Source organism: Pseudotabrizicola alkalilacus (assembly GCF_003443995.1).
Lineage (GTDB): Bacteria > Pseudomonadota > Alphaproteobacteria > Rhodobacterales > Rhodobacteraceae > Pseudotabrizicola > Pseudotabrizicola alkalilacus.
The window spans coordinates 1-227,391 of record NZ_QWEY01000003.1; the positions used below are offsets into that span (position 1 = coordinate 1).

Annotated in this window: 224 protein-coding genes, 5 tRNA genes and 1 pseudogene (1 of these 230 only partly in view); 87 read left to right on the forward strand and 143 right to left on the reverse strand. The window is 62.8% G+C overall.

Going from position 1 to position 227,391, the window contains the following annotated elements:
- Positions 1-277 precede the first annotated feature (277 nt).
- The 3 genes from D1012_RS06740 to D1012_RS06750 all read left to right on the forward strand — a co-directional run bounded on the left by D1012_RS06740 (position 278) and on the right by D1012_RS06750 (position 4,005).
- Complete coding sequence (locus D1012_RS06740) at positions 278-676, forward strand: hypothetical protein (protein WP_158569249.1); 399 nt, start codon at positions 278-280, stop codon at positions 674-676.
- Between the two features lie 77 nt (positions 677-753).
- Positions 754-2,940, forward strand: coding sequence for a glycosyltransferase (locus tag D1012_RS06745; RefSeq protein WP_199489448.1), 2,187 nt, complete (start codon positions 754-756; stop codon positions 2,938-2,940).
- Between the two features lie 3 nt (positions 2,941-2,943).
- Entirely contained in the window at positions 2,944-4,005 is a 1,062-nt protein-coding gene (locus D1012_RS06750; protein WP_118150613.1) for a glycosyltransferase, read from the forward strand.
- On the opposite strand, the gene D1012_RS06755 is transcribed toward D1012_RS06750, so the two are convergent.
- From D1012_RS06755 to iscR, 13 genes are all read right to left on the reverse strand, one after another.
- Positions 3,987-4,715 carry a sulfotransferase family protein gene (locus tag D1012_RS06755; protein WP_158569251.1) on the reverse strand — a complete coding sequence of 243 codons (729 nt, stop codon included), beginning with the start codon at positions 4,713-4,715 and terminating at the stop codon, positions 3,987-3,989. The two genes, D1012_RS06750 and D1012_RS06755, sit on opposite strands and share 19 nt — an antisense overlap.
- The gene (locus tag D1012_RS06760; protein WP_118150615.1) at positions 4,708-6,420 is read right to left on the reverse strand and encodes a caspase family protein; all 1,713 of its coding nucleotides are present in this window, start codon (positions 6,418-6,420) and stop codon (positions 4,708-4,710) included. Before D1012_RS06760 ends, D1012_RS06755 begins: the two co-directional genes overlap by 8 nt.
- 289 nt (positions 6,421-6,709) lie before the next feature.
- Entirely contained in the window at positions 6,710-8,257 is a 1,548-nt protein-coding gene (locus tag D1012_RS06765) for a heparinase II/III family protein (RefSeq protein WP_158569253.1), read from the reverse strand.
- A gap of 90 nt (positions 8,258-8,347) precedes the next feature.
- Positions 8,348-8,424: transfer RNA gene (locus D1012_RS06770), tRNA-Arg, on the reverse strand.
- 64 nt (positions 8,425-8,488) lie between these two features.
- Complete coding sequence (locus tag D1012_RS06775; RefSeq protein ID WP_118150617.1) at positions 8,489-9,712, reverse strand: cysteine desulfurase; 1,224 nt, start codon at positions 9,710-9,712, stop codon at positions 8,489-8,491.
- Positions 9,712-10,296 (reverse strand): Yip1 family protein, encoded by a 585-nt coding sequence (locus D1012_RS06780; RefSeq protein WP_118150618.1) that lies wholly within the window; start codon positions 10,294-10,296, stop codon positions 9,712-9,714. The genes D1012_RS06775 and D1012_RS06780 overlap by 1 nt, the downstream gene beginning before the upstream one ends.
- The gene (locus D1012_RS06785) at positions 10,297-10,773 is read right to left on the reverse strand and encodes a YIP1 family protein (RefSeq protein WP_118150619.1); all 477 of its coding nucleotides are present in this window, start codon (positions 10,771-10,773) and stop codon (positions 10,297-10,299) included.
- Positions 10,773-12,059 carry a SufB/SufD family protein gene (gene sufD / locus D1012_RS06790; protein ID WP_118150620.1) on the reverse strand — a complete coding sequence of 429 codons (1,287 nt, stop codon included), beginning with the start codon at positions 12,057-12,059 and terminating at the stop codon, positions 10,773-10,775. Before sufD ends, D1012_RS06785 begins: the two co-directional genes overlap by 1 nt.
- The gene (gene sufC, locus D1012_RS06795; protein WP_118150621.1) at positions 12,059-12,814 is read right to left on the reverse strand and encodes a Fe-S cluster assembly ATPase SufC; all 756 of its coding nucleotides are present in this window, start codon (positions 12,812-12,814) and stop codon (positions 12,059-12,061) included. The genes sufD and sufC overlap by 1 nt, the downstream gene beginning before the upstream one ends.
- Positions 12,815-12,854: 40 nt before the next feature.
- A complete protein-coding gene (locus D1012_RS06800) occupies positions 12,855-13,445 on the reverse strand; it encodes a hypothetical protein (protein ID WP_118150622.1) in 591 nt (196 codons plus the stop codon).
- 80 nt (positions 13,446-13,525) lie between these two features.
- Complete coding sequence (gene sufB, locus D1012_RS06805) at positions 13,526-15,037, reverse strand: Fe-S cluster assembly protein SufB (protein ID WP_118150623.1); 1,512 nt, start codon at positions 15,035-15,037, stop codon at positions 13,526-13,528.
- A 42-nt stretch (positions 15,038-15,079) separates the two neighbouring features.
- On the reverse strand, positions 15,080-16,123 hold the full coding sequence (locus D1012_RS06810) for a cysteine desulfurase family protein (RefSeq protein ID WP_118150624.1): 1,044 nt from the start codon (positions 16,121-16,123) through the stop codon (positions 15,080-15,082).
- Positions 16,120-16,593, reverse strand: coding sequence for a Fe-S cluster assembly transcriptional regulator IscR (gene iscR / locus D1012_RS06815; protein ID WP_118150625.1), 474 nt, complete (start codon positions 16,591-16,593; stop codon positions 16,120-16,122). Before iscR ends, D1012_RS06810 begins: the two co-directional genes overlap by 4 nt.
- Before the next feature lie 185 nt (positions 16,594-16,778).
- On the opposite strand from iscR, the gene D1012_RS06820 reads away from it, so the two are divergent.
- The 4 genes from D1012_RS06820 (at position 16,779) to D1012_RS06835 (ending at position 19,620) form a co-directional block, all read left to right on the forward strand.
- Complete coding sequence (locus tag D1012_RS06820; protein ID WP_118150626.1) at positions 16,779-17,438, forward strand: alpha/beta hydrolase; 660 nt, start codon at positions 16,779-16,781, stop codon at positions 17,436-17,438.
- Positions 17,435-17,704 (forward strand): hypothetical protein, encoded by a 270-nt coding sequence (locus tag D1012_RS06825; RefSeq protein WP_233517037.1) that lies wholly within the window; start codon positions 17,435-17,437, stop codon positions 17,702-17,704. Before D1012_RS06820 ends, D1012_RS06825 begins: the two co-directional genes overlap by 4 nt.
- A gap of 1 nt (position 17,705) precedes the next feature.
- The gene (locus tag D1012_RS06830) at positions 17,706-18,308 is read left to right on the forward strand and encodes an HD domain-containing protein (RefSeq protein WP_118150627.1); all 603 of its coding nucleotides are present in this window, start codon (positions 17,706-17,708) and stop codon (positions 18,306-18,308) included.
- A 97-nt stretch (positions 18,309-18,405) separates the two neighbouring features.
- Complete coding sequence (locus tag D1012_RS06835) at positions 18,406-19,620, forward strand: NADP-dependent isocitrate dehydrogenase (protein ID WP_118150628.1); 1,215 nt, start codon at positions 18,406-18,408, stop codon at positions 19,618-19,620.
- 50 nt (positions 19,621-19,670) lie between these two features.
- Here the strand turns inward: D1012_RS06835 and D1012_RS06840 are convergent, their stop codons facing one another.
- Positions 19,671-20,501, reverse strand: coding sequence for an FkbM family methyltransferase (locus D1012_RS06840; RefSeq protein WP_158569255.1), 831 nt, complete (start codon positions 20,499-20,501; stop codon positions 19,671-19,673).
- Positions 20,502-20,624: 123 nt separating this feature from the next.
- Between D1012_RS06840 and D1012_RS06845 the strand changes: the two genes are divergently transcribed.
- Entirely contained in the window at positions 20,625-21,227 is a 603-nt protein-coding gene (locus D1012_RS06845) for a YitT family protein (RefSeq protein ID WP_118150630.1), read from the forward strand.
- Between the two features lie 79 nt (positions 21,228-21,306).
- A complete protein-coding gene (gene typA, locus D1012_RS06850) occupies positions 21,307-23,124 on the forward strand; it encodes a translational GTPase TypA (protein WP_118150631.1) in 1,818 nt (605 codons plus the stop codon).
- A 147-nt stretch (positions 23,125-23,271) separates the two neighbouring features.
- Here typA and D1012_RS06855 read toward each other — a convergent pair whose 3' ends face one another.
- From D1012_RS06855 to recA, 8 genes and pseudogenes are all read right to left on the reverse strand, one after another.
- Entirely contained in the window at positions 23,272-25,431 is a 2,160-nt protein-coding gene (locus D1012_RS06855) for a TRAP transporter permease (protein WP_118150632.1), read from the reverse strand.
- 81 nt (positions 25,432-25,512) lie between these two features.
- Positions 25,513-26,481, reverse strand: a complete 969-nt coding sequence (locus D1012_RS06860) for a TAXI family TRAP transporter solute-binding subunit (RefSeq protein WP_118150633.1) — start codon at positions 26,479-26,481, stop codon at positions 25,513-25,515.
- Positions 26,482-26,670: 189 nt separating this feature from the next.
- Entirely contained in the window at positions 26,671-28,020 is a 1,350-nt protein-coding gene (locus D1012_RS06865; RefSeq protein WP_118150634.1) for a sigma-54-dependent transcriptional regulator, read from the reverse strand.
- Positions 28,017-29,789 (reverse strand): sensor histidine kinase, encoded by a 1,773-nt coding sequence (locus D1012_RS06870; protein WP_118150635.1) that lies wholly within the window; start codon positions 29,787-29,789, stop codon positions 28,017-28,019. Before D1012_RS06870 ends, D1012_RS06865 begins: the two co-directional genes overlap by 4 nt.
- A 56-nt stretch (positions 29,790-29,845) precedes the next feature.
- Positions 29,846-30,640: pseudogene (locus D1012_RS06875) on the reverse strand (class II glutamine amidotransferase).
- A gap of 132 nt (positions 30,641-30,772) precedes the next feature.
- On the reverse strand, positions 30,773-31,063 hold the full coding sequence (locus D1012_RS06880) for a DUF1330 domain-containing protein (protein ID WP_118150636.1): 291 nt from the start codon (positions 31,061-31,063) through the stop codon (positions 30,773-30,775).
- 4 nt (positions 31,064-31,067) lie between these two features.
- Positions 31,068-33,722 carry an alanine--tRNA ligase gene (alaS, locus tag D1012_RS06885; RefSeq protein WP_118150637.1) on the reverse strand — a complete coding sequence of 885 codons (2,655 nt, stop codon included), beginning with the start codon at positions 33,720-33,722 and terminating at the stop codon, positions 31,068-31,070.
- A gap of 161 nt (positions 33,723-33,883) precedes the next feature.
- A complete protein-coding gene (gene recA, locus D1012_RS06890; protein ID WP_118150638.1) occupies positions 33,884-34,960 on the reverse strand; it encodes a recombinase RecA in 1,077 nt (358 codons plus the stop codon).
- Positions 34,961-35,161: 201 nt separating this feature from the next.
- On the opposite strand from recA, the gene D1012_RS06895 reads away from it, so the two are divergent.
- Positions 35,162-35,752 carry a hypothetical protein gene (locus D1012_RS06895; protein WP_118150639.1) on the forward strand — a complete coding sequence of 197 codons (591 nt, stop codon included), beginning with the start codon at positions 35,162-35,164 and terminating at the stop codon, positions 35,750-35,752.
- A 7-nt stretch (positions 35,753-35,759) separates the two neighbouring features.
- Here the strand turns inward: D1012_RS06895 and D1012_RS06900 are convergent, their stop codons facing one another.
- The 13 genes from D1012_RS06900 to dusB form a co-directional block, all read right to left on the reverse strand.
- Positions 35,760-38,078: a hybrid sensor histidine kinase/response regulator gene (locus tag D1012_RS06900; RefSeq protein ID WP_118150640.1), complete on the reverse strand. Its 2,319-nt coding sequence runs from the start codon at positions 38,076-38,078 to the stop codon at positions 35,760-35,762.
- 96 nt (positions 38,079-38,174) lie between these two features.
- Positions 38,175-39,332, reverse strand: coding sequence for an RsmB/NOP family class I SAM-dependent RNA methyltransferase (locus D1012_RS06905; RefSeq protein WP_118150641.1), 1,158 nt, complete (start codon positions 39,330-39,332; stop codon positions 38,175-38,177).
- Positions 39,329-40,066, reverse strand: coding sequence for an SDR family NAD(P)-dependent oxidoreductase (locus D1012_RS06910; protein WP_118150642.1), 738 nt, complete (start codon positions 40,064-40,066; stop codon positions 39,329-39,331). The genes D1012_RS06905 and D1012_RS06910 overlap by 4 nt, the downstream gene beginning before the upstream one ends.
- On the reverse strand, positions 40,066-41,514 hold the full coding sequence (gene guaB / locus D1012_RS06915) for an IMP dehydrogenase (protein ID WP_118150643.1): 1,449 nt from the start codon (positions 41,512-41,514) through the stop codon (positions 40,066-40,068). Before guaB ends, D1012_RS06910 begins: the two co-directional genes overlap by 1 nt.
- A gap of 252 nt (positions 41,515-41,766) precedes the next feature.
- Positions 41,767-43,032, reverse strand: coding sequence for a GTPase HflX (gene hflX, locus D1012_RS06920; protein WP_118150644.1), 1,266 nt, complete (start codon positions 43,030-43,032; stop codon positions 41,767-41,769).
- Between the two features lie 89 nt (positions 43,033-43,121).
- Complete coding sequence (hfq, locus tag D1012_RS06925; RefSeq protein WP_023664101.1) at positions 43,122-43,355, reverse strand: RNA chaperone Hfq; 234 nt, start codon at positions 43,353-43,355, stop codon at positions 43,122-43,124.
- Between the two features lie 136 nt (positions 43,356-43,491).
- Entirely contained in the window at positions 43,492-45,018 is a 1,527-nt protein-coding gene (locus tag D1012_RS06930) for a TrkH family potassium uptake protein (RefSeq protein ID WP_118150645.1), read from the reverse strand.
- Positions 45,018-46,394, reverse strand: a complete 1,377-nt coding sequence (trkA, locus tag D1012_RS06935) for a Trk system potassium transporter TrkA (protein ID WP_118150646.1) — start codon at positions 46,392-46,394, stop codon at positions 45,018-45,020. The genes D1012_RS06930 and trkA overlap by 1 nt, the downstream gene beginning before the upstream one ends.
- A 92-nt stretch (positions 46,395-46,486) precedes the next feature.
- Positions 46,487-47,899 (reverse strand): nitrogen assimilation response regulator NtrX, encoded by a 1,413-nt coding sequence (gene ntrX / locus D1012_RS06940; protein ID WP_118150647.1) that lies wholly within the window; start codon positions 47,897-47,899, stop codon positions 46,487-46,489.
- Position 47,900: 1 nt separating this feature from the next.
- A complete protein-coding gene (locus D1012_RS06945) occupies positions 47,901-50,180 on the reverse strand; it encodes a sensor histidine kinase NtrY-like (RefSeq protein ID WP_435530908.1) in 2,280 nt (759 codons plus the stop codon).
- Positions 50,181-50,264: 84 nt separating this feature from the next.
- Positions 50,265-51,632, reverse strand: coding sequence for a response regulator (locus D1012_RS06950; RefSeq protein WP_118150649.1), 1,368 nt, complete (start codon positions 51,630-51,632; stop codon positions 50,265-50,267).
- On the reverse strand, positions 51,632-52,726 hold the full coding sequence (locus D1012_RS06955; RefSeq protein WP_118150650.1) for a two-component system sensor histidine kinase NtrB: 1,095 nt from the start codon (positions 52,724-52,726) through the stop codon (positions 51,632-51,634). The genes D1012_RS06950 and D1012_RS06955 overlap by 1 nt, the downstream gene beginning before the upstream one ends.
- A complete protein-coding gene (gene dusB / locus D1012_RS06960; RefSeq protein WP_118150651.1) occupies positions 52,723-53,730 on the reverse strand; it encodes a tRNA dihydrouridine synthase DusB in 1,008 nt (335 codons plus the stop codon). The genes D1012_RS06955 and dusB overlap by 4 nt, the downstream gene beginning before the upstream one ends.
- A 181-nt stretch (positions 53,731-53,911) precedes the next feature.
- Here dusB and D1012_RS06965 point away from each other — a divergent pair, with 181 nt between their 5' ends.
- From D1012_RS06965 to D1012_RS06975, 3 genes are read left to right on the forward strand one after another with little or no spacing between them, the layout of a single operon-like run.
- A complete protein-coding gene (locus D1012_RS06965) occupies positions 53,912-55,033 on the forward strand; it encodes a bifunctional 2-C-methyl-D-erythritol 4-phosphate cytidylyltransferase/2-C-methyl-D-erythritol 2,4-cyclodiphosphate synthase (protein WP_118150652.1) in 1,122 nt (373 codons plus the stop codon).
- The gene (locus D1012_RS06970; RefSeq protein WP_199489449.1) at positions 55,030-55,536 is read left to right on the forward strand and encodes a phosphatidylglycerophosphatase A family protein; all 507 of its coding nucleotides are present in this window, start codon (positions 55,030-55,032) and stop codon (positions 55,534-55,536) included. The genes D1012_RS06965 and D1012_RS06970 overlap by 4 nt, the downstream gene beginning before the upstream one ends.
- The gene (locus D1012_RS06975; protein ID WP_118150653.1) at positions 55,533-56,009 is read left to right on the forward strand and encodes a CinA family protein; all 477 of its coding nucleotides are present in this window, start codon (positions 55,533-55,535) and stop codon (positions 56,007-56,009) included. Before D1012_RS06970 ends, D1012_RS06975 begins: the two co-directional genes overlap by 4 nt.
- A 39-nt stretch (positions 56,010-56,048) precedes the next feature.
- Here the strand turns inward: D1012_RS06975 and D1012_RS06980 are convergent, their stop codons facing one another.
- The 3 genes from D1012_RS06980 to hpt all read right to left on the reverse strand — a co-directional run bounded on the left by D1012_RS06980 (position 56,049) and on the right by hpt (position 57,748).
- Positions 56,049-56,939, reverse strand: a complete 891-nt coding sequence (locus tag D1012_RS06980) for a cytochrome c (protein WP_118150654.1) — start codon at positions 56,937-56,939, stop codon at positions 56,049-56,051.
- A 96-nt stretch (positions 56,940-57,035) separates the two neighbouring features.
- Positions 57,036-57,203 carry a hypothetical protein gene (locus D1012_RS22785; protein WP_199489450.1) on the reverse strand — a complete coding sequence of 56 codons (168 nt, stop codon included), beginning with the start codon at positions 57,201-57,203 and terminating at the stop codon, positions 57,036-57,038.
- Positions 57,200-57,748 (reverse strand): hypoxanthine phosphoribosyltransferase, encoded by a 549-nt coding sequence (gene hpt / locus D1012_RS06985; RefSeq protein WP_118150655.1) that lies wholly within the window; start codon positions 57,746-57,748, stop codon positions 57,200-57,202. Before hpt ends, D1012_RS22785 begins: the two co-directional genes overlap by 4 nt.
- A 64-nt stretch (positions 57,749-57,812) precedes the next feature.
- Between hpt and D1012_RS06990 the strand changes: the two genes are divergently transcribed.
- The gene (locus D1012_RS06990) at positions 57,813-58,265 is read left to right on the forward strand and encodes a type II toxin-antitoxin system RatA family toxin (protein WP_118150656.1); all 453 of its coding nucleotides are present in this window, start codon (positions 57,813-57,815) and stop codon (positions 58,263-58,265) included.
- Positions 58,266-58,420: 155 nt separating this feature from the next.
- On the opposite strand, the gene lipA is transcribed toward D1012_RS06990, so the two are convergent.
- Positions 58,421-59,371, reverse strand: a complete 951-nt coding sequence (gene lipA / locus D1012_RS06995; RefSeq protein WP_118150657.1) for a lipoyl synthase — start codon at positions 59,369-59,371, stop codon at positions 58,421-58,423.
- A gap of 148 nt (positions 59,372-59,519) precedes the next feature.
- Entirely contained in the window at positions 59,520-60,632 is a 1,113-nt protein-coding gene (locus tag D1012_RS07000) for a DUF6456 domain-containing protein (protein WP_118151128.1), read from the reverse strand.
- 226 nt (positions 60,633-60,858) lie between these two features.
- On the opposite strand from D1012_RS07000, the gene D1012_RS07005 reads away from it, so the two are divergent.
- Positions 60,859-61,137, forward strand: a complete 279-nt coding sequence (locus D1012_RS07005) for a DUF6477 family protein (protein WP_118150658.1) — start codon at positions 60,859-60,861, stop codon at positions 61,135-61,137.
- 83 nt (positions 61,138-61,220) lie between these two features.
- On the opposite strand, the gene D1012_RS07010 is transcribed toward D1012_RS07005, so the two are convergent.
- Complete coding sequence (locus D1012_RS07010) at positions 61,221-62,768, reverse strand: trimethylamine methyltransferase family protein (RefSeq protein WP_118150659.1); 1,548 nt, start codon at positions 62,766-62,768, stop codon at positions 61,221-61,223.
- Between the two features lie 235 nt (positions 62,769-63,003).
- On the opposite strand from D1012_RS07010, the gene guaA reads away from it, so the two are divergent.
- The 12 genes from guaA to D1012_RS07070 all read left to right on the forward strand — a co-directional run bounded on the left by guaA (position 63,004) and on the right by D1012_RS07070 (position 75,366).
- Complete coding sequence (gene guaA / locus D1012_RS07015; RefSeq protein ID WP_118150660.1) at positions 63,004-64,572, forward strand: glutamine-hydrolyzing GMP synthase; 1,569 nt, start codon at positions 63,004-63,006, stop codon at positions 64,570-64,572.
- Positions 64,573-64,663: 91 nt separating this feature from the next.
- The gene (locus tag D1012_RS07020; protein WP_118150661.1) at positions 64,664-64,942 is read left to right on the forward strand and encodes a putative quinol monooxygenase; all 279 of its coding nucleotides are present in this window, start codon (positions 64,664-64,666) and stop codon (positions 64,940-64,942) included.
- Between the two features lie 41 nt (positions 64,943-64,983).
- Entirely contained in the window at positions 64,984-65,868 is an 885-nt protein-coding gene (locus tag D1012_RS07025) for a DMT family transporter (RefSeq protein WP_199489451.1), read from the forward strand.
- A 98-nt stretch (positions 65,869-65,966) separates the two neighbouring features.
- Positions 65,967-67,037, forward strand: coding sequence for a hypothetical protein (locus D1012_RS07030; RefSeq protein WP_118150662.1), 1,071 nt, complete (start codon positions 65,967-65,969; stop codon positions 67,035-67,037).
- 110 nt (positions 67,038-67,147) lie between these two features.
- Positions 67,148-68,017: an ATPase gene (locus D1012_RS07035; protein WP_118150663.1), complete on the forward strand. Its 870-nt coding sequence runs from the start codon at positions 67,148-67,150 to the stop codon at positions 68,015-68,017.
- A gap of 38 nt (positions 68,018-68,055) precedes the next feature.
- Entirely contained in the window at positions 68,056-68,973 is a 918-nt protein-coding gene (metA, locus tag D1012_RS07040; RefSeq protein ID WP_118150664.1) for a homoserine O-acetyltransferase MetA, read from the forward strand.
- Positions 68,948-69,898 (forward strand): alpha/beta fold hydrolase, encoded by a 951-nt coding sequence (locus D1012_RS07045; protein WP_118150665.1) that lies wholly within the window; start codon positions 68,948-68,950, stop codon positions 69,896-69,898. Before metA ends, D1012_RS07045 begins: the two co-directional genes overlap by 26 nt.
- 45 nt (positions 69,899-69,943) lie before the next feature.
- Positions 69,944-70,831 (forward strand): polyphosphate kinase 2, encoded by an 888-nt coding sequence (ppk2, locus tag D1012_RS07050; protein ID WP_118150666.1) that lies wholly within the window; start codon positions 69,944-69,946, stop codon positions 70,829-70,831.
- On the forward strand, positions 70,828-71,460 hold the full coding sequence (locus D1012_RS07055) for a TetR/AcrR family transcriptional regulator (protein WP_118150667.1): 633 nt from the start codon (positions 70,828-70,830) through the stop codon (positions 71,458-71,460). Before ppk2 ends, D1012_RS07055 begins: the two co-directional genes overlap by 4 nt.
- A 177-nt stretch (positions 71,461-71,637) precedes the next feature.
- Entirely contained in the window at positions 71,638-72,846 is a 1,209-nt protein-coding gene (locus D1012_RS07060; protein ID WP_118150668.1) for a Na+/H+ antiporter NhaA, read from the forward strand.
- A 128-nt stretch (positions 72,847-72,974) separates the two neighbouring features.
- Positions 72,975-73,634: an ABC transporter ATP-binding protein gene (locus tag D1012_RS07065; protein WP_118150669.1), complete on the forward strand. Its 660-nt coding sequence runs from the start codon at positions 72,975-72,977 to the stop codon at positions 73,632-73,634.
- 85 nt (positions 73,635-73,719) lie between these two features.
- A complete protein-coding gene (locus D1012_RS07070; RefSeq protein ID WP_354002028.1) occupies positions 73,720-75,366 on the forward strand; it encodes a KpsE/RkpR family capsule polysaccharide export protein in 1,647 nt (548 codons plus the stop codon).
- 250 nt (positions 75,367-75,616) lie between these two features.
- Here the strand turns inward: D1012_RS07070 and D1012_RS07075 are convergent, their stop codons facing one another.
- From D1012_RS07075 to D1012_RS07105, 7 genes are all read right to left on the reverse strand, one after another.
- Positions 75,617-76,405, reverse strand: a complete 789-nt coding sequence (locus D1012_RS07075; RefSeq protein ID WP_118150671.1) for an FAD binding domain-containing protein — start codon at positions 76,403-76,405, stop codon at positions 75,617-75,619.
- 12 nt (positions 76,406-76,417) lie between these two features.
- Positions 76,418-78,796 carry a xanthine dehydrogenase family protein molybdopterin-binding subunit gene (locus D1012_RS07080; RefSeq protein ID WP_118150672.1) on the reverse strand — a complete coding sequence of 793 codons (2,379 nt, stop codon included), beginning with the start codon at positions 78,794-78,796 and terminating at the stop codon, positions 76,418-76,420.
- A gap of 9 nt (positions 78,797-78,805) precedes the next feature.
- Positions 78,806-79,291 (reverse strand): (2Fe-2S)-binding protein, encoded by a 486-nt coding sequence (locus D1012_RS07085; protein WP_118150673.1) that lies wholly within the window; start codon positions 79,289-79,291, stop codon positions 78,806-78,808.
- Between the two features lie 40 nt (positions 79,292-79,331).
- On the reverse strand, positions 79,332-79,871 hold the full coding sequence (locus D1012_RS07090; protein WP_118150674.1) for an SRPBCC family protein: 540 nt from the start codon (positions 79,869-79,871) through the stop codon (positions 79,332-79,334).
- Between the two features lie 82 nt (positions 79,872-79,953).
- Positions 79,954-82,152 carry a PAS-domain containing protein gene (locus tag D1012_RS07095; RefSeq protein ID WP_118150675.1) on the reverse strand — a complete coding sequence of 733 codons (2,199 nt, stop codon included), beginning with the start codon at positions 82,150-82,152 and terminating at the stop codon, positions 79,954-79,956.
- Positions 82,145-83,365, reverse strand: a complete 1,221-nt coding sequence (locus D1012_RS07100; RefSeq protein ID WP_118150676.1) for an FIST N-terminal domain-containing protein — start codon at positions 83,363-83,365, stop codon at positions 82,145-82,147. The genes D1012_RS07095 and D1012_RS07100 overlap by 8 nt, the downstream gene beginning before the upstream one ends.
- Positions 83,366-83,436: 71 nt before the next feature.
- Entirely contained in the window at positions 83,437-84,153 is a 717-nt protein-coding gene (locus D1012_RS07105; protein WP_233517038.1) for a response regulator transcription factor, read from the reverse strand.
- A 157-nt stretch (positions 84,154-84,310) separates the two neighbouring features.
- Between D1012_RS07105 and D1012_RS07110 the strand changes: the two genes are divergently transcribed.
- Both D1012_RS07110 and D1012_RS07115 read left to right on the forward strand, forming a co-directional pair.
- A complete protein-coding gene (locus D1012_RS07110) occupies positions 84,311-84,784 on the forward strand; it encodes a lytic transglycosylase domain-containing protein (protein WP_118150677.1) in 474 nt (157 codons plus the stop codon).
- A 10-nt stretch (positions 84,785-84,794) separates the two neighbouring features.
- Positions 84,795-85,841: a lysine-2,3-aminomutase-like protein gene (locus D1012_RS07115; RefSeq protein ID WP_118150678.1), complete on the forward strand. Its 1,047-nt coding sequence runs from the start codon at positions 84,795-84,797 to the stop codon at positions 85,839-85,841.
- Positions 85,842-85,877: 36 nt separating this feature from the next.
- On the opposite strand, the gene D1012_RS07120 is transcribed toward D1012_RS07115, so the two are convergent.
- On the reverse strand, positions 85,878-87,059 hold the full coding sequence (locus tag D1012_RS07120; RefSeq protein ID WP_118151134.1) for a BaiN/RdsA family NAD(P)/FAD-dependent oxidoreductase: 1,182 nt from the start codon (positions 87,057-87,059) through the stop codon (positions 85,878-85,880).
- A gap of 134 nt (positions 87,060-87,193) precedes the next feature.
- On the opposite strand from D1012_RS07120, the gene D1012_RS07125 reads away from it, so the two are divergent.
- Positions 87,194-87,268: transfer RNA gene (locus D1012_RS07125), tRNA-Gln, on the forward strand.
- Positions 87,269-87,435: 167 nt separating this feature from the next.
- On the opposite strand, the gene D1012_RS07130 is transcribed toward D1012_RS07125, so the two are convergent.
- The 7 genes from D1012_RS07130 to D1012_RS07160 form a co-directional block, all read right to left on the reverse strand.
- Positions 87,436-87,768: a hypothetical protein gene (locus D1012_RS07130; RefSeq protein WP_118150679.1), complete on the reverse strand. Its 333-nt coding sequence runs from the start codon at positions 87,766-87,768 to the stop codon at positions 87,436-87,438.
- Between the two features lie 309 nt (positions 87,769-88,077).
- A complete protein-coding gene (locus D1012_RS07135) occupies positions 88,078-88,260 on the reverse strand; it encodes a hypothetical protein (protein ID WP_118150680.1) in 183 nt (60 codons plus the stop codon).
- Positions 88,261-88,396: 136 nt separating this feature from the next.
- Positions 88,397-88,888, reverse strand: coding sequence for a hypothetical protein (locus D1012_RS07140; protein ID WP_118150681.1), 492 nt, complete (start codon positions 88,886-88,888; stop codon positions 88,397-88,399).
- Between the two features lie 73 nt (positions 88,889-88,961).
- Positions 88,962-89,420: a hypothetical protein gene (locus D1012_RS22365; RefSeq protein ID WP_147335631.1), complete on the reverse strand. Its 459-nt coding sequence runs from the start codon at positions 89,418-89,420 to the stop codon at positions 88,962-88,964.
- A gap of 793 nt (positions 89,421-90,213) precedes the next feature.
- Entirely contained in the window at positions 90,214-92,511 is a 2,298-nt protein-coding gene (locus D1012_RS22790) for a hypothetical protein (protein WP_199489452.1), read from the reverse strand.
- 16 nt (positions 92,512-92,527) lie between these two features.
- Positions 92,528-94,135 (reverse strand): terminase large subunit, encoded by a 1,608-nt coding sequence (locus D1012_RS07155; protein WP_118150683.1) that lies wholly within the window; start codon positions 94,133-94,135, stop codon positions 92,528-92,530.
- Between the two features lie 2 nt (positions 94,136-94,137).
- The gene (locus tag D1012_RS07160; RefSeq protein WP_118150684.1) at positions 94,138-94,527 is read right to left on the reverse strand and encodes a phage terminase small subunit P27 family; all 390 of its coding nucleotides are present in this window, start codon (positions 94,525-94,527) and stop codon (positions 94,138-94,140) included.
- A gap of 59 nt (positions 94,528-94,586) precedes the next feature.
- Between D1012_RS07160 and D1012_RS22620 the strand changes: the two genes are divergently transcribed.
- Complete coding sequence (locus D1012_RS22620) at positions 94,587-94,730, forward strand: hypothetical protein (protein ID WP_158569256.1); 144 nt, start codon at positions 94,587-94,589, stop codon at positions 94,728-94,730.
- Between the two features lie 2 nt (positions 94,731-94,732).
- Here the strand turns inward: D1012_RS22620 and D1012_RS07165 are convergent, their stop codons facing one another.
- Genes D1012_RS07165 through D1012_RS07180 form a run of 4 tightly spaced genes read right to left on the reverse strand, consistent with a single transcriptional unit; the run spans position 94,733 to position 96,151 of the window.
- Complete coding sequence (locus D1012_RS07165) at positions 94,733-95,044, reverse strand: phage head closure protein (RefSeq protein ID WP_158569258.1); 312 nt, start codon at positions 95,042-95,044, stop codon at positions 94,733-94,735.
- A gap of 2 nt (positions 95,045-95,046) precedes the next feature.
- The gene (locus tag D1012_RS07170) at positions 95,047-95,466 is read right to left on the reverse strand and encodes a DUF3168 domain-containing protein (RefSeq protein WP_118151136.1); all 420 of its coding nucleotides are present in this window, start codon (positions 95,464-95,466) and stop codon (positions 95,047-95,049) included.
- Positions 95,466-95,882: an HK97-gp10 family putative phage morphogenesis protein gene (locus D1012_RS07175; protein WP_118150686.1), complete on the reverse strand. Its 417-nt coding sequence runs from the start codon at positions 95,880-95,882 to the stop codon at positions 95,466-95,468. Before D1012_RS07175 ends, D1012_RS07170 begins: the two co-directional genes overlap by 1 nt.
- On the reverse strand, positions 95,882-96,151 hold the full coding sequence (locus D1012_RS07180; protein ID WP_118150687.1) for a head-tail connector protein: 270 nt from the start codon (positions 96,149-96,151) through the stop codon (positions 95,882-95,884). Before D1012_RS07180 ends, D1012_RS07175 begins: the two co-directional genes overlap by 1 nt.
- 295 nt (positions 96,152-96,446) lie before the next feature.
- On the opposite strand from D1012_RS07180, the gene D1012_RS23155 reads away from it, so the two are divergent.
- Both D1012_RS23155 and D1012_RS07185 read left to right on the forward strand, forming a co-directional pair.
- Complete coding sequence (locus D1012_RS23155; protein WP_267897823.1) at positions 96,447-96,575, forward strand: hypothetical protein; 129 nt, start codon at positions 96,447-96,449, stop codon at positions 96,573-96,575.
- A 267-nt stretch (positions 96,576-96,842) separates the two neighbouring features.
- The gene (locus tag D1012_RS07185; RefSeq protein ID WP_233517056.1) at positions 96,843-97,691 is read left to right on the forward strand and encodes an NYN domain-containing protein; all 849 of its coding nucleotides are present in this window, start codon (positions 96,843-96,845) and stop codon (positions 97,689-97,691) included.
- Between the two features lie 50 nt (positions 97,692-97,741).
- Here D1012_RS07185 and D1012_RS07190 read toward each other — a convergent pair whose 3' ends face one another.
- From D1012_RS07190 to D1012_RS07220, 7 genes are all read right to left on the reverse strand, one after another.
- Positions 97,742-98,476, reverse strand: coding sequence for a hypothetical protein (locus D1012_RS07190; protein WP_118150689.1), 735 nt, complete (start codon positions 98,474-98,476; stop codon positions 97,742-97,744).
- Positions 98,466-98,810, reverse strand: coding sequence for an HNH endonuclease (locus tag D1012_RS07195; RefSeq protein WP_118150690.1), 345 nt, complete (start codon positions 98,808-98,810; stop codon positions 98,466-98,468). Before D1012_RS07195 ends, D1012_RS07190 begins: the two co-directional genes overlap by 11 nt.
- Positions 98,810-99,493: a hypothetical protein gene (locus tag D1012_RS07200; RefSeq protein ID WP_233517039.1), complete on the reverse strand. Its 684-nt coding sequence runs from the start codon at positions 99,491-99,493 to the stop codon at positions 98,810-98,812. Before D1012_RS07200 ends, D1012_RS07195 begins: the two co-directional genes overlap by 1 nt.
- Positions 99,423-100,925: a phage major capsid protein gene (locus D1012_RS07205; RefSeq protein ID WP_118150692.1), complete on the reverse strand. Its 1,503-nt coding sequence runs from the start codon at positions 100,923-100,925 to the stop codon at positions 99,423-99,425. The genes D1012_RS07200 and D1012_RS07205 overlap by 71 nt, the downstream gene beginning before the upstream one ends.
- Positions 100,922-101,302, reverse strand: a complete 381-nt coding sequence (locus D1012_RS07210) for a gene transfer agent family protein (protein WP_118150693.1) — start codon at positions 101,300-101,302, stop codon at positions 100,922-100,924. The genes D1012_RS07205 and D1012_RS07210 overlap by 4 nt, the downstream gene beginning before the upstream one ends.
- Complete coding sequence (locus D1012_RS07215; protein ID WP_233517040.1) at positions 101,295-102,506, reverse strand: phage portal protein; 1,212 nt, start codon at positions 102,504-102,506, stop codon at positions 101,295-101,297. The genes D1012_RS07210 and D1012_RS07215 overlap by 8 nt, the downstream gene beginning before the upstream one ends.
- A gap of 77 nt (positions 102,507-102,583) precedes the next feature.
- The gene (locus tag D1012_RS07220) at positions 102,584-104,395 is read right to left on the reverse strand and encodes a site-specific integrase (RefSeq protein ID WP_118150694.1); all 1,812 of its coding nucleotides are present in this window, start codon (positions 104,393-104,395) and stop codon (positions 102,584-102,586) included.
- Positions 104,396-104,689: 294 nt separating this feature from the next.
- On the opposite strand from D1012_RS07220, the gene D1012_RS22370 reads away from it, so the two are divergent.
- A complete protein-coding gene (locus tag D1012_RS22370) occupies positions 104,690-104,899 on the forward strand; it encodes a hypothetical protein (protein WP_147335632.1) in 210 nt (69 codons plus the stop codon).
- Positions 104,900-104,953: 54 nt separating this feature from the next.
- Here the strand turns inward: D1012_RS22370 and aroB are convergent, their stop codons facing one another.
- Together aroB and D1012_RS07230 are read right to left on the reverse strand one after the other, a co-directional pair.
- Positions 104,954-106,069: a 3-dehydroquinate synthase gene (aroB, locus tag D1012_RS07225; protein WP_118150695.1), complete on the reverse strand. Its 1,116-nt coding sequence runs from the start codon at positions 106,067-106,069 to the stop codon at positions 104,954-104,956.
- A complete protein-coding gene (locus D1012_RS07230) occupies positions 106,066-106,662 on the reverse strand; it encodes a shikimate kinase (protein WP_435530909.1) in 597 nt (198 codons plus the stop codon). The genes aroB and D1012_RS07230 overlap by 4 nt, the downstream gene beginning before the upstream one ends.
- A 166-nt stretch (positions 106,663-106,828) precedes the next feature.
- Here D1012_RS07230 and D1012_RS22625 point away from each other — a divergent pair, with 166 nt between their 5' ends.
- The 4 genes from D1012_RS22625 to D1012_RS07245 are packed head-to-tail and all read left to right on the forward strand — an operon-like array spanning position 106,829 to position 110,861.
- Complete coding sequence (locus D1012_RS22625) at positions 106,829-107,005, forward strand: hypothetical protein (RefSeq protein ID WP_158569260.1); 177 nt, start codon at positions 106,829-106,831, stop codon at positions 107,003-107,005.
- Complete coding sequence (locus tag D1012_RS07235) at positions 106,995-108,548, forward strand: hypothetical protein (protein ID WP_147335633.1); 1,554 nt, start codon at positions 106,995-106,997, stop codon at positions 108,546-108,548. Before D1012_RS22625 ends, D1012_RS07235 begins: the two co-directional genes overlap by 11 nt.
- Entirely contained in the window at positions 108,545-109,498 is a 954-nt protein-coding gene (locus tag D1012_RS07240; protein ID WP_118150698.1) for a site-specific tyrosine recombinase XerD, read from the forward strand. The genes D1012_RS07235 and D1012_RS07240 overlap by 4 nt, the downstream gene beginning before the upstream one ends.
- Positions 109,499-109,556: 58 nt before the next feature.
- Entirely contained in the window at positions 109,557-110,861 is a 1,305-nt protein-coding gene (locus tag D1012_RS07245) for an HlyC/CorC family transporter (RefSeq protein ID WP_118150699.1), read from the forward strand.
- Between the two features lie 19 nt (positions 110,862-110,880).
- Here D1012_RS07245 and D1012_RS07250 read toward each other — a convergent pair whose 3' ends face one another.
- The 3 genes from D1012_RS07250 to D1012_RS07260 form a co-directional block, all read right to left on the reverse strand.
- On the reverse strand, positions 110,881-112,185 hold the full coding sequence (locus tag D1012_RS07250) for a DUF1513 domain-containing protein (RefSeq protein WP_118150700.1): 1,305 nt from the start codon (positions 112,183-112,185) through the stop codon (positions 110,881-110,883).
- A 9-nt stretch (positions 112,186-112,194) separates the two neighbouring features.
- Positions 112,195-112,632 (reverse strand): hypothetical protein, encoded by a 438-nt coding sequence (locus D1012_RS07255; protein ID WP_147335634.1) that lies wholly within the window; start codon positions 112,630-112,632, stop codon positions 112,195-112,197.
- A 447-nt stretch (positions 112,633-113,079) separates the two neighbouring features.
- On the reverse strand, positions 113,080-114,672 hold the full coding sequence (locus D1012_RS07260; RefSeq protein WP_118150702.1) for a helicase HerA-like domain-containing protein: 1,593 nt from the start codon (positions 114,670-114,672) through the stop codon (positions 113,080-113,082).
- A gap of 481 nt (positions 114,673-115,153) precedes the next feature.
- On the opposite strand from D1012_RS07260, the gene D1012_RS07265 reads away from it, so the two are divergent.
- Complete coding sequence (locus tag D1012_RS07265; protein ID WP_118150703.1) at positions 115,154-115,816, forward strand: invasion associated locus B family protein; 663 nt, start codon at positions 115,154-115,156, stop codon at positions 115,814-115,816.
- Positions 115,817-115,888: 72 nt separating this feature from the next.
- On the opposite strand, the gene D1012_RS07270 is transcribed toward D1012_RS07265, so the two are convergent.
- Genes D1012_RS07270 through D1012_RS07285 form a run of 4 tightly spaced genes read right to left on the reverse strand, consistent with a single transcriptional unit; the run spans position 115,889 to position 120,134 of the window.
- Positions 115,889-117,091 carry a beta-ketoacyl-[acyl-carrier-protein] synthase family protein gene (locus tag D1012_RS07270; protein WP_118150704.1) on the reverse strand — a complete coding sequence of 401 codons (1,203 nt, stop codon included), beginning with the start codon at positions 117,089-117,091 and terminating at the stop codon, positions 115,889-115,891.
- 6 nt (positions 117,092-117,097) lie between these two features.
- A complete protein-coding gene (locus tag D1012_RS07275) occupies positions 117,098-117,361 on the reverse strand; it encodes an acyl carrier protein (protein WP_118150705.1) in 264 nt (87 codons plus the stop codon).
- A 40-nt stretch (positions 117,362-117,401) separates the two neighbouring features.
- Entirely contained in the window at positions 117,402-118,481 is a 1,080-nt protein-coding gene (locus tag D1012_RS07280) for a UDP-3-O-(3-hydroxymyristoyl)glucosamine N-acyltransferase (protein WP_118151141.1), read from the reverse strand.
- 42 nt (positions 118,482-118,523) lie between these two features.
- Positions 118,524-120,134, reverse strand: a complete 1,611-nt coding sequence (locus tag D1012_RS07285) for a L,D-transpeptidase family protein (protein ID WP_118151143.1) — start codon at positions 120,132-120,134, stop codon at positions 118,524-118,526.
- Positions 120,135-120,457: 323 nt separating this feature from the next.
- Between D1012_RS07285 and mepK the strand changes: the two genes are divergently transcribed.
- The gene (mepK, locus tag D1012_RS07290) at positions 120,458-121,027 is read left to right on the forward strand and encodes a peptidoglycan L,D-endopeptidase MepK (protein WP_199489453.1); all 570 of its coding nucleotides are present in this window, start codon (positions 120,458-120,460) and stop codon (positions 121,025-121,027) included.
- A 53-nt stretch (positions 121,028-121,080) separates the two neighbouring features.
- Here mepK and D1012_RS07295 read toward each other — a convergent pair whose 3' ends face one another.
- Positions 121,081-121,830: an RlmE family RNA methyltransferase gene (locus D1012_RS07295; RefSeq protein ID WP_118150707.1), complete on the reverse strand. Its 750-nt coding sequence runs from the start codon at positions 121,828-121,830 to the stop codon at positions 121,081-121,083.
- Entirely contained in the window at positions 121,827-122,963 is a 1,137-nt protein-coding gene (locus D1012_RS07300) for a Ppx/GppA phosphatase family protein (RefSeq protein WP_118150708.1), read from the reverse strand. The genes D1012_RS07295 and D1012_RS07300 overlap by 4 nt, the downstream gene beginning before the upstream one ends.
- 271 nt (positions 122,964-123,234) lie before the next feature.
- Between D1012_RS07300 and D1012_RS07305 the strand changes: the two genes are divergently transcribed.
- The 11 genes from D1012_RS07305 (at position 123,235) to D1012_RS07355 (ending at position 132,390) form a co-directional block, all read left to right on the forward strand.
- The gene (locus D1012_RS07305; RefSeq protein ID WP_118150709.1) at positions 123,235-123,537 is read left to right on the forward strand and encodes a virulence factor; all 303 of its coding nucleotides are present in this window, start codon (positions 123,235-123,237) and stop codon (positions 123,535-123,537) included.
- 31 nt (positions 123,538-123,568) lie between these two features.
- The gene (locus D1012_RS07310) at positions 123,569-124,489 is read left to right on the forward strand and encodes a methylenetetrahydrofolate reductase (RefSeq protein ID WP_118150710.1); all 921 of its coding nucleotides are present in this window, start codon (positions 123,569-123,571) and stop codon (positions 124,487-124,489) included.
- A 15-nt stretch (positions 124,490-124,504) separates the two neighbouring features.
- Entirely contained in the window at positions 124,505-125,485 is a 981-nt protein-coding gene (locus tag D1012_RS07315; protein ID WP_118150711.1) for a methyltetrahydrofolate cobalamin methyltransferase, read from the forward strand.
- Positions 125,486-125,530: 45 nt separating this feature from the next.
- Complete coding sequence (locus D1012_RS07320) at positions 125,531-125,944, forward strand: cupin domain-containing protein (RefSeq protein ID WP_147335635.1); 414 nt, start codon at positions 125,531-125,533, stop codon at positions 125,942-125,944.
- Entirely contained in the window at positions 125,937-127,967 is a 2,031-nt protein-coding gene (locus tag D1012_RS07325; RefSeq protein ID WP_118150713.1) for an ASKHA domain-containing protein, read from the forward strand. The genes D1012_RS07320 and D1012_RS07325 overlap by 8 nt, the downstream gene beginning before the upstream one ends.
- 51 nt (positions 127,968-128,018) lie before the next feature.
- Positions 128,019-128,573 carry a sigma-70 family RNA polymerase sigma factor gene (locus D1012_RS07330; protein WP_118150714.1) on the forward strand — a complete coding sequence of 185 codons (555 nt, stop codon included), beginning with the start codon at positions 128,019-128,021 and terminating at the stop codon, positions 128,571-128,573.
- On the forward strand, positions 128,570-129,217 hold the full coding sequence (locus D1012_RS07335) for an anti-sigma factor (protein WP_118150715.1): 648 nt from the start codon (positions 128,570-128,572) through the stop codon (positions 129,215-129,217). The genes D1012_RS07330 and D1012_RS07335 overlap by 4 nt, the downstream gene beginning before the upstream one ends.
- A gap of 128 nt (positions 129,218-129,345) precedes the next feature.
- Positions 129,346-129,888 (forward strand): fasciclin domain-containing protein, encoded by a 543-nt coding sequence (locus D1012_RS07340; protein ID WP_118150716.1) that lies wholly within the window; start codon positions 129,346-129,348, stop codon positions 129,886-129,888.
- Positions 129,889-130,062: 174 nt separating this feature from the next.
- On the forward strand, positions 130,063-130,626 hold the full coding sequence (locus D1012_RS07345) for a flavodoxin family protein (RefSeq protein WP_118150717.1): 564 nt from the start codon (positions 130,063-130,065) through the stop codon (positions 130,624-130,626).
- A gap of 181 nt (positions 130,627-130,807) precedes the next feature.
- Positions 130,808-130,881 (forward strand) — tRNA-Gly (locus D1012_RS07350).
- An 87-nt stretch (positions 130,882-130,968) separates the two neighbouring features.
- Entirely contained in the window at positions 130,969-132,390 is a 1,422-nt protein-coding gene (locus D1012_RS07355; RefSeq protein WP_118150718.1) for a tyrosine-type recombinase/integrase, read from the forward strand.
- 906 nt (positions 132,391-133,296) lie between these two features.
- Here D1012_RS07355 and D1012_RS07365 read toward each other — a convergent pair.
- From D1012_RS07365 to D1012_RS07390, 6 genes are all read right to left on the reverse strand, one after another.
- Positions 133,297-133,677 (reverse strand): hypothetical protein, encoded by a 381-nt coding sequence (locus D1012_RS07365; RefSeq protein WP_118150720.1) that lies wholly within the window; start codon positions 133,675-133,677, stop codon positions 133,297-133,299.
- A gap of 2 nt (positions 133,678-133,679) precedes the next feature.
- Entirely contained in the window at positions 133,680-134,333 is a 654-nt protein-coding gene (locus D1012_RS07370) for a hypothetical protein (protein ID WP_118150721.1), read from the reverse strand.
- Positions 134,334-134,497: 164 nt separating this feature from the next.
- The gene (locus tag D1012_RS07375; protein ID WP_118150722.1) at positions 134,498-134,842 is read right to left on the reverse strand and encodes a hypothetical protein; all 345 of its coding nucleotides are present in this window, start codon (positions 134,840-134,842) and stop codon (positions 134,498-134,500) included.
- Between the two features lie 563 nt (positions 134,843-135,405).
- Positions 135,406-138,303, reverse strand: coding sequence for a class I SAM-dependent DNA methyltransferase (locus D1012_RS07380; protein WP_118150723.1), 2,898 nt, complete (start codon positions 138,301-138,303; stop codon positions 135,406-135,408).
- 257 nt (positions 138,304-138,560) lie between these two features.
- Complete coding sequence (locus tag D1012_RS07385) at positions 138,561-139,202, reverse strand: recombinase family protein (RefSeq protein ID WP_118150724.1); 642 nt, start codon at positions 139,200-139,202, stop codon at positions 138,561-138,563.
- Positions 139,203-139,573: 371 nt separating this feature from the next.
- Positions 139,574-140,056, reverse strand: coding sequence for a hypothetical protein (locus D1012_RS07390; protein ID WP_118150725.1), 483 nt, complete (start codon positions 140,054-140,056; stop codon positions 139,574-139,576).
- Positions 140,057-140,766: 710 nt separating this feature from the next.
- Between D1012_RS07390 and D1012_RS07395 the strand changes: the two genes are divergently transcribed.
- A complete protein-coding gene (locus D1012_RS07395) occupies positions 140,767-140,955 on the forward strand; it encodes a hypothetical protein (protein WP_118150726.1) in 189 nt (62 codons plus the stop codon).
- On the opposite strand, the gene D1012_RS07400 is transcribed toward D1012_RS07395, so the two are convergent.
- Together D1012_RS07400 and D1012_RS07405 are read right to left on the reverse strand one after the other, a co-directional pair.
- A complete protein-coding gene (locus tag D1012_RS07400; protein ID WP_233517041.1) occupies positions 140,937-142,064 on the reverse strand; it encodes a site-specific integrase in 1,128 nt (375 codons plus the stop codon). The genes D1012_RS07395 and D1012_RS07400 overlap by 19 nt on opposite strands.
- Positions 142,065-142,434: 370 nt before the next feature.
- A tRNA-Ser gene (locus D1012_RS07405) sits at positions 142,435-142,522 on the reverse strand.
- Positions 142,523-142,991: 469 nt separating this feature from the next.
- Between D1012_RS07405 and D1012_RS22375 the strand changes: the two genes are divergently transcribed.
- The 4 genes from D1012_RS22375 to D1012_RS07420 all read left to right on the forward strand — a co-directional run bounded on the left by D1012_RS22375 (position 142,992) and on the right by D1012_RS07420 (position 145,159).
- Positions 142,992-143,198, forward strand: coding sequence for a hypothetical protein (locus tag D1012_RS22375; protein WP_147335636.1), 207 nt, complete (start codon positions 142,992-142,994; stop codon positions 143,196-143,198).
- Positions 143,195-144,220, forward strand: a complete 1,026-nt coding sequence (locus D1012_RS07410) for an AbrB family transcriptional regulator (protein ID WP_118150728.1) — start codon at positions 143,195-143,197, stop codon at positions 144,218-144,220. Before D1012_RS22375 ends, D1012_RS07410 begins: the two co-directional genes overlap by 4 nt.
- 218 nt (positions 144,221-144,438) lie before the next feature.
- A complete protein-coding gene (locus D1012_RS07415; protein WP_118150729.1) occupies positions 144,439-144,741 on the forward strand; it encodes a hypothetical protein in 303 nt (100 codons plus the stop codon).
- Positions 144,742-144,805: 64 nt separating this feature from the next.
- Positions 144,806-145,159, forward strand: coding sequence for a RidA family protein (locus D1012_RS07420; protein ID WP_118150730.1), 354 nt, complete (start codon positions 144,806-144,808; stop codon positions 145,157-145,159).
- Positions 145,160-145,205: 46 nt separating this feature from the next.
- Here D1012_RS07420 and pgi read toward each other — a convergent pair whose 3' ends face one another.
- From pgi to D1012_RS07500, 16 genes are all read right to left on the reverse strand, one after another.
- A complete protein-coding gene (gene pgi / locus D1012_RS07425; protein WP_118150731.1) occupies positions 145,206-146,807 on the reverse strand; it encodes a glucose-6-phosphate isomerase in 1,602 nt (533 codons plus the stop codon).
- Between the two features lies 1 nt (position 146,808).
- Complete coding sequence (gene pgl, locus D1012_RS07430; RefSeq protein ID WP_118150732.1) at positions 146,809-147,480, reverse strand: 6-phosphogluconolactonase; 672 nt, start codon at positions 147,478-147,480, stop codon at positions 146,809-146,811.
- The gene (gene zwf / locus D1012_RS07435) at positions 147,480-148,931 is read right to left on the reverse strand and encodes a glucose-6-phosphate dehydrogenase (RefSeq protein ID WP_118150733.1); all 1,452 of its coding nucleotides are present in this window, start codon (positions 148,929-148,931) and stop codon (positions 147,480-147,482) included. The genes pgl and zwf overlap by 1 nt, the downstream gene beginning before the upstream one ends.
- Before the next feature lie 109 nt (positions 148,932-149,040).
- Positions 149,041-149,739, reverse strand: a complete 699-nt coding sequence (locus tag D1012_RS07440) for an MgtC/SapB family protein (RefSeq protein WP_118151145.1) — start codon at positions 149,737-149,739, stop codon at positions 149,041-149,043.
- Positions 149,740-149,820: 81 nt separating this feature from the next.
- Positions 149,821-150,405, reverse strand: a complete 585-nt coding sequence (locus tag D1012_RS07445) for an HNH endonuclease (RefSeq protein ID WP_118150734.1) — start codon at positions 150,403-150,405, stop codon at positions 149,821-149,823.
- A 192-nt stretch (positions 150,406-150,597) separates the two neighbouring features.
- Complete coding sequence (locus D1012_RS07450) at positions 150,598-150,810, reverse strand: hypothetical protein (RefSeq protein WP_118150735.1); 213 nt, start codon at positions 150,808-150,810, stop codon at positions 150,598-150,600.
- Between the two features lies 1 nt (position 150,811).
- A complete protein-coding gene (gene scpB, locus D1012_RS07455) occupies positions 150,812-151,453 on the reverse strand; it encodes an SMC-Scp complex subunit ScpB (RefSeq protein ID WP_118150736.1) in 642 nt (213 codons plus the stop codon).
- Positions 151,450-152,244, reverse strand: a complete 795-nt coding sequence (locus D1012_RS07460; protein ID WP_233517042.1) for a segregation and condensation protein A — start codon at positions 152,242-152,244, stop codon at positions 151,450-151,452. Before D1012_RS07460 ends, scpB begins: the two co-directional genes overlap by 4 nt.
- Positions 152,237-153,241, reverse strand: coding sequence for a beta-N-acetylhexosaminidase (gene nagZ, locus D1012_RS07465; RefSeq protein WP_118150737.1), 1,005 nt, complete (start codon positions 153,239-153,241; stop codon positions 152,237-152,239). The genes D1012_RS07460 and nagZ overlap by 8 nt, the downstream gene beginning before the upstream one ends.
- Positions 153,238-154,242, reverse strand: coding sequence for an SPOR domain-containing protein (locus D1012_RS07470; RefSeq protein ID WP_118150738.1), 1,005 nt, complete (start codon positions 154,240-154,242; stop codon positions 153,238-153,240). The genes nagZ and D1012_RS07470 overlap by 4 nt, the downstream gene beginning before the upstream one ends.
- 66 nt (positions 154,243-154,308) lie before the next feature.
- Positions 154,309-156,051 (reverse strand): arginine--tRNA ligase, encoded by a 1,743-nt coding sequence (gene argS, locus D1012_RS07475; protein WP_118150739.1) that lies wholly within the window; start codon positions 156,049-156,051, stop codon positions 154,309-154,311.
- A 58-nt stretch (positions 156,052-156,109) separates the two neighbouring features.
- Positions 156,110-156,616, reverse strand: a complete 507-nt coding sequence (locus D1012_RS07480) for a 3TM-type holin (RefSeq protein ID WP_233517043.1) — start codon at positions 156,614-156,616, stop codon at positions 156,110-156,112.
- The gene (locus D1012_RS07485; protein ID WP_118150740.1) at positions 156,607-157,218 is read right to left on the reverse strand and encodes a holin-associated N-acetylmuramidase; all 612 of its coding nucleotides are present in this window, start codon (positions 157,216-157,218) and stop codon (positions 156,607-156,609) included. The genes D1012_RS07480 and D1012_RS07485 overlap by 10 nt, the downstream gene beginning before the upstream one ends.
- Before the next feature lie 80 nt (positions 157,219-157,298).
- On the reverse strand, positions 157,299-157,748 hold the full coding sequence (gene ccmE / locus D1012_RS07490) for a cytochrome c maturation protein CcmE (RefSeq protein WP_118150741.1): 450 nt from the start codon (positions 157,746-157,748) through the stop codon (positions 157,299-157,301).
- Positions 157,749-157,878: 130 nt separating this feature from the next.
- Entirely contained in the window at positions 157,879-158,691 is an 813-nt protein-coding gene (gene murI, locus D1012_RS07495) for a glutamate racemase (RefSeq protein WP_118150742.1), read from the reverse strand.
- A gap of 42 nt (positions 158,692-158,733) precedes the next feature.
- On the reverse strand, positions 158,734-159,612 hold the full coding sequence (locus D1012_RS07500; RefSeq protein ID WP_118150743.1) for a lysophospholipid acyltransferase family protein: 879 nt from the start codon (positions 159,610-159,612) through the stop codon (positions 158,734-158,736).
- A 222-nt stretch (positions 159,613-159,834) separates the two neighbouring features.
- On the opposite strand from D1012_RS07500, the gene D1012_RS07505 reads away from it, so the two are divergent.
- The 7 genes from D1012_RS07505 (at position 159,835) to grxD (ending at position 165,491) form a co-directional block, all read left to right on the forward strand.
- The gene (locus D1012_RS07505) at positions 159,835-160,743 is read left to right on the forward strand and encodes a LysR family transcriptional regulator (protein WP_118150744.1); all 909 of its coding nucleotides are present in this window, start codon (positions 159,835-159,837) and stop codon (positions 160,741-160,743) included.
- A gap of 166 nt (positions 160,744-160,909) precedes the next feature.
- Positions 160,910-161,140: a hypothetical protein gene (locus D1012_RS07510; protein WP_118150745.1), complete on the forward strand. Its 231-nt coding sequence runs from the start codon at positions 160,910-160,912 to the stop codon at positions 161,138-161,140.
- 87 nt (positions 161,141-161,227) lie between these two features.
- Positions 161,228-161,662 (forward strand): hypothetical protein, encoded by a 435-nt coding sequence (locus tag D1012_RS07515; RefSeq protein WP_147335637.1) that lies wholly within the window; start codon positions 161,228-161,230, stop codon positions 161,660-161,662.
- A 200-nt stretch (positions 161,663-161,862) separates the two neighbouring features.
- Positions 161,863-162,528 (forward strand): class I SAM-dependent methyltransferase, encoded by a 666-nt coding sequence (locus tag D1012_RS07520; protein WP_118150747.1) that lies wholly within the window; start codon positions 161,863-161,865, stop codon positions 162,526-162,528.
- 100 nt (positions 162,529-162,628) lie between these two features.
- Positions 162,629-164,803, forward strand: coding sequence for a phosphoribosylformylglycinamidine synthase subunit PurL (gene purL / locus D1012_RS07525; protein WP_118151152.1), 2,175 nt, complete (start codon positions 162,629-162,631; stop codon positions 164,801-164,803).
- A gap of 72 nt (positions 164,804-164,875) precedes the next feature.
- Positions 164,876-165,112: a BolA/IbaG family iron-sulfur metabolism protein gene (locus D1012_RS07530; RefSeq protein WP_118150748.1), complete on the forward strand. Its 237-nt coding sequence runs from the start codon at positions 164,876-164,878 to the stop codon at positions 165,110-165,112.
- A gap of 16 nt (positions 165,113-165,128) precedes the next feature.
- Positions 165,129-165,491, forward strand: a complete 363-nt coding sequence (gene grxD, locus D1012_RS07535; protein WP_118150749.1) for a Grx4 family monothiol glutaredoxin — start codon at positions 165,129-165,131, stop codon at positions 165,489-165,491.
- A 66-nt stretch (positions 165,492-165,557) separates the two neighbouring features.
- Here grxD and D1012_RS07540 read toward each other — a convergent pair whose 3' ends face one another.
- Genes D1012_RS07540 through D1012_RS07550 form a run of 3 tightly spaced genes read right to left on the reverse strand, consistent with a single transcriptional unit; the run spans position 165,558 to position 166,811 of the window.
- A complete protein-coding gene (locus D1012_RS07540) occupies positions 165,558-165,902 on the reverse strand; it encodes an MliC family protein (RefSeq protein ID WP_118150750.1) in 345 nt (114 codons plus the stop codon).
- The gene (locus D1012_RS07545; protein WP_118150751.1) at positions 165,899-166,273 is read right to left on the reverse strand and encodes a cell division protein ZapA; all 375 of its coding nucleotides are present in this window, start codon (positions 166,271-166,273) and stop codon (positions 165,899-165,901) included. The genes D1012_RS07540 and D1012_RS07545 overlap by 4 nt, the downstream gene beginning before the upstream one ends.
- Positions 166,266-166,811 (reverse strand): hypothetical protein, encoded by a 546-nt coding sequence (locus tag D1012_RS07550; RefSeq protein WP_118150752.1) that lies wholly within the window; start codon positions 166,809-166,811, stop codon positions 166,266-166,268. The genes D1012_RS07545 and D1012_RS07550 overlap by 8 nt, the downstream gene beginning before the upstream one ends.
- A 210-nt stretch (positions 166,812-167,021) precedes the next feature.
- Between D1012_RS07550 and tkt the strand changes: the two genes are divergently transcribed.
- Positions 167,022-169,037: a transketolase gene (gene tkt, locus D1012_RS07555; protein ID WP_118150753.1), complete on the forward strand. Its 2,016-nt coding sequence runs from the start codon at positions 167,022-167,024 to the stop codon at positions 169,035-169,037.
- 61 nt (positions 169,038-169,098) lie between these two features.
- Here tkt and cueR read toward each other — a convergent pair whose 3' ends face one another.
- Together cueR and D1012_RS07565 are read right to left on the reverse strand one after the other, a co-directional pair.
- Positions 169,099-169,545 (reverse strand): Cu(I)-responsive transcriptional regulator, encoded by a 447-nt coding sequence (gene cueR / locus D1012_RS07560; RefSeq protein ID WP_118150754.1) that lies wholly within the window; start codon positions 169,543-169,545, stop codon positions 169,099-169,101.
- Positions 169,545-171,965, reverse strand: coding sequence for a heavy metal translocating P-type ATPase (locus D1012_RS07565; RefSeq protein ID WP_118150755.1), 2,421 nt, complete (start codon positions 171,963-171,965; stop codon positions 169,545-169,547). The genes cueR and D1012_RS07565 overlap by 1 nt, the downstream gene beginning before the upstream one ends.
- A 130-nt stretch (positions 171,966-172,095) precedes the next feature.
- On the opposite strand from D1012_RS07565, the gene D1012_RS07570 reads away from it, so the two are divergent.
- Both D1012_RS07570 and D1012_RS07575 read left to right on the forward strand, forming a co-directional pair.
- Positions 172,096-172,290: a heavy-metal-associated domain-containing protein gene (locus D1012_RS07570; protein WP_118151153.1), complete on the forward strand. Its 195-nt coding sequence runs from the start codon at positions 172,096-172,098 to the stop codon at positions 172,288-172,290.
- A gap of 371 nt (positions 172,291-172,661) precedes the next feature.
- Complete coding sequence (locus D1012_RS07575) at positions 172,662-173,012, forward strand: TfoX/Sxy family protein (RefSeq protein ID WP_118150756.1); 351 nt, start codon at positions 172,662-172,664, stop codon at positions 173,010-173,012.
- A 13-nt stretch (positions 173,013-173,025) separates the two neighbouring features.
- On the opposite strand, the gene ndk is transcribed toward D1012_RS07575, so the two are convergent.
- The 4 genes from ndk to D1012_RS07595 form a co-directional block, all read right to left on the reverse strand.
- Positions 173,026-173,448, reverse strand: coding sequence for a nucleoside-diphosphate kinase (gene ndk / locus D1012_RS07580; RefSeq protein WP_118150757.1), 423 nt, complete (start codon positions 173,446-173,448; stop codon positions 173,026-173,028).
- Positions 173,449-173,556: 108 nt separating this feature from the next.
- The gene (gene der / locus D1012_RS07585; RefSeq protein ID WP_118150758.1) at positions 173,557-175,017 is read right to left on the reverse strand and encodes a ribosome biogenesis GTPase Der; all 1,461 of its coding nucleotides are present in this window, start codon (positions 175,015-175,017) and stop codon (positions 173,557-173,559) included.
- Between the two features lie 53 nt (positions 175,018-175,070).
- Positions 175,071-176,420 (reverse strand): PQQ-like beta-propeller repeat protein, encoded by a 1,350-nt coding sequence (locus D1012_RS07590; protein ID WP_354002029.1) that lies wholly within the window; start codon positions 176,418-176,420, stop codon positions 175,071-175,073.
- A gap of 41 nt (positions 176,421-176,461) precedes the next feature.
- Complete coding sequence (locus D1012_RS07595; RefSeq protein WP_118150759.1) at positions 176,462-177,121, reverse strand: hypothetical protein; 660 nt, start codon at positions 177,119-177,121, stop codon at positions 176,462-176,464.
- Positions 177,122-177,332: 211 nt separating this feature from the next.
- Here D1012_RS07595 and D1012_RS07600 point away from each other — a divergent pair, with 211 nt between their 5' ends.
- Both D1012_RS07600 and D1012_RS07605 read left to right on the forward strand, forming a co-directional pair.
- Positions 177,333-178,466: an efflux RND transporter periplasmic adaptor subunit gene (locus D1012_RS07600; RefSeq protein WP_118150760.1), complete on the forward strand. Its 1,134-nt coding sequence runs from the start codon at positions 177,333-177,335 to the stop codon at positions 178,464-178,466.
- Positions 178,463-181,975 carry an efflux RND transporter permease subunit gene (locus D1012_RS07605; protein ID WP_118150761.1) on the forward strand — a complete coding sequence of 1,171 codons (3,513 nt, stop codon included), beginning with the start codon at positions 178,463-178,465 and terminating at the stop codon, positions 181,973-181,975. Before D1012_RS07600 ends, D1012_RS07605 begins: the two co-directional genes overlap by 4 nt.
- Positions 181,976-181,998: 23 nt before the next feature.
- Here the strand turns inward: D1012_RS07605 and D1012_RS07610 are convergent, their stop codons facing one another.
- Positions 181,999-183,813, reverse strand: coding sequence for an ABCB family ABC transporter ATP-binding protein/permease (locus D1012_RS07610; protein ID WP_118150762.1), 1,815 nt, complete (start codon positions 183,811-183,813; stop codon positions 181,999-182,001).
- A 60-nt stretch (positions 183,814-183,873) separates the two neighbouring features.
- Positions 183,874-185,496 carry a LysM peptidoglycan-binding domain-containing protein gene (locus D1012_RS07615; RefSeq protein WP_233517044.1) on the reverse strand — a complete coding sequence of 541 codons (1,623 nt, stop codon included), beginning with the start codon at positions 185,494-185,496 and terminating at the stop codon, positions 183,874-183,876.
- A gap of 146 nt (positions 185,497-185,642) precedes the next feature.
- On the opposite strand from D1012_RS07615, the gene D1012_RS07620 reads away from it, so the two are divergent.
- Positions 185,643-186,197 carry an LOG family protein gene (locus tag D1012_RS07620; RefSeq protein ID WP_118150763.1) on the forward strand — a complete coding sequence of 185 codons (555 nt, stop codon included), beginning with the start codon at positions 185,643-185,645 and terminating at the stop codon, positions 186,195-186,197.
- Between the two features lie 28 nt (positions 186,198-186,225).
- Here the strand turns inward: D1012_RS07620 and D1012_RS07625 are convergent, their stop codons facing one another.
- From D1012_RS07625 to hisI, 3 genes are all read right to left on the reverse strand, one after another.
- A complete protein-coding gene (locus D1012_RS07625) occupies positions 186,226-186,651 on the reverse strand; it encodes a baeRF12 domain-containing protein (RefSeq protein ID WP_118150765.1) in 426 nt (141 codons plus the stop codon).
- 157 nt (positions 186,652-186,808) lie between these two features.
- On the reverse strand, positions 186,809-187,408 hold the full coding sequence (locus D1012_RS07630) for a superoxide dismutase (protein ID WP_118150767.1): 600 nt from the start codon (positions 187,406-187,408) through the stop codon (positions 186,809-186,811).
- A 94-nt stretch (positions 187,409-187,502) separates the two neighbouring features.
- A complete protein-coding gene (gene hisI / locus D1012_RS07635; protein ID WP_118150769.1) occupies positions 187,503-187,874 on the reverse strand; it encodes a phosphoribosyl-AMP cyclohydrolase in 372 nt (123 codons plus the stop codon).
- 63 nt (positions 187,875-187,937) lie between these two features.
- Between hisI and D1012_RS07640 the strand changes: the two genes are divergently transcribed.
- Entirely contained in the window at positions 187,938-188,387 is a 450-nt protein-coding gene (locus D1012_RS07640; RefSeq protein WP_118150771.1) for an iron-sulfur cluster assembly scaffold protein, read from the forward strand.
- 341 nt (positions 188,388-188,728) lie between these two features.
- On the opposite strand, the gene recG is transcribed toward D1012_RS07640, so the two are convergent.
- From recG to sciP, 4 genes are all read right to left on the reverse strand, one after another.
- Positions 188,729-190,813 (reverse strand): ATP-dependent DNA helicase RecG, encoded by a 2,085-nt coding sequence (gene recG, locus D1012_RS07645; protein WP_118150773.1) that lies wholly within the window; start codon positions 190,811-190,813, stop codon positions 188,729-188,731.
- A complete protein-coding gene (gene ligA / locus D1012_RS07650; RefSeq protein WP_118150775.1) occupies positions 190,810-192,930 on the reverse strand; it encodes an NAD-dependent DNA ligase LigA in 2,121 nt (706 codons plus the stop codon). Before ligA ends, recG begins: the two co-directional genes overlap by 4 nt.
- Positions 192,931-192,981: 51 nt before the next feature.
- Complete coding sequence (gene ctrA / locus D1012_RS07655; RefSeq protein ID WP_118150777.1) at positions 192,982-193,689, reverse strand: response regulator transcription factor CtrA; 708 nt, start codon at positions 193,687-193,689, stop codon at positions 192,982-192,984.
- Between the two features lie 93 nt (positions 193,690-193,782).
- Complete coding sequence (gene sciP, locus D1012_RS07660) at positions 193,783-194,061, reverse strand: CtrA inhibitor SciP (protein ID WP_118151160.1); 279 nt, start codon at positions 194,059-194,061, stop codon at positions 193,783-193,785.
- A 142-nt stretch (positions 194,062-194,203) separates the two neighbouring features.
- Between sciP and mnmA the strand changes: the two genes are divergently transcribed.
- Positions 194,204-195,340, forward strand: coding sequence for a tRNA 2-thiouridine(34) synthase MnmA (mnmA, locus tag D1012_RS07665; protein ID WP_118150779.1), 1,137 nt, complete (start codon positions 194,204-194,206; stop codon positions 195,338-195,340).
- 38 nt (positions 195,341-195,378) lie between these two features.
- On the opposite strand, the gene ispG is transcribed toward mnmA, so the two are convergent.
- From ispG to D1012_RS07685, 4 genes are all read right to left on the reverse strand, one after another.
- Positions 195,379-196,509 carry a flavodoxin-dependent (E)-4-hydroxy-3-methylbut-2-enyl-diphosphate synthase gene (ispG, locus tag D1012_RS07670; RefSeq protein WP_118150781.1) on the reverse strand — a complete coding sequence of 377 codons (1,131 nt, stop codon included), beginning with the start codon at positions 196,507-196,509 and terminating at the stop codon, positions 195,379-195,381.
- 124 nt (positions 196,510-196,633) lie between these two features.
- Complete coding sequence (locus D1012_RS07675) at positions 196,634-197,854, reverse strand: helix-turn-helix domain-containing protein (RefSeq protein WP_118150783.1); 1,221 nt, start codon at positions 197,852-197,854, stop codon at positions 196,634-196,636.
- A 115-nt stretch (positions 197,855-197,969) separates the two neighbouring features.
- A complete protein-coding gene (gene hemA / locus D1012_RS07680) occupies positions 197,970-199,199 on the reverse strand; it encodes a 5-aminolevulinate synthase (RefSeq protein ID WP_118150785.1) in 1,230 nt (409 codons plus the stop codon).
- A gap of 187 nt (positions 199,200-199,386) precedes the next feature.
- A complete protein-coding gene (locus tag D1012_RS07685) occupies positions 199,387-199,818 on the reverse strand; it encodes a hypothetical protein (RefSeq protein WP_118150787.1) in 432 nt (143 codons plus the stop codon).
- Positions 199,819-199,950: 132 nt separating this feature from the next.
- Here D1012_RS07685 and D1012_RS07690 point away from each other — a divergent pair, with 132 nt between their 5' ends.
- Both D1012_RS07690 and D1012_RS07695 read left to right on the forward strand, forming a co-directional pair.
- Entirely contained in the window at positions 199,951-201,321 is a 1,371-nt protein-coding gene (locus D1012_RS07690; RefSeq protein ID WP_118150789.1) for a M20/M25/M40 family metallo-hydrolase, read from the forward strand.
- Positions 201,322-201,426: 105 nt separating this feature from the next.
- On the forward strand, positions 201,427-201,882 hold the full coding sequence (locus D1012_RS07695; protein ID WP_233517045.1) for a GNAT family N-acetyltransferase: 456 nt from the start codon (positions 201,427-201,429) through the stop codon (positions 201,880-201,882).
- Here D1012_RS07695 and D1012_RS07700 read toward each other — a convergent pair.
- Entirely contained in the window at positions 201,877-202,218 is a 342-nt protein-coding gene (locus D1012_RS07700) for a hypothetical protein (protein ID WP_118150791.1), read from the reverse strand. The genes D1012_RS07695 and D1012_RS07700 overlap by 6 nt on opposite strands.
- A 78-nt stretch (positions 202,219-202,296) precedes the next feature.
- On the opposite strand from D1012_RS07700, the gene purB reads away from it, so the two are divergent.
- From purB to D1012_RS07720, 5 genes are all read left to right on the forward strand, one after another.
- Positions 202,297-203,601, forward strand: a complete 1,305-nt coding sequence (gene purB / locus D1012_RS07705; RefSeq protein WP_118150793.1) for an adenylosuccinate lyase — start codon at positions 202,297-202,299, stop codon at positions 203,599-203,601.
- A 106-nt stretch (positions 203,602-203,707) separates the two neighbouring features.
- Positions 203,708-203,869 (forward strand): hypothetical protein, encoded by a 162-nt coding sequence (locus tag D1012_RS22630; protein ID WP_158569262.1) that lies wholly within the window; start codon positions 203,708-203,710, stop codon positions 203,867-203,869.
- Positions 203,870-203,949: 80 nt separating this feature from the next.
- Complete coding sequence (locus tag D1012_RS07710) at positions 203,950-205,032, forward strand: flagellar motor switch protein FliG (RefSeq protein ID WP_118150795.1); 1,083 nt, start codon at positions 203,950-203,952, stop codon at positions 205,030-205,032.
- A 61-nt stretch (positions 205,033-205,093) separates the two neighbouring features.
- Positions 205,094-205,978, forward strand: a complete 885-nt coding sequence (locus D1012_RS07715; RefSeq protein WP_118150797.1) for a DMT family transporter — start codon at positions 205,094-205,096, stop codon at positions 205,976-205,978.
- Positions 205,979-205,988: 10 nt separating this feature from the next.
- Positions 205,989-206,885, forward strand: coding sequence for a lysophospholipid acyltransferase family protein (locus D1012_RS07720; protein ID WP_118151164.1), 897 nt, complete (start codon positions 205,989-205,991; stop codon positions 206,883-206,885).
- A 17-nt stretch (positions 206,886-206,902) separates the two neighbouring features.
- Here D1012_RS07720 and D1012_RS07725 read toward each other — a convergent pair whose 3' ends face one another.
- On the reverse strand, positions 206,903-207,607 hold the full coding sequence (locus D1012_RS07725; protein ID WP_435530906.1) for a DUF1223 domain-containing protein: 705 nt from the start codon (positions 207,605-207,607) through the stop codon (positions 206,903-206,905).
- A gap of 242 nt (positions 207,608-207,849) precedes the next feature.
- On the opposite strand from D1012_RS07725, the gene acnA reads away from it, so the two are divergent.
- Positions 207,850-210,624, forward strand: coding sequence for an aconitate hydratase AcnA (gene acnA, locus D1012_RS07730; RefSeq protein ID WP_118150799.1), 2,775 nt, complete (start codon positions 207,850-207,852; stop codon positions 210,622-210,624).
- A gap of 351 nt (positions 210,625-210,975) precedes the next feature.
- On the opposite strand, the gene D1012_RS07735 is transcribed toward acnA, so the two are convergent.
- The 6 genes from D1012_RS07735 to D1012_RS07760 form a co-directional block, all read right to left on the reverse strand.
- Positions 210,976-211,521, reverse strand: coding sequence for a DsbE family thiol:disulfide interchange protein (locus tag D1012_RS07735; RefSeq protein ID WP_118151168.1), 546 nt, complete (start codon positions 211,519-211,521; stop codon positions 210,976-210,978).
- Positions 211,514-211,687: a heme exporter protein CcmD gene (gene ccmD / locus D1012_RS07740; protein ID WP_118150801.1), complete on the reverse strand. Its 174-nt coding sequence runs from the start codon at positions 211,685-211,687 to the stop codon at positions 211,514-211,516. The genes D1012_RS07735 and ccmD overlap by 8 nt, the downstream gene beginning before the upstream one ends.
- Positions 211,684-212,415, reverse strand: coding sequence for a heme ABC transporter permease (locus D1012_RS07745; RefSeq protein WP_199489454.1), 732 nt, complete (start codon positions 212,413-212,415; stop codon positions 211,684-211,686). The genes ccmD and D1012_RS07745 overlap by 4 nt, the downstream gene beginning before the upstream one ends.
- A gap of 54 nt (positions 212,416-212,469) precedes the next feature.
- Positions 212,470-213,126, reverse strand: coding sequence for a heme exporter protein CcmB (ccmB, locus tag D1012_RS07750; RefSeq protein ID WP_118150805.1), 657 nt, complete (start codon positions 213,124-213,126; stop codon positions 212,470-212,472).
- Positions 213,123-213,743 carry a heme ABC exporter ATP-binding protein CcmA gene (ccmA, locus tag D1012_RS07755; protein ID WP_118150807.1) on the reverse strand — a complete coding sequence of 207 codons (621 nt, stop codon included), beginning with the start codon at positions 213,741-213,743 and terminating at the stop codon, positions 213,123-213,125. Before ccmA ends, ccmB begins: the two co-directional genes overlap by 4 nt.
- 136 nt (positions 213,744-213,879) lie before the next feature.
- Entirely contained in the window at positions 213,880-214,491 is a 612-nt protein-coding gene (locus D1012_RS07760) for a lytic transglycosylase domain-containing protein (RefSeq protein ID WP_118150809.1), read from the reverse strand.
- A gap of 258 nt (positions 214,492-214,749) precedes the next feature.
- Between D1012_RS07760 and ssb the strand changes: the two genes are divergently transcribed.
- Positions 214,750-215,286, forward strand: a complete 537-nt coding sequence (ssb, locus tag D1012_RS07765) for a single-stranded DNA-binding protein (RefSeq protein ID WP_118150811.1) — start codon at positions 214,750-214,752, stop codon at positions 215,284-215,286.
- Positions 215,287-215,387: 101 nt separating this feature from the next.
- Here the strand turns inward: ssb and D1012_RS07770 are convergent, their stop codons facing one another.
- The 4 genes from D1012_RS07770 to fabD all read right to left on the reverse strand — a co-directional run bounded on the left by D1012_RS07770 (position 215,388) and on the right by fabD (position 218,236).
- A complete protein-coding gene (locus D1012_RS07770) occupies positions 215,388-215,840 on the reverse strand; it encodes a GNAT family N-acetyltransferase (RefSeq protein WP_118151170.1) in 453 nt (150 codons plus the stop codon).
- A gap of 224 nt (positions 215,841-216,064) precedes the next feature.
- A complete protein-coding gene (locus D1012_RS07775) occupies positions 216,065-216,298 on the reverse strand; it encodes an acyl carrier protein (RefSeq protein ID WP_013067402.1) in 234 nt (77 codons plus the stop codon).
- Between the two features lie 183 nt (positions 216,299-216,481).
- Positions 216,482-217,219 carry a 3-oxoacyl-[acyl-carrier-protein] reductase gene (gene fabG, locus D1012_RS07780; RefSeq protein WP_118150813.1) on the reverse strand — a complete coding sequence of 246 codons (738 nt, stop codon included), beginning with the start codon at positions 217,217-217,219 and terminating at the stop codon, positions 216,482-216,484.
- Positions 217,220-217,306: 87 nt separating this feature from the next.
- Complete coding sequence (gene fabD, locus D1012_RS07785) at positions 217,307-218,236, reverse strand: ACP S-malonyltransferase (protein ID WP_118150815.1); 930 nt, start codon at positions 218,234-218,236, stop codon at positions 217,307-217,309.
- A 165-nt stretch (positions 218,237-218,401) separates the two neighbouring features.
- Between fabD and D1012_RS07790 the strand changes: the two genes are divergently transcribed.
- Positions 218,402-219,592, forward strand: coding sequence for a cytochrome b/b6 domain-containing protein (locus D1012_RS07790; protein WP_118151171.1), 1,191 nt, complete (start codon positions 218,402-218,404; stop codon positions 219,590-219,592).
- A gap of 70 nt (positions 219,593-219,662) precedes the next feature.
- Here the strand turns inward: D1012_RS07790 and D1012_RS07795 are convergent, their stop codons facing one another.
- Positions 219,663-220,238, reverse strand: coding sequence for a YceI family protein (locus D1012_RS07795; protein ID WP_118151172.1), 576 nt, complete (start codon positions 220,236-220,238; stop codon positions 219,663-219,665).
- Between the two features lie 290 nt (positions 220,239-220,528).
- Between D1012_RS07795 and rpsF the strand changes: the two genes are divergently transcribed.
- The 4 genes from rpsF to D1012_RS07815 all read left to right on the forward strand — a co-directional run bounded on the left by rpsF (position 220,529) and on the right by D1012_RS07815 (position 222,269).
- Complete coding sequence (rpsF, locus tag D1012_RS07800; RefSeq protein ID WP_118150818.1) at positions 220,529-221,005, forward strand: 30S ribosomal protein S6; 477 nt, start codon at positions 220,529-220,531, stop codon at positions 221,003-221,005.
- Positions 221,006-221,034: 29 nt separating this feature from the next.
- Complete coding sequence (gene rpsR, locus D1012_RS07805) at positions 221,035-221,262, forward strand: 30S ribosomal protein S18 (RefSeq protein WP_100198517.1); 228 nt, start codon at positions 221,035-221,037, stop codon at positions 221,260-221,262.
- A gap of 13 nt (positions 221,263-221,275) precedes the next feature.
- A complete protein-coding gene (gene rplI, locus D1012_RS07810) occupies positions 221,276-221,845 on the forward strand; it encodes a 50S ribosomal protein L9 (protein WP_118150820.1) in 570 nt (189 codons plus the stop codon).
- A gap of 139 nt (positions 221,846-221,984) precedes the next feature.
- Entirely contained in the window at positions 221,985-222,269 is a 285-nt protein-coding gene (locus D1012_RS07815; RefSeq protein WP_118150822.1) for a hypothetical protein, read from the forward strand.
- Between the two features lie 17 nt (positions 222,270-222,286).
- On the opposite strand, the gene D1012_RS22635 is transcribed toward D1012_RS07815, so the two are convergent.
- Positions 222,287-222,439, reverse strand: a complete 153-nt coding sequence (locus tag D1012_RS22635; RefSeq protein WP_158569264.1) for a hypothetical protein — start codon at positions 222,437-222,439, stop codon at positions 222,287-222,289.
- Positions 222,440-222,588: 149 nt separating this feature from the next.
- Between D1012_RS22635 and D1012_RS07820 the strand changes: the two genes are divergently transcribed.
- On the forward strand, positions 222,589-223,167 hold the full coding sequence (locus D1012_RS07820) for a CHAP domain-containing protein (RefSeq protein WP_233517046.1): 579 nt from the start codon (positions 222,589-222,591) through the stop codon (positions 223,165-223,167).
- A gap of 45 nt (positions 223,168-223,212) precedes the next feature.
- On the opposite strand, the gene D1012_RS07825 is transcribed toward D1012_RS07820, so the two are convergent.
- The 4 genes from D1012_RS07825 to D1012_RS07840 form a co-directional block, all read right to left on the reverse strand.
- Complete coding sequence (locus D1012_RS07825) at positions 223,213-223,959, reverse strand: hypothetical protein (RefSeq protein WP_118150824.1); 747 nt, start codon at positions 223,957-223,959, stop codon at positions 223,213-223,215.
- Between the two features lie 101 nt (positions 223,960-224,060).
- Positions 224,061-224,438: a hypothetical protein gene (locus D1012_RS07830; protein WP_118151174.1), complete on the reverse strand. Its 378-nt coding sequence runs from the start codon at positions 224,436-224,438 to the stop codon at positions 224,061-224,063.
- Positions 224,439-224,629: 191 nt separating this feature from the next.
- Positions 224,630-225,964 carry a trigger factor gene (gene tig / locus D1012_RS07835; RefSeq protein ID WP_118150826.1) on the reverse strand — a complete coding sequence of 445 codons (1,335 nt, stop codon included), beginning with the start codon at positions 225,962-225,964 and terminating at the stop codon, positions 224,630-224,632.
- Positions 225,965-226,126: 162 nt separating this feature from the next.
- Positions 226,127-226,211, reverse strand: a tRNA-Leu gene (locus D1012_RS07840).
- A 240-nt stretch (positions 226,212-226,451) separates the two neighbouring features.
- Here D1012_RS07840 and D1012_RS07845 point away from each other — a divergent pair.
- Positions 226,452-226,925, forward strand: coding sequence for a Hint domain-containing protein (locus tag D1012_RS07845; RefSeq protein ID WP_158569266.1), 474 nt, complete (start codon positions 226,452-226,454; stop codon positions 226,923-226,925).
- Between the two features lie 54 nt (positions 226,926-226,979).
- Here D1012_RS07845 and D1012_RS07850 read toward each other — a convergent pair whose 3' ends face one another.
- On the reverse strand, positions 226,980-227,391 hold the 3' end of the coding sequence (locus tag D1012_RS07850) for an NAD(P)H-hydrate epimerase (RefSeq protein WP_233517047.1). It continues 1,286 nt past the right edge of the window; 412 of the gene's 1,698 nt are visible here — the last part of the coding sequence; its start codon lies beyond the right edge, outside the window — the gene reads right to left on this strand; the stop codon is at positions 226,980-226,982.

Sequence of the window (227,391 nt, forward strand, 5' to 3'; positions counted from 1 at the left end):
GCCGCGCAAGTGGCGGGACAGGCCTCCGATGTGTGATGTCTCCACCCTGCCCCGCCACACCCCGATTGAGTCGAGAAAGGACATTTCTACTTTGATGAAGCGCGGACTCATTATCTTGGTGACAACAAAATGAGCAAGCTGTGCGCCCCCATCCCAGCCGCCTTGACAGCTTTGCTGCACTGCTGGCCTAATAGATCTTGCGTGTTTGCCTTGAGGTTTTTCTGGTCGAGGGTCAATGCCAGTCGTGCTCAACCGTCTGCTCACTGTTTCGGGACTGATGCGACAACCGCACAGACATCCGGATGACGAGACGACTCCCGTGCAAGTGCCGCCGCAACATCCGGTGCTGATGGTTACGGTTCTGGGGGTAAACCCCGAGGAACACCCGGAAATACTCCATAAGGTGTTGGCGCGGCATGGTCAGCGGCATCGTTGCGTCTTTGTGCTGGATCATGATGATTTTGCGCCGTTTCTGGCGCGTGGCGTTGCACTGGAATATCTGACACCGCTGGATCTGCAGGCCCAGCATGCCGCGCTGATGGATTGGCCCGATTACCTGTCGGAAAAGTGGATGCTGTTGCAGCTGAAATGGCAGCCGGGACAGATCATTGCTTATGGCATGACCGCCGACCGCTTTCTGAACCTGTCGCGTGCTGGCCGGGACAACGGCTTGTGACCGCTGCAGTATTTGACATTATTTTCGTTGCAGATCCACGGTTTGAAGGCGGAAGCTCAACCGCAATGGTGGTCGAGATGGCCGAGGCTGCCCGGATGGGCCTGCGCACCGGATTGTTGATGCTGCGCGGCCCGATCATCCGTCATCCGTTTCCCGTGCATCCCCAGATCCGCCGTCTGTTGGAGGATGGCGCGGTAGAGCGGATCGACCCGGATCAGGCGCTGTCGGCACGGCTGGTGCTGGTGCATCACCCGTCGGTGCTGGAACATCCGCTGGCACCACGGCCACGCATCCTTGCCGGGCAGCTGATCATCGTGCTGCATCACCCCGCGCGCGACGCGGCGGGTGCGGTGCAATATGATCTGAGCACGGTGCTTCGCCATGCGCGGATGGGGTTTGATCTGGGCGCTGACACTGGCGCCGATACGCGCTCTGCCATTTGGCTGGCTCCGGTGTCGGCGGTGGTGCGGCACGGCCTGTCCGCGCCGCTGCCGCAGGGTGCGCAGCTGTTGCCCGACGACTGGACCAACCTGATTGATCTGGCCGACTGGCCGCCGCGTCCGCCGCGCCAGAGCGCGCAGGCCGATCGCCTGGTTCTGGGCCGCCATGCCCGCCCGGACCGCAAGAAATGGCCCGACACGGCAGCCGAGGCCTTTGCCGCCTGGCCCACCCCCCCCGGCTGGCGCCTGCGCGCGCTGGGGGCGGATGCCGAACTTCTGGCCGATTACGGACCGCTGCCCGCGGCATGGGATCTGCTGCCCTTTAACGCCGAACCCGTGGCCGAATACCTTCACAGCGTTGATGTCTGGGTGTATTTTCATTCACAGGCCTGGTCCGAAGCCTTTGGTCGCGCCACGCTGGAGACGATGGCATGCGGCGTGCCGGTGGTGCTTGCACCGCTGTTCCGCCCGCTGTTTGGCGAGGCCGCACTGTATTGCACCCCGGCGGAGGTGGAACCGTTGTTGCGCCGTCTGGCGCAAGATCCGGTGTTCTGGGCCGAACGGGCGGCTGCGGGACGGCGGTTTGCCGAAACCACCCATGCGGCCGGTCTGTTTGCCGCCCGCATCACCCCTTTGCTGGACGCGGGGGCGAATGCCCTGACGGCTGACACGCCTGCACCGCACATCAGCCTGCCGCCCCTGCCCGATGCCAAGGTGCTGTTCCTGTCGTCCAACGGCATCGGCATGGGGCATCTGGTGCAACAGATGGCGATTGCCGAGCGGCTGGCCCCGGGTCTGGTGCCGGTGTTCGCCACCATGTCCTATGCCGCGCAGCTGACGCGCAAGGCTGGCCTTGCGACCGAATTTCTGCCGGGTCACCGCAACGGCGGGCTGGACCCAAGCGATTGGAACCCGCAATTCGCCGAACATCTGCTGGAACTGCTGATCCGCCTGCGCCCGCGCGTGGTGATGTATGATGCAACGGCAGTGTTTGAGGGCGTGATTGCCGCACTGCACAGCTATGCCGAGGCGTTTACCGTCTGGGTGCGCCGCCCGATGTGGCAAGAGTGCCACCGCGTCTTTCTGCCCGCTCTGTGGGAGTTTGACGCAGTGATCGAGCCGGGAGAACTGGCCGAGGCACTGGATACCGGCCCCACGCTGGAACAGCGCAACATGGTATTGCCGGTGCCGCCGGTTCTGCACGTTGACCCCGGCGCGCGGCTGACATCGGCTGCGGCGCGGCGGGCATTGGATCTGCCCGAAGCGGCCACGGTCGTCGCGGTACAACTGGGCGGCGGCAACAACTATCCGCTGGGTGATCTGCGGTCGCGGCTGCTGGCCGACCTGTTGGCGCGGCCCGGTCTGATCGTGCTGGAGATCACCGCCCCGATTGCCGTGACCGGCCCTGCCCCACAACCGCTGGCCGAAAACCATCGCATTCTGCCGCTGTTCCCCCTGTTCCGCTACAGCCGGGGCTTTGATGCCATGGTCAGTGCCGCAGGCTACAATGCGTTTCACGAACTGGTGTTGGGCGGTGTGCCGACGCTGTTCGTGCCAAATGAGGGCCCCGAAATGGACATGCAGGTGAACCGGGCAATCTGGGCCGATCTGGCCGGTCTGGCGCTGATCTGCCGGCGCGACCGGCATCAGCCGCAGTTGTCGCAGCTGCTTGACCGGTTGCTGTCTCCGGTTGAGGCGGCGGCGATGCGGCGGCGTATGGCTGCCCTGCCCCGTACCCCCAACGGCGCGCAGGTGATTGCCGACTATGTCGAAGATCATGCCCGCCTGATCCGGGCCGACAGACCGGCCGGGCTGCAAGCCTGAGCCATGGCACGCACCCTGTTGTTCCTGTCGTCAAACGGTGTCGGGCTTGGGCATCTGACCCGGCAACTGGCGGTGGCCACGCGGCTGACGGCCGGGTTCAGGCCGGTGTTTCACACCATGGCAACCGCCGCGCAACTGGTGCGCGCGGCCGGGTTTCCGGTGCTGTTCCATCAGCATCATCTGGCCGCAAACCTGCCCCCCGGTCCGTGGAATGACATGCTTGGCCAAGAGCTTCTGGCGCTTGCAGACCGGCTGGACCCTGCTGCGATCATCGTCGATTCAACAGCCATTTTCGGTGGTTACGTGACGTTGTTACAGCATTGGGCACACCGGCCAAGACTGTGGCTGCGTCGTCCGATGTGGCAAGAGGGCAACCGGCATTTCCTTGACCATGCCGGGCTGTTTTCCGATGTGATCGAACCCGGCGAACTGGCGGCAGAGCTGGACCAAGGCCCCACCACCGGGCATCCGGCGCTGAAGGTGCCGCCGGTCCTGCACATCAGCCCGCATCAGCGCCAGCCCCGTACAATCGCCCGCCGACTGCTGAGCGCCGATGATGACCGCCCGCTGGTGGCGCTGCAACTGGGCCATGTTTTCGGCTCCCGCACCGCTGATCTGCGTCACCGCTTGCTGGCCGCGCTGGAGCGCATGACGGTGCAGGTGGTCGATATCCACTCGCCACTGGAACCGCCGGGGCCTGATCCCGGCCCCTGCACGCAGATTCTGTATCCGTCTTATGCGCTGTCGACCGGCTTTGACGCGCTGATCACGCCTTCGGGCTACAACAGCTTTCACGAAAGCCTGCTGGGGGCTGTGCCGACGTTGTTCCTGCCGCAGGCCGGGCCGGGCATGGACCGGCAAGACCTGCGCGCGCTTTGGGCCGCGTCGCGTGGGCTGGCGCTGACGCTGGAGGCCGACGCCGGCGAGGCCGGGATTGCGGACGCGGTGCAACAACTGTTGGCGCCGGATTTTTCGCAAGCTCTGGCCGCTGCCGGTCTGGCCGAAGGCTGGACGAACGGCGCTTTCGACATCGCTCGCCTGTTGGCTCAGAGGGTGCAGGAATAGCCCCAGCCCTGGCGCAGCGCACAATCCGCTGCGTAAACCCGTGCCAGCCGAGCCCGCAGATCAGGCGGGATCAGGTCTTCGGCATGGGGAAAGCGGCCATGAGAAAGGTGTTCGGCGTGCAATTCGTCCAGCGTGGGCCGCGCGCCCGATGGCAGGCGAAAGGTGCCGGTTTCACGCGCATTCACCCGCTGGAACAAGCGCTGTGCCATCGCCGGGCCAAGCACATCAGACGCCCAAAGCGGCAGTTCAGAAAGATCGGGGTGGTGGTGATAGGGATGGTCGAACAGGTGCAGCGCTTGCGGCCGGAAATGGACATCCGCCGCCTCGGGGTCGGGCTCCAGCATCGCCGCCACCCAGTCCTCCAGCCGGGCCTGCCCTGCCTGCGCCCCCAGCACCGCATGGCTGGCCGCCCAAAGATCCGTCGCACCGTGCCGGGCGATCAGTTTGTCGCAGACGGCAGAGACGAACCGCTCCAACGGGTCGCGGTGTACCACCAGCAGCACATCGGCGGGCCGCACCTCGGACAGATGGCGCACCACAGGCAAACCCGCCAACCGCCGCTCGGGCGCTTTGCGCCCGGTGAAACAGGCCAGCAATGCAGTGGAGGCGTTTTTGCAGATCGGTGGCCACAGCAAGCGCCCCGCTGTGCCCGACATTCCGGGCGCAGGCCCGGCAATCAGGTGCAATCTGTCGGGTGTGCGGTCAGCCAAACTGGCGCTGATCCCAGTCTTCCAGCCGCAACCGCAGCGCTTCCAGTGTGTCCGCGTCCATGCCCGCGCGCAGCCGTTGCAGCGCCTCCAGCGCGCCCGTGTCGCCATCGCGCGAGGCCAGCGTCAGCCAAAAGGCCGCCGACAGAGCGTCCGACGTCACCCCTTCGCCGACTTCGAACATGTGCCCCAGCACCGCATAGGCCGCCCGCGACCCCAGCAGCGCCGAACGCCGGTAGAGCTCCACCGCATAGGTCAGGTCAGCGTCGACCCCGTTGCCGGTGCGATAGGCGTTGCCCAGATTGACCATGGCATCACGGTCGCCCAGATTGACCGCGCGGGTGTAATAGGCCAAAGCACCGTCGATGTCGGCCGCACCGCCCTGCCCGCGCTCCATCATCAGCCCCAGCCGGTTCAGCGAGGCTGCCCAATTCTGCTCGATCGCCCGGTTGAACCACGCGCGCGCTTTTGCCTCATCCTTGGCCACGCCTCGCCCGTTCAGATAGGCCACGCCGATGTTGTGCTGATCTTCCACATGGCCACGCTCGGCGGCATACAGGAACAGCTCAAACGCCCGCGCCTCATCCATCGCGACGCCGGAACCCTTGAGGTACAGGTTGCCAAGCTGATGCCAGGCCGCCAGATAGCCCTGCGCCATCGCCGCCTCGCTCAGCCGGACGGAGTCTTCGCCGCGCCCTGCCCGGTCATAGGCCCGTGCCAGCAGCGCCTTGAACCGGGGCTGATCGGGAAACTCGGCCACCGCCGCCTCGCAGACCGGAATCGCGCGCTGCGGGTCGATAGAGCGGAACGCCACGCTTGGCCCCACCCGCTCCGGGTCGGCCGGATGGGCGGCGGCAAGGTCGCATTGATGCGCCTGCACCACCTCGGGCTGGCCTATCTCGGGATGCAGCACGATGCTTTGCACCAGCGATGAGTTTTCCCACGGCACCTGCCGCCCCGAAGTGGTTTCCACCACCCGCGCGCGGGTTTCCTTGAAGACCTGTTCAATCGACTGGCCCTGTTTGCGCATCGCCTCGGCCAGGGCCATCGTATAAGGGCTGTTGCCGCCATCGCCATCCAGCGCCACCTCGCCCGGTGCGGTGGAAAACGCCACCAGCGTGCCGGTCCGGTCACCCGAAATGCGGGCCAGCCCCCGGTTGGCCCCGCCGCTGCGGGTCGCAGGCCCCAGCGACCGCGCCCCAAGCGGGTTGTTGCGGCAGGCGTCCAGCACAAGGATCACCGATTCCGCATCTGCGGCGTAAATCTGATCCAGCAGCGCCTTGATCGGCAGCGCGGCCAGCGGCAGATCAGCCGGTTCCTTGATATCGGCATCCAGCGGTATCAGGTAATTCTCGTCCGAATACTGAATGCCATGGCCGGCAAAATAGATCAGCACTGTCGCCCCCGCCGGGACCGAGCGGCGAAAAGCGGCGAGCTTTGCCTCCAGCTGCGCCTTTGGCGCATTTTCGCTGATTTCCACCTTGAACCCAAGCTCTTGCAGGGTTTCCGCGATCAGCCGCGCATCCTGTACCGCATTTTTCAAGGGGGTGATGGTGGTGTAATCGGCCATGCCAACCACAAAGGCGAACCGTTCGGCCATGGCCGCCGGGGTCGACACCAGTAAGCCGCTCAGCACCAGACCAAGATACAGGGCTGAAGCGCGCAGGTGGCAGGCGCAAACCCGTGCAACATGCCTAATCCGCAGCATCAGGTGCGTTCCCCCCTCAATACTCCCGACCGGACGGTGCAGACACCGGCACAGAGGATGTCCGCACAGCAGCCGGTTTGCATTTCGGGTCGCGCTTGGCCAGTTCAGCCTTGGAGCAGATCACGGGGGCTTGTGATGTGGTCTGACATCCCGAAAGGAACACGGCCGAGGCAGCCACGCCCACCAGCGCCGATACCCGGTTACGCAAAACATCAAGGGCGAACAATGGGTTGTGGGGACGTTGAACCACGACAAAAATCCCTATCAAAAATACAATAAAATAAGGGTTTCACGGGTGATGATTCGTGTCAACCGCTTGCACCGAACCGACGCGCAAGCCCACTTGTACCCCCGCCGTCAACGCATCTGCCGTCACCTCAAACCCCAGCCTTGTGCCGCCGCCCTTGGCAGAGGCCCAGCGGCCATGCTCTGCCACCGTGCCCTTTGGAAGATCAGCCAGCACCGTCACCCCCTGCGGCACAACGGCCTGCCAGCGGGCCGGGCCGGTGATGCCGCGCAAGCTGCGGTCGGCAATCCTCAGATGCCCCGGTGCGGCAAACCACAATCTGCGTTGCCACAGGAGCTGTCCCGCCGCCCGCATCGTCAACACCAGCGCATCGCCCTGCATCCCGGCCTCTGCCGACATTTGCGCGGCTTGCGGAAAATCCGGCAGGGTCAGGGTGCCATGGTCGGTCTCGCATACGCCGGGCAAGGCCAGCCGTCGCGTGGGGTCGAAATACCCCGGAGCCGCGTAATCCCCCCGGCCCGGATCGGTCAGAAGGCGCTGCCGCCCGTGATCCCAGACCGGCGCGCCCAGATCGGCATGGGCATGGTCATGCGCCGCGCAATCGCCAATCCGTAGCGCCAGAAAATCATCTCCCTGCCGCAGAACTGCATGATAGCGGCCGAGAAAGACCGGCGGCGGCGGGGCGTCATCGCCCTCCATCTGACAGCCCCACAGCAGATGCAGCGGGTCAAAGGCCCCGTCGGGCAAATGCCGATGGGGCGGACCCAGCACGGGCAGCGGAGCCTGTGGCAGATCATCGCCAAAATCAGCGATCAACCCGGAGGGCCCGGTCAGCGCCGCGCGCAGACCCGCTCCCCGCAGCAAGGGCCGAAACGTATCGGGAGAGATTTGCAACGCTGGCACGTTTTGCGCGGCCTGCATCGCCAGCCAGCCATACGCCGCCGCCAGATCACGATACACCACGCCCTCGGGCCATTCGCCATCGGGGCCGATGGCCGCCAGAGAGGGGCCAAGTGCGGCCTGTGCCGCCCGTGTCGCGGTCTGTGCCAGACCTGCTCTTGCTTGGTGACTGCCGACCACCGCAGCCACCATAATCATCGCCCCGCCGCAGACAAAAGCCCAGTTTCCCGCCTGACGCGACCAACGGCTCCCGCCTTGCACCGAGGCGATGGCCCGTATCAGAAAGCGGCGGCACAAAGCATCTGCCACCTCATCCGCCAGATCCCGCGACACAAACGGACCCGCCCCATCCAGCGCAAGCGCCAGAGCGGTCGCCAGCTCGGCCATGTCCAGCAGGTGATCGTCAGCCCAGTCCGGCAGGTCAAGTGCCACCCGCAGATCCGACTCTAACAGCTGCAGATGCTTTGGGTCAGCCGACAGAGCATGGGCCACAAGCGCGTGGCGCACCCGGTCTGCAAGTGTGCGCGCAAAGCCCAGACGCCTGCCACCCGGCTCTGATTCTGCCACGACCGGCCCTGCCTGCGCCAGCTCCACCGCCCGTGCCAGCACCCGTTGCGACAGGGCGGCATGATCCGGTGACAGGCCCGCTCCACGCCGCACCCTGCCCCGCCAGTCTGTGGGCAGGATCAAGGGCATCGCAAAGATGTACGAGCGGCAAGGATCATCGCAACATGCTGACACAGCCACAACGGGCTGCCAATGCTGCAAAACTTTATGAAATGGTGCACCCAGCACGATTCGAACGTGCGACCTTTGCCTTCGGAGGGCAACGCTCTATCCAGCTGAGCTATGGGTGCCTGCGGGGTTCTATAGCGGCCTTGTCGCAAGGCTGCAACGGGAAAGGAATTGCAGCGCCCGTCCTTAGCCAAAAATCTCGTGGCAGAATTCCAGCGCGTTGATCAGCGCATCAACCTCGGCCTCGGTGTTGTACATCGCAAATGAGGCCCGGCACGTTGCGCCCACCCCCATATGCGCCATCAGCGGCATGGCGCAATGCGTGCCCGCGCGCACCGCGATGCCGCGTTTGTCGAGGATGGTGCTGATGTCATGTGCATGGGCCGCCCCTGTCAGCGTAAAGCTGAAAATCGCGCCCTTTGTTGCCGAATTGCCCTGAATGTTCAGCCAGTTGAGGCCGGAAAGCTGGTGTTGCGCATAGTCGCGCAACCGGCGCTCATGCGCGGCAATCCGGTCCATCCCGATGTCCATCAGATAGGACAGCGCAACACCCAGCCCGGTCTGCTGCACAATGCCCGGCGTGCCGGCCTCAAACTTCATCGGCGGGTCATTGTAGCTGATGGCATCGCGCGTGACTTCGCGGATCATGTCGCCGCCGCCGAGGAACGGTCGCATCTCATCCATCCTGTCACGACGGATGAAGATCGCGCCAGAACCGCTTGGCCCGTATAGCTTATGTCCGGTGATGGCAAAGAAATCGCAGCCCATCGCCTGCACATCAATGGGCATATGCACCGCCGATTGCGAGCCATCCACCAGCGTCGCCACCCCCCGCGCGCGCGCGGCATGGCAGATGCTGGCGACATCGACCACGGTGCCGGTGACGTTCGACATCTGGGTGATCGCGACCAGCTTGGTACGCGGACCGATGGCGTCGATCACCGCCTGCGGGTCCAGATCGCCATTGGCATCGCAGTCGACCCATTTCAGCACCACGCCCTGCCGTTCGCGCAGGAAATGCCAGGGCACGATATTGGCGTGATGCTCCATGATGCTGAGCACAATCTCATCGCCCGGCTGAAGCCGCGGCGCCGCCCAGGCATAGGACACCAGATTGATGGCTTCGGTCGTGCCGGTGGTAAACACGATCTCGTCTTCGGATCCTGCATTCAGGAACCGCGCGATGATGCCGCGCACCGATTCATACTTATCGGTGGCAAGGTTGGAAAGGTAGTGCAACCCCCTGTGAACATTGGCATATTCCATCGAATAGGCCTTGGTCACCGCGTCGATCACGCATTGCGGTTTCTGCGCAGATGCGCCGTTGTCCAGATAGACCAGCGGCTTGCCATTGACCTGCCGCGACAGGATCGGAAAATCGGCGCGGAGGGTTGCGATATCAAGGGTCATCAGATCATCGGCCCCATGAACGGGATCAGCACCAGTGCCAGAATGAAGCCGACCGCAATCAGCGTCAGCAGCACGCCCAGAAACGTCAGCAGCACGGATTTGAACCCGTGAAGTTCGGCCACGAAGTTACTCAGAAGCCAAAGAAAAATCCCGACCGAGATATATCCCACCAGCACCGAGACCGGGGGCAACAGCACCTGGCTTACAATCTGCACCACCTGCAGGATCAAAAGGATGAACTGCAGCCAGATCATCAGGATCAGCGCATCCTCGAACCGGCCGGTGCCACCGCGCCAGCGCCCGACCCAATGGATCACGAACACCGCCGCCAGCATCAACCCGCCCTGCATCACCGCACTGGTCAGCGGGCTGGACATTGCCCCCGCCATTGTCTGCCGCACCTCTGCCGGCATCAGCGCAAAGGCCAGATGCGCCAGAATGGCCGAAGTCACCGCCATCAGCGCCAGCGCCACCCAGCGCGCCGACATCGGCAGATCGGCCTGCATCACCATCCGCGCGCCCATCCGCGGATTTTGCACGGTAAAGCGCGCCAGTGACAGCAAGGATGACAGCGACAGGTCCATTCAGCGTTCCACTTCGATCAGGGCCTGCGCCCAGAAAATCACAAAGACCAGCCCCGCGATGACCCCCACCGCCGTCAGCGCCGGACCGGGGCCAATCATGCCCGCCACCAGCCCTTGGAGCAGCATCAGCGGTGTCACCGCCACCAGCGACCAGAACAGCGCGATGCGCGCGCCATACCAACTGCCCCTGCCCCCAAGCGCCCGTGCGACCAGACGGCCGACCGCTGCCAGACCATACCACAGCGGAATCGTCGCCAACAGCGCCAGCCCTATGGCCAAAAGTCGCGGCGCAACCGGCGTATTGCCATCGGCAAAGGCCGCGCGCGAGGCGGCAGGCCATTGCGCGACAAAGGCCAGCACCAGAAACGCCACCAACAGGCTGAAGGCAAAGGGTTCTGACCGTCCGCGCGCCAGATGCCTGCGCACCACAACGCGCGGACGCCGCCAGCTTTCAACGATGTCGGTGGTGATCGACATCAGTGTTCATGGCGTTGCAGCCAGCCTTCCAGCCGGGAGCGGATGTCTTCGGCAATCGCCTCATCCTCGATCTCGCCGATGGCTTCGGCAAGAAACGCCAGAACCAGCAAGCTTTGCGCCATGCGCTTGGGCACGCCCCGCGATTGCAGGTAGAACAAGGCCGTGTCGTCGATCGCGCCCGAGGTGCTGCCGTGGCTGCACTTCACGTCATCGGCGTAGATTTCCAGCTCCGGCTTGGCAAGGAACTGGCTGTCCCCATCCAGCAAAAGACTTTGGCTGATCTGATAACCATCGGTCTTTTGCGCGCCCTGTTTCACCAGGATCTTGCCCTGAAACACGCCAACGGCACCGTTCATCAGCACCTTCTTGAACACCTGACGGCTTTCACAGCGCTGGCCTTCGTGGGTCATGAACACGGTGTCATCGTGGTGAAAGGTGCCGTCGCCCACCGCAGCCCCTGCGACATGGGCCACGCCATCATCGCCGACCAGTTCGATGATCTGCTCGTTCCGGGTCAGGCAGCCATTGGCGGTCAGGGTGAAGGACTTGAACAACGCCCCTGCCCCGACACGCGCAAAAACATGCGTCACCGCCCGGCGTTCGTGGTCACGACCCTGCGCGCGGATGTGGTGGAAACGCGCGCCATCGGCAACCTCGACCTCCATCACCTTCGTCACCCGCGCGGCGGCGGGGCCATTTTCCAGAATGGTCAGTTCGGCGTCTTTTTCCAGCTTGATGCAATGATGGATCAAGGCATCAGAAGTCACTGATGTATGATGATAAATCAGAGAAATCGGCCGGGCCGCCTTTGCGGTCGCGCGGATCAGAAAGCCCTCGGAGGCATAGGCGGTGTTGAGCGTGGCCAGCGGGCGCTGCACCGGGGTCTGGCCCCGGGTTTCCAGCACACCATAGATGTCGCGCGCCCAATGGATATCGACGCCGTCGGCCTGCGACAGCGAGGTGATTTCCACCCCGGCCAGCGTCGGGTCATCCGACTGCGCCGGATCGAACACACCATCGACAAACACCAGTTTCAGTGCGTCGATGCCGTCAAACGCCGGCGCCTCATCGCCCGCATCGAACAGCGCGGCGGGGGTCGGCGTGGCCGAGGTCAGGCTGGCCGGATCGGTGTAGCGCCAGTATTCATCGCGCTTTGTCGGCAGGCCCATTGCCGCCAGACGGGCCACAGCATCGCGCCGGGCAGCCCCAAGCCAACCGCTGCCACCAGCGGTCAGCGCCGCTGTGCGCGCCGTCAGCGCATCGGTTTTGGTCTGCGCCAGTGCCATCACTCCGCCTCCGCCAACAGGGCGGCGTAGCCGTTGTGCTCTACCTCCAGCGCCAGTTCGGGACCGCCGGACTTGATGATGCGGCCAGCGGCCATGATGTGCACAACATCAGGTTTGATATGGTCCAGAAGCCGTTGATAATGCGTGATAACAAGGAAAGACCGCCCGGCGTCGCGCAGGGCATTCACGCCTTCGGACACCAGTTTCATCGCATCAACGTCAAGACCGGAATCAGTCTCGTCCAGGATGCACATCCGGGGTTCCAGCATCGCCATCTGCAAAATCTCGTTGCGCTTTTTCTCGCCGCCAGAAAAGCCGACGTTGACCGGGCGCTTGAGCATTTCGGCGTCGATCTTCAGATCCTTGGCCTTGGCCCGCACGGTTTTCAGGAAATCCCCTGCCGACAGCTCATCTTCGCCGCGCGCTTTGCGCTGTGCGTTCACAGCGGTGCGCAGAAAGGTCATGTTGCCGACGCCGGGGATCTCGACCGGATACTGGAATGCCAGAAACAGCCCTGCCGCGGCGCGCGCTTCGGGTTCCATCTCCAGCAGCTCTTCGCCTTGTAGCGTGGCGCTGCCTTCGGTCACCTCGTACCCCTCACGGCCCGCCAGAACATAGGACAGTGTGGATTTGCCCGACCCGTTCGGCCCCATGATGGCATGCACTTCGCCCGGCCCGATCTTCAGATCGACACCGTTCAGGATGACTTTATCCTCTTCTTCAAGTTTGACGTGCAGGTTTTTGATTTCCAACATTTTTCGGCCTCTTGGTATTCTGTCCCGGCGCTTGGCGCCCTTATTGCGGTTTCAAAAACCAGCCCATCACCCAGGCCAGTTTGTCGGCGGGAATGGAGCTGGGTTCCAGATGAAATTCGGCCATGCGGCCATGGATCGTCACCGGGCGGAACATCGCCTCGATGGCGTGATAGGGTTCCCGCCCGGCGTAATCGTCAAACAGGACGGTCACCGGGCGGGTGATGCGAAAGGCTGTGGCCAGCAGGCAGGCCGGGCGAAAGCGACCGTCGATCAGCACCAGATCGGGGTGGCGAAACCGGGGATGATCCCAGATATCAAGGGCATAGCCGGGGAACTTGCGAAACGCTTTTTGCCCGGTCGGCATGCCCCATTTGCCGGTCGGACCGATATCGGCGTGGTGCAGCACCACTTCGGCCTTGGGCGGGTGCTGGGCGAACCAGTCACGCATCCCGTCCAGCCATTCGGCGTCGCTTTCGACCGAAAGCACGGTCTTGCCCATCTCGGCCGCCATCAGCGTCGAGCCGCCCGAGCCATATTCCAGCACCACCTGCGCCTTGTGCAACGCAACGGCGAGTGCCGCCGCCTCGACATCCGGCAGGGTCACGATCGGGCGGTCGACAAGCTTAACCATGGCGCGGGGCCATGGTTAAGCGATCCTGTGCCGCCGGGTCGTTCATGAGGATCATCGCGTAAGCCATTGTTCCGCAGCCGTTATCCGACAGAGCCTTCAAGCGAGATCGCCACCAGCGCCTGTGCTTCCATCGCGAACTCCATCGGCAAGGCCTGCAGCACATCCTTGCAGAAGCCGTTTACCACCAGGGCGACCGCCTCTTCCTCATCCATCCCGCGCGAGCGGCAGTAGAACAGCTGATCTTCGTCCACCTTGGAGGTGGTCGCCTCATGTTCCACCCGGCTGGAGTTGTTCTTGACCTCGATATAGGGCACCGTATGCGCGCCGCATTTATCGCCGATCAGCAGGCTGTCACACTGGGTGTAATTGCGGCTGTCGGTGGCCTTTGGGTGCATCGACACGAGGCCCCGATAGGTGTTCTGCGCCCGGCCCGCAGAGATGCCCTTGGACACGATGCGCGATTTGGTGCGTTTGCCCAGATGGATCATCTTGGTGCCGGTGTCGGCTTGCTGGGCGTTATTGGCGATGGCAATCGAATAGAACTCGCCCTGTGAATCGTCGCCGCGCAGGATGCAGGACGGGTATTTCCAGGTGATCGCCGAGCCGGTTTCGACCTGCGTCCACATCACCTTGGCCCGGTCCTCGCGGCAATCAGCGCGCTTGGTGACAAAGTTGTAGATGCCGCCGACACCGTTTTCATCGCCCGGATACCAGTTCTGCACGGTCGAATATTTGACCTCGGCATCCTCCAGGATCACGATTTCCACCACGGCAGCATGTAGCTGGTGGGTGTCGCGTTTCGGCGCGGTGCAGCCCTCCAGATACGAAACATAGCCGCCCCGGTCGCAGATGATCAGCGTGCGTTCAAACTGGCCGGTGTTTTCGGCGTTGATGCGGAAATAGGTCGACAGCTCCATCGGGCAGCGGGTGCCCGGTGGGATGTAGACGAAAGAACCATCGGAAAACACAGCAGAATTCAGCGTGGCAAAGAAGTTGTCCGACTGCGGCACGACCGTGCCCAGATATTTCTGCACCAGCTCCGGGTGTTCCCGCACCGCCTCGGAGATCGAGCAGAAGATCACGCCAGCCTTGGCCAATTCCTTCTTGAACGTGGTGCCAAGCGACACGGAATCGAACACCGCATCGACCGCGACCTTGCGCTCACCGCCCTCGGGGGCCTCTACTCCGGCCAGAAGTGCTTGTTCCTTCAGCGGAATACCCAGCTTGGCATAGGTGGCCAGCAGCTTGGGGTCAACCTCATCCAGCGACTTTGGCTTGACGGCCATGCTCTTGGGTTTGGCGTAATAATACTGATCCTGATAGTCGATGGCGGGGTAATTCAGCATCGCCCAACGCGGCTCTTCCATCTTGACCCAGCGGCGATAGGCGGCGAGGCGCCAGTCAAGCATCCACTGGGGTTCTTCGTTTTTCGAGCTGATCAGCCGTACGATGTCTTCGGAGACGCCCTTTGGGGCATAATCCATCTCGATATCGGTTTCCCAGCCGTGTTTATACTTGCCGGACATCGCCTGCACGGTTTCGATCGTTTCGCGATCCACACCTTCACGCACTTCTGTCTCAACAACGTCCATCGGACTATTCCTTTATTCTATCAGGGTCTTGCAACCCGTTATTCACGCAGCGCGCGCCAACGCACGGGCGTAAGCGGCCGCCCAACCTTCGGCAAAGCGCAACACGTCGTCGCGCGTGATGCCGGGGCCGATTGAAATCCGGATTGCCTGAGCGGCCAACCCGTCATCAAACCCCATCGCCCGCAGCACCCGGCTTGCCCGGACCTTGCCGCTGGAACAGGCCGAGCCTGCCGAGACGGCATAGCCCGCCAGATCCATCGCCATCACCTGCGTCTCGCCCTTCCAACCGGGTGCGATCAGGCAGATCGTGTTCGGCAGCCGGGACGCTTCTTTCCCGACTGAAATAGTATTGTTTGCGAGGCCCGACAATGCTGAATCTAGAATATTTCTAATTTCCGCCACCTCATCCCAGACACCATTGGCCAGATCGCGCGCCGCCGCCTCAGCCGCTGCGGCAAAGCCAGCAATGCCGATCAGGTTCTCGGTCCCGGCCCTGCGGCCCATTTCCTGACCGCCACCGCGCAATTGTGCCGAGGTTTCAAGGCCCTGGCGCAGCACGAGTGCCCCCACGCCCTTTGGCCCGCCCAGCTTGTGCGCCGAGACCATGCCCATGTCGCAACCCAGCCAGTTGAAGGCCAGCGGCACCTTGCCAAAGGCTTGCGTCAGGTCTGACAGCGCCAGCCCTTGCGGCAGGGTCTGCACAATTCCGGTCTCGGAATTGGCCAGCTGGATGGCAGATTCGCGCGGCACATTCGCCTCGATCCGCCCCGCCGCATCGACCGGCAACAGCGGTTCGCACCAGGCCAGCACCGCGTCATGCTCCACCTCGGAACAGGCCAGATCGCGCCCGGCAGAGGCCAGAGCGGCGGCCTCGGTCGCGCCGGAGGTGAACACAATGTCAGCCCCGTCCGCGCCCAAAGCGGCGGCGAGTTGGGCGCGCGATTTTTCAATCAGCGCCTTGGCGGCTCGACCTTCGGCATGCACGCTGGACGGGTTGCCGACCAGATCCATGGCCGCGATCATCGCGGCGCGCGCTTCGGGGCGTAAGGGCGTGGTGGCGTTCCAATCGAGATACAGGCGGGTCATTCCTCATCCACCACGCGGAACAGCGCGGGCACCGCCGGACAGGGCTGCATTTCGTTGCGGATCACATCCGAGAGCCGGGTCTGGTGCAGGAACACATAGACGTTGGCGCTCAGCCCCTCCCACAGCCGGTTGGTCAGGCTTTGGGCCCGGGTGCCCGACACGCCCCCGCTGGCTCCGGCCCCGGTGTGCAGCGCATCCACGGTTTCCTCGACCGCCTCCATCACCTCGGAGACGCGGATCTCGGCCGGGGGGCGTGCAAGTTTATAGCCGCCGCCCGGCCCGCGCACCGCCTCGACCAGACCGGCGCGGCGCAGTTTGACAAACAGCTGCTCCAGATAAGGCAAGGAAATGTCCTGCCGCTTGGCAATGGCGGCCAAGGAGACCAGCTCTTCGGCTTTGGCCTTTGCCTCCATCAGCGCCAGATCGGCCAGAGCCACCATCGCATAGCGCCCTTTGGTCGAAAGTTTCATAGACAGACCCCTGAATGGCGGGAATACCGCCTGCAAATGGATTGACGCGGAACACAGGGACCATTACCTGCATTTGACCCGTAGGCTGGCACCGTCAGTTGTTGACACGTCATGCTTAGAACGGTTCTAGATAAGCCGAGCGTTACCGTCAAGAAATGCTCGCGGGAAAGACAGGCAGGAAACACATGCCCGAAGTGATCTTCGCAGGCCCAGAAGGCCGCCTTGAAGGCCGTTACCACCCGCAGAAGGATCGCGACGCGCCTATTGCCATCGTTTTGCATCCGCATCCTGCCTATGGTGGGACGATGAATAACAAGGTGGTGTATAACCTTCACTACGCCTTTTACAATCTGGGCTTTACCGTCCTGCGGTTCAACTTCCGCGGTGTCGGGCGCAGCCAGGGCGAATACGATCAGGGCATCGGCGAATTGTCCGACGCGGCAACCGCACTGGATTACCTGCAGTCGATGAACCAGAATGCCAAGCATTGCTGGGTTGCGGGCTTTTCCTTTGGGGCCTGGATCGGGATGCAGCTCTTGATGCGGCGGCCCGAAATCACCGGATTCATCTCGGTGGCCCCCCCGGCGAACCTGTATGATTTCTCATTCCTCGCCCCCTGCCCCTCGTCTGGGCTGATAATCAACGGCTCTGCCGACAAGGTGGCGCCGCCAAAAGATACCAAGACGCTGGTGGGCAAGCTGCATGAGCAAAAGGGCATCACCATCACCCATACCGAGATCGAAGGCGCGGACCATTTCTTCAAGGATGAAGAAACCCATATGAAGCCGATGATCGGAACCGTGTCGGATTATGTCCGTCGCCGGTTGGGAGAAGTGTCGCGGTGAGCGATTTCATTCAGGATCTGGCCGATGGCCTTGCCCGCGATGTGCTGGCAGGGTCGGTTGATCTGGATGATCCCTATTTCTACGAAAAAGTGGCCAAAGTGGTGGGCGCGTCGTCGCCCACCCTGCAAGAGGCGTTCATGACCTCGATCCGCATCCGGCTGGCGGAAAAGCGTGGGCGCGAATTTCTCGAAAAGGCTCTGGCCGCCAAACGTGCCGGGGCCAAACTGCCCGACGCCCCGCGTGAGGCGGAAAAGGGCGGGCATTAGCGTGGACGGTGCGCGCAATCCGTCTGGCCGGCTTGAGGCGCAGTTCGCCTTTCTCAATGAGGCTGACCGGCTGAAATCGGTGCTGCGCGCGACCACATTGGTGGATGGCTCGCGGGCGGAAAACTCGGGCGAACATTCCTGGCATCTGGCGCTTTATGCCCTGGTGCTGGCCGATCAGGCGGCACCGGGCGTGGATATCAACCGGGTGATCCGGATGCTGCTGATTCATGATCTGGTCGAGATTGATGTCGGCGATGTGCCGATCCATTCGGCGAATGGTCTGGCGCATGGCTCGGTCGAGACGGTTGTGGCAGAACAGCGCGCGGCAGACCGGATTTTCGGATTGCTTCCCAATGATCTGCGCGACGATCTTCGCGTCCTGTGGGAAGAGTTTGAGGCCGCCCAGACCCCCGATGCAGTCTTTGCCAAAAGCCTTGACCGGGTGCAGCCGGTGATGGCCAATCTGATGTCGGGCGGCGGAACATGGACGACTTACAATGTCACCGCAGACCAGCTGGAAAGCAGGGTCGGGGCCAAGATTGCGCGCGGCGCCCCTGCCCTGTGGGATTGGGTCAAGGCAAGGTCTGCGGCATTCTTTGACTGATCGGCGCAATTCGGTATGCGATGGCATACCGCACTAGCCAGAGCTCGCACTTTACGCTATAGCAGCGCCAACCGAATCCAACACCGAAAGGGCGATTATGACCAAAATCAAGGTGGCAAATCCTGTTGTCGAACTCGACGGCGACGAGATGACCCGGATCATCTGGGATTTCATCAAGCAAAAGCTGATCCTGCCCTATCTCGACATTGACCTGAAATATTACGATCTGGGGATCGAGGAGCGTGACCGCACCAACGACCAGATCACCATCGATTCTGCCGAAGCCATCAAGAAATACGGCGTGGGCGTCAAATGCGCGACCATCACCCCCGATGAGCAGCGGGTTGAGGAATTTGGCCTGAAACAGATGTGGCGGTCGCCCAACGGCACCATCCGCAACATTCTGGGCGGCGTGATCTTCCGTGAGCCGATCATCTGCAAGAACGTGCCGCGTCTGGTGCCGGGCTGGACCCAGCCGATCGTGGTCGGCCGCCATGCCTTTGGCGACCAGTACCGCGCCACCGACTTCCGTTTTCCGGGGGCTGGCAAACTGTCGATGAAATTCGTCGGCGAAGACGGCACCGTGATCGAAAAAGAGGTGTATTCCGCCCCGTCCTCGGGCGTTTACATGGCGATGTACAACCTTGACGACTCCATCATCGACTTTGCCCGCTCGTCGATGAACTATGGCCTGCTGAAAGGCTGGCCGGTGTATCTGTCGACCAAGAACACCATTCTCAAAGCCTATGACGGCCGGTTCAAGGATCTGTTCGCCAAGGTTTACGCCGAAGAGTTCGAAGACAAGTTCAAGGCTGCCGGAATCCATTACGAACACCGCCTGATCGACGACATGGTGGCGAGCGCGATGAAATGGTCGGGCGGCTATGTCTGGGCCTGCAAGAACTATGACGGCGACGTGCAGTCCGATACCGTGGCGCAGGGCTTTGGCTCGCTTGGCCTCATGACGAGCGTTCTGATGACGCCCGATGGTCAGGTGGTTGAGGCAGAGGCGGCGCATGGCACCGTGACCCGCCACTACCGCCAGCACCAGAAGGGTCAGCAGACCTCGACCAACTCGGTCGCGTCGATCTTTGCCTGGACCGGCGGTCTGAAGCACCGCGCCAAGCTGGACAACAACGATGCGCTGATGCGCTTTGCCCAGACGCTGGAAAAGGTCACCGTGGATGCGGTCGAAGACGGCCACATGACCAAGGATCTGGCGCTGCTGGTCGGCCCCGATCAGAAGTGGCTGACCACGATGGGCTATCTGGAAAAAGTCGACGAATATCTGAACAAGGCCCTCAAGGGCTGAGCTCGGACCGTCGGAACAGATCGGGGGGTGCAGCCGCACCCCCCGTTTTTTTAGGCGCCGGGTTTGAAGATATGGTCGTTTGGCCCGATCCGCACAGCGCTATAGCCCAGTCCGCCCAGCAGCTTTGCCGTGGCCGCATAATCGGCGCTGTGGTTGGTCAGCGCGACCCAGATCACCGGCTTGAACGCCTTGATCACCTGTTTCGCGCCGCTCAGCACATCCATATGCATGCCTTCGACATCCACCTTGATAAAGCCAAGGCCCTGCAACTCCTCAGCCTCGATCAGATCATCCAGCGCCACCATCGGAACCGGACCCGATTTTGCCGGAGCAAAGGACGTGGCCCCCAGATTGCGCGGGTTGAACCGGGCGATATCGCCCCGACCGGAGGTCGGGCCGACCATGCAGTTATAGGCCAGCGCATCGGTCAGGCCGTTGAGTTCCAGATTGCGGCACAGCGTGGCATAGGCCTGCGGCAGCGGCTCGAACGCCAGCACCCGCTTTGCCCCCAGCACCTTGCCGAAAAACACCGACGTGCTGCCGATATTGGCACCAATGTCGCAAACCGTGTCAGTCGCCTTGATCAGGGCCAGATCCTGCAATGTGCCCAGCAGCTTTGTCTCAAAGAACTGCCGGTTGCGCAGCATCATCCGCTGCACATAATCTTCTTGCGCGTCGGGCAAGGACATCGCAATCGGCGTCAACCCGGCATGAAAGCGCAGAATATGGCCCGGCTCCAGCAGGGCCACCCGTTGCAGATGGATCGCTTCCTCGCTCAACCGGATCATCTGATCCAGCTTGGCGGACAGCGCCGCCGTCGGATCGGCCGCATCCTCGGCCGTGTGGGTGGGAACGATGCCCAATGCGCGGTGTGCCTGCATGATTTGCCTCATCGTTTCTTTTGGGGTCAACTGACCATAGACCCATGAAACAAGAGCATCGCGGCCAATCTAAGGCAGGAAAAGGGCTGGACAGGTCAGGATGCCTGCCATACCTACGCGGCCATGAAACCTGCTGACAAACACACCTTGACCGAAGATGCCCAGGGCTTTGCGCTTGGCGTGTTTCTCTGTGCGCTCTCGTTGCAGTTCCTGACCCATGCCGGGCTGATCACCGGCCAGACGGCGGGGATTGCGGTGATCCTCTCCTATCTGACCGGGTGGAGCTTTGGCGTGGTGTTCTTTGTGATCAACCTGCCGTTCTATGTGCTGGCCTGGATGCGGCTGGGGCCGCAGTTCACCGCCAAATCGCTGATCTCGGTCACCGCGCTGTCGGCGCTGACGCTGATCCTGCCCGATCAGATCTCCTTTGCCCAACTGTCCACCCCGATGGCCGCCATCACCTTTGGCGCGCTGACCGGCGTGGGGCTGCTGGTGATCTTTCGCCACAACGGCTCTCTGGGTGGTCTTGGCGTGGTGGCGCTGCTGGTGCAGGACAAGACCGGGTTCCGCGCAGGTTATGTCCAGCTGTGCGCCGATGCGCTGATCTTTGGCGTGGCGCTGTTTTTATTCCCGTTCATGGTCGTCGCGTGGTCTTTGCTGGGCGCTGTGGTGCTTAATCTCATCATTGCGATCAACCATCGCCGCGACCGTTATATCGCAACGTGATCTTCACTGGCCAATCCGGGTGAAACCCTGTAAGGGCTGGCCAACAATCATCAGACCCTATTGAAAGTGACCCCTCCCGATGGAGCTTCGCAACATTGCCATCATCGCGCACGTTGACCATGGCAAAACCACGCTCGTTGATGAGCTTCTGAAACAGTCGGGGTCTTTCCGCGACAACCAGGCCGTCGCCGAACGCGCCATGGACAGCAACGATATCGAGCGTGAGCGCGGCATCACCATTCTGGCGAAATGTACCTCGCTGGAATGGGCCGGTGCCCGGATCAACATCGTTGACACCCCCGGCCACGCCGATTTCGGTGGCGAGGTGGAGCGCATTCTGTCGATGGTCGACGGGGTTGTGCTGCTGGTGGACGCCGCAGAAGGCCCGATGCCGCAAACCAAATTCGTGACCTCCAAGGCGCTTGCGCTTGGCCTGCGCCCGATTGTGGTGCTGAACAAGGTTGACAAGCACGATGCCGAACCGTCGCGCGCCCTGAACGAGGTGTTCGATCTGTTCGCCAACCTTGGCGCTGATGACGATCAGCTTGATTTCCCGGTGCTTTATGCTTCGGGCCGCTCTGGCTGGGCCGATGTCGAACTCGACGGGCCGCGCAAGGATCTGTCGGCGCTGTATGATCTGGTGCTGAGCCATGTGCCTGCGCCTGCGCAAATCGCGCGCCGCGCCGAGCCGTTCCAGATGCTGGCAACCACGCTGTCGGCTGACCCGTTCATCGGCCGTATCCTGACTGGCCGGGTTGAGGCGGGTACGCTGCGCGCTGGCGAGACCATCAAGGCGCTGAGCCGCAATGGCGACCGGATCGAACAGTTCCGCGTGTCCAAGGTTCTGGCCTATCGTGGTCTGGTGATGACCCCGATTGACGCCGCCGAAGCAGGCGACATCGTGACCCTTGCCGGGATGACCAAGGCCACCGTGGCCGATACGCTGTGTGCTTTGGACATCGACACCGCCCTGCCCGCGCAGCCAATTGACCCGCCGACGATCTCGATCACCTTTGGCATCAACGACTCGCCTCTCGCAGGCAAAGAAGGCTCCAAAGTGCAGAGCCGCGTGATCCGCGAGCGTCTGATGAAGGAAGCCGAGATCAACGTCGCGATCAAGGTCACCGACACCCCCGGCGGCGACGCGTTCGAAGTCGCAGGTCGTGGCGAATTGCAGATGGGCGTGTTGATCGAAAACATGCGCCGCGAGGGGTTCGAGCTGTCGATCAGCCGCCCGCGCGTGCTGATGCAGGAGATTGACGGCGTCCGCTCCGAGCCGATTGAAGAAGTCACCATCGACGTGGATGACGAATACACCGGCCCGGTGATCGAAAAGCTGACCGGCCCGCGCAAGGGCGATCTGGTCGAGATGAAGCCGGCAGGCGCAGGCAAGACCCGGATCATCGCACATGTGCCGTCGCGCGGTCTGATCGGCTATCATGGCCAGTTCATGACCGACACCCGGGGCACCGGCGTTCTGAACCGCGTGTTCCACGGCTGGGCCGCACACAAGGGCCCGATTGAGGGGCGTCGTCAGGGCGTTCTGATCTCGATGGAATCCGGCATCTCGGTTGCTTACGCGATGTGGAAGCTGGAAGACCGTGGCCACTTCTTCATCGGTGTGCAGGAACCGGTCTACACCGGCATGATCATCGGTGAGCACAGCCGCGACAACGATCTGGAAGTGAACCCGCTGAAAGGCAAGCAGCTGACCAACGTCCGGGCCTCCGGCACGGATGAAGCGGTGCGCCTGACCACCCCGGTCAAGCTGAGCCTTGAACAGTGCATCGCCTATATCGACGATGACGAGCTGGTCGAGGTGACGCCGAAATCGGTGCGGATGCGCAAACGCTATCTGGACCCGCATGAGCGCAAGCGTCACAGCCGCAGCGCCTGAGGATGGCGGCCCCTTCGGGGGCCGTTTTCATTTGGGGCGGATGGGTTTCGCCTAAGGCATGACATGAAAAAACGCGCGCAAGGCATTGGCCCTGCGCGCGTTTTGCTTTGACCACCGCCCGGCTGTTGCCGGGCGGTGCTTTTGGGTTCAGTCGGCACCGCGCGCTACAGCACCGGGTTTCACCAGCCGCTTCTGGATCGCCCAGACCGCTACCGCCGTCCCGATGCCGATAAAGTCGGTCAGGAAGCCGGAGTCGATCATCGCCACCGCAGCCACGGCCAGAACAATGCGCAGGACGGTGTTCAGATGGCCAAAGTACCAGGCCTGCACCGCTGACGACAGCAGGAACACCCCCAGCAGCGCGCCGGCAACAACGTGGATGATGTTCAGCCATTCGCCCTGCATCAAGAGTTCGGGCGACGAGAAGAACATGAACGGCACCACAAAAGCCGCCATCCCCATCTTGAAGCTTTCCACGCTCGTCTTCATCGGGTCCGACCGGGCAATCGCCGCCCCGGCATAAGCCGCAAGCGCCACCGGCGGGGTGATGGCCGACATCACCGCGAAGTAGAAGATGAAGAAGTGTGCGGTCAGCGTGTCGATGCCCATGCTGATCAGTCCCGGCGCAATGACCGAAGCCGCCACCGCATAGGCCGCTGTGGTGGGCATGCCCATCCCCAGCACGATCGACACGATCATCGCAAAGAACAGCGCCAGCATCTGGTTGTTTTCCGCCAGCCCCAGCAGCAGCGACGAGAACCGCGTGCCCAGCCCGGTCAGCGCGATCACGCCCACGATGATGCCTGCGGCGGCACAGACCGCAACCAGTTGCAGGGTCATCTTGGTCGAGATTTCCAGCGCGAACAGGATCTCTTTCACCCCCATCTTATAGGGCGTGAGCCAGGAAACGACCGCAGCCGCCGCCATCGCCAGCGTGCCCGCACGGATCACGGAATAGCCCATGAACAGCGCGCCGATCAGAATGAGGATCGGGATGAACAGGAACACCTGTTTTGCCAGCTTGCGGAACTGCGGCAGCTCTTCGCGTGGCAGGCCCTTCATGTTGAACTTCTGCGCCATCAGGTCGACGTTGAAATAGACGCTGACGAAGTACAAAAGCGCCGGGATGATCGCGGCCACCACGATGTCGGAATAGGCGATGCCGGTGATTTCCGACATGATGAACGCGCCCGCCCCCATGATCGGCGGCAGGATCTGCCCGCCCGAAGACGCCGCAGCCTCGACCGCCGCGGCGGTCTGCGGCTTGTAGCCGACCTTTTTCATCAAGGGGATGGTCAGCGAACCCGTCGCGACCACGTTGCCCGCCGAGGTGCCGTTGATCATGCCCATCAGGCCCGATCCGAACACTGCGACCTTGGCCGGTCCGCCCCGGCGGTCGCCCGCTGCGGCAAAGGCGAAGTTGACGAAATACTCACCCACGCGTGACGCTTGCAGAAAGGCGGCAAAGGCGACGAACAGGATGATATAGGTCGAGGAAATCGCCGTCGTTGGCCCAAGGATGCCTTGATCGGTAAAGACATAGGTAAAGAACCGGGTCAGCGAATAGCCCCGGTGATACAGGATTCCGGGCAGCCACGGTCCGACAAAGCTGTACAAGATGAAGATGCCCGCGATGATCACCAGCGCCAGACCGGCCATGCGGCGGGTCAGTTCCAGGATCAGAAGCACGCCGATCAGGGCCGCGAACATGTCGGCCTCTTTCGCAAGGCCAGTGCCCGCCCGCAGGCGCAGCAGCGGCGCGTGAAAGATGATGTAGGCGGTGACTGCAACGGCAGCAAAGGCCAGGATGATATCGGCCAGATCCAGCTGCCCCCGGCGCGGATCGGGCATGAACCACGCGACCAGCATCGCCCAGACCGTGCCGATCAGCAGCGGCACGCCAAAGGTCCAGCGCGTTGCCGTGGCCGAAGCGGCCTGATCAACGCCGGTGCCACCGGCCCAGAACAGCATCACCTGCACGAAAGCCACGCCCACCAGCACCGCCGCCGGGGCCAGCATCAGCATGCGGCCCGTGCGCGGGTTGCCTTCGCTTTCCGCAAAGGTCAGCGACGAGAACAGCAGGAACCCGATCACAAGACCGCCACCGACATGCAGCAACCGGTAGGTCCAGGTTTCCAGCGGATACAGGTTCATCACCCCGATGTGGAATGCGGTGTAGGCGATACACATGGCCGCGATCAGCAGGCCGACCGATCCGATCGGTTTGCGCTGGTTGGCCGAAAAAATCTCATTATCTACGCCAGACGCAATCTCCTGCGTTGGGGCGTCCGTAGTGGGAGCGGTCATGATATGGTGTCCCCGATGACGGTGATGGAAAAAGGGCGCCCGATCATGGTCGGACGCCCGCAAAGCACAGCGAAGCGTGCCTTATTTCAGGGTATCGGGGATCGTGATCCCTTTTTCTTCGTAATACTGCACCGCGCCGGGGTGGAAGGTCATGAAGGTGTTCTTGTCCCAGTTCTCGATCAGCGTCTCGGACGAGGTCGCGTGGATCTGCACCATACGCTCGTTGTTATCGAGCGCGAGTTTGGTGATCTCATAGGCCAGCGAGTCCGGCATGTCGGAATGCGCGATGGCAAAGTTCCACAGCGCAACCGTCGGCTGGTCATAGTCGTGGCCCGGATATGTGCCTGCCGCGATGTTGAACGGAGCCATCGCGGGGAAGGCTTCCAGCACCTTGGCGGATTCTTCCGGGGTCAGGCCGAACATCAGCACGTCCTGTTGCGCGGCCAGTTCCGAGAATGCCGAAATCGGCACGCCTGCGGCAAAGGCAAAGGCGTCGATCAGACCGTCCTGCAACTGGCCCGCCGCATCGGCAGCCCCGGCATAGGACACATTGGCTTCGACCCCGACAGCAGACATGAACTGCGGCCAGTAGGTGCCGGGCGTGCCGCCTGCGGGACCAACCGACACGCGCTTGCCTGCCAGATCAGAGACCGAGGTGATGCCCGACGAGCGCAGGACCACGACCTGAAACGGGGTCTGATACATCGGGAACAGCGCACGGATCGATTTGTGCTCCAGCCCAGGGGCCAGTTCGGATTTGCCCATCCAGGCGTCATAGGCCGGGCCCATGGTGACCAGACCCATCAGGTGATCGCCGGTTTCCACCAGCGTTACGTTCTGCACCGGGCCGCCGGTGACTTCGCCGGTTGCGTTCACGCCAAGCGCTTCGGACATATAGCCAGCAAAGCCGTTGCCATAGACGAAATAGGTACCGCCCTGCGACGCGGTGCCGATGGTGATTTCCGACGGCCAGTCGCTTTTGTCCTGCGCCATTGCGGTGGTCGCAACGAGGCCAGCCGCGCAAGCGGCGGCGAGTGTCTTGATGAACATGCAGTCCTCCCAAAAAATCGACACTGGCCTGCGTCTCCTGCGCAGGCCGTGCTCTGTCCAGAAGGCGGTTAATCGCCGCTTCACTCAACCGTGTTGTTCGCCGTTTGCGCAATCAATTGGCGTTCAGATGGCTGTGATGGGTGGATTTCGTAACATCACAGGCAAAGCATGGGGGGATTTCGTGGCTTGTTACGCCTCTGCCTCGCCCCCGGCCCCGAATTGTGCCTTGTCCAGCCCGTGCTTTTGCATCTTTTCCCACAGGGTTTTGCGCGACAGGCCGAGTGATTCATACACCGGCTTGAGATTGCCACGATGCGCGGCAAGCGCCGCCTCGATCTCGCGCTTTTCAAATTCTGCCACCCGTTCGGACAGCCGCGACGGGGCCTCTTCCACCGTTTGCGCCCCCTCGCCCAGCCCCAGCGCGTAGCGGTCGGCGGCGTTGCGCAATTCGCGCACATTGCCGGGCCAGTCGCGGGCGGTCAGATGCGCCACCAGCGATGGCGGCACCGGCGCGGGGTCAGAGCGGTGGCGGCTGGCGGCCTCACTCAGCAGGCGCAGAAACAGCAGCGGTATATCCTCGCGCCGCGCAGACAGCGGCGGCACCTGCAGCGTCACCACGTTCAGCCGGTAGAGCAGATCCGCCCGGAACCGCCCGGCCTCCACCTCCGCTTCCAGCGGCACGCGCGAAGTGGCCATGAAGCGCACATCGAGCGGCAGCGACTCGTTCGACCCCAGCCGGGTGACGGTGCGATCTTCAATCACCCGCACCAGTTTGCCCTGCATGTCCAATGGCATGGAGGCGATATCATCCAGCAGGATGGTGCCGCCGCGCGCGTGTTCGAACTTGCCATAGCGCGCCCGCAATGCGCCCGCAAAGGCCCCGGCCTCATGGCCGAACAGCTCGGATTCGATCAGCGCGGCGGGGATCGCGGCGCAGTCGATGGCGACAAAGGGCTTGCGCGCGCGCGGCGACATATCATGCAGCGCCCGCGCCACCACCTCTTTGCCCGCCCCGGTTTCGCCAACGATCAGCACATCGGCCTCGGTCGGGCCAAGGGTGCGGATACGGCGGCGCAGGTCGATCATCACATTTGACCGGCCAATCAACCGCTGCTCCATATCATCCACCTGCCCCGCCGCCGCCTTGAGCACGCGGTTTTCCAGCACCAGCCGCCGGTAATCGGACGCCCGCGCCACAATTTCGGTCAACTGGCTGGCCGGAAACGGCTTTTCGACAAAGTCATAGGCGCCTTCGCGCATCGCCCGCACCGCCAGTTGCACATCGCCATGCCCGGTGATCAGGATCACCGGAATATCGCGGTCAATCTCGTGGATGCGGTTCATCAGCGTCAGCCCATCCATGCCGGGCATGCGGATATCGGTCAGCACCACGCCGGGAAAGCCAAAGCTGACCAGATCCATGATCCGTTCCGGCATGGCAAAATCCTGCACCGCAAAGCCCGCCAGATCCAGCGCCTGCGCGGTCGAGGCGCGCAGATCGGGTTCGTCATCGACCAGAAGAATACGCAACGGGGTCATTCGGCAGCCTCTTGCTGGGCGGTCATGGCAGCGGCAAGCCGCAGCACAAAGCAGGCACCGGGGCCTGAGGTTACCGAAAGATCGCCGCCGAAGTCTTTGACGATATTGTAGGAAATGGAAAGCCCAAGGCCAAGCCCCTTGCCCACGCCCTTGGTCGAAAAGAACGGATCAAAGATGCGGGTGGCCAACCCTTCGGGTACGCCGGGTCCGGAATCGGCAATGCGGATCAACACATCATCACCAATGGCTTCGGCGGTCAGATGGATCGTACGTGTTGGCAAACCCTCCACGGCATCGGCAGCATTGGTCAGGATGTTGACCAGCACCTGTTGCAACCGCACCGGCCCCGCAACCACCTGCGGCAGATCGGAATCAAGGTCGATGGTCAACGTGGCATCTGCCGCACGGATGCGCAGCGCGGCAATCTCTACCGCAGCCTCCACCACCTCGGCCACGCTGACATGCGACAGTTTTTGCCCTGGCGCACGGGCAAAACTGCGCAGATGGCGGCTGATACTTGCCAGCCGGTCGATCAGCGACAGGATACGGTCGATATTGCCCCGCGCCTCAACCAGCCGGCCCCGGTCCATCAGCACGCCCGCGTTGTCGGCATAGGTGCGGGCGGCGGCCAGCGGCTGGTTGAACTCATGGCTCAGCGCCGCCGACATCTGGCCAAGGGCGGCCATCTTGCCCGCCTGCACCAGATCGGCCTGCGCCTGGCGCAGCTCATGCGTGCGCTCCTCGACCCGGCGCTCCAGATCGGCGCGCGCCTCGGCCTGCACCTGCAGCCGTTCATCCAGCCGCAACCGGCGCTGCCAGACCACCGCCCCCACCATCGCCAGCACGCCAAAGGTCAGCATGGCGACAAAGGCAAGCGTCAGCGCTGACGCGCGGGCGGCGGCGGTGTCGATCAACACATGCACCACCCAGCCGGCGCGATCCATCGGCATGTCGCGTTGCAGATATTCACGTGCACCTTGCACTTCGGCGATACGCAGAACCGGACTGTTGCGATGCCGCCCCTCGCCGATGATCTGCAACAGGCCGATGGGCGTTCCGGCATAGCGCCGGGTGCTTTCGATATTGGCCTGCGCAGCGTTGGTCAGCGGGCGCATCGCGGCAAAACGCCAGTCGGGGCGCGACGACAGAAAGCTTACCCCCTCCGGGTCGGTGACCAGAACCGCATAATCGCCCCCCGCCCATGTGCCCTCGATGGCATCCAGATCGACCTTGAACACCAGCACCCCGGCGGTCAGCCCGGCCACCCGGACCGGCGCGCCAAAGTAATAGCCGCGCTTGCCGCTGGTGGTGCCAAGCGCATAAAACTGCCCTGCCTCGCCAGTCAGGGCATCGTAGAAATACGGACGAAACGCGAAATTGCCGCCGATGAACGAGGTGTCGGTGTCAAAATTTGACGCGGCGATGGTCAGCCCGTCCGTATCCATCAGATAAATATCGGTCGCCCCCAGCAGGCGCTGGATACGGCGCAGATAGTCATTCGCCTGTATGACCAGTGCCGGATTGCGCGGGTCGGCTGCCAGCCGCGTCACAATCGTTTGCTCGGCAATCAGCGGCGGCAGACGCTCGAACCGGTCCAGCTCGCCCGACAGCGCGGTGGTGGCAAGTTGCAGCACATTGTCGCCGCGCCGCGCGGTGTCATCCAGTGACCGCGCAAGGCTCTGCCGCCATGTCAGCCATCCGGCCAGACAGCAGCCCAGCACCGCCAGCGTGGCGGCCAGCAACAGCCATGTCCGTGTGGTTTTGCGCATCGCCCCCCCTGTCCCGTCAATGCTATCGGCAAAGCGGGTCAGGCCGCAACTGCGGTTCAGGCGGCGACGGCAAGACGGCAGGGGTGGAAATCCTCCACTTGTAAATCACGGCCTTCAAAGGTGCAAAAGCTGAACGGCGGCACCGCGATCCAGCCGCCCTCGCCGGTTTCGAGCGGTTCCGAGACCACGGCAGTACCCTCCCGGCTGTCAGACCAGCGGTGATAGAGCGTCGGCGCGTGATCGTCGGTGGCGTAGCGCATGGCGTAAAGCCGCTTGCCATCCGACAACGCGCCGGTCAGCCGCAAATGCGGGGCGGCTCCCTTGGCGCGGGACAGGCTGATCAGCTTTGCCGCCGCGCGTTCCATCGCGCCCTTGGGGTCATCGTCCAGACCTTCGGCAATGGCGATCAGGAACAGCGCCTCGGAATCGGTGGCACCCTTGCGGCACGGGTACAGCGCATCGGGGATCATCATATCGGCGTCGCGGCGAAAGGTGTCATAGCCGCCGATCTGGCCATTGTGCATGAACGACCACCGCCCCCAGGTAAACGGATGACAGTTGTTGCGGCTGGTCGCGGTGCCGGTGCTGGCGCGGACATGGGCGAGGAACAGGCCGGATTTCACCTGCGCGGTCAGGCTGCGCAGATTGGGGTCGGATCAGGCCGGCATCACATCGCGGTACAGCCCCGGCTCCGGCCTATCGCCGTACCAGGCCAGACCAAAGCCATCGGCATTGATGGCGGTGTGGCATTGCGTGGCGCAATGCGACTGGTGGATCAGCGAATGGCCGGGACGGCTGATGATTTCCTCAAGGAAAATCGGCGCCCCGGTATAGGCGGCCCAACGGCACATCAGCGCGCCCCTGTGATGGTGAACATGGTTCTGCCCCAACGTTTCTTTTCATGACAGTAGCATGAAACAAAACGACGCCGGAAGGAGGTTCCTTGCGGCGTCGCAGATGTTTGGCAGACAAGTGCTGAAAAATCAGTCGATTTCCTCAACCACGACCAGATCGCGCACAGAAGCGCCTTTGGCATGGGCAAGGGCTGCCTGATATTCCGGGCTGTGATAGCAGGCGACGGCCTCTTCCAGACTGGGGAAGCGGGCAACCACATTGCGGGCGCGGTCGTTGCCTTCCAGCTGAACATGGCGGCCGCCACGGGCCAGGAAAACCCCGCCATGCAGCGCCACCGCCGGGCCTGCGCCCTTGGCATAGAGCGCATAGGCGTCGGCGTCGGTCACTTCGACATGGGCGATCCAGAGTGCGGTTGGCATGGGATTATCCTTTGATAACAGCTTCGGCGGCGGCAATGGCGGCATCGGCCTGCGCAATATCTGCGCCCCCGGCCTGTGCCATGTCGGGGCGGCCACCGCCCCCCTTACCGCCCATGGCCTCTGCTGCGGCCTTGACCAAGGCAACAGCGGAAACGGTGGCGGTCAGGTCAGCAGTCACACCTGCGGCGACCGCAGGTTTGGCCCCGGTATCGGCGATCAGCAGCACCGCGCCCGAGCCGAGGCGGGTTTTCATCTCGTCGATCAGCGCGGGCAGATCCTTGCCGGAAACTCCTTGCAGAACCTGTGCCAGGAATTTGATTCCATTGATGTCTTTCGCTTCCGGGCCGCCGGATTTGCCGCCCATTGCCACCTCACGGCGCAGCTGCGCGACTTCATTCTGCAAGGCGCGGCGTTCGTCGAACAGGGCTTTCACCCGCTCCACCACCTCTGCCGACGGCGCTTTCAGCACCGCCGCCACATCGGCCAGCCGTGCATCCTGCTGGCGCAGATGGTCCAGCGCCGCTTGGCCGGTCAACGCCTCGATCCGCCGCACGCCAGCCGATGACGCGGAATCGCCCAAGAGCACAAAGGCCCCGATGTCGCCGGTACGCGCGACATGGATGCCGCCGCACAGCTCAAGGCTGTAGGTGTTGCCATCCGCGCCCTTGGCGCTGCCCTCCAGCACACCCATCGAGACCACGCGGACCTCATCGCCGTATTTCTCGCCGAACAGCGCCTGCGCGCCGATGGCGCGGGCGTCGTCGGGTGTCATGATCCGGGTCTCAACGGGGCTGTTCTGGCGGATGAAGTCATTCACCTCGCCCTCGACCAGCGCCAGTTCGCGCGCATTCAGGCCCACCGAATGGCTGAAATCAAAGCGCAGACGGTCGGGCGCGTTGAGCGAGCCCTTTTGCGCGACATGATCGCCAAGCGCGCGGCGCAGCGCCTCGTGCAGCAGGTGCGTTGCCGAATGGTTGGCCCTGATCTGGCGGCGGCGGGTGTGGCCGACCTCCAGCTTGGCGGGCTGGCCCTTGGTCACACGACCTTCCACCACGGTGGCGATGTGCAGGAACACGCCCGCAATCTTGCGGGTGTCGGTCACTTCGGCCATGCCGGTGGCGGTGCGGATCAAGCCGGTATCGCCAACCTGCCCGCCGGATTCGGCGTAAAACGGGGTCTGGTTGACCACGATCTGCACGCTTTCGCCGGTTTTGGCAGCGTCAATGGCCGCCCCGTCGCGCACCAAAGCGTTGATCACACCCTCGGCGGTTTCGGTGTCATAGCCCAGGAACTCGGTGACGCCATGCTCTTCGGCCAGCTCAAACCAGATCTTGCCATCCGCCGCCTCACCCGTGCCGGACCAGGCCGCGCGGGCCTTGGCCTTTTGCTCGGCCATTGCCGAGTCAAAGCCCGCCACATCCACCGCACGGCCGCGTTCGCGCAGCGCATCCTGTGTCAAATCCAGCGGAAAGCCGTATGTGTCGTACAATTTGAACGCAGTTGCGCCGGGCAGATCGCCACCTTCGGGCAGGCGCACCAGCTCGTCATCCAGCAGTTTCAGCCCGCGGTCCAGCGTGGTCTTGAACCGGGTTTCCTCCAGCTTCAGCGTTTCCTCGATCAGCGACTGCGCGCGCTGCAATTCGGGGTAGGCCGCGCCCATCTGGCGCACCAGCGCCGGCACCAGTTTGAACATCACCGGATCCTGCGAGCCCAGCATATGCGCGTGGCGCATCGCCCGGCGCATGATGCGGCGCAGCACATAGCCGCGCCCCTCGTTCGAGGGCATCACGCCATCGGCAATCAGAAAGCTGGTCGAGCGCAGATGGTCGGCGATCACCCGGTGGTGGGTCTTGCCGGGGCCATCGGGATCAGAGCTGGTCGCATGGGCGCTCGCCTCGATCAGGCTGCGCATCAGGTCGGTGTCGTAATTGTCGTGCTTGCCCTGCAACAGCGCGCCAATCCGCTCCAGCCCCATGCCGGTGTCGATGCTCTGCATCTCCAGCGGGCGCATGGTGCCATCGGCGAACTGTTCATTCTGCATGAACACGTTGTTCCAGATCTCGATGAAGCGGTCGCCATCCTCATCGGCGCTGCCCGGCGGGCCGCCCCAGATGTGATCGCCGTGGTCATAGAAAATCTCGGTGCAGGGGCCGCAGGGGCCGGTCGGGCCCATGCGCCAGAAATTGTCATCGGTCGGGATGCGGATGATCCTGTCATCGCTGAACCCGGCCACCTTCTTCCAGATCGCCGCCGCCTCGTCATCGGTATGATACACCGTGACCAGCAGCTTGTCCTTGTTCAGGCCGAAATCCTTGGTCAGCAATTCCCACGCAAAAGCAATGGCTTCGGCCTTGAAATAATCACCAAAGCTGAAGTTGCCGAGCATCTCGAAAAACGTGTGATGGCGCGCGGTGTAGCCGACGTTATCGAGGTCATTGTGCTTGCCGCCGGCGCGCACGCATTTCTGCGCGGTGGTGGCGCGGGTGTAATCGCGGGTCTCGACCCCGGTGAACAGGTTCTTGAACTGCACCATGCCGGAATTGGCGAACATCAGCGTCGGATCGTTCCGCGGCACCAGCGGCGACGAATCCACCACCTTGTGGCCGTTGCGGGCAAAGAAATCGAGATAGGTCGAGCGGATATCGTTCAGCGACGCCATGTTAGTGCCCTTCGGCTGAGGGATTCATCTGGTTTGGTTCCCATCTATCCGCGTGCGCGGGGCCTGTCCACCAGCGGCAGCGGCTGGCCCCGAAAAAGCCCGCTCTGCGCCATGAAAAAGGCCGGGGAGATGCCCCGGCCTTTGCGTGTCTGCGGACGAAATCAGGTGTCCATCACATCATCATCGGCGGCCTCACCCTCGGCCATGTGGAAATCCAGCCCGTTGGCGGCGCGGATGCGCTCTTCGATTTCGGCCGCGGTGGTCGGGTTGGATTTCAGGAACAGTTTGGCATTCTCACGCCCCTGCCCGATCCGCTCATCGCCATAGGAATACCAGGAGCCTGACTTTTCGACCACACCGGCCTTGACGCCAAGATCGACCAGTTCCCCGGTTTTCGAGATGCCTTCGCCATACATGATGTCGAATTCCACCTGTTTGAACGGCGGCGCCACCTTGTTCTTGACCACCTTGACGCGGGTGGAGTTGCCAACAACCTCATCCTTGTCCTTGATCGACCCGATGCGGCGGATATCAAGCCGCACGCTCGCGTAGAATTTCAGCGCATTGCCGCCGGTGGTGGTTTCGGGCGAGCCGAACATCACGCCGATTTTCATGCGGATCTGGTTGATGAAGATCACCATGCAGTTGCTGCGGCCGATGCTGGCCGTCAGCTTGCGCATCGCCTGGCTCATCAGACGGGCCTGCGCGCCCATCTGCATGTCGCCCATATCGCCCTCGATCTCCGATTTGGGCGTCAGCGCCGCAACCGAATCGACGACCACAAGGCTGACCGCGCCAGAGCGGACCAATGTGTCGACAATCTCCAGCGCCTGTTCGCCGGTATCGGGCTGGCTGATCAGCAGCTCATCCAGATTGACGCCCAGTTTCTTGGCATATTGCGGGTCAAGCGCGTGTTCGGCATCGACAAAGGCGCAGACCCCGCCCTTTTTCTGCTCTTCCGCCACCACATGCAGGGTGAGCGTGGTTTTGCCCGAGCTTTCGGGGCCGTAAATCTCGATGATGCGGCCCTTGGGCAGGCCGCCGATTCCCAAGGCTATATCAAGGCCCAAAGAGCCGGTTGATGTCGCCTCGATATCCATGGCCGGGCTGTTCATTCCCAACCGCATGATCGAGCCTTTGCCGAACTGCCGTTCGATCTGTGCCAGAGCGCTTTCCAGCGCCTTTGACTTGTCCATTTCGCGCTTCCCGTTCAAATCGAGGAGGTTCGCCACCGCCATTGTCCCGCTCCTTATTTCACAGCCGCGCCACGGCGGCAATCATTGCCGGTGTTCGCCAAGTGTTCTCACCTATATGAGATCAAATGCAGAACATATCAACCAGATTCTGGTAAATTCAGCTTTTTCACAATCTGGTTAAGCGATAGTTTACGCTCAGTAATTAAACGCATCCGACAGAGATGCTCAAAGGGACAGTAAACGGTGCTGGTATTCTGGGAACAACGTCTGGCGATCCTTGCGACGCCGAAAACCGGCTCCACCGCAATCGAGGCGTCGCTGGAGTCATTGGCCGCGCTGTCGATCCAGCGGCCGCCGGTGCTGAAACACACCAATGTCGCCCGATTTCACCGCTTTGTCGGGCCCTATCTGGCGGCAGCGGCGGGCGGGCCGTTTACCGTGGTGGCGCTGATGCGCGAGCCGCGCGACTGGCTGGGCAGCTGGTATCGCTATCGCAGCCGCGACGACATTCCGGACGAAGCCAAAAGCACCCAAGGGTTGAGCTTTGATGAATTTGTGCAGGCCTGGTGCAGCACGCCGCGCCCTGCCTTTGCCGATGTCGGCTCGCAGGCCCGGTTCTTGCAGGGCACGGAGGGGCGCGGCGCGGACCGCGTGTTCCGCTATGAAAACATTGATGCTTTCGTGGCGTTTCTGGAGGACCGGCTGGATTTTCAGATCATCCTGCCGCAGCTGAATGTCTCGCCCAAAGCGTCGCTGGAGCTGTCGCCAGACACGTTGACGCGGCTGCAAACGGTCGCGGCTGAGGATTTTGCGCTGTACAACAGTCTGGACTGAACCGCCTTCAGTGCAGCTGGCCCTGCACGGTGATCGCCAGATCGTTGAGCGAAAACGGTTTGGCCAGAAACACGGAATTGGGCATCCTCGCCTGTTCCTCGGACAGGCAATCCTCGGCATAGCCGGACATGAAGACCACGCGCACATCGGGCCGCGCCTCGCGGGCGAGTTTGACCCAGCTTGGCCCGTCCATTCCCGGCATCACCACATCGGTGACAAAGACATCAATCGCAAGGCTGCGGTCTTCGAGCAGGCGCAGCGCCTCTTCGGCGCAATCCGCCTCCAGTACGGTATAGCCGCGCAGGCGCAACGCACGGCTGGCAAAGGCGCGCACCGGTGCCTCATCCTCGACCAGCAGCACCACCCCCTCCCCCTGTTTGAGCACGATCTTGCGGGCGGGCTCAACGGCGGGGTCAGCGGCCTCATCTTCGGTTGGGTGGTAGATGGGGAAATAGAGGTGGAACACTGACCCCTCTCCCGGCGTGGAATCGACAAAGATGAAGCCGCCGGATTGTTTGACGATGCCATACACCGTTGACAGGCCCAGCCCGGTACCCTCACCCGCGCGTTTGGTGGTGAAAAACGGCTCGAAGATCTTTTCCAGCCGGTCCGCAGGGATGCCGACCCCGGTGTCGATCACCCGGATCGCCGCATAATCGCCCACCGGCACAATGGCGCGGTCGCGGCGCAATTCATCCTGCAAGGTCAAAGCCTCGGTCTCGACCCGGATGGTGCCGCCCATGGGCATGGCATCACGGGCGTTGACCACCAGATTCATCAGCACCTGTTCCAGCTGCCGCTTGTCGGCGCGGATCATGCCCAGATCGGGGGCATGGGCAAGCCGCAGATGCACCTTTTCTCCCACCAGCCGGTTCAGCAGATGCGCCATATCCGACAGCACCTCCTGCAGGTCGATGCGCTCCGGCTTCAGCGTTTGCTTGCGCGAAAATGCCAGCAGCTGGCCGACCAAAGCGGCGGCGCGGTTGGAATTCTGGTTGATCTGCACGAGATCGGCAAAATCCTTGTCCTCGCGCGAGTGGCGCAGCAACAACAGGTCACAATGGCCGGAAATGGCGGTCAGCAGATTGTTGAAATCATGGGCAATGCCACCCGCAAGCTGGCCGATGGCCTGCATTTTCTGGCTTTGAACAAACTGCGCCTCCAACCGCTTCATGGCAGTGGCATCCTGCACCACGGCCAGAACGCCGGGGCAGCCGTGATCAACATAGCGCCGCAAGGTCACCTGATGAAACGCATCGGCCTGACCGATGCGGGCGCGCAGCACCTCGGAGCCGACCAGCTGCCGCTCTGATGCGACATCGGCGACCCAGTCAAGGACCGAGCGGCCAAGACCTTCGTAAATGTCGTGAAACATCGGCCGCGCGTCGCTGGCCAGATCCAGCACGTCGCGGGCGGCGCGGTTGGCGGCCAACAAACGCCCCTCGGCATCAAAGCGCAGCAGGGCAACCGGCAGCACTTCGAAATCTTCCATGATCTGTTCGCCGGCGGGGCGGCGGCTGACCGGCAGCAGATAAATCTCGCGCCGCTCTCCCGCGCCGGAAATCTCGGCCAGAATGGCGCGGACCGGGCCATCGACGCCTGCCACCTCCAGCTCTTCGCCGCTGCGCAGGTTGGGGGTGGAAAACACCCGGTCCAGCCGTTTGGGGCGGCCCCCCAGCAAGCGTCGCATCGCCTCATTGCTGAACAGCACCACCCCGGACTTGTTGACGATCAGCATCGGCAGGCTCAGCCCTTCGGCCCCGCGACCGGAGGCAGCACGATCCACAAACTCCTCCAGCCGCCACAGAAACCGCCCCTCGGCGATGCGATGCACCGACAGGCGTGAATGGCCCCGACGTGTCACCACATCCTCGCGCGTGGCGCCGGCGGTCTGAGCCCGCGACTGCAAACGATAGAGCACCGAGGCCGGGCTGGCGAAATGGTCCTGCAGGGCAGACATCAGAGAGGCCGCAGCGGCCCCGAACCGCGCCTGCGCCGCCACATTACGGTACAGGATCTGACCTTGAGCATCCGTGGTGAAACACGGCGTCGCATCCTGCCCGACCAGCAAGGCGACCGACCGCTCTGCCGCGCGGTCGGTCCGGGTGGCCAGAAAGACAAATGCCCAGAGCAGCCCGACCAGTGCCCCCAGCGTCAGCGCCACGACCGAGGCCGCCACCCGCACCGAAGGGTCAGACGCAACAGCCGCAGCTACCCCCGCCGCCAACGCCCCGGCCAGCAGAAGCCGCGACCGGGTGGCCAGACCGCGCAATACGGCGATGATTTCGCTGCTTCCCCGAACGCCAGCCAGCACACGCATCCCCATCTGCACCCGTTTCTCACGCAGCACAGCACAGCAATCGTTAAGACGTTCTTAACCGCCGTCGCATTGCGCAGAAAAAACCACTCAGGGTTGTGTAGGTTACGCTTGGCCTTGCGTCAACAACGCCAGAAAGAAGCCATCGCCGCCGGTCAGCGGGGTAAACCGTTGCATGGTTTTTACGCCCCAGCCGGGGGTGCGGTTCACAAAGGCCGCAATCCGGTCTTCGTTCTCGGCACGCAGTACGGAACAGGTGGCATAGGCCAGCACGCCACCGGGCGCGACCAGCGGTGCCAGACGGTCCAGAATCTCATCCTGCACCGCGCCGATCTGCGCCAGCCGCTCTGGTGTCAGTGCCCATTTGCCCTGCGGATCACGCCGCCAGCTACCGGACCCGGAACAGGGCGCATCGGCGAGGATCAGGTCAAACGGTGCCAATGCCTCAGGCGCATCGCTCAGCGCGACTTTGACCCCGGCGCGGCTGGCGCGGGTGGGCAGATCGCGCATCCGGGCGGGAAAGGCGTCATGGGCGAACAGCGACAGCTTGGCACGGGCGGCCATGGCAAGGGTCTTGCCACCTCCCCCCGCGCAATGATCGAGCACCCGCATCCCATCGCGCAGCGGCAGCGCCGCCACCACCGCCTGCGAGGCGGCATCCTGCAGCTCGACCAGACCGGACAGATAGGCCTGACTGGTCTGGATCTTGCGCGCGCCATCTGTCACTTCCAGCGCGGTATCGGCCAGACCATGTGGCTGGGCTGTGATGCCCTCGGCCTGCAAGGCCGCAATGGCCTGTGTCGCCGTCGCCCGCCGCAGGTTGACCCGCAAAAACACCGGCGCGCGCTGACGCAGCGCCTGTGCAATGCCGGTCAGATCATCGCCCAGAGACTCCGTCAGCTGCGGCAGCAGCCAGTCGGGCAGATCGAGCGTCTCCGCCGCGGCGGGCGTGCGGCCCTGTTCCCCCTGTGTAACCAGTGATGGCGCATGGCCCTCACCCGTGAACAGCGTGGCAGGGTCGGTGCCCGCCGCGCGCAAAGCCCCCAGCATCAGCCCGCGCCCGCTTTCCGCACCGCCAAGCGCGGCATAAGACCGGCGGCAGCGCAGCGCATCATACACCAGATCGCGCACCGCATTGCGGTCGCCCGACCCGGCAAAGCGGCTGGCGCGTCCCCAGTTGGTCAGCGCCTGTTCCGCAGGTGCTCCGGCCAGAATACGGTCCAACACCTCGATTGCGGCGGAATGGCGTGCGGCTGGGGTCATGATTTACGTTCCTGCAACATGTTGCCGCCATCCACCACCAACGTCACCCCGTTGACATAGGAAGCCGCGGGTGATGCCAGAAAGGCCACGCAGGCGGCAACCTCCTGTGGTGTACCGGCCCGGCCCATCGGCGATTTTCGCGCGGCGGTGAACTCGCCTTTCTGTGTGGCCTCGGTCCCGATCCAGCCGGGGGCGACGGCGTTGACGGTCACACCATTCTTTGCCACCTCCAGCGCCATTGCATGGGTCAGACCCACCATTGCCGCCTTGGCCGCAGAATAGGCCGAACTGCCCGGAACCGAGACCAAGGGGCCGGTGACAGAGGCCATCATCACCACACGGCCAGAGCCTTGTGCCAACATCGCGGGCAAAAACGCGCGGGTGACCAAAACAGCAGTGGTCAGCGACAGATCAAATTCGCGCCGCCAGGCGTCGGCATCGGATTTTACAAAGGTGCGCGTGCGTTGCGGCTCTGCCTGTGTGCCCATCCCCGCGTTGTTCACCAGAACGTCGACCGGCCCCAGCCCGGCCAGCCGGTCAACTTCGACCGGATCGGTCAGATCCCCTTGAAAGCCTGTGGCGACAAAGCCCTCGGCCATCAGTTCCGCCGCGCGGACATGAATGCGACCCGAAGCCCCGGCGATGATCAGCTCATGTCCCGCTGCCCCCAAAGCACGGGCGCAGGCAAGACCGATGCCGCCCGCCGCCCCTGCCCCGGTGATCAGCGCGCGCATCAGCCGACCCGGTAGTTCGGGCTTTCGCGGGTGATCTGCACATCGTGGACATGGCTTTCCTTCAGCCCGGCGCCGGTGATCCGCACGAACTGGCAGTTGGCGCGCATCTCGGCCACGGTGGCGCAGCCGGTATAGCCCATCGCCGCCCGCAAGCCGCCGACCATCTGGTGGATGACCTGCGCCGCCGAACCCTTGTAGGGCACCTGACCTTCGATCCCTTCGGGCACCAGCTTGTCGCTGGCGGCATCCTTCTGGAAATAGCGGTCAGCCGAGCCGCGCGCCATCGCGCCCAGCGACCCCATGCCACGATAGGATTTATAGGACCGCCCGTTCCACAAGATCACCTCGCCCGGAGACTCGTCGGTGCCCGCGATGGCAGAGCCGACCATGGCGCAGCTTGCGCCCGCAGCAATGGCCTTGGCAAAATCGCCGGAATATTTGATGCCGCCATCGGCGATGATCGGAATATCACCCGCCGCCCGCGCCGCATCCATGATCGCGGTCAGCTGTGGCACACCCACACCAGCGACAATGCGCGTGGTGCAGATCGAGCCCGGACCGATACCGACCTTGACCGCATCAGCGCCCGACCCGATCAGGGCGCGTGTCGCCTCGGCGGTGGCGACATTGCCCGCCACCACCTGAACGGTGTTTGACAGCCGCTTGATCCGCTCCACTGCGCGGGCCACGCCTTCGGAATGGCCATGCGCGGTGTCGATCACCACCATATCGACGCCCGCATCAATCAGCGCCTGCGAGCGTTCAAACCCGGCGTCGCCGACGGTGCTGGCGGCAGCGACGCGCAGGCGCCCCATCTCGTCCTTGCAGGCGTTGGGATTGAGCACGGCTTTCTCGGTGTCTTTCAGCGTCAACAACCCGGTCAGCTTGCCGGTGCCATCGGTGACCAGCAGCTTTTCGATCCGCCGCGCCTTCATCAGGCTGATCGCCTGTTCCCGGTCAATCGGTTCATGCAGCAGGGCCAGATTGTCCGACGACATCATCACAGACACCGGCGTCTTGTCGTCGCTGGCAAAGCGCATATCGCGGTTGGTCACGATGCCCAGCACCCTGCCCTGCGCATCCACCACTGGAAAGCCGGTGATATTGTAGCGGCCCATCAACAGCTTGGCATCGGCCAGGGTCTGATCCGGGGTCAGGGTGATCGGCTTGTAAACCACGCCGGATTCAAACCGCTTGACCCGGCGCACTTCGGTCGCCTGCGCCTCCAGATCCAGATTGCGGTGGATCACGCCGATCCCGCCCGCCTGCGCCATGGCAATGGCCATGCGGCCTTCGGTCACCGTGTCCATCGCACTCGACAAGAGAGGGATGTTCATGCGGATGGATTTTGTGACGAAAGTAGACGTATCTGCATCTGACGGCAGCACCGATGATGCCGCCGGAACCAGCAGAACGTCGTCAAAAGTAAGGGCCTCGCGAATCTCCATGGGAGCCTCCAAAGGAGTGATCGTTTGGCGGTTCCCTGTTTCACCTCTGATCCGGGGATGCAAGGGGAAATGGCAGCCTTTGTGGCCGGCGTCGCCGGGGGGCTGTCTGCCCCCCGCACCCCCCGAGGATATTTTAGGACAGAAAATGGCCACACTGGCCCTGATCATTTTTCGTCTTCAAATATCCCCGGGGGACGGCCGAAGGCCGCGGGGGCAGGCAGCCCCCGGCGACGCTGGCGCAGGGCGCATGTGCTACAGGTCGCGGTACTGTTTTTCCTGCCGGGCGGTCCAGCGCAGGGCAAGCTGCCAGCCGTCATCTGTCTGCGCCTCATCCTCCACCACGCCCTGCGCATGCAGCCAGGCGTGGCGTTTGCCGTCGCTGAACGGCACAGTGAGTGTGCGTTCGGTTTTCTCTTCGTCAAAGACCAGAGACACCCGGTCAAGGAGCGCGTCTACCCCCTCTCCGGTCAGGGCCGAAACCGCAAGCACATCGTCGCGCTGTGCGGCCTGGCTCGCCAGCGCCTCGCGCGCGGAGCCGTCGACCAGATCGAGCTTGTTCCAGATTTCCAGCATCGGCGTGGCCTTGTTCACGCCGAGCGAGGTCAGGATATCCATCACATCCGCCGATTGCTCGGCCGATTCCGGGTGGGCGATGTCGCGGACATGCAGGATCAGGTCCGCCGACAGCACCTCTTCCAGCGTGGCGCGGAAGGCGGCGACCAGCTGGGTCGGCAGGTCAGAGATGAAGCCCACGGTGTCGGACAGGATGATCTTGCGCCCCGTCCCGCCCGTGGTCGTGGGCAGCACCATGGCGCGCATGGTCGGGTCCAGCGTGGCAAACAGCATATCCTTGGCCAGCACTTCGGCCCCGGTGATGCGGTTGAACAGGGTCGATTTACCGGCGTTGGTATAGCCCACCAGCGCCACAATCGGGAACGGCACCTTTTTGCGCGCAGCGCGGTGCAACTCGCGGGTTTTCACCACCTTGGCCAGTTGACGTTTAAGCCGGATCACCTGATCGTCGATGGCGCGGCGGTCGGCCTCGATCTGGGTCTCGCCGGGGCCGCCGACAAAGCCAAAGCCGCCGCGTTGCCGTTCAAGGTGGGTCCAGGCGCGGACCAGACGGGTGCGCTGAAACGACAGCGCCGCCAGTTCGACCTGCAACACGCCTTCGCGGGTGCGGGCGCGGTCTGCGAATATCTCAAGGATCAGCCCGGTCCGGTCCAAGAGCTTGACGCCCCATTCCTTTTCCAGATTGCGCTGCTGCACCGGCGACACCGGGCCATCGACCAGCACCAGCCCGACATCCAGCTCTTTGAACCGGGCGGCCAGATCTTCGACCTTGCCTGAGCCGAACAGCATACCGGGGTGCAGCCGCTGCAGCCGCACCACCTCGGCCCCCACCACGTCCATCGCGGGAAGTGCTGAGGCCAGACTCACCGCCTCGGCCAGCCCGTGTTCGGGCAGGCGGCGCGACGGGCTGGATTTGATATCCGGGTGCAGCACAAAGGCCCGCATTGCGGGGCTTTCGCTTTCATAGGCGTCGATGCCTGTGCCCGTGTCGGGCCAGATATCTTCGTCTTCGTCGTCTTCAGGAAGATCGGAAATCAGTCTTCACCTTCATAAAGGTTGATGGGTGCGCCCGGCATGATGGTGGAAATCGCATGCTTGTAGACAAGCTGCGACTGACCATCCCGGCGCAAGAGCACGCAAAAATTGTCAAACCAGGTGATAACGCCTTGCAGCTTCACCCCGTTGATCAGGAAAATCGTTACTGGAACTTTTGCCTTGCGGACATGGTTCAGGAAAGCATCCTGCAAGTTCTGTTTATCACCGGCCATTCTCTTTGTGCCCTTAATGTTGCGCGTTTTATCCGTCCCTCGGCTTATAAGCCTGCCGCTGGCGCATTGGGTGCCAGTATGGGACGCGAATCGCGGAGATTCCAGCCCAAAAAACAGTCCGTTACCGATGGATGTGTCAGCGTTGCCAACTGGACGGCGCAAAAAGCGCCAGCAGCGCCAGTGTCTCCAGCCGACCGACCACCATCACCATGGCCAGAAACACCTTTGCCGCCGTCTCCAGTTCGGCATAGCGGATCGGGGCGGCCCCGGCCAGATCGGCCAGCTGGCCGGTGGTGGACAGTGCGGCAAGGGTCAGCACAAGCGCATCTTCGAACGGCAGGTTCATCAGCGACAGTGCAGCGGTGCTGACCGCGATGGACAGCGCAAACAACATGAAGAACAGCCAGGCAAAATAGGCCCCCTCGCGGCGCAGACGCCGCGCCTGTTGCCCCTGCCCGCCGATTGACGACGGGTGGATCAGCTTTTCCAGCTCGCGCTCGCCATGACGGAACAGCGCATAAACCCGCAGCAGTTTCACCCCGCCTGCCGTGGTCGCCACCCCGCCGCCGATGATCGCCAGACCCAGCAGCACCAGCCCCGGACTGGGCAGGCCCGACCAACTGCGCGCCGCCGCCCATTCGCCGGATTCGTAGCCGGTGGTGGTCAGAAAGCTGACCGCCATGAAAAACGTGCCCCACAGCGCCCGCAGGGCCGAAGCCGCGTCATCGGTCGCCTCGACCTCAATCGCACCAATGAAATGGCGAAAGAACAGCACGGCGGTGGTGGTGGCAATCAGGATGGTCGCAAGCCGCACCTCGGGGTCGCGGCGCAAGGGGCCCTGCATCAGCGCAAACTGGGTGCCCGGCAAGAACCGCCGGGTGATGGCCAGCATCAGGAACAGCACAATCAGCGCCTCGCCCACAAGTCCGGTGCGCAACCCGCTCAGATCGCCATCGGTGCCGATGCCAGAGGTCGACAGCGTGCCCATGGCATGAATCAGTGCCAGCAGGTTCACCTCGCCCGCGATCATCAACAAAAGCCACAGCAGAAGCGTCAGGCCGGAGTAGATCGGGAACAGCAGCAGCGTATAGCGCAGGAACCGTTGCGACGGATCGGCGACGCGGGTGATCTGGCTCAGCCCATCCGCGCCCCGTCCCGGCGCACGGCCCGACATCACCTCGACCCCGCCCAGATTCATCGGTGCCAGAATGGCGGTAGCGGTCACCAGAATGAACAACCCGCCCAACCAGCCCACCGTGGCCCGCCACAGATGCAAGGTCGCCGACAACCGCCCCGGTGTGTCGTAGACCGAGGCCCCGGTGGTGGTAAAACACGACACCATCTCGAACCACGCATTGGTAAAACTGGTATCGGGCACCGCTTGCGTTACGGGAATCGCAAAGATCACCGGCATCAGCGCATAGGCCCCGACCAATGACGCCAGCTGGCTGCGCGCGACATTGCGCGGCCGCCAGTTCGATGTGGCCAGCCAGACCATGCCGGTCAATATCAACACCAGCATGCCCGAATAGAAGAACCCCTGCGCCACCCGGTGTGCATCGGTCAGCGTGGCATGGGCCGCCGGCAGGAACATCGCCACGCCCGACAGGGCCGACAGCGTGACCAGCAAAGGCGTTGCCAGCAGCCGATCGCGCAAAGCCATCAGAAAAAGTCGATGGAGACCTGCAACAGCCGCTCCACCTCCCGCACGTCCGGGGCCATGGCGAACAGGGCGATGATGTCTCCCGCCTCCAGCCGCAGCTCGGCGGTCGGTTTCACCACCTTGTCCGCCTTCATCACGCCGCCGACAAGCACGCCTTCGGGAAAGTCGATCTCGCGGATCATCTTGCCCGCCAGCGAACTGGTGGACAGGATCTGCGCCTCGATCATCTCGGCTTCGGCATCGCCGATGGAATAGACCGCGCGCACCCGGCCATGCCGGATGTGGCGCAGGATCGACGACACCGTGGTGGCGCGCGGGTTGATATAGGCGTCAATATCCAGCGGTCCCATCATCGGGGCCAGTGTCGGGTCATTGACCAGCGCAATCGCCATGTGGCACCCGGCCTGTTTGGCGCGCACCGCAACCAGCAGGTTGGTCTTGTCGTCATCGGTGACCGCCAGAACCGCATCGGCACGGTCAATCGCCGCTTCCATCAGGATATCCATATCCATGCCGTCGCCATGCAGCACAATCGTCCGCTCCAGCGCGTCGGCGGCGCGCTCGGCGGTGGGCCGCGATTTCTCGATGATCTTGGCGCGGACCCGGTCGCTGCGCGCCTCCAGCGCGCGGGCGACGCCAAGGCCGACATTGCCGCCGCCGATGATGACGATGCGTTCCTGCTTTTTGGTCTTCTTGCCAAAGATTTCCAGCGTGCGGTTCACATCTTCGGAATGGGTGAAGACATAGATCTGATCGCCCGCGAACAGCTGATCGCCCGGATCGGGCGAAAACAGCCGCCCCTCACGCCGCACACCGACGACAATGGCGCGCAGGGTGGAAAACAGATCGTTGAGCTGGCGCAAGGGCGTGTTCAGCACCGGGCAGTCTTCGTCCAGCGCGATGCCCAGCAGTTGCGCGCGGCCCAGCATGAAGCTTTCGGTGTCAAAGGTCGATGGCGCCGCCAGCCGCTGCAGCGCGGCCTCGGCCACCTCGCGTTCGGGGCTGATCACCACGTCAATCGGCAGATGGTCGCGGCGGTACAGATCGGAATAGATCGCATCCAGATAGTTCTGCGCCCGCAGCCGGGCAATCTTGCGCGGGACCGAAAACACCGAATGCGCCACCTGACAGGTGACCATGTTCACCTCGTCGGAATGGGTGGCGGCGATGATCAGATCGGCATCCCGCGCCCCTGCCCGTTCCAGCACATCGGGGTATGAGGCAAAGCCCGCAATCCCCTGAACATCCAGCGTATCTGTCGCGCGGCGCACCAGATCGGGGTTTACGTCCACCACCGTCACATCGTTGCGCTCACTGGACAACTGACGCGCGATCTGCCAGCCGACCTGACCCGCGCCGCAGATGATGACCTTCATGTCAGCCCCTTATAGGGTGGCGCGTGAAACATTGGCCCCGCCACACCGCCCCTGCATCGCAGAAGGTGGCGTCAGGGTCAATGACGGCCGGATCAGCCTTCGTCTTCGTCCTCCACCTCGTCAAAATGGGCAGACCGCCCGCCGGATTTCGAAGTGGTGACCACGCCCAGCGATTTCAGCTTGCGGTGCAGCGCCGAGCGTTCCATGCCGACGAAATTGGCGGTCCGGCTGATATTGCCGCCAAAACGGTTGATCTGGGTCAGCAGATATTCGCGTTCAAACACTTCGCGCGCCTCGCGCAGTGGCAGAGTTGCCATCGCGCCGCCCAGCACCAGCCGCCCGTTGCCCTCGACCACTGCTTCCTGCCCCGGCAGTTCAGTGGCCTCGATCGCGCCATGGGCTTCGCCCAGAATCAGCACCCGTTCGATCACGTTGCGCAACTGGCGCACGTTGCCCGGCCAGGCGGTGGTCTGCAGCATCGCCTCGGCCTCTTGGGTCAGCTGGCGCATCGGCAAACCTTGGGTGCGGTGGAACAGGTCGATGAAATGCCGGGTCAGTTCCGGAATATCCTCGCGCCGTTCCTCCAGACTGGGCACCGGGATCGGCACCACGTTCAGCCGGTCATACAGCTCCTGCCGGAACCGGCCCGCTGCAATTTCCGCCCGCAGATCGCGGGTGGTGGAGGAAATCACCCGCAGATCCACCCTCACCTTGTCGGTGCCACCGGCGCGGGTGAACTGCTGCTCGACCAGAACGCGCAGAATTTTGGACTGGGTGCCGACCGGCATATCGGCAACTTCGTCGAAGTAAACAACGCCGCCATGTGCCTGTTCCAACAGGCCTTTTTCAATCCCGCGCTCGGTGGTTTCGCGCCCGAACAACACCTCTTCCATCCGGTCGGGTTCTACCGTTGCCGAAGACACACTGACAAAAGGCGCGCTCGCGCGGTTGGAATTGGAATGGATGAAGCGCGCCGCCATTTCCTTGCCGCTGCCGGATGGCCCGGTCAGCATCACCCGGCCATTCGACTTGGTGACCTTTTCCAGCTGCGCCTTGAGCGCGCGAAACGCCGGGCTGGAGCCGAGCATTTCCGAACTCGTCACCTCACGCCGGCGCAGATCGGCGTTTTCGCGGCGCAACCGGCTGGTTTCCATCGCGCGGCTGACCACGACCATCAACTGATCAATGTTGAACGGCTTTTCGATGAAGTCATAAGCCCCCTGCTTGATCGCCGCGACCGCAATCTCGATATTGCCGTGACCCGAGATGATCACCACCGGCACATCGGGGTTGTCCCGTTTCACGGTTTTCAGAATGTCGATCCCGTCCATCCGGCTGTCCTTCAGCCAGATGTCCAGGATCATCAGACTGGGCGGATCGGCATTGATCTCGGCCATGGCATCGTCGGAATTTCCTGCCAGACGAATGGCATAGCCTTCGTCCTTCAGAATATCCCCGATCAGTTCCCGGATGTCTTTTTCGTCATCAACGATCAGAATGCTCATCTCAGCCTCCCTGGCCCTGTGCGACCATGTTGTTGCGCGCCCGTTTGCGGGTCAGGCGCGGCAGATGCAGCTCTGCCATCGCGCCCGCATGGGCATTTCCGTCAAAAACCGGGGCATCCAGCAGTGCCAGTGTGCCGCCGTGTTCCTCAATGATCTTCTTCACAATCGGCAGGCCAAGCCCGGTGCCCTTTTCGCGGGTGGTCACATAGGGCTCGAACAACCGCGCGCGATCGGGGGGCAGTCCGATGCCATTGTCCATGATGCGGATGGTCACGCCGTCTTCATCAGGCGCCATCTCTACCCGAATTTCGGGAACCAGCCCCGCCGGAGCACCCTTTTCCTGCAAGGTTTCAATGGCTTCGCCTGCGTTCTTGATCAGATTTGTCAGCGCCTGATTGATCATGGTCGCATCCAGTTCCATCACAAGCGGCATGTCGGGGATGACCGAGACAAAGCGCACCAGTGGCTGGCCGCTTTCCTGCAAGGTCACCGCATCGCGCAACAGCCGGGTCAGATCGGTTTCGCGGCGGTCAGGTTCGGGCATCCGGGCGAATTTTGAAAACTCATCAACAATGCGCCGCAAGTCATTGGTCTGCCTTACAATAACGTCAGTGTACTGTTCCAGATCGGCGGGTTCGTTCACCTGATCGCGGAACTTGCGCTTGATCCGTTCGGCCGACAGCGCGATCGGGGTCAGCGGGTTCTTGATCTCATGCGCGATGCGCCGGGCCACATCGCCCCAGGCAGCCATGCGCTGCGCGCTGACCAGATCGGTCACATCGTCAAAGGCCACCACATAACCTTCCAGCCGCCCGGTGTCGCTGCGCCGCATGCTCATCCGCACCAGCAGGCTTTCCAGCTTGCCCTTGCGGGTCAGCCGCACCTCTTCCTGCACGCCGCCGCTGTTGCTGTCGCGCAAGCGGTCGAACAGCGGCGCAAACTCTGGCACCGCTTCGGCCAGTGGCATGTCTTCGACGCCGTTGGTCATGTCCAGCAGCCGCTCGCCGGCGCGGTTTACAAAGTCGATCTGGCCATCGGAATTCAACCCGATCACCCCGGCTGTGACATTCGACAGCACCGAATCGAACAACCGCCGCCGCCGTTCGGTCTGGCGGTTGTTTTCGATCAGCGCCTCCCGCTGGCCCTTGAGCTGCCGGGTCATCTGGTTGAAAATCCGCCCCAGCATGGCGATTTCATCATCGCCGGGCTCTTCCTTGACCTGCACATCCATATCGCCGCCGCCCACGCGCTGCGCCGCCCCGGCCAGACGGCCGACAGGTTTCGACAGCCGCTCGGCAAACCAAAGGCCCAGCCATGTCGCAGCCAGGATCAGGATGATGGCAAAGCCCAGATAGATCAGGCCAAAGTTGAGCAGAACCCTGCCCCGGTCCGCCTCCAGCTGGTTGTAAAGCCGCACGGTTTCGCGGGTGGAATCCAGCAGCGACAGCAGTTCGCCGTCGACGGTGCGGCTGACGTAAAGATAGCGGTCCACATAAGCGTCTAGCGCGACCACAGCGCGGAATTCGTCATTTTCCCAATCCTCGATCACCTGCGGCCCCTCGGTCCGGGCGCGGGTCAGGGCCTCGGCGGGCGGGGTTTCGAAATCGAACAGATAGGAGCGCTGGCCACGGGTCAGCAGGGTGCCGCTGCCGTCGATCAGAAACGCCTCTTTCAGCCCACGCTGCACTGCCGCCTGCCCCTGCGACAATAAGGGGCGCAGACCGTCATCGGGCAGGAAAAACGTCGATTGCTTGGCGACGTTCAGATAGGCGCCCAGCGAGGTGGCATCCTCGATCAGGTCATCGCGGCTCTGGCGGTGATAAGCCTGCGCTGCCGACAGCGAGGTGCCAACCACCGAGCGGACCCGGTCGGAAAACCAGCCCTCCAGCCCGATGTTGACCGTCAGCACCGCAAACACCGCGACCAGCACTGTCGGCACCAGAGCGACCAGCGCAAACACGCCCGACAGCCGCAGATGCAGGCGCGAGCCTGCCGACTGGCTGCGTCGGTCTGACACCAGCCGCGCCACCCGCGCCAGCACCAGGGCTGCCACCACAAGAATGTAGACCAGATCGGCCAGCAGAACCAGACGCAGCGCCGGGCTGTTGGAGCCTTGACTGAACGGGCCAAGCGTCAGAAAGGTCAGAACCGCCAGCACCGGCCCCAGAAACACCAAGCCGAACGTGGTTGCCGTCTGCACGCGGCGTTGCCTGCGCAAGCGCGCCAGCCGTTCCCAGGCTGCTGATCCCAACGCACGCTGCACTCGTCCCCGACCCCCGATGCGGGCGCGTCATCCGTGCCCGTTCCGCCACATCTGGTGCCGTTTTCGCCATGGGGCGGGAACGACACGCTTGATGTTGCGGTTTTACATCAGCTTGCGCCTCCGTGTCACGCGGATATCGAGGTCGGTGATCTTCTTGCGCAAGGTATTGCGGTTGATGCCCAGCAGATCGGCACATTTTGCCTGATTTCCCGCCGTGGCATCCAGCGCGATTTCGATAAGCGGCATCTCTACTTCGCGCAGAATCCGCTGGTAAACGCCTGCGGGGGGCAGATGGCCGCCGTGCAGATCAAAATACCGCTTCAGATGACGCGCCACCGAGGCCGACAGCTTTTCATTCTCACCCCCGCCTTTCAGCGGCTCCATCACCGGCTGATTGCCCAGCACCGATTCGACCTCGGCGCGGGTGATTTCGGCCTCGGAAGAGGTGACCATCAGCCGGCGCAGGGTATTTTCCAGCTGGCGCACATTGCCCGGCCAGGAGTAGCCGCGCACCAGATCACGGGCATCGTTCGACAATCGCCGTACAGCACCCATGTCCCGCTCGCCGCGGGTCAGGAAATGGTCGGCCAGCAGCGGGATGTCATCGACGCGTTCGCGCAAAGACGGCACATGCAGGGTCACGCCAGACAGGCGGTAGTACAGATCCTGACGGAACGCCCCCGCCTCCATCCGCGCGGACAGATCAACCTGACTGGTGGCCATGATGCGCGGCGCACCATCGCCCATCAGATCCAGCATCCGCACGATCCGGGCCTGGGTGTCATCGTCGTAATCGGCCACCTCGTCAAACACCAGACTGCCGCCCTTGGCCCGCGACAGCAGGGTGGACGGGCCATCGACGCCCTGCAGATCACCGGCCTGCGCCACCACAAAGGGCTGGCTGCGCCGGTCTGAGAAATCGTGGATCGCGCGCGAGATCAGGCTTTTGCCGGTGCCCGACTCGCCGGTGACCAGCACCGCCAGATCGGTGTTCATCACCCGCGCCACCAGCCGGTACAGCGCCTGCATCGCAGGCGTGCGCCCGACCAGCGGCAGGTCATCGCCCGCCTCGCGCAGCGGTTGCACCGGAATTTTCGGCGCGCGGCGTTTCTGCTCCAGCGCCCGGGCCGAGCGTTTCATCAGGTCGGGCAGATCGAACGGTTTGGGCAGGTAATCATAGGCCTCGGCCTCGGCGGCCTGAATCGCGGTCATGATGGTGTTCTGGGCTGAGATCACGATCACCGGCAGGCCGGGCCGCATCTTGCCGATGCGCGGCAGCGCGTCCAGACCATTGCCATCGGGCATGATCACATCAGAGATCACCAGATCGCCCTTGCCCTCTTCGACCCAGCGCATCAGCGTCATCAGGCTGGAGGTTGCATGAACCTTGCAGCCCGCCCGCGTCAGGGCCTGAGTCAGCACGGTGCGGATCGTGCGGTCGTCATCTGCGACCAGAACAGTGCCGTCCATCAGTTGCTCTCCATCTTCTTGGGGGCCACGGGAAGCGAGACACGAAACGCGGTGCGCCCTGGCACCGAGTCGACCTGAACCCAGCCTTCGTGGTCGGAAATGATCTTTGAAACCAAAGCAAGGCCCAGCCCGGTGCCGTTTTCACGCCCCGAGACAAAGGGTTCAAAGATATCGGTGGCGATTTCCGGCGGGATGCCGGGGCCGTCGTCGATGATTTCAACCGTCAGCGGCAGCACCGAAGGCGAGCCGGTCTTGCGGCGCAGACGCAGCGACAGGTCATAAAAGGTGCGCAGGCGGATGGTGCCCGGCTGGCCCTTGCTGGCCTCGGCCGCGTTCTTGATCAGGTTCAGGAACACCTGCATCAGCTGATCGGGGTCGGCGAGGGTCAGGGGCAAGGACGGATCGTAATCCTCGACAATCTGCATATGCGCGGCAAAGCCCACCATGGCCGATTTGCGGGCCCGGTCCAGCGCATCATGGATGTTGACCGCCCGCCGGTCTGGCGGGCGCAGGTTGCCGAATTGCTCCACCTGCTCCAGCAGTTTGACGATGCGGCGCGTCTCCTCGACGATCAGATCGGTCAGCTCGCGGTCTTCGGCATTGGCGTTCATGCTGATCAGCTGCGCTGCGCCCGAGATGCCCGCCAGCGGGTTCTTGATCTCATGCGCCAGCATCTCGGCCATGCCGATGGCGGATTTGGCGGCCGATTTCACGCTCATCGACCGGCCCAGACGGTCGGCAATGTCGCGCGGGCTGATCAGCAGCATCAGGTAGTCGGAATTGTCGTGCATCGGCGCGACCTGCACATTGCATTGCACCGGCGCGCGTTCGCCCGTCGTCACATCGACATCATTGATGAAAATGGTGGACTGATTGGCCCGGGCGCGCGAAAACGCCTCTTCCATCGGGGCGTCAATCGACAGCCGGTCCAGCGCGGGCTGGCCAATCAGCGACCGCGAGGAGGCGTTGAAAAACGTCTCACCCGCCGGGTTCACCTCGGTGATGCGCCCGTCAAGGCCCAGCAGCAGCGCCGGAATCGGCAGGCTGGCCCAGATCACCCCCGGCACCGGGTATGGCGTGCGATACGGGGTCATGCGGCGGCCCCGCTCACATGGGTTGCGCCCGGTTCGGCAAAGCTGGCGTGGATCAGGCGGATCACCTGTGCCGGGTCGTCACTGGTGACGATGGCGGTGCGATGGGTCAGCGCGCCCGCCGCTTCCAGATACCAGGACAGATGCTTGCGACCCGTCTTGATGCCCAGAGCGCGGCCATAGAACGACAGCTGCGCCTCATAATGCCCGGCGATCAGATCGGCCAGTGCCGCACCTTGCGGCACCTGTGGCGCGGGTGTGCCGTAGAGCGCATGGGCAATCTCCGCCAGCCGCCAGGGCGCGCCTTGGGCCCCGCGCCCGACCATCACGCCATCGGCCCCCGACTGCTCCAGCGCGCGGGCGGCAGAGGCGGCGTCGGTGATGTCGCCATTGGCGATGACCGGAATACCCACCGCCTGTTTGACCGCGCGGATTGCGGCCCAGTCGGCGTTGCCCTTGTAAAACTGGTTCCGGGTGCGGCCGTGAATGGTGATCATGCGGATGCCCGCCGCCTCGGCCCGTGCCGCAATCTCGGGCGCGTTCAGGCTGTCATGGTCCCATCCCAACCGGGTTTTGAGCGTCACCGGCAGCTTGACCGCCCCGACCACCGCCTCGATCAGCGCGACCGCCAGATCCGGCTCGCGCATCAGCGCCGATCCGCAGGCCCCGTTGCCGCCTGCCGCTGTCACCCGCTTGGCCGGGCAGCCCATGTTGATGTCGATCACCTGCGCGCCCTGGCTTTCCGCATAGCGCGCGGCCTCGGCCATCCAATAGGGATCACGCCCCGCCAGCTGCACCGAAGTTGCCGCCTCACCAAACCCCAGCTCGGCCTTGGCCCGCGCCAAGGGCTGTGCGCGCATCACGTCTTCGCTCGCGATCATCTCGGACACGACCAGACCCGCCCCGAACCCGGCGACAACCCGGCGGAACGGCAGATCGGTGATCCCGGCCAAAGGGGCCAGCAGCACCGGAGGGTCGATGGTAAGACTGTCGAGCGAGAGAGCCAATTGCACAATCCTTATGCGCCTGTGGTGGAGGTAATCCTGTTTGACGGGGATAACAAAGGCGCAGCGTCAATAAAACGGTTGAAAAACATGCAATGCCTGAAATTTAGGCAATAGCGCGTGGTTTCTGCGCACGTTGCGCAAGTCTTTCCCCTGATTTAAGCAGGAGGCGAAGAGAGGTGCCATGACCACAGCCGCCATCATCGTCGCCGCAGGCCGGGGCACCCGGGCCGGGGGGGATCTGCCGAAACAATGGCAAGATCTGGCGGGCGAACCCGTGCTGACCCATACCATCCGCGCCTTTGCCGGGCAAGTTGACCGTGTGGTGCTGGTGATCCACCCCGAAGACCATGCCCGCGCCGCGCCGTATGGCCTGCCGATGGTCGAAGGCGCTGCAACGCGGGCGGGGTCGGTGCGCAACGCGCTGGACTGGCTGGAGGGTCAGGGCGTGACCAAGGTGCTGATCCATGACGGTGCGCGCCCGCTGGTCTCGGCTTCGGTGATCGGCGCGGTGTTGCAGGCGCTGGACCGGGCCACGGGCGCGGCCCCTGCCCTGCCGGTGACCGATGCGCTGTGGCGCGGCGGCGCGACCGTGGACGGCACCGCCCCGCGCGAGGGCTTGTGGCGCGCGCAGACGCCCCAAGGCTTTCGTTTTGACGCCATCCTGGCTGCACATCGTGCCCATCCGGGCAATGCGGCGGATGATGTCGAGGTGGCGCGCTGGGCGGGTCACAGCGTGGCGATTGTGCCGGGCGATGAGGACAATCTGAAACTGACCTACGCGCAGGATTTCACCCGCGCGGCCAGGCTTCTGAGGGGGCGAGATATGGATATACGGCTGGGCAATGGCTATGACGTGCATGCCTTTACCGCAGGCGATCATGTCTGGCTCTGCGGGGTCAAGGTGCCGCATGGCAAGGCGTTGCTGGGCCATTCGGATGCCGATGTCGGCATGCATGCGCTGACCGATGCGATCTATGGCGCTTTGGCCGAGGGCGATATCGGCGTGCATTTCCCGCCCAGTGACCCGCAATGGAAAGGCGCGGAAAGCCGGATCTTTCTGCGCCACGCCATGAGCCGGGTCAGGGCGCGCGGCTATAGCATCGCCAATTGCGATGTGACTTTGGTCTGCGAACGGCCCAAGATCGGGCCACATCAGGCAGAGATGCGGGCGGCTCTGGCCGCGATCATGGGAGTCGACATGGACAGGATCAGCGTCAAGGCCACCACCTCGGAACGCCTCGGCTTTACCGGGCGGGAAGAGGGCATCGCGGCGCTGGCCACCTGCGCGCTGGTGCGGGCATGACCGCCAGAATGATCCGGGCCATCACCACATTCGGCTATGTCGGCCTGCTGCGCCCCGCGCCGGGCACGTGGGGATCCGCCGTGGCTGTGGCGCTGGGCCTTGCGATTGATCATCTGCTGGGCTTTCCGGCGCTGGTCGTGGCCACGGTCGCGGTGACGCTGCTGGGGTTCTGGGCCTGTGAACAGGCCCTGCGCGACCGGCCCGGCGATGACCCGTCCGAGATCGTCATTGACGAGGTGGCGGGGCAATGGATCGCGCTGCTGTTCCCCGCCGCCGCGTTCTGGTCGCGCGGGATCGAGGATTGGGCGCTGGCCGCCTATCCCGGCTGGGTGGCGGCGTTCCTGTTCTTTCGCCTGTTCGACATCTGGAAGCCCTGGATCATCGGCCGCGCTGACCGGCGCGGCGATCCGACTGGGGTGATGCTGGATGATCTGTTGGCCGGGGTATTTGCCGGAGTGGCGGTGCTGGTCGCGGCGGGCGTGGCGCATGGGGTCTTGATGTGACGCAGGCTAAACAGGTTCTGGCACTGGCGCGGGCAAAGGGTGTTCTGATTGCCACGGCCGAAAGCTGCACCGGCGGGTTGATCTCGGCCGCGCTGACCGAGGTGGCAGGCTCGTCGGATGTGTTTGACCGGGGCTTTGTCACCTATTCCAACCAAGCCAAGCAAGAGATGCTGGGGGTGCAGGCGCAGACCCTGACCGATTTTGGTGCGGTCAGCGAAGAGGTCGCGCGCGAAATGGCGTCCGGCGCGCGGCTGCGCGCAGGCGTCGGGCTGGCGGTGTCGGTCACTGGTATCGCCGGGCCGGGTGGGTCGGAGTTCAAGCCCGAGGGCCGGGTGTGCTTTGGCCTCGCGCTGGAGGGGCGCGATGTGCAGACCGAAACGGTGGAGTTTGGCGCAATCGGGCGGGCGCAGGTGCGTCAGGCGACGGTCGCACATGCGCTGGTGCTGCTGGAACGGGCCTTGCATCAGGCCTGAGCCGCCGGGTTAATCCAGCGCCCGCCTGGGAGTAGAACCTCACTCCACGCCCGGCACCTTTTTCAGATAGGCCGCCACCGCCGCCCGGTCGCTTTCGGGCAGCTGCGCCATGTTCTCGATCACCGGCACCATATGGCCGCCCGCCGAATCGTAGTCGGGGGTAAAACCGCTGGTGAGGTATTCGACAATTTCACCCTCGCTCCATGTCAGCTTGGCCGGGGTGATGTTGGGAATTGTGCCCTGCCCCGACGGATTGGGCGCGCCAGCCAGCCAGCGGCTGGTGTCCAGCCCGCCAAGCGCGTTGCGCGGCGTGTGGCATTCGCCGCAATGGGCCATCGCCTCGGCAATGTAGCGGCCCCGGGTCTCGGCCTCGGTCAGATCGCCCTGCACCACGAAATCGCTGTCGCTGTTGAGCAGTTTCCAGCCGCCCACCAGCCTGCGGATGCTGAACGGAAAGCCGATCTGATGCGGCTGGCTGGGGGTGGCATCGGGGGGCAGGGTTTGCAGGAACGTATAAAGATCGACCACGTCCTGCGGCTGCATCCGCGCATAGGACCAATAGGGCAAGGCCGGATAATAATGCGCGCCACCGGGCGAAACGCCACGCTGCAGGGCATTGGCCAGATCCATCAGCGACCAGCCGCCGATGCCCTGCTGCGGGTCCGGGCTGATGTTGGGCGCAAGGAAGGTGCCGAAATCAGACGGGAATGCCTGCCCGCCCGCCAGAACCAGCTTTGCCTCGCCCGTGGCGCCCGGTGCCATGTGGCACGAGGCGCAGCCGGTGGCGTGAAACACCGCCTCGCCGCGAACAACATCTCCGGTCAGACCGGCAAAGGTATCGGCGGGCAAGGGCGCAGGTCGGGTCAGAGCCCAGAACGCCGCCGCCCCGACCACAGCAGCGGCAAGGATAAAAAGGAACAGGCGGCGCATGGCAACTCCTTGGCTTTGCTGCGGTCAGAGGCAGGCTAGCGGATTTATGGCCCGCCGGGCATCACCTTTTTGCCAGTGCCCGACGTGGCCGGTATTTCAGGGCCTGACCTTTTGCGGCGTCAGCGCCTCTGGCCAGCCCCAGAAATACTCGAATCCGAAGATCACGAAACAGACCAGCACAACGCCCACCACCAGCTTGACCCGCGCCCAGGATGGCGGATTGCGCGCCCATTTCGCCATGCGCAGGAACCAGATCGGGTTCATGGCGCATCCTCGGTAAAGCGGACCTTGCCAATGAATGGCAGGTTGCGGTTGCGTTGGGCAAAGTCGATCCCATAGCCCACGACAAATTCATCGGGGATCTCAAATCCGGTCCAGTCGGCCTTGACCGCCACCTCGCGGCGCGAGGGTTTGTCGAGCAAAGCGCAGACCTTCAGCCGTGCCGGTTCGCGGGCTTTGAGCAGGTGGATGACATGGCTGAGCGTAAAGCCGGTGTCGACGATATCCTCGACCAGAAGCACATCGCGCCCGGCAATCTCACCGCGCAAGTCCTTGAGAATGCGTACTTCTCTGGAAGAATGCATGGCGTTGCCGTAGCTGGAGGCCTCCAGGAAATCGACCTCCACCGGCAGGTCCAACTCGCGCACCAGATCGGCGATGAAGACGAAAGATCCGCGCAACAGGCCCACCACCACCAGCTTGTCGGTGCCGGTAAAATGCATGGTTATCTCGCGCGCCAGCTCTTCAACCCGTGCGGCGATGGACTTGGCACTGATCATCTGGTCGATCACATAAGGTCGTTGCGTCATGGCGTCCCCTTGATTTCTGCGCGCTTTCTATCGAAAAGCACGGACCGAGTCACGGAACCTGCTGATGCCAACCCATAACGAAACCCGTTTTCTGCCCTATAGCGCGCAACAGATGTATGATCTGGTGGCCGATGTCGGGTCATATCCGCAATTTCTGCCGTGGAACTCGGCGGCTCGTATCCGGTCGCGCGAGGTACAGCCCGACGGGTCAGAGGTGATGGAGGCGGATCTGGTGATCAGCTTCAAGGTGTTCCGCGAACGCTTTGGCAGCCGGGTGGTGCTGTGGCCGGCTGAGCAGCGGATCGAGACCGAATATCTGGACGGCCCGTTCCGCCACATGCGGTCAACCTGGCGGTTCCGCGAGGCGGCGGGCGGTTGCGAGGTTGATTTCTTTGTCGATTTCGAATTCCGCAACGCGATTTTGCAAGGGATCATCGGTGTGGTGTTCAACGAGGCGATGCAACGGATCGTGCGGGCCTTTGAACGCCGGGCAGCCGAATTGTACGGCCGGCGCTGAACTGCGACCGTTGATCCAATTGAGCGCCTGCGGCGCGTTGTCTTTATCTCGTCGCACGCCAAAGGGCGTGTCTCCTCGGGAAAAGAGCGCGCCGCGCGGGAGTATTTGGGAAAGCAGCAAAGCCAGGTCGGGCTTTGCTGCCATTGATACCAGGCTCAGGCCCGGCCGAGTTTGGCCAGACGCGCGGCGCGCAGTTGCGCGAAATCATCGCCCGCGTGGTATGACGACCGGGTGAGCGGCGTGGCCGAGACCATCAGGAACCCTTTGCCATAGGCGGCGGTCTCAAAGTTCTTGAACTCATCCGGGGTGACAAAACGGTCAACCCGGTGGTGTTTCGGAGTCGGCTGCAGATACTGGCCGATGGTCAGGAAATCGATGTCGGCACTGCGCATGTCATCCATCACCTGCAGCACCCCGGCCCGGTCCTCGCCCAGGCCGACCATGATGCCGGATTTGGTGAACAGGGTCGGGTCCAGTTCCTTGACCCGCTGCAACAGGCGCAAGCTGTGGAAATAGCGCGCGCCGGGGCGCACTTCGAGATAGAGGCCGGGCACGGTTTCCAGATTGTGGTTGAACACATCGGGCCGCGCCTCGACCACCTTTTCCAGCGCCGAGGGCGGGCATTTCAGGAAATCGGGGGTCAGGATCTCGATCGTGGTGTTGGGCGCGCGATGGCGTACGGCGCGGATGGTCTGGGCGAAATGCTCGGCCCCGCCGTCGTCCAGATCGTCGCGGTCCACAGAGGTGATGACCACATGGTTCAGGCCCAGTTCGGCGACCGCATGGGCCACGCGGCCCGGCTCGAACGCGTCAAGGGTTTGCGGCTTGCCGGTGGCGACGTTGCAGAAGGTGCAGCCACGGGTGCAGATCTCGCCCATGATCATCATGGTGGCGTGGCCCTGCGACCAGCATTCGCCAACATTGGGGCAACCCGCCTCTTCGCAGACGGTGACCAGCTTTTTCTCTTTCAGGATGTCGCGGGTGCGCTTGTAGCCCTCAGAGGTGGGCGCGCGCACCCGGATCCAGTCCGGTTTCCGGGGCTGGGCGTTGTCTGGGCGGTGCGCCTTTTCCGGGTGCCGCTGATCGGGAAGGGTAAGATCGCGCAATTTGGCCTCCGCAAACCATGCTGTGATTCATATCTAGCCCGATCCGGGGTCGCGCACAACCTGCCCTGCGGACGCAAGGGGTTGCGTGCCGCGCATGGCAGCATCGTGCGGCGGGACAAGGCAAAGGCCCCTGCCCCACCCCCGGAGGTCAGCCGATGAAATTGCGACGCTCGCAGGTGTTTTCCTCATAATGGCGGCGCAGCCGTTGCAGGGCGATGCGCAGCACGATCTTGCCCGAACGGGCGGCCCAGCCCATCCGCTTTTCCGCCGCCTCGATGCCTTCGAGAAAGCAGCACACCCGCAGCGCCACATCGCCCAAACCGGGGCCGAGGTCACGCAGCGCCGCCGCCACCCGGTCGCGCGCCCGGCCCGGCCCTTCGCCGTGACCGGCATCGGGGCGAAAGCTGCCCCGGTCACCGGCGGTCAGGAACCGTTCCCAGTTCTGCGCCACCCGCGGCCCCATCTGCGCCAGCTCGAAATCTTCGCGCAGGCGTTCAGCGGCCCGGATCAGGTCGTTTTCCAGAAACGGCTTGCCATCCTTGTCGCGCCGCCGCCCCAACACGGCCAGCGGGCTTTCTGCCAGATTGTAGCGGATCTTGCGCGAAGCGCCGCCCTCTTCGATCTGGCGGTCGTCCCAGATCCGGTGCTGATTGGCAAAGGGCATCGGCGCTTCGGCCAACCCGGTCTGATGGGCCTGCCGGGCCAGATCGCTGTCGTCGATCATCCGTTTCAGCGCGGCCCGGCCTGCGGTGGTGATCTCATAGGTTGTCACCCGCCCCTTTTTGCGGCAGCTGATCCAGTCTTTGACCGCAAAGGCCTGTGCGACGGCGCGGTCCAGCACCCCGGTCCGTGCCTGCTGGCCATCGGGGAATTCGCGCAGCACCACTGCCTTTTCCAGATCGGGGGCAATGGCCAGCACCGCCCCCGGTTCGGCCAGCCGGCGCAGAATGCGGCGGCCCTCACGCGACAGCGTGGCTTCGTCAAGATGCAGTGATCTGGGATTAACGGTCATGGGCGTGGCTTCCTCTCTGTCTGGAGCCATCGTCCTGCCGCCCAACAGGGCCAGAGCTTCATCCACCAGCGGGTCTTCGCGGCGGGCTTCGCAGCGGCGGACCTGACGCATCACGGTAGAGGCATGGCCTCCGCTGCGGCGCACCAGTTCCCGGAACGTCACCCCGACCCCGGTATGGTCAAGGTAGAGTCTGACGTCGGCGGGCAACCACTCGGGCAAACTGAATTCGGCGGACAGGTTCGATGTCATCTGCGTTTCCGGTGCCGCCGTGCGGTTTCCTGACCCACTCAAGGTTAACACAACCTGAACGGAACCGGTTACGCATTGGTTAATGTATCGGGTCGAACTCGGCGGACCTGCGGATAATTGATGAAGAAAGTGAAACGATTTCGAACAGACCGCGCGGTTATCCACATAAAATGCAACGCAAGGTTGAGGGATTTATGCTGTCTCGGAAACAATGAGGAGCCGTTCCATGTCAGACTTCCGCACCCTGCTTGCCGATCTGCGCCGCCCCCGTCTGCTGATGCACGCGGCCCGTTTTGGCGTGGCCGATTATCGGCGCGACCGTGATCTGAAACGGCTGATCAGCCTGCCCGCCTCGCCCGAGGCGACGGTGCGCCAGTTGCTGACACAAGAAGATAAACTGGAGCAGAACCGTCAGCGCGGCGATGCGGCCTATTCGATCACCCGTCATATCGAGGTGCTGATCGCGCTGCTGGCGGAAACCCCGGTGGTGATGCGCGGGGCGTGAGCGCGCGTGAACAGAAAACGGCCCGTCGGGGTGACGGGCCGTTGGTCTGATCCCTCGCGGTCAGCCCGCTGATCTCCGGCTGTTCAGATGAAGGCGTCGGGCATCGACGCCTTTTTCTGTGCCACATAGGCATCGAGCGCCTCGCGCGTGCCAGCGTCCAGCGCCGGTTGCTGATAGTCTCCAAGCTGCTTTTTCACCCGTTCCGCCGCCAGAGCTTGGGTGTCGCGCGCACCCTCTTCGGCCCAGGTCTCGAACGGTTTGTAGTCGAACAGATCCGACCGCCAGAACGCCGATTTGAAATTGGCCTGCGTGTGCTCGCAGCCCAGGAAATGCCCGCCCGGACCCACCTCACGCAACGCATCCATCGCTTGCCCGTTGGTGTCCATCATCACGCCTTGCGCCAGATGGTGCAGCGTGCCCAGCTGATCGGCATCCATCACGAATTTCTCGTAGGAACTGACCAGCCCGCCCTCCAGCCAGCCACAGGAATGCAGCATGAAATTCACCCCGGCCAGCAGCGCCATGTTCAGGCTGTTGGCGGTCTCATAGGCCGCCTGCGCATCGGGCAGCTTTGATCCGCAGAACGCCCCGCCCGAGCGATACGGCAGGTTCAGCCGCCGCGCCAGCTGACCCGCGCCATAGGTGATGTGTGCCGCTTCCGGCGTGCCAAAAGTTGGCGCGCCCGAGTTCATGTCGATACTGGTCACAAACGCGCCAAAGATCACCGGCGCACCGGGCCGCACCAGCTGGCTATAGGCCACACCCGCCAACACCTCGGCCAGAACCTGCGTCAGCGTGCCGGCCACCGTCACCGGGGCCATGGCTCCGCCCACGATAAAGGGCGAGATGATTGACGCCTGATTGGCCCGCGCAAACACCTCCAGCGCGCCCATCATGATGCCGTCAAAGGTCAGCGGGCTGTTGATGTTGATGAGCGAGGTCATCACCGTGTTCTGGTCAACGAAATCCGCCCCGAACAGGATCTTCGACATCTCCACCGAATCCTCGGCCCGGCTGGGTTCGGTCACTGACCCCATATAGGGCTTATCCGACAGCACCATATGGGCGTGCAGCATATCCAGATGGCGCTTGTTCACCGGCACATCGGTCGGCTCGCAAACCGTGCCGCCCGAATGGTGCAGCCATTTCGACATGTAGCCCAGTTTCACAAAGTTCTGGAAATCGGCAATCGTCGCATAGCGCCGCCCGCCTTCCAGATCGCGCACAAAGGGCGGGCCATAGACCGGGGCCAGCACCAGATTGCGGCCTCCCACCTCGACATTGCGTGCCGGGTTGCGGGCGTGCTGGGTATAGCTGGACGGCGCGGTTGCACACAGCTTGCGCGCCAGACCGCGCGGGATCCGCACCCGCTCGCCCTGCACATCTGCACCGGCCGCTTTCCACAGCGCCAGAGCCGCGGGGTTTTCCACGAAATTGACGCCGATCTCTTCCAGAACCGTGTCGGCATTCCACTCGATGATCTCCAGCGCCTCGGCGTTCAGGATCTCGAAATTCGGAATGTTGCGCTGAATGAACTTTGCCGTTTCCAGCGAAACCGCCGTGCGCTCTGCGCGCCGTGCCGACCCGCCGCCGCCGCGTGCCCGGCGCCCCTCAGTCGCAACTTCGCTCATGTCGAACCCTCCAAAGCCTGTTTGCCGCCCTTATGCCGCCATTGCCTGACAACATGGACCCCGTTTCCGTCACTTGGCACCCAAAAACGACATGCGCCCGGCCCACGCTTCTGACCCTCCGCATTCATCTTGGCCCAAATACTCATCTTCCTGATCTCCGCCTGCGATGCGATCTGACCCGCGCGGCACCGCTTTCCCCTCTTGCGATTCTGCGTGGCCCTTCGTATGCGGGCGCATGACCCATCATGACCGCCTTCTCATCATCGACTTCGGCTCTCAGGTAACGCAGCTGATCGCGCGCCGCCTGCGTGAGCTGAACGTCTATTGCGAAATCCATCCGTTCAACAAGGTTGACGATGCCTTTCTGGCCGAGTTTGCGCCGAAAGCCGTGATCTTTTCGGGCGGGCCGTCTTCGGTATTTGCGCCCGGTGCGCCGATGCCGCCGCAGACGGTATTCACCCTGGGCGTGCCGATCCTGGGGATCTGCTATGGCCAGCAGGTGATGATGCATTGCCTGGGCGGTCTGGTGGAACGCGGTCACGGCACCGCCGAATTCGGCCGTGCCTATGTCACGCCAAGCGGCTCGGGTCTGGCGCTGCTTGATGGCTGGTTCGATCCCAATACCACCGCAGGCCGCGAACAGGTCTGGATGTCGCACGGCGACCATGTGTCGAAAATCGCGCCGGGGTTTGAGGTGTTCGGCACCTCGCCCAATGCGCCCTTTGCCATCACCGCCGATCCGTCGCGGCATTTCTATGCGGTCCAGTTCCACCCCGAGGTCCACCACACCCCCAAGGGCGCGAAGCTGTACGAGAATTTCGTGAAACTGGCGGGGTTCAAGGGTGACTGGACCATGGGGGCCTACCGTGATGAGGCCATCCGCAAGATCCGCGAACAGGTCGGCGACGCAAAGGTGATCTGCGGGCTGTCGGGCGGGGTCGATTCTTCGGTCGCCGCCGTGCTGATCCATGAAGCAATCGGCGACCAGCTCACGTGCGTGTTCGTCGATCACGGCCTCTTGCGGCTGGGGGAGGCCGAACAGGTCGTCACCATGTTCCGCGACAACTACAACATGCCGCTGATTCATGCCGACGAATCCGAGCTGTTTCTCGGCGCGCTCGAAGGGGTCTCCGATCCCGAGATCAAGCGCAAGACCATTGGCCGCCTGTTCATCGACGTGTTCCAGAAACACGCCACCGAAGTCGGCGGCGCGAAATTCTTGGCGCAGGGGACACTCTACCCCGATGTCATCGAATCGGTGTCGTTCAGCGGCGGCCCCTCGGTCACCATCAAATCGCACCACAATGTCGGCGGTCTGCCGGAAAAGATGGGGCTGAAACTGGTCGAACCGCTGCGCGAGCTGTTCAAGGATGAGGTGCGCGCGCTTGGCCGCGAACTCGGCCTGCCCGCCAGCTTTATCGGCCGCCACCCCTTCCCCGGTCCCGGTCTGGCGATCCGCTGCCCGGGTGAGATCACGGTGGAAAAGCTCGACATTCTGCGCAAGGCGGATGCGGTCTATATCGACCAGATCCGCAAGCATGGGCTGTATGACGACATCTGGCAGGCCTTTGCCGCCATCCTGCCAATGCGCACCGTGGGCGTGATGGGCGACGGGCGCACCTATGATTTCGCGCTGGCCCTGCGCGCGGTCACCTCAGTGGATGGTATGACCGCCGATTATTACCCGTTCACCCATGATTTTCTGGGTGAAACCTCGACCCGGATCATCAACGAGGTGCCGGGGATCAACCGGGTGTTCTACGACTGCACCAGCAAGCCACCGGGCACGATCGAACTGGAGTGAGCCACGGTTTTCGGTAGAAAATCGTCTCTCCCCCCTTGTCCGCCTTACGCATCCACGTCACCCTTTGGCCTGACCACAAAAGGGTGACGCCATGATCCGGCTCAAAGGCCATCTGATCTGCATGACCGAGGCCGAGGCGCAGACCGTGCGCGCTCATGTGCCTGAGCATATCCGGCTGACACGGCTTGAGCCCGGTTGTCTGTCGTTTGACGTGGTGCAGACCGATGATCCGCTGATCTGGGATGTGCAGGAAACCTTTCGCACCCGTGACGATTTCGACGCACATCAGACCCGCACCCGCGCCAGCCACTGGTTTGAGTCGACCCGCCATATCCTGCGCGATTTCCGGGTCGAGGATCTGCCTGACTGAGCGCTCTGGACAGTCCGCACGCCAGCGGCCAGAACAGGCGCATGAACACGCCCGCCCCCTATCGCCCGCTTGCCGCCGTCTTCTGGATGCTGGGCTCTGTCGTCTCGTTTACCGGCATGGCGATTGCCGGTCGGCAATTGCAGGGCGTGCATGACACGTTCGAGATCATGGCCGCGCGGTCCTTTGTCAGTTTCTTTCTGGTGATCGCTGCTGCGGTGGCCATGGGCAGGCTGCGTGATATCAGTGGGGTCCGGCTGGGCGGGCATGCCCTGCGCAATGTGGTGCATTTCACCGGTCAGAATCTGTGGTTCTTTGCGCTGACACTGATTCCCCTTGCTCAGCTGATCGCCATCGAATTCACCTCGCCGCTCTGGGTCATCCTGCTGTCACCACTGCTGCTGGGTGAGCGGATCACGGGGCCGCGCGCAGTTGCGGCGGGTTTGGGCTTTGTCGGCATCCTGATCGTGGTGCGCCCGGACTTTAACACGCTGAATCTGGGAGTGCTGGCGGCAGCCGGGGCCGCGGTGTGCTTTGCGGCAACCAATATCGCCACCAAGCGTCTGGCGCGTGATGTCACGATCCTGTCGATTCTGTTCTGGCTGACCGTAATGCAGTTCGTGTTCGGCACGGTTCTGGCCGCGATGGACGGCCATATCACCTGGCCCACCGCTGCTACCGCGCCCTGGCTGGCGCTGATCGGGGTGACCGGCTTGGTTGCGCATTTGTGCCTGACCTCTGCCCTGCGACTTGCCCCGGCCACCTTTGTCATGCCCGTTGATTTTATCCGCCTGCCGCTGATGGCGTTTGCAGGCGCGCTTTTGTATCAGGAACAGCTGGAGCCGCTGCTGTTTGCCGGCGCGGCGCTGATCCTTTTTGCCAATTGGATCAACATCCGATCCGAGACGCGAAAGACACACACACGCTGATTGATAGAATTATGACGCGGCGTCATTGATTGACCGTCATCGCCTGCGTCAATTAGCGTCATCACAGGGGAAATCCTGTATCGGGGATGAGGAAAACCATGAAAAAAATGATGATCGCAGCTGCAGCCGCAGCAGTGACGGCCGGTTCGGTTCAGGCGGGGGGCTTTGAACGCTCGGCCCTGCCGCTGGGCTTCATGTTTGAAAAAGGCAATTACGCTGAGCTGAGCTTTGGCTCGGTGTCGCCCAAAGTGTCGGGCGTGCTCGCTCCGATGCCGTCGGTCACGACGGGCAGCGTCCTGAAGGACTATACGACCTTTGGCTTTGCGGTCAAAACCGACATCAATGAAAAGCTGTCGCTGGGCCTAACCGTCGATCCGACCTTCGGGGCGGATGTGTTTTATCCGACCGGCACCGGCTTTCCGTTGGCCGGATCCTCCGCGAAACTGCGGGGCGAGACCATCGCCGCCGTCGCACGCTACAAGTTCAACGAAAACTTCTCGGTCCATGGTGGCCTCCGCTCTGTTGGCATCGGCGGTGATCTGTTCCTGCCCGCAGCAGGCAATTATCGCGCCAAGTTTGGCAATGACCGCGACCTTGGCTACCTGATCGGTGTGGCCTATGAAAAACCGGAAATCGCCCTGCGTGTGGCGCTGACCTATGCCTCCGAGACCAAGCACACGCTCAACACGTCGATTGCCGGTGTGCCGATGACCTTTGACGTGCCGGTCAAGCTGCCGCAATCGCTGACGCTGGATGCGCAGACCGGTATCGCAGCTGACACGCTGCTGTTTGGCTCGATCCGCTGGATGGACTGGTCCGTGACCCGGCTTGATGGTCCGCTGCTGCCACCTTCGGTCAACCCGCTGGTCAGCTACGATCACGACACCATCACCTATAACATCGGGATTGGACGAAAGTTCAGCGATGCGTTCTCGGGCGCGATCTCGATCGGCTATGAAAAGCATCATGGCGGTATTGTAGGGAACCTTGGCCCGACCGACGGACAGAAAAGCATTCAGATCGGCGGCACCTACACCCATCAGAACATGAAAATCACGGCTGGTGTACGCTACGTTGATATCGGCGATGCAATCGCGCTGCGGGGCAACAGCCGCTTTACCGGCAACAAGGCCGTCGCCGTCGGCATGAAGGTCGGCTTTTCCTTCTGATCCGCGCCGCCCGGAATGATCCTAGACCCGCCCCCTCACCGGGGCGGGTTTTGCATTGAAGGTGCAGGCCGGGGGCGGTAACTGTCAGGCGCAATGAAAAGGGCAAGGCGATGATCTACGCGACCGGGGCAGAGTATCTGGCAAGTCAGCAAAAGCGCGTGCTGCTGTTTGGCATGTCCGGTCTGGGCAAGACCCATCTGTCCGCCATGCTGCGCGACAGCCGCCCTGATGCGGGGGGCTGGTTTCATTACTCGGTCGATTACCGCATCGGCACCCGCTATATGAACGAATTCATCGCCGACAATTTCAAGCGCGAGGCGATGAAAGTGCCGCTGCTGCGCGAGCTGTTGATGACCGACTCGGTCTATATCGCGTCGAACATCACCTTTGACAATCTGGCGCCGCTGTCGACCTATCTGGGCAAACCTGGCGATCCGGCCAAGGGCGGGCTGCCCTTTGTCGAATACATGATCCGGCAAGAACAGCACCGCAAGGCCGAGGTTTCTGCCATGCTCGACACCGCACATTTCATCACCCGCGCAGATAATATCTATGGATATCAAAACTTTGTCTGCGATACCTCAGGTTCCATCTGCGAAGTGGTCGAGGCCCAGGATGCCGATGATCCGGTGATGCGGCAATTGTCGCAGAGCTTGCTGCTGGTCTGGATCAAAGGCTCTGACGATCACACCACCGAGCTGGTCCGCCGTTTTGACCGTGCGCCAAAGCCGATGTATTACCAGCCTGGGTTTCTTCATGCTGCGTGGGAAGAATACCGCGCAACCTATGACAAATCTGAGCAAACCTGCGACCCGGATCATTTCGTGCGCTGGACGTATGCACGTGCACTGGCCCATCGTCAGCCACGCTATGCCGCGATGGCGGGCTGGGGTGTGACCGTGATGGCGCAAGAGGTCGCAGCCGTCACAGACACCGATGATTTCAACGCCTTGATCGCCCGCGCCATTGATCGGCGCTGATCCGCACCCTACATCCCCGGCTCCAAAGGAAGCACCCCATGCCGATTACCCTGCCAGAGACCCTGCCCGCCTTTGACGTTCTGCGGAACGAAGGCGTCATGGTCATGTCGCCCGAACGCGCGGCGCGGCAGGATATCCGGCCACTGAAAATCGGGCTGCTCAACCTGATGCCGAAAAAGATCCAGACCGAAAACCAGTTTGCCCGTCTGATCGGGGCGACGCCGCTGCAGATCAATTTCGAGCTGATCCGCATGTCGGAGCACCAGACCAAAAACACCGCCGCCGAGCATATGGAAGCGTTCTATCGCCCGTTTCAGGAGGTGAAGGATGAAAAGTTTGACGGCCTGATCATCACCGGCGCGCCGATCGAGCATCTGGAGTTTGATGCGGTGACCTACTGGCAGGAACTCAGCGAAGTCTTTGAATGGACACAGACAAACGTTCAGTCCACCTTTGGCGTCTGCTGGGGTGGCATGGCAATGATCAACCATTTTCATGGCGTGAAAAAGCATCTGCTGGATCACAAGGCTTTTGGCTGCTTCCGTCATCGCAACCTTGCCCCCACCTCGCCCTATCTGCGCGGGTTTTCCGATGATTTCGTGATCCCCGTCAGCCGCTGGACCGAGATGCGGCAGGATGAGATCGACCGCAGCCCCGGCTTGCGCACCCTCTTGGGCAGTGATGAGGTCGGCCCCTGTCTGGTCGAAGACCCGGAGCATCGGGCGCTGTATATTTTCAACCACTTTGAATATGACAGCGACACGTTGAAACAGGAATATGACCGCGATATTGCCAATGGCACCGCGATCAATGTGCCGCAGAACTACTATACCGATGACAACCCCGCGATGCCGCCGCTGAATCGCTGGAGAAGTCACGCGCATCTCCTATATGGCAACTGGATCAACGAGATTTATCAGTCCACGCCCTATGACCCACAAGATATTGGCCGCTAGCGCGGCGCTCATCGGATTTGGCCTGATCGCCGCGACCAATGGCCGGCTGTCCGCACGGGAACAGGCGGCGGTGCAGTCGCATCCGCCGACCGGGCAGTTCGTGACGGTAGAGGGGGTGCAGGTCCATCTGCAGGTGGCAGGTGCTGGCCCGGATCTGGTGCTGATCCACGGCGCAAACGGCAATCTGCGCGAGTTTACCTTTGCACTGATGGACCAATTGACCGACCGCTACCGGGTGATCGCGGTGGACAGACCGGGCTTGGGTTATTCCGACCCACTGCCCGACAATGGCGCAAGTGTGCAGGATCAGGCGCGTCTGCTGCGGCAGGCGGTGGCGCAGATTGGCGTGCAAAATCCGATTGTTCTGGGCCAAAGCTACGGCGGCGCTGTTGCCCTGGCCTGGGCGTTGCAAGCGCGCCCCGCCGCATTGGTGCTGGTCTCGTCCCCGTCCTTGCCCTGGCCGGGGGAGCTGGATGCCTGGTATCGGATCACGGCGACACCGCTGGGGCGGGCTACGCTGGTGCCGCTGGCCTCGGCGTTTGTGTCGCACAGCTTTGTGCGCCGCACCATTGACCGGGTGTTCGCGCCCCAGACCACCCCGCCGGGATATGCCGACCATCTGGGCATCGGCCTGACCTTGCGCCGCGAGTCTATGGCGGCAAACATCATGCAGATCAACACCTTGCGCCCGCAAGTTGAGGTAATGCAGCATGATTACCCGCAGCTTGATCTGCCCATAGAGCTGGTGCATGGCGATGCCGATACCATCGTGCCGCTGCATATCCATTCAGCCCCCCTGATGGCATTGATTCCGCAGGGACATCTGACGGTGCTGCCCGGTGTCGGCCACATGCCGCACCACACCCATCCGGGGGCAGTGATTGCCGCGATCGACCGTGCCGCCACCCGCGCCGGATTGCGCTGAGCCGGGCAATCGCCATACTTGCCGTGACAGACGAAGGATAAAGCCATGAAACTGCCATTTGACGGCGCGATCAGCGCATTTTTCCAAAACAAGGCCCCAAAGTCGGTGCGCGAGGCCATTCTGGCCGCCGACAAGGATGACATTCTGGACCCATCCTATCCCTACCGCGAGGAGATGAAGGGTAAGGCCTATCAGACGCAGATGGATGCGCTGCAGATCGAACTGGTCAAGATGCAGTCAGATCTGAAGACGACCGGCAAGCGGCTTGTCGTGGTGTTCGAGGGCCGGGATGCAGCTGGCAAGGGTGGCACCATCGGCGCGATGCGCGAAAACCTGAACCCGCGGGCCTGTACCGTGGTTGCCCTCGCCAAACCCTCGGACCATGAGGCGGCGCAGTGGTATTTCCAGCGCTACATCGACTGGTTGCCCGCAAAGGGCGAAATCGCCCTGTTTGACCGCAGCTGGTATAACCGCGCGATGATCGAGCATGTCTTTGGCTTTTGCACACCGGAACAGCGCGCGCATTTCTTTGCGCAACTGCCTGATTTTGAACGGATGCTGGTGGAAGAGGGCTTTATCTTCCGCAAGATCTGGCTGGAGGTCGGACAGGCGGAACAGCTCAAACGCTTCCTTGCACGCGAGCAAGACCCGCTGAAACAGTGGAAGCTGTCGCTGATCGACATCGAAGGGCTGGCGAAATGGGAGTCGTATTGCGAAGCCGTTGATGAGACGATGGAGCGCAGCCATTTCACCTTTGCGCCCTGGACGGTGATCTTGTCCGATGACAAGAAACGGGCGCGGATTGCGGCGGTACAGACCATTCTTGGCTCGGTTGATTACATGGGCCGTGATCTGGCGGTGATCGGCACGCCGGACCCATTGATCTGTGGCGGGCCAGAACTGCGGACCACCTCAGGCAAGGAACTCGCGTGAAACGCGGCTATCACCACGGCAATCTGCGGCAAGCGCTGGTCGAGGCGGCGCTTGACCTGATCGCCAATCAAGGGCCGACCGGATTTACCCTGTCTGAGGCGGCCAAGGCGGCGGATGTGACCCCGGCTGCGGTCTACCGCCACTTTGCCGGGCGCGAGGATCTGCTGGCCGAGGTGGCCCGGCAGGGCTATGAGATTTTCGCAGCTCTGATGGAGTTTGCCTTTGACAACGGCCGCCCGACCGCCCTCGCCGCGTTCGAGGCGACCGGGCGGGCCTACCTCGCCTTTGCCCGCAAATATCCCGGTCATTACATGGCGATGTTCGAAGCAGGGCTGAGCCTGAACGACCACCCTGACCTTGCGCTGGTGGCGAACAAGGCGCGGTCGGTGCTGGAACGCGCGGCGGAAAGCCTGTCGCAACATCTGCCCCCCGGCATGCGCCCGCCTGCCACGATGTTTTCCGCCCATATCTGGGCGATGAGCCATGGCGTGGTCGAGCTGTATATGCGCGGCAGCGCAAATGGCGGCGTGCGCAGCCCATTCCCGCCCGAAGATCTGCTGGAAGCCGGGATCGGGATTTATCTGCGTGGTCTGGGGCTGTTGCCACCGGACGGGGCCAAGCTGTCCTGACGGCTGCATGGGGCCAGTGCAGGATGCGCTCCGCGCGGGAGTATTTGGAAAGCAGCAAATCCAGGTCAGGGTGATCGGGCAACAGTGCCGGTCTTCGCGGCGGGTCCGCATTGATGCTGCGCCTGTCGGCAGGTAAGTGTCGGGGCAGCAAGACTGTCTGGAACAGGGTCTCACGTCATGTATCGGGTTTCCCCCTTTGTGCGGCATTTCGGGCGGGCCTTGCTGGCCGGGATCGCCGTGGCGACGCTCTGGCTGACGCTGGCACCCGCCAGCTATTATGATGCGATCGAATGGCGTCTGATGGAACTGCCGCTGCCCGGATGGATCGCGGCGTTTCCGCTGGCGCTGACCCCGGTCAGCATCGTGTCCGAAGGGCTGATGGCGCTGTTTTTGTTCTTTGTCGGCAAAGAGCTGTGGGAAGCGATCCGGCTGGAGCGTGGGGCACTGACCGGCCGTCGCGGCGGCCTGCCCCTTGGGGCGATGCTGGGCGGCTGGATTGGGGCTGTGCTGGTCTGGCTGATCAGCGGCGCGCTGGTCGAGACGGCTATCGAGTCTAGCCCCGGCGCAGGCTGGCCGGTGCCGCTGGGGTCGGATGTGGTGTTGTGCTATCTGGTCGGGCGGCTGATCTTTGGCAACGGTCACCCGGCGCTGCATCTGCTGCTTCTGATCACCATTGCCAATGACATTGCCGGGCTGATCGTGTTGGCCTATCCGGCCACCGGGCTGCGGCTGATCTGGCTGGGGCTGACGCTGGCGGCAGTGGCGGTGGCCTGGTTCGGCTTTGCCCGGCTGGCCCGCAGTGATCTGACCGAGCGGGATCACCGCCGCGCCTTTGCGCTCTGGCCCTATGCGGTGGCGGGGGTGGTGTCGTGGCTGGGGGTGGTGCTGGCAGGATTGCCCGGTGCGCTGGGGCTGCTGCCGCTGGTGCCGGTCATTCCGCATGCCGACCGGGCTTTTGGCTTGTTTGCCGAGGCGGAAGAGTTTCTGCAAGACCCGCTGAACCGGCTGGCCCATTTGTTGGTCGGGCCGCTGGCGGTGGTGCTGTTTCTGTTCGGACTGACCCGGGGCGGCGTGGATGTTGCAGCTCTGGCCCCGACCACGGCCAGCGTTCTGGCCGCACTCTGGCTCGGCAAACCGCTGGGGGTGATGCTGGGGGCGATGGTGGCGGCGCGGCTGTTTGGTTTTGCGCTGCCACAAGGGGTGCAGGTCCGCGATCTGCTGGTGATTGCGATCCTCACCGGCATGGGCTTTACCGTGCCAGTTCTGGCGCTGGACAGCGCGCTGCCGGGCGGGGCGATGGCCGAGGCCGCGCGGCTGGGGCTGGTGCTGTCCCTGCTGGCGGGGGCTGTCGCTTTTGCGACGGCACGGCTGATCCGGCCGCGCTAGACACGCGCTTGCATATGGTCAGCCCAGTCGGACATAATGCTGCCTGAAAGCCGCAGTAGGATCGGGCCAGTGCAGGCATGGGGCAGCGCGGGGCAAGGGCAGAGGTCTTGCCCGGATAGGGGCAGTGTGTGATCGAGTTCGAGGGCGTCTCAAAGTCATTCTGGACCGGAAAGCAGCGCAAGATCATTCTGGATCAGGCGTCTTTCCGGGTGGATCTTGGCCAGTCCCTTGGCATTCTGGCCCCCAACGGTGCCGGAAAGACCACCATCATCAACATGATGGCAGGGTTGGAAAAGCCGGATGAGGGCCGGGTGTCGCGCACCAGCCGGATCTCGTTCCCGCTTGGGTTCATGGGCGGGGTCGTCAACAAACACACCGCAACAGAAAATTCCCGCTATGTCGCCCGGCTCTATGGGCTGGACCCGGATTATGTCGAAAGCTTCTGCCGCTGGCTCTGTGGCATCGAGGAATATTTCGATATGCCGGTCGGCACCTACAGTCAGGGCATGCGGGCGCGGTTTTCCTTTGCGCTGATGCTGGCGCTGGAATTTGACATCTATCTGATCGACGAGGGCATGCCCGCCACCACCGATGTGGAGTTCAACCGCAAGGCCGGGCGTATCCTGCGTGAGCGGTTGCAGAATGCGACGGTGGTGATCGTCAGCCATCAGGCGCAGACGCTGGAGAAATTCTGCCAACAGGCCGCTGTGCTGCGCAACGGGCAGCTTTACATATTCGACACTCTGGAAGAGGCGAAGCAGCTTTATGACTATCAAGCTAAGGGTTAAGCGCTACAACCTGCGCCGCGCCGATCCGGCAACGACGGCGGCTCCGGTGCCGCCGCGACCACGCCCGGCTGCGCAGGCGGGGTCCATGACTGCGGCTTCCGCTCTGCGTCCGGCAGCACGGGCCGCCGCCCCCGTCACCGATGACGGCTTTGGCGCAGACCCGTTTCCAACCGCAAGTGACCAGGTCGTGGCGATGATGGAGGCCGGTTCTGCCGCATCAGAAACAGCCCCCGCCAGTCGCAGCAGTGGCCCCACCCCTGCCACCTCCGGCGAGCTGGACCAGATCCGCAAGGAAGGGCTGACCGGGCGCCAGTTGCGGATGGCGCGGCGGATGGCCCAGAAATACGGCCTGCCGGCCACATCGGATTTTGATGCCGTGCGCCTGCTGCGCGCTGCGGGTCTCGACCCGTTCCAGAAATCCACCATCATGGAGATGATCAGCGCCGACGCCGAAAGCACCTCCGACGGCGGTAGCGAGCCTCTGTCACGTGCCCTGACGGTTGGCCAGCGGGGCGACGGGATGCAGTTGCCGCAGACGGTCAGGCCGATCAAGGTGCCCTCGACCGACGTGCGCGCCGAAGAGGCCCATCTTTCGGAAATCCAGCGCATTCAACGCGATCTGGCCAAACGCCGCCGTCGCAAATCGGCGCTGCTGATGGCGCGGCTGTTCTTTTTCGTCGGTCTGCCGACCCTGCTGGCGGGCTGGTACTACTATATGGTGGCCACCCCACTTTTTGCGACAAAGGCCGAATTCGTGATCCAGCAGGCCGATCCAGCCGGGGCGCAGGGCATGGGCGGGCTGCTCTCGGGCACGCAATTTGCCACCTCGCAGGATTCGATTGCGGTGCAGGGCTATCTGCAATCGCGCGATGCCATGGTGCGGCTGGATGAGGACAAGAATTTCGTCTCCCATTTCTCGCAGGACTTCATTGATCCGATCCAGCGGCTGAGCGGCGATGCCACACGAGAAGCCGCCTATAAGGTATTTCAGCGCAATGTGAAAATTGCCTACGACCCGACCGAGGGCATCATCAAGATGGAGGTGATTGCCGCCGATCCGCAGGTCTCGGCTGATTTTTCGCAGGCGCTGATCGGCTATGCCGAAGAACAGGTCGATCATCTGACCCAACGGCTGCGGGCCGATCAGATGCAGGGTGCGCGCGAGTCTTATGAACTGGCTGAAGCCGCGATGCTGACCGCGCAGCGCAAGGTGGTGGATCTGCAGGAACAGTTCAAGATCCTGTCGTCAGAGGTCGAGGTCACGCTGATCACCAGCCAGATCGGTCAGCTGGAAACCCAGCTCAGTCAGGACCGGCTGAGCCTGGCGCAGATGGAATCGAACGCCTCCCCGAACGCGGCCCGGATGGAACCGTTGCGCCGCCGGATCGGCACGCTTGAATCCGAGATTGCCACCCTGCGCTCGCGCCTGACCCAAGGGGTCGCGGGCGGCAAATCTCTGGCGCAGGTGCAGTCAGAATTGCTGGTGGCACAGGCCGATGTTCAGACCCGGCAGCTGTTGCTGTCGCAATCGCTGCAATCCATGGAAACCGCGCGCACCGATGCCAACCGTCAGGTGCGCTATCTGTCGGTGTCGGTCAGCCCGCTTCCACCGGACGAGGCGACCTATCCCCGCGCGTTTGAGAATACCATGGTGGCGTTGCTGATCTTTGCCGGCATCTATCTGATGATCTCGATGACCGCTGCAATCCTGCGCGAACAGGTTTCGGCCTGAGGCGTCTTTCCGGCTCTGGCCGTTGCCCCCTCCCCCATCCCCTCCCACAAGGGGAGGGGCGCATGGCTGCACAGTGCTGGATGACGGTCGGTTGGCAGGTGCGATCTGCCCCTTACGTCGCCGACGTTCCCGCGGGCATTCCTTGCGCCTCCCTCCCCCCTTGTGGGGGAGGGCTGGGGTGGGGGGCCGCGCAGGTGCATGCAAAAAGCCCCCGGTCCTGCGACCGGGGGCTTTTTCGTCAGGGTTCAGGTCAGCGCGCGGCGGTGACTGCCCGCCCGGTAAGCACCTTGACCAGATTGGCACGATACGCCGCCGATCCGTGCAGATCGCTGATCATATCCTCTGCCGATGCGGTCAGACCGGCAATCGCGCCCGCAGAGAAATCCGCCGTTAGCGCGTCCTCCGCCTCTTCCCAGCGGAACACACCGTTGTTCGAGGCCCCGGTCACCGCCACCCGCACGCCATCGGCAAATTTCGCCACGAAAACGGCGGTCAGGGCAAAGCGGCTGGCGGGTTGGTTGAACTTCACATAGGCGGCCGCCTGCGGAATCCGGAAGATCACTGAGGTAATGAACTCCCCCTCTTCCAGCGCAGTGGTGAACATGCCCTGAAAGTAATCATCCGCCGCGATCTTGCGCGTGCTGGTCACCACTGTCACCCCCGAGGCCAGAACCGCCGCCGGATAGCAGGCGGCAGGGTCGTTGTTGGCAACCGAGCCCCCGATGGTGCCGCGATTGCGCACCGCCGGATCGCCGATGCCACCGGCAAGGGCGGCAAGCGCTGGGTAATGGCTCGCCGCCTCGCGCGCCACCACCGCATGCGGCGTGGCGCCACCGATGTGCAAGCCGCCATCGCCGGTGCAGACGCCCTGCATCTCGGGAATGCCGGTCAGGCTGACCAGTACCTCCGGTGCAGCCAGCCGCTGTTTCATCGTCGGCAGCAGGGTCTGCCCGCCTGACAACGGCTGTGCGCCCTCAGCCGCCAAAGCCGCGACTGCATCGGCGATGCTGGAAGGTTTAACGAATTCAAAGTTGTGCATGGCTAACCCTCCTTACGCGTTCATCGCCTGCCACACCCGGTTGGGCGAGACGGGCATGTCGATATGGGTCACATGGCTGTGGCCGCCGCGCTGCAGCGCGTCGATCACCGCGTTCACCACAGCAGGCGGCGAGCCGATCGCACCAGCCTCGCCGCAGCCCTTGACCCCCAGCGGATTGTGGGTGCAGGGCGTGGAACACGAATGATCCACCGTGTAGAACGGCACATCATCGGCGCGCGGCATTGCGTAATCCATGTAAGATCCGGTCAGCAGCTGGCCGTTTTCGTCATAGGAAGTGCTTTCCAGCACCGCCTGACCAATGCCCTGCCCGACACCGCCATGCACCTGACCCTCGACGATCATCGGGTTCATCACATTGCCGAAGTCATCGGCGCAGGTAAAGGCCACCACATCGACCTTGCCGGTGCCTTCATCCACCTCGACCTCGCAGATATAGGCGCCTGCGGGATAGGTGAAGTTGGCGGGATCGTAGAAGGCGGTTTCCTCTAAGCCCGGTTCCAGCGTCTCCAGCGGGTAGTTGTGCGGGACGTAAGCGGAAAACGCGATTTCGCCAAAGGTCTTGGCCTTGTCGGTGCCCGCGACGCTGAATTTGCCGTCGGCAAAGGTGATATCCCCCTCTGCTGCTTCCAGCATATGGGCGGCGATCTTCTTGCCCTTGGCGATGATCTTGTCGATGGCGCGGTCCATGGCCGAACCCGCAACCGCGAGGCTGCGCGAACCATACGACCCCATGCCGAACGGGATCTTGGCGGTATCGCCATGCACGATCTCGACCGACGAGGCCGGGATGCCCAGCTTCTCCGCCACGATCTGCGGGAACACGGTCTCATGGCCCTGCCCGTGGCTGTGCGCGCCGGTCATCACCGAGATGGTGCCGGTGGCATTCACGCGCACCGTGGCCGCGTCATACAGACCAACCCGCGCGCCCAAGACGCCCACCAGATGCGACGGTGCAATCCCGCACGCCTCGATCCAGGTCGACAGACCCATGCCGCGCAGCTTGCCGCGCTTGGCAGACTCCGCCCGGCGGGCTTCGAACCCGGCCACATCGGCGAGGTCCACCGCTTTGTCCAGCGTGGCCTGATAGTTGCCGGTGTCATAGACCAGCCCGACCGGAGTGGTATAGGGGAACTGATCGGGCGTCAGCAGGTTGCGGCGGCGCACCTCGAACGGGTCAAGACCCAGCTCGCGGCACATCTTGTCAACCACACGCTCGATGCTATAGGTCGCCTCGGGCCGGCCGGCACCGCGATAGGCATCCACGGGTGCTGTGTTGGTGAACACGGTCTTCACGTTCACATAGACATGCGGCACCTTGTACGGCCCCGCCATCAGCGTGCCGTGCAGAAAGGTCGGCGTGGCGGTGGAAAAGTTCGACAGGTAAGCGCCGACATTGGCATAGGTCTCGGTGCGGATGGCAAGGATATCACCTTCCTTGGTGCACCCCAGCTCGATCTTGGTCACATGGTCGCGGCCATGCGCGTCGGAGAGAAAGCTCTCGGTCCGCTCCGCCGTCCAGCGCACCGGGCGGCCAAGGCGTTTGGCGGCGGCCAGCACCAGCGCCTCCTCGCCATAGTGATAGATCTTGGAGCCAAAGCCGCCGCCCACATCCGGGGCCACGACCTGCAGCTTGTTTTCCGGAATGCCCATGACAAAGGCGCAGATCAACAGCCGGGTCAGGTGCGGGTTCTGGCTGGTGGTGGTCAGCTTGTAATCACCGGTGCCGGGGAAATACTCGCCGATGCTGGCGCGCGGCTCCATCGCGTTGGGCACAAGGCGGTTGTTGGTCAACTCCAGCGTCACCACATGTGGCGCGGCTTTCATCGCGGCATCGACGGCGGCGCGGTTGTCTTCGATCCAGCCCCAGTCAAAACAGATGTTGTCGGGGATCTCGTCATGCACGCGGTTGGACGCATCCGCCGCCGCCGCCTTCATGTCGACGATGGCGGGCAACTCCTCGATCTCGGTCGCATCCGACAAAACCTGCGCCGCATCCTTGGCCTGCGCATAGGACTCCGCAATCACGGCAGCGTAAGCGTCGCCGACGTGGCGCACCTTGCCATGTGCCAGCACCGGGCGTTTCGGTTCGCGCATCGGCGTGCCGTCGCGGCTGTTGATCAGCCAGCCCGCCGGGTTGCCGCCGACATCCTTGAAATCCTCGCCGGTGAACACGGCCAGCACGCCGGGCATGGACTCCACCGCCGAGGTGTCAATCGACACGATCCGGCCATGGGCCACGGTGGAGCGGACCATCACGGCATGGGCCTGACCAAACAGGCTCAGGTCATCAGTGTAGACCCCGCGACCCGTCAGGAACCGCACATCTTCGCGCCGCTTGGTAGAGGCGCCTATTCCGGTATCTTTTGGCATCTTACCCCCCTATTCTGCAGCCATCGCGCCTGCGTCCTGACCGGACGCGGCGAGAACCGCTTTGACGATGTTGTGATAGCCGGTGCAGCGGCAGATATTGCCCTCCAGCTCGTGGCGCACCTCGGCTTCGGTCGGCTTCGGGTTGTTGGCCAGCAAGGCGGCGGTGGTCATCACCATGCCCGGCGTGCAGAACCCGCATTGCAGCCCATGATGGTCCTGAAACGCCTGTTGCACCACACCAAGGCTGCCATCGGCATTGGCCATGCCCTCGATCGTGCGCACCTCGGACCCCGCCACATCCATCGCAAACACGGTACAGGATTTGACGGCCTTGCCATCGACATGCACCACGCAAGCGCCGCACTGGCTGGTATCGCAGCCGACATGGGTGCCGGTCAGCCCCAGCCCTTCGCGCAGGTAGTTGACCAGAAGGGTGCGCCCCTCTGCCTCGGCCGAGACGGATTTTCCGTTCACGGTCATCGTGACTTTCGTCATGGTTTTCCTCCCTTGGATCTGTCCTGGGTATGGTTCTGGTTCAGCTGATCAGCCGTTTGAACCAGCCCTTTTTCTTGGTCTCGTCATCTGTTGCGTCTGTCGCGTCTGTTGCATCCGGGACCGCAGCCTCGGGCTCTGCCGGGCCTTCGACGGCCTGCTGAAACCGGTCGAAAAACTCATCCGCCATCTTCTTGGCAAAACCGTCGATGATCCGGCTGCCCAACTGCGCCAGCTTGCCGCCGACATTGGCCTCCACCTCATACGACAGCCGCGTGCCCTCCGGGATCGGCTCCAGCCGCACCACCGCCCCGCCCTTGGCAAAGCCCGCCGGCCCGCCCTTGCCCTCGCCGGAAATGGTCACCGCCTCGCCTTCGGTGATGTCGGACAGGCTGACCGCGCCCTTGAAGGTGGCTTTCACCGGGCCGACCTTTTGCGTGACGGTCGCCTCGAACCCCTCCTCCCGGTTGCCGGTAACTTCGGTACAGCCGGGGATGCACTCTTTCAGCACATCAGGGTTCAGGATTGCCGCCCATACGTCAGATGGCGCGGCCTTGATCTCGCGGGTATCGCTCATTTGCATGGTGGTCAGTCTCCCTTGGGCACAGTCTAGAGTCCGGGTCTTTGCGACGCTATGGAACCTAAGTCGTAGGACACCGCCGCGTCTATGCGAGATCGCGCAAGAATGCTTCCAGCGCGCGGGCGTCGATCGGTTTCATCATCACCTCCACGCCCTCGGCCTGCGCCTGGGCCTGCACCTCGGGGCTGCGGTTGGCGGTGACCAGACGGGCGGGCACATCGCCATGCAGCTGGCGCAGGGTGCGGATAAACTCGACCCCGGTCATGCCATCGCCCAGCTGATGATCGACCAGAAAGAAATCCGGCAGGATGCCCAACTCGTCGATCAGCGCCAGAGCCGCCTCGCCGCTGTCGGCGTCCAGCACCGACAGACCCCATTTTTCCAGCAAGAGCACCATGGCGCGGCACAGGTCCGGGTCATTTTCCACCAGAAAGCCGATCTTGCCCTGCAGGCGCATCCTTGGCCGGGGGGCCGCAGGCACTTGCACAGGCAGGGCATCGCTTGCAGTGACCGATGGCAGTTGCAGCATGAAACAGGTGCCCCGCCCGAGCCGGGACGACAGCCCCAGCGGGTGCCCCAGCAGCGCACAGGCGCGTTCCACAATCGCCAGCCCCAGCCCCATGCCCTCACTGGCCGAGGCACGGGCGTTGAGCCGGTGAAACTCCTTGAAGATATTGTCCTGTTCTTCCTCGGGGATGCCGGGGCCGGTGTCCCAGACCTCCAGCCTTATCATGCCGCTCCGCTTGCGCGCCGCCACCACGACGCGGCCGCGCATCGTGTAGCGGATCGCATTGCCGATCAGGTTTTGCAGAATGCGGCGCAGATAGGCCGGGTCGGTCATCACCACCGCATCCGACAGCCGCACCGTCAGCCGCAGCCCCTTGGCGGCGGCGATGGCGGTGAACTCCGCCGCCAGCTGCGCCAGAATCGGGTGCAGGGCCACCTGCCCCACCGACACCGCCGCACGACCCGATTCCAGTTTGGAGATGTCGAGCAGCGCATCCAGAATCCCCTCGACCGAAACCAGCGCATTCTGCGCTTTTTCCAGCGCCTCTACCGCCTCTGGCGGCACGCCTTCGCCGCCGATGCTGGCGATGAACAGCTTGGCTGCCGACAAGGGCTGCAGCAGGTCATGGCTGGCCGCCGCCACAAAGCGTGACCGGCTGGCATTGGCGCGCTCGGCATGCGCGAGGGCATCCTCCAGCTCCAGCGTGCGGTCCATCACGCGGGCTTCGAGCGTTTCATTGGCGCGGCTCAGCGCCTCGATTGCCGCGCGCTCGGCGGTGACATCGGTAAAGCTCATCACAAAGCCACCGTCGGGCATTTCCTGTGCAAACACCGCCAATATCAGATCATCGCCGCGCCGCACCTCGAACGACAGCGGGCTGCGGCCCTGGTCTGCATTGACCCAGGATTCCAGCTGCGCATCGGTCATGCCGTCGGACAGGGTGATTTCCTCACGGAACCGGGCCAGCAGATAATCAAACGAAGCCCCCACCCGGAATCGCGCCACCGGGATCGACAGCAACTGGCTCAACCTTGCATTCCACCCCACCAGCCGCGCCTGCGCATCGAAGATCGACACGCCCTGATTGATATGGTCCAGCGTAGCGCGGATCATCCGGGCCTGATCATCCAGCAGCTTGCCGCGCTCTTGCCGTTCAGAGCGGATGATATCGGTCACATCGGTCTGCAAGATCACCGTGCCGCCATCCGCCGTGCGGTGCTCAGAGACCTGCACCCAGCGGTCCCAGATCATGCGGACGTTGAAGATCACATGCCGGTCCTGATGCCGTCGCTTCCGCCGGATCGCCCAATCCTCGGGTGTCTCACGCTCCGGCAGCGCCAGAAAGCGCGAGAGGCTGACCCGATCGACATAGGCGTCAAAGCTCAGGCCGGGGCGCAGATCGTCGTGAATATCCTCCATATGCATGCCAAAGCGCGAGTTGCACAGCACCAGCACGTCATCGGCATCAAACAGCGCAAAGCCCTCTTGAATGGTCTCGATGGCATTGGCCAGGTTTTGCCGCGCGGCCTCGGCGCTGCGGGTGGCCTCGCCCAACCGGGCGTTCGACTCGTTCAAAAGATCCAGCGCGCGTTCCAGATCGCGGGTGCGGTCGCGGACCTGATCCTCCAGCATCGCTGCGCGCTGGAACTGCGCATAGGCCGCGCCATTGTCATCCGTATCGGATTCAACCCGCCGCATCAGAACCTGCGTGATGGTCAAGAGCTTGGCCATCTGCCGCTCGGGCGGATCGGCGGGGTTGATCAGCGTGTCAATCATGAGGGTTCTGGCATGAGGGTTCCGGCATGGCCCCATCCGGCGGATAGATCGCCACCCCGGTCATGGTCTGGTTCACATGCATCGAATTCCACTGCTCGCCATAGGTGGAAAAGCCCACGACGTTATGATCGCGCAAAACCGTGGAAATCGCGCCCGACATCTGCTTCTCCAAAGCCTCCATCCGGCGCAGAATACAGTCGCAGGCCAGAATGGCGGCGGGCGGACCGTGGTCGGACAGGCGCGACAGCTCACGGTCCAGATGCGCCACCATGTCCTGCGGCTCGGCCAGGGTCAGCACCAGCCCCTCGTCGATGGCCGAGAAAAACACCAGATCGCCATTGGCATCCATCCGCTGGATCGCGCGCACATGATGTCGCCCGCCCACCCGAACCACAACCGGATGGGCGGCAAAGGTGAATGTGGTCAGCTGGCCGGGGTCTTTTCCCAACAGCCGCGCATATTCCTGCGCTGCCGGTTCGGCATTGATCTGCCGCACGATCCGCCGGGCGGGGTCGGCCTGCGTCACCACCATGCGCCGGTCCGTCGGCACCAGATGGTCAAGGTTGAACACTTTCACCCGGCAATCGCTGCGCACCAGCATCACAATCGCCGCATTGCTCACCGCCTGCCCCTGCCAGATCACATGGGTCTGCCCGAACCGCACCCCATCGGCCGCCGATCCGCCAAACAGCGGCACCGGGCCCAGACCGGGGGCCACGGCGGCCGCCAGATCATCCTCCAGCGTTGACAGCCCGTCGACCATCATGAACGCGAATTCATGATCCCACCCCGGATGGTCCTGTTGCAGCCCGACACGCGCGCGGATCAGCTGACCGATCAGATCCTGCGCTTCGATCCGGGTGAGATCCGGCACCAGCAGGCAGTCAGTGCGGAAATGCGCGGCCGGAAAACCGACGGCAACAATCTCGCCTTCGGTATAGCCATTGCGCGAGATTTCCCCCGCCGTGGTGCAGCCGATCACCAGATCGGGCGGAAAATACTGGCCCAGATCGGCACAAAACTGCGCCAGATCAGCCTCGGGCGAGACAAACAGCACCACGCGCGAAAACGGCCCGTCGCCAAGCGACTCAGACAGGCGCGCTGCCGCATCCGAGGCGGTAGCGCAAACTGAAGCGGTGACCAGAATCCCGGCAGGTGCCACCTGTGGCGAAAGCCCCGGCAACCCGCCGTCTATGCCACAAGCGTCATCCATTCACCGTTCCCCCATGCCCGCAGGCTAGGCCCTGCCCCCGGCTTCGGCAAGCGGTTCCATCGCCCCCCCGTTCAGTCGCCCTCCGGCATCAGGCTGTCAAAACTGGCCCCGCGCGCGATCAGCACCGCCTGCGTGCGGCTTTGTACCCCCAGTTTGCGCATGATCGCCGTCACATGCGCCTTGACCGTGGTTTCGGCAATCGTCAGCTCCCATGCGATCTGCTTGTTCAGCTTGCCCTCGCAGATCAGCTGCAAGATCCGGGCCTGCTGCCGGGTCAGCAGCGACAGACGCGCCACCGCCTCCTCGCGTTGGCTGGCGGGCGCTTTCGGGTCATTCTGCGGCACATAACCATCGGGGTGATAGGCCTGCCCCTGCCGGATCGCCTCGAACGCGGCGCGGAACACCTCGCGGTGCGAATGCTTTGGCACAAAGCCCGATGCCCCGGCGCGGAGCGCGGCACTGACCACCCGGTTGTCGGCCAGCGACGACACCACCACCACAGGCACCGCCCCCACCACCGATTTCAGCCGGATCAGCCCGTCAAGACCGTCCACATCGGGCAGGTTCAGATCCAGCACCACCACATCCGGCATCGGCGCGCGGTCCAGCCGGGCAATTGCGGTTTCCAGCCGGTCAGCGGTCTCAATCCTTGTGATCCCCGCCACCGCCTTGAGCGTCATCGACAACGCGTCGCAAAACAGCGGATGGTCATCCACCACCAGCGCCGATGTCAGGCTGCGCGGCGGATCGGTCTGTGGCAAGGGAAAGGGCATGGTATGCACAGTCATGGCTCACCTGAGGCTGCTTTTGCAGAGGGTAACAGGCGCAATCCTGACAGCATAGCCCGCCTAAAGTCCTATCCCGGCAATGTTATGGCGGGGGACTGGAGCCTGGACAGCACATGCGCTAAAACACCCGCAAGACAAGGCAAAAAGGACGCTGCCCATGCCCCCGATCTCCCGCCGTGCTGCGTTGTCACTGGGCCTTGCGCTTGTGCTCTCTGCCTGTGGCGGGCGGGGCGACCGGAATCTTGTGGCGGGCGGCGGCGGTTTGCATCCGGGCGAGACTCCCGAGCTGCGTTCATTGATCGTCAGATATGCCCGTGAATATGATGTGCCAGTCAGCCTGGTGCACCGGGTGGTGCAGCGCGAATCCGGCTACAACCCCCGTGCCCGCAACGGGCAGTATATGGGGCTGATGCAGATCGCGCCGCAGACTGCGCGTACCATGGGCTTTCGCGGGCATCCCTCTGACCTGCTCGATGCCGAAACCAACCTGCGCTACGCAGTCAAATACCTGCGTGGCGCGTGGATGGTGTCAAACGGCAGCCACGACCGGGCGGTGATGTGGTACTCCAAGGGATATTATTACGAGGCCAAGCGGCGCGGGTTGCTGGCGGCCACCGGCTTGCGCAGCTGATCCCACAGGCATGGACGGCAACACCCCCCTTCGCCCGGCGCAGACGATTCCCGATCTGGTCGCCGATGGCCTGACGCTGGCCGAGGATACGCCGGTTCTTACCCGTGTGGCGCAGGATTTCCGCCTGCGCCTGACTCCGCAGATGCGCGCCGCGTCGCAACTGTCCGAAGGCATCGCCCGGCAGTTCGTGCCCACAGCGGCAGAGCTGATTGAGCGCCCCGAGGACAGGTTTGACCCGATCGGCGATGACACCCACGCCCCGGTGCCGGGGCTGACCCATCGCTACCCCGACCGGGTGATCTTGCATGTCACCAAGACCTGCGAGGTCTATTGCCGCTTTTGCTTTCGCCGCGAAACCGTTGGCGACACAGGACATTTGCCACCCGACCAGCTGGAGGCGGCGATTGCCTATATCGCCCGCACCCCCGCGATCTGGGAGGTGATCCTGACCGGCGGCGACCCTCTGGTGCTGTCGGCCCGGCGCATTGCCGATCTGGTGGCGCGGCTCGCGGCGATCCCGCATGTCGGCGTGCTGCGCCTGCACACGCGGGTGCCGGTGGTCGCCCCCGACCGGATCACCGGGGCGCTGATCGCAGCCCTCAAGCAGCATCCCTCGGTCTGGGTGGTGGTGCACACCAACCACGCCGATGAGCTGACGGATGATGCCCGCGCCGCCTTGGCCCGGCTGGCCGATGCGGGCATCCCGCTGCTCTCACAATCGGTGTTGTTGCGCGGCGTGAATGACAGTGCCGAGGCGCTGGAAGCCCTGTTCCGCGCCCTGATCCGGCTGCGGGTGAAGCCTTATTACCTGCACCATTGCGATCTGGCGCGCGGGGCGGGCCATTTCCGCACGACCATCGAAGAAGGTCAGGCGATCATGGCCGCCCTGCGCGGGCGGCTGTCGGGGACGGCGCTGCCGACCTACGTGCTCGATATTCCGGGCGGCTATGGCAAAGTGCCAATCGGGCCGGAGTATCTGGCGCAAGATCCGCAGGGCTGGACCGTGACCGACCCGAACGGCCAGCCCCATCGGTATGAAGACCCCGAGCCGCGCTGAGAGTTTGCGCGAGAAACGTCGCGCAACCCCTTGATGTCAGGCGACTTGTCCCGCCGCCCAGCCCGATGACCAGGCCCATTGGAAATTGTATCCTCCGAGCCAGCCGGTCACATCTACCACTTCGCCGACAAAATACAGCCCCGCCACCGCTTTGGCCTGCATCGTGCGGGCGTCGAGCGCATCCGTATCGACCCCGCCCAGCGTGACCTCGGCGGTGCGATAGCCCTCGGACCCCACCGGCATCAGCCGCCAGTTGCGCAACACCTCGGCCACCTGCTCCAGGCCTGCGTTAGACAGCGTGCCTAGCGGCCCTGCAGGCGCGATTACCGTCTCCAGATGCCGTGCCAGCCGCTCCGGCACAAGGCCTGCCAGAGCCGTGCGCAGCGCCAGTTTCGGCCCGTCCGACCGCGCCGCGCGCAACACCGCCGCCACATCGCGGCCAAGGCTGACATCCAGCGCAATCGGCTCGCCCTCGCGCCAGTAGCTGGAGATCTGCAGAATCGCCGGGCCCGACAAGCCGCGATGGGTGAACAGCATGCCTTCGGCAAATTCGGTGCGCCCGTGCCGCACCCGGCCCTCTATCGACAGACCCGACAGCGGCTTCATCCAGACCAGCTCCTGCTCGGCAAAGGTCAGCGGCACAAGGCCGGGCCGGGTCTCCACCAGCGGCAGACCGAACTGCTCGGCCAGACGGTAGCCAAAGCCCGTCGCCCCCATTTTCGGAATCGATTTGCCCCCGGTTGCCACCACCAGCGAGTCGCAACGCAAGGTGCCACGCGGTGTCGCCACCGTGAAACCGCCCCCCGGCAGCGCCTCGACCGCGCCCACCTCACAGCCCAGCCACAGCTCGCCCCCGGCGCGCGCCAGATCGCGGGTCAGGGCATCGACGACCTGAGTCGCAGGGCCGTCGCAGAACAGCTGCCCCAGCGTTTTCTCATGCCAGGCGATTCCCCAGCCGTCCATCCGCGCAATAAAATCCCATTGGGTGAAGCGTTTGAGCGCCGACAGCGCAAAGCGCGGGTTGCGGGACAGAAAGCGGTCGGGGGCAATCTCCAGATTGGTGAAATTGCACCGCCCGCCGCCTGAGATCCGAATCTTTTCCCCCGGAGCGCGTGCGTGGTCGATCACCCGCACCCGCCGCCCGCGCTTTGCGGCTTCGATCCCGCAAAACAGGCCCGCAGCCCCGGCCCCCAGAACAATGATATCCAGCTTTTCCATGCCCGCCCCATAGCGCGCAGGGCCCCGCGCGTCCATCTTTGCATTGCGACACAAGTTGCTGCGGGCATCTTTGCATTTTTGTGATGAACCCCCTTGCACCCGCCAACACCCTTGGCTAAACACCGCCGCACGGTTGGGGCGTCGCCAAGCGGTAAGGCATCGGTTTTTGGTACCGACATACCCAGGTTCGAATCCTGGCGCCCCAGCCAACCGCTTTTTTCCTTTATTTTCAGTCACTTAGCGGCGGTCGTCACAGGCCGTGTGTTACAGTTTTGTCTGTGTAACACAGGGTGCATTTACCAGCACCGGGACTAGATCGAATGAAAAAGGGCGAAGCCGAAGCCCCGCCCTCTAATGATTCCCTTTGATGATCGGCTCAGGCTGAGACGCACTCAGCTTCGAACATCTTCCGTGCCGCCTCAGCATTCACGACCACAAGAACTGGGTTCGGATAGTCTTTAAAGTGCACAGCCGCCATGGGTCCGGCAGGCGTGGTAAAGTATTCAACAAGGTAAAAATCCTTATCGTTCTCAAGTTCCTCGGTGGCATCGGCTTCCTTCCACGCATCATCCGCAGGATTGCCGAACTGCTCATACAGGAAGATGTTGAACTCTTTCCGCCGCTTCTGTGGCAGAACGACAGGGTTGGTGAACTTGGCGCGAACCATGGCGATTGCCCGAGCGGCCTCATTAGTGGTATCAAGTGTCATAGCGATTTTCCTTTGTGGTCATTGTTGCTACATCGGGGCGGGCGTGCTTGTTTGGCGACGGTCTGCCCGCCCCTCTGTCAGAAGCCCCATACAGGGGCGGAAACTCGTTACTGGCTCCTGTATAGCGTTCAGCATCCCAAACTTCGGGGCGGATTCTCACGTTTTCGTGATGGCCTCCCGCGTTCTCGTTTGACTGTTTGCTGTCAAAAGCCTTTCGGCAAACCCTCTATTGAAGACGGTTCGAGAGCCTGTCGCACGACTATTTGCGAAACTTTTCGATTTCCGAAAATAATGGCAAATTGGCAACAGTCACGCGGCTTCGTTTTCCTGATTGTCCCAGTAGCAAAACAGCGGCGCGATCCCGGCTGCGATCAGCTTCATCGCGATATCGCCGCGCGGGTCCAACGATGGCTCAGGGTGCAACAGGCTTTCGACAAGAGCATCAAACGCTGTGTCGGGAATGTAGGCATAATCTGGGGGCAATGCAGGCATGGCGTGTTCCTTCTGTTTGCGGTTCCCCAGATTCTAACGCGATCAGATTCGCCACGGCAAGCACAATCTTAATAATTATTGTTTATTTTCAAATAGATAAGCACTTACTTACATCTGACAGCGGCTCGACTTCCGCTCAGAACATGCCTTCGGTAATCATTGGGCTACCGGAAAGCGCACCGGCTTTTTCTGCCTCTTTCGCTACGCGCTGACGGGCCTTTTTCTCACGTTCCTTTTCCCGCCTGTGTGCCGTCTTTTGCTCTGGGGTCATTTTAGACAGGTCCGCTCTCACACGCGGCGGCTTGTTCCGGTCCTTCGACTCTTTCTTCATCAGCGCCCGCCGCTCATCATCGCTCAAGCCCTCTTTCAAGTGCTGACCCTGCACATAGCGCCTGACGACTCCCCCTCTCTCCGCAGCGTATTCGGCGCGATCTGCTGCACTAGCTGCACGTCTACGTTTGCCATTCCATGCTTCATCCAGCGCGAACGAATTTTGCAGCTGATACTCCGCAAAGCCTTCTTTCCAGCCCGCCAGCGCCACGACAAGGCCGGGGGAACGCTGGACTGGCAACGGTGCAACTTTTTCACCGTCTGGCTGGAAAACGGTCTGGTCAGATGCTATAGTCATATCAAGATTTCCTTGCTGGCGCTTGGGGTCGTTTCAAGGCATCGGGTGTTGCTGCACCCGGTGCCTTATCTTTTTACGCTGCACTAACCGCGCGATCGATCTGATCGGCAAGGTCTGGCACGATGGCCTTCGGCACAATAAAATCCTGGGTAGCGATCGGATTGCGAAGCGTGATGTGATTTCCCGCGCGAACGACTTCTGTTCCGCCAAACGCACCGACCATATCAGTCAGGAGTTGCGACACACGTTCCCGATCAGCCGTTGCACTTGCTTTCAGCGTGTCGCGCAATCCGGAAGAGAAAGCAGGTGCAGCATTTGCGGCCATCGATGCTTTGAAGTTTCCGGCTTCAATTGTCAGCATGTCATTGTCACGCCGGACGCTCACTCCAGGAAGATCAGGATTCAGGCGTCCCTCTGATACGGCACCAGCCAAGAAACCGGCAATGATCTCAGGAATGGTTTTTCCTTCCTTGGCGGCAAGGGCGCGCAGTTGCTCGATACGCTGAGGTGCAAGTCGAATATTATCAGTCATGGTATACTCCGGGGTTGGCTACCAAACTGAAATGGGTCACGCTTGCGTGTCTGTCAAGAATCACCAAACGAATTATTTAAGCACCCTGAATTGAAACGAGCTACACCGTTAATTTGTCAATTAGGCATGAGGTGCTTAAATGCCGAAGTGTCTGGTTACTGTCCGCAACGACAGGCACGAAAGAACCGAAAGGATTTTCTGCGTCTCTGCGCACCATGAAGCTTGATGTGACGACATACCCGCGTTCCAGTGATCCGCACGGCCCCCGAAGGGCGCGCAGCGCCCGAAGGGATGGCCGGAAGGGTGATGTGAAGGCGCAGCGGGGTGCTTTCGATCCGCAGGAAAGCAGGATGGTGAACCCGCAGATGTGTCCCGTTTAAGCCTGATTTGTCCCGCTTAGCTGCGACATTTCCCTAATATAAGGATATGTAGAAAAAGTAAGAATGTTCATATTAGAGAAATGTCGCACTTAAGCGGGACACATCTGCTTCCCCAACATCACACCTTCGGGCACCATCGGGCTTCGCCCTCGGTGCCCACAAGGAATGATGGATGATCTCTCCCGGTCCCAGGAACCCTCCCCGGCCTAGCCAGACTACCTCCGGCGCTCAGGGCGCTGCCGCGCCCCTCGCCTGCCTATGGGTAGATGCGCCTTTGCCGCGCAGAACCGCCTGTGTTGCGCGAATGCAACGCCCAAACAGCCTCATACAGCGCCTCTACGGGGTGCGGATATGTGTCACCACCGGCGAACCCTCAAAGGCCATCCTACGGGCTTAAAAATCGGGTGCTTGATTCAGCTTCGGTTATTCAGCATCGCGCCCGGTCGCATCTGCTTACGAAGCTCATTTGCGAACACCAATTTCATGCTGTTTTCCATCTGAGATGCGATTTTACGCGCTAGATCGTTATTCTGTTCCGGTGATCCGGAACTGCCTTGAACACTTACCGGCGCGTTGATTGTCACAGTCTGCGCGACATTTGACGCTTTGCCATCACCGAAAGCGTTATTCAGCTTCGGACCTGCACCAACTGCACCACCGCCTGAATATCCGCGCAATGCAGAAGCGTGCAAAGCGTTCAAATTATCAACTCCAAGACGCGACGTTGCTTTTTTGCTCAACACAAATTCGCCACGGTGAACAATTCCGGCAGGCTGAAACGTCGCGCCATCACCAGTGTAACCACCAGATGCAAATCCAAATGATCCCGCGAACAGTTTCAGGAAGAATTTTTGCGCTGCCATTCTGATCAGTTGTGCGATAAGTTGCTTCAAAGCGTCTTCGGCGGTCATTGAGCCAGTAATGATGCCCGTAAAAAGATCAGCCATGGTATCAGCGCTGTTCTTTCCGAAGTCTTCAATTTGCTGCATCTTCTTCGCGGCGTCTTCGGCAGATGCACCAGCCGCAACATTTGCGCGCGCCAGAGCGTCAATCTTCGCTGTGACCTCTGGCGTAATCTGAATTCCTGCGCGTTGTGCAGCGACAAGCAACTCTGCTTTCTGCCGCGCATACTCGATTGCGCCCGCATATCGTTCACCGCTTGCGGCTGTAGCGATCAAGGCAGCGGCTTCGGCTTGAAGGGCTTGTGTCTCGCGCTGGATTGCCTCGACAGCCGAACCCCACTCATCGCGGCCCCCACCCCCACCACCGCCACCAGCGGCTTTCGGTTTCTCAGGCTCACCCAACATCGGCGGCGCTTTTCGCGGGCGTGGTGATGTGGCTGGCAACTGGACGCTTGGCGGCATCAAGCCGTCTACAGGGCCTGTCAAGGGCGTCCCGGTTGTTACGCCCGGTGCCTCAAGTGCGCTGATCTCGGCTCTGGCGGCTTGGACAGCGGCGGGCAATTCCTGAATCCACGATAACAGGTTCGACACCTGCCCGATGATGCCGGACAGGGAAGCCTTGTCCAGATCATCCATGGCGCTGATCGTGGTATCTGCTTCGGTCGCGATCTCTCCAAGAGTCCCGGCGAACTCGCCCCCGCTGATCACCCCGTCATCGAAGGCACCGGCTGCATCACCAAGACGGGCGGCAAGGCCGGTCAGGGCATCAGCCCCGGCCTCATTCCCCACCCCGCGCAGCATGGTTGCTGCATCGTTCAAAGCCGCTGCAAGGGTCTGCGATTCCCGCCCAAGATTGCGATACTCATCACCGACAGAGGCGATCAGCCCGAGCGCTTCCTGTCCGGCACCGCCCTGTTGCTCAAGTGTTCTGGCAAGGTCATTGCCGACTGCGCGACCTACATCTGCCGGAATGAATTCCAGCTTGGCGCGCTCACGCTCGATCAGCCCGAACAGCTCACCGGCTTGGACAAGGCCGCTGCGCCAGATCGTTTGCATCCGGGTGCCAAGCTCACCGAACTTTCGATCAAGGTCATCTGCACGTGCGATCACATCAGCATCAAGCACCGCGCCAAGCTCATGCCCGCGTTCGATCGTCTTTCGCAAACCCTCTTCGCCTTGCGACAGCAGCTCCACAAAGCGCTCACCCGCGCTGCCCCCGAACAGCTCATCGCTGATCCTGATCTGGGCAGCTTTTTCCATACCCTCAAGCCGTCCGATGATTTCCAGCATCAGCGCCGAAGGATCTTTCAGCTTCGTTTTCAGTTCCTCGGCGGAATAGCCAAGCCGGGTGAATGCTTCGGCAGCGCTGCCTTTGCCTGTCACCGCGAACTCATCACCGCGCAGGTTCAATTCTTTCAGGCCATCGATCAGGGCATCAACGCTGATACGGTTCTGATCAGCGACAAAGGACCATTCCTGAAACGCCTCAAGCCCTACGCCTGCCCGCTTGGCTTCGTCACCAACGCGGGCCATGGCACCCACTGTCTGCCGTGCAGCCCGCCCGATATCCATCAGCATGTCAGCCACCACGATACCGGCGATCGGCGCGGCGATCTTCGCCATCGCGGCAGACATGCCGGTGCCAGCGCTTTCATAGGTATCGGTCATGCGCTTTGCAGACACCTTGGCGCGCTGTTCCATCGTGACAGCCGATCGGGCTTGCACCTGCGCGGCGCGCTTAAGACCTTGTTCTAGTTTCGTAATTCTGGCTTCTACGGGGATTATCAAGCCGGGAAGATCTACACTCATCTTTTTCACTCACTACTCAGAACACAAACAAGGAAGCGGCGGGGTCATTATAGCCGGACAGGTTCGATTCACCGGCACAGGCGCGCGAAACCGCCATGGCAGCGGCAACAGCCCCGTCTATCCGATCAGTCTTGCGGCCCTTCACCATCCGGGTAAGGCCGCTATCGGTGCGCACAGCGACAACGCTAGACAGGTGATTGCGCAGCACAGGGTGCCCGTCATGGCGCACCAACTTACCGTTGACGATCTTTTCTAAGTCAGCCCCCGCCAAGCCCATATTCAAGGGCGATTGCCGAAGTTCCACTACAGGGAGACCATCGTCATAAAGACGCTGCATGATGCGGGCGGCAAGATGTGGATCGAACGCGATCTCTTGCACGTCATAGGTGCCGCAGATCTCCCTGATTTCAGCCTCTACAGCTTCCTCATCGATGATCGGGCCGGGGCACAGATGAATAAACCCCTGATCTGCCCAAGCCTGATACGGCACTCCGTCGCGATCAGAACGCGCCTTCAAGTCCTCACCGGGCACAAAGAACTTGGGGCGCAGGGTGACTTGCCCATCCGGCCACAGAAACGCCGCGACAACGGCGGTCAAATCCCCAGATCGGGAAAGGTCTACACCAACCCAGCACGGAAATTCTGATATGTCTGCCTCATCGTCATCGAATTGGCGGGCGTCATATGTCTCAAAATTGAACAGCGGATCGTGACTGTTGCCCATCCATTCGCACAAGTGAAACTGCCGGAATGCATACATCTCGGACGGGCTATCGGCTGCCTCACGGGCAAGGGTGCGCAAGCCGTCAATGTCGGGAAAGCCGTAAGCCAGACCGGGGTTCACCCGGTGCCACATCGCTTCATCTTGCCAGTCATCACCCTCTTGCGGCTCAAACAAGATCGGCAGGTATTCCTCATTCACGATCTCGCCCAAGGCGATCTTGCGGGCGTAGTCGTAGCGTTCTGCCGCCAGCCCTTCCCGGCCCCGGCCTGCCGTAGTCGCCATGACAATCAAACCCCCAGGACGCTTCGCCATGCCGGTGCGCAGGGCCTCCCAAAGCTCCCTATTTTTGCGCCAGCTGTGGGTCTCGTCAGCCAAAACGAAGGTGGGTGTAGTCCCGTGCTGACCCCGCCCATCAGCCGGGATTGCCTTTAGGGTTGAACCGTCAATCGTGCTCTGGATCATCTTCGCCGAATTGTGGGCATCGTAAATCCGGGTGACTTGCCCAAGGCGGCGATCTTGGCGGACGATCTCGACCGCTTCCCGAAAGCCAATCCCGGCCTGTTCACGATCCGACGCCGCAAAGATGATCTGCCCGGCAGGGACGCGCTCAGGGCCCAACAGGTGAAGCAATGCGAGTGCCGCCGCCAGACTGGTCTTTCTGTTCCCGCGCGGGATCATCAGGAAGACCTCTTTGACGATCCTGCGCCCGTCTGGGTATCGCGGGCCATAAATGCGGCGCACGATCCTTTCCTGCCACGGGGTCAGTTGAAACAGGTTTCCCGGTGCAGTGCTTGCCGGGTGCTTCAATCGCCGCAGGAACCGCACAGCACGTTCGCCATGCCCGCCGGGATCGGGGATCGGGCTGTTATCAAAGACCCATGCCGGATAAGTGCTGGTCATCGTCACACCGCCAAAGGGTCGTCGTCGTCATCGGCATCAGGTGCAGCGCTGCCAATGCGCGCCCGACTGGTCGGGGTCAGGCCATATTCGGCGGCAAGCTGGCGGGCTGCCTGCATGTAGCGGATCTGCAAGCCGCCCAACTTCAGATCAGGAACCGGCATGGCGTTTATGATTTCCGCGATCTGGCGGGCAGCACCGGCGGCAGAACAATACGCCTCCACCCCTGCAAGATCGGCGCGGGTGATGATGCGACGGCTGATCAGTTGCGGCATGATTCGCCGCCATTCCGCCTTGGCCTGCTCTGCCAGATAGGCCGGTATAGGCGGGGCCTTCGTTAGGGCCTCAACATCTGGTTGGATCGGCGGCTTCACGCCGCGAAGAAATTTCGACATGGATTCTGTGCAACCTCCAATTGATAATTGAAGCTTGAAGCGGACAATGGGAGGCAGCTATGAAAGTGATTTTTCTTGCTGGCTACGTCACAATCACCTTCTTCATGTTGGTGATGACCATCCAAACGTATCGACAGCATCAGGGCGGCAGTTATGACGTATCTGGAGAAGTGCAGCACGGGCAGTTTCATTGGGGGCGATAGGCTCATGCCGCCACAACCCGAAGTTCAAGCCCGCGCTTAACACCGATCTCCACCAGCCCGACGATCTGCCAAGCCTTCCCCGCATGCAGAAGGCGATCACCGACTTGCACCCCGTCAGTCCAGCGGATCACAAAAACAGCTTTCTGACTGGTGCCCTCGATCGTGCTATTCAGGAACTCATCGGCGGTGCTTTCGCGTAGCTCTGCGCGGCGGCTGGCATACACCTGCCAAGTCTTCACCACCGCACCCGATGCGGCGATGGTTTCAACTTCGCGTTCAAGTTCAACTTCGTGGCGTAACAGTCCGGCGCGCATAATTAAATTCTCCACCGGACAACGCCAGAAAGCTGCATCACCCCATGGCATGCAGTCAGTTCCGGCTTCGGGTCGCGCATCCACTGCACAGACGGCTTGTCCCATTGATCGATTCCGAAGGCTTCGGCTTGGGGCGGATCGATCAGGGTTTGCATCACCGCGCCGCCGATCTGGCGGGCAGTATCTGCACCGTCCTCAAGAGCCCATACATGCAGGTCCAGAATTACCCGCGCGCAAAGTTGTGAACCTGACGCGCGGCCAAGGAATAGAGTCTGACCAGCAGCCAGGACGATCGTAGGGAAATAATCTGGCCTAGATGAGCCAGCCCGAATGCGATCGGCCGGCACAAGGGCAGTGACAGCCGGGGATGCGATAAGCGCGGAACGGATAGCGGTTTGCAGGGCAAGCGATGGCTCAAACATCATACACCCGCCTTCCGGATTACTTGGCCCACCGCACGGCCAATGCGGCGGCGGTTCTGGTCACGGGTCAGGCGCTCAGCAGGGCGAAGGAACGGCTGCGCAGCGTGGTCAACCGTTCCGAATTCTTGCAAGTGACCATGCCGCACATCGGGGTTTCCGGCAGTCACAAGGGCTTGGTTCTCACCTGCCACACGCTTGCCACCACCAGCGGCGTAAGCTGGCGTCACAGCACCGGGCGGTGTGACCTCGATTGAGTCCCTCAAGTCGCCATCATCCACCGGGACAAGGGCGCGCATAACCCCGGCTGTATTCTCTGCCGCTGCGATCAAGGCAGGGCGCAGGTGCTGCACAACCTCATTCGGGATGGCGTTCAACCTTGCCGACAGCTTGGCGGATTGCTTCATCAGGTCTGACATCAGACCACCCACCGGCGATAGGACTGCACCAGCTCATCGAAGCCGAAGGGAACAGGGCGAACCCCATCTGCGGAAGTTCCCTCGCGGTTCTCATACCAATGCCCGATCAGCATGCGCACCGCTTGTTCAAGCGCGGGCGGTGCAGGGTCAGGAACAGGTGCGCCTGTGACGTTCCCGACATAAGCCCAAGCCGCTGCGGCAAGGTCTTCCAGAAGAGCCTCATCCTGATCAGGCAGATTCAGGTGATCCCAGATGTTTGAAACAGCCATACTCGATACTCGCAACACATAAATGTTGCTTATGTATCACAGTATTTCGATTTGGAAAAGTTATATGTCGCGTATCTTGCGTGAGCCTCCCCCCGCCGGTCCCCAGCCACTCCCCTAAGTCGGGGACTACCCCCCCCCCCGACCCTGTTATACCCGCAAGTCTGGATGGTTTTCATCTGCACAAGGTTCGTTGCTCCGCGCCCTCTTGAACAGAAAGGGCGAGTATCATATGTTAGCGATAAGCTGATCGCAGGAAGTGTGACGCTCCAACCCATGACGGTGGAGTGCCTGCATCATGAAAGTCGCTGTTCGCAACCTAAAAGATATCCTGATATTCCTTGCCAAGGCATCTTTGCTGATGGTTTTACGTGAGCTTGTGCCCGATGCCTATGAGCATTTCAAATCTGTGTTGTTCCCGGATTGATGTTCAGTTTTGCTGTGTTCGTTCTTCATTCCTTCTGTTTTCCTCAGAGTGAGTGAAGTTGACGTGTTTTTCTCATTTGATTTCAAGTTTGTTCAGTTTGCGTGCTTCCTTGTTTTCACATTTAACTTGACTCTTTTCAGTTAGAGTCGTATCTACCATCCAGTCCCAGCGCATACACATTAGTGCTGAGGCTACTACATAGGGGCACCTTCGGGTGCCCCATTTACGTTCTGGGAGTGACGCAAGGTGCTTCAAGTAGCTGTTTTCGTGGATGCAGGCTACCTGTATGCACAAGGTTCATCTCTGCTTTCGGGGCAAAAGCAGCCACGTCAGACAATACAGCTCTCAACGCCGGACGTTCTGAAAGCACTATGTGAGATGGCTGAGCGCGTTGCACCGGGGGCGCGCTTGCTCAGGGTGTATTGGTATGACGGGCTTCTGCGCGGCGGCAGACCTACCACCGAACAAATCACACTTGCTAACTCGCAGCGCACCAAACTCCGCTTGGGAATGGTGAACGGAAGCGGTCAACAGAAGGGCGTGGACTCCCTGATTGTCACCGATCTGATTGACCTTGCACGTAACAAGGCGATCACTGACGCCCTTCTTGTTGCTGGCGATGAGGATCTGCGCATCGGCGTGCAGATCGCGCAGACCTTTGGTGTCCAGACTCATCTTCTTGGCATCAAGCCAGCACGTGGTTCGCAGTCACCGGACTTGATTCAAGAAGCAGACACTCATCATGAGTGGCTTGAAGCTGACATTGCCCGATTTATGACTGTGACCCTCGGAGCTAGTGCAGCAGTCGCTACAGAGGCCCCGCCTCTTGCGCAGGGCGCGTCCGCAACTCCTGAGGGTGCGTCCGAAGCTTTGCAAGTTTACTCGGAAGCACTTGTTCTACTAGAAATTCAAACCACCATCGCGACTATAGGAACCGAAGCGCTCGAACTCTATCTGGAAGCGTTTCGTGCCGATCCAAAGTCGGTTCCTTCCGACCTTGATCGACAGACACTCGGCAGAATCGGCGCTAAAGTTGGCGCCAAGTTAGAGCCTACAGAGGTTCGTGAATATCGCAGGTTGTTCCGGGAACGTCTCTTGAAAGAGTGCGACAAATAGGTAGGCGGTCCCATGCCTCGCCACACCGCTCCCCAAATTTCCGCACCAAGCTACCTGCCTGCAAAACTCTTTCCCCGCATGTTCTGCGATGACAGCACCTGATCGATAGGCAGACCCATGCGCAGGCGCTTGTTGATAGTGGGTTTGCTCAGCCCAAGACGTGCAGCCCATTGTTTGAGGGTCATCGTCTCCCCTGCATGGGTCAGGGTTATGCCGGGCTTACCAGCCTTGGCAGGCCGGGGCTGTTCCTTACGGGGTCGTCTTGCTTGCTGGCCGCTTGGTTCGGTCAGGGCGCGCTCTATCGGCCAATGTGCAAACAGTCGGCTTCTAAGCGTGCCCTCAGCCAAGCCAGTGCGCACTGACCATTCTTTCAGGGTCAGGCTCTCACCATCGTAGGTGTGACGCTTCCTATCCCTTGGCGCGCGTGACTTAGGCTCAGTTTTTCGGGTTTTCTTCGTTCTGGTGACGCGCGGGGCATCAGAGGCTGCAAGTTCTTCTGGTGATGGTGCCGCGGCGATCTGGCGCGTCATGTTGTCGATGACAGCCTGCATATCCAGCCCTGCCATGGCGCAGACCATGGAAAGATCAAGGCTTGGGGTTGTCAGGTAGTCGCGGGCGCTCTGACAGGCGCGGGCGCGGCGCGTGGTGATTTCCTGTTCTATCCTACAGCCATTGTTGAGCCCCCCGTAAAGGGCTTCCTGCACCACGACAAGCAAGACGCTCTGCCACAGGTCTTGCTCGGGGTATTTGCCAAGGGTGCGCTTATAGGCGGGTTCAACGGACATGGCTGCGCTCTTGGCGTTGCTTGTGCCGGTCGTGGCAGGGTTTGCACAGCGGCTGCCAGTTCTGCCGGTTCCAGAACAGGGCATCATCACCCTTATGCGGGATGATGTGATCTACCACCGTGGCAGGGGCGCGGCACAGGGTGCAGTGCGGGTGACAGGTCAGGAAGGCTTTACGGGCTTTCTCCCATTCGGCGTTATAGCCGCGCTGGCGGGCAGTCGGGCGCTTGGCGTCATGCCGTGCATTGCGGGCGCGGTTGCCTGCAATCTGACAGGCGCACAGGGCACCGTGCGGCACCAGCTTGCCACAGGAACAGAGGTGCGGGGGCCGGGGCATCAGAGCTTCCCTTTCAGGGCATGCAGCCCTTCCCGGTCAAATTCAGGATCGAAGCCCTGTTCTGCGATCTGGTGCAGCCGATCGGCGGTGTAATCGTCCTGGGTGTGTTCTGCGTCATCATCATCGGCGGCACCGTGGATGGCCTTGAGCTTGCTGATATGACCTTCAACCGCCTCAAGGATTTCATCCGGGGTGGCATTCCATGTCTCTTGTGGGGTCCATTGCAGCCAGCCGGTGCCGAAGCGGTAAAGCTGCGCATAGGCATCGTGCCATGGCACCGCCCTACCCTGTCCTGTGCCACCCTTGGATGACTTCGGCAGGAAGCCGGTGATCAGGTCTGCAAGCGGGGCTTGGGTGATCTCTGCAAGGCGCTGTAGCGGCGCTGTGGCGAAGCTGGCAAGGAAGCGGTCTGCCTGATCGGGGTCAGTCGCTGCGGTGCGGATGATCTCATGCACCGTGCCGATGTGGAACGCGGCCAGCCGATCGAACAGCGGGCCGTATCCGTTATGAAGGCGCTCAAGGCGCGTTGCTGCCCGCAAGGTCGGGCGCAGGCGCACGGTATAGAAACCGTGCGCAAGCCTGATATCCTCGCGGGCAAGCATGGCATCAGGCTCAGGCAGCCATCGACAACTTGCGGAACACGTCGCTGCGCACCACGCCTGCACCCACCCGGCGGCGGGCATGGAAACGTGCAAGCCCAACCGTGCGCTGTGTCAGCAGATCCGGCAGCACGTCCAGTTCCACGCGGTCATAGATCCGATAGCCCGCTTTGAAGTCACCGAAGATGATCGGCGTGGCGGCGGCGGCGATGTTCGGCATGTCCAGAGCTTCGACCACAGGACGCCCAAGGATCGTTTCCGGCTGGCCTGCCTGATAGGACGGCTGCCACAGGTAATTGCCTGCGCCGTCTTTCAGGGTGCGGATCACCGCAAGGGTCGTGCCATTCATCACCCACGAACCCCGGTTGCGATAGGTCGCGGGCATGGCATACATCAGCCGGATCAGGGCATCAGCAGACAGAACAGTTGCATGGCCGTTGTTCGTCACTGCGATGCCGGGTGCGATCATATAGCCTTGCGGTTCAACAGCCGTGGTGCCGTTCACAAACGACTTCGCCTCTTTCGCGCCGAAGTCTTCAGCCAATGCAAGGCGCACTTCGGCTTCGACGTTGCCGGAATCTTCCAGCATGCGCAGCGACAGGTCCACAAAGGTTGCCAGTTCCTTCACCGCAATCTCGGACTGATCAAAGGTCGGCTCGGACCCCGTGCGGGCGGTCGTCTCGCCCACCCAGACGGCATTCGTGATGCCGGTGCGTTTGGGCAGAAGGATCGTGTGGCTGCCGGTCGTGCGCACATCGGCGATAGAGCGGATCGGGCTGAATTCCACCAGATTGCGGATGAACTCGCCGGACGTTTCCTCTGGTGCCAGCACATAGGCCGGGGCATCGGCGGCAACAGTCAAAGCCTTTTTGTCAAAGTCAGCACCTTGCAGGAAGCTGACAAAGGCTTTGGTGTTGGCGGCACCTTGGACAATCGCTGGAATGCCGGGGCGGTTGCCCTTGGCTTCCAACTTGTCCAGACGGGCTTTCACCTCATCGAAGGCTTTGGTGTCGATTTGCGGCGCATTGGCCGGGGTTTGGGTGTCTTCTTCGGGGTTCATTTGGGTCTCACTCGTTACAATGGTTTTAACAGAGGTGATCTGTGCGCCCGGATGTGCCGGGACCGCGACAACAGAGATTTCGTGCAACTCAAGGGCGCTGATGGTGCGGCCCTTGGCATTGCGCTTGGCAGTCTTGGTGACAAAGCCGATCGACAGGCCGGACACAGCACCGGCACGGATCATGGCGCGCACTTCGCGGGCGCGCTCCACATCTTCCACCAAGAGCTTGCCTTTGACGGTCAGACCTTCGGCAGTTTCCCCGATCTCATCCCAGACGCCGATCACTTGGCCTTGGTCATGGGCGAACAACATCGGCAGCGATGCAGGCGCAGTGAATGCGCCCTTTTCGATCACATCACCCACGCGGTCAGGGGAACCAAAGGGCCACGCAAGGCCGGTGATCTCGCCCGCGTCGGTGACGGCAAGCTGCGCCTTGAACTCAATGCGATCCGTCATGCTGCCACCTCTGCGACAAAGCGGGCATAGTCATCTTCGGCATTGCGCGCGATATCGTCAGGCGTCTCGGCTTTCCCGTTCCACCGCGCATCAAGGATATCCAGCGCCAGCGGGAACACCTCACCCAAAGGCCGGTTGCGCACATAGGCTTCGACGAGGCGGTGTGCATTCTCAGGGTTCATAGCCGCGCCGATCAGGCCAAGGCGGATGATCAGGGCCAGATGGTCGGCTTTGAACTGTAGCTGCATCATCTGCATTTGCAGGGCACCGATGCCCAAGCCGGTCTGGTGCTCAAGTTCGGTGATCATGGCATCTGTCAGGCAGAAGTCATGCTCACCTTCCCCCAGGAACGCGCGGTGTGTGATCAGGTCATTCATTTGGGGCTTCCTCGGATGCCGGGTCAGGCTTTGCGCCGGTCGTGGTGTAGGGGTTTTCCAGAACGTCACCACCAGCCAGCGGCGGCAGATTCAGGCCACCGCGCACTTCGTTTGCGGTCATCGCTCCCATGCTGCGATACTGCCCATAGGCAGCGGCACGGGCGGCATGACTGGTGGAAAGCAGATCATCGATCACGAATTCCGCGTAAACGTCGCGGCGTTCATCCGGGGTCAGCAGGCACCGGGAATAGGACCATTCCCAAGAGCGAAGCCATGGCTGCAAGGTCACTTGCAGGAACTGCCGCGCCATCTCTTCGGTATTGGACCAAGTGCCGCGCGATAGCTCAAACAGCATTGTTGGTGGCGTCCGGAAGGCACGGGCGATCTCGCGGATTTGCTCAAGGCGGTTCTCTGCAAACTGTGCATCCGTCAGGGTCATCGTGACGGCCTGATAGAGCATCCCTTCATCAAGCAGTGCCACACCACCGGCCTTCGGGCCGGAATGGGTGTCTGTCCAAGCCGTCTTGAGGTTCTGCTTTGCGACCTCATCCAAGCGCTTGGGGGAAGTGATGATGCCGCCGGGTTGGGCACCATTGGCAAAGACCTTGCCGATGTGGGATTCAAAGGCGGCGGCAAGGGCAATGGCGTTCTTAGCCAGCGTGATCGGCGCACGGCCCCCGAAGGATTGCACATGCACCACATCGCGGAAGCCGTAGCGCACCGGCCCCCGATCGGTCGCGACAGTATAGAACGGCTCGCCATCAGGTTCGGCAAGGACACTGACAGAAGACGGCGGAACGCGGTGCAGCTCCATCGGTTCACCAGCGCCGTTGCGCACCACCACCGCAAAGCCGCCCTTGTCGTTCAACAAGGCATCAGCGGTCAGGGCTGTGCGCAGGGCTTCGGCGCTGGTCCATTCATTCGCCTCACCGTGCATCAGGGCATAAGCCGGATGCTCAGTCAGGGCTTGGCGGGTTTGCCGATCAAAGAGCTTTGCAGGCAGGGTGCCAACGGTTTCGCTGATCAGGGACACGGCGCACATCACCGCCGGAACCTGCATCGCGGTCAAAGGTCCGACATGCTGGCCTGTGATAGAAGGCGCACCGCCGAACAGGGCAAAGGCTTCGGGGTCGGAAAGAGCAAAGGCTTTCGCCTCACCCTTCCCGCCCAAAGCAGTCTTGAACCGGGAAAACAAAGAACTCACTACGCCGCACCAGAAAACAAGGACACTCGCTACAGTGGCGAAAATGCCACATATGGCGTGTCACGGCAAGCGATTTGTTATGTTATCACGTTCGGTGCAAGGTGATCAATCGTAAGTCCGGCATAGGCAATCGCGTTCACCAGCTCGACTCTCTTCTCAAGCATCCCTTGAGGCATGATCCCATACTTGCCGGTCATGCTGGCTTCGGTGTGCCCGAGGATGAAACCGAACTCTTGATCAAGGTATCCAGCGCGGCGCAGTGCATCGGCAGCACCATGCCGGAACGAATAGAGCGACAGACCGCGCCCTTCCTTCAAGCCAATGCGCGACAGGTAGCGCCCGAACTCGCGGGAAAGCTCAGCCATCATCTGCCCGCGTTCATTGCGCCTAGCCATCGGAAACAGGGCTGTGCCGCCTTCCTTCACGCGCTTCTCATGGTAAGCGATGAAACCGATCTTGATCAGTTCCGGATGAATCGGAACCACGCGCATCGATCCGGCTGTTTTGACAGATTTCCCTTCGGTCGTGGTTTCGCCCTCGGTCGTTATGTGCATGATCCAGTGACCATGCTCTTGGCGAACATCTGACACCGCAAGTTGCCCGATCTCACTCGGTCGCGCACCAGAGAACGCCATCATCAGCGGCACCCAGAACCGATGATCACGGATCAAAATGTTCCCCGGTTTCGCCACGTTTCGCCATTCGTCTGCGCTCTGGCATCCTGCGAACCATGGCGAGTGAAACAGGGTCTTTAGCTCTTCGGGTTTGAAGGGAAGCGTTGCGGCCTTGTTTTCCTTTTTCAGCATCAGCCCTTCAACGGGGTTTTTATCAACATAGCCGTTGTTCTCAGCCCATGTCATGAATGCACCCAGACTGGACAGGTAGCGGTTTACTGTCCGGTCTGCGATCACCGGCTTGCCGATCTTTTCATTCGCCTTGATGAACTGGTGAATGTTCATGCCTGCAAAGACTTTGGTTTCGGTGGCTTTGACCGGATACTTGACCAGTAGCTGTTTCCACGTGCGAACTTCGGCTTTCGTGATCATGCCGATCGGGAAACTTGCACCGACGGTTTCAACAAACGTGCCGATATCCCGGCGGCACTGGTCCACTCGATCTTTCGCCACGCCGCGCGGGTTCTCACTCGCGAAGATTTCGAAAACCTCCATGATTGACTCACCCGGCTTTGCGGTCTGCCGCCGGGGTCCAAACGCGGGCCTTACAATGGGGTCTTTCGCCTGTCCGGTGTAGTCTCCCCGATCACGCTCTTGACCCCGCTGTAGCGCCTCTATCTCTGCCCGCATCATGGATCGGGCAAGGCTGATCCAGTCGGGTGAACCGCGCTTCACCAGAAGGCGCTGGGTGCGAAGAACTTCATCAACCTCATCCGCGATCAGGGCAGTCTCACCCTTGGTCAGATGCAGGCGCAGTTCCGCAAGCTTTGCCGCGCGATGATCAGCGGCGATCTTGGGCGCGTCCCGTGCTGCTAAAAAGTCCAGTGATGCGATCATCACCGCTTCGGGGTCTGATGTATCCACCTCACCCCGGCGAACGGCATCGACTACACCGCGCCGAAGCGATGCGACCTCATCAACAGACGGCACCTGACCACGCGATACTTCATCCCGATCGGTTGCCGCGCTGTAGTGATCCCACACCGCGTGATCCTGATCGTCTTGGGTAAGAAGGCGGCGCGCGCGCAGGTCATCGAAGTGGCTGTGCCATGCTTGGATGACAGGCCACATAAGGCGCTTCGCCTCGGATTGTTCTTTAGTGCCAAGGGCTTTGACGAGTTCCTTCGCACCGACGACTTCGACCAGATCAAGCGGCACCCGGATACGAGCGGAATAGGATGCACCCCGGCGGAACAGATAGGAAACACTTGCCATTTTTGACCCCTGTGTAGCGGTCGTGTGTTACAACTTTGTGTTACAGTTTTGGATCTAAACATTAAGTATTGTCAATAAGTTACATGATATTGTTGAAGAAAAAAGATAGCGAAAAAATGTCCTGGCGCCCCAGCCAACCGCTTCTGATATCATTGCATGTTGAGCAGGCAGATGCCCTTGAGGGCGAAGCCATGCAACAAACGCATAGCGGCAAGACCTCTTTGCTGCATTGCAGCATGAGCCCGCTAAGCTTATCTCATCCTCAGAGAGACGAGCAAATATCAGGAGCCTCAGATGGCAATTTCAGCAAACAGCGCTTTGCGTTACACCCCAGAAAATCGTGGTGTCTTCGCGACTTTCATGGAGTTCTTTGCGTTGATCGGCGCGGCAGCCGAAGCCTCGGGCGCAGTCCAGAACGGCCGTCAGCCGTCGGCTGACGCACTGGCAAAGCTGGGCATCCCTGCGGATGCATTTTCCCGGTACACTGGCTTGAACGCCAAATGACGAATGCAAAGATATGACCCGCCGATCAGGCGGGTCATTGATTAAGGTAAAACGTTAGCTGCGCGCAGCAAGCGCTTCTGCCAACAGGGATTTCACCACATCCCCAGGCACGTCATCCGCGACAAAAGCCTCCCCGATGCCGCGCGCCAGGATAAAGCGCAACTGGCCATCGACCACCTTTTTATCCTGTCCCATCAGCGCCAGCAGCGCTGCAGCATCTGGCAGCTCGCCGGGTATATCCTTCAGGTCCACCTTGGTGCCCATGCTGCGCAGATGCGCGCGCACCCGGCTGGGAGATTCTTGTGCGCACAGGCCCAGACGCTGCGACAGCTCAAACGCCAGGGCGCAGCCGATCGCCACGCCTTCGCCATGCAGCAGCCGGTCCGAATAGCCGGTGGCTTTTTCCAGCGCGTGACAGAAGGTATGGCCCAGGTTCAACAGCGCGCGCTCGCCCTCTTCGGTCTCGTCACGGCTGACGATCCCGGCTTTCATCTCGACCGAGCGACGCACGGCATATTGGCGCAGGGTGGTGTCGCCTGCCATGGCGGGGGCGTTCACCTCCAGCCAGTCAAAGAACGCCGCATCGCCCAGCAGACCGTATTTCACCACTTCGCCATAGCCCGCCAGAAAATCGCGGCGCGGCAGGGTGGCCAGCACGTCGATGTCGGCCAGCACCAGCGTCGGCTGATGAAACGCGCCGACAAGGTTCTTGCCCTGCGGTGTGTTGATCCCGGTCTTGCCGCCGACCGAGCTGTCAACCTGCGACAGCAGCGTGGTCGGGATCTGCACAAAGCGCACCCCGCGCCGCAGCACGGCGGCCGCAAACCCCGCCAGATCGCCGATCACCCCGCCGCCAAAGGCCACAACGACATCACGCCGCTCGATCTTTTGCTCCAAGAGCCATTCGGTGGCGCGGGCAAATTCCGGCCAGCCCTTGGTGCTCTCCCCGGCGGGCAGTGCCAGCGCAGTCGCCTCGATCCCCTGCGCCGCAAAAGACGCGAGCAGCCGGTCCAGATGCAGCGCCGCAACCGACTCGTCGGTGACCACGGCCACCTTGCGCCGCCGCAGAAAGGGCAAAAGCTGCGCCCCCGCGCTGTCGATCAGACCGGGGCCGATCCGCACCTCATAGCTGCGCGCGCCCAGATCGACCGGGACCACATCCACCGTCATGTCGTTTCTCCTTCCAACACGTCTGGCCGGGCCAGCAGCGCCTCGATCACGCGCTCGGCCATGGCCTCGATCGACAGATCGGGGCTGGCATCGACCGTCACATCAGCCTGGCTGTAACAGGGCACGCGCGTCTCGTACAAAGCGCGCAGGGTTTCGCGCGGGTTTGCCGTGCGCAACAACGGCCGGTTCGATTTGTGCCGCACCCGGCTCCACAGCAGATCAAGGTCGGCGCGCAGCCAGACCGCCACCCCGGCATCAGAAATCAGCTGCCGGTTGGCGTCGGCCAGATAGGCGCCCCCGCCAGTCGACAGCACACACGGCGGGCCGCGCAGCAGACGGGCCAGCACCTCGGATTCGCGGGCGCGAAAAAACGGCTCGCCGTCACGCTCAAAGATCTCGGCAATCGAGCGATTGGCCGCGCGAACGATTTCTTCGTCCGAATCAACAAAGGGAACACCAAGCACACGGGCCAGCACGGTGCCGACTGCGGTCTTGCCCGCCCCCATCATCCCGACCATGGCGACCGTCTTTTTCAGGCGTGCCACGCTGCCTCCTTCGTTTCCTTGGCTGTGCAGGGCTGCCTTTGCCTGCAACAGCGGCGTTTCGCCCGCATCACGCGCATTTTTTTGTTCATGGCGTGAACTCGCCGCGAATGCCATATATAATCGCGCGGAAAGTCGCCACCATTGGGCCCTGAGTGCGGGTGGCGGCGACCACACGGGCAAAGAGTCGACTGCGAAAAGACGGCGGGGTGAACCCGTGGCACGCAGGAAAATCGGGCTGAAAGGGCAGATGGCAATGGTGGGGCGTATCCTCAAGGCGATGGTTGTATTGGGTATTGTGGGTTTTGCTGCACTGACGGGCTATGCGTATCTGGCAGATCTGTCCCCCGGCCAGACCGAAGTGACGGTTCCGGTGACCCTGAATGCCGACTAGGGCAGAACTGGCCGCGCTGTGCTGTATGGTGACATGGGCACCCGTGCCGGTCTGGGCGGATGATCCGTTGTCGGCCATCGACTGGCTGTCCAGCTCGGTCGCGTCCCCGGCAGGGTCGGCCATCGGCACGCCCGCCCGCCCGGCAGAAGCGCCGGTGACGACCGGCGGTGCCTTGCCGCAGGATGTCGCGGTATCGGTGCTGGATGCGCCCTCGCCCGATGCCATCGGGCTGCTTTCGCCCGCGACCACCGGCCTGCCCCGCGATCTGTGGGGGATGGGGCTGGAGGAAGAGGTGCGGGCCGCGATTGCCAAAGACCGCAATGACCTGTTGCCAGCCCTGCAAGCCCTGACCATGACCCTGATGCTGGCAGAAGCGGTCCCACCAGCCGACAGCAGTGGCATCGGCGCGCTGCTGCTGGCCCGGATCGACCGTTTGCTGGCCATGGGTGCGCTGGATCAGGCGGCGGCCTTGCTGGACGCAGCTCCGGCAGGTGACCCCGAGCTGTTCCGCCGCGCCTTTGACGTGGCGCTGCTGACCGGGAATGAGGAACGCGGCTGCGAGAGGATGCAGGCCACCCCCAATCTTGCCCCCACCTTTCCCGCCCGCATCTTTTGTGTGGCCCGCTCCGGCGACTGGAACGCAGCGGCGCTGACGCTGCGCACGGCGCAGGCGCTGGGATACGTGACCGAGGAGGAGGATTCGCTGCTGTCGCGTTTCCTTGACCCCGATCTCTACGAAGGCGACGCCCTGCCCCCGATTCCGGCGCGGATGACGCCGCTGTCCTGGCGCATGTTCGAAGCGATCGGCGAGCCGCAATCCACCGCCACGCTGCCGCTGGCCTTTGCCCATGCCGAATTGCGCGACACCGCGGGCTGGAAAAGCCAGATCGAATCGGCCGAACGGTTGGCGCGGGCCGGGGTGATTGCGCCCAATGTGCTGCTGGGGCTGTATACCGAGCGTCTGCCTGCGGCCTCGGGCGGGGTCTGGGACCGGGTAGATGCGTTCCAGCGGTTTGAAACCGCCCTGCGCGCCGGAGATCCGGGGGCGGTGGCGCAAAGCCTTCCCACCGCTTGGACCCAGATGGCCGGGGCCGAGCTGGAGGTGCCGTTTGCCACGCTCTTTGCCGAAGACCTCTCGCGTCTGCCGCTGACAGGTCAGGCCGGGCGGATTGCGTTTGATCTTGGCCTGCTGTCGCCACGCTATGAAACACTGGCAAAGGCCCGCAAGGCGGAAACCCCGCGTGACTCGTTTCTGATCGGGCTGGCAACCGGGTCGCTGGCCGGGGCCATTCCGCCCGACACGCTGGGCCGTGCGATTGCTCCGGCGTTTCTGCGCCCCGGTGCCGCGCCGGAATTTGCCAGTCTGATGGAGCAGCGCCGCATGGGCGAGGCGATCTTGCTGGCCATTGAGAAAATCGGGCGCGGGGTGCAGGGCGATCTGTCGGGGGTGACGGATGGGCTGGCCTTTCTGCGCCACATCGGGCTGGAAGACACCGCCCGCCAGACCGCGCTGGAGCTGATGCTGCTGGAGCGGCGCGGATGAGTGCAGGCCCTGCCACATCTGACGGCTGGATCTCGACCTTTCTCGATGCCCATGCCGCCGAACTGGACGCCGCGCGCAACACGCAGCTGGCCTATGGCCGGGATCTCAAGGATTTTGCCGCCTGGGTCGCGCATCGCGGCATCGGGTTTGCAAGTGCCACGCGTGAGGATGTGGAGGCGTATCTGGTATCCTGCGATGCCAATGGCCTGTCAAAGGCCACCCGCGCCCGCCGCCTTTCATCCATCCGTCAGATGTACCGCTTTGCCCATGAAGAGGGCTGGCGTGCAGACAATCCGGCGATCCGCATCAAGGGGCCCGGCGCGGTGCAGCGCCTGCCCGATGCGTTATCACAGGAGGATGTGACGCGGCTGATGGACGCTGCCCGCACCTATGGCCGCACCGACTCTGACCGCGCCCGCAACACCGCCCTGCTGGAGCTGGTCTATGCCACCGGGATGCGGGTGACAGAACTGGTCAGTCTGCCGGTCTCGGCCGCGCGCGGCGATCCACGCATGATTCTGGTGCGCGGCAAGGGCGGCAAGGAACGCATGGTGCCGCTGTCCGGTCCCGCACGCGCGGCGCTTGCCGTATGGCTGACGCTGCGCGATCAGGCCGAGGACAAGGCCCGGCTGGCGGGGCATCCGCCTTCGCGCCAGTTGTTCCCCGGACCGGGCGCTGACGGGCATCTGACCCGGCAGCACTTTCACCTCATGCTCAAGCAGATTGCCATCGCCGCCGGGGTCTCGCCCGCACGGGTGACGCCGCACGCGCTGCGCCATGCCTTTGCCACCCATCTGCTGGCAGGCGGTGCCGATCTGCGGGTGATCCAGACCCTGCTGGGCCATGCCGATCTTTCTACCACCGAGATTTATACCCATGTGCTGGACGATCACCTGAAATCACTGGTGCTGCAGCATCACCCGCTGGCAAAACCGGCCAAGGGTTCTTGAAGCACGCACCAACTCCCCGCATAACTTCTCTTATCCTTGCAACAGAAAAAAGTGTGATATGGAAAACTCTGCCCTCGACTCCGCCTTCTGGCTGACTGCCGCGGGAATCATGTGTCTGCTGGTGTTGTCTGCGTTCTTTTCCGGCTCGGAAACCGCATTGACCGCCGCCTCGCGCGCCAAGCTGAAAACCCTCGCCGACAAAGGGTCGCTCGGGGCGCAGTCGGCGATGAAAATCACCGAAGACAATGAGCGCATGATCGGTGCGATCCTTCTGGGCAACAACGTGGTCAACATCTTGTCGGCCTCGCTCGCGACCGCGCTGCTGACCCGGGTTCTGGGCGATTCCGGAGTGGCGTTTGCCACGCTTGGGATGACCATTCTGGTGCTGATCTTTGGCGAGGTGCTGCCCAAGACACTGGCCATCACTTTCCCCGAAGGGGTCGCGACCCGCGTGGCCCCGATCATCCGGGTGCTTATCCTGCTGTTCTCGCCCATCGTCACTGTGGTGCGGATTCTGGTGCGTGGGGTGCTGCGGGTGTTTGGTGTGCGTGCTGACCCGGAGGGTAAAATTCTGGCCCTGCGCGAAGAGATCATGGGCGCGATCGCCCTTGGCCATTCCGAAGGCGCTGTGGAAAAGGAAGACCGCGACCGGCTGCTGGGCGCGCTGGATCTGGGCAGCCGCACGGTGGACGAGATCATGCGCCATCGCCGCCATATCGAAATGCTCGACGCCGATCTGTCACCGGATGAGATCCTGACCAAGGTGCTCGCCTCGCCTCACACCCGCCTGCCACTGTTTCGCGGCAATGAAGAGAATATTCTGGGGGTCGTCCACGCCAAGGATCTGCTGCGCGAGGTGGACCGGCTACTGCGGACCACAGACGGAACGCCGGGCTCGGTCAAGGATCTGGATATCGCCACGGTCGCGATGGCGCCGTATTTCATCCCGGACACCACCGCGCTGGATGAACAGATGCGCGAGTTCCTGAAACGCCGCACCCATTTCGCGCTGGTGGTCGATGAATACGGCGGTTTGCAGGGGCTGATCACGCTGGAAGATATTCTGGAAGAGATCGTCGGCGAGATCACCGATGAGTTTGACGTGGTGCAAAAGGACGAGGCGCTGAAGCGGGCCGAGAACGGCGATTATCTGATCGAAGGTCAGATGACGATCCGCGATCTGAACCGTGCGACCGACTGGAATCTGCCCGATGACGAGGCCAATACCATTGCCGGTCTGGTGATCCATGAGGCGCAGATGATCCCGAATGAGGGGCAGGCCTTCAGCTTCCACGGCTTCCGGTTCGAAGTGGTGCAAAAGCGTGAGAACCGGATCGTGAAGCTGAAGCTGAGGCCGCTCTGATCCGTCCCGGCACCGGCGTTCAGACAGCGGTGATATGGCTGTGGCCGAAAAACACCGGATACAGGCACAGCTCTCGCACCAGCTGATGACTGCCCCGGCGATAGACAAACAGGTTTTCCCAATAGCCTGTCACCGCATAATGCAGCCCGTCCGGCAACAGCGTCACCCCGCACGGGTAGCGCAGACCGCTGGCCGTGGTATCGACATCGTGCAGCACCGCGCCACTGGCCCCGTCGAACACCATGACGCGATGCGACGACGGATAGGTTGCGATTGCCTGATCATGCTGCGGATCATAGCTGATCGACAGCCCATGGCGCATGTCGGCGGTGTGCACGGCTGTTCCCATCGGCTTTGGTCGCTGACCCTTCGCGATCTTCAGCGTCTGCGCCGACAGATAGGTGATCCCCGGTTCAGAGGTGATGTCCGCGCTGTAAACTGCGCTGTGCCCGCGCATCGCCTGCGCTTCATCTGCCTCGGTTCCCAGCCGGGCCTGAATCGCAAAGATCCGGTCGCGCCCTCCCGCAGCCAGATGGCGCAGTTCGGCATCGGCCCGGCCGGTGACCCATTTCTCGACCAGACGCCCGCTTGCCACTTCGATCACTGTCACGCTCGCTTCGGCCACGCGGCGCGGGACCGGCAGGAAACCGTCCGGGTCCGGGAGTGATCCGTAATTGGCAATCACAAGATAGCGGTCGTCTTCGATCAGGCGAATGTCATGCGGGTCAATGCCATGGGTGGAATAGCTGCCCCGCACTTTCAGCGTGTCGCTGTCACGGATGGTGATGCGGCCATGATGGTCAGCCAAGGAACTGCCAGCCGCGCTGAACCGGGGTGCGCGTTCGGAGACAAGTGCCGTGCGACCCTGATCCAGAAACACAGCATGGCCGCCGCCGCGCCAACCCTCGGCAAAAGCTGGGCTTTTTGCGACCATATCCAGCGTGACCGGATCAAACGCGACCTGATCGCGCGCCTCGAACCCGCACAGGATGCCAATACGACGGTTTGGCGAAACCGCCACCTGATGCGCCATCACCGGCAAAACGGCCTGTGTCACAGTGCCGTCAAACCCGATCCGGGTCAGCAACCGCGCGGGACCATCCTGCGCTGAAAGCGCGCGGGCCAGCCGGGGGTGGGCCGTGACCGGCCCCCCACGTGCCCGCGCGGTTTCGGTTATGTAGCCCGGAACATAGACCGAAGTGTCGCGCAGGTTGCGACTGACATCCGCCTCCTCCGCTGCCACGCGCGCCACCGAAGCGCAGCCCGACACAGAGGACGCCATGCCCGCCCCGACAGCCGCAGTCAGAAATGTCCGGCGTTCCATGATCGCAACCTAATGGCTGCCGCCGCCGCTGCCGCGGTTCGGGTCGCCTGTCAGCTCGTACCACTTTTTGCAATCCTTGCGGATGAAGCAATCGGCTTTGGCTTCCAGGAACGTGGCGCGTCGTTCCAGAGCCGCGTTGCCGGGATTCGCTGTCGCGGCAAGAAACGCTTCGTCCGCGTCTTTTTGGATCTTGATCATTGCGCCGGTGTTGACCGCCCCCAAGGTCGCCTCGCCCACATCCACCACAGTTCCCGCCGGACCAAGGGCTTCTTTGGCGAGGTTCTTTGCCACCTCTTTGCCCCCCTCGGCCGCCGGTGCGTTCACGATGGATTTCTCGTCGCCAAGATAGGTTTCCACCTTCTGAACACTGCCCGGACAGCCGGCAAGGGCCATCAAGGCCCCCACAGAGATCAAGGTCACGACAATACGGTTTGGTTTTCTGCTCATCATCTATCAAACTCTCTTATGCAGGTTTCACCTGACGCCTTCACCATGGCCAGCGACAGGCACTTTTCATTTGAAGTTTCATCGCGTTATCTGTGGTTCTTCGCGATGTTCCGGGGGACAGGTCAGGCCGACAAAGCGGCCAAGGCGGATGCCTTGTGCGCTTTGAAGCGGACTGAATGCGGATGAACCGCATCCTTGCAGTCTGCAAAATGTCCCGTCAGGTAAGGCGTAGGAACCGGAGCATTTTTTCTGCTGGAATTCATGTGACAGTACTCCGTTCATTCGGATGACGCGCTCTGCACCACATCGCTTTTCAATGCCGTGCACAGACAGTCTTCCGCCCTGACAGAGGGGCGGCATTGATTTGCATCAACGCCTCCGGCCTGTCAGCCCGCAGGTGACAGGATGTCGCAGGATCGAGTCAGTTGGGGGCCCTTCTGGCTGGGTTCAGCGCTTTCGCAGCAGCGATCCCAGCACACCACGCACAAGCGCCTCGCCCGATTTGGCAACGAACTGGCCTGATTTGTTGCCAAACTGGCGGGCAAAGCTCTTGGCCAGTGTCTCGCTGACCGAATCGCTGCGGCGGCCGCCGGGTTTGGGGGCGGCGTTGCCGTTTCGTGCCGCGCCTCCGCCCTCATAACGGCGGCCCCGGTTGAATGTCTCGGTGCCGCCGTTCGGTCCGGCCTCTGCCGGTGACGGGGTGGCCTCATCCGGTCGGGCCGCCTCAGTCGCCGCTTTTTGCTCCCGCGCACGCAGCCTTTCATAGGCGCTGTCGCGGTCGATCACGGTGTCGTATTTACCCGCGAGCGGCGATGCCGCCATCAGCTGCGCCCGCATTGACGGATCAATCGGCCCGAGCTGGCTGGACGGCGGCCGGATCAGCGTGCGCTGCACGATGCCCGGAATACCCTTGCGCTCCAGAAACGACGTGACCGCCTCGCCGGTGCCGACATCTCGGATCGCGTCTTCGGTGCTGAATGCCGGGTTGTCGCGATAGGTCTGCGCGGCAAGGCGCAGGTCTTGTCGATCCTTGGCGGTAAAGGCCCGCAGGGCGTGCTGCACCCGGTTGCCCAACTGACCAAGGATGTTTTGCGGCACATCCGCCGGGTTCTGGGTGATGAAATACACCCCCACCCCCTTGGACCGGATCAGCCGCGCCACCTGTTCCACCTTTTGCACCAAGGCTTTGGGGGCATCGGTGAACAGCAGATGCGCCTCGTCGAAAAAGAACACCAACTTGGGTTTGTCCGGGTTTCCCACCTCGGGCAAGGTTTCGAACAATTCGGACAGAAGCCACAACAGAAAGGTCGCATAGAGACGCGGACTGTTCATCAGCCGGTCGGCGGCCAGCATGTTGATCCGCCCCAAGCCATCCGCATCGGTCAGCAGCAGATCGGCCAGATCCAGCGCCGGTTCGCCAAAGAACCCGGCCCCGCCCTCGTTTTCCAGCACCAGCAACCGGCGCTGAATCGCGCCGATCGAAGCGGGAGCGACCAGACCGTAGCGATTGGAAATCGCACCGGCATTTTCGCCGATGAACACCAGCAGCGCCTGCAGATCCTTCAGATCCAAGAGCGGCAGTTCTTCCTCATCCGCCAGCCGGAAGGCGACGTTCAGCACACCTTCCTGCGCATCGGTCAGCTCCAGCAGCCGCGCCAGCAGCAGCGGCCCCATCTCGGCCACGGTGGCGCGGATCGGGTGGCCCTGCTGGCCGAACAGATCCCAGAACGTAACCGGAAAGGCGCGGTATTGCAGATCAAGCCCGATGGTGGCAGCCCGCGTCATGAACGGCGTGTGCAGCTTGCCCAAGGGGTCGCCCGCGACAGCCAGCCCGGACAGATCACCCTTCACGTCGGACAGAAACACTGGCACTCCGGCAGCCGAAAAGCCCTCGGCCAGGATCTGCAACGTCACCGTCTTGCCGGTGCCGGTCGCGCCGGCAATCAGGCCGTGACGGTTGCCAAAACCCAGAAGCAGCCGCTGCGGATCGCCATAATCTGCCCCACCGCCACCAACAAACACCGAAGGTTCTTCTGACACGCGCCATCTCCCCGTCACACAAATCTTTGCACCGGATCAGACCCGCGCGAACCGACAATACAATCTTAACTCTCTGATACCAGCCTTGATCTTGGCTGCATTCAGTGCCGCGCTCGGCGGTCCTGCACATGGCCCGTCCGGACAGGCCGGGTCAGGAAACCATGCGCCGTTTCTTCATGTTTTACAGGCGATATTGTGATCCGATTCCCGGTTGACGGATGCGATATTCCGCCGTAGCGTCAGCGCCATGAAGTCGGCCAGTCCGACAGGGAGCAAAAAAATAAACGTTAAAAAGGGCCGGGTCACTGGCCCTTTTTGATTTTTGAGTCACCCGTACGGCCCTGCCCAGTCGCCTGGCATTTCATGCCGTTTCTGACCAGAAGAGCTGCGCCGGGTCACGCTTTTGGCACCTGACAGTTCGGGCGCAACATGCTAGAGCGGCGCAAGCGGTGAAAGCCCAACAGCGAAATATGGACCTGACATGACCTTTGCAGTGACATCGACCCTTTCCAAATCCTTTGCCCTGACCCTTTTGCTTGTGTCTTCCGGCGCATCCGGCCTTTGGGCACAAGAGGCAACGACCCCCCCCACGACCGAAGGCACCGACGCAGCACCGGCGGCAGATGCCGCGGGCGCACCGGGTCTTTCCATGGGCACCGAAGTCGGGACAGAGGGGGCGCCAGCCGCCGATGGCATCGGCAGCGCCTATGTGCAGGCAAATTTCGAGGCCTGGGAACAGCGCTGCGTCCGCACCGAAGATGGCTCTGATCCCTGCCAGCTGTATCAGCTGCTGAAAGACAGCGACGGCAATGCGGTCGCCGAATTCAGCATGTTCAACCTGCCAGCCGGTGGTCAGGCGGCTGCCGGGGCAACCGTTGTCGTGCCGCTTGAAACGCTGCTGACCGAGAACCTGTTGTTGGCAGTTGATGGCACCACGCCACGGGTTTATCCGTTTACCTTCTGCTCAAACCTGGGCTGCGTGGCGCGGGTCGGCTTTACGGCTGCCGAAGTCGAACAGTTCAAGAAGGGCGCGAAAGCGGTCATCACCATTGTACCCGTCGTCGCCCCCGACCAGAAGGTTTCGGTTGAGGTGTCGCTCAAGGGCTTCACCGCAGGCTATACGGCCGTCTCTGCCACCAACTGACACGCGCAAGTGCGCCACAGACGACAAAGGCCGCGCCCGATGGGCGCGGCCTTTTGCATGGCAGAGCATGGCTCAGATCCGGCGCAGCACCAGCACCGCATTCAGCCCACCAAAGGCAAAGGCATTGGTCATTGCCACCTTTACGTCGGCCTTGCGGGCAGTGTTGGGCACCACATCCAGCGCGCAATCGGCGTCAGGCTTCTGATAGCCCAGCGTCGGCGCTACCACCCCGTCGCGCAGTGCCATCAGACAGGCCAGCGCCTCAACCGCGCCAGTGCCGCCGATGATATGGCCATGGGCACCCTTGGTCGAAGACACCAGCGGCGGGCTGGAGCCAAACACCGTGCGGATCGCCATCGCCTCATTGGCATCATTGGCGCGGGTGCCGGTGCCATGGGCGTTGATATAGTCCACCTGCCCCGGCTCCAGCCCGGCATCGTCCAGCGCGCCACGCATCGCGCGCACCGCACCATCGGCTGAGGGCATCACGATGTCATGCGCATCTGAACACATGGAAAACCCGACCACCTCGGCCAGAATGGTGGCCCCACGGGCGCGGGCGTGTTTATACGCCTCGAAGACAAAGACCGCCGCGCCCTCGCCCTGCACCATCCCGCTGCGGTCGGCGGAAAACGGGCGGCAGGCGTCAGTGGCCATCACGCGCAAGCCCTCCCACGCCTTCAATCCGCCAAAGGTCAGCATCGCCTCGGCCCCGCCTGTCAGCATGACCGGGGCCGCGCCAGAGCGCACCATCTGATAGGCCAGCCCCATCGCGTGATTGGAACTGGCGCAGGCAGTCGAGACGGTAAAGGCCGGGCCGCGCAGGCCATAGGTCATGCTGATATGGCTGACCCCGGCACTGGCCATCAGCCGGGGCACGGTCAGCGGATGCACCCGATTCTTGCCTTCGGCATAAACCGCACGATAGCTGTCGTCGATGGTGCCCAGACCGCCGCCCGCCGTGCCCAGAATAACCCCCGAACGCAGGGCAAGCGCCTCATCAAACACCAGCCCCGATTGCGCCACCGCCTGCCGCGCCGACCACAGCGCAAACTGGGTCATCCGGTCATAGAGGCTCAGGCCGCGCAGATCGAAATGTTCAGTGGCGGTCCAGTCCCGGACCTGACCGGCCACCCGGATCGACAAACGGTCGATATCGGGAATGTCCAGCGGGCCAATCCCACCCCGCCCGTTGGCAAAGGCATCAAAGGTCGAGGGCACGTCATGGCCCAGGGCATTGATGGTGCCTGCGCCGGTGATCACAACTCTGGGCATATAAGGTCAGGCGGCCTTTTGCGAGACAAGGCCTTCGACCGCGCGGATGATCGCGCCCACTGACGACAAGTCAAAGTCATCGGTACCAGGGTCATTGGCGTTGAACGGCACCGAGATGTCAAAGGTCTCTTCCAGAGCGAACACCAGCTCCACCATGGCCAGACTGTCGAGCGCAAGCGCCTCCAGCCGGGTGTCGATGGTCAGATCGCCGGGTTCCAGCAATGCCTTTTCGGCGATGATCCCGATAATGGTCTGTGCGGTCTGGGTCATGCGATCATTCCTTCCTGTTCGCGCGACTTATAGAAAGCCTTCATGACTTCTGGATGACTTTCTCGATTGCGGCAACCTTTGCGGCCAGACGTGGCAGCCGGCGCAGCGCTTTTTGCATCTCGACATGGGTTTCAAGCTTCACCGCCGGATAGCCCAAAAGCACCCGACCGGCCGGCGCATTGGTAAAAACCTTGGTCGCGCCGCCGCAGATCACATCATCGCCGATAAAGATATTGTCATTGACCCCGCATTGCCCGGCCAGCACCACCCGGTTGCCGATCCGCGCCGAGCCTGCCACGCCGACCTGCCCGCACAGCAGGCAATCGTCGCCCACCTGAACGTTGTGGCCGATGTGGACAAGGTTATCCAGCTTGGTGCCGTTGCCGATGCGGGTGTCGCGGATCGTGCCCCGGTCGATGCAGACATTCGCGCCGATCTCCACATCATCGCCGATGCTGACCGCGCCCAGCGAGTGAATCCGGGTCCAGCTTTGCGCCCGGATCTCGTCGCGCTGGCCCAAAGTTTCGCGGATCTCTTCCACGCCAGATTTCTCGGGCGTGACAAAGGAAAACCCGTCCGCCCCGATCACAGCACCCGGCTGGATGATCACCCGCGCGCCGATCTGCACCCGCGCGCCCACCCGCGCGCCCTGCAGGATCAGCGCCTCCGGCCCGATCTGCGCGCCTTCGGCGATGCTGACATGGCTGGCAATGCGGGCATTGGTCCCAAGGATCACCCCGGCCCCGATGGTGACAAACGGCCCGATCGCCGCGCCCGCGCCAATCTGCGCGGTCGGATCAATCACGCTCATCGGATGAATGCCCGGCGCAATCGCCGGGCCGGGGTCCAGCATCCGGGTCAGGCCAGCCATCGCCAGCCGTCCGCGCGGCGCAAAGATGGCGGCCTGCAGGCCAAGCGTCTGCCAGTCCGCCCCCGGCCACAACAGCGCCGCGCGCGCGCCCCCCTGTGCCAGACCATCCGCGTATTTGGGGTTCACCGCCAAGGCCAGATCATCTGGCCCGGCCTGCTGCGGCTCTGCCGCGCCCCGCACCATCAGCGCGCCATTCCCCGCAAACTCCGCCCCGAGGGCGGCGGCGATGTCAGCGATGCAATGGGACATGATCATGCTCCTTTCGCCGTCTCCTTGCGGCTGACCGGAGGTTTAGCCCTGAACCACAGGCAAGACCACCCCGGCCTCCTCAAGCGCCTGAAACAGTTTGGCATCCCGGCCATAGATGTCGCGGCGATAGGTCATCTGCCCCTTGGCCCCGGGCCAGGCGGTGAAATAGACCAGATGCACCGGCACCTTTTGCTCCAGCTTGACGGTGGTTTCGTTGCCGGTGTTCAAATGGCGGGCAAACTCGGCCTGCGGATCGTCCGACTGCAGCGCCAGAAGCGCATAGGCAAAATCGAACGGATCGGCCAGACGGATGCAGCCGTGACTATAGGCACGCACGTCATGGGCAAACAGGTTTTTCGAAGGCGTATCATGCAGATAGATGTTGTACTTGTTAGGGAACATGAACTTTACCAGCCCCAGCGCATTCCCATCTGACGGTGGTTGGCGCAGGCCAAAAGGAAAGGTCCGCGCCGAGTATCCGGCGAAATTCACCGCCCCGCGTGGCACCACCCGGCCGCGGTTGTCGATCACCTGCAGATGGCTGACGGCATTCGGATTGCGCTGCAGCAGCGGCAGGTATTCCTTGACGATGATCGAGCGCGGCACCCCCCAGCTCGGGTTGATCACCATATGCGCCATCTGATCCGAAAACTCGGGCGTGTGCTGATCCATCACATCCTTGCCGATCACCGAACGGGTCTCGAAGGTGACTTTGCCATGATCCATGATCTTGGCGGTAAAGTCCGGCAAGTTGACCCAGATATGACGGTCGCCAAGCGGCGTGCCCTGCATCCAGCGCACCCGTTCCATCGCGACAATCACCGACTTCAGCCGCTCTTCTGCCGCGATATTCAGTTCGGCCAGCGTGGCCTCGGCCGCGATGCCATCGGCGGTCAGCCCGTGATCCAGCTGGAACCGCTGCACCGCGTTCTGGATGGCGGCATCATAGCTGCGGGTGGCCGAGCGGCTCAGGTAGCCCATCGCAATCAGCCGCTCACGCAAAGCGACAACCGCATCGCCGCTGTCGCCCTGCCCCAGTGCCTTGGCCCGCACCACCGGACCCCAGCCGCCGTCGGCGATCCGCCCCTCCAGCGCCAGCTTTGCCCGCATCAGCTGCGCATAGTGCGGCGAGTCGGGCAGCAGACCCTGCAGCAACTCCACCGGATTGCGCGCCTGCATCTGTGCCAGCAGCAACGCGGGATCAGGGCGCGCAATCTCGCGCACGATGCCGGGATCGACCGCTTTCGGGTCGGTGGCCCCGGTTTTCACATCGCGGGCAAAGGCCAGATAGGCGCGGGTCAGCGCCACCTCGGCCCGTGCGCGGTCGCCTTCGGTCTGCGCGGTGCTCAGCAGGGCCGTCAGCTTGGCGACATCATAGCGCGCCACCGGCAACCCATGCGCCCCCGCCCGCGACAGCGCCGACAGCAGGGCCGAACGGCGCTGCGCATCCTGCTCTGCCGGGCCGGTCCAGAGCGTGCGATACCCGCTGTCGCGATAGAAGGCGGCAATCACCTCATTCTCGGATGCCTCGGCGGCGATGGTCTGAACGAAGGGGCTGGGAAAGTCCTGCGCCGACGCGGGCATGGCAAGCATGAAAATAGCGGCCGAGAGCAACAGCCCACGCATACCAAAACCACCAGTCAATCGAGTCATCGTGAGATCGTCCCCGTCCGTTTTTGCCGAATTTCCCCGACTTTCCGCGAAGTTGGCAGCACTGTCCATTCACGTTCCGGCCAGATACTCACGATCACCCCCGATTTCGTTACTTTCCGGCAACAGTGGGATAAGAAAAATGCAGCGCATTGTTTCCGGGACTTTCAGCAAAAATTTGCCGATGCCCGCTAAACCGGGAACCAGCGGAGAATCTGCGCTTGGGTTGCAAAACATGCTGTGGCATAAGACTGGCACACTTGGGGATGAAGTGCAGACGAACCGCCATCAAGGTGGTCAAAAATTGCGACGGGACAGGCGCTAGAATGGCAGATACATCGAAGTTCGGGATTTCGCGGCGTGGCCTGCTGGGTGCGTTTGCGGCATCTCTTGTGGTTGCAGCTCCGACTTACTCCAACGCTTTCGGTCTGTTGCGCGGGGCTGGCGACATCCGCCGGATCCGTATGTATTCAGGACGGACCGGCGAAAGCATCGACACGATCTACTGGATCGAAGGGAAGTACATTCCCGAGGTCATGACCGAAGTAAATCACTTCATGCGGGACTGGCGGTCCAATGACGTGATCGGCATCGACGCGCGCACGGTGGATATCATGGCGGCCGCCCATCGTCTGATGGATGTCAAAGAACCCTATATGATGCTGTCGGGCTATCGCAGCCCCCGCACCAATGCCATGCTTCGCTCGCAATCGGGTGGCGTGGCGAAGAACTCGCTTCACCTCAAGGGTCAGGCGGCAGATCTGCGGCTCAAGTCGCGCTCGGTCGGCCAGATGGCCAAGGCAGCGGCGGCCTGTGCTTCGGGTGGCGTGGGCCGGTATTCGCGCTCGAACTTTGTGCACATGGATTGCGGTCCGGTGCGCAGCTGGGGCGGCTGAGCGGCCCGGGCTGACAGAATGGGCTGAAAATTCGCAGAATTTTCGTTTCTCGTTTACTCGTCGCTGTCGTCATCCGCGGCCTGAGCCGCCGCAATCGCACGGCCACGATAACCCGTTGCCACCACAAACTTTTCGGAACTGTCCGACCGGCTGGCCGGGGGCTTCACATTGGCCACCTTGCGGAAGTTCTTTTTCAGCGTGGCCTGCATTGTGTTTTCCGCGCCCCCCGCCAGAACCTTGGCGACAAAGGTGCCATCGTCTTCCAGCACGTCAAAGGCAAAATCGAGCGCCGCTTCGATCAGCGCCACGATGCGCAGGTGGTCGGTCGCCTTGTGCCCGGACGCCGCCGCCGCCATGTCCGACATCACCACATCGGCCCGCCCGCCCAGCCAGCCCTTGACCAGATCATCCGCCCCGTCAGACAAGAAATCCAGCTGATGCAGTTCGGCGCCGGAAATCGGCTCGATTTCCTGCAGATCGACGCCCAGCACGGTGCCGACCGGCTTTTTCGGGTTCTGCCCCAACGCATTGACCCGCTCCACCGCGACCTGACACCAGCCACCGGGCGCACAGCCCAGATCCACCACCCGCGCACCGGGTTTCAGGAAACCGTAGCGGTCATCCAGCTCCAGAATCTTATAGGCCGCGCGACCGCGAAACCCCTCTTTGCGGGCCCGGATCACGTATGGGTCGTTCAGCTGCCGCTCCAGCCACAGGGTTGACGACAGTTTGCGGCCCTTGGCGGTTTTCACCCGCACCCGCAGCTCTCGCTGGCCCCGGCCGGATATGTTCTTTTCACTCATGTGAATGGTCCTTCGGTCAAGACGCCATCGACGGTCATCTGCGCATACAAAAGCCCTTCGCGCAGGCCACGGTCGGCCACGGAAAGGCGGTCCGTGGGCCATATCCGCATCAGCGCCTGAAGGATAGCCGCACCGGACATGATCAGCGCATGCCGGTCACGGCCAATGCGCGGATCGGTGCGCCGCCCCTCTGGCCCCAGCGCCAGATAGTCGCGGATCACGAAATCAATCTGATCACTGGTCATCTGCAACCCGTCCACCTTGGTCCGGTCATAGCGGCGCAGGCCAAGATAGCTGGCCGCCACCGTTGTTACCGTGCCAGAGGTGCCGATGATCTGAAACCCTTCGCGCGGGTGCTGGGCGTTATAGGGCGAAAAGCTGGCCAGTTGTTCCTCGAAAAACCAGCTCATCAGCGCAAAGCGGGCGGCATCATCATCAACATCGCCAAACTGGTCGCGCAAAGTCGCCACCCCCAGCGGCACCGAGATCCAGTCCACCACCCGCGCGCCGCCCTCAGGTTGAGCGTTGAAGCCGGTGTGCAGGCTCATGATCGCGCGCGGCCGGTTTTCCGGCACGACGCCCGACAGGTCGATCCAGACCAGCTCGGTCGAGCCGCCGCCGATATCGACCACCAGCAGCTGTTCGGTCCGCTCATTGACCAGCGGCGCGCAAGAGATCACCGCCAGCCGCGCCTCTTCCTCGGGCGAGATGATCTCCAGTGCCAGACCCGTTTCACGCTTGACCTGGCGGATGAAATCACGCGCATTCCGGGCACGGCGGCAGGCTTCGGTCGCCACCAGACGCATCCGGTTGACGCCATGCCGCTCGATCTTTTTCTGGCAGATGCGCAGGGCTTGCACCGTCCGTCCCATTGACGCACGCGAAAGCCGGCCCGAGGCTTCCAGCCCGATGCCCAGCTGAACAGTTTTTGAAAAACTGTCCACAACCGTAAACTGACTGCCCTTTGGCTGGGCAATCAGCATCCGGCAACTGTTGGTGCCAAGGTCAAGCGCCGCGTATAGCGTGCCCTGCCCCGGCTTTTGAGGGGGTGACGATTCGGCGACACGAGAGCCTTTGTCAGGCTCGACCGGTGTTTGCGACGCGCCCCCCCCTCGGGGACGCTCGGGCGTCATAGCCGCCCTCCATATGTGGTTGTAATAAGGGTAGCGCTGATCCCCCCCTGCCGCAAGCACTCATGCGGGCGCGCGTTTCGGCAGCCTTGAACACCGTCTGTGCACCAGATTTTCCAGCAGGGTAAGGTCGCTGGCGGCTGTGACCGTGATGCCTTCCGTGTCCCCTGTCAGCACCCCGGGTCGCAGATGCAATGCGCCATGTCGAAAACGCACCCTCTTGTCGCAAACGGACGATTAGAACGGAGGGAGTGTGAGGATGGGGAATCAAGGCATGGCAGAGGTGACAGTGGTGTTCTGGCGCGACATTCCGGCTCAGGTGATTGTGGGCAAGGGACGGCGCGGCGCCAAAGTGCAGCTGACCGAGCGCTTTGAACAAGCGATCGACCGCTGTGCGATGAAGATCGGCGCGCGCGATGCCGATGCCTATCTGGCCGAATGGCGCAAAGCGCCCCCCTATGAGGTGGAGGGCGAACAGGACGAGGTCGCCCGCGCCGAGGCTGCCCGGCTTGAGGCCGAATATGACACCGAACATCTGAAAGCACTGATCGCGGCGGATGGCTGGGCAAAAGCCTGAGACCCCGCGCATGACCCTGAGGGAGAGGTTGATGGCACTGTTCAATTTCCGCGGCAAGACCGCGCAAGCCCCGGCTCCGGCGCAGGGTCAACTGGAAGCCTTTTTGCAAGGCTACTCCATCGAGGTGATGCCGCGCACCGCCGAAAAAGTCGAAGATTTTCGCGCCCTGCTGCCGACCGGCACCCGCGTCTACATCGCCCATATCGACAGCACCCCGATTGAAGAGATGGTCGCCACCGCGCGGCGTCTGGCAGACGACGGCTTTACTGCCATGCCGCATTTCCCGGCGCGCATCATAAAGGACCGGGCGACGCTGACCGATTGGGTTGCGCGCTACCGCGACGTCGGCGTGCGGCAGGGCCTGTTGCTGGCAGGCGGCGTGGCGCAGCCGGTGGGCGACTTCCACACCTCGATGCAACTCCTGGAGTCCGGCGCGTTTGACGGCTTTGACCGGCTGCATGTGGCGGGTCATCCCGAGGGCAACAAGGACATCGACCCCGATGGCTCTGACCGCATGGTGATGGAGGCCGCGCGCTGGAAATCGGCCTTTGCCGAGCGTACCGATGCGCAGATGGCGATGGCGACGCAGTTCTGCTTTGATGCCGCCCCGGTGATCGACTGGGTAAATCGCCTGCAAGCCGAGGGGGTTGCGCTGCCGGTGCATATCGGCGTGGCGGGCCCTGCGAAACTGCAGACGCTGATCAAGTTTGCCATCGCCTGCGGTGTCGGGCCGTCGCTGAAGGTCTTGCAAAAGCGGGCGATGGATGTGACCAAGCTGCTTATGCCCTATGAGCCGACCGATGTGCTGGCAGCACTTGCCGCCCACAAGGCGGCGCATCCCGGCTTTGGCATCGAACAGGTGCATTTCTTCCCGCTGGGCGGGATTAAGACCAACGCCCAATGGGTGACAGAACATGGCGGCGCTGCTGGCAAACCCGCCAAGGCCGCTTGAGACAAAGGTTGAAGAATGACCCGTACAGTCCTAGAATCAAAGACAAAAACTGTCATCATCGGCTTTGACGAGCCGTTCTGCGTCATCGGAGAGCGGATCAACCCCACCGGGCGCAAGAAACTGGCCGCCGAGCTGGAGGCCGGGAACTTTGAAACCGTGATCCGCGACGCGCTGGAACAGGTGGCCTGTGGTGCTACGGTGCTGGATGTGAACTCTGGTGCTGTGTTTACCAACAAGATGGCGCTTGACCCGCGCTATGCCGACAACAACTTTGTCGAGCCGCCGCTGATGAAAGCGCTGATCGAGATCATTCAAGCGACCGTGGACGTGCCGTTGTGCATCGACAGCTCGGTGCCAGCCGCGCTGGAGGCCGGTCTGGCCGCCTGTGAGGGCCGCCCGCTTTTGAACTCGGTCACCGGGGAAGAAGACCGGATGGAACTGGTTCTGCCGCTGGTCAAGAAATACAACGTGCCGGTGGTGGCGATCTCGAACGACGATACCGGCATTTCGCCCGACCCGGATGTGCGCTTTGCGGTGGCAAAAAAGATCGTCGAACGGGCCGCCGATTTCGGCATTCCCGCGCATGACATCGTGGTTGACCCGCTGGTGATGCCGGTGGGTGCGATGGGCACAGCCGGGCAACAGGTGTTTGCACTGGTGCGCCGGCTGCGCGAAGAGCTGGGCGTGAACACCACCTGCGGTGCCTCGAACATCTCGTTTGGCCTGCCGCACCGGCATGGCATCAACGCGGCGTTTCTGCCGATGGCAATCGGGGCGGGGATGACAAGCGCGATCATGAACCCGGTGCGTCAGGTCGAGATGGAAGCGATCCGTGCGGCCAACTTCCTGATGAACCATGATTCCAATGGTGGCGAATGGATCCGCTTTGCCAAGGTGCTGGAAGCGGTCGAAGCCGGGATGAGCTTTGCCGAGGCCTCGGCTGCGGCGAGCCAGTCTGCCGGGGGGCGTCGTGGTGGCCGCCGCGGCCGCGCCTGAGCTATCTTGCGCAAAGCCCTGATCCTGAACGTGAATGATCAGCCCATGGAAACATGGGCTGATGCTGCGCGCGGCACTGTGCGCTGGCAAAGTCTGTTTTCGGCAGGCGTTTCCCCAACCGACAGCCTGACCTGTGGCGTGGCCCATGTTGCCAAAGGCGATACCTTTACTTTGCACAGTCATCCGCAGGCCGAAGTGTATTTCGGTCTGTCCGGACAGGGCACTGTGATGGTCGACGGGATACCTTTTGTGCTATCGCCCGGCGTGGCTCTGTTCATTCCCGGCGGCGCAGTGCATGGCATTCTTTGCGCTAGCGAAGACATGAGCTGGTTTTATGTGTTTGCCGCCGACAGTTTCGACGAAATTGCCTACAGCTTCCAGACAGCGCCCCCTTCCGCACCACAAGCGCCGCCATCTGATCTGGAACCACCGGGCGCGCAGGAGTACCCCCATGGCTGACGACCCCCTCGTGATCTTCACCCCTTCGGGCAAGCGCGGGCACTTTCCGCTTGGCACCCCGGTTCTGACCGCCGCGCGGCAGTTGGGGGTCGATCTCGACTCGGTGTGCGGTGGGCGCGGCATCTGTTCCAAGTGCCAGATCAGCCCCGGTTACGGTGAATTTCCCAAACATGGCGTCACCGTGCGCGATGATGCCCTGACCGAATGGAACGCGGTTGAAGAGCGCTACAAATCCAAACGCGGCATGCTGGATGGTCGCCGTCTGGGCTGTCAGGCGCAGGTGATGGGCGATGTGGTCATTGACGTGCCGCCCGAAAGTCAGGTCCACAAACAGGTGATCCGCAAATCCGCGACCGAGCGGGTCATCGCGATGGACCCCGCCACCCGGCTGCTCTACGTCGAAGTGGCCGAGCCGGACATGCACGAGCCAACCGGCGATTTTGAACGCCTCGCCCGCGCCTTGCGCGACCAATGGCAGGTTGAAGAGGTGAGCGCCGATCTGGCGATCCTGCGCCGTTTGCAGCCCGCCTTGCGCAAAGGCGCGTGGGCGGTGACCGTGGCGCTGCACAAGGGCAATCACGACGCCCGCCCCCGGATTCTCGACCTCTGGCCCGGGTTCCATGACGGCGCGATTCATGGTCTTGCCATTGATCTGGGCTCCACCACCATCGCGGCGCATCTGTGCGATCTGCGCGACGGGCGGGTGCTGGCCTCGGGCGGGGTGATGAACCCGCAGATCCGCTTTGGCGAGGATCTGATGAGCCGGGTGTCTTATGTGATGATGAACGCCGGTGGCGATGTGGAAATGACCCGCGTGGTGCGCGAGGCGCTGAATGCGCTGGCGGTCTCTATTGCGGCGGAGGCCGGGATTGATCCGGTCAGCATTTATGAGGCGGTCGTGGTCTGCAATCCGGTGATGCACCACCTGCTTTTGGGCATTGATCCGGTGGAACTGGGTCAGGCACCATTTGCGCTGGCCACTTCGGGCAGTCTCAGCCTTGATGCGCGCGAGCTGGATCTGGCGGCGATCAACCGGGCGGCGCGGGTGTACCTTTTGCCCTGCATCGCGGGCCATGTCGGCGCGGATGCGGCGGCGGTGGCCTTGTCGGAAGAGCCTGGCAAATCTGACGATATGGTGCTGATCGTCGATGTCGGCACCAATGCCGAGCTCTTGTTGGGCAACAAGACGCGGGTGCTGGCCTGCTCCTCGCCCACCGGCCCGGCGTTTGAAGGCGCGCAGATCAGCTCGGGCCAGCGCGCCGCCCCCGGCGCAATTGAACGGGTGGAGATTGACGTGGTGACCAAGGAGCCGCGGTTCCGGGTGATCGGCTCGGACCTGTGGTCAGACGATCCGGGCTTTGCCGCGGCCACCGCGACCATGGGCATCACCGGCATCTGCGGCTCTGGCATCATCGAGGCTGTGGCCGAGATGCGGATGGCGGGGCTGGTTGATCCCGGCGGGCTGATCGGCGGGCCGGATCAGACCGGCACCGCGCGCTGCGTGCCCGAGGGGCGCACCCACAGCTATCTGCTGCATGATGGCAGCGCGGATGGCGGGCCGCGCATTCTGGTGACCCAAGGCGACATCCGCGCGATTCAGTTGGCGAAATCAGCGCTTTATGCCGGGGCACGGCTGTTGATGGACGAAATGGGCATTGAACATGTAGACCGGGTCACCCTCGCCGGGGCCTTTGGTGCGCATATCAGCCCGAAACACGCGATGGTGCTGGGGATGATCCCCGATGCGCCGCTGGACAAGGTGACGAGTGCGGGCAACGCCGCGGGCACCGGCGCGCGCATCGCGCTGTGCAATGTGGCCGCGCGCGATCAGATCGAGGCGACCGTGCATCAGATCCACAAGGTCGAGACCGCCATCGAGCCAAGGTTTCAGGAGCATTTCGTCAATGCCAATGCGATTCCGCACGCGGTTGACAGCTTTCCGTCGCTGGCGGCGGTGGTGACGCTGCCGGATGTGTCGTTCAACACCTCTGGCGGGCGCGAAGGGCGGCGGCGGCGCAGTTGAGCGCAGGTTTTGGGGCTGGCAACGCCCGCTTTGCATGATAGCGTCACCGGCATGAACGCCACTGCCCAGATCCGCACCGAAACTTGCCTGCTGTTGGAGCGTATCTCCCGGCAGGACCGGACGGCGTTCCGCGATCTCTATCATTCCGCCGGCCCGAAACTAATGGGCGTGCTGTTGCGTATCCTTGGCACAAGGTCAGAGGCGGAGGATGCGTTGCAAGAGGTGTTTACCAGGGTTTGGTTGCGGGCGGGACGGTTTGATCCGTCACGTGGCGCCGGCATGACCTGGCTGGTGGCCTTGAGCCGCAACCATGCGATTGACCGGCTGCGCGCCCGCAAACCCGAACAGACCGATGATGGCGTGGCAGAGCTGATCGTCGACACCGCCCCCCGCGCCGAAACCCGGCTGATCGCGCAAGGCGAGGCGCGCCGGGTCACGGAGTGTTTTGACACGCTGGAACCGGCCCGCGCCGAAGCGGTGCGCGGCGCTTATCTTGACGGCCTGTCCTATGAATCGCTGGCGGCGCGCCACAGCATTCCGCTCAACACCATGCGGACCTGGCTGCGGCGCAGCCTGCTCAAGCTGAAGGAGTGTCTGGAGCAATGACCGACACCCCGTTGACCCCGTTGGAAGAAGATGACGCGCTGGCAGCCGAATATGTTTTGGGTGTGCTGGCGCTGCCCGAACGGCTGGCGGCCGAGGCGCGTCTGAAAACCGATGTGGATTTTGCCGCGCGGGTGTCGGTCTGGGTGGCGCATTTCGCACCGCTGAACGAAGCCTATGCCAGCGTGCCGGTGCCCCCCGATCTGCTGCCAAAGATCGAATCCCGGCTGTTCCCCAAGGCCAGCGCCCTGCGGGGCGGCTGGCGGTTGTGGCTGGCCGGGGCGGTGACGGCGGCGGTGGTCGGCGTTGGCGTGTTCATGCTGATGCCGCAGACCGCACCGGGTGCGGTGATCGCGAACCTTGGCGACGGCGGCTCGGCGCTGGTCTATGAGGCGCGCCATGACGGATCGCATCTGATGGTGACCCGCGTGGCGGGCGCCCCGGCCCCCGAAGGCCAGACCCATGAACTGTGGGTGATTGCCCCCGGTGCGGCCCCGGTGTCTCTGGGTCTGTTGGGCACAGATCCGCTGGATGTCGAATATCCGCGCCCCCCTGCGGGCTGGGTGCTGGCGGTTTCGGTTGAACCGGCGGGCGGCTCGCCCACCGGTGCGCCGACCGGCCCGGTGATCCTGACAGCCGAACTCTGAGCGGTTCCGTGATCACAGCCCCGTGAGCCTGCGATCTTTTTTCCACTGGCTGAAACTCGCCCCGGACCGCGCTCGTATCTCAGGGGGAAGGCAGGATGATCCTGCCTCACCTTTACGGGAGATGTCTGATGAAACTGACCCTTGCAGCTTCGATCCTTGCTCTGTCCACCATGGCGGCTTTTGCCGAAAACCCGATGGTCGGCGGCGCCGCGATGTTTGAAGACAAGAACATCGTCGAAAACGCCGTGAACTCGGCCGATCACACCACGCTGGTTGCCGCCGTGCAGGCCGCCGGTCTGGTCGAAACCCTGTCGGGGGAAGGCCCGTTCACCGTGTTCGCGCCGACCAATGACGCCTTTGCCAAGCTGCCCGCTGGCACGGTTGAAACCCTGCTGATGCCGGAAAACAAGGATCAGCTGACCAAGATCCTGACCTGCCATGTTGTGGCCGCCAATGCGATGGCAGCTGACATCGGCAAGATGATCGCGGATGGCGGTGGCACCCACACCGTCAGCACCGTTGGCGGCTGTGACTTTGCCATCACGATGAACGGCGATGCCGTCAACATCACCGATGGCATGGGCAATGTCGCCACCGTCACCATCGCCGATGTCAAACAGTCGAATGGCGTGATCCACGTAATCGACACGGTTCTTCTGCCCGCCATGTAAGCGCGCAAAAGAACAGGGCGCGGGGGCGTCACTCCCCTTCGTGCTCTGGATGCCCGCATGTGCTTGCCGTGGTCTTTTATGTCCCTCGGACACGGCAGGGTGATGCGCGGCCCGCCCCCGGTACCTTGGTATCGGGGGCTTTTCTTTTTTGCGGGGCCGTGGTGATGATCGCCGATGCACACCGAGACCCCGCGCCACTTCCTGTTTCTGTTGTCATCGGCCCGCACCGGCGGCAATACCGAACAACTGGCGCGTCATGCGGCCCAGACCCTGGCCTGCCCCTGCGACTGGCTCGACCTGACCACACTGGCGCTGCCCGATTTTTGTGATCCGCGCCCTGCCCTGCCCGGACCGCCATCCGGCGTTCTGGCACAGGTCCTCGACCGCATGCGCGCAGCCAGTGACATCTGCTTTGTTGCCCCGGTCTATTGGTATAGCCTGCCTACGCCCGCCAAACTGCTGCTGGATCATTGGTCCGGGTTTCTGGACCAACCCGGTCTGGAGTTCCCGCTGTGGATCAGACACAAGCGGTTATGGCTGATCACCACCCGCGCCGACCCGGATCCTAGCGTGGCCACCCCATCCGAAACAATGCTGCGCCGCACCGCCGATTGGCTGGGCATGTCCTGGGGCGGCGCGCTGCATGGCGTGGCCGACGCACCGGGCGAGATTGTGAAGGATGCAGCCTGGCAGCAGGCCGGGGCATTTTTCGCAGAGCTGACATGCAAGACGCGCTGACGCCGTGTCAAAATGATCGCTTTCTGGGGGCCTGCCGCGGCGACCAACCGCCCGGAAAGAGCAGAGCGCTCCGCGCGGGAGTATTTGGCAAGCAGTAAAGCCCACAGCTGTCATCTTGTGAGCGGAGCCCACGTCTTGCCGCTTGACGCGGGCGCGCGGCTGGCTTACCTGATATGCCGTTGCGGGTGTATCTCAATGGTAGAGAAGCAGCTTCCCAAGCTGATGACGAGGGTTCGATTCCCTTCACCCGCTCCATTTGTGTGCTTCGGCACCCTTTTTCCTCAATAATTCAAGCCCTTGCGGTTCCTTCCGGTGCACATTAGAGCACACACGGGGCACACAATGGGTCTTATCTTGAAGCACGTAGGACGCACAAAAGCGGGAATCTGGCAGTATCGCCGGAGGGTTCCAGACGAAGTTTCCGCGATCATCACCAAGCGGGAGTTCAAACGGAAGCTGGGTGATTCTGAGCGTGAGGCCCTTGCGGCCTATCTCAAGTATCACACCGAAGTAGAGAACGAGATTGCAGAGGCCAAGCTGGGCCGGGTGCGCTCAGAAACGGCATCCAGCGCCAAGGCCACTGAGCGGGAAGCCTATGCGGAGGCGTTGCGGCGGCGGGCCGATCTGGTGGCAGCGGGTGCCAGCGACAGAGACCTAGCCCTGACAGCGGACAGTATCGCAGAGGCTTACCCGCAGGGGTATGACTATGAGCCGCAAGGGGTGCCCCCTGTGGAGCGTCATGCGATCAACCTGCTGCGGCTTGGGCCGGAGAGATACAAAGCCCCCGTGCCGACCCTTGGCGATGCCCGAAAGGTATATATCAAAGAGCACCTGCGGGGAGACGATCCGACCACTGACAGCCGCATCGTCGGTTTCGCTAATCGCGTCGTGGATGCAGCTATTGCCGTCATCGGGCGAGACCCAGAGCTGACCGCGATCACCAGAGAAGACGCCCGGAACATCAGGGATGAAATGCTGGACCGTGTGAAGATCACGGGGCGGGGGATCGGTGAGAAGGTAAGCGCTTCAACGGTGGGCCGGGAATTGACGATCCTGTCGGCTGTGGTCAGTTATGGCATCCGCGAATTGGGTCTCCCTGACACCACGGCCAATCCCTTCCACGGGCTTCCTGTGGCACGGGTGGCAAAGGGCCGGGGCCAGAAGCCCGGAGAGAAGCGAGACCCACTGCCTCCAGAAGTGTTGAAGGCAGCGCGGCAGCGCATCCTTTCATCCTGTAGCCCAGCCTTGCAGCTTATCTGGCGCATCTTGGAGGGCACGGGGTGCCGTCTGGCAGAGGTGACGGGGCTTACCGTGGATGATGTGGACGTGTCCGGCCCCTTCCCGCATATCCGTGTGGCATGGAACGAAAATCGCAGGTTGAAGACGGAAACTTCCCAGCGGTCAGTGCCGCTCGTCGGGGATGCGCTGGACGCAGCCAAAGAGGCCCTCAAGCTGGCTGTAGGCTACACCATGCTGTTCCCCGACTACGGGCGCGTTAGGGGCAGCGACACGGCATCTGCGGCCTTGATGAAGCAGTTGCGAAAGGTCACGTCAGACCCCAAACACGTTGTCCATTCCCTACGGCACAACATGAAAGACCGGCTGATGGTGGCGGAGGTGTCATCGCTTGACCAGAACCTGATCCTTGGCCACGCGCTGGGCGGTGTCGGTGATCGGGTCTATGGCGGCGACGTTGCAAAGCTGCGTGTCACCACAAGGGCCATGATGCGGGCTTTCGGCATTGCGGAGACCACAGGGAATTGAGCATCCTTGGCGGGATCACGAAGAGGTAGGCAGGGGACGTGGCGTATCCTGCTTACCCGCCTCTGGTGCTCATCGGGTGCCCTCAATCTAGCTTGTCCCGGTGTGCCCCCGATGGTGGCGCAGAGGTGCATTTGGGCTGTAGCACCGACCTACGCCCCCCTTTATCAGCTTCCTCAAATCAATGCGGATGATGGTTGTGGTCGCCCCGATTAGGGAAGGACTGAGACGTGGTGCATGTCAAAGCCCCCGTCACGCTGCACCCCTTGGTCCCATCTATGATCCTTGTGGTCAGTCCCTTTATAGTGGTGGAGGGACTTTTTCCGATCCATCCACGGGCAAGGACGTTCTTTCAACGCCCCGTCCTCATACACAGGCGGGGCATCAGGTCCATAGTAGGTAGCCGGGAAGCACAGAGCTTCGACGGGCGGAAGGATCGTGTTGGGATTAAGCACCTGAAAGGACCGCAGCCCATACACCTCTCGGCAGAAGTGATCGAGGACGTGTGCGATGTGCAGCCGTCCCGTCCCCTCATCCCTGACCCATGACCGCAGAAGAGCACGGACAGTGACAAGGCGGCGCAGTTCGGAATTGCCACGCCCTTCCGCGATTAACCGTTGCAGAAAGGCAGCGCGGTAGGCCGGGGGAGTTTCATGCAGAGCATGTGACAGTCCCCTCAAGCGCCCCTTGCGGAACTCGTGGATGCGGGCAGCTTCGGCACTCTCGGCAACCATGCGGGGGCCTCTGGTGACGTTGCGAGATGCAGCCTTGGCGCAGGGCTTGCCGCAATACTTCTGGTCCTTGCGCCTTGGCAGAAACGGCACTTGGCAGCGGGGGCAGCACACCGCCACCCCTTGCACCATACTGTCGAACGGCATCAGCGCGCGCCCGTCGCCTTAACGTTTGCCGTCATTCCCGGCCCTCCAGCTCGTCACTCGGTCCCTCATCCCGGTCATCTGGGAAATAGGGAATGCCCGATCCGTCTTGGCCCAAGAGAGCGAAGCCTTCGCCGCCAAGGTCCGCTTGGATTTGGTGATACTGTTCAACGATGGCCGTCACCCAGACGCGCTGGGCGAGCAGCCGATGGAACGCATCACGCGCCCGGTTGGTATCGTTGCCGCCGCCCGCCCGATATTCATGGTCAAGCACTTCGAGGTCACACAGAAGATCGGTCAACGTCTTTGCCATGTCGCCACCGATGCCCAGCAGATCGTCGGCGCGGGGGTGGCAGGAAGGCTTCGTGCCGTCGAGTATCGTTTGCAGAAACTGCATTTTGGTCTCGCCTTTCATATTCATTGTGCCTCACCACCATCGAAGCCGAACCCACTGCCCGCCAGCTTTTGCCGAAGCGCCAACTGGCCCTTGAGCAAAGCCGCGCTGTCCGTCTTTGCCCGCCCGACGCGGCCTTCGCAGGTGTCGGTGTTGCCATTCAGGTAAACGTTGCCCGAACGCAGATTCATCGGGTTTCCGTCCAGCGTCCGCGCTTGCTGCCCTGCTTTCGCGTTGACAATCAGTCGGGCGACGGTGGTATTCTTGTTCGTCGTGGTGGACCTCATCGGTGCATTCGTCCGCACCTGTCCTGTCCGCCGATCCTTCCCCTTGTGGAGGTAGAACCACGCGCCGTCCGCGCCCATTTCGATCAGGTTAAGCCACGTCCCAAGCTCGATCTCAGCCCAGACAGTTTTTCCAGTGTGGGCATCGTTCATCGGCAAGGCGAGGATAACGCTCGTGCCGTTCTCCAGCGTCAGGCGGGCTTTCCGGCGCTGTGCCCCAGCCGAACCGATGACGCGGCGGGCAGAGGCGGGGTTGAGGTGGGCAGTTGCGCGCGCGTCAATATAGTCGAGATAAGCGGCGAAGGTGTGGATGCTGCGCCCGTGGCCGAAGCGTTGGGCCACCATGTCGTCAGCAATGGCAAGGGCAAGGTTCGAGGTCGAGAAATGCTGCATGTGGATTCTCCTTTTGTGCAGTCGTGCGCTGGCCGCCCAGATCGTTCTGGGCAGCACGGATTTCGTTGATCAGGTTGGAGTTGATTTGGGACCGTCGCATTGGCGCGGTCATGTCTTCATCGAGATGCCCGGAATGAGCTTCGGAGTGGGTTGTGAATGTAGTCCTATGACAAGGTAGAATCGATTCCGGGCAGCGATGCGGAAAGAGGATCAGTCCTCAGGGCGGCGTAGCCTTGGGCAGATTTCGCCGCCGCTACCCACAGCGCCAATCTCAACTGCGGCGCGTCTAGTGGCGCACCCTGCGCGACCCGTTCTGCGGCCTCATAGAGCGCATCGGCGGCAACCATAAAGGACTGTGCCGCATCGATATGGGCGAGCGTCTGGCGGGCGCTGGGCGTGGCCCTGACCGTTGCCCGTGCGGTGGCGTGGATGATCTCCGAAGCGGCGATCAGGTGTGCGGAGACGGTAGGCGAGAGTGCGGCCATGCTGGTTCCTTTCGTGGCGATCATCTGAAAGCTCACGTCGCATGTCGCACAACCATCTGACAAATCACGATATAATCCCTGTATGGGGATCAAGTCAGGGCGCTGGACTGGTGGTTCCCGTGTGGGGAACAGTTCGGCCTTGTGGTGTTGAGCCGAACGTCTACCGGGGCCGCCGATGGTGCCCATGTGGGGATGAAACATTTGCGAGAGGACACGGGAAGAATTTTTGGTGACGGCGACGCGGTGGAAAGGATGCAAGTTGCGATAGCAACTGCAAGCATTGCCGGATTTTGTCGAGAAACGCGCCGCTAAACACTATATCTTGTGCCTGATGGCTTTGGCTTCTTTTGGAGGTCAGGCGACAAGTGCGTTCCTTCGAAGGGAGGGGGTAATCGACTGGCGCGCAGAGGGCCGCCCGGTGCACCCGGAGAGGCACGATGGACAATTACGCACCCGTGATATGAAAAACGTCAAGGGCCTTCCTGAGGCCCTCCCACGGCCTCTGCGGCAGTATGCCATTTTTCGATCAAGCGCCGCAGCCCACCATATCTTGTAGTCACGCGCAAAAGAGTGCCCGAGCCGGATCATCAGGCCGTTGCTTTGCCCGCCCGTTCCTGATTGAGCCGGAACAGCCTCGCGAGGATTTCGTCGTCGGTCAGTTTGCCCGCCCGCCAGTCGTCGCCCCAGCCGTAGGCTTCGGCCACGGCCTCATCAAGCGCGCGGTGGGCGTGGTCCAGCCATGCGGGGCGGGCGTTGTAGAGGTTGGTCAGGGTGCGCTTCTTGAGTTCGGCGGCGGCGGCATCGTTCTTGGGCAAGATGCGGTCAGGGTATCCCGCCACCACCTCGGGCACCCGGTCCACAAGGTCGGACGGGTTCAGCCAGTTTTCCCGCAGTTCGTTCAAGCGGGCGGCGGCGGCGGCGATCTTCTGGGCGCGCGGGTCGTTGGCATAGTCCCCAGCGGTGATGTTCGGGGTCAGACCATCGGGAAAGGGAAAGGTGTCGAAAGTGGTCGACGGCGTGTAAGTTGGATCGTTCCCAACACCTATCCATTGCCCAAGTGCAAGCGACCAAATCTCGTGAAGCCGCGATGAAAGGATGCCAAAAGTTGTATCATCACTTCTTGCAACAGCGATAACGAGGTTTGAGGCCAAAGCGACCTTTGGTAAAAATACAAAGAAGCGGTGCTTTGAAACCTTGGGCGTGGCGATATAGCGCGAGAAAGATGCGATGCCTTTTCTCATGCCGGGCCGTGCCTCGGCGTGTATCCACCATTTGACCCTGTAGGCATCGCGTCTGCTTTTTTGCCGCTCAGGATAGACGAAAGTTGCTACAGCGTGAAAAGGGGCTTCGAAAAGTTCCGCTTCTTCGACCGGCATATTGAGTCCGAAGTCGATGACCCATTCGTCCCGATTTCTCGTTGTCAGGTCCGTGCCTGTGATCCAAGGGCGAAGAACCTCTGCATTCGGCTTGCCATTGGGATTTAGCGGTGCTTTGAGCCAATTGCGGGCATCATATCCCGCGATTTCAAAGGTGCCCACCTTACTCACACCCTGAAAACTCACAGCAGCGTTTTCCTCCAAGCGGGTGGCGGAAGACACGTCGAGACCATCCGTTTTTGCTGTTAGGTCGGAGAAAATCGTTTCAACTTTGGCACCATCCAACTCAGCAGGTTGGCCGTTTTCCTTGTCAAAGCAGACCATCGAAACTCGGACAGCAGCACCATTAATTGTCCAGTCTTCGTCGCTCCACGCATGGAAGATTCTCCCCTTGTCCACGATTGGTTTCAGCACTTGAGAGGTCGCGCCCGCGCGAATCCCGTTTGTTGTCACCAGCCCGGCACGCGTCAGTTCACCTGCTTGCATCTGCGCCCAAGCCTTTGCGAACCAATACGCGACAAGATCCACCCCACCCGGAACAATCTCCCACGCCTTGCGCAGGGCGACCGTGTATGCCTCACCTAGCCCGGCAATCATCTTCTTGTTGCCCAAAAACGGCGGCTTCCCCACCACCGCATCCGCCTTCGGCCATTCCGCCCGCGACCCGTCCGGGTTCAACACGGCGTCCCGGTTTTCGATGGTGGTTAGCGTCCGCAGGATCGGGTTCCGCGCCGCCTCAAACCCGTTCCGGCGCATCCACTGGATTTCCCCAATCCAGACCGACACGCGGGCCAGTTCGGCGGCATAAGGGTTCAACTCGATGCCAAGCACGTTCTCTGGCCCGACCACCAGCAAGGCGGGGCGCTGCAATCCCAGAGCCTCAGCCTCTAGGTTCGCGCGGTGTTCGATATTCTTGAGTTCGGTCAGGGCGATATAGAGGAAGTTCCCCGACCCACAGGCCGGATCAAGCACCCGGTAATCCCGCAAGCGGTCAAGAAAGCCTTGGCGCAGGTCCTCGGCCCGCTTGAAGGCACGGGTGCGGGCGGCCAGATCAGCCCCGACCAAGAGCTTGTCCTTCGTCGCAACCGGAACAGCGTCGATGAGGGCCGCCATCTGGTCCCGTATGGTCGCCCATTCGGCCAGCAAGGGCTGCACCACCACGGGCAGCACAATCTGCATGATCTTGTCGCGGTCGGTGTAATGCGCGCCAAGCTGGCTGCGCTTCTCGGGGTCCAGACCGCGCTCGAACAGGGTGCCCAAGATGGACGGGTCAATGTCGGACCAGTCGAGTTGCGTGGCCCGCGTCAGGTCATCAAGGTCTTCCCATGTCAGCGGCAGCGCCTCATCGGTGTCAAAAAGCCCGCCGTTGAACCAGTCCACCTGTTCAAAGCCAACGTCGCCCCCCGTCCGCATCGCGGCGAACAGCTTGCTGGCCTGAGCGGCAAAGGTCTCGGGCTTGGGGCGCGATACCTTGATCATCCGCTCGAACATCTTGTCGGGCAGAAGGTTCACGTCTTCCGCGAACATGCAGAATACCAAACGGTTGACGAAGTGCGCGACAACATGGGCATCGTGGCCCCGTCCGCGCAGTCTTTGGGCGATCAGGGCGAACCGCTGGGCGGCCTCTTCTGTCAGGACTTGGCGGGTCTTTTGGGGTTTCAGTTTCTCGGGGTTCTGGAAACAGGCGCGCAGCAGGTCGCGCTTGGCCCCGTCCATCAAGTCGTCCAGGGTGATCTCGTAGACCTTCTGGACGGTGTTGGTCCAGTTGGTGTGGATGCGGATGCGGTCCATGTCGGACACGATCAGCAGCGGCGGGTTCTCCAAAGCAATCGCATATTGCAAAAGCTGGCCGAACGCCTTGTCGAGGTCTTTTTTCTTGCCCTTGTATTCCCATGCGAAGCAGTCGCGCTTCCACACGTCCGCCCAGCCCTCGCCCCCCGAGGTCTTGGACGCGCCCTTCTCAAAGCAGAATGCGTCGCCCGTCTTGTCGGCGGTGATCGGGTCGTCCACCCCCAAAAGGCGGCAAATGTCGTTGAAATGCGACTGCGATGCGCTCCGCTCTTTCAGTTCAACAGTGCGCCACTTGGCAATAAACTCTTGCGGGGTCATCGGATTCCTTGGGGCGACTGTGCCCCCGGACTAAAGCACCCCAGCCCCGGCAGGGTCAACGCAATGCGTCATGGGCGGCACCCGAAAGCGATACGAAAGCGGCCCCCGAGGTGTCCCACGAGGGCCAGCGAAGAAAACAGATAGGCGCACAGCGACAGGCGTTCTATTTCAAGGCCCGAGGGAGATCCACAGCGACACCACCGCCCCCACCACCAGCACCCCATTGACCACCCAGAACAGGATTTCGAGAAACAGCATCACGCCCGCCCCCCTTCCCAGCGGGCCAGCGCGGCTTCGGCATCCTCCGGCGTGTCGATGATCCGCCGCACCGCCGCCCGAGACAGGCCGGACACCTTGGCGATAGCCGATGCCCCATGCCCCTGCCCCAGCATGTCCATTACCTCCGCCAGCTTTGCCCGGTCATAGCTGGGCTTGCGCCCGCGATAGCTTTCGATCTTGTCCCGTGCCGCCGCTATACCAGCCTTCTGAGCCTCTTTCGTGGCCTCGGCCTGTGCCTGTGCCGTTGCCGCCATGAAGGCTATCAGGGCGTCCCTGACGGCTTGCTGCATGGGGTCTTGGGTGGCCCCGTCGAAGGTCATGTTGTTGATGACAGTGCGGATCACGACGCCCCGCCGCATGAAGTCGCGAATGGTGTCGGTCACGTCCTGATAGTTGCGCCCGAGGCGGTCCACCCAACGGACCACCAGAATATCCCCCCGGCGCAGCATGTCGAACAGCCGCTTGCCTTGTGGGCGTTCAACAAGACGCGTGGTGACGCCTGACACGCCATCATCGGCTACCACTTCGTCAATCTGGAAGCCCGCCGCTTCCGCTTGGGTGCGCTGGTGGTCAAGGTTCTGTTCCGCAGTCGAGACGCGGGCGTAGAGGATGGTTGACATTGATGTTCCCTATAATGGCCGATGAGGTTATGGCCGTTTATAGGGTGGCCGCAGAGATCAGTCAATAGTCAACGGCCACTATCTCAGAGTCCATCCGAGGTGGCCGTTAGGGCATACCCTAGAGGCCAACCGGGTGCGGAAGTGCATCCCGCGCGACGGCTATCGAACGACAGGGAACGTTGTGAGTGTTAATGATGTGGTGGGATAGTGCATTTGATGCACTTCGCCCGGTCCCCTAGGATAGACCAAGGGGCAGCCAGGGTGCGGCGTGAGGTGCCCCGGATTGTGGACAAAGCGACCCCACCGGGGGGTAAGGTACGGCTTCACCTGTCGAGGTCAGCACTTCGGAAATTTTTCCAATTTTTTCTGTCTTATGCTCTAGGCTGCATGATGAAGCGCCTAGCCACCCAAATGCCAGCCCAGAGAACCCCGGTCGGAAACAAAATGATTTTGGCGGCTAACAGCCACTCATCGTCACTGATTGAATAACCAAAGGGTTCAAACACGAAGACGTATGCGAGAACAACGGCTGCCCAGAAGACGGGGCCGATCATCACGAGCCGGGTCAGAGGACCAGCATCCCCGAGAAATTCTTGGACAGCCGCAAACAACTCTGGTCCGATCTTGAATCCGTAGAAAGCGGTTACAAACGGCAACACGATCAGAATAACAGGCACTCTTACACGGACGCGGTTAACGTCGAGCGCTTCCATGGCAACATGAAAAACAAAGTAAAGGAGAAGGATCGCTACGCTCCCCACTAGGAAGCCGACAGCAGCCCCCAAAATACGATAGCCAAGACTTTTCATTTCAACGCCTATGCTCACAATTTCGTGAAAGTTAACCAGAAACATCGTGCGCCGCAATACTTGCAAACTGTGGACACAGAGGACATAGTTGAAAGCACGCACTGACAGCGCGTCAGGCACACACGGCCAAAACTCACCGGGACGCCAAGCGGGCCTAAATTATTGAAAAATATAGGAAAATGTGCGGCTCAGCCGGGTTAGATTTCGTCCCCGGTCGCTCTTCACCCGCTCCATCGCCAACCATTGTAAGTTATTGATTTACGGGCAGTTTATTTGCCCGTGGAGACCGATTCGGGGTTCGCCTGAAGCGTGAACAGACTGACAACTCTGGCCAATTCGGGACAATTCCTCCCGATGAGAGCCGAAGAAAGTCCCGAAGCAGTTCCGCGATCGTTCCGGGCCGGTGGCGCCCGAGGTCGGAGCGCTGGAAAATTCGTAATCAAACAACTTTTTGGCAAAAATGGAGGCAGAACCGCCCCAAGCAGATCAATACCTTAAAGAAAAGTGGAAACAGGCTGAGAGGGCATATCAGTGACCCTGCCCAGCTTGAATGCGCTGCGATAAGTCGGTCAGTGCGCGGGTGTCATGCCCATCAACCCCGACATGGCACGGCAGGTTAATCCCCTGCTTGCGCGGTGCTGAGTATGTAAGGACGGAAAGGGCGGGGCGCAGGCTTCGCCCTTTTCTTCCATCCCAGCGCACAAATTCCAGATGCGCGCATAAAAGCTTAGGGTAACAACCTGAGTGTGCCCCCAATGCCTGCGCCCGTCACCCTGCCCGAACTTCAAAAGATGCACCGCATGTCGGCTGCACTGGTCATCACTGATCCGGTCTATCTGCCGGTCTTTGAGCGGATCGAACATGAACTTGCGACCTATGAAGCCAAAGACGATGCTATCAGCCGCGCCCGTGCGATTGCTGCACGTCAAAGAGCGGTGGCTTGAAGCAGGCTTTGCTTCTGTTCCAGAGTGCCGCCATCGCCATAGCGTTCCCGCGTCAACCTGTGACCGAAGAGATCACGCCTGATCCGGTCATCAATTCCAGCCGCCAGCATCCGATCCTCAAAGGCATGGCGCAGGGAGTAGAGGGTGTGATCGTCGCTTTCCATCAACCCGTTTTCACGCATGAACTTGTTGACCGTGCCCGATAGGCTGGCACTGCTTTCCCGGTAGCGCGGGAATCCCTCTGGGAACGCTTTCAAGGCTTCCAGCGATACACCAAGCAAGGGCACGATGCGCTTGGCATACTTGCTCTTGATCTGCCGTCCTTCCGGCTCAATCGCAATGTGCGGAACATCATGATCCAGCCGGATTGTCTTCGCGCTCAAGGCAGCAAGTTCTGACAGGCGGCAGCCGGTGTTCACCATGACCAGCAGGATCGCCCTTGCTTCGGGGTTCAGACCGTCCAGTGCGCCCTGCCCCAGTATTTTCTCTTTGATCCATGCTGTTGAAAATGGTGGTCGCTTTTTCGCATCCGCCTCTTTGAACGCCAGATCGGTCAAAGGCAGGACAAGACCGAGACGCTTCATCCGGTTCACGGTTTTCAGAATGTCGCCAAGGTGGATCAGGTCTTTGTTGGCGCTGTTCGGCGTCAACTCTTCCTCTTCCAGCCGTTCCATCCACCAGTTGCGGAAATCCAGCATATCGTCGCCGGTAATGTCTTTGATGGCCTTGTCACCGACGACCGCGATGAAATTGCCAACAGCTTTCTTTCGCGGGTTCTTCCAGCGCCGTAGCTGGTCCTCTGACTTGCCGAGCGTCTTATCCTTCGCCAACGTCCAGTAGTGCTCTAGGGCCTTGCTGACGGTCAGTGGCGGCTCTTTGGCGCCGCCAAGCAGCGCAGCGGCATCAAGGGTATCAGGACTGTCAGGGGTATCTTTGAACCCTGACACCGCAGCGAACCTGTCGCGTAGTTCTTCTATCGGTAGCTTGGCGACCTGATCAGCCCGCAAGTAGCGAAAGCCCCTTGCTTCGGCGAGGTCACGGGCCGCAGCGAACCGCTGTTCGGCGTCCGTGGTGTCACCGGCAAGCCTTGCTTCCCATGCAGCAATCATCTGATCCCAAGTCGCCGCTTCTTTCGATTTTGCGTGTGAAAGAGAGTCCGTATGGAGGCTAGTGACATGAAAATTTGCGCTCCACCTCGCACAACCACGCCGCCTTCGGTTGTCTCTGTTCGCACCGATAGCAGACGAACCCACTTCAACTGCGGCGTAGTTCGATTTCCCCAACATACTGAAAGTGCGTCACTTTTTGAATCCGTCTCGATTTGGATGAAGGGCGGATGGAAAGAGACGCGGGGCGTTCAGAGACCGATTTCGGCTGAAACGCCAGTCTCCGAAAGTCGGATGGCTCAGCTAAACCCCTTTAAAACAAAAAGAAAAAAGTCCCCGTCAGGGACCTTATCTCGGGTTTGCGATGTGCAAATGGCGGAGTGGAAGGGATTCGAACCCTCGAGACGTTGCCGTCTGCACCCTTAGCAGGGGTGTGCCTTCGACCACTCGGCCACCACTCCACTGACCCGTTTAAAGACGCAGGCGGGCGGGGGCAAGGGGCTTGCGTGGAAATATTCTGCGGCGGGCAAAGATCGGGTTTCAGTGCAGGTTTTTCCATCGGAAAGGGGGCTTCCCTTCTCCCTTATTTGCGGGCTGCGCCACCGCGGCAACTCCTTTGGTCAGACCACAGTGACACGATGACCTGGTTTCTGCGGTACTGACGGGGCCTGTCCTTGGCCTCAGACTGGTCTTGCGGCTTAAGGTCATCGCCGGGTCCGGACCGGGTGATGCGATTGCAGACAAGATGCGCCGCGCCATGCTGCTGTCGGCGTGCGACTGAACGTCCCTGTCCCAACTCACCGTTGCTATTGGGCTGTGGATCGCCGCCGTCGTCAGCTTTGCTGCGCTTTTGGGGCTCCATTGGGTCTTGAAGAAACCGTCGCAGACAGTCACAGACGGCGGGACCGCTGCTGATTGAGGACTGCATCGATGCCCCCCAGCCTACCCTTGCCCCTGAACGGCCCCGGCTGTGACCGGCAGTCCTTGACGCGAAGCGGCGCTCTGGCGCGCAATGAGGCACTGCGCCCCGACATTATCACCATCGACGGTGGCTCCACGGATTTTGGGCGCTTTGGCGCTGACGGCGACCTGCACTCTGCGCTATGGGCGCCCCGGCCGGGTGAGATGGCGCCGTGACCCTCTTGACCAGGCCACGTCTGCTGACCTTTGCCATCGCCGCTGCCGGGGCTGTGCTGTTCCTGCTGCTGCACCTGCCGCTTGCGCTGCTGCTGGGGCCAATGGCCGCCTGTCTTGTCGCCGCCCTGTTGGGCGCGAAGATGCAGGATGCGGGCACGCTCGGCACCTTCATGCGCACCTTTCTGGGCGTAGCGGTCGGCTCATCGATCACGCCGGAAACCATCGGGCATCTGCCCGATTTTGCGCTGTCGCTGCTGTTCGTGCCTTTGTTCATCGTGGTGATCGGCGCGGTCGGCTATCCGCTGTTCCGCTATGTCTTTGGCTTCAACCACCCCACCGCCTGGTATGCCGCCATGCCCGGCGGGTTGCAGGATATGCTGGTGTTTGGCGAAGAGGCCGGGGGCGACGTGCGCGCGCTGTCGCTGATTCACGCCACCCGCGTTCTGGTCATTGTGACCGCTGCGCCGCTCATCATGACGCTGTACTGGGGCATCGACCTGAGCCAGCCGCCCGGCAAACCGGCACTGGATACCGATCCGGTGCAGATCGTGCTGATCATTTTTGCCGCCTTTGCGGGCTGGAAGATCGCCGAAAGGGTCGGCCTGTTCGGTGCATCGATCCTTGGCCCGATGATCCTGACCGCAGTGCTGTCGCTGAGCGGCCTCATCACCACCCGCCCGCCCGCCGAAATCATCTGGGCGGCGCAGTTTTTTATCGGCATCGCGGTTGGGGTCAAATACTCCGGCATCACCTGGCGCGAGTTGCGCATCGACGTGGGCGCAGGGGTGGTCTATGCCCTGATCTTGGCCGCGATCTCGCTGGCGTTTTTCGAGGTGATTTATCTGGCAGGCCTTGCGCCTGCGCTGGATGCCTTTCTCGCCTTTCTGCCCGGTGGTCAGGCGGAGATGGTGGTGATCGCCATCATCGCCGGGGCCGATCTGGCCTATGTGGTCAGCCACCATCTGCTGCGGATCATCATCGTGATCCTGCTTGCGCCCATCGTGGCCCGCCTGTTTCGTTAGCCGTGGCGACGCCCCCCACCCCATCCCTCCCCACAAGGGGGAGGGGGCCGTCTGGTGCCCGCCGCGCGTTGACCGGTCTGACACCAGCGCCGGACCTGACCGGATATCCGCCGATGGCCCCGAGCCATGGCTGGCCCTGACCCTGTAAAACGGATAGAGGTCGGGGTCTGGACCGGTCTTCCCGATCCGCAGCATCCCCCTGATATACCGGAGCCGACATGCGCCTTCTGACCGTTGTTTCCCTTGGCCTTTCCCTGAGTGCGGGGGCGGCCCTTGCATCAGAACCGCTCGCGTTCGAGGGGCGTTGGGATTGTGAGGTGGCGCAGTTCACCTTTACCGCAGACAGCTACAACAACGGCTCTGACGACATGCCGATCACCGATATCGCGGCAGATGGAAACGGCTTTACCCTGTCGTTCGAGGATGACTACCAACTGCATGTTGCGCTGAACGACGATGGCACGCTTTACTGGTTCTCACCCGTCTCGGGTGACAGTTTTACCTGCACCCGGCTGGACTGAGGCCCTTTCCTTTGCGCAATCCCGCCGCTAGGCAGGCTGTGGATTTCACAAACGGAGCTTCATTATGAACGACGACATCAAACGCATCGGCACCGGCGCGCGCATGAGCGAAGGCGTGTGCTACAATGGTATCATCTGGCTGGCCGGTCAGGTCGGCACCGCCGGTGAGCCTGTGGCCGATCAGACCCGCACCTGTCTGGCTGAAGTGGACCGGATTCTGGCCGAAGCCGGCACCGACAAAACCCGCATCCTGTCGGCGCAGATCTGGCTGGCCGACATGGCGGATTTTGCCGAGATGAACGCGGTCTGGGATGCCTGGGTGCCGCAGGGCCATACCCCGGCGCGTGCGACCGGTGAGGCAAAGCTGGCGGCCCCGACATATCTGGTCGAAGTGATTGTCACCGCTGCACTGAAGTAACAGCCCGGTCCTGCCGGGCCAATCTCTGGCCCGGCAGGACAGTTTTTCAGCTGCGGAACCACGCCGCCAGCTGCGCCGTCGATCCGTCTTTGGCCTCGGTCCCGGTCTTGCCTTCCAGCACAGGCTGCAAGGCGAGCGCCAGCTCCTTGCCCAGCTCGACCCCCCATTGGTCATAGGAATTGACGCCCAGAATGACACCCTCGACAAACACCCGGTGCTCATACAGCGCGATGATCTGGCCCAGCACAAACGGCGTCAGCTGATCATATGCGAGGGTGGTGCTGGGGCGGTTGCCGGGGAAGACGCGATGGCGGGCCTGACGGTCCAGCTCGGCCCCGCTCAGCCCCTTGCGTGCCATGATCTCGGTGGCCTCGGGCAAGGACCGGCCGCGCAACAGTGCCTCCGATTGCGCCAGACAATTCGCCACCAGCAGCAGATGCTGATGCGCCAGATCAGGCTCATGCCCGCGTTTGGCCACCAGAAATTCGCACGGCACCACCCGGGTGCCCTGATGGATCAGCTGGTAAAACGCGTGCTGGCCATTGGTGCCCGGTTCCCCCCAGACCACCGGGCCGGAATGATAGGGCAGATCGGTGCCATCCATCGCCACCCGCTTGCCGTTCGATTCCATCTCCAGCTGTTGCAGATAGGCTGGCAGGCGGCTGAGCCGCTGATCATAGGGCAGCACGGCACGGGTGGTGTAGCCGCAGATCTGGTTGTGCCAGATCCCCACCAGCGCCAGCAGCACCGGCAGGTTTTCGGCAAAGGGGGCGGTGCGGAAATGCGCATCCATCGCCGCCCCGCCGCGCAGGAATTCGGCAAACCCCTCCGGCCCCACCGCCAGCATCAGCGACAGCCCGATCGGGCCCCACATCGAATAGCGCCCGCCGACCCAATCCTCGAATCCGAACACCCGTTCACTTGCGATGCCAAAAGCCGCCGTCTTCTCCGCCGCCGTGGACACAGCCGCAAATTGCGCCGCCGGATCGGTCACCTTTTGTGCCATCCAGAGCCGGACAGTTTCGGCATTGGTCATCGTCTCGATGGTGGTAAAGGTCTTTGATGCCACGATCACCAGCGTGGTTTCCGGGTTCAGCCCGCGCAGAATATCCGCCGCGTGGGCGCCATCCACGTTCGAGATGAAATGGCAGCGCGGCCCGTCATGAAACGGCGCCAGCGCCAGCACCGCCATTGCCGGGCCAAGGTCTGACCCGCCGATGCCAATGTTCACAACATCGGTGATCTTGCCGCCCTGCCCGGTGAAGCGCCCGTCGCGCACATCTGCGGCAAAGCCTTGCATCCGCGCATAGGTGTCGCGCAGCGCGAGGGTGACATCCGTGCCATCGACGACCAGCGGCGTGTCCATGTTGCGCAGCGCGGTGTGCAGCACGGCGCGGCCTTCGGTCTCGTTGATCTTTGCCCCGGCAAACATCGCCGCGCGTTTTTGTGCAACCCCGGCAGTTTCGGCCAGGTGCAGCAACAGCGACCGCCCCCGGGCATCAATATTGGTCTTGGCATAGTCCAGCATCATGCCATCGGCCTTGGCGGTAAACGCGGCGGCGCGGCTGCCATCGGAAAACAGATCAAGGATCGGGCGACCCTCAACCGCGGCGTGATGGTCTTTCAGGGCGTCCCAGGTCTGGTTCATGTCATTCGGTCCAATGAACGGTTGCAACATCCAGCACCGCGCGCACCGGCGCTTCGGTGATGGAAAGGCTTTGGGCCCGCTCCAGCGCGGCGCGCTTTTCCGGGCCCTTGATCAGGATATGAGTGTGAAAGGCCGATTTCAGCGCCGGGGCCGACAGGGTGATGCGCGGCTCGCCCGCCGCTTCGGCTCGCAGCGCCATCAGGAGCGGCGCATCGGGCGCAAGCGCCTGCTCCAGCAGGTCCGCGCCGGGGAACAGGCTGGCGGTGTGCATATCCGCCCCCATCCCGAGCAGCAGGACCGAGATCGGCAGATGCGGCTTCAGGCCCGCCGACAGAGCCTCCAGCATCTCTTCGGGCTGATCGGCCGGGGCATAGAGCGGCACCAACTGCGCCTTTGCGGCTGGCCCGCGCAGCAGGCGTTCGCGCAACAGCCGGGTGTTGGAGCGCGAACTGCTTTCCGGCACCCAGCGTTCATCGTTCAAAAACACCGCCACATTCGGCCAGTCCAGATCGACCCCCGACAGCGTGTCAAACACCGGCCCCGGCGTGGTGCCACCCGGAACGCACAATGAGGCATGGCCATCGCGGCGCAGAAACGCGCCCAACTCGCTGGCGATCTGCTTGGCCAGTGCCAGATACATCATCTCGGCATCAGGGTATGAGACAAAATCCATCAGCGTATCTCCCGCCAGCGGCGTCCGTCGCGATGCATCAGCATCAACGCATCCTCTGGCCCCGAAGATCCCGCGTCATAACCTTGTGGCTTTGCGCCGGTGGCGTTCCAGCCTTCGATGATCGGATCGGTCCAGGCCCAGGCCGCCTCGACCTCGTCGCCGCGCATGAACAGGGTCTGGTTGCCGCGGATCACGTCCATGATCAGCCGCTCATAGGCGTCGGGAATATCCTCCGCCTCATCGCCCAGCACCCCGGCAAAGGACATGTCCAGCGGCACCTGCATCAGCCGCATGCCGCCCGGCCCCGGTTCCTTGATCATCACCATCAGGTTCATGCCCTCATCGGGCTGCAACCGGATCACCAGCACATTTTCCCGCCAGCCCTTGGCATCGTCAAAGATCGAGTGCGGCGGCTCACGGAACGTGATCGCGATTTCACTGGCCCGCGCCCGCAGCCGCTTGCCGGTGCGCAGGTAAAACGGCGTGCCCTTCCAGCGCCAGTTCGACACATGCACCTTGAGCGCGATATAGCTTTCGGTGGTGCTGGCAGGGTTTTCGCAATGCTCCAGATAGCCGCCCTGCCCGCCCCCGGCAAGGTATTGACCGCGCACGATATCTTGCTGCGGCACCGGGTCCAGCGCGCGGATGACCTTCAGCTTTTCATCGCGCACCGCGTCGGGGTCAAAGTGATAGGGCGGCTCCATCGCGATCAGGCACAACAGCTGCATCATATGGTTCTGCACCATATCGCGCATCGCACCCGACTTGTCGTAATAGGCCCCACGCCCGTCTACGCTGACGGTTTCGGCCACCGTGATCTGCACATGGTCGACGTATTCCGCCTTCCACAACGGCTCGAACAGGATATTGGCAAAGCGCACCGCCATCAGGTTCTGCACGGTTTCCTTGCCCAGATAATGGTCGATCCGGTAGATCTGCGTCTCGTGGAAGTGCTGCGCCAGCGTGGCGTTCAGGGCCTTTGCCGTCGCCAGATCACGGCCAAACGGCTTTTCAACCACGATCCGGGCGGCATCATCGGCAACGCCATGGCTTTTGAGCCGCAGGGCAATGTCGCCGAACAAGGCCGGGGCGACCGAGAAGTAAAACGCCCGCACCACGCCATCGCGCATCATGTTTTTCAGCGCGTCCCAGCCGCCCTCACCTTTGGCATCAATCGCGACATAGTGCAGGCGCGACAGAAACTCGGTGATCATCGCCTCGTCGCGACGGTCCTTTGGCACGAATTCGTCAATCGACTCAGCAACCAGTTTGCGGAACGCGTCGTCGCTCAGCTCACCGCGCGCGGCGCCGATGATGCGGCTGTCACTGGTCATCTGTCCGGCCACGAAGCGCCGATACAATCCGGGCAGGATCTTGCGGCGGGCCAGATCGCCCGTGCCACCAAAAATCACAAGGTCGAACACGTCGACCGGGATGACTCGCGAAACCATGTGGAAATCCTCGCTCCTGCGGCGCCGTTAGCGCTAACGCAGCCCTTTTACCCAAGCCGCTGCGCGAAGTCTAGCATCCGGTTGCGGCGGATCATAGCGCTTCGGCTGATCAAACCTCTTCCAGCGCTTCCCACCGCACCCGGATCAGCCCCGGTTCCGCCGCCAGCCGGTGAACCGCTTGTTCCACCATCGTATCCGGCAGGCCTTCACCGCTGACGGTGACGGCAAGGTCAATTCCCACGCCATCCTCTGCCGCCTGAGCGGAAATGTCAGACAGATGCAGCCCGCCAATCGCCAGCGTCCGCAGCATCAGACTGCGCAACGCGCCCTCCTGATCGGAGCGGCAGGTGAGCAGAACCCGGTAGGTTTTGCCCAGCGGCATCCCCGCCTTGGTCCGCCGCTTGATCCATTTGACCAAGGGCCGCAGCCCAAGGTTCACGAAAACCACCATCCCGGTCAGCACCAGCGCATAGGGCCACTGGCCCGACCCCGCCATCATCCCCACCCCCGCCGAACACCACAGCGTCGCCGCCGTGTTCAGCCCGTGAATGTTGAACCCATCGCGGAAAATGATCCCCGCGCCCAGAAATCCGATGCCCGACACAATCTGTGCCGCAACCCGCGTCGGGCTGATTTCTGCCGGATACAGCGCGGAAAAGATCACAAAACTCGCCGCCCCCAAGGCCACCAGCGCATTGGTGCGCAGACCGGCCATCCGCTGCCGGACCTGTCGTTCTGATCCGACCAGCGCGCCACAGCTCAAGGCCACGAACATGTTCAGCGCGGCCATTTCAATTGGGGGAACCATCGCACTCTCCTGACGGGCAGACATCGAACCCTAGCCAAGCCAGATTGAAATGTGAAGGTTTTGTAAAAAATTTATGACAAATCAGGCATCCAGCTCGGCATCCCAGTACAGGTAATCCATCCAGCTGTCGTGCAGGTAATTCGGCGGAAAGCGGCGGCCATGAGCCTGCATTTCCTCGGCGTTGGGGGCGCGTGGAGTACGGTTCAGGTGCAACCCGGACTGGCGCAGCGTTTTGGAGCCTTTGCGCAGGTTGCACGGGCTACAGGCGGCCACCACGTTTTCCCAGCTGGTCACTCCGCCGCGCGCGCGTGGGATCACATGGTCAAAGGTCAGATCTCCCTTGGCCCCGCAATACTGGCAGCAGAACTCGTCCCTCAGAAAAAGATTAAAGCGCGTGAAGGCCACGCGCTTTTGGGGTTTTACGAAATCTTTCAGGACCACGACCGAGGGTATCTTGAATTCGGCCCTCTGGCTTCGGACCACATGATCGTATTCGGCCACGATCTGCACCCGGTCAAGGAACGCGGCCTTGATCGCCTCTTGCCAGGGCCAGAGGCTGAGCGGGTAGTAGCTGAGCGGGCGGTAATCCGCGTTCAGCACCAGTGCCGGATAATGTTTCAGCGACGCCGGGTCGCGCACAAACTGAGTTCTGAAATCGCCGTCCATCCGTCGAGTGACCCCACCCATCTCGGTTGCCATACAGGCCTCGGCGCAGGGAACCCTGCCCCGATAGGCCGAACTATATCTGGCGGAACGCGGCTGGCAAGCCCCCTAGCCCAAGTAGAGCTGCCCCATGTCCCGACGGGACAGAGATCGCACAACAAAGTGACAGTCCGGTGAAGCCCGGCCCAGTAAAGTCTAGCGCCCGATCCGCCGGGTCACAGCGGCGGCTTTCCGCGCACGTTTGGCCGCATCACGCGCCTGAGCCGATTGCCGGGCATCAACCGTCGTGGTCGGTGCCGCCGGTTTGCCACGCTTTGACATCATCTGCGTGCCCTTGTTGATGCCCCAGTTCACACCTTTGCGCATGAAAATCCGCATCACCATGTTGATGATCTGGTTGACGTTCATCTTAATCCTCGAACAGTTCGCTCTGGCCGGAAGTGGCCTCGTCCTCATCATCGTCAGGCTTTTGCATCGACCCCGGCAGCGGCCGGTTGTCCAGCAGGCCCGCCGCCCGCAGTTCCTTGATCCCCGGCAGATCGCGCGCCGATTCCAGACCGAAGTGGTCCAGAAAATGCTCGGTCACCACAAAGGTCACCGGGCGGCCCGGTGTCATCCGTCTGCGGCCAAGGCGAATCCAGTCCAGTTCCATCAGCTGGTCCACCGTGCCGCGCGACACGGCCACGCCGCGAATTTCCTCGATCTCGGCGCGTGTCACCGGCTGATGATACGCCACAATGGCCAAGGTTTCGATGGCCGCGCGCGACAGTTTGCGGTTTTCCACCGTTTCCTTGCGCATCAGGTGCCCCAGGTCGCCCGCTGTGCGCATCGCCCAGGCGTCGCCGACCCGCACCAGATGCACCCCGCGCCCCTCATAGCGCTTGCGCAGATAGACCAGCGCTTCGGCCGGGTCACAGCCATGCGGCATCCGGGCCGACAGTTCGGCCACCGTTACCGGCTCGGCACTGCCAAACAGGATCGCCTCGACCATGCGCTCCTGCTCGCCCATCGGCGGCGCCTCGAACAGGCTTTTTTCAATCGGGTCAGTCATGCTTTGCCGCGCCGGATCTGGATCGGGGCAAACATCTCACCCTGCCGCACCTCGACCTGACCGCGCTTGGCCATTTCCAGAATCGCGGCAAAATGTGCGGCGGTGGACGAGCGGCGGCGCATCGGCGTGGCATCCCAGCCTTCGGGCAGAAAGGTGGTGAGGTCGGACCAGTCGCCGACATAGCCGATCAGCCCGCGCATCCGCTCCAGCGCCTGCTCCATTGTGAACACATGGTCACGATCCATGACAAAGGGGCGGAATTCATCCTTGGTGCGAATCCGGGCATAGGCGCGCATCAGGTCGAGCAAGCTCGCCTCATAGGTCACGGCGCGGTGGTGGCGAACTGTCTCCGGCACCCCGCGCGCAAAGAAATCGCGCCCCAGCTGGTCCCGCCCCATCAGCCGCGCCGCCGCCTCGCGCATCGCCTGCAAGCGCTCCAGCTGATAGGCCAGATGCGCTGCCAGATCTTCGGCGCTTGGCCCGTCTTCGCCCGGTTCGGGGGGCAGCAGCAGACGCGATTTCAGAAACGCCAGCCATGCCGCCATCACCAGATAATCCGCCGCCAGCTCGATCCGCAGCGACTGCGCCTTTTGTACAAAGCCCAGGTATTGCTCGGCCAGTTGCAGCACCGAAATCTTGCGCAGGTCCACCTTTTGCGTCCGGCTCAGGGTCAACAGCAGGTCGAGCGGCCCCTCGAACCCGTCGACATCAACGATCAGCGCCTCGGCGGCCATCCGGTCCGCAGGCGCCAGCCGGTCGTCGCCCCAGTCGTCGGCAATGGTGTCAGACATACGCCTCCCCCGACATCAATCCCCGAAATTCGGCCTCCAGGGCTCCGATGTCAACGGGGTCGGGTGCATGGCGGGCGGAGAGTGCACGTTCTGCCCGCTGCCGGATCGCAGGTGTCTGCTCGCCACAGGCTGCGGCCACCGCCAGCATTTCCGCCAGATCGCCCTTGCAATGCAGCGCAATATCACAGCCCGCCGCCATCGACGCCGCCGTGCGCTCGCCCAGCGTGCCACGCAGCGCCTGCATGTTCAGATCGTCGGTCATCAGCAGCCCCTGAAACCCGATTTCGTCGCGGATCACCCGGATCATCGCAGCACTTTGGGTCGCGGGCTTGTCGTCATAGGCGGCGTAGATGATATGCGCTGTCATCGCCATTGGCAGATGGTTCAGCGCCTTGAACGGCGCGAAATCGGTGGCAGCCAGCTCTGCGCGCGTGGCGGTGACGGTGGGCAGGTCGTGATGGGTATCTGCCGTGGCCCTGCCATGACCGGGCAAATGCTTGATCACCGGCAACACGCCCCCGGCCAGATGGCCATCGGCCACCGCCGTCGAGATCGCAGAAACCACTGCCGGATCCGTGCCATAGCAGCGGTTCTTCAGAAACTGATGCGTATCCGTGCCGGCAATATCGGCACAAGGCGCGCAATTGGCATCGACCCCGACCCCGCGCAATTCATGCGCGATGATCCGCGAACGCACCCACATTGCCCGCGCCGGATCACGCGCCTGCGCCACTGTATCCAGCGGCGGGGTCCACTCGCGCCAATGGGGCGCGCGCAGCCGCTGCACCCGCCCGCCTTCCTGATCAATCAGCACCGGCGCATCGCGCCCGACCGCCGCGCGCAGATCCGCCGTCAGGCGGCGCAGCTGCAGCGGGTCTTCGACATTGCGGGCGAACAGGATAAAGCCGAACGGGTCGGCATCCCGAAAGAACGCGACCTCATCCGCTGTCAGCTCCGGCCCCGCGCAGCCGAAAATCGCGGCAAGCCTGCCGGTCATCTATGCGCAACCGGGATACAGGCGGCATTCTCGGCCAGAAGCGCTGCACAGAACCGGCGCGCGTCATCCTCGCCGTCAAAGCCATGCGCGCGCAGCCGGTAAAACGTGCGCCCGCCCGATTGCGCCGATTGCACCACCAGCGATTTTCCGGTCATCAGATCGCCAAAACGCTCGCGCAGTCTGATCCATTCAGCGCGCGCAATCTCAGGGCTGTCAAACGCGCCCAGCTGCACCAGCCGTGTTCCAGCGGTCAGGGTCGTGGAGTCAATCTCTGGCCCGACCGATACTGCCACACTGACCGGCTCTGCCGTCGGTGCGCTTTGCAACCCGGTCTGCGGCCGCGCTTTGGGACGCAGGCTCCCGGCCGGCCCTTCCGCCACAGCAGCATCGGCCTCTGGCAGGGCAGCCTCTTCCGGCAGGTCCGCCAACGGGGCAAGCGGCATGGCATCGCCAAGTGCCTCGGCTAGCGCCATGGCAACCGCATCTTCGGTCACTGTCGGGGCATTGGCCCCAGCGTCCGGCACTGATGTCAGCGGGTCAGGCGTTTCAAGCGTCGCAACGGCCAGAGCCGATGCGGCAGCGGCTTCGGTCATCGGCGGCTCACCCGCAGACGGCGCAGAGGCGACCGCATCAGACATCGGATCAAGCGGAGACAGCCCTGGCGCATCTTCGGCGCTCAGCTCAACCGGCGCGGGGGCGAGGATGATCTCTTCGGGCAACGGCGCCGCCCCACCGGCAGCGGCCACCACGTTCACCGCCATGCCCTGATGATCGGCAATATCGCCGCCGGGGTTCGACGGGGCCACCCGCATCGGCCCTTCGGCCGCGCGGATCACCGGCACCCCGGTCACATCGCGCACCGCCAGCCGGTACCCCCAAAGCCCAACCCCGACAATCAGCGCAATCGAACACGCAGCGCCAGTCAGATGGACCAGACGTTGCGCCTGTCCGCCTGTCATACGGGGGGGTGCCCCGTAATCATCATAGTCGATATCCGCCATGCTCTGCCTCGATCAGACGGGTTTGCCCCGCCCTTGTTGCCTGCATCACCGGCGGGGCGCTGTTGATCAGCGCATTTCCTCGACCGGCGTCACGCCCAAGATACCAAGACCTGAGCAAATGACAACGCCCACGGCCCGCACCAGTGCGATTTTCGCCTGAGATGTGGCGGTATCGTCCTGCAGGAACCGCAAGGACACATCATCATTGCCCCGGTTCCACAGCCCATGCAGGTCTGACGCCAGCTCATAGAGATAAAACGCCACCCGGTGCGGCTCATTCCCGCGCGCGGCAATCTCGACCAGACGCGGCCATTCGGCGATCTTTTTCGCCACCGCGATCTCGGCAGCATGGTCCAGTTTTGACAGATCCGCCGCCGCAAGGGTGGCATCCGACACATCCACCCCGGCTTCACGCGCCTTGCGCAAGATGCTGTTCACCCGTGCATTGGCGTATTGCACATAGAACACCGGGTTGTCTTTCGACTGCTCCAGCACCTTGTCGAAATCGAAATCCAGCGCCACGTCGTTCTTGCGGGTCAGCATGATGAACCGGGTGACATCCGCGCCCGCCATTTCCACCACGTCGCGCAGGGTGACAAAGGTGCCCGCGCGTTTGCTCATCTTGAACGGCTCGCCGTTCTTCCACAGCTTGACCAGCTGGATCAGCTTGATGTCCAGCCCGACCCGGCCACCCGACAGCGCCGACACCGCCGCTTTCATCCGCTTGACATAGCCGCCGTGATCGGCGCCGAAAATGTCGATCAGCTGATCATAGCCGCGCTGCACCTTGTCGAAGTGATAGGCAATGTCGGGCGCGAAATAGGTCCAGCTGCCATCCGATTTCTGCACCGGGCGGTCCACATCATCGCCATGCGCAGTGCTGCGGAACAGGGTCTGCACCCGCGGCTCCCAGTCTTCGGGTTCCTTGCCTTTTGGCGGCTCCAGCACACCCTCATAGATCAGGTCCATGTCTTTCAGCGTCTGGATTGCGGCCTCGATCTTGCCGGTGCCGTACAGCGCCTTTTCTGACGAATAGAGATCCATCTCGACGCCAAGCGCCGCCAGATCCTCGCGGATCCGCGCCATCATCATCTGCGTTGCAAATTCGCGCACATCTGCCAGCCAGACCTGCTCGCCCTTGTCCAGCAGCGTGTCGCCGTATTTTTCCTTCAGCGCCTCGCCCACCGGGATAAGGTAGTCGCCCGGATACAGCCCTTCGCGGATCTCCGGCTCCAGCCCATGCGCCTCGCGGTAGCGCTCATAAGCTGACCGTGCCAGCACATCGACCTGCGCGCCGCCGTCGTTGATGTAGTATTCCCGCGTGACCTTCCAGCCCGCAAAGGCCAGCAGATTGGCCAGCGCATCGCCAACCACAGCCCCGCGCACATGGCCCACATGCATCGGCCCGGTCGGATTGGCAGAGACGAATTCCACATTCACCGTCTGCCCCTTGCCCACATCGGCACGGCCAAACTCGGTGCCCTGAACCAGCGCCGCTTTGACAAGCGCCTGCCAGACATCTTGCGCAAGCCGCAGGTTCAGAAACCCTGGCCCCGCCACATCGGCGGCGGTGATGCGCGGATCGGCCAGCAGTTTTGCGGCAAGCGCCTCGGCAATAGCGCGCGTCTGCAGTCTGGCGGGTTTGGCCAGCACCATCGCGGCATTGGTCGCCATATCGCCATGCGCCGCATCTCGCGGAGGTTCCACCGCAACGCTGGCAAAATCGAGGCCGTCGGGCAATGTGCCCTCGGCCTGCATTTGGGTCAAAGCGTCCAGAACGGTGGCGCGGATATCGGCGAAGAGGTTCATCTGATCAAATCCTGTCTTGTGCCCAAGGGCATGCCAGAGGGCACAAGTCAGGTCAAGTTCAGCCGTTGCTGCGCCAGTCTTCCAGCGCCGGATTGGCGGCATCTGACCGGTCATCGGGGCGTTTCGGGGCCACATCGGCCCCGGTGACGACCTCTGCCCCCCCGGCCTGCGTGCCACGATTGCGCAGATGATGCGCCTCGCGCGCGCCGAAATAGGCGGTGATCACCGCACCGAGCAGCCACCACAGCGCCTCGGGCATCGCGTCAAGGCCCTGCATCCGCGCGGCGAACCCGTCCGGGTCGAGCAGCGCATAAAGCACCAGTGCCTGCGAGCCAAAGGCCATCAACGGGCGCGGCAGCCGGTTGATCGCGTCGATCAGCCGGTCATAACCCGATCCGGGCCGCGCGGGCGGCAAGGCTCCGGGCTCCGGCACCGGCAGCCGGTTCACCGCCTCGGCCAGACCGCGCGCCAGATCCGGCGCAATGTTGCGGGCAATCTCGCGTGAGACACCGCCCAAAGCCGGAATCGCACCCCGGCCCAGACCAAACCCGGACATCAGCCCCATTTTGCAACCCTTTCCTTATGCTGTGCTGCCGTCAGGTGATAGCGCTGTGCGATGAATTCTTCGGCGCGGGTGATCCAGCCGCCCTTGCCGCCATCCTGCCTGCGGGCAAATTTGCGGCTTTGCGGGCGGGCATCTGCCAGACCATAGTAATAATTGCGCCGCGCAATGCCGTAAGCATCGGCCAGATGGTTCGGCGCCGCCTCAAACGCCAGTTGCGCCGCGCGGATGGTCTGCGGCCCGATCACCCCATCCGGCGTGCAGGGAAACCCCATATCGGTGATCAGTCGCTGCAGGATCTTCACCGCATTCGACCCCGCGTTCACATACATGTCGAACACCGAGGCCTGCAAAACCTCAGGCAGCGCCGCGATGCCGGGGCGCTTGTGGTAATGGTCCAGATAAATCTCCACCGCCTGCGCGCGGCTCAGGGCCCGCACATCGGTCACATTGATCCGCCCGTCACGGTTCACATCCAGACCCAGCCGGCGCAGGGTGCCGATGGTCACGCCATGGTTGGTGGCCCCGCCCGGATCGTCGCGATCATTCACATAGCCGCCCTCGCGGGCGACGATTTCTTCGGCCAGTTGTCTTACGCTTGTCATGGGCTATCCCCGGAGTGGTGATACTCCCCCCGGTGACAAACTGCCTCAACGCCGGTTAACGGGCGTCAAACCCTGCGCGCTCAGCTGCCGGACCCGGCATCCTGATACACACCCTGTTCTTTCAGGGCGTCAATCACTTCGGCCGGCATATAGGTTTCGTCATGCTTGGCCAGAATCTCGGTCGCGATAAAGACATCATCCTGCATCGACCCGGTGCCGACCATGCCCTGCCCTTCGGTGAACAGATCCGGCAAAATGCCGGTATAGCGCACCGGAATGGTCTCATTGGTGTCGGTCACGCGAAAGCTCACCGTCTCGCTTTGCCCACGGATAATGCTGCCCTCTTCGACCAGACCGCCGATGCGGAACACCTCGCCGGGGCGCGGCGGGTCGGTCACCACTTGCGTCGGGCTGCGGAAAAAGTTGATCCCGTCCTTCATCGCATAGCCGATCAGCCCGGTGGACAGCGCAAGGGCGGCGAAGGCCAGCACAATGATCTGCACCCGCCGCTGCTTTTTCAGCCCCTTCATTCCCGCCATGCTCAGCCCTCCGTCCCGGTTCCCCCCTGATGTGGGGCGAAACCAAACCCTTGTCGAGTTGTTCTAATGCCGCAACCCACAGATGTGATTGATCAGGATCAAAACCGGCAAGAAACCCGGATCAGACCGCCTGAAACTCGATCCGGCGGCGCAGGAACTGGGTGGATTTGGACGACACCGCCTTGGGGTCACCCGTGGTCAGGAATTTCGACTCCGTGCCCGTGCCCAGCATCTCGGGCCGCCGGGTCAGATAATCGGCCAGCGACTCCGCCACCAGATTGGCCTGCGAATACACCTTTACGCCCTCGCCAAGCGCGTCCTGAAACACCGCCTCCATCAGCGGGTAATGCGTGCAACCCAGCACCGCCGCCTCGGGGTGCGGCATCCGGCGCTTGAGCGCTTCGACATGGGACCGCACCAGCGCTTCAGCCAGAATCTCGTCGCCCTGCTCGATGGCATCGACCACGCCGCCACAGGGCTGCGCCTCGACATCCACACCGATGGCGCGGAATGCCAGCTCACGCTGAAACGCCCGGCTCGCCACCGTGGCGGGGGTGGCAAACAGCGCCACATGCTTGACCGCAACCTCACGCGGGGGCGAGTTGTCGCCCCATTGCCGTTCGGTCAGCGCCTCGATCATCGGCACGAACACCCCCAGCACCCGCTTGTCCTTTGGCACCCAGGTTTCCTGCATCCGCTTCAGCGCCGCGGCCGAAGCCGTGTTGCAGGCCAGAATGACCAGATCACAGCCCTCGGCCCAAAGCCGCTCGACCGCAGCACAGGTCAGGTTGAAAATGTCATCATGCGTGCGCACACCATAAGGCGCATGGGCATTGTCGCCCAGATAGACCAGCGGCAGATCCGGCAACCGCCTGGTCACCGCGTCCAGCACCGTCAGCCCACCAATGCCGCTGTCAAAAACCCCAACCGCCATGCCTGCCCCCAAACCTTGCGCCTGTTGCGGGCGATGGCCCGGTCAGCGCATTTTGTATCTCGCCTCAAACTCGTAGCCCGGAGCATACGACCCCAGCGGGCGCGGTGAAAGATCGTATGTGGCCCGGCGCAGAAATTCCATCATCCGGGTCGGATCCGCCTTCAACGGCGCCAGATCGCTGGCAGGGATCGGCTGGCCGATCACCACCCGCACCGGCTCATCCATCCGGGCGCGGAACTCCTTGATCAGCAATCCCAGCCGCAGGGTGTAATGCACATGGCTGGCAATCTGGAACAGCCGCGAGTTGTGGCCATCGAAGTACACCGGAACCACGGTCGCCCCCGATTTCGCAATCATCTTGGCGGTAAAATTGCGCCAGCCCGGGTCCATCGGGGCCGAGGTGAACGGCTTTGCACTGGTCGACACCGTACCGCCCGGAAACACCCCGATCGCCCCGCCCTGCCCCAGATAGCGCAACGCCTCGGCCCGGGTCTCCAGGTTCAGCTTCACCGCCGCTTTCGTCTCGTCAAACGAGATCGGCAACACCACCCGGTTCAGCGCCTCCGCCCTGCGAAACACCGAATTGGCCAGAATGCGAAAGTCCCCACGCACCCGGTCCAGCAAATGCCCCATCATCAGCCCGTCCAGAATGCCAAACGGATGATTGGCGATCAGAACCAATGGCCCGGTGGCGGGAATATTGCCCACCGAACCGCCGACCACATCCAGACTCAAGCCATACCGCTCCGGCACCACGTCCCAGAAACTGCGGCCACGCGCCACCTCATCCTCATAGCCCGCCGCGCGTCGGATCAGCGACAGCCGCCCGGTGGCATTCTCCAGCACCCGGATCAGCGTCGCTCCGGCCCGGCTGGAAGCCGAAGACGCATACGAGATCTCGCGCGCCACATCTTGCTGCATCTTTCCTCCGCCAACCGCGCCCGATTCCACCTGATCGTTCCGTTTCGCCGGTTCCGGTAACACGTCGATGACACCGCGACCGGACGCCGCACGAACGGGCGAATCAAGGCCAAAAGGCCACGCCTTGGCGCGAAATCCGCCCGCCCGGGCATTTACATGCGAATGATTCTCCCCACATGAGGCGGACCGTGATAGCGTTCGGCTTCCGTAAAGGGTTGAGAGATGGATTGGGATAAACTGCGCATTTTTCATGCGGTTGCAGAAAAGGGCAGCCTGACACATGCCGGTGACGTGCTGCACCTGTCGCAATCCGCCGTCAGCCGCCAGATCCGCGCGCTGGAGGAAAGCCTGTCGGTCACCCTGTTTCACCGCCATGCGCGCGGCCTGATCCTGACCGAACAGGGCGAGCTTTTGTTCGACGCCACCCAAGCCATGGCCAAACGGCTGGAGGCGACCGCCGCCCGTATCCGCGATTCCGAGGATGAGGTGTTTGGTGAGCTGCGCGTCACCACCACCACCGGCTTTGGCACGCTCTGGCTCGCACCGCGTCTGGCCAACCTGTACAAGAAATACCCCAGCCTGAAAATCGACCTCATGCTGGAAGAGCGGGTGCTTGACCTGCCGATGCGTGAGGCCGATGTCGCCATCCGCATGAAAGAGCCGTCACAGGCTGATCTGATCCGCAAGCGCCTGATGAACATCCGGATGCGGCTCTATGCATCGCCGGAATACCTTGCTGAACACGGCACCCCCGCCTCGATGGAGGATTTCACCCAGCACCGGCTGATCGCCCAGCATGCTGGCGTGCCGCAGGTGGCGGCAGGTGCATCTCTTGTGCAAGAGCTGATGGCACATGATATTCCGTCCACGCTGACGGTGAACAACTACTTCGGCGTGCTGCAGGGCGTGCTGAATCATCTGGGTATCGGCGTTCTGCCGCATTATATCACGGCTGATTTCCCGCATCTGGTCCGGGTCCTGCCCGAAACCGAAAGCGCCGAAGTGCCGGTTTTTCTGGCCTACCCGGAAGAGCTACGTCATTCCAAACGTGTGGCGGCGTTCCGCGAATTTGTCACCGAAGAGATCTTTGCCTATCGCAAGCGTCAGCAGATGGATGGGCTGGGGGAATGACAGCCGGGCGCAGCCATGCGCCCATCACATAGCGGACATGCTGCAAAAGCAGCATGTTCAGCCTTGCCCCGAATCAAACGCATGCCTAAATCCACCCATGAAGCGGGCGGTTGAGTGATTGCTCTCGAACGCTTCATACCTCCCTGTTGGACTTGGGCCGAGCTTTATGCTCGGCCTTTTTTTTATTTATCCGGGGTTTGCTGCCAAGTTCATCACTTCCGGTACCGGGCGCCCGCTTCCTTTGCACAAAAAAGATCCGCCGCGTGACCAGACGGAGCTGACCGCAGAAGGTACCAAGGTGCTTTGGTTCCATCCGATTTCAGAGGTCCGCAAGAATCCGCCCTCGGTCAAAGCCAAACTGGCAGTATTTTACCGGTTTCGTTTCAGGCAGGTCTGACACGCATCAGAACGGAAACCCAAATCAATCTGCCGGGTTGTCCTTGCATGGCTTTTGGCCAATGAACCTAAAGCAAGGAACCTAATGATGACCAATCTGAAAACCCTTCTCGTCAGCACCGCTCTGGGTGTCTTTCTTGCCGGCCCGACGCTGGCACAAGTGACCAGTGACACCACGGAAATCACGGCGCAGGTCGGCGTGATGGCCGTTCCCGCCGGCACCAGCAATCTGGGCACCGGAGCCGGACAGTCGGTTACCCCTGTCTCCGAAGCCTTTGTCGGCAATCAGGTGATGTCGTCAGACGGCACCATGCTCGGCACCGTATCCAGTGCCGCCTCGCAGGAAGATGGGACGACATTGATCCTTGTCGAGCTGGATCAGGCCGTTGGTGCCCCGACCGAATTCATGCAGATCATGCTGGCTCCGGGCGAGGTATCTTCCGGTCAGGTCACGCTGATCTGGCCATGGGCCGAGATTCTCGCCTCGCTGGAGAATCAGAATGAGACCGGCGCCGACAACTGATCGGATACGCTTAACCCTTAGCTGACCAGTTTCAGCCAGACACTTGGTCCCGGCAGTTTGCCGGGGCCTTGCCGTATCAACCTTTGCTCCAGCGACCAAGCTATCCCGTTTCCAACCCGCAGATTTGTTTCGCCTTGGCCCCCCGTCTATTCGATGCCACTGTGCAAAGGATAGCACGGCAAAGTCATTGGAAGTGTCTTATGTTCAACTGGATCAGATCATCGCGGCCAAAGGCCCCCCCCGGCCCCGCCGATATCATCCAGACCATCGAAGCCCGTTTTCCGATGCCACCGGGCGAAATCAGCCGTCTGAGCGCGCGCCGCTGGATTCTCAACTATGTCCCACCCGGCGGAAGCGGCATCGAAATCGGCGTGTTCCGCGGCCATTTCAGCAGCCTGATCTGCGACGTGGTCCGGCCGCGCAAACTCTATCTGGTCGATCCCTGGACCAAACTTGGCGAAACCTTTGGCTGGGGCAAAGCCTATACCAACTTTGACACCCTCACGACCGAGGCCGCAAAGGCCGAAGCCACCGCCCGCATCGCCCAATTCCCCGACATACACAGCGTGATCATCGAAGACACCTTCCCCGCCTGTTCCGCACAGATCACCGAGCCGCTGGATTTTGCCTATCTGGATGCCAGTCATAAATACAAACCGACGTTGAACGAGCTTGTGCATCTCAAGGACATGATGGCGCCGGGCGGTGTGATTCTGGGTGATGACTGGGCCCCTGACCCGCAAAACCAGCATCACGGCGTCTTTCTGGCGGTGCAGGAATTCACGCGCAACAGCGACTGGCAGATCGTGGCCGCCGGTCCGGGCGCGCAATGGGCCCTCAGCCGCCGCTCTGTCCCCCCTTCCTGACACAGATTTTGCAGGCAAAGCGGCAGAGTTCCACGCTCGCCCCTTTCTATCCTTCCGGTCATGCCCTATGACGCGGCGCAGTTGCTGTGAGGAAGCTGACATGACCGAACCCGCGATCACCCCCGAGCTTGTTTCAAAACACGGGATCAAGCCCGACGAATATGCGCGGATACTCGAAATCATCGGCCGCGAACCAAATTTCACCGAGCTGGGCATTTTCAGCGCGATGTGGAACGAGCATTGCTCGTACAAATCCTCCAAGAAATGGCTGCGCACCCTGCCCACCACCGGCCCGCAGGTCATCTGCGGCCCCGGCGAGAATGCGGGCGTGGTTGATATCGGCGACGGGCAGGCGGTCATCTTCAAGATGGAAAGCCACAACCACCCCAGCTACATCGAACCGCATCAGGGCGCTGCCACCGGCGTTGGCGGCATTCTGCGCGACGTGTTCACCATGGGTGCTAGGCCCATTGCCGCGATGAACGCGCTGTCGTTCGGCCTGCCCTCGCACCCGAAAACCGCGCATCTGGTCAAAGGCGTGGTCGAAGGTGTGGGCAGCTATGGCAACGCATTCGGCGTGCCCACCGTCGGCGGCGAAGTGCGGTTCCACAAATCCTACAATGGCAACTGTCTGGTGAATGCCTTTGCGGCGGGCCTCGCCGATGCCGACAAGATTTTCTACTCCGTCGCCTCCGGCGTCGGCATGCCGGTCGTCTACCTCGGCGCCAAAACCGGGCGCGACGGCGTCGGCGGCGCCACCATGGCATCCGCCGAATTCGATGACACCATCGAGGAAAAGCGCCCCACCGTTCAGGTCGGCGACCCCTTCACCGAAAAACGCCTGCTGGAGGCGTGTCTGGAGCTGATGCAATCAGGTGCCGTCATTTCCATTCAGGATATGGGCGCTGCTGGCCTCACCTGCTCGGCGGTGGAAATGGGCGACAAGGGCGGTCTGGGCATCAAGCTGCAACTGGCCGACGTGCCGCAGCGTGAAACCAACATGACCGCGTACGAGATGATGCTGTCCGAGAGCCAGGAGCGTATGCTCATGGTTCTGAAACCGGAACTCGAAGACGTGGCCCGCGCGATTTTCGTCAAATGGGATCTCGATTTCGCCATCGTCGGCGAAACCATCCCCGAAGACCGCTTCCTGATCCTGCATGGCAATGATGTCAAAGCCGATCTGCCGCTGTCGAAACTGTCCTCCACCGCGCCGGAATACGACCGGCCCTGGATCGAGACCCCGGCAGCAGCACCACTGGGCGACATTCCCGCCATCACCCCGCTTGACGCCCTGATCGCCCTGATCTCCGCCCCCTCCTACGCCCACAAGGCCTGGGTCTGGGAGCAGTATGACTCACAGGTCGGTGCCGATACCCTGATCACCCCCGGCCTGCCCGCAGGCGTGGTGCGGGTGCATGGCACCACCAAGGCGCTCGCCTTCACCTCCGATGTGACCCCGCGCTATGTCAAAGCCAACCCGTTCGAGGGCGGCAAGCAGGCCGTGGCCGAGGCCTATCGCAACCTGACCGCGATGGGGGCCCTTCCCCTCGCCACCACCGACAACCTGAACTTTGGCAACCCGGAAAAGCCCGAAATCATGGGCCAGCTGGTCGGCGCGATCAAAGGCATCGGCGAAGCTGTGGCGGCGCTCGACATGCCGATCGTCTCGGGCAACGTCTCGCTTTACAACGAAACCGACGGCTCCGGCATCCTGCCCACCCCCACCATCGGCGCGGTCGGCATTCTGCCAACGCTGGATCATCTGATCCACGGCAAGCCGCAAACCGGCGATCTGGCGGTGCTGATCGGCGGCATCGGCAGCCATCTGGGCCAGTCCGCCCTGCTGGCCGAAGCCTTTGGCATCGAGGCGGGCGACGCCCCTGCCGTCGATCTGATGGCGGAGAAACGCAACGGCGAGTTCATCCGCGCGCAGGGCAAGATCCTGCGCTGCTGCACCGACCTGTCCGATGGCGGTCTGGCACTGGCCGCGTTCGAGATGGCCGAGGCTGCAGGTCTGGGCATTGATCTGGAATCCGGCGACATCGGCGCGCTGTTTGGCGAAGATCAGGCGCGCTATCTGGTCGCCATCGATCCAAAGGCGCTGCATGGCCTGACCGGTGCCGCGCATCGTGCCGGCGTGCCTGCTCATGTGGTAGGTCGGTTTGGCGGCGATACGGTCACGCTGGGCGGGCACTCTGCCCCGCTCAAAACCCTCAGCGACACCTACAGAACCGCGTTTGAGGCTGCCCTTGGTCCGGTGACGGCAGCATAAAGCGCCAAAGCTTTCTTGCAGCCGACGCCGCCACACCCTAGATTTGGCTGAAAGACTGACAGGAGCCCGCCAATGCCCATCGACGCCCGCGACATCGAAGCCCTGATCCGCGCCAGCTTTCCGCAGGCAAAGATCACGGTACAGGGGGATGACGGCCAGCATTTTGCCGCCGAAGTGGTGGACGAGTCGTTTCGCGGCCTGAACCGTGTGCAGCAACAGCGCGCGGTTTATGCCGCGCTCAAAGGCAAGATGGATGGCTCGCAGGGCGAATTGCACGCTTTGGCGCTGACCACCCGCGCCCCGGAATAATCAAAGGAACACGCAGATGAGCGCTCAAGACCAGATCAAGGACACTGTCGAGAAAAACGATGTGGTGCTGTTCATGAAGGGCACCAAGATGATGCCGCAATGCGGGTTTTCGTCCCGCGTGGCGGGCGTGCTCAATTACATGGGCGTCGAGTTTGCCGATGTGAACGTGCTGGCCGATGCCGAAATCCGTCAGGGCATCAAGGATTTCTCCGACTGGCCCACAATCCCGCAGCTTTATGTCAAAGGCGAATTCGTCGGCGGTTGCGACATCGTCACCGAAATGACCCTGTCGGGCGAGCTGGACGCGCTGTTCGAGGCCAAGGGCGTGACCTATGACAAAGACGCCGCCGAAAAGATCCGGCAGGCCAACGCCTCCTAAGGCATTGCACGAAGTATCCAGCGCATCACATTGAAAAGGCCCGCGAAATCTCGCGGGCCTTTTGCATTACATCTGCGCCGTGCAACTGAGCAATTCGGTTTCCTGCCCGCCTTCGCGCCAATAGATCGTCGCCGCATCCCCCTTGGACCACAGCACATAGCCAGCCCCGTCCGATGGCCAGGCATAGCGCGCACCAGAAGCGGCAACCTCCTGATACAACAGGATCTGACGGCCCTCGATCTGGATCACCACCAGCGCATCCTCCGGCCCGGTGACAAAGGTGGCAGGCACCTCCACCCCCCGGTCGCAGGCATAGCGCAGGTTCTGCACCTCCAGCACCTCTGCGCTGGCCTGCACGGCCATACCCAAGCCCGCAACGGCGATCAGACCAAGCGCCAGACCCCGGCTCATCCTTGCGCCCGTTCTTCGACACGGTCGGCCAGGGCCTCGGCCCGCGCCGCGATTTCGGCCATGGTTTCAAAGACCTGTGGCGGAATCACCGGCACTTCAACTTTTTCCGGCGACGGCACCGGCCGCGCCTGCAGCGCCGCCAGCTTTTCCTTCAGCTGGCGGTTTTCATCCTCGACCGCCGCCGTCTTGTCGGCCAGCATCAGCCCCGACATCAACAGCATCCGCGCCTCTGGCAGACGCCCCATCTGCTGCACCAGCGGTTCGGCTTCGGCGTCCAGGAGGGCCGCAGCGGCGCGCAGAAAATGTTCCTCCCCGGGCTGGCAGGCGACCTGAAAATCGCGCCCCCCGATCGAGACTGTTACATCAGGCATCCTGTGCCACCTCCTCTTTGGGTCCGGCCAGCGGATCGAGCGCGGCAATCAACTCATCCAGTTCGGCGGCTTCGGCAGCGCGCAGCGCGCGCAGCGCCTCCAGCTCGGTCAGCATCGCCTTGTTGATCAGATGCGGCTCCACCCGGCCCTCGGCCTGCGCCTCGGTCATCAGCCGCAGCTGCTCGCGCAAGGACACAACGGTTTTCTTTAACCGTTGCATTTCAAGCCCCTGCACATCCAGAAGCTTGCTCAGACGACCCACTTCGGCCTCCAGCTCCTGCTTGCCGGTGCCCTGATCGCGCAGCATCCGCAGCCGCTCGTTCAGCTGGGCCACCAGCATCCGCTCTTCGTCCAGCGCCTCATTCAGTCGCGCAATCTCGGCCTCGGCCACGCCATCGGCCAGCGTGGCGACCGGGCTGCCCGCCAAAACCTGCTCAGGCTCCGGTTCCGGCTGCACAGCAGACAGCGCCTCAACCCCGTTTCCGATGCGCATCAGCGCCGCGGTGATCCGGCGCTCCAGTTCGGCAATGTTGTCCATGCCCCCTCTTTCCCGGATACTCCGGTCTTTATTCCTTTGGTCTGCCCATAAGTGCGAATCGCACAAGGACAGGTCAAGCCCGATCTTAACGCAAAGCGCGGGCAAGGAACGCCCCATATCGTCAACAGCTTGGCCGCTGTGCTTGATCTTGCCGTCCGGGGTGGTAAGGAACCCTGAACCCGCACCGATCCAAGTATGAGGAGCCCGGCCTTGGACATCCAGACCCTGCGCGACCGCCACCCCGATCATTGGATGCGCGCCACCGCCATCCGTGCCCTGACGCTGGATGCAGTCGCCGCTGCCAACTCCGGCCACTCCGGCATGCCGATGGGCATGGCCGATGTGGCCACCGTGCTGTTCGCCAACCACCTGAAATTCGACGCAAGCGCCCCACGCTGGCCCGACCGTGACCGCTTTATCCTGTCGGCAGGCCATGGCTCGATGCTGCTCTACTCGCTGATGTACCTGACCGGCTATGCCGACATGACGCTGGAGCAGATCAAGAACTTCCGCCAATGGGGCGCGATCACCGCAGGCCATCCGGAATATGGCCATGTGTCGGCGGCAGAGACCACCACCGGCCCGCTGGGTCAGGGTATTTCCAACGCCGTCGGCTTTGCCATGGCCGAAGAATCCCTGCGCGCCCGCTGGGGGGCAAAGGTGCAGGACCACCACACCTATGTCATCGCCGGTGACGGCTGCCTGATGGAAGGTGTGTCACAAGAGGCGATTGGTCTGGCCGGGCGGCTCAGGCTCTCGCGTCTGATCGTGCTGTGGGATGACAATGGCATCACCATCGACGGCAAGGTGTCGCTGTCGGATGTGACCGATCAGGGCGCGCGCTTTGCCGCCTCCGGCTGGGATGTGTTTTCCTGCGACGGCCACGACCCCGAAGACATTGACCGCGCCATCACCGCCGCCAAGGCGTCGTCCGGCCCGGCCATGATCGCCTGCAAGACCCACATCGCCATCGGCCATGCCGCACAAGACACATCCAAAGGCCATGGCGCGCTGACCGACAAGGCCCAGTTGCAAGCCGCGAAAGACGGCTACGGCTGGACCGGCGGCGCGTTCGAGGTGCCTGCTGACGTGAAGTCGTGGTGGGAAACCGTTGGCGCCAAAGGCAAATCCGCCCGCGCCGAGTGGGAGTCCCGTCTGGCCGCGCTGTCGCCCGCCAAACAGGCCGAATTCGCCCGCATCTTTGCCGGCGACGCGCCGAACAAGCTGTCGGCCACCATCCGCGCCGTGAAAAAGCAGGCGGTGGACGATCTGCCGAAACTCGCCACCCGCGCCGCATCCGAAAAGGTGCTGTCCGCGGTCAACCCGGTGATGACCGAGACCATCGGCGGATCGGCCGACCTGACCGGATCGAACAACACCAAGACCGCCGATATGGGCGTGTTCTCGTCCGAGGACCGCAAGGGCCGCTACGTCTATTACGGCATCCGTGAACACGGCATGGCGGCGGCGATGAACGGTCTGGCGCTGCACGGCGGCGTGCGCGCTTATGGCGGCACCTTCATGTGCTTTACCGATTACGCCCGTCCTGCGATGCGTCTCTCGGCGCTGATGGGGGTTCCGGTGGTCTATGTCATGACCCATGATTCCATCGGTCTGGGCGAGGATGGCCCGACCCACCAGCCGGTCGAGCATCTGGCAATCAGCCGCGCGACGCCGAACACCTATGTGATCCGCCCCGCCGATCTGGTGGAAACCGCCGAAGCGTGGGAAGTTGCGCTGACCACTAAGACCACGCCCACCGTGCTGGCCCTGTCGCGGCAAAATCTGCCTGCCGTCCGCAAGACCCACACCAACCAGAACCTTGTCGCCAAAGGGGCTTACGTGCTGGCCGAGGCCACCACCAAGCGTCAGGTCATCCTGATGGCGACTGGCTCCGAAGTCGAAATCGCGCTGAAGGCCCGCGATCTGCTGGAGGCCGAAGGCATCGGCACCCGTGTCGTCTCGATGCCGTGCTGGGAGCTGTTCGCCGAACAGGATGACGCCTACCGCCGCAAGGTGCTGCCACCCGGTGCGGTCCGCATCGCCATCGAGGCAGGCACCCGCTTTGGCTGGGATACCTGGCTGTTCGGCGAAGGCGGCAAGCGCGACAAGGCCGATTTTGTCGGCATGACCGGCTTTGGCGCCTCGGCCCCGGCAGAGCGGCTGTACGCCGAATTTGGCATCACTGCCGAAGCGGCGGTCGCCAAGGCTAAAGCGCTGCTCTGAAAATCAAGGATCACGATTGCCAAAGGCCCGCGCTGATGCGCGGGCCTTTTACGTTCGCAGGTCAGACTCTCTGAGATGCCCCGCAGCACTGCGCCCCCTCCGGCCCCTCGGCTCCGGCTGGCAAGCCCGTCTCCAGCCCCGACAGGATCGGGCAATCGGGCCGCGCATCCCCGGCGCAGGCGCTGATCAGATGGCTCAGCGTCGCCTCCATCGCGCGCAGCCCGGCAATCTTTTCCGCAATCCGCGCCAGATGGGCATTGGCCACCGCTTTCACATCCGCCGAGGCGCGGCTGTCATCTTCATACAGCGCCAGCAGGGTGCGGCAATCCTCGATGGAAAAGCCCAGCGAACGGGCGCGGGACAGAAAGGTCAACTTGTGCAGATCGCTTTCACGAAAGGCACGGTAGCCGTTTGTGGCGCGCAAAGGCCGGATCAGGCCGATTTCCTCATAATAGCGGATGGTCTTGGCCGGCAGACCCGACCGTTGTGCTACATCCTTGATATTCATCATCTGATCCCCCGGAACGCCCGCAACCGCAAAGCGTTGCTCAACACAAACACCGACGACAGCGCCATCGCCCCCGCCGCCAGCATCGGCGACAGCCCCGGCCCGCCAAAGGGCACCAAGGCCCCCGCCGCCACCGGGATCAGCGCAGCATTATAGCCAAACGCCCAGATCAGATTTTGCCGGATGTTGCGCAAGGTTGCGCGCCCGATGCCAATGGCATCAACCACCGCCAGCGGATCGCCACGCATCAGCACCACGTCGCCTGCTTCAATCGCAATGTCGGTGCCGGTGCCCATGGCAATTCCCACCCCCGCAGCGGCAAGCGCAGGCGCATCATTGATCCCGTCGCCGACAAAGGCCAGATCCTGTCCCGCCGCGCGGATCGCCTCCAGCTTGCCCTCGGGCAGAACCCCGGCCTGCACCGCATCAATCCCAAGCGAGGCCCCGACCGCCCGCGCCGCCGCTTGCGTGTCGCCCGAGATCATCCGCACCCTAAGGCCCAGATCCTGCAGCGCGGCGACCGCTTGCGCGGCATGGGGTTTGACCGTATCGGCCACGGTAATCAGCCCGGTCACAACGCCATCCACCGCCACGAACAGCACCGACTGGCCCTGCCCCGCCGCGCTGTCCGCCGCTGCCGCCAGATCCTGTGGCACCGAGTCAAACATCCGCGCCGCGCCCACGCTGACGCTCTGCCCCGCCACCTGCGCCGTCGCCCCGAATCCCGGACGCGCGGCAAAGCCGCTGGCCCCCGGCACCTTTATTTCCAGCCGCGCCGCCTCGGCCAGCACCGCCTGCGCCAGCGGATGCTCGGATGCCGCCTCGACCGCCGCCGCCAGCACCAGCGTCTCCTCCGCGCCCAACACCTGCACCACCACGGGCCGCCCCTCGGTCAGCGTGCCGGTCTTGTCAAACGCCACCTCGGTCACCCCGGCCAGCCGCTGCATCGCCTCGCCGCGCCGGAACAGCACGCCCAACTCTGCAGCGCGACCCGTTCCCACAAGGATGGACACCGGAGTCGCCAGCCCCATCGCGCAAGGGCAAGCGATGATCAGCACCGCCACCGCCGCCGCCACCGCCTGCGCCAAGCCCGGCCCGAAGGCCAGCCACAGCGCAAAGGTGACCAGCGACACGCCCATCACCACCGGCACAAACCACAGCGTCACCCGGTCCACCAGCGCCTGCACCGGCAGCTTGCCGCCCTGCGCCTCGGCCACCATCGCGGTGATCCGCGCCAGCACCGTGCCCGCGCCCACCTGCGCCACCCGCACCCGCAGAGCCCCGGTGCCGTTCACCGTGCCGCCCGTGACGGTATCACCGGGCCCTTTGGTCACCGGCAAAGGCTCGCCGGTCAGCATCGCCTCATCCACCGATGAGGCGCCGTCCAGCACCACGCCATCCACCGCCACCCGCTCTCCGGGGCGAATCTGCACCACCATGCCGGGGGTCAGCTCGGCCACGGGACGGGCGGTGACGACACCATCTGCTTCAACCCAAGCGGTCTTTGGCTGCAACCCCACCAACCGCGCAATCGCAGCCCCCGCCTGCCCGCGCGCCCGCGCCTCCAGCGCGCGGCCCAGCAGGATCAGCGTCACGATCACCGCCGCCGCCTCGAAATACACCGCGCGCGAGGCCTCTGGCACCAGCCCCGGCGCAAACAGCACCACGGTTGACCAGCCCCATGCCGCCAGCGTGCCGACCGCCACAAGGCTGTTCATATCCGGCGCAGCCCGCAGCAGCGCCGGTATGCCCCTGGCCAGAAACCGCCGCCCCGGAACCGCCAGCACCAGCGTCACCAGCACGAACTGCATGAGCCACAGCGGCAGCAGGCCCACCGTCGCATGCAGCCAATGGTGAAAGGCCGGCACCAGATGCCCGCCCATCTCGGTCACAAACACCGGCAGGGTCAGCGCCCCCGCCAGTGCCGCATCGCGCCACAAGGCGCGGGTTTCCGCTTCGGGTGTCACAGGTTTCGCTTCCGACAAAGGCACGGTTACATAGCCCGCCCGCGTCACCGCTGCGGCCAGCGCCTTTGCGTCGCCGTCCCCCGCCACTTGCACCTGCGCCTGTCGCAGCGCCAGATTGGCGCTCGCCCCGATCACCCCCGGTTGGGCACGCAGCACCCGTTCCACCCGCCCGGTACAAGCGGCACAGGTCATCCCCTCCACCGCCAGCGTGATCTCGGTCATGCGGGGCGGATAGCCCGCGCGTGTCAGCGCCTCGGCCACCTGTGGCAGCGTTGCTGGGGCCGCCAGCTGCATCTCTGCTGTCTCGGTTGACAGGTTCACGCTCACGCCGGTGACCCCCGGCAGCGCCTTCAGCACCCGCTCCGCCCGCCCCACACAAGAGGCACAGCTCATCCCCTCCAGTCGCAGTTGCAGGGGGCGGGGTGTTGGCACACCAATGGGCAAAGTGGTCATGATGCTCTCCTTTGCACCAGCATATAGGGCTTCCAGTCATGGGAAGGTCAAGCCCTGCCGCCGGATTCATTTGCCCCTTGACCTTCCCGTTACAGGAAGCCCCATATCATCTGAAAACCCGGAGATGATGATGACCCTGCTATCTGTGCCCGACATGTCCTGCGGCCATTGCAAAACCTCGGTCGAGGCCGCCCTGACCCCGCTCGCCAAAACCGTGACCGTTGATCTGCCCGCCCGCCGCGTCACCGTCGAAGGCGGCGATGATCAGCAGCTGATCAACGCACTTGATGCCATCGGCTTCCCGGCTCAGATCATTCCGGCCTGACCATCGGCGCGCTTTTGCCACTGCCCGTACAATTCGGAAACGTGATCGTTTCGTCTGTTGCGGCTTTTCCACAGCCAGCATAAAGCGTCGCCGCACTGTCATGTTTTCGTCTTGTTACGGCCCAATGCCGTGCCAATGCTGAAGACACGGCAGGCACATGGTCAGATGGAGCAGAAAATGACCCCGCAGCAGAATTCCACGCCTCAGCAAGGCGGCCAACAGCAGCAAGGCGGCAAACCCGCACCGCAGCAGCAGGGTGGCGCGCCAGTGTTCAAGGATTGGGCGTCGATCTGAAGAACATATAAAGAACAGGCTTGAACAAGACGGGGTCAGCGGTCACGCTGGCCCCGTTCTGATTCTACAGGGTTGCCATGTCTGCCGATACGTCTGATCCGGTTTCTTCCATCCCCAACCTCGGCCCCGCGTCCGAGGCCGCTTTTGCCCGCGCCGGGATCCATTCGGCTGCCGAATTGCGGGAGATTGGCGCGGATGAAGGCTATCGCCGTCTGCTCTTGTCCGGCAGCGCCCCGCATTTCATCGGCTATTATGTTCTGGTGATGGGCTTGCAGGGCCGCCCGTGGAACGATTGCAAAGGCCCGGAAAAAGCCGCTTTGCGCAAACGCTTTGACGCGATCAAATCCAGCATGATCGGCACAAAGGAAAAGGGCCGCTCCGATCTGGAGGCGGCCCTTCAGTTTTTTGGCGTGGTCGAGCGGCGCTAGCCGCCCTGGGCTTTTAGCCAACCAGTTCAAGGCCCGAAAAGAAGAACGCGATTTCGCGTGCAGCCGACTCGGCGCTGTCCGACCCGTGAACCGAGTTTTCGCCTTTGGACAAAGCGAAATCCTTGCGGATGGTGCCGTCATCGGCTTGAGCCGGATCGGTGGCACCCATCACTTCGCGGTTTTTGGCAATGGCGCCTTCGCCTTCCAGAACCTGCACGACAACCGGCTCGGATGCCATGAAATCACACAGTTCGCCGTAGAACCCGCGCTCGGAATGCTCGGCATAGAACGCGCCGGCCTGAGCTGCGGTCAGGTGAATGCGCTTGGATGCGACAACGCGCAGGCCAGCTTCTTCGAACTTGGCAACGATCTTGCCGGTCAGATTGCGCTTGGTCGCGTCGGGTTTGATGATGGAAAGCGTGCGTTCGATGGCCATTTCGGCGTCTCCTGTAACGGGTCAAGGCCCCAGCCTTGCGCCCTTGCGTGAATTGCGGCGCGTCCCTAGCATGGGGCGCGGATGATGAAAAGCCCGCGACGGTCCGGGTTATTTCTTGTCCATATGCTTGCGCAGACGGCTCGGCGTGTGGAATTTACGATCCTTGAACGGATTGTCATTCGCCTGAGACCGGAAAAACAGCCGGATCGGCGTGCCGGGCATGTCAAAATGCTCGCGCAAGCCATTGACCAGATAGCGTTTATAGCTTTCCGCCAATTCATCCGGCCGCGAGCATTTGATGACAAACCCCGGCGGGCGCGTCTTCACCTGCGTCATATAACGCAGCTTGATCCGGTGGCCGCCCGGCGCCGGTGGCGGATGCGCCTCGGTCATCGCGCCCAGCCAGGTGTTAAGCCGGTTGGTCGTGATGCGCTTGTTCCAGGTGTCATGCGCGCGGCGGATGGCGTCGTGCAGACGGTCCAGCCCCCGCCCGGTCTTGGCCGATACGGTGACCAAGGGTGCGCCGCGCAGCTGCGGCAGCAGACGGTCGAACATTTCTTTCAGCTCGGCCAGCTTGTCCTGCTTGTCGTCTTCCAGATCCCATTTGTTGACCGCGATCACCACGGCGCGGCCTTCGGATTCTGCATAATCTGCGATCCGCAAGTCCTGGGATTCAAACGGGATTTCGACATCCAGCAGCACAACGACCACTTCGGCAAAGCGCACGGCGCGCAATCCATCAGCGACCGAGAGTTTCTCAAGCTTTTCAACGACTTTCGCGCGCTTTCTCATGCCCGCAGTGTCGAAGATACGAATAGGCGTGCCCATCCAGTCCGACTTGACCGAAATCGCATCGCGGGTGATCCCGGCCTCTGGCCCGGTCAGCAGACGATCTTCGCCGATGATCTTGTTGATCAGCGTGGATTTTCCGGCATTGGGCCGCCCGATCACCGCAATCTGCAGCGGTTTCTTGATCGTGGGCCGGTGCGCGAATTCATCGGCCTCGACCTCGGCATCCTCTTCGGAAATGTCCACATCGGTCAGCGGGGTATTCTCTTGCTCCCGCTCGGCAAACTCGCCCTCCAACGGCTTGAGGATGCGATACAAATCGTCCATCCCCTCGCCATGTTCGGCGGAAATCCGCAACGGCTCGCCCAGACCCAGCGACCAGGCCTCCAGCGCGCCATCCTCTCCGGCCCGACCTTCGGCCTTGTTGACTCCAAGGATCACCCGCGCGGCTTTCTTGCGCAAGATCTCGGCGAACACTTCGTCCGACGGGTTCACGCCGACACGGCCGTCAATCAGGAACAGGCAGATGTCCGCCATATCGACAGCGCGTTCGGTCAGACGCCGCATCCGGCCCTGCAGGGAGTCATCGGTGACCTCCTCCAGCCCGGCGGTGTCGATCACGGTAAAGCGCAGGTCGAACAGCTTGGCGTCGCCCTCGCGCAGATCGCGGGTGACGCCCGGCTGGTCATCGACCAAAGCCAGCTTGCGCCCGACAAGGCGGTTGAAAAGCGTTGACTTGCCCACATTCGGGCGGCCCACGATGGCGAGGGTAAAGCTCATGTCTTATACGGATCCGGTATCATTCAAGCCGAACCCCATACAGGGCTTTGGCCTTAACGGAAAGCGTGAAGTTGCCCGTTGGTGCTGACGACGTACAAAGCACCACCCGCAAGCGCCGGTGCAGCCGCCGCCCCGCCGGGAATCTCCGCCGTACCAACCAGCGTGCCATCGGTCGCGCTGAACTGCCGCAGCAGCCCGTCGCCCGAGACTACCACCACGCGCCCACCGGCCAGAACCGGGCCATAATGCGCGGTGATCGCCTTTTGCCGCTTGGGCTTGTCATTCTCGAAATACGGCATGTCGGCCATCCAGATGACCTCACCCGTGGCCGCATCCAGCCGCACCAGCCGCGCTTCGTCATTCACGACAAACACCGACCCGCCCACCACCAGCGGCGGGTTCATCGCGCCCTCGACCGCGGTCCAGATCCGGTCGCCGGTGCCAGCGTTGATTGCCGCGGTGCGCCCTGCTGCGGTGCCCGCATAAATCGTGCTGCCCACGATTACCGGATCGCCGGTCACATCGACCAGCCCCTGATAGCCGCGCCCCGGACGTTGCCCGGTCACTGGCGCGCCCCAGACCCGCACGCCGTTCAGCCGCAATGCCGAGACCAGCTCGCCACTGGGGAACGGGAAAATCACGTTGCGATCGGTCACAGCCGGGGCCGAAGACCCGGTGACGGCCAGCGTATTGGGCAAGCCCGGCACGGTCCATTGCACCTTGCCATTGCGCGCATCCACCGCCCAGCCCGCGCCATCGCGGGTGGCTACATACACCGTACCGCCATCATAGGCCGGTGCGCCGGAAACCGGGCTCGCCAGCCGCTGCCGCCAGATCACGGCCCCCGTGCTGGCCTGCAGCGCCACCAGCTCACCATAGCCGGTCGCGACAAACACCATGCCGCCCCCCAGCGCCACGCCGCCGCCCGACACATCGCCACCACGATCGAATTGCGGGGTCAGCTCGGTCTGCCACAGGGTTGCGCCATTGGTGCCGGTTGCCACCACGCGGGCGCGGCTGTCCAGCGTCACGATCCGGCCATCTGCCACCACAGGGGCTGCGGAAATCCGGTTCATCCGGCTTGATCCGGTGCCGATATTGGCGCTCCACACCCGCGCCGGAGCCGCCGACAACCGCCCGTGCGGCGAGGCGTGGCGGGCAGAGCCGCCGCGATGGCTCCAGTCGGCATTGGCCGAGGCTGCGGGCAACGAGATCGGCACGCTTTGATTGGCCGGGCGAGCCGGTGGGGCCACCGGGGCAGGCTGCCCCGCCACGGGGATCGAGGCATCCAGATCGGCGCGCACCGGAAAACGCTCGCCCGACAGGATCAATTCGCGTTCGCACGCAGACAGCAGCATGACAGCGGCAAGTGCCGACAGTCCCAGATTGCGCTTCTGTTTCACCACCTGCTCCACTCCCCCGGCGTTATGCCTGCCGTGCCGGTTCACCCGGCGTCACCTGCGGGGGCGGCATCGCCCCCAAGCGCCACAATCATCTGTCCCGCCCGGCCACGCAAGCCCGCCGGGGCCTGCTGATCCTGCGTCAGCGCGCGCAGCGCGGTGATCGCGTCTTCGGTGCGGCCCTCTTCGACCAGCAGATAGGCCAGCTGCTCCAGCGCCAAGGGGCGGAACGGCCGCCCCGGTGCTGCCACCGGGTCCAGAGCCGCGCGACGCTCGGCCAGCGGCAGATCGGCCCCGGCCAGGATCACCCGGCGCAGAACCGCCAGATCGCGGTAGCTTTGCGGCTGCGACGTATCGGCGGCCAGCTGCTCCAGCGCGGTCAGCGACCCGGCCCGGTCCTCGACCGGATCAGAGGCAAGGAGCAACGCCAGCACCGCCCTTTGCGCACCATCTGCCGGAACAGCGGCCAAAGCCTCGCGCCGCGCATCAGCGCCGCCCAGATCCAGCGCATCAAGTACGGTATCGCCAAAGGCCTGTGCCTGTGACGCATTGCGGGCTTTGGACCATTCGGTCCAGGCCGTCCCTGCGACAACGGCCACAACGATCAATGCGGGAATCCAGCCGTACTTGCGGAAATAAGAATACAGCCGGTCGCGGCGCACCTCTTCCGTGACTTCCTGGATGAAACTATCGGGATTGCTCACGTCACTTTGGCTTTCAAAAGGGCGCTTCAGAACCGGACTCGGGCGGGAGACAGTCTGAAACCTTTCAGACCACACCCTTCGGCCCCTGTCTTACACGCAAGCACAAGGGCTTGCCAAGCCCCGCCCCCCGCTTACCTTCCTGCAGGCGACTTGCCGCAACGCGGCACAAAGCTTAGATTGCGGCCAGCAACAGCGGCTTGAAAAGGTATCCATGCGTATCCTTCCTCCCCTCACCGCCCTTGCTGTGGCTGCAACATTGTATGTTGCCGTGTTCGAACGTGACCGGCTGATGGCCACCACGGCCGCGCAACCCGGCCCGCCTGACACAGACCAACCACAGGCCACCGTCACCGCCGATGGCGCGATTTCGGTGATCGCGGTGGTCTCTCAGGCCAGTCAGGTGCAAAATGCCGTGATCGCCCGGGGCCGGACCGAAGCCGCGCGTCAGGTCGAGGTGCGGGCCGAAACCGGCGGGCTGATCCGGTCTGAACCGCTGCGGCGCGGGGCCTTTGTCACCCGCGGCCAGACCCTGTGCGAGTTGGACCCCGGCACCAGACCGCAACAAGAGGCCGAGGCCGATGCCCGCGTCGCCGAGGCGCAGGCCCGCCTGCGCGAGGCCGAGGTGAATGCCGATGCCGCCAACCGCCTGAATGAGGGCGGTTTTGCCACTGAAACCCGCCGCATCAGCACCGAGGCGGCGCTGGAATCGGCCCGCGCCGGGGTGCAATCGGCGCGCTCAGCCCTGCATGCCATCCGTATCGACATCGCCCGCCTGACCGTCACCGCCCCGTTCGAGGGGCTCTTGGAAACCGACACCGCCGAACTGGGCAGCTTGCTGCAACCCGGCGGTGCCTGCGCCACCGTGATCCAGCTTGACCCGATCAAGCTGGTGGGCTTTGTCCCCGAGGCCGAAGTGGACCGCATCAATGTTGGCGCAGTCGCCGGTGCCCGGCTGATCTCGGGCCGTGAGGTGCAGGGCCGCGTCACCTTTCTGTCGCGCTCCGCCGATCCCGCCACCCGCACCTTTCGGGTCGAGGTGACCGTGCCCAACACCGACCTGACCATCCGCGACGGGCAAACTGCCGAGATGCTGATCGCCGCTGATGGCGTGATGGCGCATCTTTTGCCCGCCTCCAGCCTGACGCTGGACAATACCGGCGTGCTTGGCGTGCGATTGGCCATCGACGGGCAGGCCAGCTTTGCCCCCGTCACCGTGCTGCGTGATACCGTTGATGGCATGCTGGTCACCGGCCTGCCGGATCAGGCGACCGTCATCACCGTGGGTCAGGAATATGTGACCGACGGCACGCCCATCACCGTCACCCTGCAACAGGCCGCGCCATGACCGGCCTGATCGACTGGGCCGCCGCCCGCGCCCGCATGGTGGTGGCCTTTATCATCCTGTCGGTGGCCGCAGGCGTGCTCGCCTATGTCAGCCTGCCGAAAGAGGGCGAGCCCGACATCGACATCCCCGCGCTGTTCGTCTCGGTCCCCTTCCCCGGCATTTCCGCCGCCGACTCGGAAACCTTGCTGGTCAAGGTGATGGAGCAGGAGCTGTCCGGCCTTGATGGGTTGAAAACCATCTCCGGCACGGCGGCAGAAGGTTATGGCGGTGTGGCGCTGGAATTTGAATTCGGCTGGGACAAGACCAAGATCATCGCCGATGTCCGCGACCGGATGAACACCGCCGAGGCGAAGTTTCCGGCCGGAGCTGACAAATACTCGGTCAACGAGATCAACTTCAGCGAATTCCCGATTCTGGTCATCGCACTGTCGGGTGACGTGCCCGAACGCACCCTGTTGCGCGCCGCCAAGGATCTGCAATCAAGGATTGCCGCGCTGGAGCCGGTGCTCAAGGCCGAACTGGCGGGGCACAGGGATGAGATGCTGGAGGTGCTGATCGACCCGCTGAAGCTGGAAGCCTACAACATCACCGCCGCCGAACTGATCACGGTTGTCACCCGCAACAACCAGCTGATTGCGGCAGGCGAGGTGGAAACCGCCAGCGGCGCGTTTGCGGTCAAGATCCCGTCCAGCTTCAACACGCCCGCGCAGGTGTACGCACTGCCGGTCAAGGTCAACGGCGACCGTACCATCACCTTGGGCGATCTGGCCCAGATCAACCTGACGTTTGAGGATCCCACCGGCACCGCCCGGTTCAACGGCGAGTCGACCGTCGCGATTCAGGTGGTCAAACGCAAAGGCTTTAACCTGATCGACACCACCCGGCTGGTCGAGGCCACGGTTGAGGCGGAGGTGGCCGGCTGGCCCGAACCGCTCCGCCGCTCGGTCTCGGTCGCGGCGTCGCTGGATCAGTCGGTCAATGTGGAAGGCATGGTGCGCCAGCTCGAAGGCTCGGTGCTGACCGCGATTGCACTGGTGATGGTGGTGGTTCTGGCGACGCTTGGCACCCGCTCTGCCCTGTTGGTCGGCTTTTCCGTGCCCACCAGTTTCCTGCTGACATTCGCCTTTTTCGCGGTGATGGGCATTTCCGTCTCCAATATCGTGATGTTCGGTCTGATCCTTGCCGTCGGCATGCTGGTCGACAGCGGCATCGTCGTGGTCGAATACGCCGACACCCGCATTCAGGAAGGCTCTGGCCCGATGGCCGCCTATACCGAAGCGGCAAAGCGGATGTTCTGGCCCATCGTCAGCTCGACCGCGACCACGCTCTGCGCCTTTTTGCCGATGCTGTTCTGGCCCGGTGTCGCGGGGGAGTTCATGGGGATGCTGCCGGTCACGCTGATCTTTGTGCTGTCGGCATCGCTCTTGGTGGCGCTGATCTATGTGCCGGTGGTCGGTGGTGTGGCGGGGCGGGTGACCCGCCAGCTTGAGACTATCGCCGCTCTGCTGCGCCCCCGCCCGCTCTGGCTGCGCGTACTGCTGGTCGCGCTGTCACTGGCGCTGCTGTTCACCGGCGTGGCACTGCTATTGGCTCCACGCAGCACCGGCGCCACATCGATGCTGCCGGGTGCGGTATTGGCAATGCTGGGCGGCTTTGCCGCCTCGATCACGCTGGAGGCGGCAAAACCCATCCGCCGCGCCAAGATCGTCTCAGGCTACCGCCGTACCGGCTTTGGCCGGGTGATCCGCTTTCTGACCGGCAACCCGGTCATGCCGCTGGTCTCGATTGCCGCTGTCATCGGCTTTGTCATGCTGGTGTTCGGGCTTTATACCCAGCATGGCAAAGGGGTGGAGTTCTTTGTCGAGACCGAGCCGGAACAGGCCATTGTCTATGTGCAGGCGCGCGGCAACCTGTCGCTGACGGAAAAGGACGCGCTGCTGCGGCAGGCCGAGGCGCTGGTCGTCGGCACGCCGGGGGTGAAATCCACGTTTTCCTTTGCCGGGTCCGGTGGCTTGAACGCCAATACCGGCGGCGCGCAATCACCGCTCGACAGCGTAGGCCAGATCCAGCTGGAACTGGCCCCATGGGAGATGCGCAGCGCTGACCCGGCGCTTGGCGGCGAACGCATCATCGCCAGCCTAACCGAACGGCTGCAGGCCATTCCCGGCATCCGCATTGAGGTGCTGGCCGGGGCCTCTGGCCCGGCGTCGGGCAAGCCGCTGCATCTGCGTCTGTCGGGTGACAACTTTGCCGCGCTGGATCAGGCGGTGCAGACCATCCGCGCCCGGATGGAGGGGATGGAGGGCATCATCGGCATCGAGGACACCCGCCCGCTGCCCGGCATCGACTGGGAGATCACCGTCGATGTCGCCCGCGCCGGACGGTTTGGCGCCGATGTCGCCACCGTGGGTGGCATGGTGCAGCTTGTGACGCGCGGCGTGATGCTCGACACCATGCGGGTGGAAAGCTCGGATGAGGAAATCGAGATCCGCGTCCGCCTGCCGGAAGCCGACCGCGTGCTCTCGACGCTCGATTCGCTGAAAGTCCGCACCGCAGACGGGCTGGTGCCGTTGTCCAATTTCATCAGCCGCAAGCCGGTGGCAAAGCTGGGCCGTATCGACCGCGTCAACGAATCCCGCGTTTATGACATCCGCGCCGATGTCGCCCCCGGATTGACGCGGGCAGATGGCGTGCCGATCAACGCCAACGAGCGGATTGCAACGCTGACAGAATGGCTCGACACCGACCCGCTGCCGCAGGGGGTCAGCTGGGCATGGACCGGTGATCAGGAAGATCAGGCCGAGGCCGGGGCGTTTCTGGCGCAGGCCTTTGCCGGGGCACTGGGGCTGATGTTCATCATCCTCTTGGCGCAGTTCAACTCGGTCTACAACGCGGTGCTGGTGCTGCTGGCGGTTGTCCTGTCCACCACCGGGGTTCTGGTCGGCATGATGGTGATGGGGCAGACCTTCAGCATCATCATGACCGGGACCGGCATCGTAGCCTTGGCGGGGATCGTGGTGAACAACAACATCATCCTGATCGACACCTATCAGGAGTTCAGCCGCTACATGCCACGGCTGGAGGCGATCACCCGCACCGCCGAACAACGCTTGCGCCCGGTGCTTTTAACCACCATCACCACCATGGCGGGGCTTGCGCCGATGATGTTCGGCCTGTCGGTCGATTTTCTGGCCGGAGGATACACGCTCAACAGCCCCTCAGCGCTGTGGTGGAAGCAACTGGCGACCGCGGTGGTCTTTGGCCTGGGCATCGCCACCGTGCTGACGCTGGTGCTGACGCCGTCGCTCCTGGCGCTGCGGGTCTGGTTCTGGGCCGGGGCGTACAGGGGCTGGGCGCAGCTGTCGGCGCTCGCCCATGGCAAGGGCAGCATAGAGGCGCGCGATCTGGCCCTCACCCGCGCGGCCCGCGCGGTGCAGGGCCCGCTGATCCTGTGGGAAGACCCGCCGCCGCCCTCAGCGCCCTACCCGGTCCGCAACGCGGCGGAATAAGGCCAACGAGGACGAAGCGGCACTTACGCCGCCTCGTCCTCTTCTTCCGCCGATTGGCGCGCCCACATCGCCGCATAGCGCCCGCCATTGCCCAGCAGCACCTCATGCGTGCCCTGCTCGACAATCTCGCCCGCCTCCAGCACGATGATCTGATCGGCATCTGCAATCGTCGACAGCCGGTGCGCGATGGTGATGACCGACCGGCCCTGCCCCATCAGCAGCAGGCTGTCCTGAATGTCGCGCTCGGTCTGGGTGTCCAGCGCCGATGTCGCCTCATCCAGAATCAGGATCGGCGGGTTCTTCAGCAGGGTGCGGGCAATCCCCACCCGCTGCTTTTCGCCACCCGACAGTTTCAGCCCGCGCTCGCCCACCGTTGTCTCATAGCCTTCGGGCAAGGAGATGATGAAGTCGTGGATCCGCGCCGCCTTTGCCGCCGCTTCCACGTCGTCGCGCGTGGCCCCGGCGCGGCCATAGGCGATGTTGTAATAGACCGTATCGTTGAACAGCACCGTATCCTGCGGCACCACGCCGATATGACCATGGATGCTGGTCTGCGTCACATCGCGCAGATCCTGCCCGTCGATCCGGATCGCCCCGCTGGTCACATCATAGAACCGGAACAACAGCCGCCCGATCGTCGATTTGCCAGATCCCGACGGCCCCACCAGTGCCACGCGCTGCCCCGGCGCCACGGTAAAGCTCACGCCCTTCAGGATCGGCCGGGTCGGGTCATAGTCAAAGCGCACATTGTCAAACGTGACCTCGCCTTGCGTGACCGCCAGATCGGGTGCTGCGGGCTTGTCCACCACTTCGGCGGGTTGGCCCAACAGGCCGAACATCTCGCCCATATCGACCAGCGCCTGCCGGATCTCACGGTAGACCGTGCCAAGGAAGTTCAGCGGCATGGTGATCTGGATCATGTAGGCGTTGACCATGACGAAATCGCCGACCGTCAGATCCCCCGCCTGCACCCCGCGCGCGGCCATCACCATCACGATGACAAGGCCGGTGGTGATCAGAAACGCCTGCCCAAGGTTCAGGAACGCCAGCGAAAGCCCGGTCTTGACCGCCGCCACCTCGTATTGCCGCATCGCATTGTCATAACGCGCGGCCTCCATCCCCTCGGCGTTGAAGTATTTCACCGTCTCGTAGTTCAGCAAGCTATCAATGGCCTTCTGGTTGGCATCGGTGTCCTGCGCATTCATCTCGCGCCGGATCGCGACCCGCCATTCGGTGACCTTGAAGGTAAAGGCGACATAGATGGTGATCACGATCACCACCACCGCCGCATATTGCCAGCCGAACACCACCGCGAAAATCACCGACACCATGGTCAGTTCCAGAATCAGCGGCCCGATCGACAGCAGCATGAAGCGCAGCAGGAAATCGACGCCCTTGACCCCACGCTCGATGATCCGGCTCAAGCCCCCGGTCTTGCGCGTGATGTGATAGCGCAAGCTCAGGCGGTGGATATGGGTGAATGTCTCCAGCGCAAGCTGACGCAGGGCGCGTTGGCCCACGCGCACGAACACCGCATCGCGCGCCTCGTTAAAGGCCACCGTCAGCAGGCGCGCCATCCCGTAGGCAACCGTCAGCCCCACCGCCGCCAGTCCCAGCAGGGTGGCGGCATCCGGCGCATCGCCTGCCAGCGCATCCACCGCCTGCTTGTAGATCGCAGGTGTCGTGACCGAGATGACCTTGGCCATCACCAGCAACAACAGCGACGCGACCACCCGCCGCTTCACCCAGCCCTGACCGGGTGGCCACAGATAGGGGATCACACGCGCCATGGTTTGAAAGCCACTGGCCGGGGCGTCTTTGGGAGTCGGGTCAAACATGTGGGGCCTCTTTTCGGCCCCAATACCTAGGGGGTGCTGCCGCAAATGGCCAGAGCGGGATCAGGGCTTTTGCGGAATTGCAAAAACCTGCCCCGGATAGATCAGATCGGGATTGCGGATCTTGTCGCGGTTGGCCTCGTAGACCTGCACATACATCACGCCTTCGCCGAAATTCTCGCGCGCGATGCCCCACAATGTAAAGCCGGGCTGTACCGTGACTGTCACCGGCGGCGGTGGCGCAAGTGGAGCTGCGGGCGCATCCGCCGCCCCGGCCGCAGGCACGGGCACAGGTTGCGGAAGGGTCGGCGCGGTGTCGGTTGCGGCACCCGGTGCAGTCGGCTCTGCCGCTGACAGCGGTGAGTCAGGAGCGGATGGCGCTTCGGTCGCGGCCTCGGCAGGCGATGGCGTGGCTTGCGTCTCCGCTTGCGGTGCTCCGGCACCCTGCGACGCAGGCGCGGTCGCGGCGGGTTGCGACAGCGCGGCCAGATCTTCCAGCGTCTCGCGCTTGAACGGCGTCTCGAACCGCGCCGTCACCTTGCCCGCTTCGTCGATCTGATCGACCCGCATGGTATAAATCCCCGGCGCGGTGTCGCCCAGCGTCACTTGCCACAGACCGGTCGCTGCGATCCCGGCATCCGCCACCTGCGCATTGTCCAGATAGATCCGCACCGCCTGCCCGGCCTTGCCCCTGCCCGACAATTGCACCGCCCCTGTGGGCGAATAGGAAATCGCGTCGAGCATGACCGTTGCCACCCCGTCCGCCTCAGTGTCAGCGTCGGCCATCACCGGCGCTTGCACCACAGTTGCGCCTTCATCTGTCACCAGCAAAGCCACCGGCGGCGCAGGCGCCGCTTCTGCTGCTGGCAGGGGCGCGGCATCCGGCGCGGGCTCGGTTTCGGGCGCAAGAAGGGGGACAGAGTCTGCCAATTCGATTGCATCAGTTCCTGCATCCGCCTCAGTCGCAGGCTCAAGCTCAGGTAGCTCAGCTTCGGCCACGGTCTCCGGCGCAATCTCTGGTGCGGCCCCGGCCACAGCTTCCGCAGAGGCATCTGGCACCGCATCCGGCGCAACCTCTGCCACCTCAACCGGCCCGGCGATCGGCCCCAGCGCCACAGATTGCGCCGATGCCAGCCTGCGGCCATCCGGCAACACCGCATCCAGCGTCATCAGACTGGGCAGCGGATTGGGGGCAAGGGTGAACAATGCGGCAAAGCTGCCATCGCCCCCCGCCTGTGCCTCGGCGACCACAACCCCGTCAACCAGAACCGAGATAACCGCCAAAGGCTCGGCCCGGCCCGCCACCACGGCAGCGCCATCCGCCTCGACCCGGTAGCCGTCAAAGCCGGGCAACACCGGCTCCGGGGCAACAGCATCCAACCCGGAACTCTGCTCCGTTTCGGCCAAACCTTCCGGCGCTGCCTCATCCTCGGCGAAAGCTGCAATCTCGGGCTCGGGCTCAGGCGTTGCCGCATTCTCAGACTCAGGCTCCGCCTCGGCCGGAACCGGAACCGGAACCTCTGACACCACAGCCACAGGCGCGGGCGCAACTGCGGGCGCTTCGGCGACGGGCGCATCCGGAGCGCGCGCAGGCCACAGCAGCCCGACCACCACAGCCACCACAGCCGCACCCCCAGCCAACAGCGCCGCGCGTGCGCCAGTGCTCAGTCCCGTCCCGTCCGCCATAATAAGTCCCCGTCAATTCCCCTGCCAGACCAAGGCTCCCACCAACCCCAGCCCGGCACGCAGAGCCTTTACCGGCCCCTGCTTTCCTTTGCATAGGAACCCCGATAACACTGGGCTTGCAATGAAAATTCCTTGAAGAGGCCCGCATGACCCCGCTTCGCTCTGTCTGTGTCTTTTGTGGATCACGTCCCGGCCTGTCGGCCGCCTATGCAGACGCCGCCCGCACCCTTGGCCATGGAATCGCCGGGCACGGCTGGCGTCTGGTCTACGGGGCAGGTGATGTCGGGCTGATGGGCGAAGTGGCGCGCGCGGCACTGGCCGCAGGCGCACCCACCATGGGGGTGATCCCCACCCATCTGATGGGCAAGGAAAAGGGCAAACGCGATCTGGGCCAGTTGGTCATCACCGAAGACATGCACGAGCGCAAGAAAGTGATGTTCATGAATTCTGACGCCATCGTGGTGCTGCCCGGCGGTGCGGGCAGTCTGGACGAGTTTTTCGAGGTGCTGACCTGGCGGCAGATCGGCCTGCACACAAAACCGATTTTCCTATTGGATACAAACGGTTACTGGCAGCCCCTCATCCATCTGATGGATCATGTCATCGCCCATGGCTTTGCCGAGCCGCATCTGCGCCACAGCTTTGCCGCCATCCCCGATGTTCCGGGCCTTCTGGCCCGGTTAGAGGATGTATTTTCCTGATCAATCCCAGACCTTTGCGTAGAAAAGCTCAGGCAGCGCGGGTCATCGCGTCGTTCATCACGCTGACGATTTTCTCAAGCGGATAGCCGGTCAGTGATTTGGGCAGCATCATCACCACCCGCCCACGCAGATTGTCATCCAGCCGGGTGCGGATCGCCTCCAGCAGGTGTGGCGGTGCCGCGATGGCCAGCCGCGACGTGCGCGACTGGCGCACTGCAAAGGACAGACGGGTCATCAGCATCGCCACCATCGCCGTTTCCGCCAGACGCGCGCGGTCACTCGCCTCAGCCGGACGCGCGCTTTCGTCCTTCTCAGCCGTACTGTCGCATTTGGGCGTCTCGATCCGGTCAATCAGCCGCAGGTCTGGCGCAGGCACGGTGCCGGCATTCTCCAGAATCACCGCGCCGTCTCCGTCGACGACCACAATCCAGCAACCCCGTGTGATCATTGTCATATTATCCTCCCGCCGTTTCTTGTTGATCCCCTTTCAGATGGGAAGTCAATGATGCACTGGTAGTGTGACATAGTGACCAAAACAAAAATACCCGCGCAAAAACCTTGCGCGGGTATCAACCAGATCGCAGACTGGTTTTAAATCAAGGTGTTAACCGTCACAGACGGGCAGCAACCGCTTCCCAGTTCACCAATTTGTCAAGGAAATTGGTCAGGTAAGCCGGACGCTTGTTGCGGAAGTCGATGTAATAAGAATGCTCCCACACATCACAACCCAGCAGCGCGGTCTGACCAAAGCACAGCGGGTTGACGCCGTTTTCGGTCTTGGTGACTTTGAGCGCGCCATCGGCATCTTTCACCAGCCAGGCCCAACCCGACCCGAACTGACCAGCGCCAGCCGCAGAAAACGCTTCCTTGAACGTGTCGACCGAACCGAACGACTCGGTCAGCGCCTTTTCCAGCGCACCCGGCATCGCGGTTTGGCCCGGCCCCATGACTTCCCAGAACAGGGCATGGTTCCAGTGCTGGCTGGCATTGTTGAAAATGCCGTTCTGCGCCACAGCGGACTTGTCATAGGTGCCGACGACGATCTCTTCGACCGACTTGTTCTCCCACTCGGTGCCGGCAATCAGCTTGTTGCCGTTGTCGACATAGGCCTTGTGGTGAATGTCGTGGTGATACTCCAGCGTCTCTTTCGACATGCCAAGAGCGGCCAGCGCATCATGGGCATAGGGCAGATCGGGAAGCGTGAAAGCCATGGGTCTCATCCTTTTATCGCGTGTCGTTGGCGTAAATAGCCGCCTTTCCGGGCCAAAGGTCAAGACCTGCACCCGGAAAAGGTGATCCTTTAGCTCAACTTTCAGCCCCGGTCATCGGTTCCATGTCAATCACTTCGGCCCCGTCCCGGACCACGGTGTAAAAGCACGACCGGCGGTTGGTGTGGCAGGCAGGCCCGTGCTGGCGCACCCGCACCAGCAGGCAATCGCGGTCACAATCGACGCGCAATTCCACCAGATGCTGCACATGGCCCGAGGTATCGCCCTTGACCCAGAATGCCGCCCGCGACCGCGACCAATAGGTCACGCGCCCGGTGGCAAGCGTCTGCGCCACCGACGCGGCATTCATCCAGGCCATCATCAGCACATCGCCGTTTTCATGGTCCTGTGCGATACAGGGGATCAGCCCGTTGGCATCATACTTTAGGCTTGCAGGGTCAAAAGCCATCTCACTCTCCTTGGCGGGCGCGGGGGGAAGGTCTATCTAAGGATCGACAAAAGGAAAAGCGCCATGAGCGACAATGACCTGATCAGCCTGTATTCCGGCCGGATTCTTGCATTGGCAACCGAGATTCCGCATCAGGGCCGCCTGCCCGCGCCGCAGGCGACGGTGCGCAAACGCTCGCCGCTGTGCGGGTCGACCGTGACGGTCGATCTGGTGATGGCGGGTGGCCGCGTCGCCGAATTTGCACAGGATGTAAAAGCCTGCGCGCTGGGTCAGGCCGCCGCCAGCCTGCTGGGTCAGGTGGTGATCGGGCGCAGCGCGACCGAGTTGGCGCAGGCCCGCGATGCCCTGCGCGCCATGCTCAAGGACGCAGGCCCGGTGCCGCCTGCCCCGTTTGATGGCTTTGTCGTCCTGACCCCGGCGCGCGACTACAAGAACCGCCACGCCTCGATCCTGCTCGCCATCGACGCCGCAACTGAGGCCGCCGCGATGGCAGAGGCCCCGGCCCAGAACTGACCGCTACACAAAAAAAACCGCCGCACGTCGGAAAGACGGCGGCGGCAAGTGGCGTGTCTGTTCGCGCTAAAGGCATCACTTGGGGACAGATGCAGCGCGATCGGGCAGACCGCAGGCAGAACTCAGAGCGAGGTAAACGACAGGCAGACGTAAAGCGTGGCAAACAGGGCGAAGACGCCGAACAGATCCTCAATCAACGTGGCGCTGGACCGGGTGACAATATCCTTGACTTGGGCAACCATGGCATCCTCCTGCTTGCTTGTTGCCATATTGTTCTCATATCGCCGTTAACCTGTAAAGAACTTTTTGAGAACATATGAGAACAAAAGCGGACCAAAGCCCTAACCCACTGAAATCAGCCGGATCGCCCGGTCCTGATCCAACAGCCACAGCAGCACCCGCGCCGCCTGCCCCCTTGGGCTGGTCAGCGCCGGATCCATGGTCAGCAGCGCCCGCGCATCTGACTGCGCCACCGCCATCAGCGCCGCCTGCCGTTCCAGATCCGCCACCCGGAACCGGGGCAGCCCCGATTGCGCAGTGCCGATCAGATCACCCGCGCCGCGCATGGCCAGATCTTCCTCGGCGATGCGGAACCCGTCCTCGGTGTCGCGGATCGTGGTCAGCCGCCGCTCCCCCGCCTCGGACAGCGGGGCCTGATAGAGCAGCAGGCACGTCGACTCCGCAGCACCCCGCCCGACCCGGCCACGCAGCTGGTGCAACTGCGCCAGACCAAAGATCTCGGCCCGCTCGATCACCATGATCGACGCATTGGGCACGTTGACGCCGACCTCGATCACCGTGGTCGCGACCAGCACCCGCGTCTCGCCGCGCTGAAACCGTGCCATCGCGGCGTCCTTCTCGGCGGGCGGCAGCTGGCCATGGACCAGCCCCACCACATCACCCAAAGCGGCGCGCAGATGCGCAAAGCGCGCCTCGGCGCTCGCGTAATCCAGCACTTCGGAATCCTCAACCAGGGGGCAGACCCAATAGCACTGCCGCCCCTCATTCACCGCGCGGGCCAGATGGGCCACCACCTCATCCATCCGCGCCGCCGCAATCATCGCGGTCTTGATCGGTTTGCGCCCGGCGGGCTTTTCATCCAGCACCGACACATCCATATCGCCATAACTCGCCAAAGCGAGAGAGCGCGGAATCGGTGTTGCCGTCATCACCAGCACATCGACCGCGCGGCCCTTGGCCCCCAGCTCCATCCGCTGCGCCACGCCAAAGCGGTGCTGCTCGTCCACCACCGCCAGCCGCAGATCGTGAAACGCCACATCCTTTTGAAACACCGCATGGGTCCCGACCAGCATCGCGATGCGCCCCTCGGCCAGATCCCGCAGCTTGGCCGCCCGATCCGCGCCCTTGTCGCGCCCGGTCAGCAGTTCCAACCGCACGCCCGCCGCTGCGGCCAGCGGAGCCAGCCCCTCGTAATGCTGCCGCGCCAGAATCTCGGTCGGGGCCATCATCACACCCTGCCCGCCCGCCTCGGCCGCGATCAGCAACGCCAGAAAGGCGACCAGCGTTTTGCCCGACCCGACATCGCCCTGCAGCAGCCGGTTCATTCGCAACGGCGCCGCCATATCTGCGGCAATCTCGGCAACCGCACGGCTCTGCGCGCCGGTCGGCGCATAGGGCAACCCGGCCAGCACCTGCGCCTGCAACATGCCGGTGCCCAGCGTCATCACGCCCTTTGACTTGCGCAGCGACGCCCGCGCCAGTGACAGCGTCATCTGATGCGCGAACAGCTCGTCATAGGCCAGCCGCGCCCGCGCCGGATCGGTCGGCGCCAGTGCCGCCGCCCCGCCGGGCCGGTGCACCGCCGTCACCGCTGCGAGCCAGTCCGGCCAACCCTCCCGTGCCTTCAGGCCCGGATCAATCCACTCCGGCAGGTCGGGTGCGCGCGCCACTGCGCCCTCTGCGGCCTTGGCGACCACGCGCTGCGTGACACCCGCGGTCAGCGGATAGACCGGCTCATAGGCGGGCAACTCCCCCGCCTCCTCCACCCGCAGCACGTGATCGGGATGCACCATCTGGGCGATGCCATCAAACAGCTCGATCCGGCCCGAGACGATGCGGCGCTGACCGGTCGGCAGCAGCTTTTGCAGGTACTCGCCGCGCGCATGGAAAAACACCAGCGCCCATTCCAGCTGCGGGTCGCGCACCATGACGCGGTACGGTTTGCCCTTGGTGCGCGGCGGGAAATGCGCGCCCACCTCGACCTCCACCGTCAGAATCGTGGGCGGCACCACATCGCGCACCGACTCCCGGCGCGCCCGGTCCACCCCGGAATGCGGCAGCAGGAACAGCAGATCCTTTGGCCGCGTGACGCCCAGAGCCTCCATCGCGCGGGCGGTCTTTGGCCCGACGCCGTCAAGCGTTTCCAGATCCGCGAACAGCGGAAACAGGATCTCGGGCCGGCTCATGCGCCCTCAATCAGGGCAAGCCAGCCATCTTCATCCAGCACCGTAACCCCATGTTTTGCCGCCTCTTTCAGCTTTGACCCCGCGCCGGGACCCGCCACCAGAATATCGGTCTTTGCACTGACAGACCCTGCCACCTTTGCGCCGAGCGATTCCGCCCGCGCCTTGGCCTCGGCCCGCGTCATCTTTTCCAGGCTGCCGGTGAACACCACGGTTTTACCCGCCACCGGACTGTCACTCGCGGCTTTCCACACCACGGGCTGCACCTGCAGCTGCGCCACCAGCGCATCAATCGCGGTGCGTTCAGCGTTATTCTGAAACGCCGCCGTCAGGCTTTCCGCCAACGTCTTGCCCACGCCGTCAATCGCCAGCAACTCGTCCCATTCCGCCGTGCCCGGCATCGCATGGGTGACCGCAGCCTCAAACGCCTCCCACGTGCTGTAGTGCCGCGACAGGATCTGCGCCGCCACCTCGCCGACATGCCGGATGCCAAGCGCAAAGATCAGCCGGTCCAGCGGAATGCGCCGCTTGTCCTCGATCGCGGCGAACAGTTTCCGTGCCGAAGTCTCGCCAAAGCCATCACGATTTTTCAACCGTTTCAAACCGTTGGCGGCATCTCTTACAGCAAGCGTAAAGATATCAGCCGGGGATTTCACCGGCAGACCCTCATCACGGAAAAACATCTCCACCTGTTTCGCGCCAAGACCGTCGATGTCAAAGGCATGGCGGCTGACAAAATGCTTCAACCGCTCCACCGCCTGCGCCGGGCAGATCAGCCCGCCAGAGCAGCGGCGCACCGCATCGCCTTCCTCACGCAAGGCGGGGCTGCCGCATTCGGGGCATTCGTGCGGGAAAACATAGGGTTGCGCGTCGATGCTGCGACGCGACAGATCCACATCGGCCAGTTTCGGGATCACATCCCCCGCGCGGTAGACCTGCACCCAGTCGCCGATGCGGAAATCTTTGCCGCCGCGGATCTCATTGCCCTTGGCATCGCGCCCGGCGATATAATCCTCGTTGTGCAGCGTCGCATTGCTGACCACCACGCCGCCCACCGTGACGGGCCGCAGCCGGGCCACGGGTGAAAGCGCACCAGTGCGCCCGACCTGAATGTCGATGCCCAAGAGCTCGGTCCAGGCCAGTTCCGCCGGAAACTTATGCGCAATTGCCCAACGCGGCGTGGCCGAGCGGAAGCCGAGCCGTGCCTGCAGCGCCAGATCGTTGACCTTGTAGACCACCCCGTCGATGTCATAGCCGAGCGACGCCCGCTGCACCTCGATCGCGCGATACTGTGCCAGCATCTCCTCCGGCCCTGCGCACAGCCGGGTCAGCGGGTTGGTCTGAAACCCCAGTGAGGTCAGCCGGGCAATCGCCTCGAATTGCGTCGCCGCCAATGGCTCCGACACCGCCCCCCAACTATAGGCAAAAAACCGCAACGGCCGCGATGCTGTGATCGTCGCATCCAGCTGCCGCAGCGAGCCAGCAGCGGCGTTGCGCGGGTTCGCGAATGTCTTGCCCCCCGCTGCCGCCTGCCGCGCGTTCAATGCGGCAAAATCGGCGTGGCTCATGTAAACCTCGCCCCGCACCTCCAGCACCTCCGGCGCGCCGGTCAGGTGCTGCGGAATATCGGCAATCGTGCGGGCATTTTCGGTGACGTTTTCGCCAACCTCACCATCGCCCCGCGTTGCCGCCTGCACCAGCACCCCGGATTCGTAGCGCAACGATAGTGACAAGCCGTCGATTTTTGGCTCGGCGGTGTAGGCCAGATCGCCCGCGTGGTTCAGATACTTGCGGACCCGGTCGCCAAAATCCGCAACATCCGCATCGTCAAACGCATTCTCAAGGCTTAGCATCCGCACCTGATGCGCCACCTTGCCAAAGCCATCGTTTGCCGCTGCGCCGACCTGATCGCTGGGGCTGTCCGCACGCTTCAGGCCCGGAAACCGCGCCTCGATCGCGGCATTGCGCTGTTTGAGGGCGTCATACTCTGCATCCGAAATCTCGGGCGCATCCAGCGTATGGTAAGCCCGATTTGCCCCGGCCAAGGCCTCTGCCAACCGCGCCAGTTCGGCGCGCGCCTGGGTTTCAGTCAACTGATCCACTGCTGTGCCGGCCATCATCCCCTCCGCTTGTCCCCATGGTTTAGGGGGGCCGCTGGGCAAGGGCAAGTGTCAGGCGCTGGCCGCCAGCTTACGCGTCTCTCCGACCGGGTCGCGCAAAACATAGCCGCGGCCCCAGACGGTTTCGATGTAATTCTCTCCCCCCGTTGCTTCGGCAAGTTTTTTACGCAGCTTGCAGATGAACACATCAATGATTTTCAGCTCCGGCTCATCCATGCCGCCGTAAAGATGGTTGAGAAACATCTCTTTGGTCAGCGTGGTGCCCTTGCGTAGACTGAGCAGCTCCAGCATCTGATATTCCTTGCCGGTCAGATGCACGGTTTTGGCATCCACCTCGACCGTTTTGGCATCCAGATTGACATTTACCTTGCCGGTCACAATCACCGACTGGCTATGCCCTTTTGAGCGCCGGATGATCGCGTGAATGCGCGCCACCAGTTCCTCACGGTGGAACGGTTTGGTCAGGTAATCATCCGCACCGAAGCCAAAGCCCTTGAGCTTTGAATCGGTGTCGTCAGAGCCTGACAGAATCAGGATCGGCGTCTCGATCCGCGCCATCCGCAGTTGGCGAAGCACCTCATGCCCTGACATGTCCGGCAGATTCAGATCCAGAAGAATCAGATCGTAATCATACAATTTTGCCAGATCGACCCCGTCTTCGCCCATATCGGTGCAATAAACGTTCAGATTGGCGTGGGTCAGCATCAACTCGATACTGCGCGAGGTGGTTGGGTCATCCTCGACGAGTAAAATCCGCATCTTCAAAACTCCGCAACAGACAGGTTCATTAACGACAGTGGGGGCGAATGGTTAACTGACGGTTACTCTGCCTGAGCGTGATGCAAAAACAACTTAAAGTTGTCTATACTTCTGTATAGTCGTCACCTTCAAAGCCGTCTCGCCATGCTGTTCAACCGCCTGCCGCCACAACGCAAATTCCTCTTCCGACAGGGCATACCGCTCCAGCGCCTCTGCCTCGGTAATCAGGCCATGAATCACCGCCCGCACCACCACGGCCTTGCGGCTGGCAACCCAGCGGCGGGTGTCGGGCTTTGGCAAATCCGCCCGCGTCAAAATGCTGCCATCGGGCAGAGTCACCTGGCGCGGGCCATCCACACGTTTAAGATACATCGCCATGTCTTTCCGTTGATCCACCCGGCATAGGGCCAGACTGAACGATCAGACTTAAGCGAAGGTGAAGGTTGCGCTGCGGCAGGGGTTGAGAGTATCGCGCATTTTCTTATATTGCGTTGAATTCCTGAAAGGTCAGACCATGCTGGATCACCCGCTCAATTCGCTGGGGCTGCCAAAGCCCCCGTCCGCCACGCGCGTCGTGGTGGCGATGTCGGGTGGTGTCGACTCGTCGGTCGTGGCGGCCATGCTCAAGGACGAAGGCTATGACGTTGTCGGCGTCACGCTGCAGCTCTACGATCATGGCGCGGCACTGGCGAAAAAGGGGGCCTGCTGTGCGGGGCGCGACATTCATGACGCGCGGCGCGTGGCCGAAACCATGGGCTTTCCGCATTACGTGCTGGATTATGAGAACACCTTCCGCGAAGCGGTGATGGAGGAGTTCGCCGACGCCTATCTGGCTGGCGCAACCCCGGTGCCCTGCATCCGCTGCAACGAACGGGTAAAGTTCAAGGATCTGCTGGCCACCGCCCGCGATCTGGATGCCGATTGCATGGCGACCGGGCATTATATCCAGCGCAAACTCGGCGATGCCGGGCCAGAGCTGCATTCCGCCGCCGACGCGGGCCGCGACCAGAGCTATTTCCTGTTCTCAACCACGGCAGAGCAGCTGTCCTATCTGCGCTTCCCTTTGGGCCATCTGCACTCAAAGGCAGAAACCCGCGCTCTGGCCGCGAAATATGGCCTGCCGGTCGCGGACAAGCCCGACAGTCAGGACATCTGCTTTGTGCCGAATGGCAATTACGCCGCGGTGATTGAAAAGCTGCGCCCTGGTGCGGCGGACCCCGGCGATATTGTTGATCTGCAAGGGAATACTCTGGGCCAGCATCGCGGGGTGATCCATTACACCATCGGCCAGCGCAAAGGACTTGGCATCGGGGGTCTGGGCGATCCGCTCTATGTGGTGCGCCTTGACCCCGAGTCGCGCCGGGTGATCGTGGGGCCGCGCGAGTCGCTCGCCACCCGCACCATCCCGGTGCGCGAGGTGAACTGGCTGGGCGATGCGCCATTCGACTCTGCCGCAGAATGGCAGGTGCTGGTCAAGGTCCGCTCCACCCGGCCGCCGCGTCCGGCGGTGATCCGGCCCTTGTCCGCGACCGAGGCCGAAGTGGAACTGCTCGACCCGGAGGATGGCGTCAGCGCGGGGCAAGCCTGCGTGTTTTACGCGCCCGAAGGCAGCCGGGTGCTGGGTGGCGGCTGGGTCTGGCGCGGGCGCTGAATCACCCGTGCAGCCGAATTTTCGCAGAAAATTCGTGCTTACTCAGCCGCTTCCGCCGCAGCCTCTGCCGCTTCGATCTCGGCGGCCTTCGCCTCGACCAGCTCGACAATGTGGTCGATCATCGCCGCATTGCCCAGCTTGTGGCTCTGCTTGCCTGCCAGATACACCATGCCTGACCCGGCCCCGCCGCCGGTAAAGCCGATATCGGTCATCAGCGCCTCGCCGGGGCCATTGACCACGCAACCGATGATCGACAGCGACAGGCTGGTGGTCACATGCGCCAGACGGTCCTCCAGCGCGGTGACGGTCTTGATCACGTCAAACCCCTGCCGCGCACAGGACGGGCACGAGATGATCGTCACCCCCCGGTGCCGCAGCCCCAGCGATTTCAGGATCTCGAACCCGACCTTCACCTCTTCCACAGGGTCCGCCGACAGCGACACCCGGATGGTATCACCAATCCCCATCCAGAGCAGATTGCCCAGACCGATTGCCGATTTCACCGTGCCCGACACCAGCCCGCCCGCCTCGGTGATCCCCAGATGGATCGGCGCATCGGTGACTTCGGCCAGCTGCTGATAGGCCGCTGCCGCCATGAACACATCCGACGCTTTCACCGAGATCTTGAATTCGTGAAAATCGTTGTCCTGCAACAGCTTGATATGATCCAGCCCGGACTCGACCATAGCATCCGGGCAAGGCTCGCCGTATTTGTCCAGCAGGTGCTTTTCCAATGACCCGGCATTCACCCCGATGCGGATCGAACAGCCATGATCCTTGGCCGCCTTGACCACCTCGGCCACGCGCTTCGCATCGCCAATATTGCCGGGGTTGATCCGCAGACAGGCGGCCCCCGCCTCGGCCGCCTCAATCGCGCGTTTGTAGTGGAAATGGATATCCGCCACGATCGGCACCGGGCTTTCGGCGCAGATCGCACGCAGCGCCGCCGTGCTTTCCGGGTCCGGGGTCGAGACCCGCACGATATCGGCCCCGGCAATCGCGGCGCGCTGGATCTGTTCCAGCGTGGCCGCAACATCAGTGGTCAGCGTGTTGGTCATGGTCTGCACCGAGATCGGCGCATCGCCCCCCACCAGAACCTTGCCCACACGGATCTGGCGCGAGGTCCGGCGATAGATATTGCGCCACGGGCGAACGGTATTCAGGCTCATCTTGGCACGGTCCTCTGGCAGTTTGCCCCTTGATAAGACGACAAAGCCGCCCCGGCAATGCCAAGGGCGGCTTTGTCACTCAGGATTGACAGAGTCATGTGACAGTTTGATGCCGCAGCAGCCGTTATTGCGACGGCGGGGTGATAACCTGCGAGGCATCGGCCACACTGACAATCGCTGCCAGATCGGCGTCGCGGTTCAGATCGGCAAGCGCGAATTTCCCGGTCAGCGCTTCGGGCGACAGAGCGACGTTCTTGACCACCTGCGCGCCGGGGGCTGCCGGGCCATAGGTCTGGCCGTTCACCGCAAAATAGACCGAGCCGGAGTTGCCCGCGCGCAGCACCGGCGGCTCTTCCAGCTGCGGCACCGCCCAGCGTTCGCCGGCATCAAGGATCTTTTCAAACAGCACCGTGCCATCCGCCGACGATACCCGCACCCAGGACGGGCGTACCGCCAGCAGTTCGACCCCCGGCTGCGCCTGTGCCATCACCTGCACGGCCTGATCCTCCGACGCCAACGCCTCGGCCACCGCCGCATCCACCGCGCCCGGCGTCGCACTGGCTACGGCAAGGCGTGGGTTGATGCCAGCAATCGGGCCATCGCGTGAGGTCAGAACCGGCACATCCAGCGCTTGCGGCCGATACAGACGATCCATCCCGTCCGCCTGTTCGCGCACCGGATCGGCGCTCGCCAGTTCGGTGCCGGTGACCGGAGCCGACCGCACCAAAGGCGCAGAGCCGCTGACATTGCCCAGCGGGTCAATCTCGGCCACCACCGATGGGGCCTGATCCACCGGCGACAGCTGAACACGCTGCACCTCTTGCAGAACCGACCAGCCGCCATAGCCAATCGCCCCGATCAGCGCGACCAGCACCAGAAGCGAGCCCACCGCCCCCGGCTCCACCCGCGCAAACAGGCTTTCGCCGCGCGGAATGAAACTGGCGTTCGGGTTGGCCAGCGGGTCGCTGAACACCTGCGTGCTGCGCGACCGCGCGGCGGTCATCATCGAGGACGAGGCCGCAGCGCTCATCCCGTGGGCCACCTCAAAATTCGCTTCCTTGGAGAACCGGGCAAAGGCCATATCCGGGTCCATCCCCAGATAGCGCGCATAAGACCGGACATAGCCCGCGACAAAGCCCTGAGTCTCAAAGGCCGAGACATCGGCGTTTTCAATCGCAGCAATATAGGCGGCCTTGATCTTCAGCTCGCGCTGCACATCCAGCAGCGATTTGCCCATGGTGGCGCGTTCGCCCCGCATGAGGTCGCCCAAGCGCAGGTCAAAGTCGTCAAAGCCTTTTGGCCCGTCCGTCTCCGGCATAGAAGGTTTCGCCCTCCGCCCGATCATGCGCGCTGCCCCATGAAGTTACCCTGTCCCCATAGTCGTTTCATCACGACTCATTTTGTTCGTATTAGGGATTCGTTACCACAGCACAAGGCCTTTTGCACCTGCGAGAAGGCGCTCAGGCCGACAGCTCGGCACGATTCAGCGCACAATGTCCCCAGAGCTGATCCATCGCCCTGACAAGGGCATCAATCTGCCCGAAATCATGCACCGGCGATGGCGTCAGGCGCAGCCGTTCGGTGCCGCGCGGCACGGTCGGATAGTTGATCGGCTGCACATAAACCCCGAACTGATCCAGCAACATGTCAGACAGCATCTTGCAATGGGTGGGGTTGCCGACATGCACAGGCACAATATGCGACCCGCAATCAATGATCGGCAGGCCCAGCCCCTTGAGCCGCATCTTCAGCGTGCTGGCATAGGCCTGCTGCAGATCGCGCAGTTTCTGGCCCTCGGCGGTCTTCAGAAAGGCCACACTGGCGGCCGCTCCGGCGGCCACGGCGGGCGGCAAAGAGGTGGTGAAAATGAACCCCGGCGCATAGGACCGGACCGCATCCACCATCTTCGCACTTGCAGCAATATAGCCACCAAACACACCAAAAGCCTTGGCCAGCGTGGCGTTGATAATGTCGATCCGGTGCATCTGGTGATCGCGCTCGGCCACCCCTGCGCCGCGCGGGCCATACATGCCCACGGCGTGCACTTCGTCCAGATAGGTCAGCGCGCCGAACTCTTCTGCCAGATCGCAGATCTCTGCGATCGGGCCGAAATCACCGTCCATCGAATAGATCGATTCGAAGGCGATCAGCTTGGGCGCATCCGGGTCATCGGCCGCCAGCAGCTCACGCAGATGGGCCACATCATTGTGCCGGAAAATCCGCTTCAGCCCGCCGCCACGCCGCACGCCTTCGATCATGCTCGCATGGTTCAGCGCGTCGGAATAGATGATCAGACCGGGGAAAATCTGGCGCAGCGTCGAAAGCGTGGCATCATTGGCGATATAGGCACTGGTAAACACCAGCGCCGCCTCTTTGCGATGCAGATCGGCGAGCTCCGCCTCCAGCCGGTTGTGATAGACCGTGGTGCCCGAGATGTTGCGGGTGCCGCCCGACCCGGCCCCCGTCGCCTCCAGCGCCTCGTGCATCGCTTTCAGCACCACCGGGTGCTGCCCCATGCCAAGGTAATCATTGCCGCACCAGACGGTGATATCCTTCTTGCTGCCATCGGGACGGGTCCAGACCGCGTGCGGAAACTGGCCGTTCTGCCGCTCGATATCGATAAAGGTGCGGTAGCGGCCTTCATCGTGCAGGCGCTGCAGGGCGGTGTCGAGGGCGGCATCATAACGCATCGGGTCTTCTCCGTAACACCCCCGCGCGTCAGACTGCGGGGGAGAGTTGCATGCAGGTCTTGCCCTTATATCAGGCAAGACGGCGGCGGGCTGCCTTGACATGCATCAAAAACACAGGATTTGGAAACAGGTCAATTTGACGCCCCTTCCCGCTCTGTCTGCACGCACCGGCGCCGCACGCCTGCGGCTATTGCGAGGGTGCAACCTCCAGCACAACAACACAAGGCGTTTGGGCCTTGCGCGCGCCGTCACAGGCCGCAAGAGCCGCCGTCCGCGCGGCCTCGGCATCAGGCAGATCGCCCAACGCCACGGCAGAAGGCACCGCCGATCCGTCCCGCACAAAACCTTCGTCCGGCGACACGGCCAGCGCGGCATGCCCGGTGCGGCTGGTCACAAACAGCGACAGCGCCTGATCATTCGAGGCCACCAGCCGCAGCGTGGACAGCTCTTCGGGCGTCAGGAACGGGTGCAGATGCAGGCTGACCGCCGATCCGCCATTCACCCCGGTTTCAACCGGCACCACCTGCGTCTCTGCCTGCGTCTGCGCCTGCGCAATCGCTGCGCCAGCGACAAGCGCCGCCCCCAGAACGCCCGCTTTCATCATCACTGTCTTGCCCATAAGTCCTCCTTTGGCCTTCCGGCATCGTCAATCTTTGCCGGGATTTACCGCAACCCCGCCCCTCTGGACAGTGGCTTGCATCCTGTTACGGTCGGTCAACCGTTCACTTTCTGTAGAGAAGCGAAAGAAATCATGTCTCTGGACACAGTCCTCGCCCGTATCGACGCCGATCTGGACCAGTCGCTCGACCGGCTGCTCGATCTGTTGCGCATCCCGTCAATCTCCACCGATCCGGCCTACAAACCCGACTGCGCCCGTGCCGCCGACTGGCTGGTGGAGGAGCTGACATCGCTGGGCTTTGACGCCTCCAGCCGTCCGACGCCGGGGCATCCGATGGTGGTGGCGCATGGCGGCGAGGGGGAAAAACACCTGCTGTTCTACGGCCATTACGATGTGCAGCCCGTCGATCCGCTGGAGCTGTGGGACCGTGATCCGTTCGACCCCGAGGTGCAGGATACCGCCAAAGGCCGGGTGATCCGCGCCCGCGGGTCCGCCGATGACAAGGGCCAGCTGATGACCTTTGTCGAGGCCTGCCGCGCGTGGAAGGCGGTGCATGGCACCCTGCCCGGCAAGCTCACGATCTTTCTCGAAGGCGAGGAAGAATCCGGCTCGCCCAGCCTGATCCCCTTCATGCAGGACAATGCCGCCGAACTGAAAGCCGACATCGCCCTGATCTGTGATACTGGCATGTTCGAGGATGACACCCCCGCCATCGTCACCATGCTGCGCGGGCTTTTGGGTGAAGAGATCACGATCCACGGCCCCGACAAGGATCTGCACTCCGGCATGTATGGCGGCGCTGCGATCAACCCGATCCGGGTGCTGACCCGTATCTTGGGCGGATTGCATGACGATCAGGGCCGGGTCACGGTGCCGCAGTTCTACGACGGTGTGCAGGAGTTGCCCGACGCGATCCGCGCCCAATGGCAGGCGCTGTCTTTTGACCACGGCAAATTCCTGGGCGATGTCGGCCTCTCGCAGCCTGCAGGCGAGCAGGACCGCACGCCGCTGGAAATGCTGTGGTCGCGCCCCACCGCCGAAATAAACGGCATCTGGGGCGGCTACACCGGACAGGGGTTCAAGACCGTGCTGCCCGCGCAGGCCCATGCCAAGGTCTCGTTCCGTCTGGTCGCAGGCCAGGACCCCGATGCCCTGCGCCGCCACTTCCGCGCCTGGGTGCAGGATCAGCTGCCCGCCGATTGCACCGTGACCTTCCACGACCACGGCAACAGCCCGGCGGGCGTGATGTCGGTCACCGCCCCGGCGTTCGACGCGGCACGTCAGGCCCTGACCGATGAATGGGGCAAACCCGCCGCCTTTGTCGGCTGCGGCGGCTCGATCCCGATTGCGGGCTATTTCAAGACCTATCTGGGGATGGACGCCATGCTGATCGGCTTTGGCCGCGACGATGACCAGATCCACAGCCCGAACGAGAAATACGATCTGGAGTCGTTCCACAAAGGCATCCGCTCCTGGGCACGGGTGCTGGACCGGCTGGCGTAGCTTTTGCGGAAAGGCCGGGGGGCGGTCTGCCCCCCGGCCAATGGGTTTCTCGGACGCCGACACCAGTCGGCTACCTCAGGGATATTTAGGATTAGGAACAGAGGAATGGGGCAAGGCGTGGTGTTTGATATCCGGACGGCAGAGTCAGCAGATTATGCGGAATGGTCAAGGCTGTGGCACGCATATCTCACGTTTTATGAGGTCGACCTTGCGCCCGACATCACAGCGGCGACCTGGGCGCGGATCCTTGATCCTGCGCACCGGATGCAGTGCCGCATGGCGTTTGATGGGGCAACGGCCCTTGGCTTTGCCATTCACCACCCGCATTGCTCGACCTGGGTGGCGGCGGATGATGTCTATCTGGAAGACCTGTTTGTGTCAGCCGAGGCGCGCGGGCGCGGTGTGGGCCGGGCGCTGATCGAGGATCTGATCGCCCTCGGCCAGCAGGCCGGCTGGCACCGGCTGTACTGGCACACCAACCGCGACAATGCGCAAGCGCGCAAACTGTACGACAGCTATTGTCAGGAAGACGGCCATATCCGCTATCGTCTGGCGCTATAGATCGCCATAGCGACCGGCGCGGACAAAGCCGCTGTCTTCACGAAAGCGCAGGCCGGTGCCATCGCTGTCAACCTCGGCGCAGATCGGGCGCTTGCCCGACCAGCTTTCGCAGTAGCGGTTGTCATCGACGCTCCACTCGCCCCAGCCTCCGGCCCGGACCGTGCGGCCATCGTCAAGGAAATACTGCGCAACACCTTCGGGAAACACCACCACGCGCGAGGTCAGCGCGTCGGCGATCTGCCCACCGGACAGGGTTTCCCACCCGCCCGGCGGCGGCCCCGACTCGGCCAGCGCCAGCCCCGGCCAGACCATGCACAGCATCACCAATCGCCGCATCCGGCCCCCTTTGCCTTGCGTCACGCACCTGCACAGTCTAAGGGGTCCGCGCGCCCCCTTTCCAATGATAGGTTCGTGATGATCCCGCGTTATTCCCGCCCCGAGATGGTGGCCCTCTGGTCGCCCGCCACGAAATTCCGCATCTGGTTCGAGATCGAGGCCCATGCCTGCGACGCAATGGCAGAGCTTGGCGTGATCCCGAAAGCCAATGCCGAAGCGGTGTGGCGCGCGAAAGATGTCGAATTCGATGTCGCCCGGATCGACGAGATCGAAGCGGTCACCAAACATGATGTCATCGCCTTTCTGACCCATCTGGCCGAGCATATCGGCGCGGATGACGCGCGTTTTGTGCATCAGGGCATGACCAGCTCCGACGTGCTCGACACCACGCTGAACGTGCAGCTGGTGCGCGCCGCCGATCTGCTGCTGGCGGGGATGGACCGGGTGCTGGCCGCGCTCAAGACCCGCGCGCTGGAGCATAAGGATACCGTCCGCATCGGCCGCAGCCATGGCATCCATGCCGAGCCGACCACCATGGGCCTGACCTTTGCCCGGTTCTACGCCGAGATGGCGCGTGGCCGCGCGCGTCTGGTCAATGCCCGGGCCGAAGTCGCCACCGGCGCGATTTCCGGCGCTGTCGGCACCTTCGCCAACATTGACCCGCGCGTCGAAGAGCATGTCTGCGCCCAGCTGGGCCTGACGCCCGAGACGATCTCCACCCAAGTCATCCCGCGCGACCGGCATGCGATGTTCTTTGCCACGCTGGGGGTGATTGCCAGCAGCATCGAAAACATCGCCACCGAATTCCGCCACATGCAGCGCACCGAAGTGCTGGAGGCGGAGGAGTTTTTCTCGCCCGGTCAAAAGGGCAGCTCGGCGATGCCGCACAAGCGCAATCCGGTGCTGACCGAGAATCTGACCGGCCTTGCCCGGCTGGTCCGCATGGCCGTAGTGCCCGCGATGGAGAATGTGGCGCTGTGGCATGAGCGCGACATCAGCCATTCAAGCGTGGAACGCGCCATCGGGCCAGACGCCACCATCACGCTGGATTTCGCCCTGCACCGTCTGGCAAATGTTGTCGAGAAACTGGTGGTTTACCCGGAAAACATGATGCGGAACATGAACAAGTTCCGCGGTCTGGTGATGAGCCAGCGGGTGCTGCTGGCGCTGACTCAGGCCGGCGTCTCGCGCGAAGACAGCTACCGTCTGGTGCAAAGAAACGCCATGAAGGTCTGGGAACAAGGCGCTGATTTCAAAACCGAATTGCTCAAAGATGCTGAGGTTCTGGCGGCCCTGACCCCCGAACAGATCGAGGAAAAGTTCGACCTTGGCTATCATACCAAGCATGTCGACACGATCTTTGCCCGGGTTTTCGGCGCGTAACGAAAGCGTGACCGGCGGGGGATTGCCCCTCGCCGGAAACCGGCTTGCTGCGGAAAAATCTGTGCTACCTTTGGGGTTCAGCCAACACCCATGGGAAGGACGACCGATGAAGACCAGGATCACCACCGCCGTCATTGCGCTCATGCTGCTGCCGTCGATGTCGATGGCCTATTGCTCCGGCCACAAAGAGATCACCGCCTCCTCCTGCACGGATGGCATGAGCTGGGATCAGGCCAAGGGCGAATGCACGCTCACCCCCACGACCTGAAGCCCGCCGTCAGGATGTAATCCGTCCTTAACCCCGGCGTGGCACCCTGTCTGAGCAGACTGTCCAGAACGGGGAATCGGATGTCGGATGAATTTGGCCATGCACTGGCGCGCATCACACCGGTCCAGCGCGCGGTATCGCTTGGCGGCCCACCGGGTGAACGCCGCCCGCCCACTTCGCGCGAAAAGGCGGCGATAATTGTGCGGCTGATGCTGTCAGAGGGCGGGTCGATGCCGGTGGCCTCGCTGCCCGACCACATGCAGGCGGCACTGACCGAACAGATCGGCCAGATGCGTCTCGTTGACCGCAACACGCTGGCGCAGGTGGTTGAGGAATTCCTGACGGAGCTTGAAGAGGTGGGTCTGTCGTTTCCGGGCGGGATCGACGGCGCGCTGACCATGATGGATGGCCATATCAGCGCCACCGCAGCCAGCCGGTTGCGTCGCCTTGCCGGGGCCTCGGGCAAGGCGGATCCGTGGGACCGGCTGACCAACCTGCCCACCGACCGTATTCTGCCCGTGCTGGAGGCGGAAAGCATCGAGGTCGCCGCCGTGATGCTGTCGAAACTGCCGGTGCCAAAGGCCGCCGAACTGCTGGGCCGCCTGCCGGGGGAAAAGGCGCGGCGCGTGGCCTATGCGGTGTCGATGACCGGCCATGTCGATCCCGAAACCGTGCGCCGCATCGGGGTATCACTGGCCACCCAGCTGGATGCGCAGCCAGCCCGCGCCTTTGACGCCGGGCCGGTGGAACGGGTGGGCGCTATCCTCAACGTCTCGACCGCTGCCACGCGGGATGATGTGCTGCTCGGGCTGGATGCCGAAGATGCCGATTTCGCCGAACAGGTGCGCAAGGCGATCTTTACCTTCGCCCATATCCCGGCCCGCATCATGCCGCGCGACATTCCGAAAATCGTGCGCATGGTCGATGCCGCCGTGCTGGTGACCGCCTTTACCGCCGCACAAGCCCACCCGAAACAGGCCCCGGCTGTCGAATTCATTCTGGCCAACATGTCGCAACGCATGGCGCAATCGCTGCGCGAAGAGATGGCGGCGCGCGGCAAGGTCAAGGAAAAAGACGCCGAAGAGGCGATGACCGCCATCGTCACCACCATCCGTCAGCTCGAAGGCGCGGGCGAAATCGTCATGAACCGCGAAGAGGATTGATCCCGCCCCCATCTTGTGAACCCCCGCCCCGCAGGGTAGCGTCCGCGCCAAAGGATGCCTCATGACCCTGCCGACCCTCAAAGACACCAAAAGCGGCATCCTTTTGATGATGCTAGCCATTTTCTGCTTTGCCGCGATGGATGCGGCGGCCAAGGGGTTGATCGCGCGCTATCCGGTGCCGCAGGTGGTCTGGGCGCGCTTTGCCGGGCAGGTGCTGATTGTGGCGCTGCTGCTGGGCCCGCGCCTGCCGGTGATGCTGCGCACGCAATGGCCGGGGCTGCACCTGATCCGATCTGCCTGCCAGCTGGGGGCGATCGCCTGCTTTTTCTCGGCCCTGCCCCACATCGGTCTGGCCGAGGCGACGGCGCTGGCCGATCTGAACCCGGTGCTGATCACCCTTGGCGCCGCGCTGTTTCTGGGCGAGCGTCTGGGCCCCCGCCGTCTGGCAGGTGTGGTCGCCGCGCTGATCGGTGCCTTGATCATCATCCGGCCCGGCCTGTCGGTCTTTACCCCTGCCGCGCTGCTGCCGCTGGCATCGGCGGCGTTCTATTCCGTCAACGCCCTGCTCACCCGCCGGCTTGGCCCGCTGGAAACCGCCTGGACCCCGATGCTGCTCGCCGCCCTGTTCGGCATGGGTGTCACCACCCTGACCCTGCCCTTTGTCTGGGTGCCGGTCGCCATGGCCGACTGGCCGCTGTTTGCGCTGATCGGCATTCTGGGCAGCGCCGCACAGCTGGCGCTGATCCGCGCCTTTACCCTGGCCGAGGCGGGCAGCGTTGCGCCCTTTGCCTATGTCGGGCTGATCTTTGCCACCGGCTGGGGCTATGTTCTGTATAACGAGGTGCCGGATCTGCCGACGGTCATCGGTGCGCTTGTGATCGTGGTGGCGGGTCTTTATGTCTGGCATCGCGAAACAAGGGTGCATGGCGCATCCAGAACGCGCTGACGCAGGACACATGGCCCACACCGACACCCCAAAATCACCCCCCCAAAAGGCCGGCAGCTGGGGCCAGTGGCTGACCGACCGTGCCATCCGCACGGTGATCTGGCTGCTGCTTGCCCTGCCCTATCGCTGGCGGGTGCCGCTGTGCGGCTGGGTCATGGCGCGCATCGTCGCCCCGCTGGCGGGTTGGCCGCAACGCATCCGCGACAACCTCGCCCTGACCCTGCCCGACCTGCCCGCAGCCCAGATCGACCGCATGGTGGCGCGCGTGCCGGAAAACATCGGCCGCACCGTGATCGAGATCTATTCAGGGGCCGAGTTCATCGCCCGCACCACCGAACTGCCCTTAACCGGCGACGGCGTGGCCGCGCTGGAGGCGGCCCATGCCGCCAAGCGCCCGGTCATCCTCGCCACCGGGCATTTCGGCAATTACGATGCCGTGCGCGCCGCGCTGATCGCACGCGGCTATTCGCTGGGCGCACTCTATCGCCCGATGTCAAATCCGTGGTTCAACGATCATTACGTGCAGGCCATCGGCACCATCGGCCAGCCGCTGTTTGAACGTGGGCGGCAGGGCATGGGGCAGATGCTCAAGCACCTGCGCGGCGGCGGCATGCTGGGCATCCTGCCCGATCAGCGCATGCAAAAGGGTGTGAAGCTGACATTTTTCGGCAAAGAGGCGCTGACCGCGCTGTCTGCCGCCGATATGGCGCTGAAATATGACGCGATGCTGATCCCGACCTATGCCATCCGTCAGCCCGATGGTCTGTCGTTTCAGATCGTGGTCGATCCGCCGATCCCGCCCTCGACACCCGAGATCATGACGCAGGCGCTGAATGACAATCTGGAACGGCTGATCCGGCAATATCCTGAGCAATGGTTCTGGATACACCGCCGCTGGAAGCCCTGAGGCCCGCCCTCAGCGCGTCATTTGACCTGCGCCGCTGCCAGCACATCGGCCGGGCCTTCGGTCTGCACGATCACCACCACCGGATCAGGGCCCGCCGCCTCGGCCGTCATCTCCAGAGGCGCCAGCCCCTGCCAGTCGGCGACCGCCTGCCAGTCGGTGACGATATTGCTATAGGTCACCTCGCGCCCCTCATTCTCGCCCCGGCCAATCGCAACCGTGGCTTCAGGCAGATAGCGGATCACCTGAATCCGCGCCCTTTTGGTCAGTGGCGGGTCTGCCTCGGCCCGGATCACGATGCGGTCACCGTCTCGGGTCACAGTCAAAGTGACCGGGCTGATCTGCGCCTGATGCCGGCGGACCGCTTCGTCGACCTGCGCCGGGTCATTGCCCTGCACCCGGTCCAGCCCGCCGACGATCATCTGCGGCGTATAGATCATCCGGCTGCCGACCGCCTTGGCATAGGCTTTCTGGCGCTGGGTGTATTGCGGGCTGGCAAAAGTATCGCTCCAGCCGATATAATCCCAGTAATCGACATGCAAAGACAGCGCGATCACATCGGGGCGTTTGACCAGTTCCACCATGAATTCATCGGCGGGCGGGCAAGACGAACAGCCCTGCGACGTGTACAGTTCAACCACAACCGGCGATGTCTGCGCCCCCGCCATACCTGAAACGCCGATCCAGAGACCGAGAGTTGCGCTGACCAAATGTCGCATCGTCACTTCTGTCATCCCCAAACTTGCCCTATCGTTCTACAGACGCGGATGATGACCCGCCAATCAAGGTTTTGCGAGGGCAAGGTGAATTTCCATCCCACCCCGGATCATGGCACATTCGTCACAACTTCGCTGAAACGAGGGCTGGATAATTGGCATACAATTGTATACAAAGCCAGCGATTCCCCGGCGCACCCCGCCGGACACGACCTTAAGCCATTCCCGATCCCATAGCCAAGAGGCCCAAAATGACCGTCACCGTCGGACATGACAGCCAGAAAACCCGCAAGACCCTGACAGCAGGCGGCCAGACCGTCAGCTATTATTCGATCCCCGCCGCCGAGGCGGCAGGTCTGGGCGAATTCTCCAGACTCCCCGCCGCACTGAAAGTCGTGCTGGAAAACATGCTCCGGTTCGAAGATGGCAAAACCATCTCGGTCGATGACATCAAGGCTTTTTCCGACTGGGGCAAGCAGGGTGGCCAGAACCCGCGCGAGATCGCCTATCGCCCCGCCCGCGTGCTGATGCAGGATTTCACCGGCGTTCCCGCCGTTGTTGACCTTGCTGCAATGCGCGACGGCATTCTTGGCCTTGGCGGCGATGCGCAAAAGATCAACCCGCTGAACCCGGTCGATCTGGTCATCGACCATTCGGTGATGATCGACGAATTCGGCACGCCGCGCGCGTTTCAGGCCAACGTGGACCGCGAATATGAACGCAACATGGAGCGTTATGTCTTTCTGAAATGGGGTCAGAACGCGTTCAGCAACTTCCGCGTTGTGCCGCCGGGCACTGGCATCTGCCATCAGGTCAACCTGGAATATCTGGCGCAGACCGTCTGGACCGACACCGATCAGGATGGCAACCTCGTGGCCTATCCTGACACGCTGGTCGGCACCGACAGCCACACCACCATGGTCAACGGCCTTGCCGTTCTGGGCTGGGGCGTCGGCGGGATCGAGGCAGAGGCTGCGATGCTGGGTCAGCCGGTTTCGATGCTGATCCCCGAAGTCGTCGGCTTCAAGCTGACCGGCCAGATGATGGAAGGCACCACCGCCACCGATCTGGTGCTGAAAGTGGTGCAGATGCTGCGCAAACATGGCGTGGTCAGCAAGTTCGTTGAGTTCTACGGCGACGGCCTTGACCGCCTGCCGCTGGCCGACCGTGCCACCATCGCCAACATGGCCCCGGAATATGGCGCGACCTGCGGTTTCTTCCCGATCGACGACGAAACCCTGCGCTATCTGCGTCAGACCGGGCGCGAAGAATCGCGGATCGCTCTGGTCGAGGCCTATGCCAAGGAAAACGGTATGTGGCGCGGGCCTGACTACAACCCGATCTACACCAGCACGCTGGAGCTCGACATGGGCACCATCGTCCCGGCGATTTCCGGCCCGAAGCGCCCGCAGGATTACCTGCCGCTGACCTCGGCTTCGACCGCCTTTGGCGAGTATATCCGTGGCATGCGCAAAGCGCCCGCTGTGCCGAAAGTCGAAAAAGCCGAAATGACCGCCGAAGGTGGCGCACCTGCCCCGGCAGCCGAAGACATTCCGGGCGATCACCTTGGCATGTCGACGGCAAAGGTTGACGGGCAGGATTATGTTCTGCGCGATGGTTCAGTCGTCATCGCCTCGATCACCTCCTGCACCAACACCTCCAACCCTTATGTGTTGATCGGGGCCGGTCTGGTGGCGCGCAAAGCGCGCGCGCTGGGTCTGAACCGCAAGCCTTGGGTGAAAACCTCGCTCGCGCCCGGATCGCAGGTCGTGTCGGAATACCTCAACGCTGCGGGCCTGCAGGAAGACCTCGACGCGGTTGGCTTCAACCTCGTCGGTTACGGTTGCACCACCTGCATCGGCAACTCCGGCCCGCTCGCGCCCGAAATCTCCAAGGCAATCAACGACGGTGACCTCGTGGCCACCTCGGTCCTGTCCGGCAACCGCAACTTTGAAGGCCGGATTTCGCCCGACGTGCGCGCCAACTACCTGGCCTCGCCGCCGCTGGTTGTCGCCTACGCTCTGGCCGGTGACATGAACATCGACCTGACCACCGAACTGCTCGGCACCTCCAAAGACGGCAACCCGGTGTATCTCAAAGACATCTGGCCAACCAACAAGGAAATCGCCGACATCGTGCATGCGGTGGTCACGCGTGAGGCGTTCCAGAAGAAATACGCCGATGTGTTCAAGGGCGACGAGAAATGGCAGTCGGTCAAGGTCACTGACTCTGAAACCTACGACTGGCCGCCGACCTCGACCTACATCCAGAACCCGCCCTATTTCAAAGGCATGTCGAAAACGCCGGGCGTGATCTCGAACATCGACGGCGCCCGTGTTCTGGCCCTGCTCGGCGACATGATCACCACCGACCACATCTCGCCTGCGGGCTCTTTCAAAGGATCAACTCCGGCTGGCAAGTATCTGACAGAGCGTCAGGTTCCGACATCCGAGTATAACTCCTACGGCTCGCGTCGCGGCAACCACGAGGTGATGATGCGCGGCACCTTTGCCAACATCCGCATCAAGAACGAGATGCTCGATGGCGTCGAAGGCGGCTACACCAAAGGCCCCGATGGCGCACAGACCAGCATCTATGATGCCTCGATGGCCTATCAGGAAACCGGCACCCCGCTGGTGATCTTTGGCGGCGTCGAATACGGCGCAGGCTCCAGCCGTGACTGGGCGGCCAAAGGCACCGCGCTGTTGGGTGTGAAAGCCGTGATCGCCGAGTCGTTTGAGCGGATCCACCGCTCCAACCTCGTCGGCATGGGCGTGATTCCGTTCGAGTTCACCGAAGGCATGTCGCGCAAGTCGCTGAACCTGACCGGCGATGAGGTGGTCTCGATCCACGGCCTCGACGGCGATCTCAAACCGCTGTCGCTGGTGCCCTGCACGATCAAATATGCCGATGGCAGCGAAAAAACCATTCAGCTCAAGTGCCGGATCGACACCGAAATCGAGATCGAATACGTCGAACACGGCGGCGTGCTGCACTACGTGCTGCGCGATCTGGCCAAGGCCTGATCGCCCCGACACCGCCAAAGACAAAGGCCCGGACCGCAAGGTCCGGGCCTTTTCCATTTGCCGCCAAGCCTCCCTGCCAGACCCGGCGCTTCCCTCCCCCCTTGTGGGGGAGGGAGAGGGAGGGGGGGCACGCCACGCAGGGTGAAAAAGCTAAGCCTTTGTTCAGACCTTTCCGGCAAGCTCCGCTTGCCGCACCCAGAAAGGCCCCCGCCATGTCCAGCCGCCTACTGCCCCTTGCCCCGCAACCACCGGCGCGCGCCCGCGCGCAGGCGCGCATACGCCTCCCGCTCCCCTGGACAGAGCTGGGGGTGTTCGCCCTGCTGGGCCTGCTGCTTATGGGATAACCGGGCCTCAGCCCGGCGTTTGTGCCGCCAGTGCCGCGGCCAGCGCGGGTTTGAACCGGTTCTCGTAATCACTGCCGATCAGCGGCCCGATAAACCGCATCGCCACCGTACCATCGCCGCGCAGAATGAACGTCTCCGGCGGCGCAGCGACACCCCATTCCACCGCATTGCGGCTCTGAGGGTCGGTGGCGACGCCGAAAAATGGGTTTCCTTCTTCGGCCAGATAAGCAAGCGCCTTGGCATCATCATCTCTGATGTTGATACCTGCTACCCGCACGCCATCCGCCGCCATCTCCATCAGCACCGGATGCTCCGCCCGGCAGGGCGGGCACCATGTCGCCCAGAAGTTCACCACGGTCACTTCACCCGTGCGCAGGTCGGCATCGGTCAACAACTGCACACCTGCAAGCCCGGTCGCGGGCACCACCGGGGCGGCGCGATCCTGAAATGCGGTCGGCAAGTCATTAGGATTTTTCCGCATCATCCCCACGTATAACACCGTTGCCAGCCCTACAAAGATCACCGGCGGCAATACCATCAGCCATTTAGCCATCATGCTTCCCCTGACTTTGGCCCTGCCGCGACTCAACCTCTTCCAGCTGCCGCTTGACCCGCCGCCCCTGCCACAGGGTCAGCGCCACCAATGCCGCCAGCAACGCCAGCGTGACGCCATAAGACGACAGCACCGCCACCGCGTATTTTCCCAGATCGGGCATCATGCCAACCGCTCCCGTGCCAACAGCGCCGACAACCGCCGCGCCCGGATCTCGGTGCGCGTCCGCAGCAGCACCAGCGCCACGAACAACAGCACAAAGCCTATAATGCAGACCACCAGCGGCACATAATAGGCCGGCGCGATCGGATCGGCCTCGCCCACCTTCAGGATCGTCGAATCCTGATGCAGCCCCTGATTCCAGAACTTCACCGCATAGCGCGACAGCACCGCAAACACCGAACCGACCATGCACAGCACCGCCGTCAGATCGGCGGCGGTGTCGGGGTCATCGACCGCCTGCCACAGCGCCATATAACCAAGGTAGAACAGCGCCAGAATCAGGAACGCGGTCAACCGCGGATCCCAGGCCCACCAGGTGCCCCACATCGGCTGGCCCCAGAACGCGCCGGTCACCAGCGCAATCGCCGTAAAGGTCAGCCCAACGGGCGCCGCCGCCCGCGCTGCAAGGGCACTGACATGGTGACGCCGCACCAGCCAGATCAGGCTGGCCACCAGCATCATCACCCAGGCGTTGATCGCCATCATCGCGGTTGGCACATGGATAAAGATGATCTTGACCGTTGATCCTTGCCGGAAATCATCCGGCGTCAGGAAAAACCCCCAGATCAGCCCGACCGTCAGGCTGACCCCGGCCAGCCCGATGACAACAGGCAGCACGCGGGCCGAGACCTGCATGAACTTTTTCGGGTTTGCGTATTCCCACAGCGACATCGGGATGGCGTAACCTCTCTCACAAAGCGTCTCAAGTCACTATCATGTCAAACATCAGCGCAGATTGACGCGGATTGCCGCAGCCGCCGCAAAGGGCAGCAACGCCACAGCCCCTGCCGTGATCCCCGCCAGCAACAGCAGCGGCACCGACACCCCGGCCCCCGTCGCGCCGCGCTTGACCACTTCGGCGCCAAAGATCAGCGTCGGCACATACAGCGGCAGCACCAGCAAAGACAAGAGCAAGCCACCGCGTTTGATCCCGACCGTCAGCGCCGCGCCAAAGGCCCCGATCACCGACAGCGCCGGTGTGCCCACGGCAAGGCTCGCCACCAGCCACAGATAGCCCGGCCCCGGCAGGTTCAGCAAAACCCCCAGCACGGGTGCGGCAAGGGTCAGCGGCAACCCGGTCACCAGCCAATGCGCAAGGGCCTTGATCGCCACCACCCCCTCCAGCGGGATGGGCGAGGTGGCCAAAAGGTCCAGCGATCCATCCTCGAAATCCAGCGCAAAGATCCGGTCAAGCGACAACAGGCACGCCAATAGCGCCCCGACCCACAGGATGCCCGGCGCGATTCTGGCCAGCGTCGCGCCCTCGGGGCCTACCCCCAACGGCACCAGCACCGCAACCAGCAGGAAAAATGCAAGCCCCAGACCAAAGCCGCCCCCGGCCCGGAACGCCAGACGCAAATCGCGGATCAACAGCGCGGTCATGTGAATGCCTCGTCAAAGCCGCCGGGGGCCACCGGGGCCTTTGCCTTGTACGGCCCCAGATCCAGCACCGCAGCCTCGGCCAGCCCCAGATCAATATGCGTGGCGATCAGCGCCATGCCACCGCCCGCCAGATGCGCCCGCACCACCCCCGCGAACAAGGCGACCGATGCCACATCGAGCGAGACGGTCGGCTCGTCCAGCACCCAGACCGGGCGGCCAGTCACCAACAGCCGCGCCAGCCCCAGCCGCCGCTTTTGCCCCGCCGACAGGTTCGCCGCCCGGCGCGCGCGCAGATCGGTCAGGTTCATCTGCGCCATAGCCTCGGTCACGCCGCCAACCCCGTGAATTGCGGCCCAGAATTGCAGGTTTTCCTCCACCGTCAGCACCGCTTTCAGCCCATCGGCATGGGCGGCATAGGTCAGGCTTTCCGGTGGCACGCTGACCGTGCCCGCCACCGCCGGCTGCAATCCGGCCAGCGTGCGCAACAGCGTGGTCTTGCCCACCCCGTTCGGCCCGCGCAAAATCAGCGCAGCCCCCGGTGCCAGGACAAAGCTCACGCCCTCCAGCACCGTCAGACCGCCGCGCGCCACCGCCAGAGTGTTGACAACCAGTTCCATGCCCCATCCCTAGCCCAGCCCATGCCCGCCGGAAAGGCCCTGCACGGGGCTGCGGCACCATGGCATGCCATGCCCCGCCACGCAAAAGGGCAGCGCATTCCCTGCGCCGCCCCACGATTTGCCACGATCCTGAAACTCAGCCCAGAATCGCCTTCACGTAATTCACCGTCTCATTATACGGCGGGATGCCATTATGCTTTTCCACGGCCCCCGGCCCGGCGTTATAGGCGGCCAAAGCCAGCCGCCAGCTGCCGAATTTGTCATACATCATGCGCAGATAGCGCGCGCCGCCCTCAAGGTTCTGGTGCGGGTCGTTGATGTCCACCCCCAGCTTTTGCGCCGTCCCCGGCATCAACTGCGCCAGCCCGGTTGCGCCCTTGTGCGACACCGCACCGGGGTTCCAGCCCGATTCCTGCTGCACCAGCCGCAGGAACAGATCCTCGGGGATGCCATGCCGCGTCGCCATCGTGCGGGCCACGACCAGATATTCGCCCTTGTAGCGCCCGGCATAGCGCGGGGCAGCACTATCGGTCGGGGCCGTCACCTTGCCCTTCGGCGTCAGCCGGACCGAGGCCGAATATTGCTTCGACAGCCGCCCATCCAGAAGTTTTTTCTGCGAATTGAACAGCGATGCCCGGTTCTTGCTGGACCCAGACAGGTTCAGCCCTTCGGCTGCTGCAGGGGGTGAGACCATGCCAGACAGGGCAACGGCCAAAGAAACACACAAGACCGCAGCACTCAGCTTCATGAAACCATTCCGGTTGAGTCAGACCCGGCGACTATAGGGAAATTTTCGCGCTATGCCAGTCCCCAGATCGGCCGCATCCTGCGCCACTGCCCTTAAGCGGATTTTTGCCAGCCGCTTTCACCGCCCAAGACCCCGCCCCTGCATTGCAGCGCGGCGCTCCGACGGTTATAGATTTTTCCTTAACCAAGACCGGGGACACTCCGGTTGATGAAAGCCCCCGCACCCGCGCGGGGCGCAGACCCATAGCGGAGGGATTCCATGGCAGGATCGGTCAACAAGGTCATCATCGTCGGCAATCTGGGCCGCGACCCCGAGGTGCGCAGCTTTGCCAATGGCGGCAAGGTTGTGAACCTGCGCATTGCCACGTCCGAAAACTGGCGCGACAAACAGACGGGGGAGCGCAAGGAGCGGACCGAATGGCATTCGGTCGCGATCTTCAACGAAAACCTCGCCAAGATCGCCGAACAATACCTGCGCAAAGGCTCCACCGTCTATATCGAGGGGCAGCTGGAAACCCGCAAATGGCAGGACCAATCCGGCGCGGACCGCTACACCACTGAAATCGTGCTGCGCCAGTTCCGCGGTGAGCTGACGCTGCTCGGCGGCCGGGGTGAAGGCGGCGGTGGTGGTGGCGGCGGATCGCAAGGCGGCTACGATGATCGCGGCGGCTATGACGACTACGGCAGCGCGCCTTCGGGCGGCGGTGGCATGGGCGGCAGCTCCGGTGGCGGCGCGCGCGGCGGCGACCGCGCCCCCGCAGGCCGCTCGGATCTCGACGACGAAATCCCGTTCTGATCCACCCGCACGCAAAGAAAAAAGCCCCGGCTCGCAGGAACCGGGGCTTTTCCTTGGCCGATCAACCTAAAGCGACGGCCCGCGCAAGGCCGGTCACAGACTCAGCGCTTCAACTCCAACAGCGCGTTCTCAAACGGCAGGCCATTGTCATCGACCGCCCGACGCGAGACCTCGCGAAACCCCAGCCCCGCGTAAAACCGCATCGCCTGGGTGTTGCGGGTATAAACCTCCAGCGACAACGCGCCCCTAAGGTCCAGCGCATGGGCGATCAACCGGCGGCCGATTCCCCGCCCCTTCTGGTCCGGGGCCACAAAGATGCCACCGATGAAACTGTCCAGCAGGCTGACAAAGCCCACCGGCACACCGCCCGCCTCCGCCACCCAGGTCTCTGCCATCGGCAGATAGGTCTCTTCAATCAGCCGCTGCTGCGCATGCAGCAAACCCGCGCCCAGAAAGCCATGCGCCGCAAGCGACGCCTCAAGCCAAAGCGCTGACAAGGGCTGAACATCCGTCGCCGCATCAAACGGCCGGATCGTGACAGGTTGGTTCTGCATGAAAACCTCCACAGAACAAGAATATGCAAAAAGGACCGGCACCACCATGTGCCGGGCGAACCCGCTGCCTGCGGTCCCGTCTGATCCTCTGCGCATCATTCTCCTTCTGCGTCCGGCCCCTAGGTTAAAACCGCTGCGCTGCCCCGTCAACCACGCGGCCCGGAAACGAAAAAGGCACCCGCAAAGGGGTGCCCGTTCCGTAACCAGAAAGCGTAATCCGCAGATCAGGCCGCTTCGGTGATGAACTTCACAGCATCGCCAAAGGTCTGGATGGTCTCGGCGGCGTCATCGGGAATCTCGATCCCGAACTCTTCCTCAAACGCCATGACCAGTTCGACAGTGTCGAGCGAGTCCGCGCCCAGATCGTCGATGAAAGAGGCGGTCTCGGTGACCTTGTCCTCTTCGACGCCCAGATGCTCAACGACGATCTTCTTCACGCGGTCAGCGATGTCGCTCATGTCACTTCCTCTTATATCCAGCGGGAGGGCTTCCCGTCTCTTGTCTTTGCCCCTCTCGGGGCGATTCCATCGCAACGGCGACGACACCGGAGTAAACCGGCGATTTCCAGCGCGCCTATAGCAAGGGCAGCACGCTTAGGCAAACGCTTTCACAAAGCCGTGGCCCGGCCTTTGCTGATGCGCCTATATCATGGCCATCCCGCCATTCACATGCAAGGTGGCGCCGGTGACATATCCGGCCTCGGCGGAGGCCAGATACAGCACCGCCGCCGCGATTTCCTGTGGCGAGCCCATGCGCCCTGCCGGCACCGACCCCAGAATCGCGCCGCGCTGCGCCTCGTTCAGCTTCTCGGTCATTGCGGTCTCGATGAAACCGGGGGCCACGCAGTTCACCGTGATGCCCCGGCTGGCCACTTCCGCCGCCAGCGATTTCGACATCCCTACCATGCCCGCCTTTGACGCGGCATAATTCGCCTGCCCGCCATTGCCGGTGGTGCCGACGACCGAACTGATGTTCACAATCCGCCCCCAGCGCGCTTTCATCATGCCGCGCACCGCCGCGCGGCACAGCCGGAAGGTCGCGGTCAGGTTGACATCAATCACCGATTGCCAGTCGTCATCCGACATCCGCATCATCAAGCCGTCCTTGGTGATCCCGGCATTGTTGACCAGCACATCGACCGATCCCATCGCCTCGGCCGCGCGTTTCACCAGCCCCTCGACCTCGGCTGCGTCCGACAGGTTGCAGGCCAGCACATGCGCCCGCTCCCCCAACTCCGCCGCCAGCGCCTCAAGCGGTGCGACCCGCGTGCCCGACAGCGCCACCGTGGCCCCCGCGCCGTGCAAAACCCGCGCAATCTCTGCGCCAATCCCGCCCGAAGCACCCGTTACCAGTGCCGTCTTCCCGGTCAGATCAAACATGACCCTACCCCCTCATTTTCTGTCTAAAAATATCCTCGGGGGGTCCGGGGGGCAGACAGCCCCCCGGGATCAGCCCGAGGCGAGCCCTTACCCTTTCAGCGCCAGCACATCCGCCGGCGTTCCCACAGCCCGCGTCTGCGCCCCCGGCACGATCCGCTTGATCATACCAGACAAAGCCTTGCCCGCGCCAATCTCCCAGTATTCCGTCACCCCGGCCCGCTCCATCCACAGCATGCTCTCGCGCCAGCGCACCGATCCGGTGACCTGCGCCACCAACAGATCGCGGAACCGGTCCGGCTCTTCCACCGCTTCGGCCCGCACATTCACCACCACCGGGCAGACGGGCTTCGAGATCACCACGGCGGCAAAGGCCTCGGTCATCACATGCGCCGCCGGTGCCATCAGCGCGCAATGAAAAGGGGCCGACACCGGCAGCGGCAGCGCGCGTTTGGCGCCCCGCTCTTTCGCCAGCACCATCGCGCGTTCCACCGCAGCCTTATGGCCCGAAATCACCACCTGCGCCGGGTCATTGTCATTGGCGGCCTGACAGACCTCATCCCCCGCCGCCTCAGCGGCGATATGCACCACGGTCTCGAAATCGAGGCCCAGAATCGCCGCCATCGCGCCCACGCCCACCGGCACCGCCTCTTGCATCGCAGCGCCCCGGATGCGCAGCAGCCGCGCGGTATCCGACAGGGTCAGCGCCCCCGCCGCACACAGCGCCGAATATTCGCCCAACGAATGCCCGGCCACAAAATCGGCGTTTTCCATGCCAAAGCCTTCGGCCTCCATCGCGCGCAAAGCCGCGATCGAGGTGGCCATCAGCGCCGGTTGCGCATTCTGCGTCAGGGTCAGTTCGGCAATGTCGCCCTCCCAGATCAGCGCCGAAAGCGCCTCCCCCAAGGCTTCATCCACCTCTTCGAACACGGCGCGAGCCGCCGGATAAGCGTCGGCCAAGGCCTTGCCCATGCCGATGGTTTGGGCCCCCTGACCCGGAAATACGAATGCGCGGCCCATAGTGCCTCCCGTCTGATGTCTGTCTCTGGATACCGCGCCGCAGCCGCCAGTGCAATCGCGCCAGCGTCACCGCAGCCGCCCTTGCACATCCCCTGTGCAGCGGCACAGACTGCGCATCGGGCGCAAAACCGCTACCTTGACGCCAAAATCAAACCGGAGTTCCCGATGTCCGCCCGAAATTCGCACCGCTCTTACGGCAGGGTCGCCCGGCTGTTTCACTGGGCCACCGCCGCCCTGATCCTCACCGCGATCCCGCTGGGGCTGATCGCCAACCGCCTGCCCTATGACACCGCCGAGGCCCTCGCGCTCAAGGCGCAGGTGTTTTCCCTGCACAAGACGCTGGGCGTCATCGTGTTCTTTGTGGCCCTTGGCCGCATCCTCTGGACGCTGGTTGAGACCCATCCCGCGCCGCTGCATCCCGAACGGCGGCTGGAGCTCTGGCTCGCCCGGCTGGTCCACTGGATGCTCTATATCTCTCTCGTCGCGGTGCCGCTCACCGGCTGGGTGCATCACGCCGCCGTCACCGGCTTTGCGCCGATCTGGTGGCCTTTCGGTCAGGGCCTGCCGTTCGTGCCGCAATCGGAGTCGGTGGCGCAGGCCGCAGGCGCTGCGCATTGGGTGTTCACCAAGCTGATGATCGCCTCGATCCTGCTGCACATTGCGGGCGCGCTCAAACACCATGTCATCGACCGCGACGACACCCTGCGCCGGATGACTCGCGGCATCAACGCGCCTGCCACCCCGATCCCGGTGCGCCGCTCTACCCTGCCCCTGTTTGCCGCCCTTGTGCTCTTTGGCATTGGCGCGGGCGTCGCGGCCATGCCCCGTGGCGAGCCGGTCACACAAGCCATCACCGCGCCGCAAACCCCCGCTGCCGGCAACTGGCAGGTGACCGAGGGCACGCTTGGCTTTGGCGTCACGCAGATGGGCCAGTCCGTCACCGGCAGCTTTGCCACCTGGACCGCCGACATCACCTTTGACGAGGCCGCGACCAATGGAACCCATGGCAGTGTCACCGTCACCATCGACACCGGGTCTCTGACCCTCGGCTCGGTCACCACACAGGCCAAATCCGCTGATTTCTTTGACACCGGCACCTATCCGCAGGCTATCTTCACCGCCGACATCCTGCCCGCAGCATCGGGTTATGAGGCCAATGGCACCCTGACCCTGCGCGGCACCACCGTGCCGGTCACCCTGCCCTTTGCCCTGACCATCACCGGCGACACCGCGTTGATGACCGGGCAGACCAGCCTCGACCGCCGCGATTTCGGCATGGGGGCCAGCTACAGCGATGAAGCGTCTGTGGGCTTTGGCGTCACCGTCGATGTGGCCCTCACCGCCACCCGCCAGTAATCAGGCACCAACCCAAAAGAAAGGCCGCCGGATCGCTCCGGCGGCCTTTCCTGTCTACAGTGTAGAAAGCTTATTCAGCCTTCATCGCCTCGACCGAGATCTCGACCTGCACTTCATCGCTGATGAACGGCGCGAATGCACCCAGGTTGAACTCCGACCGCAGCAGCGTTGTGGTGGCAGAGAACCCGGCCCAGGGCTTGTTCTCCATCGGGTGATCGCCGACCTGGTTCAGCACCGCATCCAGCACCACTGGCTTGGTCACGTCGTTCAGGGTCAGATCGCCGGTGATCTTCGCGGTGGTCTCGCCGGTCACTTCAATGCCGGTCGAGGTAAAGGTCACCATCTCGTCATCGGCAGCATCAAAGAAATCCGGCGACATGAAATGCTCGAACCGGGCTTCCCAGCCGGTCAGCATCGACTTGACCGGAAACGCCACCGTCACCGACGAGTCAGCCGGATTGGCCTGATCAAACATAATCTCGCCGTCAAAGCCCGAAAACATGCCGTAGCCGGTGGAATAGCCAAGGTGGTTGTAGCTGAACACGATCTGGGCATGGCTCGCATCCAGCGTGTACTTCTCGGCTTCGGCAAAGGCGGGGGCTGCGGCAAGCGCTGCGATCAGGGCAACGGGGGCAAAACGGGTCATGAAAATCTCTCCGGGCTGGCGGGCCACCACGGCCCACATATGGCACCGACCCTGCCCCGGATGCTGCACCTGCACAATTCGCCGCCCGCGAACAAAACCTGCGCGCAGGCGCACATAACAGCTGCGTGTGGCGCACCAAACAGCGCACAGCGCTTGCATCCTCAAAAGCGATCTGTATAAGGCCCCATCCTTTCCGCATTCCTCTTAATGGCGATGCCTCTCGTGACCCGGCCGCGGAAGGGCCAAATGCCGCTGGTCTTTGAAGCCGCCCGAGACGAAAAGGACGATACATGCCTTTGTATGAGCATGTCTTTATTGCGCGTCAGGATCTTTCCAACACGCAGGCTGAAGGCCTTGTCGAACATTTCACCGCAGTTCTTTCCGATAATGGCGGCAAAGTCGTCGAGTCGGAATACTGGGGCGTCAAGACGATGGCCTACAAGATCAACAAGAACCGCAAGGGCCATTACGCCTTTCTGAAATCGGATGCGCCTCCGGCCGCCGTGCAGGAAATGGAACGTCTGATGCGCCTGCATGATGACGTGATGCGCGTGCTGACCATCAAGGTCGATGCGCACGGCGAAGGCCCGTCGGTGCAGATGCAAAAGCGTGATGACCGTGACGGTGACCGTGGCGAACGCCGCGAACGTCCGGCCTTTGGTGGCGGCGACCGTCCTGACCGGGGTGGTTTCGGTGGCGATCGTGGTGGTGAGCGCAGCGGTGGCTTCGGTGGCGACCGCGGTGCAGACCGCGGCCCGCGTCGTTGATCCAGAGTCTCAGGAAAGGACCATAAACCATGGCGAACAAACCATTTTTCCGCCGCCGCAAGGTTTGCCCCTTCTCGGGCGACAATGCACCGGCGATCGACTACAAAGACACCCGTCTGCTGCAGCGCTACATCTCCGAACGTGGCAAGATCGTGCCGTCGCGCATCACCGCCGTTTCGGCCATCAAGCAGCGTGAGCTGGCCCGCGCGATCAAGCGCGCCCGCTTCCTCGCCCTGCTGCCCTATGCTGTGAAATAAGGAGCACCCGAACATGCAAGTGATCCTTCTTCAACGCGTGGCCAAACTTGGCCAGATGGGCGAAGTCGTCAACGTCAAGGACGGCTATGCCCGCAACTTCCTGCTGCCGCAGGGCAAGGCGCTGCGCGCCAATGATGGCAACATCAAATCCTTCGAGGCCAAAAAGGCCCAGCTGGAAGCGCAGAACCTGGAAACCAAAAAAGAGGCCGAATCCGTCGCGGCCAAGCTGGATGGTCAGACCTTCATCATCATCCGTTCGGCCTCCGATTCGGGCGCGCTTTACGGTTCCGTCACCACCCGTGACGCCGCCGAAGTGGCAACCGCCGGCGGCTTCACCGTCGAACGGGGTCAGGTCGTGCTGGACAAGCCGATCAAAGACCTTGGCATCCACTCGGTTTCGGTGGTTCTGCACCCCGAAGTGTCCGTGCGGATCAACCTGAACGTGGCTCGCTCGGCAGAAGAAGCCGAACTGCAAGCCTCGGGCAAGTCGATCCAGGATCTGGCTGCCGAAGCCGAAGCGGCTGCCGATTTCGAGATCGCCGAACTGTTCGACGATCTGGGCGGCGCTGCACAAGAAGACTAAGGTCCGGCCTCACCGCCAGACCAAAGGCCGCGCAGATCGCTCTGCGCGGCCTTTTCCATGACATCGCCCAAGCAGCGCCAGACCCGTGCCACAGTCCAGCGCCAGAATGGCCCCGTCTCTTCCAGAAGGAAAAGCAGCCATGCGCCTGTTCCTGTTCTTTTCCGGCCTCACCCTGCTCAGCCTTGCGGTCATTCTCGGCACCGCCCGGATGCAGCACAGTGTTGACCCCCTAGCGTCTGCCGCGACGCAGGATGCGGCCCCCCGCCTCATCATCCGCAACATGCAACAGACCCGCGCACAGGCCCCCGGATCCGAGCGTCCCACGGCGGGCGACACCCTGACGAAACCAACGCTGCTGATCACCCTGACCCGGGGCAGCCAGCCCAAAGGCGCGCGCTTCGTCAGGCCCCCGGCCGCTGACTGACGCCGCCTTCCGCCGCCTCAGCGGCAGTCCCCGCCTGCGCCACCGCGCACCGCCCGCCCTCTCATCTTGGCAAAAATACTCATCGCGCCCGTCCGCAGCTCGCCCGGCACCGGCCAGATCGCCACACCGCGCAGATCAGCGGCGCCAAAGGCCCCCAGCGAGCGCCGCAATTTCCCGCCAAACCATTGGGTTCCCTCGAATAATCCACCTGATCACGCAACCGGCAAGTTTCCGCCACCGCCAATCACAGCGTCTTTCACTCGCTGAAACATGCTTTACAAGTCGTGAAAACATTACCTGGGGACGGCACATCTTGATCTTGTCACAGCGCTTGAGCGGCATCGCCCGCCTTACCCTTTTGTGTGCCAGCCTTGCCTTGCTGACCGCTTGCGGCGACACCATCTCCAAATCCTCGATGAGCGCGCCCGCCCCCTCCTCCTTCAACCCGGTGCTGCAAGCCAAGGCCATCGCCGAGGCCAAGGACAAGCAGGCGCGCGGCATCCGGGTCTGGTGTGTACCCTTTGCCCGCACCGCCTCTGGCATCGACCTGCGCGGCAACGCGGGCACCTGGTGGAACGCGGCCAAGGGCGTCTACTACCGTGGCAAAGCCCCGGAAGAAGGCGCGGTCATGGTCTTTGCCCCGCATTCCAGCAGCCGTCTGGGCCATGTCGCCGTGGTGTCCGAGGTGGTGTCAGAGCGCAAGGTGCTGATCGACCACGCCAACTGGCAGCGCAGCAAGATCTCGCTGAAAATGCCGGTGATCGACGTGTCGGCGAACAACGACTGGTCCCGGGTTCAGGTCGAAGGTACCCCCGGCGTTATGGGCAATGCCCGCCCGATGCACGGCTTTGTCTATCCGCGCAAGATCGGCGCCGCCAGCGACGCCGCGCAAAGCTGACCACAGGCTAACCCAAACGGGTCAGCCAAAGCCGACCCAAACGGGTCAGCCCAGATCGCCGAACCGTACCCGCAGGGCCGCGACATGCGCGCGCAGCGCAGGCACCCGGTCCCAGTGCCACAGCAGATCGCCCCAGCTGAGCGGCACGAACACCACATCATCCCCGGCCACGGTTTTCCCGAACCGGGCAATCTCCTCCCGGTGCCTGGCCTGAAGCGCCCGGTCCACCGGCTTGCCGGATGCCCACTGCTCCGGCTCGGCATAGAGATAGACCAGCACCGCCCCCAGCGCCCGCTTTTGCGCCCGCGTGCGGATGCCATAGGAGTGCTTGACCAGCTGCGCCGCGTCCAACACCCGGAAGTCCGCAGTCCCCGCAATCAGCTCCAGCGCCAGCGCGGTATAGCGCGCCATGTTCGGACCCCAGACCGGCCGGTCATAGACATCGGCAAAGCCGGTCTGCTTGGCCGGGCGAAATGGCTCATAGCGCCGAGCTGCCACGCCGACCAGCGTGGTATGGGTCACGATGCCCACATCCAGCCACGGGTGCCGCCCGCCCGACCAGGGAAAGCGCATCTCCACCGCCAGATCCACCGCCTCCACCGCGCCCGCAGGCACACCGGGCAACGGCGGCAGCGCCGCCGGCCGGTCCAGAAACCAGCCAAAGGCATTGGCGACCAAAGCCGCAGACGACTCCGCCGAGTCAAACTTGCCCGACCGCAGCTCATTGCCGGGCATGCGCGACACAGCCTCGACAATGCGGGCTTCGGGCAGGTCGGGCAGGAAATTCGGCATGATAACGACCCCTCAAAAATCAGCTGAGCGGCGTCTTACCACGTCACTGCGCAACAGGCCATTGACCCGGATCGGAAAAGACGGGCGCGGGGGTGTTGCCTTTACTTCACCGTCACCGTGACACAGCCCGAAAGCGACTGGCCCTTGACCGTCTTGGCCGTGCTGCGGGTGCAGAACTTGTCCTTGCCCTTGAACCCGGCCTTGGGGGTATAGACCATCCCCTTGGCCGATACCCCCACCGTTCCCGATTTCGGCGCGGTGGTCAGCTTGACCTCGGTGGCCAGAACCCGCTCTGCACCGCTGCCAAAGCCGGTGAATCCCATCACGCAGGCCTTGTCTGCCGCCCGCATCTCAAACGCCCCGTTGCCCTTGCCGCTGGCCCAGCCCCGGCCAAAGCCGCCGTCACAGGCGGCAAAGGCCGCACCGGCGGAAAAGGTCAAGCTGGCAAGAAGGACAATCGCTGTGGTTCCAATCTTCATCTGCACGCTCCAACATGTCGCATTAAATTCAATCGCCATGCCCAAAAAATGCCGGGCATCACCCGCAAAGGGTGCCACAGCTTTGCCAAACGGCAAACCCTTTCTGTCCGCACCGCCGCACGACATGAAAAAGGCCCACACCAAAAGGTGCGGGCCTGATTTTTCGCAGAAAAATCGTAAAAGGCAGGCGCTCAGATTTCGTCCAGCGCGTCGATTGCTTTTTGCAGATCGTCCTTGTTGACCTCTTTCTCGGTCACAGTGGCCTGCGCCACGATGTGATCGACAACCTTGTCCTCGAACAGCGGCGCGCGCAGCTGCTGTTGCATCTGCGGGTTCTTCTGCACGAATTCAAAGAACTGACGCTCCTGCCCCGGATACTGACGGGCGGCGTTCAGCACCGCCTGGGTCATTTCGGCGTCGGTCACGGTGATCTCGGCCTTGCGACCGATTTCAGCCAAGAGCAGGCCCAGACGCACCCGGCGCTCGGCCAGCGACTTGTGCTCGTCGGTCGGCTCAACGGCGTCGTGGTTGTGGCCCTGCACGTCCGGGTTTTCTTCATGCCACAGCTGATGCGCGATCTGGTTCGCCTCGGCCTCGACCAGTGCGGCCGGCAGGTCGAACTTCACCAGACCGTCCAGCTGATCCAGCAGCGCGCGCTTCATAATCGCCTTGCTGGCGCCCTGATATTCCACGCCCAGACGTTCAGCGATCTGCCCTTTCAGACCGGCCAGATCTTTTGCGCCGTATTTCTTGGCCAGCTCGTCATCCAGCTCTGCGGCTTTCGGCTCTTTGACTGCTTTCACAGTGCATTCAAACACCGCCGCCTTGCCTGCCAGATGTGCCGCACCGTATTCGGCCGGGAAAGTCACATCGACCTTCAGCTCGTCACCGACCTTGGCCCCGACCAGTTGCGCCTCAAACCCCGGAATGAACGAGTTCGAGCCCAGCACCAGCGGATAATCCTCTGCCGTGCCGCCCTCGAAATAGTCGCCGTCAACCGAGCCTTTGAAGTCGATGGTGATCTGATCGCCATCCTTGGCTTTCGCGCCCTTCTTGCGGTCGTCAAACGACTGTGCGGTGGCGGCCAGGTTTTTCAGCGCTTCCTCAACCGAGGCGTCGTCGGCTTTGACGATCAGACGCTCCAGCGTGATCTTGGTCGCATCCAGCTCCGGAATCGGCGGCAGGCAGTCATAGGTCATCTCGACCACAACATCGCGGCCCTCAGCCCATTCGTCGCCACCCTGCATCTTCACTTCGGGCTGCAGTGCCGGACGGTCACCGGTCGCGTCAAAATGGCCCTTCATCGCGCCATCAATCGCATCCTGCATCGCATCGCCCAGAAGACGCGGGCCGAACTGCTTGCGCAGGATTGCCATCGGCACCTTGCCCTTGCGAAAGCCCTTCATCTCGATCTCGGGCTGCGCCTCGACCAGCTTTTCCTGAACCTTGGCTTCCAGTTCGGCAGCGGTCACGGTGATGGTGTAGCCGCGCTTCAGCCCTTCGTTCAGGGTCTCGGTGACTTGCATATTTTCCCCATATCGGTTGGGCCGCCAGAACAGGCGGCAGTCAAACTTTCCCGCCTCCCTTAGTAATCCGCAGGGCGGCATGCAAGCAGGAAAGCCGCAACGACGCCCGAATCTCGGGCATTTCAGGCAAAAACCGCGCATGGCATGAAGAGAAGGCAGTGTTGGTGCGGGTGGAGGGACTTGAACCCCCACGCCTTGCGGCGCCAGAACCTAAATCTGGTGCGTCTGCCAATTTCGCCACACCCGCATCCGCGCCGGGCCAGCCCGCCGCGCGCCGCCCTTCTAGCAAAGCCCCCCGCGACTGGCGAGAGCAAAAACACCACGCGACTGGCGAGAGCAAAAACGCGACGCAGCAATGGCATTCACGCCACGCCGACGCAGATTTGCCGCGCGCTCGCAAAGGAAAACCTCGCCACAGCCGCGTTCCTGCCATAGTCTCGGTCAAAAAAACATGAGGCAGATGAAAATGTTGGCACTGGAGACGATCTTGGCTGATCTCAAACACGGCACCACCGCCGGCCCGGTTGCAGCGGGGACCACGATGCCGCTGTGTGGCATCATGTCCGGCACCCCGATCCTGACCCTGTCCGGCATAATCCCGGTCGAATTCATCGCCCCCGGTGACAAGGTCATCACCCGGTCCGGCGCACGCACCGTCACCGCTGTTGACATTGCCATCGTGCAAAACGCCCGCGTGATCCGCATCTCCGAAGGTGTGCTGGGCAAAGACCGGCCCGAGGCTGATCTGCACGTCGCCCCGCGCCAGCCCTTGCTGATCCGCGACTGGCGGGCCAAGGCGCTTGCCGGTCTGATCCGCGCTGTGATGCCCGCCGAACGTCTGGTCGATGGCGATTACATCCGCCCGGAAACGCTGGCCGAGGCCCGCATCGTCACCCTGCGCTTTGCCGAGCCGCAGGTGATCTTTGCCGCCGGTCTGGAACTGGGCTGCGAAGCAGGCTGACCGGCCCTGCACTCCACAACAGGCCGCCTCCGGGCGGCCTTTCTCATGTCTCCGCTACAGCCCCAACGCGCGGAACACCTTTGGCAATTCCTCCGGCAGATCCTCTGCAATCAGGCCGGGCCCAAAACTCCGCGCACACTCCACATGCAGCCAGGCCCCGGTGCAAGCGGCATCAAACGCCTCAAATCCGCGCGCCAGCAGCCCGCAGATGACCCCCGCCAGCACATCGCCCGCCCCCGCCGTCGCCAGCCAGGGCGCGGCACGGTCATAGACCGCCGCATTGACCGCGCAGCGCCCGTCCGGCGCCGCAATCACCGTATCCGGCCCTTTGAGCAGCACCACACACCCCGCCCGCGCCGCCGCTGCGCGTGCGGCATCCACCCTGGAATAGGCCGGGCCCGTGGTCGCAGGTGCCGCCAGCTTCGCTGCAATGTCGGGGAAAAGCCGCGCAAACTCACCCGCATGC

Bases quoted from the DNA above. Each gene is read 5' to 3' on its own strand.
- fabG (WP_118150813.1), bottom strand. From the start codon at position 217,219: ATGTTTGATCTGACCGGGAAGACGGCACTGGTAACGGGTGCTTCGGGC.
- D1012_RS07485 (WP_118150740.1), bottom strand. From the start codon at position 157,218: ATGACAAGCGTAAGACAACTGGCCGAAGAAATCGTCGCCCGCGAGGGC.
- D1012_RS07480 (WP_233517043.1), bottom strand. From the start codon at position 156,616: ATGGGGCTGATGTCCGGGTTTGGTCTGGGCCGGGGTGCGATTCCGGCT.
- D1012_RS07825 (WP_118150824.1), bottom strand. From the start codon at position 223,959: ATGCCGAATTTCCTGCCCGACCTGCCCGAAGCCCGCATTGTCGAGGCT.
- D1012_RS07345 (WP_118150717.1), top strand. From the start codon at position 130,063: ATGCACACCGAGACCCCGCGCCACTTCCTGTTTCTGTTGTCATCGGCC.
- tig (WP_118150826.1), bottom strand. From the start codon at position 225,964: ATGCAAGTCACCGAGACCCTGAACGAAGGGCTGAAGCGCGGCTACACC.
- D1012_RS07620 (WP_118150763.1), top strand. From the start codon at position 185,643: ATGACCCCGCTTCGCTCTGTCTGTGTCTTTTGTGGATCACGTCCCGGC.
- murI (WP_118150742.1), bottom strand. From the start codon at position 158,691: ATGGCGGTTGGGGTTTTTGACAGCGGCATTGGTGGGCTGACGGTGCTG.
- D1012_RS07250 (WP_118150700.1), bottom strand. From the start codon at position 112,185: ATGGAACGCCGGACATTTCTGACTGCGGCTGTCGGGGCGGGCATGGCG.
- D1012_RS06785 (WP_118150619.1), bottom strand. From the start codon at position 10,773: ATGTCGATCACCACCGACATCGTTGAAAGCTGGCGGCGTCCGCGCGTT.
- ispG (WP_118150781.1), bottom strand. From the start codon at position 196,509: ATGAGCCTGAATACCGTTCGCCCGTGGCGCAATATCTATCGCCGGACC.
- D1012_RS07240 (WP_118150698.1), top strand. From the start codon at position 108,545: ATGAGTGCAGGCCCTGCCACATCTGACGGCTGGATCTCGACCTTTCTC.
- D1012_RS07690 (WP_118150789.1), top strand. From the start codon at position 199,951: ATGTCTCTGGACACAGTCCTCGCCCGTATCGACGCCGATCTGGACCAG.
- D1012_RS07010 (WP_118150659.1), bottom strand. From the start codon at position 62,768: ATGAGCGAAGTTGCGACTGAGGGGCGCCGGGCACGCGGCGGCGGCGGG.
- D1012_RS07090 (WP_118150674.1), bottom strand. From the start codon at position 79,871: ATGCAAATGAGCGATACCCGCGAGATCAAGGCCGCGCCATCTGACGTA.
- D1012_RS07075 (WP_118150671.1), bottom strand. From the start codon at position 76,405: ATGCACAACTTTGAATTCGTTAAACCTTCCAGCATCGCCGATGCAGTC.
- pgi (WP_118150731.1), bottom strand. From the start codon at position 146,807: ATGAACCAGACCTGGGACGCCCTGAAAGACCATCACGCCGCGGTTGAG.
- D1012_RS07270 (WP_118150704.1), bottom strand. From the start codon at position 117,091: ATGCCCAGAGTTGTGATCACCGGCGCAGGCACCATCAATGCCCTGGGC.
- purB (WP_118150793.1), top strand. From the start codon at position 202,297: ATGATCCCGCGTTATTCCCGCCCCGAGATGGTGGCCCTCTGGTCGCCC.
- ccmB (WP_118150805.1), bottom strand. From the start codon at position 213,126: ATGACCGCGCTGTTGATCCGCGATTTGCGTCTGGCGTTCCGGGCCGGG.
- D1012_RS07205 (WP_118150692.1), bottom strand. From the start codon at position 100,925: ATGACGGATCGCATTGAGTTCAAGGCGCAGCTTGCCGTCACCGACGCG.
- D1012_RS07140 (WP_118150681.1), bottom strand. From the start codon at position 88,888: ATGACTATAGCATCTGACCAGACCGTTTTCCAGCCAGACGGTGAAAAA.
- D1012_RS07300 (WP_118150708.1), bottom strand. From the start codon at position 122,963: ATGACGCCCGAGCGTCCCCGAGGGGGGGGCGCGTCGCAAACACCGGTC.
- D1012_RS07530 (WP_118150748.1), top strand. From the start codon at position 164,876: ATGCCCATCGACGCCCGCGACATCGAAGCCCTGATCCGCGCCAGCTTT.
- D1012_RS07715 (WP_118150797.1), top strand. From the start codon at position 205,094: ATGACCCTGCCGACCCTCAAAGACACCAAAAGCGGCATCCTTTTGATG.
- acnA (WP_118150799.1), top strand. From the start codon at position 207,850: ATGACCGTCACCGTCGGACATGACAGCCAGAAAACCCGCAAGACCCTG.
- D1012_RS07545 (WP_118150751.1), bottom strand. From the start codon at position 166,273: ATGCCTGATGTAACAGTCTCGATCGGGGGGCGCGATTTTCAGGTCGCC.
- fabD (WP_118150815.1), bottom strand. From the start codon at position 218,236: ATGGGCCGCGCATTCGTATTTCCGGGTCAGGGGGCCCAAACCATCGGC.
- recG (WP_118150773.1), bottom strand. From the start codon at position 190,813: ATGAGCCGGCCCGAGATCCTGTTTCCGCTGTTCGCGGATCTGGAAACG.
- D1012_RS06835 (WP_118150628.1), top strand. From the start codon at position 18,406: ATGACCAAAATCAAGGTGGCAAATCCTGTTGTCGAACTCGACGGCGAC.
- D1012_RS07130 (WP_118150679.1), bottom strand. From the start codon at position 87,768: ATGACACTTGATACCACTAATGAGGCCGCTCGGGCAATCGCCATGGTT.
- D1012_RS07510 (WP_118150745.1), top strand. From the start codon at position 160,910: ATGCTCGGCCTTTTTTTTATTTATCCGGGGTTTGCTGCCAAGTTCATC.
- der (WP_118150758.1), bottom strand. From the start codon at position 175,017: ATGAGCTTTACCCTCGCCATCGTGGGCCGCCCGAATGTGGGCAAGTCA.
- D1012_RS07120 (WP_118151134.1), bottom strand. From the start codon at position 87,059: ATGGAAAAGCTGGATATCATTGTTCTGGGGGCCGGGGCTGCGGGCCTG.
- D1012_RS07400 (WP_233517041.1), bottom strand. From the start codon at position 142,064: ATGATTGCTGCATGGGAAGCAAGGCTTGCCGGTGACACCACGGACGCC.
- ssb (WP_118150811.1), top strand. From the start codon at position 214,750: ATGGCAGGATCGGTCAACAAGGTCATCATCGTCGGCAATCTGGGCCGC.
- D1012_RS07365 (WP_118150720.1), bottom strand. From the start codon at position 133,677: ATGAAAGGCGAGACCAAAATGCAGTTTCTGCAAACGATACTCGACGGC.
- D1012_RS07775 (WP_013067402.1), bottom strand. From the start codon at position 216,298: ATGAGCGACATCGCTGACCGCGTGAAGAAGATCGTCGTTGAGCATCTG.
- D1012_RS07180 (WP_118150687.1), bottom strand. From the start codon at position 96,151: ATGGCTGTTTCAAACATCTGGGATCACCTGAATCTGCCTGATCAGGAT.
- D1012_RS22620 (WP_158569256.1), top strand. From the start codon at position 94,587: ATGAAAGTGATTTTTCTTGCTGGCTACGTCACAATCACCTTCTTCATG.
- D1012_RS07060 (WP_118150668.1), top strand. From the start codon at position 71,638: ATGTATCGGGTTTCCCCCTTTGTGCGGCATTTCGGGCGGGCCTTGCTG.
- D1012_RS07320 (WP_147335635.1), top strand. From the start codon at position 125,531: ATGGAAACATGGGCTGATGCTGCGCGCGGCACTGTGCGCTGGCAAAGT.
- D1012_RS07375 (WP_118150722.1), bottom strand. From the start codon at position 134,842: ATGATCGCCACGAAAGGAACCAGCATGGCCGCACTCTCGCCTACCGTC.
- D1012_RS07830 (WP_118151174.1), bottom strand. From the start codon at position 224,438: ATGAAGATTGGAACCACAGCGATTGTCCTTCTTGCCAGCTTGACCTTT.
- D1012_RS22375 (WP_147335636.1), top strand. From the start codon at position 142,992: ATGCCCCCCAGCCTACCCTTGCCCCTGAACGGCCCCGGCTGTGACCGG.
- D1012_RS06930 (WP_118150645.1), bottom strand. From the start codon at position 45,018: ATGGCTTTGCGCGATCGGCTGCTGGCAACGCCTTTGCTGGTCACGCTG.
- D1012_RS07415 (WP_118150729.1), top strand. From the start codon at position 144,439: ATGCGCCTTCTGACCGTTGTTTCCCTTGGCCTTTCCCTGAGTGCGGGG.
- D1012_RS22370 (WP_147335632.1), top strand. From the start codon at position 104,690: ATGGCAATTTCAGCAAACAGCGCTTTGCGTTACACCCCAGAAAATCGT.
- D1012_RS07110 (WP_118150677.1), top strand. From the start codon at position 84,311: ATGCCCCCGATCTCCCGCCGTGCTGCGTTGTCACTGGGCCTTGCGCTT.
- D1012_RS07305 (WP_118150709.1), top strand. From the start codon at position 123,235: ATGGCAGAGGTGACAGTGGTGTTCTGGCGCGACATTCCGGCTCAGGTG.
- D1012_RS07565 (WP_118150755.1), bottom strand. From the start codon at position 171,965: ATGACCACTTTGCCCATTGGTGTGCCAACACCCCGCCCCCTGCAACTG.
- D1012_RS06970 (WP_199489449.1), top strand. From the start codon at position 55,030: ATGACCGCCAGAATGATCCGGGCCATCACCACATTCGGCTATGTCGGC.
- D1012_RS07245 (WP_118150699.1), top strand. From the start codon at position 109,557: ATGGAAAACTCTGCCCTCGACTCCGCCTTCTGGCTGACTGCCGCGGGA.
- sufC (WP_118150621.1), bottom strand. From the start codon at position 12,814: ATGTTGGAAATCAAAAACCTGCACGTCAAACTTGAAGAAGAGGATAAA.
- D1012_RS07390 (WP_118150725.1), bottom strand. From the start codon at position 140,056: ATGTTTCTGGTTAACTTTCACGAAATTGTGAGCATAGGCGTTGAAATG.
- D1012_RS07100 (WP_118150676.1), bottom strand. From the start codon at position 83,365: ATGGATGACGCTTGTGGCATAGACGGCGGGTTGCCGGGGCTTTCGCCA.
- D1012_RS06870 (WP_118150635.1), bottom strand. From the start codon at position 29,789: ATGCGCAAAACCACACGGACATGGCTGTTGCTGGCCGCCACGCTGGCG.
- D1012_RS07460 (WP_233517042.1), bottom strand. From the start codon at position 152,244: ATGTCTGACACCATTGCCGACGACTGGGGCGACGACCGGCTGGCGCCT.
- D1012_RS07005 (WP_118150658.1), top strand. From the start codon at position 60,859: ATGTCAGACTTCCGCACCCTGCTTGCCGATCTGCGCCGCCCCCGTCTG.
- D1012_RS07770 (WP_118151170.1), bottom strand. From the start codon at position 215,840: ATGCAGAACCAACCTGTCACGATCCGGCCGTTTGATGCGGCGACGGAT.
- D1012_RS07675 (WP_118150783.1), bottom strand. From the start codon at position 197,854: ATGATCGGGCGGAGGGCGAAACCTTCTATGCCGGAGACGGACGGGCCA.
- ccmD (WP_118150801.1), bottom strand. From the start codon at position 211,687: ATGATGCCCGATCTGGGAAAATACGCGGTGGCGGTGCTGTCGTCTTAT.
- D1012_RS06905 (WP_118150641.1), bottom strand. From the start codon at position 39,332: ATGACCCCAGCCGCACGCCATTCCGCCGCAATCGAGGTGTTGGACCGT.
- D1012_RS06780 (WP_118150618.1), bottom strand. From the start codon at position 10,296: ATGGACCTGTCGCTGTCATCCTTGCTGTCACTGGCGCGCTTTACCGTG.
- D1012_RS07695 (WP_233517045.1), top strand. From the start codon at position 201,427: ATGGGGCAAGGCGTGGTGTTTGATATCCGGACGGCAGAGTCAGCAGAT.
- guaA (WP_118150660.1), top strand. From the start codon at position 63,004: ATGACCCATCATGACCGCCTTCTCATCATCGACTTCGGCTCTCAGGTA.
- D1012_RS07630 (WP_118150767.1), bottom strand. From the start codon at position 187,408: ATGGCTTTCACGCTTCCCGATCTGCCCTATGCCCATGATGCGCTGGCC.
- D1012_RS07285 (WP_118151143.1), bottom strand. From the start codon at position 120,134: ATGACTCGATTGACTGGTGGTTTTGGTATGCGTGGGCTGTTGCTCTCG.
- ccmA (WP_118150807.1), bottom strand. From the start codon at position 213,743: ATGGAACTGGTTGTCAACACTCTGGCGGTGGCGCGCGGCGGTCTGACG.
- nagZ (WP_118150737.1), bottom strand. From the start codon at position 153,241: ATGACCGGCAGGCTTGCCGCGATTTTCGGCTGCGCGGGGCCGGAGCTG.
- D1012_RS06865 (WP_118150634.1), bottom strand. From the start codon at position 28,020: ATGACCCCGTTGCGTATTCTTCTGGTCGATGACGAACCCGATCTGCGC.
- D1012_RS07335 (WP_118150715.1), top strand. From the start codon at position 128,570: ATGACCGACACCCCGTTGACCCCGTTGGAAGAAGATGACGCGCTGGCA.
- purL (WP_118151152.1), top strand. From the start codon at position 162,629: ATGACCGAACCCGCGATCACCCCCGAGCTTGTTTCAAAACACGGGATC.
- pgl (WP_118150732.1), bottom strand. From the start codon at position 147,480: ATGGATTTTGTCTCATACCCTGATGCCGAGATGATGTATCTGGCACTG.
- D1012_RS07735 (WP_118151168.1), bottom strand. From the start codon at position 211,521: ATGGCTAAATGGCTGATGGTATTGCCGCCGGTGATCTTTGTAGGGCTG.
- alaS (WP_118150637.1), bottom strand. From the start codon at position 33,722: ATGGCGTCGCTGAACGATATCCGCTCGACCTATCTCGATTTCTTTGCC.
- D1012_RS06840 (WP_158569255.1), bottom strand. From the start codon at position 20,501: ATGCAGGCACACCGCGCATTGGGCATCGTTCCCACCCACACGGCCGAG.
- aroB (WP_118150695.1), bottom strand. From the start codon at position 106,069: ATGACGGTGGATGTGGTCCCGGTCGATCTGGGCGCGCGCAGCTATGAG.
- D1012_RS07155 (WP_118150683.1), bottom strand. From the start codon at position 94,135: ATGACCAGCACTTATCCGGCATGGGTCTTTGATAACAGCCCGATCCCC.
- D1012_RS07575 (WP_118150756.1), top strand. From the start codon at position 172,662: ATGTCTGCCGATACGTCTGATCCGGTTTCTTCCATCCCCAACCTCGGC.
- D1012_RS07080 (WP_118150672.1), bottom strand. From the start codon at position 78,796: ATGCCAAAAGATACCGGAATAGGCGCCTCTACCAAGCGGCGCGAAGAT.
- typA (WP_118150631.1), top strand. From the start codon at position 21,307: ATGGAGCTTCGCAACATTGCCATCATCGCGCACGTTGACCATGGCAAA.
- D1012_RS07280 (WP_118151141.1), bottom strand. From the start codon at position 118,481: ATGTCCCATTGCATCGCTGACATCGCCGCCGCCCTCGGGGCGGAGTTT.
- D1012_RS07265 (WP_118150703.1), top strand. From the start codon at position 115,154: ATGACCTTTGCAGTGACATCGACCCTTTCCAAATCCTTTGCCCTGACC.
- ndk (WP_118150757.1), bottom strand. From the start codon at position 173,448: ATGGCCATCGAACGCACGCTTTCCATCATCAAACCCGACGCGACCAAG.
- D1012_RS07615 (WP_233517044.1), bottom strand. From the start codon at position 185,496: ATGGCGGACGGGACGGGACTGAGCACTGGCGCACGCGCGGCGCTGTTG.
- D1012_RS07700 (WP_118150791.1), bottom strand. From the start codon at position 202,218: ATGCGGCGATTGGTGATGCTGTGCATGGTCTGGCCGGGGCTGGCGCTG.
- hflX (WP_118150644.1), bottom strand. From the start codon at position 43,032: ATGCGGGCCTTTGTGCTGCACCCGGATATCAAATCCAGCCCGTCGCGC.
- D1012_RS07605 (WP_118150761.1), top strand. From the start codon at position 178,463: ATGACCGGCCTGATCGACTGGGCCGCCGCCCGCGCCCGCATGGTGGTG.
- D1012_RS07720 (WP_118151164.1), top strand. From the start codon at position 205,989: ATGGCCCACACCGACACCCCAAAATCACCCCCCCAAAAGGCCGGCAGC.
- D1012_RS07570 (WP_118151153.1), top strand. From the start codon at position 172,096: ATGACCCTGCTATCTGTGCCCGACATGTCCTGCGGCCATTGCAAAACC.
- D1012_RS07710 (WP_118150795.1), top strand. From the start codon at position 203,950: ATGTCGGATGAATTTGGCCATGCACTGGCGCGCATCACACCGGTCCAG.
- D1012_RS07295 (WP_118150707.1), bottom strand. From the start codon at position 121,830: ATGAGTGAAAAGAACATATCCGGCCGGGGCCAGCGAGAGCTGCGGGTG.
- D1012_RS07340 (WP_118150716.1), top strand. From the start codon at position 129,346: ATGAAACTGACCCTTGCAGCTTCGATCCTTGCTCTGTCCACCATGGCG.
- D1012_RS07760 (WP_118150809.1), bottom strand. From the start codon at position 214,491: ATGAAGCTGAGTGCTGCGGTCTTGTGTGTTTCTTTGGCCGTTGCCCTG.
- D1012_RS07520 (WP_118150747.1), top strand. From the start codon at position 161,863: ATGTTCAACTGGATCAGATCATCGCGGCCAAAGGCCCCCCCCGGCCCC.
- D1012_RS07115 (WP_118150678.1), top strand. From the start codon at position 84,795: ATGGACGGCAACACCCCCCTTCGCCCGGCGCAGACGATTCCCGATCTG.
- D1012_RS22790 (WP_199489452.1), bottom strand. From the start codon at position 92,511: ATGAGTGTAGATCTTCCCGGCTTGATAATCCCCGTAGAAGCCAGAATT.
- D1012_RS07685 (WP_118150787.1), bottom strand. From the start codon at position 199,818: ATGGGCAAGACAGTGATGATGAAAGCGGGCGTTCTGGGGGCGGCGCTT.
- D1012_RS07395 (WP_118150726.1), top strand. From the start codon at position 140,767: ATGCCTGCGCCCGTCACCCTGCCCGAACTTCAAAAGATGCACCGCATG.
- D1012_RS07165 (WP_158569258.1), bottom strand. From the start codon at position 95,044: ATGCGCGCCGGACTGTTACGCCACGAAGTTGAACTTGAACGCGAAGTT.
- sufB (WP_118150623.1), bottom strand. From the start codon at position 15,037: ATGGACGTTGTTGAGACAGAAGTGCGTGAAGGTGTGGATCGCGAAACG.
- iscR (WP_118150625.1), bottom strand. From the start codon at position 16,593: ATGAAACTTTCGACCAAAGGGCGCTATGCGATGGTGGCTCTGGCCGAT.
- D1012_RS06880 (WP_118150636.1), bottom strand. From the start codon at position 31,063: ATGCCAACCGCACTCTGGATCGCCCATGTCGAAGTGACCGACGCCGAC.
- D1012_RS07255 (WP_147335634.1), bottom strand. From the start codon at position 112,632: ATGAGCAGAAAACCAAACCGTATTGTCGTGACCTTGATCTCTGTGGGG.
- D1012_RS07610 (WP_118150762.1), bottom strand. From the start codon at position 183,813: ATGTTTGACCCGACTCCCAAAGACGCCCCGGCCAGTGGCTTTCAAACC.
- zwf (WP_118150733.1), bottom strand. From the start codon at position 148,931: ATGGTTTCGCGAGTCATCCCGGTCGACGTGTTCGACCTTGTGATTTTT.
- D1012_RS06800 (WP_118150622.1), bottom strand. From the start codon at position 13,445: ATGGTTAAGCTTGTCGACCGCCCGATCGTGACCCTGCCGGATGTCGAG.
- D1012_RS07030 (WP_118150662.1), top strand. From the start codon at position 65,967: ATGAAAAAAATGATGATCGCAGCTGCAGCCGCAGCAGTGACGGCCGGT.
- D1012_RS07600 (WP_118150760.1), top strand. From the start codon at position 177,333: ATGCGTATCCTTCCTCCCCTCACCGCCCTTGCTGTGGCTGCAACATTG.
- D1012_RS07210 (WP_118150693.1), bottom strand. From the start codon at position 101,302: ATGAATGACCTGATCACACACCGCGCGTTCCTGGGGGAAGGTGAGCAT.
- D1012_RS06820 (WP_118150626.1), top strand. From the start codon at position 16,779: ATGCCCGAAGTGATCTTCGCAGGCCCAGAAGGCCGCCTTGAAGGCCGT.
- D1012_RS06745 (WP_199489448.1), top strand. From the start codon at position 754: ATGGCCGAGGCTGCCCGGATGGGCCTGCGCACCGGATTGTTGATGCTG.
- D1012_RS22365 (WP_147335631.1), bottom strand. From the start codon at position 89,420: ATGACTGATAATATTCGACTTGCACCTCAGCGTATCGAGCAACTGCGC.
- guaB (WP_118150643.1), bottom strand. From the start codon at position 41,514: ATGGAGATTCGCGAGGCCCTTACTTTTGACGACGTTCTGCTGGTTCCG.
- rpsF (WP_118150818.1), top strand. From the start codon at position 220,529: ATGCCTTTGTATGAGCATGTCTTTATTGCGCGTCAGGATCTTTCCAAC.
- D1012_RS07330 (WP_118150714.1), top strand. From the start codon at position 128,019: ATGAACGCCACTGCCCAGATCCGCACCGAAACTTGCCTGCTGTTGGAG.
- D1012_RS06750 (WP_118150613.1), top strand. From the start codon at position 2,944: ATGGCACGCACCCTGTTGTTCCTGTCGTCAAACGGTGTCGGGCTTGGG.
- D1012_RS06980 (WP_118150654.1), bottom strand. From the start codon at position 56,939: ATGCGCCGCCTGTTCCTTTTTATCCTTGCCGCTGCTGTGGTCGGGGCG.
- D1012_RS22785 (WP_199489450.1), bottom strand. From the start codon at position 57,203: ATGAACCCGATCTGGTTCCTGCGCATGGCGAAATGGGCGCGCAATCCG.
- D1012_RS07000 (WP_118151128.1), bottom strand. From the start codon at position 60,632: ATGACATCGAACCTGTCCGCCGAATTCAGTTTGCCCGAGTGGTTGCCC.
- ctrA (WP_118150777.1), bottom strand. From the start codon at position 193,689: ATGCGGATTTTACTCGTCGAGGATGACCCAACCACCTCGCGCAGTATC.
- rplI (WP_118150820.1), top strand. From the start codon at position 221,276: ATGCAAGTGATCCTTCTTCAACGCGTGGCCAAACTTGGCCAGATGGGC.
- rpsR (WP_100198517.1), top strand. From the start codon at position 221,035: ATGGCGAACAAACCATTTTTCCGCCGCCGCAAGGTTTGCCCCTTCTCG.
- D1012_RS06910 (WP_118150642.1), bottom strand. From the start codon at position 40,066: ATGCGCGCGCTGATCACCGGGGCAGGGGCGGCGGGCGGCATCGGTCTT.
- D1012_RS06775 (WP_118150617.1), bottom strand. From the start codon at position 9,712: ATGACCCTTGATATCGCAACCCTCCGCGCCGATTTTCCGATCCTGTCG.
- D1012_RS07095 (WP_118150675.1), bottom strand. From the start codon at position 82,152: ATGATTGACACGCTGATCAACCCCGCCGATCCGCCCGAGCGGCAGATG.
- D1012_RS07795 (WP_118151172.1), bottom strand. From the start codon at position 220,238: ATGACCCGTTTTGCCCCCGTTGCCCTGATCGCAGCGCTTGCCGCAGCC.
- D1012_RS07045 (WP_118150665.1), top strand. From the start codon at position 68,948: ATGACCCACAAGATATTGGCCGCTAGCGCGGCGCTCATCGGATTTGGC.
- trkA (WP_118150646.1), bottom strand. From the start codon at position 46,394: ATGAAGGTCATCATCTGCGGCGCGGGTCAGGTCGGCTGGCAGATCGCG.
- hpt (WP_118150655.1), bottom strand. From the start codon at position 57,748: ATGACGCAACGACCTTATGTGATCGACCAGATGATCAGTGCCAAGTCC.
- D1012_RS07385 (WP_118150724.1), bottom strand. From the start codon at position 139,202: ATGTCAACCATCCTCTACGCCCGCGTCTCGACTGCGGAACAGAACCTT.
- D1012_RS07370 (WP_118150721.1), bottom strand. From the start codon at position 134,333: ATGCAGCATTTCTCGACCTCGAACCTTGCCCTTGCCATTGCTGACGAC.
- D1012_RS07190 (WP_118150689.1), bottom strand. From the start codon at position 98,476: ATGTCCGTTGAACCCGCCTATAAGCGCACCCTTGGCAAATACCCCGAG.
- D1012_RS06740 (WP_158569249.1), top strand. From the start codon at position 278: ATGCGACAACCGCACAGACATCCGGATGACGAGACGACTCCCGTGCAA.
- D1012_RS22630 (WP_158569262.1), top strand. From the start codon at position 203,708: ATGAAGACCAGGATCACCACCGCCGTCATTGCGCTCATGCTGCTGCCG.
- D1012_RS07275 (WP_118150705.1), bottom strand. From the start codon at position 117,361: ATGACCCAGACCGCACAGACCATTATCGGGATCATCGCCGAAAAGGCA.
- D1012_RS07505 (WP_118150744.1), top strand. From the start codon at position 159,835: ATGGATTGGGATAAACTGCGCATTTTTCATGCGGTTGCAGAAAAGGGC.
- D1012_RS07160 (WP_118150684.1), bottom strand. From the start codon at position 94,527: ATGTCGAAATTTCTTCGCGGCGTGAAGCCGCCGATCCAACCAGATGTT.
- D1012_RS07195 (WP_118150690.1), bottom strand. From the start codon at position 98,810: ATGCCCCGGCCCCCGCACCTCTGTTCCTGTGGCAAGCTGGTGCCGCAC.
- D1012_RS06900 (WP_118150640.1), bottom strand. From the start codon at position 38,078: ATGGGGATGCGTGTGCTGGCTGGCGTTCGGGGAAGCAGCGAAATCATC.
- ccmE (WP_118150741.1), bottom strand. From the start codon at position 157,748: ATGAAGGGGCTGAAAAAGCAGCGGCGGGTGCAGATCATTGTGCTGGCC.
- D1012_RS23155 (WP_267897823.1), top strand. From the start codon at position 96,447: ATGAAAGTCGCTGTTCGCAACCTAAAAGATATCCTGATATTCCTTGCC.
- D1012_RS06965 (WP_118150652.1), top strand. From the start codon at position 53,912: ATGACCACAGCCGCCATCATCGTCGCCGCAGGCCGGGGCACCCGGGCC.
- mepK (WP_199489453.1), top strand. From the start codon at position 120,458: ATGGCAGATACATCGAAGTTCGGGATTTCGCGGCGTGGCCTGCTGGGT.
- D1012_RS07625 (WP_118150765.1), bottom strand. From the start codon at position 186,651: ATGACAATGATCACACGGGGTTGCTGGATTGTGGTCGTCGACGGAGAC.
- D1012_RS07310 (WP_118150710.1), top strand. From the start codon at position 123,569: ATGGCACTGTTCAATTTCCGCGGCAAGACCGCGCAAGCCCCGGCTCCG.
- D1012_RS06950 (WP_118150649.1), bottom strand. From the start codon at position 51,632: ATGGACGGCACTGTTCTGGTCGCAGATGACGACCGCACGATCCGCACC.
- D1012_RS07380 (WP_118150723.1), bottom strand. From the start codon at position 138,303: ATGACCCCGCAAGAGTTTATTGCCAAGTGGCGCACTGTTGAACTGAAA.
- metA (WP_118150664.1), top strand. From the start codon at position 68,056: ATGCCGATTACCCTGCCAGAGACCCTGCCCGCCTTTGACGTTCTGCGG.
- D1012_RS07085 (WP_118150673.1), bottom strand. From the start codon at position 79,291: ATGACGAAAGTCACGATGACCGTGAACGGAAAATCCGTCTCGGCCGAG.
- D1012_RS06810 (WP_118150624.1), bottom strand. From the start codon at position 16,123: ATGACCCGCCTGTATCTCGATTGGAACGCCACCACGCCCTTACGCCCC.
- D1012_RS07450 (WP_118150735.1), bottom strand. From the start codon at position 150,810: ATGAACGTCAACCAGATCATCAACATGGTGATGCGGATTTTCATGCGC.
- sciP (WP_118151160.1), bottom strand. From the start codon at position 194,061: ATGTATCTTAAACGTGTGGATGGCCCGCGCCAGGTGACTCTGCCCGAT.
- D1012_RS07070 (WP_354002028.1), top strand. From the start codon at position 73,720: ATGACTGCGGCTTCCGCTCTGCGTCCGGCAGCACGGGCCGCCGCCCCC.
- D1012_RS07170 (WP_118151136.1), bottom strand. From the start codon at position 95,466: ATGTTTGAGCCATCGCTTGCCCTGCAAACCGCTATCCGTTCCGCGCTT.
- D1012_RS07515 (WP_147335637.1), top strand. From the start codon at position 161,228: ATGACCAATCTGAAAACCCTTCTCGTCAGCACCGCTCTGGGTGTCTTT.
- D1012_RS07500 (WP_118150743.1), bottom strand. From the start codon at position 159,612: ATGCAGCAAGATGTGGCGCGCGAGATCTCGTATGCGTCTTCGGCTTCC.
- hisI (WP_118150769.1), bottom strand. From the start codon at position 187,874: ATGGCTTTTGACCCTGCAAGCCTAAAGTATGATGCCAACGGGCTGATC.
- D1012_RS07815 (WP_118150822.1), top strand. From the start codon at position 221,985: ATGCGCCTGTTCCTGTTCTTTTCCGGCCTCACCCTGCTCAGCCTTGCG.
- D1012_RS07035 (WP_118150663.1), top strand. From the start codon at position 67,148: ATGATCTACGCGACCGGGGCAGAGTATCTGGCAAGTCAGCAAAAGCGC.
- D1012_RS07440 (WP_118151145.1), bottom strand. From the start codon at position 149,739: ATGGTTCCCCCAATTGAAATGGCCGCGCTGAACATGTTCGTGGCCTTG.
- mnmA (WP_118150779.1), top strand. From the start codon at position 194,204: ATGCTGGATCACCCGCTCAATTCGCTGGGGCTGCCAAAGCCCCCGTCC.
- D1012_RS07550 (WP_118150752.1), bottom strand. From the start codon at position 166,811: ATGGACAACATTGCCGAACTGGAGCGCCGGATCACCGCGGCGCTGATG.
- D1012_RS07025 (WP_199489451.1), top strand. From the start codon at position 64,984: ATGAACACGCCCGCCCCCTATCGCCCGCTTGCCGCCGTCTTCTGGATG.
- grxD (WP_118150749.1), top strand. From the start codon at position 165,129: ATGAGCGCTCAAGACCAGATCAAGGACACTGTCGAGAAAAACGATGTG.
- sufD (WP_118150620.1), bottom strand. From the start codon at position 12,059: ATGGCACTGGCGCAGACCAAAACCGATGCGCTGACGGCGCGCACAGCG.
- ntrX (WP_118150647.1), bottom strand. From the start codon at position 47,899: ATGAGCATTCTGATCGTTGATGACGAAAAAGACATCCGGGAACTGATC.
- hfq (WP_023664101.1), bottom strand. From the start codon at position 43,355: ATGGCCGGTGATAAACAGAACTTGCAGGATGCTTTCCTGAACCATGTC.
- D1012_RS07790 (WP_118151171.1), top strand. From the start codon at position 218,402: ATGTCCGCCCGAAATTCGCACCGCTCTTACGGCAGGGTCGCCCGGCTG.
- D1012_RS06760 (WP_118150615.1), bottom strand. From the start codon at position 6,420: ATGCTGCGGATTAGGCATGTTGCACGGGTTTGCGCCTGCCACCTGCGC.
- D1012_RS07640 (WP_118150771.1), top strand. From the start codon at position 187,938: ATGAGCGACAATGACCTGATCAGCCTGTATTCCGGCCGGATTCTTGCA.
- D1012_RS07135 (WP_118150680.1), bottom strand. From the start codon at position 88,260: ATGCCTGCATTGCCCCCAGATTATGCCTACATTCCCGACACAGCGTTT.
- cueR (WP_118150754.1), bottom strand. From the start codon at position 169,545: ATGAATATCAAGGATGTAGCACAACGGTCGGGTCTGCCGGCCAAGACC.
- D1012_RS06855 (WP_118150632.1), bottom strand. From the start codon at position 25,431: ATGACCGCTCCCACTACGGACGCCCCAACGCAGGAGATTGCGTCTGGC.
- D1012_RS07200 (WP_233517039.1), bottom strand. From the start codon at position 99,493: ATGCCCGCCGCCGGGTGGGTGCAGGCGTGGTGCGCAGCGACGTGTTCC.
- D1012_RS07745 (WP_199489454.1), bottom strand. From the start codon at position 212,415: ATGTCGCTGTGGGAATACGCAAACCCGAAAAAGTTCATGCAGGTCTCG.
- ligA (WP_118150775.1), bottom strand. From the start codon at position 192,930: ATGATGGCCGGCACAGCAGTGGATCAGTTGACTGAAACCCAGGCGCGC.
- D1012_RS07220 (WP_118150694.1), bottom strand. From the start codon at position 104,395: ATGGCAAGTGTTTCCTATCTGTTCCGCCGGGGTGCATCCTATTCCGCT.
- D1012_RS07445 (WP_118150734.1), bottom strand. From the start codon at position 150,405: ATGGACGGCGATTTCAGAACTCAGTTTGTGCGCGACCCGGCGTCGCTG.
- argS (WP_118150739.1), bottom strand. From the start codon at position 156,051: ATGAACCTCTTCGCCGATATCCGCGCCACCGTTCTGGACGCTTTGACC.
- D1012_RS07420 (WP_118150730.1), top strand. From the start codon at position 144,806: ATGAACGACGACATCAAACGCATCGGCACCGGCGCGCGCATGAGCGAA.
- D1012_RS06955 (WP_118150650.1), bottom strand. From the start codon at position 52,726: ATGACCCCGTATCGCACGCCATACCCGGTGCCGGGGGTGATCTGGGCC.
- D1012_RS06990 (WP_118150656.1), top strand. From the start codon at position 57,813: ATGCCAACCCATAACGAAACCCGTTTTCTGCCCTATAGCGCGCAACAG.
- D1012_RS07470 (WP_118150738.1), bottom strand. From the start codon at position 154,242: ATGGCGGATATCGACTATGATGATTACGGGGCACCCCCCCGTATGACA.
- D1012_RS07540 (WP_118150750.1), bottom strand. From the start codon at position 165,902: ATGAGCCGGGGTCTGGCGCTTGGTCTGATCGCCGTTGCGGGCTTGGGT.
- recA (WP_118150638.1), bottom strand. From the start codon at position 34,960: ATGGCGGTGGCGAACCTCCTCGATTTGAACGGGAAGCGCGAAATGGAC.
- D1012_RS07315 (WP_118150711.1), top strand. From the start codon at position 124,505: ATGACCCGTACAGTCCTAGAATCAAAGACAAAAACTGTCATCATCGGC.
- D1012_RS07355 (WP_118150718.1), top strand. From the start codon at position 130,969: ATGGGTCTTATCTTGAAGCACGTAGGACGCACAAAAGCGGGAATCTGG.
- D1012_RS06860 (WP_118150633.1), bottom strand. From the start codon at position 26,481: ATGTTCATCAAGACACTCGCCGCCGCTTGCGCGGCTGGCCTCGTTGCG.
- D1012_RS07105 (WP_233517038.1), bottom strand. From the start codon at position 84,153: ATGACTGTGCATACCATGCCCTTTCCCTTGCCACAGACCGATCCGCCG.
- ppk2 (WP_118150666.1), top strand. From the start codon at position 69,944: ATGAAACTGCCATTTGACGGCGCGATCAGCGCATTTTTCCAAAACAAG.
- D1012_RS07020 (WP_118150661.1), top strand. From the start codon at position 64,664: ATGATCCGGCTCAAAGGCCATCTGATCTGCATGACCGAGGCCGAGGCG.
- D1012_RS06845 (WP_118150630.1), top strand. From the start codon at position 20,625: ATGAAACCTGCTGACAAACACACCTTGACCGAAGATGCCCAGGGCTTT.
- scpB (WP_118150736.1), bottom strand. From the start codon at position 151,453: ATGACTGACCCGATTGAAAAAAGCCTGTTCGAGGCGCCGCCGATGGGC.
- D1012_RS07325 (WP_118150713.1), top strand. From the start codon at position 125,937: ATGGCTGACGACCCCCTCGTGATCTTCACCCCTTCGGGCAAGCGCGGG.
- hemA (WP_118150785.1), bottom strand. From the start codon at position 199,199: ATGCGTTATGATGCCGCCCTCGACACCGCCCTGCAGCGCCTGCACGAT.
- D1012_RS07175 (WP_118150686.1), bottom strand. From the start codon at position 95,882: ATGTCAGACCTGATGAAGCAATCCGCCAAGCTGTCGGCAAGGTTGAAC.
- D1012_RS07235 (WP_147335633.1), top strand. From the start codon at position 106,995: ATGCCGACTAGGGCAGAACTGGCCGCGCTGTGCTGTATGGTGACATGG.